Raw genomic sequence first — 225,249 nt, 5'->3', positions numbered from 1 at the left:
CGCGCCAACAGCGGAGAGATGCGCGTCTTCACCGTCGTGCCGGTGGTCCCCGGCCTGGTCTATGCCCTTGGCAGCTGGAGCCCCAGCATCGCCGGCGTCGGGCTGTTCCAGCTGTCGCGCTTTGGCGCGGTCATGCTGCCGGTGGCGCTGTGGGTCGTGTCGCTGGCGGTCGCCTATTTCGCGGTGTTCCGGCTGGTCCTGCGCCACATCACCGTCCTGCGCGGACAGATGCGTCGTTTCGCCATCGGCAATCGTGACAGCCCGCCCCCGGTCCTGGCCGATGCGCCGACCGAGATCGCAGATGTCAGCCAGACCTTTCACAACATGGCCCGCATCCTGATCCGCGACGAAGAGGCGATGGAGCAGGCCGTCGCCGAAAAGACCGTCCTCCTCAAGGAGGTCCATCACCGGGTCAAGAACAACCTTCAGTTGATCGCCTCGATCATCAATATGCAAAGCCGCTTGATCGACGACCGGGACGCCAAGCGCGTGCTACGCTCGGTCCAGGACCGGGTGGCGGCGTTGGCCACGATCTACCGAAACCTGTATCAAGCCGAACAGCTGGATCAGGTCTATGCCAACCGGTTGATCACCGACATCATCGCCCAGCTGACCACCGCATCGGCCAGCGCAGGCCGTCACCTGCAGGTGCAGACCGACATCCAGCCGCTGACGATGCTGCCCGACCAGGCGGTGCCGCTGACCCTGCTGACGACCGAAGCCTTCACCAACGCCATAAAATACGCGGGCAATCCGGCGGATGGCGGCGATCCGTGGGTGCGCGTGTCGTTGACCTCTCCCACGCCGGGGCAGGGCCTTCTGGAGGTGGTGAACTCCACCGGCCCGGACGAGGCCGCGGGCGGCACCGGCTTGGGCAGCCAGCTGATCGAGGCGTTCTCGATGCAGCTGGAAGGCGATGTCACCACCGATTCCCAGCCCGGCGCCTATCGCCTGGCGCTGACCTTCCGGCTTGGCCAGGCCGGTTCCGCGGGCGGTAACAGCCCGCGACAGGTCGTCCTGACATCGGCGGCGCGGGCCGGATCGCGGCATTAGCGCCGCGCCTGCGTGCAATTCTGCGTGGCCCGCTCGCGCCATGCTTGCACCGCAGGCCGTCAGGCTTATCTTCGGCGCATGGAACGGGAACAAACATATGATCTGTCGACCGGCGAAGGGCTGATCGCCTGCCCGCTCTGCGACGCCCTGCATGTCCAGGAGGATCTGGACGTCGGAGAGACCGCGCGCTGCATCCGTTGCGGCACGGTCCTGGCCAAGCCGCGCGACGGCGCGTTCGCGCAGCTGATCGCGCTGGCCTTCACCTCGATGGTGCTGCTGGTGGGGGCGGTGTTCTTTCCCTTCCTCGAGGTGTCGGCGATGGGCTTCGGCAATGCCAGCTCGCTGTTCGACGTGGCTTTGGCCTTTGCCGACGGGGTTCTGCTGCCGCTGGTCTTGGCGGTGCTGGCGATGATCATCGGCCTGCCGATCCTGCGGGCGTTCCTGCTGCTCTATACGCTGGTCCCGCTGGCGCAGGGGCGTCCTCCGCATCGCCACGCGGCCATCGCCTTCCGCTGGTCCGAGCTGCTGCGCCCCTGGTCCATGGCCGAGATCTTTGTCATCGGCACCGCGGTCGCGCTGATCAAGGTCGCAGGTCTTGCCACCGTCCATCTGGGCCCGGCCTTCTGGGCATTCTGCGCGCTGATCTTCGTGAACCTCGCCAGCCGCGCCTTCATGTGCCAGACCTCGATCTGGGACGCGATCGAGGATACCGGTATGAAGACCGAGTATCAGGCCAAGACCCCCGCCCCCCTGACCGCCCCCGGCGACGCATGAGCGCGCCTGCCGGACAGTCCGATGCCCCCGTCCTGACCGCGCATCGCGCCGGTCTGTCGGGGTGCCACCGTTGCGGCCGGGTCTGGCCCCAGGATCAGGCCCGCTGTCACCGCTGCGGCGCGCATCTGGTCGCGCCCGACCGGCGCGGCCTGCAGAAGGTCTGGGCGTGGTGGCTGGCCGGGCTGATCGCCTATATCCCCGCCAACGTCTTCCCGATGATGAGCACCCAGACCTTCGCGGGCCTTGCCGGCAACTCCGAGGCGACGATCCTGGGCGGCGTGGTCGAGCTGATGCATTACGGCAATTACGACATCGCGCTGATCGTCTTCGTGGCCTCGGTCATCGTGCCGGTGGGCAAGTTCCTGGCCATCGCCTGGCTGGCCGTCGTCGCGGGCCGCCCGGCCAGCGTGGACCAGGCCCATTCGCGGCTGAAGGTCTATGAGGTCGTCGAATTTATCGGTCGCTGGTCGATGATCGACGTCTTTGTCGTGGCCATCCTGTCGGCGTTGGTGCAGCTGGGCTTCGTCGCCTCGATCCGGCCGGGACCGGCCGCGGTGTCCTTTGCCCTGTCGGTTGCTTTCACGATGCTTTCTGCGCAAAGCTTTGACGCACGATTGATCTGGCGCGGCCTGCCCTTGCGCACCCGCCGCGAACCCTGACCACCTGCATTTCCAGTACGAACGCCCAAGGATCACGACCTCATGACGGACACACCCCCGCCCCTGACGCCGGCCAGCCCGGTGCGCAAGACGGCCGCCCGCGCGGCCCAGGCCGGTATCAACGTCATCTGGATCGTGCCCATCGTGGCGCTGATCGTGACGCTTGGCATCGCCTGGAACGCGTTCCGCGACCGGGGCAGCGTGATCGAGATCGAATTCGCGGACGCCACCGGCATCACGCCCGGAGAGACCACCCTGCGCTTTCGCGAGATCACCGTGGGCGGGGTCGAGGGGGTCAAGTTCACCGACGATCTGTCGCGGGTCGTGGTATCGGTCCGCGTGGACACCGACGTGGCGCAGTTCATCGATGCCGACGCGTCCTTCTGGATCGTCCGCCCGCAGGTCAGCGCCCAGGGGGTCACCCGTCTGGACACGGTCCTCAGCGGCGCCTTCATCGAGGGTTACTGGGACGCCGAGGTGTCCGAGCCGGCCGCACGCTTCACCGGACTGGACCGCCCGCCGCTGATCCGCAACGATCAGCCCGGCACCTGGGTCACCCTGTCGATGGAGACCGCCGACGGCCTGTCCGAAGGGGCCCCGGTCCTGTTCCGTGGCGTTCAAGTTGGTCGGCTGGAGAACATCCGCGTGGATTCCGGCACCGACCGCGTCATCGTGGACGCCTTTGTCGAGGCGCCCCATGACGCGCGGCTGACCAGCGCGACCGTCTTCTGGGACACGTCCGGCTTCTCGGTCTCGCTTGGGACGCAGGGGGTGGCGCTGAACGTCAATTCGCTGTCGTCGCTCCTGCAGGGCGGCGTGGCCTTCGAGACCTTCGTCAGCGGCGGCGCGCCCATCGAACCCGGACAGGAATTCGCCGTTCAGGTGGACGAGGGCACGGCCCGCACCGCCCGGTTCGAGGATGACGATACCCGCCTGCTGCGCGTGGGGATCCTGATCGACGACAGCGTCGAGGGCCTGTCCACCGGCGCCGATGTCCAGTTCCAGGGCCTGCGCGTCGGTCGCGTGACCGACCTGGCCGTCAGCCTGACCGAGGATGAGCAGGGCAACACTGTGCCGCGCCAGCTGGTCAGCATGGTGATCTCTCCGCGGCGGATGGGCCTGCCGGACGGATCGACCGCCGACGACGCGCTGGCCCTGCTGACCGAGGAGGTCGGCGACGGCCTGCGCGCGCGTGTGGCCAGCGCCGGGTTCCTGGGCACCACCCTGATGGTCGAACTGGTCGACATGCCCGATGCGGCCACGGCGACGATCGACCTGGAAACGGGTCCGAATCCGCTGATCCCGTCGGTGCCCGGCGATCTGGACGATTTCACCGCCAGCGCCCAGGGGCTGGTCAACCGCATCGGCAACCTGCCCATCGAGGAGCTGCTGACCTCGGCCCGCGACACGCTGGACGGGATCACCGCGCTTGCGACCTCGCAGGATACCCGTGCGATCCCCGGTGCGCTGCGCGAGGCGATCGAGGGGGGCAGCGTTGCCTTGGCCGACATCAGCGCCATCACGGGCGATCTGCGGCAGGCCGAAAGCGGCCAGACCCTGGCCCGGATGCTGGACGAGGCCTCCGCCGCCTTCACCGCCGTGTCCGAGGCCGCCGTGGGCGTCCCCGAGATGGTCGAACAGATCGACAGCGCCGCAGCCTCGGTCGAGGAGTTCGGCTTTGCCGAGATCAGCCTGCAGGCCGAGGGAATCCTGGCCGACCTGCGCGCCATGCTGGGCAGCGAAGATGCCGAACAGCTGCCGCGCAACCTGTCCAACGTGCTGGAATCGGCCACGGGCCTGCTGGACGACCTGCGCGACGGCAACGCCGTAGGCAGCCTGAACAGCGCGCTGGACAGCGCCAGCCAGGCCGCCGACCAGATCGCGGCCTCGGTCCAGCAGCTGCCCGACCTGCTGCAGCGCCTGCAGGTCACCGCGGCGCGGGCCGACACGCTGTTCGCCAGCTATGGCGACCGGTCGGCCTTCAACAACGAACTGATCGGGGCACTGCGCGAGCTGCGGCGTGCCACCTCCTCCATCGGCTCGGTCGCCCGGCTGATCGAACGCAACCCCCGCGCCTTCATTCTGGGACGATAGACATGATGCTGCCCCACCGCGCCCTGCGCCTGCCTGCCCTGCCCATCGCCGCCCTGATCGGGGCGTCCCTGCTGGGCGCCTGTTCCAATCCGGAAAAGACCGGGCGTTTCCTGATCGACCCCCCGGTGGCCGGGGTCCAGGTGCCCAACCGCCTTGGCACCGCGGAACTCAAGGACGTGTCCCTGCCCGAATACGCCGCCGACCAGGAGGTCGCGTTCCAGACCGGCGACGGGGCGGTGCGGTCCAATTCGGACAACCTGTGGGCGGACGACCCGGCCCGGTCCTTCACCACGACGCTGGCCCGCGCGATCAGCGACGTGTCCGGCGCCACCGTCATCAGCGAGCCCTGGCCCCTGGCCCAGCCCCCCGCCCGCATCCTGGAGGTGCGCGTCGAACGCGCCTTGGCGCAGGCCGACACCACCTATCGCCTGTCGGGGCGGTATTTCGTGTCCGACGACGGCCTTTCGGGGGGCGGCACGAACCACGCGCGCAGCTTTGACATCCGCGTTCCGATGACCGCGCAGGGGCCGGCCGCGACGGCGGCCGCGGCCAGCCAGGCGATCTCGATCCTGGCGCAGCAGATCGCGACGCTGTCGGGGCCGGGGGCGACCATCGCCACCACGCGTCCGGCCGCGTCCGATCCGTTCGACCTGCCGCCGCTGTTCTGAAAAAGATCGGCGGAAGGCCGCCCCAGACGGCCTTCCGCCGATCCACCCGCAGGACGGGCACCAATACCACCACACCGCTCACGACAGACGGCCCTGCAGGTATCCCTTCCGGCGCGGATCAGGCGCCGGATGTCTCGGTGGGCCCGTGGCCCAGCACCCGGATGATGACCGGCAGCACGAAATGGTCAAAGCAGGTGCGGTCCGGGTTGAAGGCGCCGGGCCGCCCGACGCCGCCGCATTCCTCGCAATCCTCAAGCGTGCCCCAACAGTTCGGACAGGCGCCAAGCGCGCAGGCCAGCATCTCCGCGTGATCGATCAACAGCTCGTTCTCGCGCTCCAGCCGCTGCAGCGCGGCCCAGCTGGGCCGGTCGGCGGTGCCGGTGGTCTGCATCCGCGCCATCGCCCGCCCGACCGACGCGCCGGGCGCCGGGTCCGCGCCCAGCATCCGCAGGGCGGCCAGCATGTCCTGGAATTCCGCGGTGTCCTTGTCCTTCATCGCCTGTCCCCCGTGCGGACGATCCGTTCGTCCTGTGCATCGTGATTCGCATGCCGCCGTGAAAGCGGCGTGAAAGGATCAGTCCCGCGGCGGGTCGGTCGGCAGGACCGGCACGGGGACGTCTGTCGCCCCCTGCACCAGCCGGATGATCGCCGCGCGGCTGTCGGGCCGCGCCCCGTCGGCCAGGTGTCCGGCCAGCCAGCGTGTCGCCTGAGGGGCCGCCATCGAGCTGCCGCTCATCACGGCAAAGCTGCCGCTGGTGCGGCCGCGCACGATCATGCCGGGCCAGGCCTGCGACCGGTCCACGCAGGCCAAGAGATCACCGCCCTGCGCCACCCCGATCAACGACGCATAGGCCAGCCCCCGCCCGCTCCGGTCCACCGCGCCCACCCGCAGGCTGTGCCGCCCCGTCGCATAGGCGTTCACCGTGTCCGCCCGCTGCACCCGCGCGGGGCCAGTGGCCCGCGGGTCCAGCAGGACGGGAAACCCCCGGGCGTCCATGTCGGCATAGGCTGGCTGGGACAGCCAGCTTTGCCGCGCCTCTCGCGGGAAGCCACGCAGGACGTCGTCACGCTGGACCGACACCGCGTGATCGCCGTCCCCCTGCACCAGCGCCAGCCCCCATCGGCCGGGCGGCGCCCAGCTGTCGCCCGCGGCCGCGGGGCAGGTCGGCGCCATGATCAGCGTCATGCATTCGCGCCAGCCGTCGGGATGCGGCATCACCCGATAGAACGCCCGCCCCAGATCGCGCCCCCGCCCGTCGCGCAGCGTGCTGGACTGGGCGGGGGCGCAAAAGCGGGTCCGGGCCTCGGTCCCGCCGGGTGGCGTCAGCCCGATCCGCATGGGCCAGTCCGGTCGCGTGGGACGGACCGGCCCCCAGATCTCCAGCGGGGTCTGGGTCGCGTCGTCGGGCGGCAGTTGCCATCCGATCCTGCCCTGGGGACGCAGGGTCGCGCGCAGGCGCGCCATGCGATGATTGCCGGTGGGCAGCACCGCATGCACCGGCCCCAGTCTGGTGGACGCATGGGTCGCCAGCGCATCCAGAAAGCGTTCCAGCAGGGCCGTGCCGTCGCGCGGCCCCGCTGTCAGACCCAGGCTGAGGTTCAGCACCACGGGCAGGCGCACGCTGTCCACAGGCAGGCCATGCGCGGCCTCGACTTGGCGGCACAGCATCCGGGCGCGGGTGATGACGAAGACGATGGCGGCCAGCAGCGGGTCCTGGGCCAGCGTGGCCGAGGTGTCCGCGATCACCCCGGGGGCCAGCGTCACGCCGATCACCGGATGATCGCAGGCAAGCGGATCGTCCGGTGCAAAGCCCGCGGCCAACAGCGCCACCGCCGCGCCGTGACCCGCGGCAAAGGCCGCGCTGTGCGTCGTGCGGCGGTCCATCGCCACGACCCCGGCCCTGCGATAAACCGCATCCTCGGCCGCGATCGCTCCCGATTCCAGTCCCGCCAGCCAGCCGCCGATCCTGTCGCCCCGCAGCTCGATTCCCCATGGCAGGTCGCGGCCCGGACCGTCGGGATCGACGCGGGCATCCTGGACCCACAGCGACGCCACCCGCGACAGCGCCCCCGGCAGGCGCAGGTGCTGATGTGCGAACGGAATGGCATCGTCTATGACGGCGATGATGCAGCCACGGTCCGGGTCCGGCAGCGCGCCCGCAGCCATCAGCGGACCGGCGCCCGCAGGGGCCAGGTCACGGTTCACCGCGTCCGGGGGCAGGACCGCGGATGGCAGGAACCAGGACCGATCCATCCGCCCGAACGCCTGCGCCATCAGCGCGGGAAGGTCGGGCGCGGATGTGGGCGGGGGGACTCGGTGTCGCCGGCACCACTCCACCAGCGCGGGCGACAGCCCCGCCGGGGCAGCACCCGGGGTGGTCCATATGGCTGTCAGCTCCACTGGTCTGCCCGTTCGTCCCGGGCGCGCGCGACCAGCGTGGCCCATAACGGTGCGGGGCGCGGGGTCAGTGCAGGTCCCCTGAGCCTTGTGGCGGGATCGGCGTCGTTCAGAATTTCGGTCAGAATGCCATAGTGGAAATCGCGCACGGCCCCGCCGTCGTGATAAAGCCGCCCGTCGAACTGCGCACCGTGGGCGGTCGCGGCCGGATCGGCGCGGGCCAGCATGTAATGCGCCAGCTGCATCCCCAGCACCGCCCCCGCGGCGCTGTCGGCGGGGAAATGCACTCCGGCCACCGTCCGGTTCACCGCGATTCGACAGGCCAGTCGGAACAGCGGGTCGTCGGCCCGCAGCGGCGCCCGTGGGTCGTCCAGCCGCGTCAGCAGCGTGGCCAGGCAAAAGGCCTGGGTCGCATGGCCACTGGGCAGGGTAGGATGGCTGGGACAGGCGATCATCGGCTGGATCAGGTCGCTGAATTGCGTGGGGCGCGGACAGGCCAACGCAAGCTTGAGACGCATGACTGCGGCGGTGGTCAGGTCCATCGCGCGGGCCAGCATCTCCAGCGTGGCGGGGTTCCGCGACGGCTCCAAGGGGCGGATCGCGGCAAAGAACGGCATCAGGCCGTGGGTCTGGACCTCGATCTCGGGGGCGCGGTCGGGGCGCAGTTCGGCGTAATGCCCGACCATCGCCGCAGCCTCGCGGAACTGCACCAGATCGGGCCGGTCGATCCGCACCAGCGAGGCGCAGGTTCCGTCCGCCTGGCGGCACAGCAGGCTGGCGGATGATGCACCGGCGATCCCGTCATCGGCCGACAGGGGCATATCCTCGGACAGTTCCGCCAGCAGGATTGCGGCGCGGTGGTCCGGGTCCAGCCGCGCCAGCCGCGCACCCGGCGCCAGCATGGCGGGGGAACCACCCCGGCCCTGCGGATCCTCGATCCCCGCGATCGCATCGCGCGTGCGCATCAGGGCAAGGGACAAAAGCGCCCCCTGGCCGTCCGGCATGTCGTCGGACTTGGCATGCTTGGCATGTTTGGCGTGGAACAGGGACATGATGCACCAGGGAAAACAGGAACGGGTGACCCGATTAATCTATCACACGAAGCCGTGATTGGATAACCTTTTGCAAATCGCCCTTTGGGACAACGCCATGGACCGTCTGACCCTGCACCTGATCGGTCCGGTCGAGATGACCGGCCCGGGCGACCACCGTCTGACGCCGCGGGGCATGCGGGCCCGGGGGGTGCTGGCGGTACTGGGCACGGCCCGGGGCCTGCGCGTCACGCGGGCGCGGCTGCAGGACCTGCTGTTCAGCGACCGCGACCCCGATCACGGCAATGCCAGCCTGCGCCAGCTGCTGAGAGAGATCCGTCAGTGCCTTGGCCCCGCCCGCGACGCGCTGGTCACGGGGCCGGGCTGGGTCGGGCTGGACCCCGACCGGGTGCAGGTGGATCTGGCCGCCCGCCCCGGTCCCGACGGCCAGGTGCCCGAATTCGCGGCCGACCTGGACATCCCCGACCCGGAGTTCGAGGACTGGCTGCGTGATGCGCGCCAGACCGCGGCCGCCCGCATGCCCCAGGTCGCCACGGCGGATGCGCTGCCCGACCTGCTGCTGTCCGATCCGGTGTCCATCGGGCAGGACGCGATGGTGCTTGCCACGATGATCCTGTCCGAGGCCGCGGGCAGGGCCGCAGACCTGCTGCCCATCGCGGTCCTTTCGCCGGGGGCTGCGCCGCGGGGGGCCTATGTGCGGGTATCGTCGATGGCGAACGTGCAGGGCGGCGTCTTCAGCCTGCTGGTGCGGCTGATCCACCAGCCGTCGGGCCGGGTGATGTGGTCACAGAGGCTGACGGCGCCGCTGGCCGGCCTGGACGGACGGTTGGACGACCTGGCCGCGCGCTGCTGCCTGGGGATGCTGCAGGTGCTGGACCAGGGGCGGGCGCTTGGGGCGGCGATGGGAATCTCGTTCGCGGACGTGTTCAGCTTTTCCGCGTCCCGTCTGGCGCGCGCCGATCAGGTCCTGGCGCAGCTGGGCGACAGCATCACCCCGGCGGTGACCTTGTCGCTGCGCGCTTGGATCCGCACGACCCATGCCTTTGAACGCCTGACCCCCGATCCCCGCCAGGCCATCGCCGAGGCGGCAGAGCTTGCCGCCCGCGCCCGTCGGGCCGCGCCCTTCCACGCCACCGCCCTGGCCGTGCAATCGGTGGTCGAGGCCTATCTGGACCGCGATCAGATCGCCTTCGACCTGTCGCGCCAGGCCGTGCTGGCCGATCCGGGCAACCCCCTGGCGCGGCTGGCCCATTCCCGCGCGCTGGCCGGTGTAGACCGCTTTGCCGATTCCGCGGCGCAGGCGCGGGCCGGGCTGGACCAGGCGCTGTCCAGTCTGAACCCCGCCAATTGGCACTTGGGAATCGGGGTGGCGATGATGCGCGCGGGCGATCTGTCCGCCGCCACCCGCCACCTGGAGGCCGTGCACCGCTTTGCCCCCGACAACCGCCCTGCCCTGCGCTTTCTGGCCGCCCTGCGATACGCGCAGCGCGACGAGGAGGGCACCGTCCGCGCCCTCCTGGCCCTGCGCAGGCTGGAGCCGGATTTCAGCCTGGACCTGATGGGCAGCGACGGATACCCGGTGGACAGCCTGCGCAGGCTGGGCCTGCTGCAGGTCGCGGGATCACGGCTGATCTAGCGCAGCGCGGCCAGCAGCGCGCCGTGCAGGCGCGAGCCTGCCACGATCAGCCCGTCCACCTGCGCGGCCTCGCTGTTGAACCGCATCGGCTGGCCCCGCCGGTCGGTCACGCGCGCGCCCGCGCGTTCCGCGATCAGCGCCCCGGCGGCGATGTCCCATTCCCACGCCGCGCGCAGCGACAGCGCCGCGTCGAACCGTCCCTCGGCCGCAAGGCACAGCCGCCACGCCAGCGAAGACCGGAACTCGCGCCGGAATCCGGGCATGCCGCTGTGCCAGTTCGGCGCATCGGCCACCGCGCGATAGGTCAGCACCCGTGCGCCCTCGATCGATGCATTGGTCGGGGCGATGGGGGCGCCGTTCAGCGTGGCGGGGCCGTCGACATGGGCGGCATAGGTCAGGTCCAGCACCGGCAGGTGGACGACCGCGGCCACGATCCGGTCGCCCCGTGCCACGGCCAGCGAATGGGAAAACCCGTCCTGCCCGTCGATGAAGGCGCGGGTGCCGTCGATCGGGTCGATGATGAAGCAATGTTCGGCGTCAAGGCGGGCGGGGTCGGCCTCGGATTCCTCGGACAGCCAGCCGTAATCGGGGCGCGCGGCGGTCAGGGTCGCGTGCAGGGCGTCGTTGACCGCCAGGTCGGCCTCGGTCACCGGGCCCGCGCCGCCGCCCTTGTCCCAGGCCTGCGGATCGCGCCGCCAGAACCGCAGGGCGATCCGCCCCGCGTCCCGCGCGGCGGCGGTCAGCAGGTCCAGGTCGGCCTCAGCCCCCGGCAACGGTCATGCCCTGGACCAGCAGGCTGGGCACCTCGGTTCCGCGCCACGGCAGGGCGTCGTCGGCGGCCTCCAGCGTCATCAGCATGTCGCGCAGGTTGCCCGCGATGGTGCATTCGTTCACCGGCCAGGCGATGCGGCCGTCCTGAACCCAGAACCCGGCCGCGCCGCGGGAATAATCGCCCGTGGTGCCATTCACCGACGCCCCCAGCATCGACGTCACGATCAGGCCGGTGCCCATCCGTTCGATCAGGTCCTGGCGGCTGACGCGCCCCGGCGTCAGGATGACGTTGCTGTGGCTGGGGGACGGGCTTGAGGCCAGCCCCCGCGCCGCCGATGCGGTGCTGTCCATCCCCAGCTTGCGCGCCGTGGCCAGGTCCAGCGTCCAGCCCTGCAGCACGCCGTCGGCCACGATCATCCGCGCCCGCGTGGGCAGTCCCTCGGCATCGAAGGGGCGCGACGAGGGATAGCGCGGGCGCAGCGGATCCTCGGCCAGGTCCATGCCGGCGGGCAGGACGGGTTGGCCCAGGTCGCGCCGCAGCCAGCTGGCCCCGCGCGCGATGGACGACCCGTTCACCGCCGACAGCAGATGGCCGATCAGCGAGGCCGACACGCGGCGGTCATAAAGGATGGGATAGGCGCCCGTCGGCGGCTTGCGCCCGCCTGCGCGGGCCAGCGTGCGTTCCGCGGCCAGGGCGCCGATCTCCTCGGGGGTGGGCAGGTCGGCGGCGAAGGTGCGCGATTCGCCCGCATAATCGCGCTCCATCCGCAGCCCCTCGCCGGTGATCGCCACGACCGACAGCGAATGCCCGGTTCGGGCATAGCCGCCCGAAAACCCGTTCGACGCGGCCAGCCACATGCGCCGCTGGCTGTAGCTGGCATTGGCCGCCTCGACCTGAGAGATCCCCGCCACGTCCAGCGCCGCGGCCTCGGCGCGCTGCGCCAGGTCCTGCAGGTGCTGGGGTTCGGGTTCGGGCGCGTCCTCGGCCAGTTCCAGGCCGGCGGCGTCGCGATGGCGCGCCAGCTGGCCGGGATCGGCCAGGCCCAGATGATCGTCCACCGGCGCCTCGCGCGCCATGGCGACGGCACGGGCGGCCATCTCGACGATGGCGGCGTCGCGGTGGTCGGACGACGACACCGCCGCCTGGCGCCCGCCCACCAGCACGCGCAGCCCGATCTCCAGCCCTTCGGCGCGTTCGGCCTGTTCCAGCGCGCGGGCCCGCATGTCGATGCTGACGGACCGCCCGTCGACGGCCAGCGCGTCGGCCTGGTCGGCCCCGGCACGGCGCGCGGCATCGATCAGCGCCTCGGACAGGCGCTGAAGGCGAAGGGGGTCGGCGGCGTCGGTCATGCGGGCCTCACAGGCGAAAGGATCAGGCCGGGACGGATGCCCCGGCCCGCTGTCAAGGGATGCGGATCACTGGATCTGCTGGCCGTTGGCAAAGATCGCGCCACCCTCACGGAACTCGATCTCGGTCTGCAACTGGTCGGGGTTGCCCTCGACCGGGCGGGCGAACATCGCCATCATCATGCGTGGACCCATCAGCTGCTCCTGCGGCACGACGCCCATCGCGACCAGCGTATCCAGCAGGCCGTTGATGCCGCCGAACGTGCCCTCGATCTTGCCCAGGGGCTGGCTGGGATCCTCGCCGAAGGTCAGCGCACCGGACAGGTCGGCGGTGGCGCCTACGGCGTCCAGGGCCAGTTCCTTGATGGTCAGGCTGCGCGGCTGCAGGGGCATGGGCGCGGCGCCGTCCGGACCGGGCTCCACCGGCTGCGGAAAGTCGGGATCCATGAAGTTCTGCGTCAGCAGCGCCGTCCCTTCCAGGTCGATGGTCAGGCTGGCCGGATCGCGTGGCAGCGCCGCCTCGGGGTCCAGCGCCTGCCAGATCGCGTCGTCCAGCGTCAGCCCGTCCAGGACATAGGTCAGCGCAAAGGGCTGCTCCTGATCGGATGCCACGATCGGCATGGCCAGCCGGAACCGGTTCTCCGCCGCGCCATAGGCGATCGGGAAGGGCATGTCCGTGGCGGTCAGGTTGGTCGTCATGTCGGTCAGCCCGCCTTCATAGGACAGGCCGTCCTTGGAGATGCCGACGGCCAGCGTGCCGCTTGCCGCCTGGAAGCTGCCTTCGGAATCGTTACGGCTGCCATCCGCGGTCAGGGTGCTGGCAGTGAAGCTGCCGCTGGTCGCGCCCATCGCAAAGCTGCCCTTGCCGCCAAAGCCCGCCTGCAGCGCCTGCGTGGGCTGGCTGCCAAAGTTGACCTCGCCCGCAGGGCTGGTGCCGTCGCCCTGCATGGTCAGGTCGGCGATGGTGATCGTGGCCTGGAAATCGTCGGTCTCTGCGGTGGCCGCCGGGGCGTCGGGCGCCTCGGATGCCTCCGGCGCGTCGGTGGCGTCGGGCGCGGTTTCGGTTTCAGGCGCATCTGTGGCGGCAAGCGACGGCCCCGAGGCGGTGATCTGCGCCTCCAGCGCATCGGCGCGACCCTCGAAGGTCTGGGTGCTGGCGCCGTCGGCGGCGGTGGTGACGGTCTGGCTGCCGGTGACGCCGGTCAGCGTGGCGGTCAGCGGAACCTCGTTCCGGTCGTCCAGCGCGCGGCCCGACATGGTTAGCGTGGGCATGGTCACGTCATGGGTCAGCGCCTCGGGCGTGCCCGAGCTGATCGTCTCGTTGCCGGGGGCGTCCATGGTCATGGAAAAGCCCACGGCCTCGTCGTCGCCCTCGGGCACGGCGCTGCTCTCCAGCGTCATCTGGCCGCCCACGACTGACCGCACGGTGCCGTCGCCGACCGCGGTCAGCACGATTTCGGGCAGGGTCAGGACCATGTCCGGGGCATCGGCCTCTCCGTCGACGGTCAGGACCACGTCGGTCAGGGTGATCGCCTCGTCCGAGGCATCCTCGGACCCGACCTGGACCGCATAGCCCATCTGTTCATAGCTGTCCTGCAGGCTCTGCCAGACTTCGGCGGGGGTGACGTCTGCAAGGGCCGGGCCCGCGCCCAGGATCAGCGCAAGCGCCGAGGTTGCAAGGGGACGGTTCATGGCGGATACCTTTCGCAAACCTGAAATCGGGGGGATTCCTGACACAGTGCCGCCGAAAGGGAAAGGGAACAAGTCGTGATCCGCAGCCACCACCGGGACGGCCTGTCCCTGCTGACGATCGACCGCCCCGACAAGGCGAACGCCCTGACCGCCGACATGCTGCGCGACCTGCGCGCGGGTGTGGCGCAGGCCCTGGACAGCGGCGCGCGGGCGCTGATCCTGACCGGGGCGGGCCGGGTCTTTTCGGCCGGCGCGGACCTGGACCAGGCCCGCGCGGGTCTGGCCACGGCCCCCGAATGGGAGGATCTGTCCGCCGCGCTGGCCGCCCTGCCCTGCCTGACCGTCGCCGCGCTGAACGGGTCGCTGGCCGGGGGCGCCTTCGGCATGGCGCTGGCCTGCGACATCCGCCTGGCGGTGCCCGATGCAAGGTTCTTCTATCCGGTGATGCGGCTGGGCTTTCTCCCGCAGCCAAGCGACCCGGCGCGCCTGGTGGCGCTGGTGGGGCCCGCGCGGGCGCGGATGATCCTGATGGCCGGCGCCCGGATCGACGCGCCCGAGGCGCTGGCCTGGGGCCTGGTCGACCGCATCCTGCCCGCGCCCGACCTGATGGACGCCGCGCGCGCCCTGGCCACCGATGCCCTGGCCGCCGACCCCGCCCATGTCGCCACGATCAAGGCGATGACGCGGCCTTCGCGCGCTTGATCGCGGTCCCCGGACCCATCATGGAACGAAGTTCCCCGCCCGCCGTTGCGCCAGCAGGGCTTGTTCCGCGGTGCTGCGGCCTGCCGCATCTTTGTCCTTTTCTGCCGCCGCCCCGCTTGCGGATCGCATTGCCAGATCGCAGGTAACGTCCAAGAACCTATGGAGATTTCCCGTGCGCACGCTTGTCCTGATCGCCGCCCTTGCCCTGACCACCGCCCTGCCCGCCGCGGCCGACACGATCCGCGTCGGCATGTCCGGCGGCTATTTCCCCTTCACCTTCACCCGTGCGGATGAACTGCAGGGCTTCGAGGTGGATTTCCTGAACGCCATCGCCGAAGAGACCGGCGACGAGGTCGAATTCGTCACGATGTCCTTTTCGGGCCTGATCGGCGCGCTGGAATCGAACCGCATCGACACCATCGCCAACCAGATCACCATCACCCCCGAACGCGAGGCGGCATTCGCCTTTACCCAGCCCTATGTCTATGACGGCGCCCAGATCGTCACGCGCGAGGGCAACCCGGCCGCGATCGAGGGGCCGGACAGCCTGGACGGCAAGACCGTTGCGGTGAACCTGGGGTCGAACTTCGAACAGCTGCTGCGCGAACTGCCCAATGCCGACCAGATCGACATCCGCACCTATGAAAGCAACATCGAACAGGACACGGCGCTGGGCCGGGTCGATGCCTTCGTCATGGACCGCGTGTCCTCGGCCCAGGTGATCGCGCAGAGCCCGCTGCCGCTGGAACTGGCCGGAGAGCCCTTCTCGGAGATCAGGAACGCCCTGCCCTTCCGCAACGACGAGGCCGGTCAGGCGCTGCGCGACCGCGTTGACGCGGCCATCACCACCCTGAAGGAGAACGGCACCCTGGGCGAGATCTCTCAGAAATGGCTGGATGCCGACGTGACGCAGCCCGTGTCGCAGTAACATGCGGCCTCTGGACACCGCCTACATGTGGGACCTCGTCCCGGTCATCGCGGGCTATGTGCCGCTGACGCTGTTCATGGCGATCGTCGCGATGGTGGCGGCGCTGACCCTGGGGTCGGCGCTGGCCATCGTGCGCGTGCTGCGCGTGCCGGTCCTGGACCGCATCGTGGCGGTGTTCATCAGCTTCTTCCGCGGCACGCCGCTGCTGGTGCAGCTGTTCCTGTTCTATTTTGGCCTGCCCCAGATCGTGCCGGCGATGACCGGCATCGACGGCGTCACCGCCGCGATCATCGGCCTGACGCTGCATTTCTCGGCCTATATGGCCGAAAGCATCCGCGGCGCCATCCTGGGCGTCGACCGCAGCCAGTGGGAGGCCGCAGCCTCTATCGGCATGACCCAGGGACAGCTTCTGCGCCGGATCATCCTGCCCCAGGCTGCGCGGACCGCGGCGCCGACGCTGATGAACTATTTCATCGACATGATCAAAAGCACCTCGCTGGCCTTCACCCTGGGGGTGACCGAGATGATGGGCGCCGCCCAGAAGGAGGCCGCAGGCAGCTTTCTGTACCTGGAGGCGTTCCTGGTGGTCGCGCTGTTCTATTGGGTGATCGTCGAAACCCTGTCGGTCGGCCAGCGCCGGCTGGAATCCAGCCTTGGAAAGGCCGTCGCGCGATGAGCTGTCAGATCGAGATCACCGGACTCGTCAAGCGCTTTGGCGACAACACTGTTCTGGACGGCATCGACCTGTGCCTAGAGCCGGGCGAACGCGTGGCGATCATCGGGCCGTCCGGAACTGGGAAATCGACCCTGCTGCGTTGCCTGAACTGGCTGGACACGCCCGATCAGGGCACGATCCGCATGGGCGACGTGACGGTCGATGCCGCACGCGCGACCAAGGCGCAGATCCTGGGCCTGCGGCGGCGGACGGGGTTCGTGTTCCAAAACTATGCGCTGTTCGCCAACAAGACCGCCCGCGGGAACATCACCGAGGGGCTGACCACTGTGCGCGGCTGGCCCGCCGACAAGGCGCGGGCGCGGGCGGATGACATTCTGGCCCAGATCGGCTTGGCGGATCGGGGCGACAGCTATCCGGCGGCTATGTCCGGCGGTCAGCAGCAGCGCGTCGGCATCGGTCGCGCAATGGCCCTGGACGCGGACCTGATGCTGTTCGACGAACCGACCAGCGCGTTGGATCCCGAATGGGTGGGCGAGGTCCTGGACCTGATCCGCCGCATTGCTGACGGACGCCAGACCATGCTGATTGTGACCCATGAAATGCAGTTTGCCCGCGAAATCGCGGACAGGGTGGTCTTCATGGAAGGTGGGCGGATCGTGGAACAGGGGCCGCCTGCGCAGATCTTCGGCAATCCGCAGGACGACCGCACACGGGCCTTCCTGCGTCGCGTGGGCTGATTACAGCCCTGCGACCTGGAAATAGGCCTGCGTGCTGCGGTCATCGCTGAAGCCGATGCCGCTGGCGATGATGCAGCTGGTCTGATCATCGCGCGGCGCGACCAGCGTCCATGTCCCCAGCTGATCGGACCCCCACAGCTGCGTGCCTTGCACGCCGGTCATGTCGACGGGATATTCCGCGAAATCCTGTTCCAACGTCGCGGCGATTTCCGCATCATCGGCGCAATACGGCTGGTCGTCGACGGCCATTTCCGAAACCGGCATGGTCTGGATGTCCTCCAGCAGGGCGGCAGGCTCGATGCCCTGCATCGCGCTCCAGCCCTGAACCGGCTGGTTGGGGCTGGCCGACAATGCCGGTGTGACGCTGAGCAGCGCCACGACGCCGGCGTAGCCAAGGCGGGTGATGCGGTCTGCACGGGTCATGATGATAGCCTTTCTTGCGAATTCCCCAACAAAACGCGGTTTTGTTCGCAAGAGTTCCGTCGGCCCCTCTTACGCCCAACTGCGCGCCAGTGCCAGGCGGGCCTCCAGACCGTGCGGCGCGCGGTGGAATTCCAGCCGTCCGCCATGCTGCGCGGCGATGGTCGACACGATGGCCAGGCCCAGCCCGACGCCGCTGGCGGTGCCGGCATTCTCTCCGCGCTGAAAGGCCCCTGTCAGGCGCGCCAGGTCGTCCTCGGTCAGGACCGATCCGCGGTCGGTGACCGAGATCCAGGCCTCGTCCGCGTCGCCGCCGGTCAGCACCTGCGCCTCGCGCCCGTATTTCAACGCGTTGTCGATGAGGTTGGACAGCGCGCGGCGCAGCGCGGTGGGCTGGCCGCGCATCAGCAGGGCGTGGCTGTCCACCGTCGGACGGCTGGTGGTTCGTGAAAACAGCGTGCCGGCGCGGGCAGGGGGCAGCGACGACTGGCGCAGCGTCACGGGCAGGCCCACGTCCTGGTAATCGGCCACGACCGCATCGGCCAGGGATGTCAGGGACAGCTGGCGGAACGGTTCGGCCCCGATCTCGGCGCGGGTATAGGTCAGGACGCCGTCGATCATCGTCGTCATCTCGTCGATGTCGCGGTCCAGGCGGTCGCGCAGGGCGGCATCCTCGATCATCGCGCTGCGCAGGCGCAGGCGGGTGGCGGGGGTGCCCAGGTCGTGGCTGACCCCCGACAGGACCAGGGCCCGGTTCTCCAGCGCGGCGCGGTCCTGGGCGACATAGGCGTTCACGGCCTCGGCGGTCTGGCGCAGCTCGATCACGCCGCCGACGGGCAGGGCGGCGGTGCGGGCGCGGTGATCGCGCAGCGCGGCCGCAAAGGCGGTGAACGCCCCCGCGACCCCCGCCACCCAGCCCAGCAGCAGGGCCAGCGCCCCCAGGGCCAGCGCCCCGGCCAAAAGGCGGCGGTCGGGCGGCGCGGCCTGGCAGCCCCAGACGGGCGCACCGTCCACGCGGATCCAAGGGCCGGTGTCCTGCTGCACGAAAAGCCGCGGCTCGCTGCAGAACCGCGCTAGGGTGCGGGTGATCGAGGCCAGGCCCGCGGCCTGGCTGCCGCCGCCGACGGACTGCACCTCGGCCGCGGGATAGGTCAGGTCGGGCGACTGGATGCGCACCGACAGCCGCGCGCCCTGCGACAGGTCGGGCCTGCCGCCGCCGGTCAGGGTGATCACCGTTTGCCGCCAGCCGGGCGGCAGGTCGGGCGCGGCGCGCAGCTGGACCTGGGACAGGCCCTGGGGCAGGGCGCTGCCCGCCTCCAGGCTGTCGGCCAGCGCCAGACCGGCGATATAGGCGCGGTTCAGATGCGCGTCCCAGGCCGCGTCGCTGGCGGTCCACAGCCAGACCGACCCGCCGCCCGCCAGCATCGCCAGCACGACCCACAGGCTTGCCACCACCCGCAGCGACAGGCGGTCAGTCAGCGTCACGCGCGACCTCGGCTGACAGAACATAGCCCAGCCCGCGTTCGGTCCGGATCAGCGCCGGGTCGGTCTTCTGACGCAGGCGGCCGACCAGCATGTCGATCGCGCGCCCCTCGGCCGCCTCGTCGTCGTCCAGCGCGGCGGCGATCTCGTCGCGGGTCAGGGGGATCAGCGGATTGGCCAGGAACACCCGCAGCAGCGCGGTTTCGCGCGACGACAGGCTGACCTGCCAGCCGCCGGGGGCGGTCACCTCGTCGCGCCGCGCGTCATAGCGCCAGCCCGCGAACCGCAGCACGCTGTCGCGCTTTCGGTGCGACAGGCTGGGTGCCCGGCCCGCGCGGCGCAGCACCGCCCGGATGCGTGCCAGCAGCAGGTCGGGGTTGAAGGGCTTGGCGATATAGTCGTCCGCACCGACCTCGTAGCCGGCCATGCGCTGGTGGTCGGCGGACAGGGCGCTGACCATGATGATGGGCACGTCCTGCGCCTCGCGGATCTCGGCGCAGATCGCCACGCCGTCGTCATCGCCCAGGGACACGTCCAGCAGGATCAGGTCCACCCGGCCGCCGCGCAGCGCGGCCAGTGCGGTCGCGCGGCTGTCGGCGCGCGTCACGTGCAGGCCGTGGCGCTGCAGATAGGCGGCCAGCATGGCGGCCATGTCGGCGTCATCCTCGACCAGCAGAAGGCGGTGCAGGCTCATCAACGGTCCTCCGATCCGTGATCTAGCATCGCAGGGAGGGGTTACGTAACAGTTTGTAACGTAACGCGGCGAAAACTGCTGGACGCATGGCTGCACTGCGTTGCGGACATGACTGGGCTTGCGGCATGATCGACCCACACGCGGATCACCGAATCCGCGCGGGATAGATCTGGGAGGATCCATGAACATCAAATCCGTTCTGGCGGCTTCGACCGCCGTGATGCTGGCTGCGCCGGCGATGGCCGAACCCACCGCAGAGGTGCTGCACTGGTGGACATCCGGCGGCGAGGCGAAATCGGTCGCCGTCCTGCAGGAGCAGTTTGCGGCCGAGGGCGGCACCTGGACCGACATGCCCGTGGCCGGCGGCGGCGGTGACGCCGCGATGACCGCACTGCGCGCCCGCGTGCTGGCCGGCAATGCGCCGACCGCCGTGCAGCTGAAGGGTCCCGCGATCCAGGAATGGTACGAAGAGACCGGCCTGGCCGACATCGGCACTGTTGCCGAGGAGAACGGCTGGGCGGACGTGCTGCCCGCGCAGATCGCCGCCCACATGAAGTGTGAGGACCAGTGGTGCGCCGCACCGGTGAACGTCCACCGCGTGAACTGGATCTGGGGCAACAAGCAGATCCTGGACGAGAACGGCATCGAGATGCCGACGACCTGGGAAGAGTTCAACGCCGCGGCCGAAAAGCTGCAGGCCGCGGGCATCACGCCCCTGGCCCATGGCGGTCAGAACTGGCAGGACGCGACCATCTTCGAGACGGTCGTTCTGGGCCTGGGCGGGCCGGAATTCTATCAGCAGGCGCTGGTCGATCTGGACCCCGAGGCGCTGACCTCGGACACGATGAAGCAGGTCTTCGACCAGATGCGGACCATCCGTGGCTTTGTCGACGACAACTTCTCGGGTCGTGACTGGAACCTGGCCACGGCCATGGTCATGAACAACGAGGCCGCCTTCCAGATCATGGGCGACTGGGCCAAGGGAGAGTTCCTGGCCGCCGGCAAGCAGCCGGGCGTCGACTTCGTCTGCGCGCCCACCCCGGGCGAGGGCTTCCTCTACAACGTCGACAGCTTCGCCTTCTTCGAGCTGGACGGCGAGGACAAGCAGCAGGGCCAGGCCCTTCTGGCCAGCCTGATCATGGGCCCGGACTTCCAGAAGACGTTCAACCTGAACAAGGGCTCGATCCCGGCCCGTACCGACGTGGCGCTGGACGACTTCGACGACTGCGCCAAGCAGTCGAACGCCGACATGACCGCGGATGCGGAAAATGGCTCCCTGCTGCCCAGCTATGCGCATGGCATGGCGCTGCGCGGCGCGCCGGCCGGTGCGATCACCGACGTGGTGACCGCGCATTTCAACAGCGACATGTCGTCGGACGACGCCGTGGCGCAACTGGCCGACGCCGTCGCCAACGCGATGTGATCACGGCCTGACGACCCCGCGCCCCGGATCGCGGGCGCGGGGTTTTTCTTTGGGGGTTTACCGGAAATGGAATGGCTTGAACGCAACGTGCCCAAGGTCGTCTTGGCGCCGTCCTTCGTGGCGATCCTGGTCTTTGTCTATGGCTTCATCGCCTGGACGGCCTGGATCAGCTTCACCCGCTCGCGGCTGATGCCGCGCTATGAACTGGACGGTATCACGCAATATCAGCGGCTGTTCGACGCCCCCCGCTGGGACGTGGCGATGAACAACCTGTTCATCTTCGGCGCCCTGTTCATCGTCATCTCGATGGCGATCGGGCTGATGCTGGCGATCTTCCTGGACCAGAAGATCCGGGCCGAGGGCGTCCTGCGCACCATCTATCTCTATCCCATGGCGCTGTCGCTGATCGTGACGGGCACCGCCTGGAAATGGATCCTGAACCCGGGCCTGGGCATCCAGCAGGCGATCCGCGGCTGGGGGTTCGAAAATTTCACCTTCGACTGGCTGATCAAGCCCGAAATGGCGATCTATACCGTCGTGCTGGCGGCCGTCTGGCAGGCATCCGGGTTCGTGATGGCGCTGTTCCTGGCCGGACTGCGTTCGGTCGACACCGAGATCATCCGCGCGGCCCAGGTCGACGGCATTCCCACGCACCGCATCTATTCCGCGATCATCATCCCGACGATGGCGCCGATCTTCCTGTCGGCCTTCATCGTGCTGGCGCACCTGGCGATCAAGGCGTTCGACCTGGTCATCGCGCTGACCGGCGGCGGACCGGGCTATGCCACCGACCTGCCCGCGACCTACATGTACGCCATGGCGTTCTCGCGCGGCGACCTGGGGCAGGCGGCGTCCAGCGCCATGATCATGATGATGGTCATCTTTGCCATCGTGGTTCCCTATCTCTACAGCGAATTGAGGCCGCGCCATGACAAGTAAGACCGTGCTGCGGTGGGGCCTGTACGGGATCCTGATCCTGTTCGCCCTGTTCTATCTGATGCCGCTGTTCGTCATGCTGACGACATCGCTGAAATCCTTGGAGGAGATCCGCACCGGCAGCCTGCTGGCCCTGCCGCGCGAGATCACCTTCGCCCCCTGGGCCGAGGCCTGGTCGTCCGCCTGCGCCGGCACCCAGTGTGAGGGCCTGCGCCCGTTCTTCTGGAACAGCGTCCTGATGGCCGTGCCCGCGGTGATGATCTCGACCATCATCGGCGCGCTGAACGGCTATGTCTTCGCCCAGTGGCGGTTCCGCGGCGCGAACCTGTTCTTTGCCGCGATCCTGTTCGGCTGCTTCATCCCGTTCCAGGTGGTGCTGCTGCCGATGGCGCAGATGCTGGGCCTGATGGGTCTTGCGGGCACCATCCCGGGGCTGATCTTCGTCCACGTGATCTATGGCCTGGGCTTCACCACTCTGTTCTTCCGCAACTACTATGTCACCATCCCGCAGGAACTGGTGCGCGCGGCCAAGGTCGACGGGGCAGGGTTCTTCCGCATCTTCTGGTCGATCTTCCTGCCCATCTCGCTGCCGATCATCACCGTGTCGGTCATCTGGCAGTTCACGCAGATCTGGAACGACTTCCTGTTCGGCGTCAGCTTCAGCGGGGCCGGGTCGCAGCCCGTGACCGTCGCGCTGAACAACATCGTCAACTCCACCACCGGCGTCAAAGCCTACAACGTGGACATGGCCGCGGCGATCATCGCCGCCCTGCCCACGCTGCTGGTCTATGTCGTCGCCGGCAAATACTTCATCCGCGGCCTGACCGCCGGCAGCGTCAAGGGATAAGCCATGCCCATTCTGGAAATCGACCACCTGCAGAAAGCCTATGGCGACACCCATATTCTGCACGACATCAACATCAGCATCGACGAGGGCGACTTCCTGGTGCTGGTCGGCCCGTCGGGCTGCGGCAAGTCCACGCTGCTGAACTGCATCGCGGGGCTGGAGCCGATCACCGGCGGCGCCATCCGCATCGCCGACCGCGACGTGACGGGCGTCAGCCCCAAGGACCGCGACATCGCGATGGTGTTCCAGTCCTATGCGCTCTACCCGACGATGTCGGTCGCCAAGAACATCACCTTCGGCATGAAGGTGCGCGGCGTCGACAAGGCGACCCAGGCCACCAAGCTGGCCGAGGTCTCGCGCCAGCTGCAGATCGAGCCGCTTCTGGACCGCAAGCCAGGCCAGCTGTCGGGCGGCCAGCGCCAGCGCGTCGCCATGGGTCGTGCCCTAGTCCGCGACCCCGCGCTGTTCCTGTTCGACGAACCGCTGTCCAACCTAGACGCGAAGCTGCGCGTGTCCATGCGGACCGAGATCAAGAAGCTGCACCAGGACCTGAACGCATCCATCGTCTATGTCACCCATGACCAGATCGAGGCGATGACGCTGGCCACCAAGATCGTCGTCATGAAGGGCGGGGTGATCCAGCAGATCGGCACCCCGGGCGAGATCTACAACAAGCCCGCCAACATGTTCGTGGCCGATTTCATGGGCAGCCCGGCGATGAACCTGATCCCGGCCCGCGTCCGGTCCGAGGCGGGCCAGACCCGGATCGAGATCGACCGTCCCGGCGACACGCCGCTGGTCATCACCGACCCGGTGGCCCGCGACCTGCCCGACCAGATCGTCCTGGGCGTGCGCCCCGAGGACATCCACGAGGCGACGGGCAACGCCCATCTGCCCGGAACCGCGCAGGGTGCGGGCGGCGACGTGATGATCGAGATCGTCGAACCGGCGGGTGCCGACACCTTCGCCGTGACCCATCTGGGCGGCAAGGCGGTCACCGCGCGGCTGCGCGCGGAAAGCGCCGTCCGGGCGCGCCAGCCGTTTCCGCTGGCATTCGACCTCTCGAAAGTGTCGTACTTCTCGCCTAAGGACGGGGAACGGCTGAACTGAGAAGGGGTGACAGCATGGCGATGCTTCTGGGCGATGTGGGCGGAACCAATGCGCGGATGGCGATCGCGCGCAACGGGTCCATCGACGCCGGCACGGTCACCCGCTTCAAGGGCGACGACTTTGCCAGCTTCGACGACGTGGTGCGCCAGTTCATGGCGGAACAGCACCAGCCCAACATCTCGTCCATGTGCATCGCCGTGGCGGGACCGGTCAGCGGCGGACGCGCGCGGCTGACCAACCGCGACTGGTCCTTTGACGAGGACAACCTGGCGCGGCTGACCGATGCCGACCAGGTGAGGCTGATCAACGACCTGTCGGCGCTTGGCTATTCCACCCCGTCGCTGGCGGGCGAACAGCTGGGCACGCTGCGCGCGGCCCCCGTGACCCGCGCCCGCAACGGGCAGGCGCTGGTCGTGGGCCTGGGCACCGGCTTCAACGTCTGCGCGGTGCGCGTGCTGCCCGGCGGCGCGATCACCGTCCTTGAGGCCGAGGAGGGGCACACCCATCTGCCCGCCAACATCATGGCCCGCCTGCAGGACCGCGTCGGCACCGACGCCGCGGCCGGCTTCTTCTCGACCGAGGAGACGTTCGCGGGCCGCGGCCTGTCGCGCCTGCACGCCGCGATGACCGGCACCGCCCCCATGCGCAGCGAGGACGTCGCCCGCGCCGCCGAGGCGGGCGATCCGGCGGCCGTCGCGACCTATGACCTGTTCGCCGAACTGGTCGGGCTGTTGTGCCGCGAACTGTCGCTGCGCTTCATGCCGCTGGAGGGGCTGTTCCTGGCCGGCAGCGTGGGCCGCAGCATCGCCGACCGGATGGCGCTGTTCGAACCGGCCTTCCTGGCGGAAAGCCACATGCGCCATATCCCTGAAAACACGCCGGTCTTTCTGATCCGCGACGATATGGCGGCGCTGCACGGCTGCCTGGCGGCCCTGGGCTAAGCTTCGCCGGTCCCGCAAAGGTTAACTGCCAATCCGGGAAAATCCCCAAAGATTGCTGGATTCGCCCCGTCGATCCTGTTTGAATTGCCGCAAGCAAAAAGACGGGGCAGGCGATGCGGGCATATCTTAGGGCGATCCTGGTGGCAGGGACGGCGCTTGGCGTGGCGGGTGCCGCGATGGCGCAAAGCAGCTCTCCGTTCTCGGGCCTGTTCGGCGGCAGCAGCGAATCCGAGGGGCCCGTCGCGCTGGACGTGCAGGTCGCCGGCGGGGACGAGGGGCTGACCCGCCAGATCCGCCAGTCGCTGCTGCTGACCGGCGCGCTGAACGAGGATCGCACCACCGGACAGGACGTGCTGGCAGCCGCGCGCGGCGATTACGCCCGCATCCTGGGCCTGCTGTACGATCAGGGGTTCTACGACGGCGCCGTGACCATCACCCTGGACGGGGTCGAGGCCGCCGAGGTGGCGCCCCTGGACGCGCCCGCCCAGGTGTCCCGTGTCGTCGTGACCGTCGATCCCGGCCCGGTCTTCCGCTTCTCACGCGCCCAGATGGCCCCGGTGGCCCCCGGCACCGAGGTCCCGGACGAATACGCCACGGGCGAGATCGCGGGCACCGGCGTCATGCGCAGCACGGCCCTGGCGGGTGTGGACGGCTGGCGCGCCTATGGCCATGCCAAGGCCGATGTCGCCGACCAGCAGATCGTGGCCGATCACGACGCCGATCAGGTCGACAGCCGCATCGCCCTGTCACCCGGCCCGGCCGTCACCTTCGGGCGCATGTCCGTCAGCGGCAACCAGCGCCTGAACGAACGCCGCCTGCGCAAGATCGCCGGCTTCCCCGAGGGGGAGCGCTTCGACCCCCAGGAACTGGACACCGTCCGCCAGCGCCTGCGCCGCACCGGCGTGTTCTCGGCGATCACCCTGCAGGAGGCAGAGACGCTGAGCCCCGGCAACACGCTGGACGTGGACCTGGCCGTGGTCGAACAGCCCCCCCGGCGCATCGGGGCCGGTGCCGAGATCTCGACCACGGACGGGGCGCTGGTGTCGGCCTATTGGATGCACCGTAACCTGCTGGGCGGGGGCGAACGTCTGCGCATCGACGGGCGGATCAAGGACATCGGATCCGAGACCAGCGACCGCGACGACGAGCTGACGATCCGTCTGGAACGCCCCGCCACGATCACCCCCGACACCACCGCCTATGTCGAGGCCGAGGTGGCCCAGATGCGCGAGGAGGATTACGACGAGGACCTGGCGACGTTGGGTTTCGGTCTGAACCACATCTTCAGCGACCGCCTGACCGCCGACGCGGCGCTGGAATACCAGTACTCGCGCGTCTTCGACGCCAACGGGCGCACCGACTTCAAGGTCCTGGCCCTGCCGATGGACGTGATCTGGGACCGCCGCGAGGATCAGAACAACGCCAAGCGCGGCTTCTATCTGTCCGCCGAGGTGACGCCCTTTGCCGGATTCGAGGATACCAGTTCCGGCCTGCGCGCCCTGGCCGAGGGGCGGGCCTTCCGGTCGTTCGGCGCCGATGACCGGTTCACCCTGGCGGGCCGGGCGCGGGCGGGGTCGGTCTTTGGCAGCGAGCTTGCCACGACGCCGCGCAACTATCTGTTCTTCTCGGGCGGGGGCGGCACAGTGCGCGGCCATCCCTATCAGTCCCTGGGGGTCGAGGAAATCGCGGGCCCGGACGGCCCGATCAAGACCGGTGGCCTGTCGGTCGCCAGCGCCACGGCCGAATTCCGCGTCCAGGTGCGCGAGAAGATCGGCGTCGTGGCCTTTGCCGATTACGGCCAGGTCTGGACGGGCGACGCCTTCGGCGGCGAGGGCGACGATCACGCGGGCGCCGGTCTGGGCGTGCGCTATGACACGCCGATCGGGCCGCTGCGGTTCGACGTGGCCGGGCCGGTCAGCGGCGACACCGGCAACGGCGTGCAACTTTACCTTGGATTGGGGCAGGCATTCTAATGCGCAAGTTCTGGATCACCGCCTTTGTCGTCTTGTTCCCGATGGCCGCGCTGGGCCAAAGCGCCGCCGAGATCAGCGCCGAGGCCGACAGCGACCGCGGATTTCTGACCGGACTGCTGGAAAGCAACCTGTCCGGAGAGGGGCGCCAGGTGGTGATCGAGGGGTTCCAGGGCGCGCTGTCCTCGCGCGCGACCTTCACCGAACTGCGCATCTCGGACGAGGACGGCGCCTATCTGACCCTGCGCAACGGCGCGATCCAGTGGAACCGCAGCGCCCTGCTGCGCCGCCGGATCGAGATCGCGGAGCTGTCCGCCGACGAGATCCTGCTGCCCCGCCTGCCACAGTCGGACGAACCGGCCGTGCAGGCCGAGGCGCCGGTCTTTGCGCTGCCCGAACTGCCCGTGTCGCTGAACATCGAACAGATCCGCGCCGACCGCGTGATGCTGGGCGAACCGGTCATCGGGGTCGAGGCCGCGCTGAGCATCTCGGGCGGCATCAGCCTTGAGGGGGGCGAGGGCACGGCCCAGCTGACCGTCGACCGCCTGGACGGCCCGCGCGGCCAGTTCGTGCTGGACGCAGGCTATGCCAACGAGACGCAGATCCTGCGCCTGAACCTGGGCCTGGACGAGGCCGCCGACGGCCTGCTGGCCAACCTTGTCGGCATCTATGACAAGCCCGCCCTGACCGCCCAGATCAGCGGCGAGGGCCAGATCCGCGATTTCGCCGCCGACATCCGTCTGGCCACGAACGGCCAGCCCCGCATCACCGGAAAGGTCAGCGCAAACGGCCAGACCGGCGCCGACGGCACCCCCGGCACCGGATTCCGGTTCCAGCTGGGCGGCGATGTCGCGTCGCTGCTGCGCCCGCAGGACCGGGCCTTCTTTGGCCAGGACACCCAGCTGCTGGCCGAAGGCTGGCGGGCCGAGACTGGCCGCCTGGACATTCCGCGTCTGGACATCCGCACCGAGGCGCTGCGCATTGCCGGGTCGCTGTCGACGAACGACCAGTCCGCGCCCCAGCAGGCCAACCTGCAGGTGATGCTGGGCCGCGACGCGGGCGCCCCGCAGGTGCCCGTCCCGCTGCCCTTCGCGGGCGAGGGGGCGACGGTGGATTCCGGGCGGCTGACCTTTGACTATGACGCGGCGCAAAGCGACGGCTGGCGCCTGGACGGGGGCATCGGCGCGCTGAACCTGGACGGGGTGGCGCTTGGCGCGCTGGACCTGGCCGGGCGCGGCCAGATCTTCCTGGACGAGGGCGCCCTGTCCGAGGTCATCGGCGCCATCGACTTTGCCGCCCGCGATCTGGATTTCGACGACGCGTCCCTGGCCGAGGCCGTGGGCCCGCAGATCGAGGGGCGGACCGGGTTCAACTTTACCCCCGGCAACGCAGTCGACATCACCAACCTGCGGGTCCGCGGCGCGGATTACGGTCTGGACGGCAACTTCCTGGTCTCGGGCCTGGGCAGCGGCATCACGCTGTCGGTGGATGCGGGTGCCCGGTATACCGACCTGACGCGCCTGTCGGGCGTCGCGGGCCGGCCGCTGACCGGCAGCGCGGATGCCACGGTCGAGGGCTATTACGTCCTGCTGAACCGCAGCTTCGACATCGACGCGCGCGTGTCGGGCCGCGACATCGCGCTGGACCAGCCGCAGCTGGACCGGCTGCTGGACGGCGAATCCACGATCCTGCTGCAGGCGCGCCGCGACGAGCTGGGCCTTGAGGTCGAGGATTTCCGCGTCAACGCCAGCCGCCTGACCGCGACCGCGCAGGGCCTGATCAACTCGACCTCCAGCAATCTGCGCGCGCAGGTGTCCATGCCGTCGCTGGCGGATGCCGGCCCCGAACTGGGCGGGTCGCTGGATGCCACGGCCGAGGTCACCGGACCGCAGAACCAGCGCCGCCTGACCCTGAACGGGCAGGCCCAGGATCTGCGCATCGGCATCGAGGCGCTGGACAATGCGCTGAGCGGGCAGACCGAGCTGACCGCCAGCGCGCTGCAGACGGCGCAGGGCTTTCAGCTGGAGGATTTCCGGCTGGCCAACCCGCAGCTGAGCGCGGATGCGCAGGGCAGCTTTGCCCAAGGCGCGCTGGACGCCGTCGCGCAGGTGGCGGTCGTTGACCTGTCCTCGATCCGCGCCGATTGGGCGGGCGGATTTCAGGCCCGCGCCACGCTGCGCGAGGAGGATGGCGCAAGGCTGATCGACGTCACGGGCAGCGGGCAGGACCTGTCCCTGGGCGCGACGGGGGCGGATGGCGCGCTGACCGGGACGACCCAGCTGGCGCTGCAGGCGTCGGAACGCGACGGGGTCGTGACGATCACCGAGGGCCGGCTGACCAATGACCAGATGCGCGCGGTGGTGCAGGGAACCTATGGTCCGGGCGTCACCGATCTGACCGGCGACGTGAACGTCGCGTCGTTGGCGCCCTTCGGGCCGGGATGGCGCGGCAGCCTGCAGGCGCAGGGCAGCTTTGCCGAGGCCGGTGACGGCATCCGCAGGCTGGCCGTGACCGGGACCGGGCGCGACCTGTCCTTCGGCCAGGCGCAGGTGGACGGCGCCCTTGCGGGCGAGACGCGCCTGTCCGTGACCGGCACCGAACAGGGCGGCATCTTCACCATCGACACCGCGCAGGTCGAGAACCCGCGCCTGTCGGCCAGTGCCACGGGCCAGGTCGGCGCCGGGGCGACCGATGTCGCGGCCACGCTGAACGCGGGCGATCTGCGGTTCCTGGGCAACGGCATCAGCGGCGCGGTCCAGGCCGACGCGCGGCTGACCGATGACGGCACCACGCGCCGGATCGAGACCACCGGAACCGCCAGCGGCCTGTCCCTGGGCCAGCCGCGGATCGATCCGATCCTGGCAGGGCAGACCCGGTTCGATGTGGCCGCCAGCCAGGGGGCGCAGGGCATCTCGGTCCAGCGGCTGAACGTGACCAACCCTCAACTGCAGGTGACCGCGGACGGGGCGCCCGCGACGGGCATCAACCTGAACGCGCGGCTGGCCGATCTGGGACTGATCGTCCCCGAATTTCCGGGCGCCGTCGCGGTGACCGGAACCGTGCGCGAGGAGGGCCCGTCCTTTGCGGTCGACCTGCGCACCACCGCGCCGGGCAGCACCGACCTGCGCATCGCGGGCACCGCCGCCCGCGACGGATCGACCGTCGATCTGGGCGTCAATGGCAGCGCGGATTCCGCGCTGGCCAACACGACCCTGCGGACCCGCAGCGTGTCGGGCCCGCTGGCGATCAACCTGCGTGTCCAGGGCGCCCCGTCGCTGCAGGCGGTGTCGGGACAGGTGCAGCTGACGAACGGCCAGCTGGCCGATCCGGGCCTGGGCGTGCGGCTGGACGGGATCGACGTCACCGCCGGGTTCCAGTCGGGGCGGCTGCAGATCGACGGGGCGGCCAACGTCTCGGCCGGGGGGCGGGTGACGCTGTCCGGGCCGGTGGACCTGACGAACGGGGCGACCGACATCTCGGTCGCGCTGGCGCAGGTCGTGCTGCGCGACCCGAACCTGTACCAGACGATCATCGACGGGCAGGTCCGCTTCAGCGGAACGGCCGCGACCGGCCAGACCCTGTCCGGCCGCATCGACCTGGGTGAGACTGAGATCCGAATCCCCTCGACCGGCCTGGGCGGCGCGCGGGCAATCCCCGACATCACCCATGTCGGCAACCAGCGCCCGCCGGTCCGCGCCACGCGCGCCAAGGCCGGGCTGGAGCCCTATCCCAGCCAAGCCTCGCGCGACGCGGGCATGTCGGGGCCGCCGGCCACGCCGGGACGGCCGCCGGCGCTGGACCTGGTCATCAATGCGCCCAACCGGGTGTTCATCCGCGGCCGCGGGATCGACGCGGAACTGGGCGGCGGCTTCCGCATCCAGGGCACCGCCCGCAACGCGATCCCCATCGGCAACCTGCAGCTGATCCGCGGCCGGGTCGACCTGCTGGGCAGTCGCTTCAACCTGACCGAGGGTCTGGTCGAGCTGCAGGGCAGCCTGATCCCCGTCATCCGCCTGGTCGCCGAAACCGAGCGCGACGAGATCACCACCCGCATCATCATCGACGGAGAGGTCCGCGACCCCGACATCACCTTCGAATCCTCTCCGGAACTGCCGCAGGAAGAGGTGCTGTCCCAGCTGCTGTTCGGGCGGGGGCTGGACAGCATCAGCCCGCTTCAGGCGGCACAGTTGGCCAATGCCATCGCGGTGCTGGCCGGGCGCGGCGGTGACGGGATCATCAGCAACCTGCGCGAAAGCGCTGGCCTGGGCGACCTGGACCTGACGACCGACGACGAGGGCAACATCGAACTGCGTGCCGGACGCTATCTGTCCGAGAACGTCTATACCGACGTCTCGGTGGGCGAGGGGGGGCGGTCGTCGATCAACCTGAACCTGGACATCACGCAGTCGCTGCGGGCGCGGGGATCGGTGGGCAGCGACGGCGGCAGCTCGCTTGGGGTGTTCTTCGAGCGCGACTACTGATCAGTCGGCGCCGATCGCGCTGGACAGGGGGCGCGTGTCCTGGGGCAGGCCCTGGGACATCACCTGTCCCGAGGCGATGCCGAAACGCAGCATCCGCCGCCCGCCCGACAGGATGGTGACGGTCCAGCCCAGCAGCTGGCCCTGGGGGCCGGCCATCGCGCCGCTGGCCCGCGGGGCATCGGCATGGTTCAGCGCGTCGCGCAGTGCCGCAAAGCCCCGCCCGGCGGGGGCCGCGGCCTCCCAGGTGGCGATGGCATCGGCCAGGCTTTCGGGCGGCGCGCCCCACAAGCCGCGATAGGCCTGGTTCGACAGGACCAACTGGCCTGCGTCCGAAAAGACCACCAGCCCGTCCTCCAGCCCGTCCAGGACATGCGCGCCCAGCAGCAGCTCTGCCCGGAATTCGCGGGTCAGCGACATTTCGGACGTGATGTTCTCGAACAGGAAGGCCACCGCGCCGTCGGGATGGGGGCGGCCGGTCACGCGATAGGTCTGCCCGCCCGGCAGGGACCATGTCTCGACGTGGTGGCCGTTGGCGGCAGCGCTTTCCAGATTGGCCATGTGCTGTCGCCAGCTGCGATAGTCCTTGGGTTCGGGCACCATGCGCTGTTCGCGCAGCTGGTCCAGGAAATCGAACAGCGACGGCCGCGCGGTCAGGAAGCCCGTCGGCAGGTTCGTCAGGTCGATCAGCGCCGGGTTGAACAGCTGCAGGTTCCGGCCCTGGTCGAAGATCGCCAGCCCGATCGGCAGGTCGGCGAATGTCTTGGTCAGGGTCTGGACGAAATCGCGCAGGCTGCGTTCGGCGCGCACGGCGGCGTCCGCGGGCAGGGCGAACATCATCACCTCATCGCCCATGCGGTGGCTGTGGCAGTCGTACCAGGACACCGCGCCCTGATCCTCCAGCCCGGCGCGGCGGGTGGCGGTGCCCGCACCCGGCACGGGGCGCGGCGCGTCCAGCAGGCGGGGCAGGGGCCAACCAAGCGCCTCGTCGGACCGGGCCTCGGCACGGCGCAGATAGGCGGCGTTGGCCCAGGTCACGCGGTCCTCCTCATCCAGGCGCCAGACCAGCATCGGTGTCTGGTCCAGCGCGCCGCGCAGCAGGTCCAGCTCCTCCTCCATCGCCTGCAGGGACATCGAATCGACCACGATGCCCGCATGTTCGGCACCCGGATCGGTGACGCTGACGCGCCACAGCCGGTCGCCCAGATCCTCGGCCACAAGGCGCAGGGTGGCGCTGCCCCGCCCCTGCTGGCCCACCAGCTCGATCCGGCCAAGGCGGGGCAGCATGGACAGGCGGTCGGGCGCGTCGGGAAAGCGCGGTCCGATCCAGCGCATCAGACGCAGCCAGTCGTCATCCGGCGCGCCCATCCGGTCCAGCAGCGCGCGGGCCGGCGCGGTCGCGTCGACCAGGCGTGCGGCGCGGAACAGGAACACCATCGGCTGCACCTTGCCGTCCAGCGCGTGCCCCGCCCGTGCCGCGCGGCCCTGGCCCGGTTGTCGGCGGTCCCAGACCCGGATCACCGCCACCGCCAGAAGAACCGACGCCGTCCCGCACAGGACCGCCATCGCCACAAGACCTGCACCCTGAATGTCCACTGCCGACGCCCCCTTCCGTTCGATGGGACCATAATCCGGGCTTGATTAACAGGGCGTTAAGAAACTCAGGCGTCGAAGGTCGGATTGTGGGCCAGCGCGATCCGGTCATGCGCGCGGATGCGGTCCAGCGGCCAGCGCACCGACACCATGGCACCCGGCCCGCCATTGGCAAAGGTCAGCCGCGCGCCCGACCGTTCCAGAAGGGTCTTGGCGATGAACAGACCCAGGCCCATCCCTTCGTAGCTGCCGCGCTGCGCCTCGGCGCGCCGGGTCAGATAGGGGTCGCCGATCCGCGACAGCAGGTGCGGCGGATAGCCCGGCCCGTCGTCGCGCACCGTGACGACCAGCGCGCCCTGCGTCACCTGGGTCTCGATCACGACGCGGCTTTCGGCGAAATCGACGGCGTTCTGGATCAGGTTGCGCAGCGCGTGGATGATGGCCGGATCGCGGTGGATCACCGGGCCTTCGGCATGGATCTCGATCAGGGGGCCGCGGTCCATGTGGGGCTGGGCGGCGTCCTCCAGCACGGCGCGCAGCGGGGCCGCGCGCATGTGCAGGTCGTCCTTGCCCGCGCGCCCCATGCTGCGCAGGATCGCCGCGCAGCGGTCGGCGCTGTCGCGCAGGGCGATGGCATCGGCATGCAGGTCGGGGCGGTCGCGCAGCTCGTCCGCCAGTTCGCCGGCGATCAGCTTGATGGTGGCCAGGGGGGTGCCCATCTCATGCGCGGCGGCCGCCACGACGCCGCCCAGATGCTGCAGGCGCTGTTCGCGCGACAGGGCCATCTGGGTCGCGAACAGCGCGCCCGAGGTGTCCGACAGTTCCGCCGTCACCCGATGCGCGTAGCCCGCAAAGAACACCACGCCAATGACCAGCGCGACCCAGTGGCCGACGGCCAGAATCGGCTCCATCCGCAGGATCTGGCCGTCCGGATCGCGCAGCGGCAGCCCGAAGACCGCCGCGACCGAGATCAGCGCCACCGTGGCCAGCCCCAGGGCCAGCACCTGCCGCGCGTTCAGCGACGCGGCCGCGATCGTGACCGGCGCCAGCACCAGCAGCGCGAAGGGATTGGCCATCCCCCCGGTCAGCGCCATCAGCGTCGAGATCTGGACCAGGTCGAAGGACAGCTGCCGCACCGCGCGCCCCGGAGAGGTCCGTTTGTGCGGGCGCAAAAACAGCCACAGGTTCATGGTGATCGACGCCGCGATCAGCAGGATGATCGGCGTCTTGACGAAGCCGATGCCCATCATCCACGCGACGATGACAGCGGCCATCTGCCCGCCGATGGCGAACCAGCGCAACAGCACCAGCGTGCGTATGCGGATCGGTTCGGCCTTGGGGGTGTCGATCGGCCGCGACATGGCCTGGTCCAGGTCGGGATCGGCGATGTCGTCGGGGGCTGTGGATGTGGACATCGTCGACCCTTGCTGCGACATTGCCCGATCTTGATACCCGCGCGCCGATGGACGATCAATGCGGGCATTTGACACGCGAAGGAGGCCCGCCAATGACGGACCGGAAAATCCTGCTGATCGGCACTGCGGCCGCCATCGGCGTGCTGGCGGGCGGGGCGCTGTTCCTGACCATGCGTCCGGGTGACGACCAGTTCGCGCAATGCAGCAGCAGCAGCGTCGCGGGGGGCATGGACGCCTTTGGCACACCCTTCACCCTGACGCGCGACGACGGCCAGCGTGTCACCGACCAGGATGTCTTCGACAAGCCGACGCTTCTCTATTTCGGCTATACCTTCTGCCCCGACGTCTGCCCCCTGGACAGCGCCCGAAACGCCGAAGCCGAGGTCCTGCTGACAGAGGCCGGAGAGGATGTGCAGACCGTCTTTGTCACCGTCGATCCCCGCCGCGACACCCCCGAGGTTCTGGCGGACTATACCGAATTGTTTTCCGACCGCATGATCGGCCTGACCGGCAGCGACGAGGAGATTGCTGCCGTAAACAAGGGCTGGCGGAATTACTTCAAGCTGAATGACGAAGAGGATCAGGAATATTATCTGGTCGATCACATGACAAATACCTATCTGGTGATGCCCGGCGGAAAGACGGTCGAATTCTTTTCCCGCGAAACCACCCCCGAACAGATTGCCGAGACCGTCGCCTGTTATGCCGATGCCTCTGCATAAGGCAGTTTGTCGCATGGGGTTTGATATTGCCCGCGCGACTTCCCATTTGCCGTTAAATTCCGTGAAAAGGCCAACAGATGGATCAGTTGAACGCACAAATCGGCCCCGACGCCTCGCTGCTGCTGGTCGACGATGACGAGATCTTCGTGACCCGCCTGGCGCGCGCGATGGAAAAGCGCGGGTTTCAGCCGGAAACCTCGCTGACCGTGGCCGGTGCGATGCGCCTGATCGAACGTCGTGCGCCCGCCTACGCGGTCGTGGACCTGCGTCTGGAGGACGGGAACGGCCTTGACGTGGTCGAGGCGCTGCGCGAACGGCGCGCCGATGCCCGCATCATCGTCCTGACCGGATACGGCGCCATCGCCACGGCCGTCGCCGCGGTGAAGATGGGTGCCACAGATTATCTGGCAAAGCCCGCCGACGCGAATGACGTGACATCCGCATTGCTGTCCAGCGGTGAATTGCTGCCGCCGCCACCGGAAAACCCGATGTCCGCGGATCGCGTGCGGTGGGAACATATTCAACGCGTCTATGAGCAATGCGAGCGTAATGTGAGTGAAACCGCGCGCCGATTGCATATGCATCGCCGGACATTGCAGCGTATTCTGGCAAAACGCGGACCACGATGACGATTTAAATATATTGAACGTTTAAAAAAACGGTCTATATTGGATGGGGATTAACATTCCCTATATAGAAACCGGAACCAATGAGCATCGATTTCGACACTATGTCCCTCAAGGAAATGCGCGACCTGCGGACCAAGCTGGATCGCGCGATCAACTCCTATGAGGACCGCAAGCGGCGCGAAGCCCTGACGGCCATCGAGGAAGCCGCGCGCGAGCATGGCTTCAACCTGTCCGAGCTGACCGGCGCCAAGACGCGCAAGTCCGGGACCGTCGCCCCGAAATACGCCAACCCGCAGGACCCGACGATGACCTGGACGGGTCGCGGCCGCAAACCGCGTTGGGTGCAGGAATGCCTGGAAAGCGGCAAGGAGCTGGACGATCTGCTGATCTGATCCACGCATCGCCGACGTGATCGACAGGGGGTCCTTGCGGCCCCCTTTTGCGTTTCAGAGTGTCTTGTCGATCAGGGCGATCAGCTGTGCGAACCGTTCAAGATACGCGGCCCGTGTCTGGGCGGGCGGGCGCAGGGTGATCTGCAGGTCTGGCAGCATCTGCGCCTCGGGGACGGGGAAAAGACGCCGCGCTTCGGGCAGGGCAAAGCCTGCGATGGTCACGGCCTCCAGGCGGGCGGACACGCGGTCGGCGGCCTTGATGCGCCGCTTGACCGTCACGGGCAGCGTCGCGGGCAGGCCGAACCGACGGTGGATGGCCGAGGCCAGCCGTTCGTCCATCGCCCCGTATTCCCGCCCCAATGCCGCCTTGACCGGAGAGATCATGTCCCCGATCACGTATTCCGGCGCATCATGCAGCAGGGCCGCCAGCTGCCAGCAGGGATCGCTGCCGGGGTTCAGCCCGTCGAAGATCTGTTCCACCAGCAACGAATGTTCGGCCACCGAATAGGGCCAGTCGCCGCGCGTCTGGCCGTTCCAGCGCGCGACGAAGGCCAGACCGTGGGCGATGTCCTCGATCTCGATGTCGAAGGGCGTCGGGTCCAGCAGGTCCAGCCTGCGGCCCGACAGCATCCGCTGCCAGGCACGCGATGCGGGCTTGGCCATCGGGCCTTAGGACAGGCGCTGATCGGCGGGTGCCGCCTGCGCGGTCTGGGCGCGGCGCGCCAGTTCCTGACGATACAGCGCCACGAAATCGACCGGGTCCATGTTGAACGCCGGGAATCCCCCGTCGCGGGTCATGTCCGAGATGATGCGACGAACATAGGGGAACAGCATCCGCGGGCATTCGATCATCAGGAAGGGGTGCAGCTGATCCTGCGGCACGCCCTCGATCTGGAACACCCCGCCATAGTCCAGCTCTGCCAGGAACAGCGTCGCGCCGTCGCCCTTGTTGGTCGAGGTGACGCGGTACTTGGTGATCACCTCGAACTGGGTGTCGCTGCCGCGCTTGCGGGCGTCCAGGCTGACCTGGACGGTAATCTCGGGCTGGACCTCGCCCTGGGGTGCGCCCTTCTGGGCCACGGCGTTCTCGAAGGACAGGTCGCGGATGAACTGTGCCATGATCTGCATGCGAGGCTGTGCCGCTGCTGCGGGCTGTGCGCCGTTCTGCGGGGTTTCTTCGGCCATGGTCCTACCTTTGTGATGCGGATTTGTCCCAGCTTGTAGCAGGCCGGCCGCCTGCCCTCAATGCCGGGTCCAGCCCGACCCGCGTCCCGGCCGCGAGGGGCCCGTGTCGTCGGTGTCCAGCGGCAGATCGACGGGCGGACGGCGGTCGTCCTCGTCGGCCACGACGAATTCGCCGTCGATCACGCCCTTGTCATAGGGCGGGCGATGCGGGTCGCGGCGCATCGTCGCAGCATGCATCTGAACCCGCGATGCGCGAACGCGGCGCGCAAGCTGTGTCATCAGCATCGTCCGGACCGCGGGGATCAGCAGCAGCAGACCCAAGGCATCGCTGAAGAACCCCGGCAGCAGCAGCAGCAGGCCCGCGGCGATGATCATCGCGCCATGCGCCAGCGGGCGTGACGGATCGCGCATCTCTGCCAGGCTGCGCTGGATCTGCATCCCGGCCCGCGCACCCTGGCTGCGCATGATGGCGACGCCGGCCACCGCCGACAGCAGCACCAGCGCCAGCGTGGGCCACAGGCCGATCAGGCCCCCGACCTGGATGAACAGCGCGATCTCGATGATCGGCACCACCAGAAACATGGCGATCAGCCGCATGTGAATTCCCCTTCCTGCCGGCGCGGAAACTGGACTTGCGCCGAGGCACTCCCTACATAATGCACAGACCGCCCGATACCAACGACCCGTTATGACCCAGAGGTTGCCTGCATGTCCAACCCGCTTCTTCAGCTGATCGTCCTTGCCGGGATCGCGATCTTCCTGATCCTACGGCTGAAAAACGTGCTCGGGACGCGTGACGGCTTTGAGCCGCCGCAGGTCGACCAGCCGACGGCCAGCACCACGCCCGCCCGTTTCGAGGTGATCGAGGGGTCCGCCGACGAGGTCGATCACGACATCCTGGACCATGCCGAGGCCGGCGGTGCCGCGGCCAAGGCGCTGGCCGCGATGAAACGGGTCGAACCGTCGTTCGGGCTGCGCGATTTCCTGGGCGGTGCCCGCAGCGCGTATGAGATGATCCTGATGGCCTTCGAACGGGGCGATCTGACCGAGGTGCGCCCGTTCCTGTCCGATCCCGTGGCAGAAGCGTTCCAGTCGGTGATCGACCAGCGCGTGGCCAACGGCCAGACGGTCGAGGCGACCTATCTGGGTACCCGCGACACCAAGCTGGCCGCGGCGGAGTTCGACCCCGCGACCGGTCTGGCCGAGATCTCGATCCGATTTGTCGGAGAGTTGATCGCCGCGACCCGAGACGCCGACGGCACGGTGATCGACGGCGATCCCAAGGCTTCGCGCAAGCAGAAGGACACCTGGACCTTTGCACGCCGCATGGGCCAGGATGATCCGAACTGGCAGCTTGTCGCGACAAGCTGATGCGCCGGCGCAGGGGCCTGACGCCCGAAGACCGGGACCTGTGGTCCCGCGTCGCCCGAACCGCAGAGCCGCTTGACCCCAAGCGCAAAGGACAGGCCGCCGATCTGGCGGCCTTTTCCGCATTCGTCGCACCGCCCGCGGTCGCCCCGGCCGCCGCACCGCCGCAGCCGCAGGCGATGCCCCGGTTCCGCATCGGTCAGGCGGCCAAGCCCGCCACCCCCGTCGTCGCGCGCCCTCAGACCCCGGCCGAACGTCTGGCCCAAGCCGGGCTGCGGATGGATGCCCGCACGCATCGCAAGATGAGCCAGGGCAAGCTGCGCCCCGAGGCCCGTCTGGACCTGCACGGGCTGACGCTGGCCGCGGCGGGACCGGAATTGCTGCGGTTCATCCTGTCCTGCCATGCGTCAGGGCTGCGGCTGGTGCTGGTCATCACGGGCAAGGGGCGGGGCGATCACGGCCCGCTGCCGACGCGGCCCGGCGCGCTGCGCCATCAGGTGCCCTATTGGCTGCACAGCCCTCCCCTGGCGGCGGTGGTCCAGCAGGTGACGGCCGCGCATTTCCGTCATGGCGGCGACGGCGCCTATTACGTCTATCTGCGCAGGCCGCAATGAAAGACGCCCCCCGAAATCGGGGGGCGCTGGCGTCAGGTCAGTGTGGTCGCGTCAAAGCCTGACGTTGGACTTGGGTCCGGCAAAGTACCAGATGATCAGGCCGACCACCGGCAGGATCACGATCAGCAGAATCCACAGGATCTTGGACTTGTTGCTGGCATTGGTGTTGATGATCTGCGCGATTGCCCAGACATCCAGTGCAAAGATGATGACGCTGAAAAGCCAACCCATGTGATCCGTCCCCTGTTGTGTTCAGCCAGCCAACACCACAGGCTGGCCGCAGGTTCCCCCGTTCACAGCACGTAGCGCGACAGGTCGGTCGACCGCGACAGATCGCCCAGATGGCGATCCACGAAATCGGCATCGACGCTGACCGACTGGCCGCTGCGGTCCGGGGCGGTGAAGGACAGCTCCTCGAACACCCGCTCGATCACGGTGTACAACCGGCGCGCCCCGATGTTCTCCACGGATGCGTTCACCTCGGCCGCGATGCGGGCCAGCGAGGCGATGCCGTCCTGGGTGAAATCGACGGTCACGCCCTCGGTCTGCATCAGCGCGGTGTACTGGCGCGTCAGGGCGTTGTCGGTCTCGGTCAGGATGCGGATGAAATCCTCCTCGGTCAGGGCGCGCAACTCGACCCGGATCGGCAGGCGGCCCTGCAACTCGGGCAGCAGGTCCGACGGCTTGGCCACATGGAACGCGCCCGAGGCGATGAACAGGATGTGGTCCGTCTTGACCGCGCCGTATTTCGTGCTGACCGTCGTGCCCTCGATCAGCGGCAGCAGGTCGCGCTGGACGCCCTCGCGGCTGACATCGCCACCGCGCGCCTCGGCGCGGGCGCAGACCTTGTCGATCTCGTCGATGAAGACGATGCCGTTCTGCTGCACGGCATCCAGCGCGGTCGCCTTGACCGCGTCGTCGTCCAACAGCTTGTCGGCCTCCTCGGCAATCAGCATCTCATAGCTCTCCGCCACCGTCACCTTGCGGCGCACCTTGCGGCCGCCGAAGGCCTTCATCAGCCCCGACAGATCCATCATCCCGCCCAAGGGCTGGCCCGGCTGGCCCGGCATCTCCATCCCGCCAAGCGGGTTGGAATTGTCCTGGACCTCCAGCTCGATCACCGTGTCGTCCAGCTCTCCGCGCTTCAGCTTGTCGCGGAACATCTGGCGGGTGCCGTCGCGGGCGTCCTTGCCGGCCAGCGCCTCGACGACACGCTCCTCGGCGGCCTTGTGGGCACGGGCCTTGACCGCCTCGCGCATCCGCTCGCGCGTGTCGATCATGGCTGCGTCCGCCAGGTCGCGGATGATCTGTTCGACATCGCGACCGACATAGCCCACTTCGGTGAACTTGGTCGCCTCGACCTTGATGAAGGGCGCATTGGCCAGCTTGGCCAGGCGGCGGCTGATCTCGGTCTTGCCGACGCCGGTCGGTCCGATCATCAGGATGTTCTTGGGATACACCTCGTCGCGCAGGTCGTCGCCCAGCTGCTTGCGGCGCCAGCGGTTGCGCAGGGCCACGGCGACGGCGCGCTTGGCATCGCTCTGCCCGATGATGAACCGGTCCAGTTCGGACACGATCTCGCGGGGGGTCAGGTCACTCATGTCGTTCTCCACGGGGTCCGGCGCCGTGCACCGCGCGCCCCTTCTTCTTTGTCCAAATACCCATCAACCGATGGTTTCGACCGTCAGACGCCCGTTGGTATAGACGCAGATGTCGGCCGCGATCTGCATGGCCTTGCGCGCGATCGCCTCGGCATCCAGATCGCTCTCCAGCAACCCCCGCGCCGCGGCCAGGGCAAAGTTTCCGCCCGACCCGATGGCCGCCACATCATGCTCGGGCTCCAGCACGTCGCCCGCTCCGGTCACCACCAGCAGGTCGGTCCCGTCGGTCACGATCAGCATGGCCTCCAGGTTGCGCAGGTACTTGTCCATGCGCCAATCCTTGGCCAGATCCACGCAGGCGCGCTGCAGCTGTCCGGGCGCGGCCTCCAGCTTCTTCTCCAGCCGTTCCAGCAGGGTAAAGGCATCGGCGGTCGATCCGGCAAAGCCCACGACCACGTCGCGCCCACCGGGTGTCAGGCGGCGCACCTTGCGCGCGCTGCCCTTCATCACGGTCGGACCGACGCTGACCTGCCCATCGCCCGCCACGACCACCTTGCCGCCCCGGCGGACCGCCAGGATCGTGGTGCCATGCCAGCCGGGAAACTTGTCATCAGCCATTGCGCGCTCCGTTCTGTCTTCGTTGGGGCAGCAGATATGGACGCCCCGCCCGGCTTGCAACCCGTTGAAAACCGTCCGGTCCCCCCCTAGCGTCGCGCCATGAGCGATCTGCTGCTGACCGTGTATCTGCATCCGCCCGTCCTGCAGACCGCGCAGGCGGGCAAGCTGGGCATCGTGAACCGCATCCGCGCGCTGCTGGAACCCCGGGGCTGGCAGATCCGCATCGCGCGGTCCGGCCCCGATGCGCGCGCGCAGGCTCCCGACCGCCCCGGCCATGCGCTGTTCAACATGGAACGTCCGACCCATGACCGCGCGCTGACCTTTCGCCTCGCCTATCACTATCCCTACTGGCGGCTGGAGCGGGTGGCCGAACGCTGGCGCTGGCCCATCGCGCAGGCCGCGTTCGATCCCGCCCGGATCGAGGACGGTGCCGCGCACAACTTTGCCCGCCGCCTTCGCGACCGCGTGCTGCCGGGGCCGGAGCCGGTGCGGGGCGATCACATCCTGATCCCGCTGCAGGGCCACATCCGCCGCCAGCGCAGCTTTCAGTCGGCCAGCCCCGTCCAGATGATCCGCGCCGCCGCCCGCACGGGCCGGCCCTGCATCGCGACCCTGCACCCCAAGGAGGTCTATGACGATGCCGACCGCGCGGCCCTGGACCGCCTGGCCCGCGATCATCCGAACCTGACCATCGGCAGTGACACGGGCGCGCGCCTGCGCGACTGCGCCTTCGTCGTGACCCAGAACAGCGGGGTGGGCTTCGACGGGCTGATCCTGGGCAAGCCCGTCGTGCTGTTCGCCCTGTCGGATTATCATCACGTCACGCTGGACGCGGGGCACCTGGGCGCCGACCGCGCCGTGGCGATGGCGGCGGACCACGCACCCCCGACCGCGAAATTCCTGGACTGGTTCCTGCGCCGCACCAGCCTGGACATGATGGCGCCCGATGCCGACGACCGCCTGCTGGCGGCCATGAAAAAAGGCGGCTGGCCCGTCTGAGGGGCCGCCGCCTTTCGCACAAATCAGGCAGAGATCAGACGGATTCGTCGATCCAGCTTTTCAGCGCGGCCTTGGGGGCGGCGCCCATGCGGTTCGACACGACCTCTCCGCCCTTGAACATGAACAGCGCGGGGATACCGCGCACGCCCAGGGCCGCGGCCTGTTCGGGGTTCTCGTCGACGTTGATCTTCACGATCTTGACCTTGCCCGCGTATTCGTCGGAAAGCTCTTCCAAGGCGGGGCCAATCTGCTTGCAGGGGCCGCACCATTCGGCCCAGAAATCGACGATCACGGGGGTGTCGGCCTGACGCACTTCGGCGTCGAATTCAGCGTCGTTCACATGCACGGTGGCCATGTTCGGGCTCCTTTTGGGGATGGGCCGGACGGGCCGGCAGGTCGGGTTCTGTCCAACAGGTATGGGCCGCATGGGGACGGGTCAAGGGGCAGGGGTCGCCTTGACCATCCCCGCCATCACCCGGTCCAGCAGCGCATCGGGAAGCGTCATCAGGCTGCGCGTCGCCGTCCACAGCACCGCCATGCGGATCGGGCGGTCCGGCCAGATGCCCCGCAGCGCCGCGCGATAGGCCGCCATCTGCCGCAGGATGCCCTCCGGCACGGCATCGGCATCCTGTGGCACGTCGGCATTGGTCTTGTAGTCGACGGCCGTGATCAGCGCGTCGGTCACCACCAGTCGGTCGATCACTCCGTTCAGCGTGCCCAGGCCCGCGACGGGCGCGGTCAGCGCGACCTCGGACAGGATGGGCGCGTCGTCGCCGGGCTGCAGCACCTGCGTCAGGGCTGGCGCGGACAGGACCGCGTAGGCCTCGTCCAGCAGGTCGGCCATATCCGGGGCGTCGGGCAGGCCGCCTTCGGCCCCCGACAGGATCGCACGGGCGATGCGCGGCCAGTCGGATGCGGTATGGGCGGGCAGATGCTCCAGCAGCAGGTGCAGCCGCGTGCCGCGCAGCATCGCGGCGTCGCGGTCGCCCGCGCTGGTTCCGGCCAGCACCTTGGCGCCGCCCAGCCCGCTGGCCGTCACCGGGCCTACGAAATCAGGCGCGGGCGGGGCCATGCGCAGCGCCCAGTCCGGCGCCGCGACCGGCACGGCTGCATCGGGGGCTGGGCTTTCGGCCTCTGCCGGCCAGTCGCCCCAGGACAGGCGCAGCCCGGTGCCGACGCCTTCGATCGGCAGGTCCTGACGCGTCAGGGCGGTGCGGCCCGCGCCTTCGGCGACCATCGCGTGCCAGCTGTCCAGCCCCTCGCCCGTATCGCCGGCTGCGGCCACGATCAGCCAGCTTTCGGCCCGCGTCATCGCGACATACAGCAGGCGCCGCCGCTCTTCATCCTGCCGCCGCTGCCATTCGGCGACGGCCATCGCGACCGCGTCGCAGCGTTCGGGCGCGGCGCCGCGCCAGACCGGCATGTCGTCCAGACGCACCAGCGCCTGGCGGTTGTTGGGCTTGCGGACCTGGGTCTCGGGCAGGATCACCACGGGGCTTTCCAGGCCCTTCGATCCGTGTACCGTCATCACCCGGATCAGACCGCCCGCGCCGCCGGGCAGCTGTCGTTTCACCTCAACCTCATCCTGGGCCAGCCAGACCAGGAAGCCGGTCAGGGACGGGGTTTCCACCTGCTCATAGGCCAGGGCCTGGGACATCAGCTCGTCGATGCCGTCCACGGCCTCGGGGCCAAGGCGGGCCAACAGGGCGGCGCGGCCGCCATGGCGGGTCAGTAGCCGGGCGATCAGGTCGTGCGGGCGCAGATAGTCGGCCTGCCCGGCCAGGTCGTTCAGCACCGCCTGTGCGTCCACGTGGGACGATTCGCGCAGGCGCATCCACAGGTATTCGCGCGACCGGCGGCCATGGGCCAGGCGGTACAGGTCGTCCTCGGACAGCCCGAACAGCGGAGAGCGCAGCGCAGCCGCCAGCGACAGGTCGTCCTCGGGCGTGGCCAGCACCGACAAGGTGGCGATGATGTCGCGTACGGCCAGCTCGCCCGCCAGGCGCAGGCGGTCGGCCCCCGCCACCGGCAGGCCCGCCGATTTCAGCGCCGCGATCAGCGCCGCGAACAGCGTGCCGCGCCGCTGGACCAGGATCTGGATGTCGCCCGCATGCAGGGGCCGCGGCTGGCCCGATTTCGCGTCGATGATGGGACTGCCCAGCATCGCACGGATCTGGATCGCGACATGGCGGGCCAGCTGCGTGTCGGCGTCGTTTTCGGACGGCGCATCGACCGGGCGGGTCCAGTCCTCGGGGTCGGTCTTGTCGGGCTTGGGCAGAGCGGGCCAGATGTCCACGCGGCCGGGCAGGGCCGCCTTGAAGGCCACGTGCCGGGGCGGATCGCCCAGGCCCGTCGCGGCCTCTCCCTGGAACACCGCGTCGACCAGCGCCAGCACGGCGGGCGACGACCGAAAGCTGTGGGCCAGCCCGCGCTGCTGCATGGGCGCCTGCACGGCCTGGAAATCGGCGGCGAAGCGGTCGCGCATCGCCTCGAACACGGTGATGTCGGCACCCTGGAACGAATAGATCGACTGTTTCGGATCGCCCACCACAAACAGCGTTCGGGGCCGGTCATGCGCGCCGGCGCCGCTGGTAAATTCGTCGGTCAGGCGGCGGATCACCCGCCACTGGCCGGGGCTGGTGTCCTGCGCCTCGTCGACCAGGATATGGTCGATGCCGCCGTCCAGACGCCACAGCACCCATTGCGCCATGCTGGATTCCTCCAGCAGCGCGGCGGTGCGGCCGATCAGGTCGTCGAAATCCAGCCAGCCCTGCGCCGCCTTGGCCGCGTTCATGCGCGCCGCGAAGGCATGCCCGAACCGGTGCAGCGCCAGCGTGCGTTCCGCCGCCGCCAGGGCCAGCGCCTGCGGGCGGGCCAGCTCGACCCGCTCCATCAGGGCATCCAGATCGTCCATGAAGGGGGCGCAGGGGCCGGTGGCCATGGCCTTGGTCGGGATCTTGCCGGTCTTGGCGCCGAACGGCACCTTGGCGCTGCCGCCGAACAGCAGACACCCGAACAGGCGGGACAGGTCGTCCATGCCGGGATCGCGCCAGTTCACCTGCGCCAGCGCCTCGGCCAGCTTGACGTCATTGGCGGAACTGCCCCGCAGCGGCGGGATCACGGCATCGGCCAGATCACCTTCGCCGGCGGTGAAGACCCCGGCCAGCAGGCTGTCCGCCGTCAAACCGGGGGGCAGGTCCAGCGCGGCCCAGATCGCCGCCGCGTCGGGGGCGTCCGCGTAATCGGCCAGGGACAGCCCGGCCAGGAACCCGTCCAGGTCGTCGCCCCCCTGAAGGCGGGTCAGGTCCGCGATGGCGGGGTGGGATTCTTCGGCCATCGCCTCGATGATCTCGGCGCGCATGGCGCGGGCGCTGCGGTCGTCCAGTTCCGCGAACCCCATCGGCACCCCGGCCTCCAGCGGAAAGCGGCGCAGGACGGCGGCGCAAAAGCTGTGGATCGTCTGCACCTTGAGGCCGCCCGGCGTCTCGATCGCGCGGGCGAACAGGCGCCGCGCGGCGGGCAGGTCAGGATCACCCCCCTCGCCCAGCTGGGCCAGTTCGGCACGCAGGGCGGATTCGGGCAGCATCGCCCAGGTGCCAAGCCGCGCCAGCAGGCGGTTCTGCATCTCGGTCGCGGCGGCCTTGGTATAGGTCAGGCACAGGATGCGTTCGGGCGGCGTCCCCGCCAGCAGCAGCCGCGCGACACGGTCGGTCAGCACGCGGGTCTTGCCCGACCCGGCATTGGCCGTCAGCCAGGTCGAGCGCAGCGGATCGGCCGCCGCGATCTGGTTCAGCGTCGCCTCATCCATGATGATCGCCCACCTTTCGCGGCGCCGCGGCATCGGTCAGCGCCCATTCGCCGTACCGCGCCAGGTGATCGTAATCGCTTGCATAGGACGTGCTTTGGGGCGCACGCATCGCGGTGAACCCGGCCTCTCCGGTCACATAGGACCGCAGCAGGCGGACGAAGCCGTCCCAGGTCTCGGCCTCGATCAGGTCGTCATGCTCGCGCGGGTGGGTCTTGCCCTCTCCGCCCAGCTGGATGTAGCGCAGGCCCGCCACGTCCACCGGGCCAAGCGCGTCGAACCCGCCACGGCGCGCCATCGCGGCCTCCAGCATCAGCTGCTTGTCGAAATGGCGGATCATCGCGTCGGTCGGCGGCGTGCCGGACTTGTAGTCATAGACCACGACGCGGTTGTCGGTCAGCAGGTCGATCCGGTCGGGCTTGGCGGTCAGGGTGATGCCCAGGTCCGCCACGGGCACCTTGCCGCGATGCTCCACGACCATCGGCCGCCCCTCGGCCAGGCGGGTCAGCTCGTCCGCGACGATGCGGTCGGCGATCCGTGCGATGCGCGCCGACCAGAAGGCGCGGGCGGCGGGCCAGGGCACCTCGTCCGCCAGCACCCGGTCGGTCAGCGCCAGGAACCGGTCCCTGAGAACCTCGGGCGGGGTGTCGGGGGTGGGATGGCTGTGCAGCAGCGCCTCGACGATGGCATGCAGGGTCTGGCCGCGCAGCGACGCGTCGGGCTGCGGGCGCAGCGGCGGCAGCGCGCGCAGGCCCAGAACGCGCTTGGCATAGACCGCGTAGGGGTCGCGGATCAGCAGCGACACGTCCGTCACCGGCAGGTCCGGGAACAGGGGCAGCGGCGGGATGGGCGAGGGCCGCGCCGCCGGGGGCACCGGGGCGGGGGGTCGCGCCACGGCCTGCGCCAGGGCCAGCCATTCCGCGCCGCGCGCCCGCATCCGGGCCAGCGCCTCTGGACCGCCGCGATCCGGCAGCCCGCCCATCAGGTTCAGCATCCGGTTCAGCCAGCGCGACGGGATGGTCTCGGCCTCGGCATCGCGTTTCGCGCGGGTCAGATAGACCCGGTCGGCAGCCACGGCCTGCTGAAAGTCGTGCGCCGCCAGCCCGATCTGGCGTTCGGGCAAGGGCAGGCCCGCGGCGGCGCGCATCTGGCGCGACAGCCAGGGGTCGGGCGACAGGGCCTGCGGCCAGCCCCCCTCGTTCAGGCCGGACAGGATCACGGTGCCGTGGCCGTGCAGACGCGCCTCGCGCGGGCCGTGGATGCGCAGGCAGTGATGCGCCTCGACATCGTCGCGCACCGCCTTGGCCTGCAGTTCGGTGACCAGCAGCGCGCTGAAGTCGCCCGGGCCGATGTCGGGGCCAAGCGCCGCGTGTTCCACCAGATGGTCCAGCACCGCGCGGGCCATCTGCCCGGCCTTGTCCTGCCACAGCTGAGAGCGTTCCGCATCGCCATCCGGTCCCGCCGCCAGGGCCTGTGCCAGGTCCAGCAGGTCGGCCAGCCGATGGGGCAGGGGCCGCGGCGCCCGGTCGCGGGCCACGGCGGTGATGCGCGACAGCATCGCGGCCAGCCATTCCGCCCAGATCTTGCGCGTGCCGTCGCCCTTGGTCGCCCAATCGGCCAGCGTGGCGGCATCGGGAAAGGCCGGGCCGTTCCGGCGCAGCTGCAGTTCCAGCTCGCGCGTCTCGCGCAGCATGTCGTTGCGCCCGATCGCGGTCGATCCGGTCGCGGTCAGCGGATGCTTCAGCAGGATCAGCAGCCGGTCGATGGTCAGCGGCTGACCGAACAGCGCGGCCACCTGGCGCAGGAACAGGCCCGGCGCGGTCAGCGGCAGGGGCCGGCCCGCGCTGTCGTCGGGGCGGATGTGCCAGCGGTCCAGCGCCGCGGTGACGCGCCGGATCAGGCCGCTGTCGGCCGCGATCAGCGTGACCTGTTCGCCGCCGCGTTCGGCGGCGTCGCGCATGATCAGGGCGATGGTCTCGGCTTCCTGGCCGGGCTGGTCGGCCTCGATCAGGGTCAGATCCGCGGTGGCGGCGATCAGGTCGGGCAGGGCAGGGCCCTCGGCGATCCACTGGTCGGTGACCGGCGCGGGCCGCAGCGCCAGAGAGATCAGCCGGTTGCGCCCCTCGGATGGCGGCCGCACCGCGGTCCAGCGCTGGGGATAGCCCGCCTCCGCGATCAGCGGCGCGAACCGCGCCTGCGGATGATCGTCGGCGCGCTCCAGCCCATCCCAGACCGGGGCGGGCTGGTCGAAATCGAAACCGGGCAGCACCACGGCGCCGTTGGGCAGCGCGGCCACCGCCTGCATGTACAACCGCGTCGCCCCGTGCGATCCGGTCGACCCCGCGACGATCACCGGGCCCTGCGGCAGATCGATGCCCTGCGGCCAGTCGCGGGCGGCGGCCTGGGCCGCGGCGCGCTGGCGGGCGGGGCGGTCCTGGGACGGGTCGCCCAGGTGAAACTGGGCCGCGATGCGCAGGAAGGCCAGCGCGTTCTGCCAGTGGCGGGCATGATCGCCGGTGTCGATCGCCTCCAGGTCGGACAGGTCGCGGCCTTCGGTCTGCATCTCGACCATCAGCTGGGACAGGGACTGCGCCAGCACCGGGATCGAATGACCCGCCCCCAGATCGGGACGCATGGCCAGCATCTGCGCGATCAGCCGCGCCAGTTCCAGCCGCCGCGCCAGGGGCGGCACCGGCGGGTCCGGCATGACCAGGGGCCCCGGATCGACCCCGGTGATCGACCGGATCTGCGGCAGCAGCAGCGGCCCCGCCCTGTCGAAGGCACGATACAGCGCCCCGCGCGTGGACGCGGCGTTGACGAAGACGGTGACCCCGGCCAGCGCCTCGGGCGGCTGGTCCGCCATCCGCTCCAGCAGGCCCCGCACGAAGGCGTCGGCAAAATCCACGCCGGGGGGCAGCGCGTAAAGACCGCGCATCTCAGCCATCCAGCAGCGCCTCGGCCAGGGGGATGGCGGCGGGATATCCTACGTCGCACCAGCCGCCGGGATGGATCAGCCCATGCGCGCGCCCGTCCGCGATCATCAGATCCCACAGGCGGTTCAGCGAAAACACTGCATCGCCGATTTCGGCCAGCCGATCGGTGCGGATGATCTGGGCGCCTGCATAGACATAGTCGCCCCGCCTGCTCAGGCGTCCGCCATCCAAGCTGAAATCGCCCGCCCCCTGCCGCGCCGTGGCCTGCGCCAGCGGCACCAGCGCCAGCAGCGCGTCCATGCGGTCGTCCCACGCCGCCATCAGCGCCGACAGGACGTTCGGCCCGGTCCAGACCACGTCGGGGTTCAGCGTCATCACCGGCCCCGGTCCCAGCAGGGGCAGCGCCTGGCGCAGCCCGCCGCCGGTGTCCAGGATCAGGTCCGGCTCGGCGCTGATCGCGACCTCCTGACCGGCCAGATGCCGTTCGATCTGATCGCCCAGGTAATGCGTGTTGACCACGATGGGCGCGGCGCCCGCGTCGCGGCCAAGGTCCAGCGCGCGGTCCAGCAGGGTGCGTCCCGAAACCGGGATCAACGGTTTCGGCCGGTCGTCGGTCAGCGGGCGCATCCGCGTGCCCAGGCCCGCGGCAAAGATCATCAGGGACGGCATCGGGCGATCCTTTCGCGCAGGGCGGCGTCGGGGGCGGGCACGTTCGCCAGCATGGCCCGCAGAGGCGCCAGCGCCGGATGCGCCAGGTCGCGCTGCAGATGCGCCCAGACCCGCGGCATGAAGGCCAGATAGCGCGGCTTGCCGTTCCGGATCGCCAGCCGGGCAAAGACACCCAGGATGCGCAGCGCCCGCTGTGCGCCGATCAGGGCATAGGCCGCGCGGAACGGGGCCTCGGCCACGGCGGTCGCGGCCAGATAGCGGGCGATCTGTGCCTGTTCCGTGGCTGGGTCCACGTCGCGGCGCGCGTCCTGCAGGGCGGATACCAGGTCATAGGCCGGATGCGCGGCCACCGCGTCCTGATAGTCCAGCAGGCCCAGGGGCGCGTCGCCGCGCCAGACCAGGTTCTCGGCATGGAAATCGCGCAGGCTGATGGCGGGGGGCAGATCGCCGCACAGGCGGTCGTGCAGATCGGCGATCAGCGTGGCCAGGTCCGGCAGGTCGGCCCCCGGATAATAATCGACGAACAGCGCCGCCAGATCGCCCATCGCCGCACCGTCCAGCGGCGCCACGAAAGCGGGGACCGGCTGGCGGTGCAGGTCGACTAGCAGGTCGGTGATGCGGTCGTGGATCAGCGGACCCAGATCGGGCCTGTCGGCCAGCACGCGTGCCACCAGATCGTCGCCCAGATCCTCCAGCAGCAGGAACCCCTGATCGGCGTCCTGCGCCAGAACCCTGGGCGCGCCGAACCCGCGGCCGCGCAGCCAGTCGGTCATCGTCAGGAACGGCCCCACGGACCCCGACGGGTCGTCCATCAGCACGCCCACCCCCGGCAGCCGGAAATACCGCCGGGCCGAGGCATCGCCCGCCAGGGGCAGCACCCGCGCGTCACCATGCCCCGCCGCGACGACGAATGTCGCCCGCGCCGCCAGACGGTCCGCGCCGGGGAACGCCATGTCGATGCGGCGCAGGTCGGGGTCCGGGTCTGCGCCGATCGCGATGATGATGGCGCCGGGCGGGACGCGCTCCAGCCGCTCGGGCCATTCGATCAGGCAGATCGCGTCCTCCACCGCCTCGTCCAGGCCCAGTTCGGTCAACTCGGACGGGTCGGTCAGGCGGTACAGGTCGGCATGCCAGATCTGCGTGCCCATCGGGTCGTCATAGGTCTGGACCAGTGTGAAGGTGGGGCTGGGCACGTCCTCGGCCGCATCGCCCTGGCGGGCGCGGATGAAGGCGCGGGCGAAATGCGTCTTGCCCGCGCCCACCGGACCGTCCAGCAGGATCGCCGCCGGGGGCGCGATCTGGGCGGCCAGCATCCGGGCCAGGGCTGCGGTCAGGGTCTCGGTGGCGATCAGGCGCGTGTTCATGCCCCGGTTCTAGCCTGTCGCGCGGGCGGGGGAAACAGGGCGTGGATGGACGGCGCGCGCGAATGCGCTAGGCTGACGGCGAAACCGACCGGAGGCCCCATGCTGCGCACCGCCCTTGTCCTGACGCTGGCCCTGTCGGGGCCGGCACTGGCCACCCAGGAATACATCCTGCCCACCCTGTTCGACGTAGCGCGGGTCGCGGCCGACGACGTGCTGAACATCCGGGCCGAGCCGGATGCCTCCGCGCCGATCATCGGCACGCTGGCCTTTGACGCGACCCACGTCGAGGTGGTCGAGCAGCGCGCCGGCTGGTCGCGCGTCAACACCGGAGAGGGGTCGGGCTGGGTGTCCGACCGCTATCTGGATTACCGCGTCGACGTCTGGCAGGACGGCGCCCTGCCCGCGGCGTTCCAGTGCTTTGGCACCGAGCCGTTCTGGGCCTTCATCCCGCAGGGCGACAGCGTGGTGCTGGGCGGTCCCGACATGCCAGAAGACACCCGCCCCGTCCGGGCGGTCCTGTCCACCGGCATCTTCCGCGACCCGACCCGCGCGGTGGTGGCCGACGGGCTGACCTTGACCGCCATTCCGCAGCTGTGTTCGGACGGCATGTCGGATCGCCTGTTCGGGATGCGCGCCCATGTGGTCATCCACGGCGACGTGCCGCGGATGCTGTCGGGGTGCTGCTCCATTCAGCCCTGAAGGCCGAGGACATCCATCATGTCATACTGACCCGGACCCTTGTCCTGACCCCAGACCGCCGCGCGGATTGCGCCGCGGGCAAAGATCGCGCGGTCGGTGGCCAAGTGGCGCAGCACGATGCGTTCGCCGTCGGCGGCAAAGATCACGTCATGTTCGCCCACCACGTCGCCCCCGCGGATGGCGGAAAAGCCGATGCTGCCCGGTGCGCGGGCCCCGGTGATGCCGTCGCGGGCCGGCACGCGCAGGTCATCCAGCGCGGCGCCGCGTCCCTGGGCCGCGGCCTCTCCCAGCATCAGGGCGGTGCCCGACGGGGCGTCGACCTTGTGGCGGTGATGGCTTTCGACCACCTCGATGTCCCAGTCGGTGCCCAGGGCGGCCGCGACCTTGCGGGTCAGCCCGACCAGCAGGTTCACGCCCAGGCTCATGTTGCCGGCACGGATGATCGGCGCGTGGCGGGCGGCGGCCGCCAGCGCGTCCAGGTGCCGCTGCTCCAGCCCGGTGGTTCCGATGACGTGGACGGCGCGCGCCTGGGCGGTCAGTTCCGCGAATGCGACCGTGGCATCGGGGCTGGTGAAGTCGATCACCGCCTGCGCCTGGGCGATGGCCGTCACCGCGTCGTCGCTGACCGTGACGCCGGCCGGCGCGCGCCCCATCGCGGTGCCGATGTCCTGCCCGATCCAGTCGTGGCCTGCGCGGTCCAACGCGCCGACCAGCCGCAGGTGGTCGCTGTCCAGGATCAGGCGGATCAGCATCCGGCCCATCCGGCCCGATGCGCCGGTCACCACGACGCCCGGCCGCTGCGGCTGATCGGTGTTCTGCAAATCGCTCATGGTCCACCCCTGTTGGCTTTGGGGCGTGATACAAGGTTGCGGCCCGCGCCGCGACCCCCTACATCGGGACGCATGGCACAGAACCGCAATTCCCAAGGTCAGGGCCCCAAGCAGCGCCAGCTGCGCGTGGGTGAACTGATCCGTCGCACCCTCGCCGACGTGCTTGCGCGCGCGGACGTGCACGACCCCGACCTGAACCGTCATTCCATCACCGTGGCCGAGGTGTCGATGTCGACCGACCTCAAGGTGGCGACGGCCTATGTGCTGCCGCTGGGCGGCCGCGACGCGCCCGAGGCGCTGGCCGCGCTGCGCCGCAACACCCCGGAACTGCGCCACCTGGTCGCCAAGGCCATGACGCTGAAATTCGCGCCCGAGCTGCGGTTCCAGCTGGACGAGACCTTCGACCGCATGGACGACACCCGCCGCCTGTTCGAGGACGAGCGCGTGCGCCGCGACGTCGCCGCCCCGGACCGGGACGACGATGACGCCTGATCTGCCGCGTCTGGCGGCGGTGGCGGTCGGAATGCTGGTCGCGATGGCGCTGCCGTCGGGGGCCGCGCAATGCGAACGCGTGGACCATGATGGCCAGGGCTATGTGCTGTGCCAGGTCGAGGCCGCGCAGGAACCCGCCCTGCGGCTGTTCCAGGACGGCCCCGACGGCGCGCCATTGCGCAATTTCGCCAATGTCCGCCGCACGCTGGACGCGGGTCAGACGCTGTCGTTTGCCATGAATGCGGGCATGTTCCATGCCGATTACCGTCCGGTGGGTCTGCTGGTCGTCGACGGGGTAGAACTGTCGCCCATCGTCACCGGCGCCAGCCGCGACAATTTCGGGATGCTGCCCAACGGCGTCTTCTGCACCGGCGGCGCGCAGCCCTTTCAGGTCATCGAAAGCGTCAGCTTTGCCGAGACGCGCCCCGACTGCCGACTGGCCAGCCAGTCCGGGCCGATGCTGGTGATCGACGGCGATCTGCATCCGCGGTTCCTGGCCGACAGCGACAGCCGCTATATCCGCAACGGGGTCGGCGTGTCGCCCGACGGGCAGACCGCGTGGTTCGCGATCTCGAACAGGCCGGTGACGTTCCACGAATTCGGGCGGTTCTTCCGCGACGGGCTGGGCGTGCGCGATGCGTTGTATTTCGACGGCTCGATCTCGCGGCTTTATGCGCCGTCGGTGAACCGGGCCGATTTCGGGCGCAGCATGGGTCCGATCATCGGCCTGGTCGAGTGACCGGTTGACCCCTGCCCGCCGCGGGTCTATCCCCCGGCCCTTGTTTTTTCAGGAGTGATCATGGCGCGCAAGAAGGGCCGGGACATCAACGGCTGGCTGATCGTGGACAAGCCCGCGGGCGTCAATTCGACCGCCGTCGTGGCCAAGGTGCGTTGGGCGCTGGACGCCAAGAAGGCCGGTCATGCCGGCACGCTGGACCCCGACGCGACCGGCGTCCTGGCCGTCGCCCTGGGCGAGGCCACCAAGACCGTGCCGATCGTCACCGACGCGCTGAAATGCTATGACTTCGTGGTGAACTGGGGGTCCGAGACGACCACCGACGACGCGTCCGGCAGCGTGGTCCGCACCAGCGACGACCGCCCCACCGCAGCGCAGGTCGAGGCGGCGCTGGCGGGCTTTACCGGTGACATCATGCAGGTCCCGCCCGCCTTTTCCGCCGTCATGGTCGAGGGCGAGCGCGCCTATGACCTGGCCCGCGAGGGGGTCGAGATGGAGCTGGCCGCGCGCCCGCTGTGGGTCGACAGCCTGACCCTGCTGGAGGCCGAGGCCGACACCGCCCGCCTTGAGATGGTCTGCGGCAAGGGCGGCTATGTCCGCTCGATCGCGCGCGACCTGGGCCGGGCCTTGGGCTGTCTGGGCCATGTCGCGCATCTGCGCCGCACCTGGTCCGGCCCCTTCGAGGCCAGCGCCGGGGTGGCCTTCGACCGCGTCGACCGTGACGCGCAGGACTGGCTGGAGACGCAGATCCTGCCGTTGGAGACGGGCCTGGCCGACCTGCCCATGCTGCGCGCCACGACCGAAGGCGGCATCCGCATCCGCAACGGCAATCCCGGAGAGGTGACCGGCGGCGCCGAATGGGGCGAGCTGGTCTGGGTCCAGGACGCCAGGGGGCCGGTCTGCATCGGCCGCTATCAGGGCGGCATGGTTCAGCCCGACCGGGTGTTCAACCTGTGATGCCACCGGGGCGGTGGGCGCCCAGAAATGGCCCCTCGCCCGCCGCGTCGATGCGGGCGATGGCGTCGCGGATCGGCTCGAACGTGACGCACATGGTCCAGGCGGTGGCGTGGATCATCAGATCCGCCGACACGGCCATCGCCACGTGGCCCGGCCAGAACAGCAGATCGCCCCGCGCGATCGTGTCGGTCTGCGCGAACGTCGCGCGCTGCAGGTCGCTGTCGCCGGGGCAGGCGATGTCGCAGGCGGTCAGTGCGGCCTGCACCAGCCCAGAACAATCGATCCCCGCCCGGCTGTTCCCCCCCCACAGATAGGGCGTGCCCAGCAGGCTTTCCGCGACCGGAACCGGGTCGTCGGCCGGGCCGTCGGCCAGATGCTGGACCGGGACATGGCCGCCGGTCGCCAGCGTGGCAAAGCGGCCCTGGACCTGGGTGACCGACACCCGCGCGCCTAGGGACAGCGAAAACCGCTCGGGCCGCTTCATGTCGGGTTCCAGATAGACATGGGTGGCCGGCGCGGTGACGCGGTGGGTGATGGGCGGCAGGCTGCCGCTCAGCGCGGTGTCGGCGATCCAGCCGCAATAGCCGTCCAGCGCCGCGCGCACGAAGCTCATCCCCGCCTCGCGGTCGATCACCGTCACGTCGGCCCCGAAGTTCAGCTGCCGGTCGCGGCGGCCTTCGGGGGCGTCCAGCAGGTCGACCACTGGAATGATCACCCGTGCGGGCTGTCCCGGCACGAAGGACGGCCGGTCCAGGACGCCGCGCAGGCTGTCCAGGGCCACGCGGTCGGTGGCGGGCGTCAGACGGCGGTCCATCAGCGCGCCAAAATCTGCGGCAGCGCGGCAAGGATCGCGCGCGCGCCCTGCCCGACGCCGCCCTTGGGGCGGCCCGGCGCGGCGGTGGGCTGCCAGCCATAGATGTCGAAATGCGCATAGCGTCCCGCGCCCTCGGCAAAGCGGCGCAGGAACAGGGCGGCGGTGATCGACCCGGCCATTCCGCCCGCGGGGGCGTTGTCCAGATCAGCGATGCCGGGTTCGATCAGCGATTCATACGCGTCCCAGAAGGGCATCCGCCAGACCGGGTCGCCGACCTGCATCCCGGCGGCCTGGATCGCGGTCGCGGTCGCGTCGTCGTCGCAGTAAAGCGGCGGCAGGTCGGGACCAAGCGCCACCCGCGCCGCCCCCGTCAGCGTCGCCAGAGAGATCATCAGGTCGGGGCTTTCCTCGGCCGCATAGGTCAGCGCGTCGGCCAGCACCAGGCGACCCTCGGCGTCGGTGTTGTTCACCTCGACCGACAGGCCCTTGCGGCTGGCCAGCACGTCGCCGGGGCGGAAGGCGTTGCCCGCGACGCTGTTCTCGACCGCCGGGATCAGCACCCGCAGGCGCAGGCCCGATGCGGCGCCGCTGCGCGCCAGCATCTTGAGCAGGCCAAGCGCGGTCGCGGCCCCGCCCATGTCCTTCTTCATCAGCCCCATCGAGGCGCCGGGTTTCAGGTTCAGCCCGCCGGTGTCAAAGCACACGCCCTTGCCGACGATGGTCAGCATCGGCCCCGCATCGCCAAGGCGGATGTCGATCAGCCGCGGCTCGCAGGCGGCGGCGCGGCCGACCGCGTGGATCAGGGGAAAGTTCTGCTTCAGCAGCTGGCCGCCGCAGATCACCTCGACCCGCGCGCCCAGATCGTTGGCAAGACCGCGCGCGGCGGCCTCCAGCTTGTCGGGGCCCAGATCGCTGGCAGGGGTGTTGATCAGGTCGCGGGTCAGGAATTCGCCCGCGGCGATCGCCAGCAGGCGGTCGGCGTCCACGCCTTCCGGGCAGACCAGCCGCGGCCCCTGGACCGGCGCGCCCTTGTAGCGGGTGAACCGGTACTGGCCCAGCAGCCAGCCAAGCGCCAGCTGATCGGGATCCAGACCCTGCGGGATGCCGGCCAGATGCCAGTCGCCCTTGGGCAGGGCATGGGCGCGGGCCAGGTGGAACCGGTCGCGGCCGGCCTGCGCCCGCTCGCCCAGGCCCATGATCGCGCCGCGCAGCCCGCCCGACGCATCGGGCAGCAGGCACAGCTGTCCCGCCTTGGCCGCGAACCCGCAGGCCTGGGGCCAGTCGCCCGCGTCCTGGGGCAGGGGGTCGCCGGTCCAGACCAGCCACAGCGGCAGGGTGGCATCAGAGGCGGGCGCAAATTCGGGGTTCATGGGCAGGTCCTTGGCAGTTCGGCGCACAGCCTACAGCACCGCGCCCCGACTGCAACCTCAGGCCAGGGCCGTCCGGTCCCAGATCGCCGTCAGCGACCGGTTGCCCACCCGCAGCAGGCGCGCGCGGATCGCGGCCAGCGCCGGCACGTCGCCGAGTTCGGCGGTGCTGCCCAGGTCCATCGCGACGCCCGCCAGCGACAGCAGGCCGATCTGCCAGGCCAGGCGCGACATGCGTTCGGCATGCGCCGCCGCCTGTGCCAGGTCCGCGTCGTCCAGCGCACCGTCCACCGCCGTCAGCGCCGCCGCCAGCTGTTCCAGCGCCAGGCCGATGACATGCTGGGCCGATGTCTCGCCCAGCTCGGCCACGATTTCCGCGACGCGGCGGCTGTCCACGCGGACCGCCTCTGATATGGCCAAAGCCGAAATTTGTGCCATCCGCACCTCCAGGGGATCTGTCCCCGCACGCGCCGACCATGCGGGGCAAGCGGTGAAGAAAGCCTTGAGGCGGGATCAAGAAAAGGCTCGAATTTGTCTCAATCCCGGCCTATCACCCCTGTCAGAAAGCGAGGTGCCAGATGAACGACCTGTCTCCGTTGCCGCAATATCTGGTCAAGCGTTTCCACGGCTGGAAGGCGACGTCCTATGCCGAGAACGCGGCCTGGTTCCGCCGGCTGGCGACCGAAGGGCAGCGCCCGCGCGCGATGGTCATCTCCTGCTGCGACAGCCGCGTGCACGTGACCAGCATCTTCGGCGCCGATTCGGGCGAGTTCTTCATTCACCGCAACATCGCCAACTTGGTGCCGGCCTATGCGCCCGACGGGTTGCAGCACGGCACCTCGGCGGCGGTCGAATATGCCGTCACGGCGCTGAAGGTCGCGCATCTGATCGTGGTGGGCCACACCAATTGCGGCGGCGTCAAGGGATGCCACGCGATGTGTTCGGGCGCCGCGCCCGAACTGGAGGAGAAGACCAGCTTCGTCGGTCGCTGGATGGACATCCTGCGCCCCGGCTATGACCGCGTGAAGGACCTGCCCGAAGCCGAACAGGTCAACGCGCTGGAGCGCGAGGCCGTGCTGGTGTCGCTGGAGAACCTGATGACCTTCCCCTTCGTCCGCGCGGCGGTCGAGTCCGGGGAAATGTCGCTGCACGGTCTGCTGCACGACATCAGCGAAGGCACGCTTTTGCAGGCCGATGACGGCGGCAGGCGGTGGGTGTCGATCTGACACCCGCCCGCCCGGCGCGTCTTCAGGCGTCGGGCCGCCAGCGGATGACCCGCCAGACATACAGCGCGACAAAGCCCAGAACGATCGCCGTGGACAGCGGATCGATCAGGTGGCTGACGGCCTCATAGCCGTTTTCAAGGACATAGCCGGCGATGGCCAGCCCGCCCGTCCAGATGAAGCTGCCGATGGCGGTGAACAGCAGGAACCGCCCCACCGGCATCTGCGCCAGCCCCGCGGGGACCGAGATCAGCGTGCGGATCGTGGGCAGGAAGCGGCCGAAGAAGACCGCGGCCCCGCCATGCCGGGCGAACCAGCCCTCGGCCGAGGTCAGCTCGTTGGGCGTCAGCGTCAGCCAGCGGCCATAGCGGACCACGACGCGGCGCATCCGCGCCGGGCCGTAGGCCACCCCGATCACGTACCAGAACCACGCGCCCAGGGTCGATCCGACCCCGCCCGCCAGGATCGCCAGCCACAGGGGCGTGCCGCCGCGGGCGGCGTTGAACCCCGCCAGCGGCATGATCAGTTCCGACGGAATCGGCGGAAAGATGTTTTCCAGCAGCATCAGGGCAAAGATTGCCCAGGCCCCCCCGCTTTCCAGCAGGCCGGTGATCCATTCGAACAAGGATCAGCCCTTCTTCAGGATGCGGTTGCCCAGCAGTTCGGCGATCTGCACCGCGTTCAGCGCCGCACCCTTGCGCAGGTTGTCGCTGACGCACCACAGGTTCAGGCCGTTCTCGACCGTGCCGTCCTGGCGGATGCGGCTGACATAGGTGGCGTATTCCCCCACGCATTCGACGGGGGTGATGTAGCCGCCGGGCTCGCGCTTGTCGATCACCATGACGCCGGGCGCCTCGCGCAGGATGTCGCGGGCCTCGTCCTCGTCCAGGAAATCCTCGAACTCGATGTTGATCGATTCCGAATGGCCGACGAAGACGGGGACGCGGACGCAGGTCGCGGTGACCTTGATCGACTTGTCCATGATCTTCTTGGTCTCGGCGACCATCTTCCATTCTTCCTTGGTCGCGCCGTCTTCCATGAAGACGTCGATCTGCGGGATCACGTTAAAGGCGATCTGCTTCTGGAACTTCTTGGGTTCCTTTTCCTGACCCGGCACGTACATGCCCTTGGTCTGGTCCCACAGCTCGTCCATGCCCTCCTTGCCCGCGCCGCTGACCGACTGGTAGGTCGAGACGACGACGCGCTTGATGCGGGCGCGGTCATGCAGGGGCTTGAGCGCCACGACCATCTGCGCGGTCGAGCAGTTGGGGTTCGCGATGATGTTCTTTTTCGCATAGCCCTGAATCGCGTCGGGGTTCACCTCGGGCACGATCAGCGGCACGTCGGCGTCGTAGCGATAGAGCGAGGAGTTGTCGATCACCACGCAGCCGGCGGCCGCGGCCTTGGGGGCGTGGATCTTGGTCGCATCCGATCCGATGGCAAACAGCGCGATGTCCCAGCCGGTCCAGTCGAACTGCTCGATGTCCTTGATCTTCAAAGTCTTGTCGCCAAAGCTGACCTCGGTGCCCTGGCTGCGGCGGGACGCCAGTACGGCGATCTCGTCCACGGGGAACTGGCGTTCGTCCAGGATGTTCAGCATTTCGCGGCCCACATTGCCCGTGGCGCCGGCGACGACGACTTTGTAACCCATTTCGGGGGAGCTCCTTTTTCTGCGGTCGGGGGCATTTACCGCAAACGGCCGCGCAACGCCAGCGCGCGTTGCAGGTCCGCACCCGGCCGCGGGGTTCCGGCAACAGGTCGGGCGGCCCCGGCGATTGCCGCGAAACGCCGCAGGGACGGCTTGTGCGCGCCCGGCTGACCGGACGCGCACAAGCGGTTTTCAGAACCGCAGGCCCAGGCCCGCGCCGACGGTCGCCTGCGATCCGGCGTCATGGCCGATGCGGCTGTCCAGCGTCACCCAGGCATCGGCTTGGTCGGACAGGGCCGTTTGGGCCGACAGGCCGATGCGGGCAAAGTTGCGGTCCTGTCCATCCAGCGTCACGCGGCGGTCGTTGCCGGTGCTGTCGGTCACGCGGATGCGCGAGGGCGCCCCTTCGGCCAGGTCGTGGACCAGCGTGCCTTGCGCCGACAGCGTCACGTCGCGCCCGGCGACGGCCAGATCGGTGCCGACGCGGCCGCCCAGCTGGACCTCCAGGCTTTCGATTGCCTGACCGGCATAGGTGACCGCACGGCGGTCGCCCGACCCTTCCGAAAACCCGCCGATCCGGGTGCGGCTGTAATCCAGCCCCACGACCGGACCATAGGTCACGCCCGATGCCAGCGCATAGTCGCGCCCGGCCTGGACTCGCGCGCCCAGGGTATAGGCATTGGTCGACCAGTCGAAATCCCGTTCGACGATGGTCGCGCCCAGGCCCGAGCGCAGCACGAAGTCGCGCGTGCCCTCAAGGTCCGACTTGCCCCAGCTGACCGCGCCGATCACCCAGTCGTCGTTCATCGCATAGGCCGCGTCCAGCGACAGCTGATAGGCGGTCGATTCCAGGTCGTCGCCGCTGCGCAGGTCGTCGCCGGTGCGTGCATAGGCCAGCTGGCCGCCCAAAGACAGGCCGGGGGCCACCTGGTACGACGCGCCCGCCCGCGCCATCAGCGCAGCCCCGCCGTCGCGCCCGAAGGTCGCGCTGCTGTCCGGCGTGGCCAGGCCCTGCACCGCGATCGAGGGCGTGATCTGGCCAAAGGGCGCATCCGCGCCCAGGCGGTCACGCGTTGCGCGCAGCGACAGGGCGGCCAGATCAGCCTGCTGTCGGGTGGCCAGATCGGCGATCTGGGCCGCCGACAGGGCCGCGTCCTGGGACGACGCCACCAGGTCGGCGCCCGTCTCCTCGACCAGCAGGCGGGTCAGGATGCGGGCATAGTCGCGCATGCGCTGTTCGAACCGTTCAGGGCCCAAGGCCGCCAGCAGGAAGTCCCAGTTGTCCTCGGTCGGGTCATGCCAGGTCGAACCGCCGGGGATCAGCGGATTGTCGGTCTGGGTATAGCCGTCCAGATCGCCCAGGTCCCAGTTCGTCGCCTCCAGCCACAGGATCGGGATGCTGTAGCCTTCGAACACGGCAGCGTCGGAACAGCAGCCGGTGTTGATCGGATAGTCAGGGTTCCGTCCGGGGTTGCTGCGCAGGTCGATGCCAAGCTCGTCCGCGATGGCGTGCGCGCGGGTCCATAGCGACAGCAGCGCCGGGTTCTCCAGGTATTCGGTCCCGGCATGGGCATACATGAAGTCGCCTGTGATCAGGCTGTCGATGTTGATCATCCCGGCCATGTCGTCGCGGCGGCCGCCAAGGGTGTCGACGTAATGGGCCGCCCCCTGTAGGCCGACCTCCTCGGCGCCGAAGGCCACGAACTCCAGGCCGACATCGGTGGACAGCCCGGTCATGTGCGCCGCCAGTTCGGTCAGCACCCCCGCGCCCGAGGCATTGTCGTCGACCCCCTGCAGGTCGGGCGATGTTCCGGCGCTGTCGAAATGCGCCCCCACCACGATGAAGCGGTCGCTGGCGCCGGGCATCGACACGACCAGGTTTTGCGACGGGCCCAGCGTGGCGCCAGACCGGCTGGTGGCGGTGAAGTCCTGACGCACGACCGCGTTGCTGCCGAAGGACAGGCGGTCGCGCATGTATTGGGCCGCATTGAAGAAGGTCGTACCGCTGTCCGGCGCGCCCGTGAAGCGGCCCGGATAATTCAGCGCCAAGTCGCGCATCGTATCATAGCCATAGGCGCCGAAATCCTGCGCCAATGCCGGGGTGGCGCAGATCAGCGCCGTGGAGGCCAAGGCGGCCTTGATGGTTCTCATGGGGTTTCCCTGCCTGCTTTTTGGTGTCCCCCGCGCGGGGGAAGCCCACAGGATTGCACAGCGCGCAGCACGTGCAAGGCCGCCTCAACGGATCAGCGTCAGACGGTGGTCCTGGCGCAACAGATCGGCGACCCAGGCGCCCTCGGCCGCGAAATCATGCGGCACCTGCGCGGCATTGCGCCGTCCCGACAGCGACAGGCTGGCGAAGAAGTCGAAACCATAGAGCGTCAGCGATGCCAGATCGCTGCGCAGGCACAGATCGATCAGCATCGCGCCCGTCGTGGGGGGCGCACCCAGCCGCCCGGCCAGCATGTCGATATCCGCCAAGGGGTGCAGGTAGAAGCCGGGGCTGGACGCGCTGTCCCAGTCCAGCCGCTTGCGTTTGGGCGACATCCACAGGATGCGGCCGGGGTCCAGGCGCGCACGGTCCGCGTCCGGCAGGCGCGTGGCCAGTCCCAGCCAGTCGGTGCGCGTGCCGTGGCTGGCAGGGCTGGGCATCGGCGCGCGGTTGATGCGGACGACCCTGTCGGCGGCATCGATCCGTGCCCCGTGGGCCTGATCGGCCAGCGCGCGGGCGTTGCCGATCAGCGCGACATGGCGGCCCGACAGGTCGGCCAGCAGCGCGGATTGCGGGACCGACAGCGCGGCCAGGGGCGCGTCGCGGCGCATCAGGCGCGCCGTGGCAAAGGCCAGCCGGTTCACAGCAGCGACCGATAGACGTCGACGATGGCCCGCGCCTCGCCCTCGATGGCGTGGTTCGCGGTGACATGGGCGCGGGCGGCCTGACCCGCCGCGGCGCGGCCTGCGTCGTCGTCCAGCCAGCGGGCCAGCGCGGCGGTCAGGGCGGGGGCGTCGTCTTTCGGGACCAGGCTGCCGGTCTGGCCGTCGCGGATCAGCGCCTCGTAGGCACCAACGCGGGCGGCGACGGTGGGGACGGCGCAGGCGGCGGCCTCCAGCGGGGTCAGGCCGAAGCCCTCCCACCGGGCGGGGGCGGCAAAGAGATCCAGCGCCTGGTAATGCGCGATCACCTGGTCCCACGGCAGTTCGCCCAGGAAGCGGATGCGACCGTCCAGCCCGGCCGCCTTGATGCGCGCCTGCAGGTGATCGGCGAAGGTCCGGTTGTCGGGGGTGATGCGGCCGGTGAAGATGATCTGCACCCGCGGGCGCGAGGGCAGCAGTTCCAGCCCCGCCTGCACCAGCAGATCGACGCCCTTCTGCGCACGGATGCGGCCGAAGCAGCCGATCAGCACCGCGTCCGGGTCCAGGCCCAGCCGCGCGCGCAAAGCGGCACGGTCCGGGGCGGGGTGGAACACGTCCGTGTCGACCCCGTGCAGGATCACGGTCGCGGGGCGTTCCAGATAGCCGGCCGCCTGGGGCGAGGTCGCGATCAGTGCGTCCTGCTGCCGGATCAGCCAACGTGTAAAGCCGGTGTGCCGGCGCTGGGCGGCGGACGTAAACAGCAGGCGGTACCGGCGCCGCAGCAGGCGACGCAGGATCAGGCCCAGCGCCATCTCGGTGTTGCGGCGCGCGTGCCAGACCCGCCATCGGTCGCGGGGCAGGGTGGCCGCGCGCATCAGGGGAATGTGCGGGACATCCGCAGGCAGGCCGGGGCCCGTCGCGCAGATGTCGATCATCCGCGCCTGGACCGGGATCAGCCGCACCACCGTGGCCGTCACCCCGGACAGGCGACGTTTCAGGTTCGGTGCGACGATCAGCGGGTCAGTCATGGGCGGCGGCCTCGGGCGTCAGGAAATACAGCAGGAACCCGATCGCCAGCGGGATCAGGAAGAACAGCCACAGCATAGCGAAGGCCTGCGCGGGCGCATAGGCACCCTGTGCCGCGGCATAGACCGGGCGCGACGCGAACTGCATCACCCCGACCCCACCGATGGAGATCATGTTGAGAAAGGTCATCCCACGACCCACCAGATGTGGTGGCAGAAACGATCGTCCATGCGCCATGAGCAGCGGATAGGCCGACCCGAAGAACCCCAGCACCACCAGCAACGCGGTCACCGCGGGCAGGGGCAGGGCGGGGGCCTGCCACATCACCGCCAGCGTGACGATCATCACCGCGGAAAACAGCATCGTCGCACGGCGCGCGCTGCCGGCCAGGCGGGCGGCGGGTCCGACGGCAAAGCTGCCCGCGACCATTGCGAGGCCCATCGCCAGCGTGACGCGGCCGATCTGGGTCGCGTCGGCGCCATGCACCTGCTCCAGCCAGGGGGCGGCCCACAATCCGCGGATTGCCGCCGTCACCGCATAGTTCACGCCGAACAGCGGCACGATGAACCACAGCGCGCGCAGGCGCAGGATCTGACCGATCGAGCCCTGCGGATGCCCCGCGCCCAGCCGCGCCGGGTCGCGCACCGCCGCCAGGACCAGCGCGGCCACCATCAGCGTCACGGCCGCAAGCCCCCACAGGGTCTGGCGCCACCCCGCGGCCTCGATCACCCAGACCAGGGGCGAGGCGCCCAGGATGTTGCCCAGCGATCCGAACCCCACCAGCACCCCGGCCAGCATCCCGAAGGACGCGGGCGGGTATTCGCGCGCGAAGATGAAATACGGCCCCATCAGCGCCGGAGAGCAACCGATGCCCAATGCGGTCATCGCCAGATGCAGGTGCCACGGCGCGTCTGCCACGGCAAAGATCACCGCGCCTCCGGCCCCGCCCACCGCCATCAGCCACGCCACCGTGCGGCGCGGTCCGAACCGGTCCAGCGCCGCCCCCACCGGCAGCTGCATCAGCGCGAAGGCGATGAACCACAGCCCCGATGACAGGGCCAGATCGCCGGGGCCGGCACCGACCTGATCCTGCAGCACCGGGGCCAGCACGGCCAGAAAGGCCCGATAGAATTGCGACAGCATATAGGCCAGCACCAGGCTGACCAATCCGGCCTTGAGCATGAATTCGTTCCTCCGTTCCCCGGCGCCACGCTGGGCCAAGGACGCGGAAGCTGCAAGACGTGCAAATCACGCCGGGGGCGGCGGGGCGTTATTCGGCGGGGGCGGCTTCCGCGTCGGGGGCCGTGTCGCTGGCGCCTTCGGCGGCGGCCTTGGCGGCGGCGGCCTCGGCCAAGCCCGGCGTCACGGGCTGGGTGCTGCCGCCCATCCCCTCCAGCCGGGCGATCAGTTCGGGAACCCGCGGGCCAAGCCGGTCGCAGGCATCCGCCTCCTCGACCACGGCAAAGGCCGGGCGGACATAGTCGCGGTCATAGCTGACCGGGTCCAGCCCCAGCCGTTCGGTCAGCGCATCCGTGGTGCCGGCCATCAGCTGGAACTCGGGGCCGCTGACATCGTGTTCGGGGCATTCCGCGGTGATCACGGTCATCTGCGCCACATCGCGCGCCAGCGCCTGCGCCTCGTCGTCGGACAACCCCGACACGTCCGGCAGCGGTACCACGACCCGGTCGCCCGGCACCCCGTCCGAGGTCTGCGCCAGGGCGGGTTGCGTCAGCGCCGCCGCGGCGGCGATCATCAGGACAGTCCAGCGGGTCATCGCATTCCTCATTCACAGGGCTGGTCGGGCAACAGGGTCGACCAGCAGTCCCCCGGGCGCAAGGCAAACTGTCGTGAGCGCCCGTTCCCCGCCGCGCTTGACCCTAGGGCGGGCGGCGTCTAACCCGAAGCCGCAGCCTGCGCTGTCGCGGCTGGCACCTGAAGGAGGGATCATGTCCGACCGCTATTCGCTTCTCATCCTGCCCGGCGACGGGATCGGCCCCGAAGTCATGGCCGAGGTGGTCAAGGTCATCGACTGGTTCCAGGCGAACCGCGGCATGGCCTTCGACGTGACCCATGACCTGGTGGGCGGCACGGCCTATGACGTGCATGGCGTGCCCCTGGCGGATGCGACGATGGCCAAGGCCCAGGCGGTGGATGCGGTCCTGCTGGGTGCGGTCGGCGGCCCGAAATACGACGTCCTGGATTTCAGCGTGAAACCCGAACGCGGCCTGCTGCGCCTGCGCAAGGAGATGGACTTGTTTGCCAACCTGCGTCCGGCGCAATGCTTTGACGCGCTGGCCGACTTCAGCAGCCTGAAGCGCGAAGTGGTGGCCGGCCTGGACATCCTGATCGTGCGCGAGCTGACCTCGGGCGTCTATTTCGGCGAACCGCGCGGCATCCATTCCGACGACAACAATCCCGACAACGAGGGTGGCCGCGTCGGCATCAACACCCAGCGTTACACCAGCGGAGAGATCCGCCGCGTCGCCCGGTCCGCCTTCGAGCTGGCCCGCGCCCGCGGCAACAAGGTCTGTTCGATGGAAAAGGCCAACGTGATGGAATCGGGCATCCTGTGGCGCGAGGAGGTCCAGTGGGTGCATGACAACGAATACCCCGACGTGGCCCTGTCGCACATGTATGCCGACAACGGCGCGATGCAGCTGGTGCGCGCGCCGCGCCAGTTCGACGTGATCGTGACCGACAACCTGTTCGGCGACCTGCTGTCGGACGCGGCGGCGATGCTGACCGGCTCGCTGGGCATGCTGCCGTCCGCGTCGCTGGGCGCGGTGATGGCGAACGGCCGGCCCAAGGCGCTGTACGAACCGGTCCACGGATCGGCACCCGACATCGCGGGGCAGGGCAAGGCCAACCCGATCGCCTGCATCCTCTCCTTCGCCATGGCCCTTCGCTATTCCTTCGGCGAGGGTGCCGCGGCCGACGCGCTGGAGGCCGCGGTCGAGCGTGTGCTGGCCGACGGCCTGCGCACCGCCGACCTGATGGGGCCGGAGGGCGGCACCCCGATCAGCACGGCGCAGATGGGCGATGCCATCGTCGCCGCGCTGGAGGCCTGATTGGCCCTGACCGCCAATGTCAGGGGCGCATTGCTGCAGCTTGCGGCGATGGGCCTCTATGCCACGCATGACGTGGTGATCAAGTCGCTGGGTGCCATCTATCCGGCGATGCAGATCCTGTTCTTCGCATCGCTGCTGTCGTTCCCGCTGGTCAGCATCGTGCTGATGCGCGACCCCCAGCCCGGCACGCTGCGTCCGGCCAATCCGGGCTGGGTGATCCTGCGCACGTTGTGCGCCGTGGTGGCGGGGATGGCGGGGTTCTTCGCCTTCTCGACCCTGCCGCTGACGCAGGTCTATGCGATCCTGTTCACGACGCCCCTGCTGATCACCATCCTGTCGATCCCGCTTTTGGGCGAGAGGGTCGGCTGGCACCGCTGGGCCGCCGTCATCGTCGGCCTGACCGGCGTGCTGATCGTGCTGCGCCCGGGCGGGCAGGAGATCCAGCTGGGCCACATCGCCGCGATGGCCGGCGCCACGGCCAGCGCGTTGGCCGCGGTGATCATCCGCCGCCTTGGCCGGGCCGAACGCCCGATGGTGCTGATGATGTGGCCGATGCTGGGCAACTTCTTCGCGACCGGCGCGGCGCTTTCGGTCAGCTATCAGCCGATGGAGCTGGTGCATCTGGCGATGACCGGCATCATCGCCGGGCTGGGCCTGATGGGCGGGTTCCTGGTCATCATGGCCTATCGCACCGGAGAGGCCGCGATCGTGGCGCCCATGCAGTATTCGCAGATCCTGTGGGCGACCGGCTATGGCTGGTTCCTGTTCGGAGAGGGCGTCGACCCCGCCACCCTTCTGGGCGCGGGGGTGATCATCGCCTCGGGCATCTACATCGTCTGGCGCGAAGGCCGCGGCGTCAGCGCCAATCGCCCCGCGACCAGCGCCCGCCTGCGCGCAGAGACCGTGACGGCGCCGAAATCGACGATCCTGCAAAGATTGTGGGCGCCCCGTCGCTGATGAGGGCTTGCATTCTCCGGATCGTCGCGCTACCTGCCCGTCCTACGGTCGGAGCGTAGCGCAGCCTGGTAGCGCACCTGCTTCGGGAGCAGGGGGTCGGAGGTTCGAATCCTCTCGCTCCGACCATTTCCCCGATTTGTGGATTGCCACTGTGGTCTTCCTCAAGTGGCCACTATTCTTCCTTTGCTGCAGCAAGTCCGACGTAAAGCTCGAAGAGTTTTCGCTCGCGCCCCAAGACGAAGTTTCTATCTAGGACAGCAGTCTGCTAACGTCGCCGCACCAATCGTGGGATAGCGAGATCGACGGGACGCAGTCTGCTATGCGGGACCTTTCGGCCATTGAGTGCGCCTACGCTAAGACCGTTCGCAATTGCAGCATCAGCGACGTGCTGGGCGGAAAGCCGCCGCTAAAGATTCCTGATATTTACAGGTCTAGAGTCCGGAAGCAGCCGCTCGTCATCCCATATTCTTATCAAAGCGCGGCCACTCACACACACCTACTCGAACGCCGCTACGAATTCGGCGACGATGGCCTTTTCGCGCTGCTGGCACGCCGGCTCTCAGGCGTTACGTCGACACAGGGCGATGTCAGCTGCGCAGCGGATGCGTTCCTGCGCGCCAGCGTCAGCGCTGACCTTTTGATCGAATTGACTAGTCAGCATTTATCACGCGTCAGCCGTGCCCCACACGCAAGAGTGACGTAGAAATGGCAGAAAACGGCGAAGCCGTTCGGGCGTTTACGCCAGCTGCAGCGTTCTAGACGTCACATGGCGTCGGCATCAGGCCGACGCGATCCTGTTCGACCGGAGTGCCTTGATGAAAATGACATCCCTTCTGGCCATAAGCCTGTCTCTGACCACCCCCGCCCTTGCCCAGGACGCAGCCACAGAAGCGCCCGCGATCGCGCGTGAGGCTGGCGACGGCGTTGTGCGTCTTTATGGTGCGGGCGGGCCGCATAGCGCGCTGCAGAAGGTCGCCGATGTCTGGCAGGCCGAAACGGGCACCGAGGTTGCTATCACCTTCGGACCAGAACCCACATGGTCCGATCAGGCGCAGGCCGATGCCGACATCATCTGGGGGACGTCCGAGCAGTCGATGACTGCGTTTCTGGAAACCTACACCTCGTTCTCGTCAGATCAGGTTCAGCCGATCTACCTGCGTCCCGCCATCATCGCGGTGAAGGCCGGCAACCCCAAGGGCATCACCGGCTTCGACGATCTTCTGGCCGACGGCGTCAAGATCGTCGTGACCGAGGGCGCCGGCGTCGGCAACACATCGGGCACCGGAGTCTGGGAGGATATCGCAGGGCGAACGGGCAATCTGGACGATGTCGTGGGCATGCGCCGCAACATCGTGGCGTTCGAGCACGGGTCGGGCGCCAGCTTCAAGGCGTTCACCGATCTGGACGCGGATGCCTGGATCACCTGGCCCGACTGGACTGCGCGCAATCCCGACGTGATCGAGGCCGTGTCGCTGTCCGAGGACCGCGCGATCTGGCGCGACCTGAACGTCGCCATCGCGCCGGATGCTGACCCGGAGGCGCAGGCCTTTCTGGACTTTCTGGTTACGGACGAGGCGCAGGCGCTGATGGAAACCGAAGGCTGGACCCGCTGAAGGGGTCCACGATCCAGCATCTCTAAAGCATGAGGTCTGACCTGACCGCAGATCTGTCCAACGCAATGCGATTGAATGCTGAACCCTCATCGTCAGCCTGAAGTCCCGGCTTGAACGGCGATGGAATGAGCAAGACGCTAAACGTAACCCCCCGCCTGCAAGCGGGGGGTTTTTCGTTCAGTTCCGTCGTGGAGAAGAGCCATCGATCATCTCAGGGCTCGACGTTGTCTGCCTTGGTCGCGCTTGCGACATAGTGGGACAGAGCGTCCAACTCCTCGTCCGTCAGGCTGTCATACGGCGTCATCGGTCCGACGCCGTTCACCAACGCCCGCATGACGCGGTCATAATCGGGACGCATGGTGTCGAGGTTCGGCCCGATCTCTCCCATTGTCTCGGCATCGGCCAGGGTATGGCAGATCGAGCAGGACGGCTCTGCCCCTTGTGTGAAAAGTGCCTTGCCCATGTCGATCCGGGCAGAGTCTGTTTCAGCTACAGCCATACCTGACAAGGATGAAAGCAAAATGGCCGCGGCACTCAGTGTCTTGTTCATGTGTTTTCCGTTGATCTGAGGGGTGTCCGGCACGAACCGCCAGCCGCGTGTGTCATGCCACTTCGATTTCGATGCCGGGCGCGCGCCACCCATTATGGTTGTATCCGGGGTCGTTGGGCTCAGTCTGCTCAGGCTGCTGGTTTCCGTCCGCATCCGTGGCTCGGCTGACCAGCCGATACGTGCCGGGCTGCAGATCCATCTGTGCCACAAAGGGACGCCACGCAAATTTCCCGAGATCAGGTCCGATGAACTCTGCTGTGCTCCACGTCTGGCCATCATCCGCAGATACTTCGACTGATGCGACGTTGGTTGTTCCGCCGAACGCCACACCCGTGACCTGAACGCGACCAGCCTGGGTCGCATCCAACGGGCCGGTGATCCAGGATTTGACCGACATCTGCCAGACCGACGGATGGTCCGGGCCGCCTTCTTCACCCACAGGCTGCAACCGATAGCGCGTCTGCTGGATCAGCGCTGGCGACTGCTCCGCGGTCATGGCGACCTTGGTGACGTATTTCACGCTGTTGACGCCCGTAAACCCGGGGACGACCATGCGCAGCGGACCGCCATGGGCCAGGGAAATCGGCTCCCCATTCAGCTCCCACGCCAGCAAGATATCATCGAGCGCATCCAGGGGCACCGACCGCTCGACGAGCAATGTCAGCGGATCAAGTCCTTCGGGAAGCGTCTCTCCACCCGTGCCGGTCACGTATTCCATCCCCTCCGCAACTCCCCCCAGAGCGTCAACCACGACTCTCAAGGGCACACCCGTCCACATGACGCAGCCAGCAGCACCAACCTGCCAAGGTGTGCCGGACGGCTCGTGCTCAAAATAGGCACGACCGTTCCCGGAGCATTGCAGGACCATGGCAACAGTCGTGATCCCCATTGTCTTCAGTTCGGCCAGCGTCAGGCTCCGAGGCTCTGCCACGCCGTCGATGCTGACTTCCCATGCATCGCGATCGTCAAGAATGGAAGCAGGAGGCGGTGCCACATTGTTGCGGACATACAGCCTGTCCTCAGGCGTAAACGCAGAGGTTCCAAACGCAGACCGCTCCATCTCGATCGTGCTGTTGGAGTGCACGATCAGTGCATCGGCGTCTTTCCAACTGACATAGTCAGGCAGGGCCGTCACACTTTCCTGAGCTTGCACACGGACACCGCTGGCCATCACGGACAAGATGGCACCACTTCCGGCCAGCAGGCTTCGACGGCCTATCTTGAAATCACCCATCATCACTGAGCCTCCTCCCAAAGGTTTTGATCTTACTTTTGAGCCTAGCATGAAAAGAGGTTGGCGTGTCCACCGCCTCCTTTTGCGCGCCGCGTTATCAGAGCCGCTTCACGGGTGTCTATCCCTGACCGTCCGCTCCGCACCGTCCCGCATTGTGTCGATCTATCCTGACCCCGTGAGCGTCCGCTTTGGTGAACTGGCATAAGCAGAGCCTTCAACCAACTGAAGGAAATGCTTTGCCTAGCATTCGGTGGATAAGCCGCAAGGGATGCGAAGCATCATTTGCGGCTTATGATTTTTTGTTTTGCAGTCTCATGCTGACAGCATCAGGGCGGCAGCACCCGCCGGAACGGTGCGACGTGTGGCGATCATCTCAATCCTCCTTCAGGCAAGGGGCGACGAACAGATCACCCTGCCACGCCCCGCGCACGGTGCGAGTGGCTACGATGGCACAGATCACGGCCAGCAGGGCCACCAGCATCAGGCCGAAGACGTGGATCGAGCCGATGGGCATCAGCGTGCCCAGCTTCAGCGTTGCCACCGCGAACACCCCGATGGGAAAGGTATAGCCCCACCAGCCGAGGTTGAACGGCAGCCCCTCGCGCAGGTAGCGCCCGGTGATCAGGGCGGCCATCGCGAACCACCACAGGCCGTAGCCCCACAGGATCATCCCGCCGATCAGACCGACGCCCTGCGCGGCGCCAACATAGGCGTCCAGCCCGTGCGCGGCGAAGATGGCGGGCGCAGCCTCGCCCAGGGTCATCAGGCCAAGCGCGCCGGTGCCGATGGGGCCAAGCGCCAGCCAGGCCGAGGCCGCCATCGACGCATGCGGCAGTTTGTGGATCGCAAGGCGCAGGACCAGCACCACCAGCACGCTCATCGCGATGGGCAGCGACAGCGCCCAGAGGGTATAAGACACCCACAGCACTGTCAGGCCGTTCCCGACATGCGGGGCCAGCAGCCCGCCCGTCACTGCCGCCACCTCGGCCGCGACCATGGGCAGAAGCCATACGGCGGTCATCTGGTCGATGGAATGGCTTTGGCGGGTGAACATCAGATAGGGGATGGCGATGCCACAGGCTGCGGCCATCGCGACGTCGATCCACCACAGCGTTTCCGCCAGCCCCACCGCGCCGCGATAGATCAGCAGGCCGTTGATGATCGTGGCCAGCCCCATCGGGATGCAGCCGAAGAACATCGACACGACCGAATGGCCGAAGACGCGGCGCGCCCCGTCGAAGAAGAACACCCACCGCGCCGCGTAAAGCACGCTGAACAGCGCGAAAAGGCCGATGTTTAGGATCCACAGCGCCTCGCCCACCGCGCGGAACGGGGTTTGCGCCAGCGCGATGGACAGGATGCCGGTGCCCATGGTGGCGGCGAACCAGTTCGGGGTGAACTGGCGCACCACCTCGCGCGGGCTGTCGAGGCGGCTGAGCGGTTGGAGGCCGAGCGATACGGCCCGCATTTTCTCGAAGGTCATGGGGTATCTCCTTGGGTATGAAGATAGTGGGGCTGGCGCAACCGATCCAACGGATTAAACTTGTCCGAATGATCGGATTAGACGATGGGACGATGATGGCGATCTGGATGCAGGCGGGATTGTGGGGGCTGGCGGGCGCATCGTCTCTGCTGATCGGCGTGGCGCTGGCATGGTTTGCGCCGTTTCCCAAACGGGTGACGACGGGGTTCATGGCGTTCGGCTGCGGTGTCCTGATCTCGGCCGTCAGCTATGACCTGATCCTGGACGGATTCGGCAAGGCGGGCATCTGGCCGGTGGTGCTGGGGGCCGTGGCGGGGTCGGTGCTGTATACGGTGGCCAACGCGCTGATATCGCGGAATGGCGGGCACCATCGCAAGCGGTCGGGAAAACAGCAGCGGCAGGCGGCACAGGGCGGCGGGTTGGCCATCGCGGCGGGGGCGTTTCTGGACGGGATACCGGAATCGGTCGTGCTGGGGGTGGGCATGCTGGACGGCGGCGGCGTCAGCATCGCCATGTTCGCGGCGATCGTCCTGTCGAACTTTCCCGAAGGTCTGTCCAGCGCAGTTGGGATGAAGGCTGCGGGGCGCGGCGCGGGGTATGTGTTCGGCCTGTGGGCGGCGATCGTGCTGTGTTCCGGCGCCGCGGCGCTGATCGGTGCAGCGGCCTTGGGGGATGCGCCGCCCTATCTGCTGGCGGCGGTGAATGCGCTGGCCGCCGGCGCCCTGCTGACCATGATCGCCGACACCATGATCCCCGAGGCGGTGGAGGGCGAACGCGGCGAGACTGGCCTTCTGGTCACGCTCGGGTTCCTCGTGGCCTTCGCCTTGTCGCATCTGGGGGCTGCCGCATGACGCTGGAACAGCTTCGCATCTTCATCGCCGTGGCCGAACGTCAGCATGTGACCGAGGCCGCCCGCGCGCTGAACCTGACCCAGTCCGCCACCAGCGCCGCCATCGCAGCACTTGAGGAACGCCACGACGTGCGCCTGTTCGACCGCGTGGGGCGCGGCATCGTGCTGACCGATCTGGGCCGCAGCTTCCTGCCCGAGGCGCGGGCGGTGGTGGCGCGGGCCGAGGATGCGGCGGGGTTCCTTGCGGCCTCGATGGGATTGCATCATGGGCGGTTGCGGCTGGTGGCCAGCCAGACGGTCGCGAATTACTGGCTGCCGAAGGTCATGCAGACCTTCCAGGCCGCCCATCCGGGGATCGCGTTGACTCTGCGCATCCTGAACACCCATGACGCGTGCCAGGCGGTGGCCGAGGGTGAGGCCGATCTGGGCTTTGTCGAGGATGAGGTGACCTCGCCCGCGTTCACCCTGATCCCCGCCGCAACGGACCGGCTGGTCGTGGTGGCGGCGAAGCCCGTGACCGATCTGGCAGCGGCGACGTGGATCCTGCGCGAACAGGGCTCTGGCACGCGCGCCATTCTGGAACAGGCGCTGGCGGCGGCGGGGATCGTGCCGCGCGTGGGGATGGAGCTTCCCTCGAACGAGGCTGTCCGTGCGGCGGTCGAGGCGGGCACTGGCGTCTCCGCCCTGTCGCGCGTGGTGATAGAGGCATCCTTGGCAGCGGGTCGGTTGTTCGAGATCGCGTTCCCCATCCCGCCGCGCCATTTCAACGCCGTGCGTCCCACCGGCCGCCATGTGAGCCGAGCCGCCCAAGCGTTTCTGGACCGCGCCCTTGGATGAGGTGCTGCGCGCCCTGATGGCGATTGCGTCCACCGACCGGCTGTTCAACCCTTACCGCGACCATGATCCGGCGGTGGAGGCTGCGGGTGCCCCTGAAATTCGCCGCTGCAACCTGCGCGTCTATCTGGAGGCGATGCCGAAGGGCGCGCCGCTGTGGCTGGGCGAGGCGATGGCACGACGCGGTGCGCGGCGCACCGGCATCCCGTTCTGCGGCGAGGAGGCGCTGCACCGCCTCGGCCTGCCATTGATTCAGCCGACCCGCTATGCGCTGCCCGACGGGCCGACCGCCTGTGCGATCTGGGCCGCCGTGTCGGACCCGCCGCCGCTGTTCTGGAACGCCGTCATGCAGCATCCTCATCATGCCGATGGCCGCACCCGCCCGCCGACCGTGGCCGAGATTGCCGCCAACATGCCCGCCCTGCATGCGCTGATCGCGTGGAAACGCCCGTCGCGCATCCTCTGTATCGGGCGCGTGGCCGAACGCGCGGCGCAGGGCTTGGGCGTTTCCGCCACCTATGTCCGCCATCCGGCGCAAGGCGGGTTGGCCGCATTCCGCGAGGGTGCCGCGTCATTCATCGAACAAGGCGATTGATCCAAGCGGAACGATGCGTTGGACGGTTGTCTTCCGCGGGCCTACCTATTCCCGCAACCTTTAGGAGGACACCGTGACCACATCTACCCCCAAACGCATCGCCGTCACCGGCGCCGCCGGCCAGATCTGCTATGCCCTGCTGTTCCGCATCGCCAAGGGCGACGTCTATGGCCCCGACCAGCCGGTAATCCTGCAACTGCTGGACCTGCCGCAGGCGCAGGATGCCGTGCGCGGCGTGGTGATGGAGCTGGAGGATTGCGCCTTTCCGCTGCTGGTCGAGACCATGGTGACCGACGATCCGGCGACGGCCTTCCGCGATGCGGATGCGGCGTTCTTCGTCGGCTCGCGCCCGCGTGGCAAGGGGATGGAGCGGCGCGATCTGCTGTCGGCCAATGCCGAGATCTTCCGCGCCCAAGGCCGAGCGCTGAACGAGACCGCCAAGCGTGACGCGAAGGTCGTGGTCGTCGGCAACCCCGCGAACACCAACGCGATGATCCTTGCCGCCAACGCGCCCGACTTCCCGAACGAGAACGTCACCTCGATGATCCGGCTTGACCACAATCGCGCGCTGACGCAGCTGGCCACGAAGGCGGGCGTCGCCGTGGCCGAGATCGACCGGCTGGCCGTCTGGGGCAACCATTCCCCCACCATGTTCGCGGATTGGACCGAAGCCACCGCGCAGGGCGGCAAACTGCCCGACATGATCGGCGACGACGCATGGTATCGCGACACCCTAATCCCGAACGTGGCCCGGCGCGGCACCGCAATCATCGAGGCGCGGGGCGCATCCTCGGCCGCGTCCGCCGCAAATGCCGCCATCGACCACATGCATGGCTGGATTCACGGCACGGGGGGCAAATGGGTGTCGATGGGCGTCCACTCGAACGGCGAATACGGTATCCCCGAGGGGCTGATGTTCGGCGTTCCGGTCATCTGTGCGAACGGCACATACGAACGCGTCGAAGGTCTGACTTTTACCGATTTCCAGCGCGAGATGATGGCCCGCACCATCGCCGAACTGGAGGAGGAACGCGAGGCTGTCTCAGCCCTTCTGTAAAGAACAGGCCCGCGCAAGGCGGGCCCACCCTATTATTCCGGCACTTCAACGCCCATGCGGTCCAGCATGGCCGTCATCTCGGCAATATCTTCCTTTTGCGCGTCGATGATCTTCTGCGCCATATCGCGCGTCTCGTCATCCGTGCCGTGCTCCAGCTCCACCTCGCCATGTCGATGGCAAGGCATTGGTCAGGTTCGCAACATAGATACGCAGTGCGGAGAGAGTTCGCTGTTCCCACCCGAAACGGCAGAGCGGCACCCTTTGCCTCACATGACGAATGACTGCTATGGGATGAGCGTCGCCCTAAACCATAGTTGGCCTTGCCCGGACCAAGGTCCGGTTTGGGTCGATCACTCTTGCTGCATCTGCATTCGCTGCAGCAGGGACGAATGACTGCAATGGGCTCTTCACGTCAATCTGTCGCCCTTGGCAAGGGCGCGGGGGGCGCGGCAGCCTCTGAGCTGCGCACTCGGCCGTTAATCGGCACGGTGTCAACGCGACCCAATTCCAAAACGCACTGATCCGGCGTCGCCTGCTTGACGGTGACTAGGAGGTCAATGGTGAAACGGAAGCCCTGCGCGATGCATACTGGCGAGACCAATATGAATACTATGACGAGCCGGTTCTGACTTTTCCTATGATCAACCGGCTTGCGGAGTACTTGATTCGTACGAACCATCGTGTGTGCCGGGCCATACGCCTAAGCGCATAATTTCCACTGAGAAGTGAGCCATGTGAACCTTCCCCCATAGCGGTCAGCGGCGGGGGTAACGGAGTGATCCACATGGGGCTTTTGAACATCATCCGACGCATGCACTTGCGCGAGAAGCTGTCGATCCGCGAGATCGCTCGGCGCACGGGTCTTTCGCGCAATACCGTGTCAAAGTAAGCGTCCGGTCTGACTGCCCTGCCGCGTGGTGAGCGTGGGAGATAGTGTCCGCTATAGATGGTGGACACTATGGTGCGAGCGTGGCGCGTCGGACAAAGCGGCTTTGGACGGACGAAGAGAAGCGGTCGATCTGCCTGCAGACGACGGCTCCGGGCGTTTCGGTTGCGCAGGTGGCGCGCCGTTATGCGGCGAACGCCAACATGGTGTTCAAGTGGCTGCGCGATCCGCGTTATGCCCCTGAGACAACGGCAGTGGCGGCTACCCCTGCCTTCCTGCCCGTGGAGATCATAGACCATGTCAGGAAGGATGATCTGGTTGTGACCAGCGAGCCGACACGTCCACAGGAACTGATCGAAGTCGAGCTTGCGGGCGGTCATCGGATGCGCATCACCGGCAGCTACGATCCTGAGGCGCTGGCGCGGCTGATCCGGGGGCTGACAGCATGATCCCGGTGCCAGTCAGCACGCGGGTCTGGCTGGCGGCCGGGGTGACGGACATGCGCAAAGGCTTTGCGGCACTGGCCGCGCAGGCCGAGGCTGTGCTGAAGCAGGACCCGTTTGCCGGGCATCTGTTCGTCTTCCGCGGCCGTCGCGGCGACTTGGTCAAGGTGATCTGGTGGGATGGCCAGGGGGCCTGCATGTTCATGAAGCGGCTGGAACGGGGCCGGTTCGTCTGGCCCGCGGCCAAGGAGGGCAAGGTGGCACTGACGCCGGCGCAGTTGTCGATGCTCCTGGAGGGGATCGCCGACACTCTTACGCGCATCTCGGACTACAAGATCACCAAGATCGATGAACTGCTGCCATGGCACTGGAACGGGTAGCGGTTAGACCGGACGCTTACGTGTCAAAGCATCTGGCGGCGAACACGATCGAGCCAAAGTTTGCGGCGCCGGAACGTCCAAGCAAGCTTGACCCCTTCTCGGAGAAGCTGGCCGGCTGGCTGAAGACGGAGATCGGCAAGCCGCGCAAGCAGCGACGAACGCTGAAGCAGATGCACGCCGATCTGGTCAAGCTCGGCTTCACCGGATCCTACAACCGCGTGGCCGCCTTTTCGCGGGACTGGCGCGCGGACCGTCAGCGTGAGCAGCAGACGGCAGGACGGGGGACCTTTGTCCCCTTGTCCTTCAGTCCGGGCGAGGCCTTCCAGTTCGACTGGAGCGACGACTTCGCCATTTTGGGTGGAGAGCGTGACCCATGCTTCAGATGGCCCACATCAAGCTGTCGCACAGCCGGGCCTTTTTGCTGCGCGCCTATCTGCTGCAGACCCACGAGATGCTGTTTGACGCCCACTGGCACGGGTTCCGGGTTTTTGGTGGCGTGCCTGCCCGGGGCATCTACGACAACATGAAGACGGCAGTGGATCGTGTCGGCCGCGGCAAGGAACGAGAGGTCAACATGCGCTTCCTCGCCATGACGAACCACTACGTCTTCGAGCCCGAGTTCTACAATCCGGCAGCGGGTTGGGAGAAAGGGCAGGTCGAGAAGAACGTGCGGGACTCCCCGCCTACAAGGACCTCTCGGGGTTCGACTTCGCCGCCAGCGAGATCAATGAAGCGACTGTGCGTCAGCTGCACTGCGGCGAGTTCATGGAGGGTGCCAGATCGGCTGCACAATGGCTTCGCCTTTACACTTCCACAGAGGCGTCCAACGTGTTGTTCTCCCCATTCTTTTGACAGGATCTGGCGCTTTTCAAGCTCTGATCTGCTCCTGCTGATCGGGTTGCGTTGCTTCTGCTGTCAGTGAGCAGACCACTGCCGGCGGTCGGCCGCCAAGGGCCTTGTGCGGGCGGCGGTGGTTGTAGAATTCCATCCAGTTGCGGACACCGGTGCGTGCCTGCAATCCGGTCTCCCAGGCTTGTAGGTAGACGCATTCGTATTTCAGGGTGCGCCACAAGCGCTCGATGAAGATGGTGCCCAAGGTGCGCTTGCGAACGCCTTTGCCATCCATCGAGATGCGGACGCCCGACCGTCGCAGGCGGTCTGTCCAGGCAAACGACGTGAAGTGGGACCCTTGACGTCGCATGGCCGCTTGGACCGATGGCGCGACCATGCTCCATGGTCATGATGTCCGGCGGTCCGAACCGATAGATGGCCTCGTTCAGCGCCTCGACGCAGAAGTCGGCGTCCCCTCGCCATGGCCCTCGGACCAGTGGCGGACCATGGCTCGATGTTCGAGATCCGCCACGCCAGGACCATGCGGGTGTGCCAGTCCATGATCGCCACCAGGGAGAGCGAGGCATGAGCCGCCACCGGTCCGAGGCCATGCCGAGCGCCGCGACGCATCGGCAGATAGGTGATGTCCACACACCAGACCTGATTTGGCCGGTCCGCACGCAGGCCGCGCGAGCCAGATAGGGGTAGGTCTTGTGTCCCTTCGTCGGCCGGCTGGTGTTGGGCTTCTGGTGGATCGGCATCAGACCCATAAGGCGCATAAGCCGACGTATCCGCTTTTCGTTCACCTTGTGGCCGTTTTCGGGCTTGCGCGGCCCCACTGGGGCCACGGTCCCTGCAACTGCGCAGGTGCCAGGTCATCTGACGGACGCCAAGGAAAGGCGTGTCGAGGAACTGCACGTTGATCAACCGCAGTGACCCATGTGGCCGCCCCTGGTTCGAGGTCCATGGCGAACGCGAGGTTCTGGTCCGTCTCACCCTGCAGCATATGGTAAAACGACGAACGAGGGACCTGCAGCAGAGCGCGCTGCCGGCCGATCGACAGGTCCGGATGGTCGCGTTCGACCATGCCGTTCGGCATCGTCTCTCGGACCAATGGCGTTCCAATGCCTCATCACTTCCCGCCCCAGGACTTCAGCGTTCTCTCCAAAAAAGAGTCGGCCACCGCCAGCTCCCCGATCTTGGCATGCAGATCCCGGACCTGATCCTCATCGATCACCGGCGCCTTGCGGCCACCGCGTTCAAAGACACCGGGCGCGCCATCGAGCAACGCGCGTTTCCATTGATCGATCATCGTCGGATGCACGCCGAACCGGCTCGCCAGCTCCGACACGGTCCCCTCGCCTTTCAGCACCTCAAGGGCCACCTTCGCCTTGAACCCAGGGGTGTGCCGCTTTCGTTTCGACATCGTCGATCTCCCTCGTGATGAAGATCAGCAGACAGCAAAAACAGAGCTTACGTCAGTGCCCAGCTTTCAGGGGGCAACTCAGAAGTCCAGGTCCGCACCGCCGTTATAAACGGCGACGTTGCGCTCGGCATACCCATAACCGAGGCCGTAGGATAAGTCCTTCCGGGAAAAGGGACTCCGACCATAAGCCGATTTGTGTAACAGGGTCGATGGACCCCTTCTTCCATTTCCTGCGGAACAAGCGGCGAGCAGAGCATTGCTATACGTCCCTGAGCGGTTGAACCATCAGCTGATTTCATGGTGTGATGGCGGTCGGGACAAGGGGGCGGGTATCCGATGCGACGGGAGGATGGGCCGCATTCCGTGATCGGCAGGCTTGGCAATGCGCGGCGCATCTGGGTCGCGCTGGTGGTCATGACGCTTTGTCTTGCCGTGGCCATCGGCGGAAACGCCCTTCTGGCGCGATACTATATCGTCGCGACGGTGCCGCAGGGAGAGAACATCCTGCGGCTTGCCGTGTCTGGCCTTCGCGGAGAGCTGGCGCGATACGAGCGGTTGCCTGACCTCATGGACCGGAATCCCGTCCTGGTGCGTGCGCTTGCGCCGGATGCGGATCCGGTGCGGTTGGCCGCGGCGAACCTCTATCTGCGCCATCTGGCACGGTTGATGGGGCTGTCGGATGCCTATGTCATGGCACCTGACGGCATGACCGTGGCCGCCAGCAACTTCGACCAGGCGTTCAGCTTCGTGGGCGAACGGTTCGACTATCGTCCCTATTTCACCGATGCGCTGGCTGGGGGGCAGGGGCGGTTCTCGGCGCTTGGGACGACCTCGGGCAAGCGGGGGTATTACTTTGGCCGGGCGCTCAGGGACCGGGGGAGGATCGTCGGCGTGCTGGTACTGAAGGTCGACATGGATGCGATCGAGGACAGCTGGCGCGCCGCCGAATACGAGATGATCGTGACCGACGGCGAGGGGATCGTCTTTCTGGCCAGCCGCCGCGACTGGCAGTTCCGCTCGATCGCGCCGCTGACGCCCCGGACGCGGGCGCGCATCGCCGCCACCCGGCGCTATGATGATGAGCCGCTGCTGATGCTGCCCCTGCGCGTGGCGGGCGAGGCCGCAGGTCATGACATCCGACGGCTGGAGCTGCCCGAGACGCGGCGCGAGTTCCTGACCGTCTCCGAGGCCATGCCCGAGGCCGACTGGACCGTGCATGTGCTGCTGGACACCGCACCTGCGCGGCGGCAGGCGCTGATCGGAACGCTGGCGGCGCTGATGATCCTGGGCGTAGGGGTCGCGCTGCTGACCGCCTGGGCGCAGCGCCGGGCCCGCCTGCGCGAACGCCTGTCGATCCAGGCCGAGGCCCAGGCCCAGCTGGAAGGGCGCGTTGCCGCCCGCACGGCCGAGCTGGCGCAGCTGAACGCCCGCCTTGGCGCTGAGGTCACGGAACGTCGCGCCACCGAGGCCGAGCTGCGCCGCACGCAGCGTCATCTGGTGCAATCGGCCAAGCTGGCCGCCCTGGGGCAGATGTCGGCGGCCCTGTCGCATGAGCTGAACCAGCCCTTGGGCGCGGTGCGCAACTTTGCCGCCAATGCAGTGACCTATCTGGACCGCGACCGCGCCGCCGATGCGCGCCTGAACCTGACGCGCATCCTGTCGCTGACCGATCGCATGACCGAGATCGGCCGCACGCTGCGCAACTTTGCCCGCAAGCCCAATGCCCAGCTGTCCGACGTGGACCTGCATGACGTGCTGCGCGACGCGCTGGAGGTGATCGCCTGGCGCATCGACCGCCAGCCCGTCGCGCTGGTCGTCGATCTGCCGCCCGGTCCGCTGATGGTGCGGGCGGGGCCGGTGCGGTTCCAGCAGGTGGTGGTGAACCTGGTCGCCAATGCGCTGGACGCGCTGGACGGCCGCCCCGACGGCGCGATCCGCATCGAGGGGCGGCGGACGGACGGGCGCGTCCTGCTGACCGTCAGCGACAACGGCCCCGGCATCGCTCAGGGGTTGGAGGATCGCATCTTCGATCCGTTCTTCTCGACAAAGGGGGTGGGTAGCGGCCTGGGGCTGGGGCTGTCGATCTCTTTCAATATCATCAAGGATTTCGGAGGCGAATTGCGCATTCTTCCCTGCGATCGCGGTGCGGCCTTTCGCATCGACCTGCCCGAGATCGCGCCATGATCGCGGGCCGCATCCTGCTGGTCGATGACGAGCCCGACATGCGTCTGTCGACCGCCCAGGCCCTGGAGCTGGAGGGGTTCGAGGTCGAGGAGGCCCCCGATGCCCAATCCGCGCTGGACCGCGTGGGGTTCGGTTTCGGCGGCATTGTGGTGACCGACATCCGCATGCCGGGCATGGATGGGCTGACCCTGATGAGTCGCATCCGCGAGATCGACGTGGACATCCCGGTGATCCTGGTGACCGGGCATGGCGACATCCAGCTGGCCGTGCGCGCGATGCGCGAGGGGGCCTATGATTTCGTCGAAAAGCCATTCGACGGCGCGCAGCTGGCCGAGATCGCGTCCCGCGCGATGGATTACCGCCGAGTTGTGCTGGAGAACCGCGTCCTGCGGGCGGCGGCGGGACAGGCGGACGATCTGGAGACGCGGCTGGTCGGGCGGTCCAACGTGATGATCGACCTGCGCCGCCGCCTGCGCACCATCGGCCCGACCGAGGCCGACGTGCTGATCGTCGGAGAGACCGGCACCGGCAAGGAGGTCGTGGCGCGTGCCCTGCACGACCTGTCGCCGCGCGCGGGGCGGCCCTTCATCGCCATCGACTGCGCGGCGCTGCCCGCGTCGCTGATCGAATCGGAACTGTTCGGCCATGAGGCGGGCGCCTTTCCCGGCGCCCTGCGCCCGCGTTACGGAAAATTCGAACATGCGCGCGGCGGTACCATCCTGCTGGACGAGATCGGCTCGATGCCCCTGGACGTGCAGGGCAAGCTGCTGCGCGTGGTCCAGGACCGGGTGATGTTCCCCCTGGGCGCGGATGAGGGGCGGGCGCTGGACGTGCGCTTCATCGCGACCTCGCGCCAGCCGCTGGAGGAGGAGGTTGCGGCGGGGCGGTTCCGCGCCGATCTGCTGTACCGTCTGAACGTGGTGACGCTGACCATGCCGCCGCTGTCCGCGCGGCGCGAGGACATCCAGCTGCTGTTCATCAAGCTGGTGCAGGAGGCCGCCGCCCGCCACCGCCGCGCCGCCGTGGCCGTGCCCCCCGCCCTGCTGGCCGAGATCGCCGAACGCGCCTGGCCCGGCAATGTCCGCGAATTGCGCAACGCCGCCGACCGTCACGCCCTGGGCATCGCCCTGCAGCCGGCCGAGGAGCGCAGCCCCGAACAGCAGCGCTTGGCCCATCGAGTCGCGGCCTTCGAGCGCGACGTGATCGTGGCGACCCTGGCCGCGCATGGCGGGCGGCTGAAGCCGGTCTATGAATCGCTTGGCCTGTCGCGGAAGTCGCTTTACGAGAAGATGCAGAAATACATGATCGACAAGACGCATTACGTCGATGCGGGCGACGATCCGGACCCGTGATGGGGGGATTTCCACCCACGCGATGACGCCGATGTTACCGAATCCACCCATCGCCACGACTTGGCGGCGCTTTTCCCGCGCGCCCGGCGCATGGCGGCATTGCGTGCAGGGCATGGCATGGCCTAGCTGAAGGGGCTTTGTCGGGCCGCCACGCGCAAGACGTGCGGCCCCGGAAAAATCTGGGAGGATTTTCATGCGTTTCATGACCGTCGCCGCGACCGTCGCGGCCACCTTCAGCCTGTCGCCCGCCTTTGCCCAGGACGACCGCGCCGACTGGCCCAGCAGCCTGACCATCGGTACCGCCAGCCAGGGCGGCACCTATTTCATCTATGGCACCGGTCTGGCCGGACTGATCAGCCAGAACCTGGACCTGAACGCCTCGGGCGAGGTCACCGGCGGCCCGGTGCAGAACGCCACCCTGGTCGAGACCGGCGACCACCAGATCGGCCTGGTCACCATGGGCCCCGCTTATGAGGCCTGGACCGGCAACAGCGAACTGGCGCCGGGGGTCGAGCACAAGGCCCTGCGCGCCCTGTTCCCCATGTATCAGACCCCGTTCGAGGCCGTCGCGCTGCAGTCGTCGGGCATCGCGGACGTCACCGACATGGCGGGCAAGCGCGTCTCGGTCGGACCGGCGGGCGGCACCGCCGCCACCTATTGGCCGCGCTTCTTCGAGGTGCTGGGCGTCGACGCGACCATCAGCTATGCCGGGGCCAACGACGCCACGAGCCAGGTCAAGGACGGCCTGATCGACGCCTTCGCCTTTGCGGCCGGCGTGCCGATCAGCGCCTTTGCCCAGATCGCGGCCGAGAACCCGGTCAACATTTTCGGCTTCACCGAGGAGCAGCGCGCGCAGATCCTCGAGGCGATGCCCGAAGTGGCCGCCTTCGAGGTGCCCGGCGGCATGTACCAGGGCTTCCCCGAGGGGCATGGCACGGTCGCCATGTGGAACTTTGCCGTCGCCCATCAGGACATGCCCGAAAGCCTGGCCTATGAGATCACCAAGCTGGTGATGGAAGGCAACGAGGCGATGATGCAGATCCACGCCACCGCCGCCGAGACCCTGCCCGAGAACGTCGACAAGAACACCTTCCTGCCCTACCACCCGGGCGCCGTGCGTTACTTCGACGAGGTCGGGGTGGAGATCCCGGCCGAACTGCGCGGCTGAGCGCATTCTCCGGGGGCTGCGGCCCCCGGACCCTTTTCCCTTTCCCCCATGATCGGACCGACTGCCCGGACCCCGTCCGCGCGGTCCTTGCCGACGGAGACCCCTCATGTCAGTTGATGCTGCATCTGCGGCAGGGACCGGACCCGTCATCGCGCAGGGCGTCGATGACGAACCGATGGCCCCCAACCAGCGCGACCCCCGCGCCGGAACGGGTGTGCTGATCGCGGTCCTCTGCGCCGCCTATACGTTGTTCCACCTGTTCGTCATGGTCGTCTATCCGCTGGAGACCTGGACCTACCGCATGATGCATGTCTGCGGCGGCCTGATCATCGGCTTTCTGACCTATTCCGCGCTGATGCAGCGCAGCGACAGCGCCACCGCTCCCGCACGCCGCGGCATGGCCGAACTGGCCCTGCTGGGCGTGGCGGCCCTGGGCGTGGGCTATGGGCTGGCGGTCATCGCCTATGCCTGGGGCGCCTGGTGGCTGGCCGGGGTGGCGATGCCGCCGGCCTTCGGGTTCCGCACCTATGGCCTGCCGCTGGCCATCGGCACCGGGGCGGCCATCGTCGCAGGCTGGCTCTATTCGTCGCGGGACCGGTCGCGGATCTATCCGGGCGACCTGATCCTGTGCCTGGCCTCGATCGCGGTCCTGGGCTACATCCTGTTCGTCGTGGGCGCGCTGCGCATGCGGGCGGGCACGGCGATGGCGCAGCCGGGCGATCTGTGGGCCGCGGTCACCGGGGTCATGCTGATCCTGGAGCTGACGCGCCGCCTGACGGGCCTCGCGCTGGTGATCATCGTCGCGGTCTTCATCGGCTACAGCTTCCTGGGGCCGTGGCTGCCGGGCTTTCTGAACCATCGCGGCTATACGGCGACGCGGTTCTTCACCTACATCTTCACCGACCAGGGCATCCTGGGCGACCCGATCGCGGTCAGTTCGACCTATATCATCCTGTTCATCGTCTTCGCGGCCTTCCTGCAGGCGTCGAAGGTGGGCGATTACTTCGTGAACTTCGCCTTTGCCTGCGCCGGTCAGGCGCGGGGCGGTCCGGCCAAGGTCGCAGTCTTTGCATCGGGCCTGATGGGCATGATCAACGGCACCTCGGCGGGCAACGTCGTGTCCACCGGCTCGCTGACCATTCCGCTGATGAAAAAGGTCGGCTATTCGCCGAAATCCTCGGCCGCGATCGAGGCCACGGCCTCCTCGGGCGGGCAGATCCTGCCGCCGATCATGGGCGCGGGCGCCTTCATCATGGCCGAGGTCACGGGCATCCCCTATACCGACATCGTCATCGCCGCGATCATCCCGGCGTTGCTGTATTTCGTGTCGGTCTATTTCATGGTCGACCTCCAGGCGCTCAAGCTGGACATGAAGGGCCTGCCCCGGTCCGAGCTGCCGCAGTTCAAGGTGCTGATCCGCCAGGTCTATCTGTTCCTGCCGATCATCATCCTGATCTATACGCTGTTCGCGGGCTATTCCGTGATCCGGGCGGGTGCGATGGGAATGGCATCGGCAGCGATGGTCAGCTGGCTGACGCCGCATCGCATGGGCCCGCGCCAGATCTTCAACGCGCTGGACATGGGCGCCAAGATGACCATCCAGATGGTCGCGGTCTGCGCCGCGGCGGGCATCATCGTGGGCGTCATCGCGCTGACCGGGGTGGGGGCGCGGTTCTCATCGCTGCTTCTGTCGATCGCGGATCAGAACCAGTATCTGGCGATGTTCTTCGCGATGTGCATCTCGATCATCCTGGGGATGGGCATGCCCACCACCGCCGCCTATGCGGTCGCCGCCGCCGTGGTGGCGCCGGGGCTGATCGCCCTTGGGGTGCCGGTGCTGGTCGCGCATTTCTTCGTCTTCTACTATGCGGTGATGTCGGCCATCACGCCGCCGGTGGCCCTGGCCGCCTATGCGGGCGCGGCCCTGTCGGGGTCCGACCCGATGAAGACCAGCGTCGAGGCCTTCCGCCTGGGCCTTGCGGCCTTCATCGTGCCCTTCATGTTCTTCGGCTCTCACGAGCTGCTGATGCAGGGCGAATGGATCGACATCATCCATGCGACCGCGACTGCACTGCTGGGCATGTTCCTGCTGTCGGCGGGGGTGATCGGCTACTACTTCGGGCACGCGTCGATGGTGGTGCGTCTGGTGCTGATCGGGGCTGCGCTGTCGATGATCGCCGTGGGCTGGGTGACCGACCTCCTCGGCCTGTCCGTGGCCGCCGCGCTGTTCCTCTGGCAGCGCCGGATGGTGACGCCCGCGACCCTGACGCATGGCCGCGCCGACTGAAACAAGGCTGCGGCCCCCGGATCGGGGCCGCAGCCGTCATGGTGGCCAGGTCACCTGTGCATCCAGCACTGCCGTTCACTCTCTGGCGCGCGCCAGCAGTTGCACGATCAGCTCCCGCGTCGCTTCCGCCCGGACCGGGTTGGGATAGTTGCGGTTCGCCAGGACCACGACGCCGATCCGTTCGGACGGCACCATCGCGACGTAAGAGCCAAAGCCGTTGGTCGCCCCTGTCTTGTTCAGATAGACGTCCCCCTCCAATTGGCGCGCGTCGACCTTGGTCATGGGTTGCGGCGACATCGCCATGTCCGGCGAATTTCCGGCCGCCAGCGCAGCGGCATCCACGGGCCAAGGATACCCTTCCCAGATCATGGCCTGCGCGTAATGGGCGGTGTCGTAGTCCGACCGGCGCGTCCGGGCCAGCGCTGCCGTGATCTCACCCTCCAGGGTAAGATTGCCCAGATGGGCGTCCAGGAAACGGGTCATGTCGGTCACCGACGACTTGATGCCATAGGCCTCGGCATCCAGCATGCCGGGGTTGACGCGGATCGGGCTGTCGTCGGTTCTGGAATAACCGAAGGCATAGCGTGCCATCTCGGCGTCGGGGACATCGACGAAGGTGCTGTCCAGCCCCAGTCCGGGAAGAAGGTCACGCGCCAGCGCATCCGTGTAGGTCGTCCCGAACTGCTCTCCCGCGATCAGCCCCAAAAGGCCGATGCTGACATTGGAATAGGCGCGCAGCGTGCCGGCCTCGCCCTGCGGCGTCCAGGCGTTCAGATAGGTCATCAGGCCGTCCATGTCCGTGACCGCGTCGGGCACCTGCAGGGGCAGGCCACCCGTGGCATGGGCGGCAAGGTCGGCCAGCGTTACCGCATCGAAGGCGCTGCCCGCCAGCGCTGGCATCCGGGATGACACCGGGTCCTGCAGGGACAAAAGGCCGCGCTGTTCTGCAAGGGCCGCCAGGGCCACGGTGAACAGCTTGCTGTTCGATCCCAACTCGAACAGCGTGTCGCGGTCGACGGGGCGCGATGCCGCGCGATCGGCCAATCCATCGGTGAAGAAGAACTGCTGTCCGTCCATCGTCACGCCGATGGCGATGCCGGGAATGTCGAACTCCTCGATGACGGGACGGAAGACGCCTTCGCTGATCTGCTGGAATGCCTGCTCGGTCAGCCCTTGGGCATGGGCGGGGGTGGTCAGCAGCACGGCTGCGACAGTCAAGGATCGGATGATGGTCATGGAATTCCCTCTGGCGTCGCGACGGCGCCGCGACATGAATTAATTTTGCCAGCCAGAGCTATTGTGATCTTGCAGGGGCATCAAATCATGGTTTCTTGCCCTATCGTTGAGAAATTCTAATGGATGCGTGATGGATCGGCCCAACATCCCCCTGAATGCGCTGCGGGCCTTCGAAGCCGCGGCCCGGCACCTGACGCTGTCGAAGGCCGCGATCGAACTGTGCGTGACGCAGGCGGCGCTCAGCCACCAGATCCGCAACCTCGAGGAACGCCTTGGCGTGGCCCTGTTCCGCCGTGTGCCCCGAGGGCTGGTTCTGACCGACGAGGGTGCGGCCCTGGCCCCGGTCCTGACCGGATCGCTTGACCTGATCGGCGCGACGCTGGACCGGTTCTCGGGCGGGCGCTATCACGAGGCGCTGCATGTGGGCGTGGTCGGAACCTTTGCGACGGGCTGGCTGATCCCGCGCCTGGCCGGGTTCGAGGCGGCGCATCCCGAAGTGGACCTGCGCATCTTCGCCAACAACAACCGCGTCAGCATTCCGGGCGAAGGGCTTGACCTGGCCATCCGCTTTGGCGACGGGTCGTGGCATGGGCTGCAGGCCACCCGCATCATGGACGCGCCCCTGGCCCCCATGTGCGCCCCGGACCGCGCCAGGACCATGTCCGGCCCCCAGGCGATGCTGGAGCAGCCGCTGTTGCGATCCTATCGGACAGGCGAATGGGAACGGTGGTTCGCAGGGTTGGGCCTGGCCTGCCCGCCCCTGCGGGGGCCGATGCTGGACAGCTCCATCGCCCTGGCGGACATGGCGGCGGAGGGGCACGGGATCGCGCTGCTGCCACCTGCGCTTTTCGGCCACTGGACGGATCGCGGCCGTCTTGTGACCCTGTTCGACCATTCCATTGTCGCAGGCGCCTATTGGCTGACCCGCCTGCAGTCCAGGCCGGAAACCAGCGGAATGCGCAGCTTTCGAGAGTGGCTGTGCCGGGAGGTGGCGGATCAGCCGCCCGCGACGGGCTGACCGCCCCTGCGCGACCGATCACGTGCGGGGCAAAGCCGTCGTGTCAGTCAGGCCCATGCGACCTTCAGGGGTGGCAGGACGGCGATATCTTCGATGGCATAGGCGATGCCGTCCACCAGCAGGCCGTCGGGCATCTCGTACCCAAGCGGCTGGCATGCGATCTGCCTGAAGCCCAGCATCCGTGTCAGACCTGCGCTGGCCGTGTTGGGCGCGGCATGACCGGTCGTCACCAGACGTGCGTCCAAGGCCCCGAAGGCGGCCCGTATCATCGCGTTCACCGCCTGAGCCCCATATCCCTGGCGGCAGGCAGAGGACCGCACCCAGCAGGACAGTCGGAACTGGCCCCGCCGCCACTGCGGGATCAGATCGACGGCGCCGACACAGACGCCCGAGGCCCATGCAAGATAGGACAGCCGCTCGCGTCGTTGTGCAGCCTCCACCGCTTCCGCCAGCCGCTCTGACTGCCACCGGGCATCCCGTTCCTGTCCGGGGTTCCCCATCGTTCCGTGAAACCACGGCATCAATTCTGCATGGCTTTCGCCCCTGGCCCGCGCCACCGCGGCGGCATCATCAACGCTCGCGGGGCAAAGATCCAGCCGGGATGTCCGAACGATCCGCGGCGGGACATATGACGCGGGATCCTTCAGGCGCGCGTAGGGCGGGGGCATGCGCTTCTCAATGGTCTGCGAGCATGATCATCACCCGGATCGACAGTCGTTGGAATAAGACTGCCGTGCGCCGAACACGTGCCTGCATTCCCGCCCAGATCGCGAAATGCCACGGGCGGGCTTGTCGCGGACCGGGCTGTGCCCCAGAAACGCATCGCGACCGTCCCGATGGAAAGCACAATGTCATGCCCGCCCGCATCGCCCACCTGTCCCTGCTGGTCCCGGACTACGACGCGGCGCTCGACTTCTTCCGCCGGATCGGTTTCGAGTGCCGGGAGGATACCGAACTGGGCGACGGCAAGCGATGGGTGCGGATTGCGCCCCCGGGTGGCGATACCGAGATCCTGCTTGCCCGGGCCGTCGGAGACCGCCAGACCGCGTCCATCGGAGAGCAGGGCGGCGGACGGGTCTGGCTTTTCCTGGAGACGGACGATTTCACGCGCGACTATCAGCGCCTCCAGGCCGCGGGCGTGACGTTCGAGACGCTTCCGCGCGACGAGCCTTACGGGCGTGTCGTCGTCTGGAGGGACCCGTGGGGAAATCGTTGGGACCTGATCGAACATGCCCGTTCCGTCGCGATCGGAACGGGCAACTGAAGTCCGCGTCGCGCCGGTATCCTCGATATGGATCGCGGGTATCGGGGCGGCGGCACCGGCGACGCGATTCTCGACGCACCCTTCCGTCGCGCTCCCATCGCTACGGCCGATGATGTAGCACCTGCTGCCTTTCCCCCTCCGGCCATCACGGATCGTGCCCATCCGAGGCTGCGGCACGCCCGCGACCGCCGCCTGATGGATCGTGCGCGTGATGCGCAAACGGAATGGCTTGGACAGCACCCGTGCCACGCGGTCCGTCCTCAAGTGACAGCGTCGAAGCCACCAGGGCGGGCATAGCAAAATTGCCGGTGCCTCCCGCCGCATGGCGCCAAATTCATTGCTCGGGAAGCACAGTCGCTTCCGGGGGCCGGCAGTGCAGCAATCAAACCCCACCGACCGTCAATGCAGGAACAGGCGGCGGTGCCTCACCCTCTGTGCACCCCTGACATCGGCCCAAGGTGCCACCCGTGACGCAGATGCGCCACAGGGGGGCGGGCGCGACATCGATGCCCTTGCGCGGCCGCGACCAGTAGGAGCACTATGATTCCAAAAGACGATGGGTCCGGTCATATGCCCGTGGTGCAGGCGGTGACCGGTCCGAAACCGACATGCCCGCGGGGCGTGCCCCTGCCGTGAAAGGCCCCCGATGTTCGACAATGCAGATGCCATCCTGCTGGCCCGGATCCAGTTCGCCTTCACGGTCAGCTTCCACTTCCTGTTCCCCGCCTTCACGATCGGGCTGGCCAGCTTTCTGGCGGTCCTGAACGGGCTGTGGCTGTGGACAAAGGACCACAAGTACCTGGATCTGTTCCGATACTGGGTCAAGATCTTTGCCCTGGCCTTTGCCATGGGCGTCGTGTCGGGCATCGTGATGTCCTATCAGTTCGGCACAAACTGGTCAGCCTTTTCCGACAAGGCGGGGCCGGTCATCGGCGCGCCGATGGCCTATGAGGTCCTGTCGGCCTTCTTCCTGGAGGCCGGGTTCCTGGGGATCATGCTGTTCGGGCGCGACCGCGTCGGGCCCACGCTGCACATGATCGCCTGCGCCGCGGTGGCGTTGGGCACGGCGTTCTCGGCCTTCTGGATCCTGTCGGTCAACAGCTGGATGCACACCCCCGCGGGCTTCGAGATCGACCCCGAGACGGGGCAGTTCCTGCCCACCGACTTCTGGCAGGTGATCTTCAACCCGTCCTTTCCGTTCCGCCTGATGCACACGGTGACCGCGGCCTATCTGACCACGGCCTTCATCGTGGGGGGCGTTGCGGCCCTGCACCTGCTGCGCCACCGGCACCGCCGCGACAAGGTCAGCCCGGCCACGCGGACCATGTTCAGCATGGCGATGTGGATGGCCGCGATCTTTGCACCGGTCCAGATCGTGCTGGGCGATTTCCACGGCATCAACACGCTGGAGCACCAGCCGGCCAAGGTCATGGCGATGGAGGGCCATTTCGAGAGCCATGACGAAGGCGCGCCGCTGTACCTGTTCGGCATCCCGAACCAGGACGAACAGCGCCTGGACTATGCCATCGGCATCCCCAAGCTGTCGTCCCTGATCCTGAAGCACGACCTGAACGCGCCGCTTGCGGGCCTGGACACCATCCCGCGCGAGGATCAGCCCCCCGTGGCCATCGTCTTCTGGTCGTTCCGCATCATGGTCGCGCTTGGCTTTGCCATGCTGGGGATCGGGGTCTGGTCGCTATGGGCGCGCTGGCGGGGGATGCTGTTCGACAGCCCCATGCTGCACCGCGCCGCCCTTGTGATGTCTCCTGCGGGGCTGATCGCCGTGCTGGCCGGATGGGTCACGACCGAGGTCGGGCGGCAGCCCTTCACCGTCTATGGTCACCTGCGCACGGTGGACAGCGCCGCACCCCTGGACGCGGCCGCGGTGGGGGCATCGCTGGTGGCCTTCATCATTGTCTATTTCGCGGTCTTTGGGGCGGGGACATACTATATCCTGCGTCTGATGAGCCGCTCTCCGGCGAATAACGAACCGCGGTTGAAGGACGTGACCAACAGCCCGACGCGCACGGCGGGCACCACGCCCGCCCAGCAGCACCCGACCCGCAACGTCCAACCCGGAGAGTGACCATGCCCCTCGCAGAAGGCGTTTCGCTGGATCTGACCGTCATCTGGGCCTTCGTCATCGCCTTTGCGGTGCTGGTCTATGTCGTGCTGGACGGGTTCGACCTGGGCCTGGGCATGCTGTTCGCGGTCGAACCCGAGGGCGAGGACCGCGACATCATGATGAACTCGGTCGCGCCGGTCTGGGACGGGAACGAGACCTGGCTGGTCCTGGGCGGGGGCGGGCTGTTCGCGGCCTTTCCGCTGGCCTATGCGCTGATCCTGCCGGCGCTGTATGCGCCGATCATGGCGATGCTGCTGGCGCTGATCTTCCGCGGCGTCGCGTTCGAGTTCCGCTGGCGCACCAAGCGCTGGCGCAAGGTCTGGGACGTGGCCTTCATCGGCGGATCGGCGGTGGCCGCGCTGGCGCAGGGCATCACCCTGGGCGGGCTGCTGCAGGGTATCGACGTCGACAAGGCCGCGCGCGAATATTCCGGCGGCTGGTGGGACTGGCTGACGCCCTTCACGCTGATGGTCGGCGTCGCGGTCATGGTCGGATACGCCCTTCTGGGCGCGACATGGTTGGTGATGAAGACCGCCGGCCCCCTGCAGGAGCGCATGCGCAAGCGGGCCTGGGTGCTGGGTGTCGGCACGGTGATCTTCATGGGCGTGGTCAGCCTGTGGACGCCATTCCTGCAGGACGGCTATTACAGCCGCTGGTTCGGCGGCTGGAACATCGTGCTGGCAGCGGGGGTGGGTGCCGCCGTGCTGGGCCTGGCCTTCGGCATGTTCACCTCGCTGATGGTGCGTCATCACGACTACTGGCCGTTCCTCTGCGCGCTGGGGATGTTCATCCTGGGCTTTGTCGGGCTGGGGATCTCGATGTTCCCCTACATAGTCCCGGTGGAGGTCACGATCTGGGAGGCCGCCGCCCCCCGCAACAGCCAGATCTTCATGCTGGTCGGCGCGGCCGTGCTGATCCCGGTGATCCTGACCTATACCGCCTATTCCTATTGGGTGTTCCGCGGCAAGATGGACCCCAAGGAGGGGTACCACTGATGCCGCAATCCCTGCGACGACTGGCGTGGTTCGTGGCGATCTGGCTGGCCAGCGTGGCGGTGATCGGCGCCGTCGCCTGGATCATCCGCCTGTGGATCGCCTAGCCCAGATAGGCGCGCAGTCCCGGCGGCGGATTGTCCAGCAGCGGCCCGGTGGGGCGGGGGGCGTGCACCGCGCCATCCTCGACCAGCAGGGTGTCGGGCGCAAAGGCCCGCGCATCGGCCGGATCATGGGTCACCATCAGCACCGTCGTGTCGGACGCCACCTGCGCCAGCAGGGTCAGCATCTCCGACTTCAGCGCCGGACCTAGCGCCGCGAAGGGTTCGTCCAGCAGCAGCAGGGGCCGCGCCCGCAGCAGCACACGGGCCAGCGCGACGCGGCTCTGCTGACCACCCGACAGGGCCGCGGGGCGGCGATCCTCTGTGCCGGACAGGCCGACATGGTCCAGCACCTGCGTCACGCGGCGCTGCTGATCCCGGTCCAGACGCAGATCCGGGCGCAGTCCCATCCCCACATTTTGTTTCACGGTTAAATGAGGGAACAAATTGTGGTGTTGAAACAGGATCGACACTGGTCGTTGGCCGGGCGTCATGTCGGTGATATCCTGGCCGTCCCAGATCAGCCGGCCCTTTGTCGGGGCCAGAAACCCCGCCACCAAGGCCAGCAGGGTCGACTTGCCCGACCCCGATGCGCCGATCACCGCATGGCGACCCTGCGGCACGGTCAGGTGCGCAGTCAGCGTGAAGTCGTCCTGTCGCAGCAGGATGTCGCGGAATTTAAGCGTCACGTCGGCCTCCTCTGTCGAACATCCAGAACAGCCCCAGGCTGAGCCCCATCAGCAGCAGGGCGCAAGCCGCGGCATCGGCCATGCGATAGCCGTTCATCAGCTGGTACAGCATCAGCGGCAGGGTTGGGCGATCCCCTGCGAACAGGGTGATGACGCCCAGATCGCCCATGGCCAGCGCCGCCGCCAGCCCGGCGCCAAAGCCCAAGGGGCGCGCCAGACGGGGCAGCACCAGAAGGCGCAGCCGTGCGCAGCCCTGCAGGTCCAGCGATGCGGCAAGCTGGCCGTAATCCTGTTCCAACGCCCGCGCCGCCGGGATCAGCGCGCGCAGTGCAAAGGGCAGGGCCATCGTCGCGTTGATCAGCGCCGTGACCGGCAGGGCCATCTGCTGGGGCGTGACCGTGCCGCGCAGCAGGATGAACAGCCCCGTGCCCAGCACCAGTGGAGAGGCGATCAGCGGCAGCATGCCTGCGGCCTCGACCCAACGGGCTCCGCCGCGGGCGATGGTCAGTGCCAGTGCCAGCGCCGCCCCCGACGACAGCAGGGTCGACGTCACCGCCATTGCGATGGAGCGCAGGGCAGCATCCCAGACCTCGGGCGGCAGGGCGGTCAGGCGCGGCAGGCCCGTCGCCGCGACCGAGATCAGCGGCGCCAGCAGGAACACCGCCGCCGCCGTGATCACCGCCGCATCCGCCAGCCGCCGCCAGCCGCCGGGCGCGGGCGGCCCGCCCACCGCGTCCAGCCCTGCGCCGAACCCGGCCGGAACGGCAACGCGGGCGGCCAGCGCCGCCGCCCCGATGCAGATGGCGATCTGCACCATCCCCAAGGCCGCCGCGCGCCCCAGATCGAAATCGAAGCGGAACGCCTGATAGATGGCCAGCTCCACCGTCGTGGCGCGCGGTCCCCCGCCCAGGGCCAGCGCCACCGTGAACGAGGTCAGGCAGACCAGGAACACCGCCAGCCAGACACCGGGCAGCACGCCGCGCAGCATCGGACGCTCCAGATGGCGGGCGATGTCGCGGGGCGCGAAATCCAAGGACGCGGCCAGCCGGAAGCGTTCGGCGGGAATCGCCTGCCAGCCCTGCAGGATCAGCCGCACCGACAGTGGCAGGTTGAAGAACACATGCGCCAGGATCACCCCCTGCCAGCCATAGATGCCGATGGCGGGCAGGCCCAAGGCTTCCAGCGCGCCGTTCAGCGCGCCGTTGCGCCCGAAGATCGCGATCAGGCCCAGGACCGCCACGATCACCGGCAGGATGAAGGGCGCCCCCAGCAGCGTGACCAGCAGCCCGCGCCCCCGGAACCGCCGCCGCGCCAGCGCGCGCGCCACCGGCACGGCCAGCGCCGCCGACAGGGTCGCGGACAGCGCGGCCTGCCACAGGGTGAACCAGACCGCGCGCAGGTCCCATTCGGTCAGGCCCGACAGCCCGCCCGCGACCCAGACCACCGCCGCCAGCGTGCCCAGGATCAGCGCGGCCAGCGCGCCCGCGATGGCGTGGCCGATGCTCAGCGGAAGGCCCGCTGCCATTCGTCCAGGGCGGGGGCGCGCAGGGCATCGGCCTCGTCCTCGGACAGGAACAGGGTCTTTTCCGGGCGGGGCAGGTCGCGCATCACCTGCGGCCAGTCGGCCTGGGGCAGTTTCGCGGGCAGGGACCAGTTGGCCAGCGGGATCGTCGCCTGGAAATCGGGGGTCAGCACCCAGTCCATGAAGGCTTGCGCCAGTTCGGGCTGATCGGTGCCCGCGACCTGCGCCACCAGTTCGGCCATGAAGTAATGCCCCTCGGGGAAGATCGCGGCGCGCTTGGTGTCGTCCTCCTCGGCGGCGATGTGATAGGCGGGCGAGGTGGTGTAGGACAGGACCATGTCCGCCTCGCCATCCGTGAACAGGCCGTAGGATTCGGACCAGCCGCGGGTGACGGTCAGCACCTTGGGCGCCAGCTTCGCCCAGGCCTCGCCCGCCTGATCGCCATAGACCGACTTGACCCAGAGCAGCATCGCCAGACCCGACACAGAACTGCGCGGATCCTGGATGACGATGCTGATGTCCTCGGCCTCCAGCAGTTCGGCAAAGCTGGCGGGCGGGTTCTCCAGCCGGGTGCTGTCATAGACGAAGGCCGTCTCGCCCCAGTTGTAGGGCAGGAAGATGTCGTCCTCCCATGCGATGGGCAGCGACAGGTCGGACGTGTCCTGCCCATGCGGCGCGAACAGACCCGATGCGCGGGCACGCGCGGTCATGTCGGTGTTCAGGCCGAAGACGATGTCGGCTTGGGTGCCCGCCCCCTCCATCAGGATGCGGGGCAGCACGTCGCCGGTCACGAATTGCAGGTCGCAATCGCAGATCGCCTCGAACCCCTCCTCGATGGCGGGGCCGGGGCCCCATTCGCTGGTGACGCTGTCGCCGGCATAGACGGTCAGGACGCGATCCTGGGCTAGGGCGGGGGTGGCCAGCAGCAAAGCGGGGATCAGGACGGATTTCATCGGCAGCCTCTCTTGTCGGGTGATCGAAAAGAAGGGGGTGCGCACCTTCCCTCCGCCGGTGTGAGCCGGATCAGGTTCAACGGGTCCGCTGTCGCGTCTCAGCCCGCATGGGGCACCCCGAGGTGATCCCGAATGTAGAGGTTTCGCGCGCCCGCGCAAGCGGATAGAAACCGCCCATGACCAAGGACATGTCTGATCAGCCCACGCCGATGATGGCGCAGTATCTTGCGATCCGGGAGGCCAATCCCGGCGCGCTGCTGTTCTATCGCATGGGCGATTTCTACGAGATGTTCTTCGACGACGCGGTCGCCGCTGCCGCCGCGCTGGACATCGCGCTGACCAAACGCGGCACCCATGCGGGTGAGCCCATCCCGATGTGTGGCGTGCCCGTCCATGCGGCCGAGGGCTATCTGCTGACGCTGATCCGCAAGGGTTTCCGCGTGGCCATCGCCGAACAGATGGAGGACCCGGCGGAGGCCAAGAAGCGCGGGTCGAAATCGGTCGTGGCGCGCGACGTGGTGCGGCTGGTGACGCCGGGCACCCTGACCGAGGAATCGCTGCTGGAGGCGCGGCGCCACAATTACCTGGCGGCATTCGTGGTGGTCCGCGAGGAGGGCGCGCTGGCTTGGGTCGATATCTCGACCGGCGCGTTTTCGGTGATGGATTGCCCCCTGCCGCGTCTGGCCCCCGAACTGGCGCGGCTGGCCCCGCGCGAGGTCCTGGCCTGCGACACCGGGCTGGAGGAGCTGATCGGCGATGCGGGCGCGGTGATGACCGACCTGCACGCCAGCGCGTTCGACAGCAATGCGGGCACGCGGCGGCTGTGTGCGCTGTACGGCGTCGAGACGCTGGACGGGTTCGGCAGCTTCACGCGCGCCGAACTGGCCGCGATGGGCGCCATCGTCGATTATCTGGACATGACGCAGAAGGGCCGCTTGCCGCTGATGCGCCCGCCGATGCGCGAACGCGCAGGCGGTGCGATGCAGATCGACGCCGCGACCCGGCGCAATCTGGAGCTGACCCAGGCCCTGTCTGGCGGGCGCGACGGATCGCTGCTGGCGGCCATCGACCGCACCGTGACCGCGCCGGGCGCGCGCCTGCTGGAACGCCGGATCAGCGCACCGTCGCGCGATCTGGCGCTGATCGCGGCGCGCCATGACGCGGTGGCGGCGCTGGCGGGGGATGCGCGGTTGCTTTCGGATCTGCGCGGCGCGCTGGCGCGGGTGCCGGACATCGACCGGGCGCTGTCGCGGCTGGCCCTGGACCGGGGGGGGCCGCGCGATCTGGCCGCGATCCGGGCGGGGCTGACGCAGGGCGCGGCCATCGCGGCGCGCCTGCCCGGTGATGCGCCGCCCGTGCTGCGCGATGCGGCGGGCGATCTGGTCGGGCATGAGACGCTGGTTGACCTGCTGGACGATGCGCTGGTGGCCGAGCCGCCGCTGCTGGCGCGGGACGGCGGCTTCGTGGCCGAGGGGCATGACGCCGATCTGGACCAGACCCGGCGGCTGCGCGACGAGGGGCGCGGCGTCATCGCCGGGATGCAGGCCGATTACGCGGCACTGGCCGGGGTCGGCAGCCTGAAGATCAAGCACAACAACGTCCTGGGCTATTTCATCGAGACGACGACCACCCATGCCGAACGCATGATGGCCGCGCCGCTGAACCAGACCTTCATCCACCGCCAGACCACCGCGAACCAGATCCGCTTCACCACGGTGGAACTGTCCGAACTGGAGACCCGCATCCTGAACGCCCGCGACCGCGCGCTGGAGATCGAGCGGGGCATCTTCGACCGCCTGCGGACGGCGATCCTGGATCAGGCGGCGCGCATCGGGCAGGCAGCGCGCGCGCTGGCCGAGATCGACCTTGCCTGCGCCTTTGCCGATCTTGCCTCGGGCGAGGGCTGGGTCCGGCCGCGCGTCGATGACAGCCGCGCCTTCGTCATCGAAGGGGGCCGCCATCCGGTCGTGGAACGCGCGCTGCGCCGCAAGGCGGAAAGCTTCGTCGCCAATGATTGCGACCTGACCACCGGGGCCACGCCCGCGATCTGGCTGCTGACCGGGCCGAACATGGCGGGCAAGTCGACCTTCCTGCGCCAGAACGCGCTGATCGCGGTGCTGGCGCAGGCCGGGGCCTTTGTTCCGGCGCGGGCGGCGCATATCGGGCTGGTCAGCCAGCTGTTCAGCCGCGTGGGCGCCGCCGACGACCTGGCGCGGGGGCGCTCGACCTTCATGGTCGAGATGGTGGAAACCGCCGCGATCCTGAACCAGGCCGATGACCGCGCGCTGGTGATCCTGGACGAGATCGGGCGCGGCACCTCGACCTGGGACGGGCTGTCGATTGCCTGGGCGGTGATGGAGCATCTGCATGCCGCCAACCGCTGCCGGGCGCTGTTCGCGACGCATTACCATGAGATGACGGCGCTGTCGGCCAAGCTGGAGGGCGTCGAGAACGCCACCGTCACCGTGCGCGAATGGCAGGGCGAGGTGATCTTCCTGCACGAGGTCAGGAAGGGCGCGGCCGACCGCAGCTATGGCGTCCAGGTCGCACGGCTGGCGGGCCTGCCCGCGTCGGTCGTGGAGCGCGCCCGCACCGTCCTGACCGCGCTGGAAAGCGGAGAGCGTCAGTCGGCGCGCCCCGTGGCGCTGATCGACGACCTGCCGCTGTTCCGCGCCGTGCCGCCGCCCGCGCCCAAGGCCCGCCCGTTGGACGACCGGCTGAAGGCGGTCCATCCCGACGCCCTGTCCCCGCGCGAGGCGCTGGACCTGATCTATGAACTGAAAGCCCTGTCCGAGGAGACGCGCCCATGAGCTACAACACCTTCGGCCGCGAGTTCCGCTTTACCACCTGGGGCGAAAGCCACGGCCCCGCCCTGGGCGCGACGGTGGACGGCGTGCCGCCCGGCGTGCCCCTGACCGAAGAATACATCCAGCGCTTCATGGACCGCCGCCGCCCCGGCACCTCCAAGCACACCACGCAGCGGCGCGAGCCCGACCAGGTGCGCATCCTGTCCGGCGTCTTTGAGGGCGTCACCACCGGCACCGCGATCCAGCTGATGATCGAGAACACCGATCAGCGGTCCAAGGATTACGGCGACATCGCGACCAGTTTCCGCCCCGGTCATGCCGACATCACCTATCATCTGAAATACGGGGTGCGCGACTATCGCGGCGGGGGCCGGTCTTCGGCGCGCGAGACGGCGGCGCGGGTTGCGGCGGGAGCGGTGGCGCAGGCGGTGCTGGGCGCGTTGGTGCCCGATCTGCGGATCACCGGCTACATGGTGCAGATGGGGGCGATGCATCTGGACCGCGCGCGGCTGGACCTGGGCGCGGTGAACGACAATCCGTTCTTCCTGCCCGATGCGGGCGCGGTTCAGGCCTGGTCCGATTACCTGGACGGCATCCGCAAGGATCAGAACAGCGTCGGCGCGGCCATCGAGGTCTGCGTTCAGGGCTGTCCCGCCGGCCTCGGCGCGCCAGTCTATGCGAAGCTGGACACCGATCTGGCCGCCGCGATGATGTCGATCAATGCCGTGAAGGCCGTGGAGATCGGCGAGGGCATGGCCTCGGCCGCGCTGACCGGGGTGGCGAACGCGGACGAGATCCGCATGGGGCCGGACGGGCCGGAGTTCCTGTCGAACCATGCAGGCGGGATTCTAGGAGGCATTTCAACGGGTCAGGACATCGTCGTGCGTTTCGCGATCAAGCCGACCAGCTCGATCACCACGCCCCGCCGATCGATCAATGCGCGCGGAGAGGAGATCGACGTGATCACCAAGGGCCGCCACGACCCCTGCGTGGGCATCCGTGCCGTGCCGGTGGCAGAGGCGATGGCGGCCTGCGTGATCCTGGATCACCTGCTGATGGACCGGGCGCAGACCGGCGGGGTGCGTGGTCAGATCGGCTGATCGGCCAGAAACGCGTCTACTTCCGTGCGGGTGGGGATGGCATCGCCCGCCCCCGCCCGCGTGACCTTGACCGCCGCCGCGGCCGAGGCCAACCTTAGGGCGGCAGGAATATCCGCCCCGCTGTCCAGCGCCGCCGCGAAATAGCCCGCGAAGGTGTCGCCCGCGCCGGTCGTGTCCACAGGCGTCACGCGGAACGAGGGCTGCTCATGCACCTGCGCGGTGGTCAGGTCGCGATATTCGGCTCCGTCCGCGCCGCGGGTGATCAGCAGGCCCTGCACGGGCAGGTCGCCGGGAACACCCGCGAACAGCTGCTCCGCCTCTCCGGCGTTCATCGCCAGGATCGACACATGGGGTAGGATCGCGCGCACCGCGTCCAGATCGAAGGGGGCGGCGGAATAGATCACGCGCGCGCCCTGCGCCTGCGCCGCGCGGGCGGCGGCGACCTGGCCGTTCGTCTCGTTCTGGATCAGCAGCGTATCAGTGGGGGTCAGGGCGGAGAGGGCCTGCGTCAGGGCATTCTCGTCGATGGCACGGTTCGCGCCGGGGTGGATGACGATGGCGTTTTCCGCATCGGCATCCAGCAGGATGATCGCGTGGCCCGTCGCCTGATCCGCAAGCCGGGCGACATGGCCCATGTCCACGCCTGCCTGCGCCAGCCGGTCCCGCACCCAGTCATCGCCCGTGCCCATCGCGCCCAGGTGATGCGTGACCGCGCCCGCGCGCGCCGCGGCGACCGACTGGTTCGCGCCCTTGCCGCCCAGACCCTGCGCATAGCCGCGCGAGGCCAACGTCTCTCCGGGCTTGGGCAGGCTCTCCAGCCGATAGACATGGTCGATGTTGATCGAGCCCAGGTTCCAGATTGCCATGCACGCCTCCGCCGTTTGGCGGCCATGTGACCGGGCGGGCCGGGCCTTGTCCAGATGTGAAAAGACGCGCCCGTTGCGGAGCGCGTCCTGTCATGTCGACCTGTCGTGCAGGATCAGGCGGGCAGCTTGCCCTTGTGGGGCGCCCACAGCCGCTTGTTCACGACATAGAGCAGCGCGCTGAGCAGCACCAGGAACAGCACCGCGACCAGGCCCACGGACTTGCGGTCCATCATCTTGGGCTCGGCGGTCCACATCAGGAAGGCTGCGATGTCCATCGCCATCTGGTCGACGGTCGCCTCGGTGCCGTCCTCGTAGGTGACCTGACCGTCGGACAGCGGAGCCGCCATGCTGATCCAGCCGCCCGGGAAGGCGGTGTTTCCGTGCAGCAGCGTGCCGGCCTGTTCCTGGTCCTCGCCGGTATAGCTGGTCAGCAGGGCGTGGATGTATTCCGGACCGCCCATGCCGTTGACCAGCTGGCTGAGACCGGTGCCGAAGGGGCCGTGAAAGCCCGCGCGGGCCTTGGCCATCAGCGACAGGTCCGGGCCCATGCCGTCACCCGAGGTTGCCGGGAAGTGATCGGTGATGGTGCGCGGACGCTCCTCTCCGATCGCGTCGTCGAAGACCGGCAGCAGTTCGGCCGCATAGGCGCGGACCTGATCCTCGGGCAGGCCAGGGCCGCCTTCATCCGCCAGAGTGCGGATGGCGACGTATTTCAGGCCGTGGCAGGCCGAGCAGACCTCGGTATAGACCTGCAACCCGCGCTGCAGCTGGAACTGGTCGTATGCGCCGAACGGACCCTCGTGCGGGAAGGCGACATCCTCGATGTGCCCGCCTTCGCCTGCGGCCATCGCCGGTCCGGACAGGCCAAGGGCCGTGACGGCGGCGATCGCTAGTGCTTTCAGCATGATCCTTGGTCCTCTCATTCGGCCGGCTGCGTCAGGCTGGTTCCACCAACCTTGGGCGCGTAGTGTTCGTTGAAGTCTTCCTCGATCGTGGCGGGCATGGGCTCCGGCTTCTCGATCACGCCCAGCAGCGGCAGGATCACCAGGAAGTAGCCGAACCAGTAGGCCGCGGCAGCCAGCGCGATGTAGGGATAGGGCCCCTCGGTGGGCATGGCACCGACCCAGGTCAGGACGACGAAGTCGACCGCCAGCAGCCAGAACCACCACTTGAACTGCGGACGATAGCGGCCCGAGCGCACGCGGCTGGTGTCCAGCCAGGGCGCCAGGCCCATCACCACGATGGCGCCGAACATCGCCAGCACGCCGAAGAACTTGGCGTCGACGATGCCGAAGGTCACGAACTGGACCAGCTGGACCAGCCACACCTCGGCGTCGAAGGCGCGCAGGATCGCGTAGAAGGGCAGGAAGTACCATTCGGGCACGATATGCGCGGGCGTGGCCAGCGCATTGGCCTCGATGTAGTTGTCCGGGTGGCCCAGGTAGTTGGGCATGAAGCCCACGATCGCGAAGAACACGGCCAAAATGACGGCCAGCGCGAACAGGTCCTTGATGACGAAGTAGGGCCAGAAGGGCAGGGTGTCCTTGGCGGCCTCCTCCTTGCTGGTGCGACGCACCTCGATGCCGGTCGGGTTGTTGTTGCCCGTGGTGTGGAAGGCCCACACGTGGACGATGACCAGGCCCGCGATGATGAAGGGCAGCAGGTAGTGCAGCGAGAAGAAGCGGTTCAGCGTCGCGTTGCCGACCGCGGGTCCGCCCAGCAGCCAGGTCTGCAGCGTTTCACCCACGCCCGGAATGGCGCCGAACAGGCCGGTGATCACGGTCGCGCCCCAGAAAGACATCTGACCCCAGGGCAGCACGTAGCCCATGAAGGCGGTGGCCATCATCAGCAGGTAGATCAGCATGCCGATGATCCAGGTGACCTCGCGCGGGGCCTTGTAGCTGCCGTAGTAGAGGCCGCGGAAGATGTGCAGGTACACGGCCACGAAGAACAGCGACGCGCCGTTCATGTGGATGTAGCGCAGCATGTAGCCGCCGTTGACGTTGCGCATGATGTGCTCGACGCTGGCGAAGGCCATGTCGACATGCGGGGTATAGTGCATCACCAGGACGATGCCCGTGACGATCTGCAGCACCAGGCAGAAGACCAGCACGATCCCCCAGATCCACATCCAGTTCAGGTTCTTGGGCGTGGGGATCATCAGCGTGTCGTAAAGCACGCCGGCGACGGGCAGGCGGCGGTGAAGCCAGCGTTCGAAGCCCGACTTGGGCTCGTAATGGTCGTGCGGAATTCCGGCCATGATAACCCTCCTTAACCCAGCTGAATGGTGGTGTCGTTCACGAACGACGCCAGCGGAATATGCATGTTCTGCGGCGCGGGCCCGCGACGGATGCGGCCTGCGGTGTCGTAATGGCTGCCGTGGCAGGGGCAGAACCAGCCGCCGAAATCGCCCGCGCCGTCACCGATGGGCACGCAGCCCAGATGGGTGCAGACGCCGATCTGGACCAGCCATTCGCCGGTCTCGTCCAGCGCGCGGTTCGCGTCGGTGGCGGGCGATCCGTCGGCCAGGTTGGGGTTCTGGGCGTTCTGGTCGGGCAGCTCGCTCAGCTCGACCGCACGTCCGGCCTCGATCTCCTCGGGGGTCCGGCGGCGGATGAACACGGGCTTGCCCAGGAACAGCACGGTGATCTGCGACCCGGCGGCGACGCCGCTGACATCGACCTGGATCGAGGCCAGCGCCTGCACGTCGGCCGAGGGGTTCATCTGATTCACAAGGGTCCAGGCGGCGGCACCGGCGGCCACCGTGCCTGCGCCCGCCGTGGCATAATAGAGGAAATCCCTCCGGGTGCCTACGTGGTCATCTGCGTGGGACACGGGTCATACTCCAATTCGGGCCGTCAATGCAGGCCGATACGACATTCCGGGCCGCGTCCGAAACGCAGCCTTCGCGGGGCGGTTCTAGCCCTCAATTCCTCGTCAGTCCAGATGATAAGCCGTCGCGGCCCGTTGCAATTCGACGCATCGGGCACAAATGCTGCACCCCCCGCGGGGATCAGAGCAGGCCCTCGGACCGGAACGACAGCTCGCGCGACTTGCCGATGATCAGGTGGTCGTGGATGGTGATTCCCATGCTTTCTGCGGCCTGCCCGATGCGCACCGTCATGGCGATGTCGCTGTCCGAGGGCGTCGGATCGCCCGAGGGGTGGTTATGCACCAGGATCAGCGCCGAGGCGTTCAGCTCCAATGCGCGGCGGATGATCTCGCGGGGATAGACGGGGACGTGGTCCACCGTGCCGCGCGACTGCTCCTCGTCCGCGATCAGGACGTTCTTTCGGTCCAGGTACAGCACGCGGAACTGCTCGATCTCGCGATGCGCCATCGCGGTGTGGCAATAGTCCAGCAGCGACTGCCAGCTGGACAGGACCGGGCGGTGCATGATGCGGGCGCGGGCCATGCGCTGCGCCGCGGCCTCGACGATCTTCAGTTCGGTGACGACCGCGGGGCCAACACCGTCGACCGCCTGCAGGCGGGCGGGCGGCGCGGTGACCACGCGGTTGAAATCGCCGAAGGTCTCGATCAGGCGGCGGGCCAGCGGTTTGACGTCCTGGCGCGGGATGGCGCGGAACAGCACCAGCTCCAAAAGCTCGTAATCGGGCATCGCGGTCGCGCCGCCCTGCAGGAACCGTTCGCGCAGCCTTGCCCGGTGATCGGCCAGATAGGAGGGTGCGGCCTTGGTGGCCGGCACCACGTCATCCGCGGCGGGGCTGAACAGGGGCAGGGGCATTTCGCCAAAGGAACGATTCGGGTCCATGTGCGGAACATGAACCCGAATCGGTAAAGGAACGGTTAACCCTTAACGGGTCATCCCTTCCCAGAACCCTTTCACCTTGTCGAAGAAGCTGTCCGATTGCGGGCTGTTGTCGGCCTTCTCGGCCTCGAACTCTCGCAGCAGCTCCCGCTGGCGGGGCGTCAGGTTGACCGGCGTCTCGACGGTCAGCTCGATCAGCATGTCGCCGAAATCGCCCTGCGCCCCGGGGCCGTGGCGCAGGGGCGGCATGCCCTTGCCGCGCAGGCGCATCTGCCGGCCCGTCTGGCTGCCGGCGGCGACCTTGACGCGGGCGCGCCCGCCGTCGATGGTCGGCACCTCGACTTCGCCGCCCAAGGCGGCGGTGGCCATGCTGACCGGCACCTGGCAGGCCAGCGTCTTGCCGTCGCGCAGGAAGATGGCGTGGTCCTGGACCTCGATGAAGATGTACAGATCCCCGGCCGGACCGCCACGCAGCCCTGCCTCGCCCTCTCCGGCCAGCCGGATTCGGGTGCCGGTCTCGACACCGGCGGGAATGTTCACCGACAGCGCGCGGTCGCGTTCCATCCGGCCCGCACCGTGGCAGGCCTTGCACGGGTTCTTGACGATCTGGCCGGCGCCGCCGCAGGTCGGGCAGGTGCGTTCGACGGTGAAGAAGCCCTGCTGGGCGCGGACCTTGCCCATGCCTGCGCAGGTCGGACAGGCGGCAGGCTGGGACGCGCCCTCGGCCCCGGTCCCGTCGCATTCGCCGCAGGCGACCGAGCCGCGCACGGTGATCGGCTTTTGCACGCCGACATAGGCGTCCTCAAGGCTGACGCGCAGGTTGTAGCGCAGGTCCTGCCCGCGCTGCGCCCGGGCACGCCCGCCACCGCCGCCGCCGCGACGGCCCATCATGTCGCCGAACAGATCCTCGAACACGTCGGCGAACGCCGCGCCGAAATCGCCCGGATGCTGGCCGCGGCCACCGCCACCGCCGCCCATGCCACCCTCGAAGGCGGCATGGCCGAAGCGGTCATAGGCGGCCTTCTTGGTGTCGTCCTTCAGGCAGTCATAGGCCTCGTTCGCTTCCTTGAAGCGGGCCTCGGCTGTCGCATCGTCCTGGTTGCGGTCGGGATGCAGCTCTTTGGCCTTGGTGCGGTAGGCCTTCTTGATCTCGTCGGTCGAGGCCCCGCGCGTGACCCCGAGCACTTCGTAGTAACAACGCTTGCTCATGTGTCGTCCTGTTCAGCTGTCCCCATGAAACAGGCCGGCCCGCGGGAAAGGCGGGCCGGCCCGGTCAGGGGATGCGGCCCCGATCAGCCGCGCTTCTTGTCGTCGCCCAGATCTTCGAAATCGGCGTCCACGATGTCGTCGTCGACATCACGCGGGGCGTCGCGGTCCGACGGATCGGAGTCCTCGGCGCTCTGCTGGTTCTTGTAGATTGCCTCGCCCAGGCGCATGGACGCGTCCATGACGTTCTGGATGCCCGACCGGATCTTGCCCGGGTCCTCGGACTTCAGCGATTCCTCCAGCGCGCCGATGGCCAGCTCGATGGCCTCGACGGTCGAGGCGTCGACCTTGTCGCCATGCTCGGACAGCGACTTGTTGGTCGAGTGGATCAGGCTTTCGGCTTGGTTCTTGGCCTCGACCAGCTCGCGGCGGGTCTTGTCGGATTCGGCGTTCGCCTCGGCATCCTTGACCATCCGCTCGATGTCCTCGTCGGACAGACCGCCCGAAGCCGCGATGGTGATGGTCTGCTCTTTCCCGGTGCCCTTGTCCTTGGCGGCCACCGACACGATGCCGTTGGCGTCGATGTCGAAGGTCACCTCGATCTGCGGCATGCCGCGCGGCGCGGGCGGGATGTGCTCCAGGTTGAACTGGCCCAGCATCTTGTTGTCCGCGGCCATCTCGCGCTCACCCTGGAACACGCGAATCGTCACGGCGCCCTGGTTGTCCTCGGCGGTCGAGAAGATCTGGCTCTTCTTGGTCGGGATGGTCGTGTTGCGGTCGATCAGGCGGGTGAACACGCCACCCAGCGTCTCGATGCCCAGCGACAGCGGCGTCACGTCCAGCAGCACGACGTCCTTGACGTCACCCTGCAGCACGCCGGCCTGAATGGCGGCGCCAAGGGCCACGACCTCGTCGGGGTTCACGCCTTTGTGGGGCTCCTTGCCGAAGAACTCGGTGACCTCGGCCACGACCTTGGGCATGCGGGTCATGCCGCCGACCAGGACGACCTCGTCGATGTCTCCCTTGGAGCAGCCGGCATCCTTCAGCGCGTCCTGGACGGGCTTCATGGTGCGCTTGATCAGGTCCGCGACCAGGCTTTCCAGCTTGGAGCGGGTCAGCTTGACGACCAGGTGCAGCGGGGTGCCGCTGTTCTTGTCCATCGAGATGAACGGCTGGTTGATCTCGGTCTGGCTGGAGGAAGACAGCTCGATCTTGGCCTTTTCCGCGGCTTCCTTCAGGCGCTGCAGGGCCATCTTGTCCTTGGACAGATCGACGCCGTGTTCCTTTTTGAACTCGTCGGCCAGATAGTTCACGATCCGCATGTCGAAGTCTTCGCCACCCAGGAAGGTGTCGCCGTTCGTGGACTTCACCTCGAACAGGCCGTCGTCGATCTCCAGGATGGTGATGTCGAAGGTACCGCCGCCAAGGTCATAGACCGCGATCGTCTTGGTTTCCTTCTTGTCCAGACCATAGGCCAGCGCGGCCGCGGTCGGCTCGTTGATGATGCGCAGCACTTCCAGTCCGGCGATCTTGCCGGCATCCTTGGTGGCTTGGCGCTGGGCGTCGTTGAAATAGGCCGGAACGGTGATCACGGCCTGGGTCACGGTCTCGCCCAGATAGGATTCGGCGGTCTCCTTCATCTTCTGAAGGATCATCGCGCTGACCTGCGCGGGGGAGTACTTCTCACCCTGCACCTCGACCCAGGCGTCGCCGTTGCCACCATCCGCGATGGTGTAGGGGACCATCTTGCGGTCCTTCTCGACGGCCTCGTCGCCCATGCGGCGCCCGATCAGGCGTTTCACGGCAAAGACGGTGTTGGTCGGGTTGGTCACGGCCTGGCGCTTGGCGGGCTGGCCGACCAGGCGTTCACCATCCTTGAAACCCACGATCGAGGGCGTGGTGCGCGCGCCTTCGCTGTTCTCGATGACCTTCGGCTGGCTGCCGTCCATGATGGCGACGCAGCTGTTGGTGGTGCCGAGGTCGATGCCGATGACTTTTGACATATGTGTTTAACCTTCTCTTGCGGCGATATCTTGGACTGCGGGTCCGTTGCGGCCCCCGAGGCCCGATCCCTTGACGAACGGGCCGGAACCTCCGGACCGCTTCGGGGGTGTATATAGGGATGCAATTCAGCCCCGCAAGCACTGCCGCAGCGCAAAATCGGTGGTTTGGGCCCGCGAAACCGGGGCCATGGCGCTACTGCGCGGCGCTCCAGCTGATGGATTCGTACTTGCGGGTCGTGAAGTTGATCAGCAGCCCCACCATCAGCGCCGCGATCGCGAACCACAGGGGGTAGAACAGCATCGTGCGATGGGGCGAATAGTTGATGAACAGGAAGCCGCGTTCCTGGTCGATCAGGTGGAACAGCGGGTTCCACGCGAACCATGGCAGGATGAAGCTGGGGATCATGTTGGCGACGAAGAACTTGCCCGACGCGAACATGTTCACGCGCTGATAGACCATCGTCAGCACCTTGCAGGCCTGCGGGGACCAGGGGCGGATGCCCAGAAAGATCAGCCCGATCGCGCAGCCGGTGAACCAGGACACCACGAACAGCGACCCGGCACCGACAGGGTCCTCGATCGTGATCGGCTGGAAGACCATGTGGTAGACCGACAGGATCACCAGGCAGCTGATCGTCTGGCGGTACAGCACCGCCAGCGCCGCCCCCGAGATCAGCACCGCCGCGTTCAGGGGTTCGTGCTTGATGATGCCCGACGACACCGAATGGCTGCCCGCGACCGCGCCCACGGCCTGCACGTGCAGCATGAAGATGAAGATCCCCGACATGATGTACAGCAGGAAATCCCCGCGGATCTGCGACCCGCCGATGCCGATCAGCGTGTACATGCCCAGAAACACCACGACGAAGACGACGCTTTGCATCATGGTCATGACCAGGCCCAGCACCGCGTTGCGGTGTTCGGTGCGCAGGTTGTACACCGTCTGGTGATAGATCAGCGCGAAGGTGGTGAAGGCGGCCTGGAACAGGTTCCGGTTCTGGCGCTGCTTGAACAAGGGCGGTGCTCCGTCACTGGCGGCCCGGCGCTTGCCGATGGACCCGCCGCACATCATAAGAGGCGCAGCACCCCCGCACAATCGGGCAGCGGCCGCAGGCCTCTGGCAGGGAAAGGAAAGTGAATGCAATTCGACCGACTGATCACCGAAATGCGGCGCCTGGCCCTGCAGGCCGGCGACCGGATCATGCAGATCTACGAGGCCGACGATTTCGACGTCCGCGCCAAGTCCGATGATTCGCCCGTCACCGCCGCGGACGAGGCCGCCGATGCGCTGATCTCGGCCGGGCTGCGCGAGGCGTTCCCGGACACGCCCCTGGTGACCGAGGAGCAGGCCGACACCCACGGCCAGAGCCTGCGCACCTTCCTGATCGTGGACCCGCTGGACGGGACCAAGGAGTTCGTCCAGCGCCGCGGCGATTTCACCGTCAACATCGCCTATGTCCAGCACGGCGTGCCGGTGCGCGGCATCGTCTACGCCCCCGCCAAGGGGCGGCTGTTCTACACCACCGCCGACGGGCGGTCCGTCGAGGAGACGGGCCCCTTCGGGGACGCGCCCGGAGAGACCCGCCCGATCGGCGTGAACCCGATGCCCGACAACCGCGGCCTGATGGTCGTCGCCTCCAAGTCGCATCGCGACGCGGCGACCGACGCCTATATCGACCGCTACGGCCTGCGCGACATGACCAGCGCAGGCAGTTCGCTGAAGTTCTGCCTGGTCGCCACGGGCGAGGCTGACCTGTATCCGCGCCTGGGCCGGACGATGGAATGGGACACCGCCGCGGGCGACGCCGTCCTGCGCGGCGCCGGCGGAGAGGTCGTGCGGTTCGACGACCACAGCCCCCTGGCCTATGGCAAGCCGGGGTTCGAGAACCCGTTCTTCATCGCCTATGCGCCGGGCGTCCTGCTGGTGAAGGAGTGACCATGTCGGTCGTCATCGTCATTCCCGCCCGTTTCGCCTCGACCCGCTATCCGGGCAAGCCGCTGGTCGAACTGCGCGGCGCGGGGGGGCAGGCGCGCAGCCTGATCCGACGCAGCTGGGACGCGGCCGTCGGCGTGCGCGGGATCGACCGCGTTATCGTGGCCACCGACGACGACCGCATCCGCGACCACGCCCTGGCCTTCGGCGCGGAGGTGGCGATGACCAGCCCCGACTGCCGCAACGGCACCGAGCGCTGCGCCGAGGCGGTGGCGACCCTGGGCCTGACCCCCGAGATCGTGGTGAACCTGCAGGGCGACGCGCCGCTGACGCCTGCCTGGTTCGTTGAGGATCTGGTCGCCGGCCTGCGCGCCGATCCCGACGCGCAGGTGGCGACGCCTGTCCTGCGCTGCACCGGGGCGATGCGGGCCGACCTCATCGCCGACCGCCATGCGGGGCGCGTGGGCGGGACGACGGCGGTTTTCGGCCATGAGGGCCGTGCGCTGTACTTTTCCAAGGAGGTCATCCCCTTTGTTCCGGGTGACGTGGCCCCCGACGCGCCAAGCCCGGTCTTTCATCACGTGGGCGTCTATGCCTATCGCCCGGCGGCGCTGGCCGAATACGCCACCTGGCCCGAAGGCGCACTGGAACGGTTGGAGGGACTGGAACAGCTGCGTTTTCTGGAACGCGGCCGCCATGTGCGCTGCGTCGAGGTCGAGGCACGCGGTCGGCAATTCTGGGAACTAAACAACCCTCAGGATGTTCCGCGTCTGGAGCAGATGATGCAGGACATGGCGATGATGTGATCGCCTGCCTCGCAGCGTTTGATCTTTGTGAATTTGCAGCGAATTCTCGACATTTGCTTGGCGACAAGCTGCCGAGAGCCTAACCTGCCCATTGAAGTCAATGTCGCTGCTGCACTAGGCATCGACGCCATTGCGGCGGGGACTGGTCCCGCCGAGCCATACAAAAGGTATCCGTCATGGGTCGCAAGGTTACAAAAGCCATCTTTCCGGTCGCCGGACTGGGAACACGATTCCTACCCACCACCAAGAGCATCCCCAAGGAAATGCTGTCGCTGGTCGACAAGCCGCTGATTCAATACGCCATCGACGAGGCGCGCGCGGCAGGCATCAAGGAATTCATCTTCGTGACCTCGCGCGGCAAGGGCTCGCTTGAGGACTATTTCGACCACGCGCACGAGCTGGAATCCAGCCTGAAGAAGGCCGGCAAGACCGAGCTGCTGGAGATTCTGCGTGCGACGAACATGGATTCGGGCGCCATCGCCTATATCCGCCAGCACAAGGCCCTGGGCCTGGGCCATGCGGTCTGGTGCGCCCGTCGCCTGCTGTCGGATGACGAGCCCTTTGCGGTCGTGCTGACCGACGACGTCATCCAAGGCGAGCCCCCCTGCCTGCAGCAGATGATAGAGGCTTATGGCGAGACCGGCGGCAGCATGGTCGCCACGATGGAGGTCGCGCCCGAAAAGGCCAAGGCCTATGGCGTTCTGGACGTGGCCGAGGACATGGGCGCGATCGTGCGCGCCAAGGGCATGGTCGAAAAGCCCGCCACCGGCACGCAGCCGTCGAACCTGGCGGTGATCGGCCGCTATATCCTGGCGCCGACGGTCATGAAGAACCTCAACAAGCTGAAGCAGGGCGCCGGTGGCGAGATCCAGCTGACCGACGCCATCGCCGAGGAGATCCAGGCGGGCCGCGACGTGTTCGGCCTGCGCTTCCGCGGCCAGCGTTTCGATTGCGGTTCCAAGGCAGGCTTCCTGCAGGCGACCGTGGCCTTTGGCCTGGAGCGCGACGAGCTGAAGGACGAGTTCGCCGAGTACCTGCACGAGGTGATGTCCATGCGCCGGGCGGCCGAATAATTCATGTCGGATACGGTTCTGGTGACGGGCGGCGCGGGCTATATCGGCTCGCACGCCTGCAAGGCACTGGCGGCGGCGGGGTTCACCCCCGTCACGCTGGACAATTTCTCCACCGGCTGGCGCGATGCGGTCAAGTTCGGTCCGGTGGTCGAGGCCGACCTAATGGACCGTGCCGCCCTTGACGCGGCCTTCGCCGAACACCGGCCCGTGGCGGTGCTGCATTTCGCGGCCCTGTCCCAGGTCGGAGAGGCGATGGCCGAACCGGGCCTCTACTGGCGCAACAACGTCGCGGGGTCGTTGAACCTGATCGAGGCCGCGGTGGCCGCGGGCTGTCTGGATTTCGTCTTCAGCTCGACCTGCGCGACCTATGGTGACCGCGACGGCGAGATCCTGGACGAGGACACCCCGCAGGCGCCGCTCAATGCCTATGGCGCCTCCAAGCGCGCGATCGAGGACATGCTGACGGATTTCGGCGCGGCCCACGGCCTGCGCTCTGTGATCTTCCGGTATTTCAACGTCGCGGGCGCCGATCCCGACGGGCAGGTCGGTGAATTCCACCGCCCGGAAACGCATCTGATCCCGCTGATCCTGGATGCGGTCGATGGCAAGCGCGCGGCGCTGACCATCCACGGCACTGACTATCCCACCGCCGACGGCACCTGCATCCGCGACTATGTCCATGTGATGGACCTGGTCGACGCGCATGTGAAGGGTCTGGAATGGCTGCGGGCGGGACGCGAAAGCCGGGTCTTCTGCCTGGGAACCGGCGACGGATTCTCGGTCCGCGAGGTGGTGGACGCGACGCGCTCGATCACCAACCGCGAAGTTCCGATGCTGGACGGCCCGCGCAGGGGCGGCGACGCGGTCAAGCTGGTCTGCGGCAGCACGCGTGCCAAGGCCGAACTGGGCTGGTCGCCCGACCGATCGACCATGCCCCAGATGATCGCGGATGCCTGGCGCTGGCATCAGACGGGCGATTACAGGCAGTGACACCGCGCGCGGCGTGGCAGGCCTATCGCCTGCGCTGGAAACGCCGCGAACTGATCTGGCGCGCCCTTAGGGCGCGCCATCTGCTGCAGCCGGTCGCCGACCGTACCGCCGCCATCCGCTCCGCCGACATCTTGGCCGTGACCACCCTGCGTAACGAGATCGCGCACCTGCCGGGGTTTCTGGACCATTATCGCCGCTTGGGCGTCGCGCATTTCCTGATCGTCGACAATGCCGGCACGGACGGGTCGGACCGGTTTCTGGCAGCCCAGCCCGACGTGTCGCTGTGGCGCTGCGACGCCAGCTATCGCAAGGCGCGGTTCGGGCTGGATTGGGCCGGCGCGCTGCTGTGGCGGTTCGGGCGGGGGCATTGGTGCGCGACCGTCGATGCCGATGAGCTGCTGGTCTATCCCCATCACGATACCCGGCCGCTGCCCGATCTGACGGCCCATCTGGACCGGATCGGGCAGCCGGGGCTGGGGGCGGTGATGCTGGACCTGTATCCGTCGGGACCGCTGGGCACCGCCGATGCGCCGCCGGAGGCGCCGCTGACACGGCGTCTGCCGTGGTTCGACGCGGGGCCGTGGCGGTCCAGCAGGGCGGTGCCGCGCCAAAATCTGTGGTTGCAGGGCGGTGTCCGCGACCGGGTGTTCTTTGCCGATGCCCCGCGACGCGCGCCCACGATGAACAAGCTGCCGCTGATGCGCTGGACCGGGCGGGCCGTCTATGTGAACTCGACCCATTCGATCCTGCCGCCCCGGCTGAACCTGATCTATGACGGGCCGGGCGATGCACGGCTGTCGGGCGCGCTTCTGCACGGCAAGTTCCTGCCCGACATCGTCGCCAAGTCGCATGAGGAACTGGGTCGGCGCCAGCATTTCGCGGACCCCGATGCCTATGCCGCCTATCACCGCGCGGTTGCGGCCGGGCCGCGGCTGCACGGGCCGGAATCCGTGCGATTCACGGGGTGGCGGCAGCTTGTCGACCTTGGCCTGATGGGCACAGGCGACTGGCCGCGTTGACCAAAGCGCTGAATGGGCTTGCCAAAACGGGGTGTCCTGCACATTGCTAGGGCATGACGTCGCGCCGCACATCTTCTGCCGATCGCCGGTCCGCGTGATGCGCATGGGCCGGTTCCCGATCCCCGACCGCCTGCGGCGCAGGGCCGAACGGCAGTACCTGATCGCGCGCGCGTTCAACCGGCGGCGGGCCCTGCGGCCCGTGGTCAACCGCACTGCCCAGATCCGCAAGAACGACATCCTGGCCCTGGTGACGATGCGCAACGAACGGGTGCGGCTGCCATTCTTTCTGAACTATTACCGCAACCTGGGCGTGAATCATTTTCTGTTCGTGAACAACGACAGCGATGACGGCAGCGGCAATTATCTGGCCGAACAGCCCGACGTGTCGCTGTGGTGGACCAATGCCGGCTACAAGCGGTCGCGGTTCGGGATGGACTGGATCAACAGGCTTCTGGCAAAGTACGGCCACGGGCATTGGTGCCTGACCGTCGATCCGGACGAGTTCCTGATCTATCCGCATTGCGATTCGCGCCCGCTGCCCGCCCTGACCGACTGGCTGGAGGCCTCGGGGCGGCGCAGCTTTCCGGCCATGCTGCTGGACATGTACCCCCGCGGCCATATCGAGGACGAACCTTATGCCGAGGGGACGGACCCGTTCACCATCGCCCGATGGTTCGATCCGGCGAACTACACGATCAGCAAGAACCCCTATTACGGCAACCTGTGGATCCAGGGCGGTCCCCGCACGCGCAAGTTCTTCACCGCCGAACCCCTGTCCGGCCCGGCGCTGAACAAGACCCCGCTGGTCAGGTGGGACTGGCGCTATGCCTATGTCAGTTCGACCCACATGCTGCTGCCCCGCCATCTGAACATGGTCTATGACGAGGCCGGCGGAGAGATGGCATCGGGCTGCCTGCTGCACGCCAAGTTCCTGTCCACCTTCGCCGACAAGTCCGCCGAGGAGCTGGACCGTCGCCAGCATTATGCCAACAGCAAGGAATACAAGGCGTATCACGCCGGGCTGCGCGGCGGCACCGACCTGTGGTGCAGCGAATCGCGCGAATACGACGACTGGCGCCAGCTGGAGGATCTGGGGCTGATCTCCCGGGGGAACTGGGCATGACGGGCCCGGTGGAGGTGCGCCGTGTCAGGCTGGGGGTGGTGCTTCTGTGCCATGCGCGCCTGGACGTGGCGGCCCACATGGCGCGGATCTGGGTCCAGGGCGGCGCTCGGGTGGCGATCCATGTCGATGCCAAGGCCTCGGCCCGGTCGGTGGCGCGGATGCAGGTCGAACTGTCCGACCTTCCCGGCATCGTCTGGTCGCGGCGCCATACCTGCGACTGGGGCCGCTTCAGCCTGGTGCGCGCCACCCAGGATGCGGCGCGGCTGCTGCTGGACAGCTTTTCCGACGTCACCCATGTCTATCTGGCATCCGGGGCCTGCCTGCCGCTGCGCCCGGTGCGCGACCTGACGGCGTTCCTGGCGCAGGACCCCGACCGCGACCATATCGAAAGCGTCAGTGCGCTGGACGTCGGCTGGACCGTCGGCGGGCTGAACGAGGAACGCTTTACCCTGTTCTATCCGCTGGACTGGCGCAGGCGGCGCTGGCTGTTCGATCGCCTGACCGAGTGGCAGCGCCGCCTGGGCATCCGCCGCAGGCTGCCCAAGGGGCTGACCCCGCATCTGGGGGCGCAATGGTGGTGCCTGACGGTGATGACGCTGCGCGCGATCCTGGACGATCCGCGCCGGGCCGAGTTCGACCGCTATTTCCGCATGGTCTGGATCCCGGACGAAAGCTATTTCCAGACGCTGGCGCGGCGCCACGCGACCCGCATCGAAAGCCATTCGCTGACCCTGGCCAAGTTCGACCACGACGGCAGGCCCTATCAGCTGTACGACGACCACGCCCTGATGCTGGAGGAGTCGCGCTGCTTCGTGGCGCGCAAGGTCTGGCCCGAAGCCGCGCATCTTCTGGCGCATTTCCCGCGTCCGGCCGGTGCCCGCCCCGATCTGTCCGCGCCCCAGCCCCAACGGATCGAACGTTTGATCAACCGGACGGTGCGCCGCCGCCTGCTGGGGCGGCCCGGCCTCTACATGCAGTCGCGCTTTCCGCGCAAGGATGCCGAGAACGGCAAGACTTCGGCCCCCTATGCGATGTTCCAGGGCTTTTCCGACATCTTTCCCGGCTTCGAGGGGTGGCTGTCCGCGCAGGTCGATGCCGATGTCCACGGCCACCTGCTGGGGCCCGAGACGGTGGAATTCGGCGGCCGCCCGCAGATCGGACCGGGGGCGATCTCGTCCAGTACGTTGATCCGCGACCGCGACCCGCACGGGTTCCTGACCGCGCTGATCCGCATCACCACGCGGATGCAGGTGTTCCAGTTCAGCCCGCGCGACAACCAGGCGCTGAATTGGTTCATCGCCACGGACCCGAACGCCCATATCCATGTGGTCACCGGGGCCTGGATGCTGCCGCTGCTGCGATCGGACATGCCCTTCGACGACATCCGCCGGGTCACGGCCCTGCTGCAGCGGGCCGAGATCGCGCAGATGGACGTGCTGAATTCGGTCTGGGTCAAGGCGCGCGTGCATGTCCATGAACTGTCCGACTTCCTGGCCCGCCCCCAGGAGATGCTGTTCCAGTCGCTGGCCCAGCTGCCGCGCCTGGCGGACGCGCCCACCGACATGCCGCAGATGCGTGACCTGCACGGGCTGCCCGAGTTGCTGCGGCGGCTGCGCAATTCCGGCCTGCGTCCGCGCATGTTCGGCGACGGCCTGCCCATGCCGGACATCCCCCTTCCCGAAAGGACCGCCGCCGAATGACCGTTCCGTTCCGCCGCTTCGTCATCTTCGCCGAGATGCGCACGGGCTCGAACCTGCTGGAGGCGACGCTGAACGCGCTGCGGGGCGTCACCTGCTTTGGCGAGGCGTTCAACCCCTACATGATGGGCTGGCCCGACAAGGACGAATTGCAGGGCGTCACCCGCGCCCAGCGCGAGGCCGACCCGATGGTCCTGCTGGACAGGCTGTTCGACCGGCCCGGCCATCTGCCCGGCTTCCGCTATTTCCACGATCACGATCCGCGGGTCTTCGACGCGATCATGCATGACCCCGAATGCGCCAAGATCGTGCTGACCCGCAACCCGCTGGACAGCTATGTCTCGACCCAGCTTGCGCGCGAGACGAACCAGTGGAAGCTGAACGAGACGGAGACTCCGATCCCCGCCGCGATCACCTATGACGGGCCAGAGTTCCGCGACACCATCGCGGCTGTCGAGCGGTTTCAGCTGCGCGTGATGCACCGGTTGCAGGTGACCGGGCAGACCGCCTTCTGGCTGGGATACGAGGACCTGCGCGACCCCGAGGTGATGACCGGCCTGGTCCACTGGCTGGGCCGCACCGACATCGCAAGGGTCGAACCCGCCAGCGACCAGGTGCCCCAGAACCCTCGCGAACTGGCCGACAAGGTCCGCAATTTCGACGAGATGCAGGCGGACCTGGCGCAGATTGACCCGTTCATGCTGCGCCGCATCCCGAATTTCGAACCGCGTCGCGGCCCCTCCGTGCCCAGCTTTTCCGCGGTCGAGGCGGGGCAGGGGCTGATCTTCATGCCGGTCCGCTGCGGGCCGGGGGATGCGGTGCGCGACTGGATGGCGACACTGGGCGCGGTGTCGGGCGATTTCACCCAGACAAGCCTGCGCCAGTGGAAACGCCAGCATCCCGGCCATCGCAGCTTTGCGGTACTGCGCCACCCGCTGCACCGGGCCTGGACGGCGTTCCGGCAGCTGCTGACCGACAGCCGCCCCGAACTGCGTCAGCTGATGCGCGACGTCCATCGGGTGGCGCTGCCGCCGGACGCGGCATTGGCGGGGATGGATCGTCAGGCGCAGCTGGAGCTGTTCGCACAGTTCCTGGCCTTCCTGAAACGTAACCTGAACGGCCAGACGACACTGCCCACCCATGCCGGTTGGGCCAGCCAGTCCGAGGTGATCGCCGGGTTCAGCCGCGTGGCCAGCCCCGACATGCTGATCCGCGAGGACCGCATCGCCGACGAACTGCCCACGCTGGCCCGCGCGGCAGGGATCGACGACGCGCGCCTGGCGGGGCTGAAGGTTCAGCCGATGCCCGATTTCCTGCGCGACAAGGCCCTGCTGCAGGCCGCGCGTCAGGCGTACCTGCGCGACTACATCGCCTTCGGGTTTTCGGACTAGGGGGCGGGCCTTTCGGCCCGCCTGCCCGTCACGCCTTGAGCAGCGCCGCCAGTTCGGCCTGCTTTTCACGCACCAGCGCCGCGTCGCCATCGGATTCGACGTTCAGGCGGACCACCGGTTCGGTGTTCGACTTGCGCAGGTTGAACCGCCACTTGCCAAAGTTCAGCGACACCCCGTCCAGGTCGTCCCGGCTGTCGGCCTGCGGCTCGTAGGTTTCGATCAGGCGCGCGATGGCCGCATCCGGGTCCGAGATGGTGTAGTTCGTCTCTCCGGACGACGGATACAGGCGCATCCGCTCTTCCAGCATCTCGGCCAGGGTCATGCCCTTGCGCGACAGCAGTTCGATCATCAGCAGCCACGGGATCATGCCGCTGTCACAATAGTAGAAGTCGCGGAAATAGTGATGCGCCGACATCTCTCCGCCATAGATCGCGCTGACATCGCGCATCTTGCGCTTGATGAAGGCATGGCCGGTCTTGGACACCACGGCCTCGCCGCCGGCCTCTTCGATCATGGCGCGGGTATTCATGATCACGCGGGGGTCATGGACGATCTTCTCGCCGGGCGACTTCTCCAGGAATGCCGCGCCCAGCAGGCCCACGATGTATTCCCCGGGAATGAAGCGCCCGTTCTCGTCGAAGAAGAAGCAGCGGTCGAAATCGCCGTCCCAGGCCACGCCCAGGTCGGCCTTTTCTTCCTTCATCCGCGCGACGGTGGGGGGCTGGTTCTCGTCCAGCAGAGGGTTGGGGATGCCGTTGGGAAAGCTGCTGTCGACGTTGTGGTGCATCCGCACGAAGGTCAGCGGCGCGCCCCGACGCTCCAGCTCCTCGGCGATCGCGTCGAAGGTCGGGCCCGCGGTGCCGTTGCCGGCATTCACCACGATCTTCATCGGGCGCAGCGCGGCCACATCGACGAAATCGGCCATGCGCGATGCGTATTCGGCGCGGGCATGGCTGAAATCGGTGACGCTGCCCTTGGTGGTGGGGGCGAATTCGCCGTTGGTGGCCAGATCGACGATGGGCGGCAGTTCGGTCGCCGGGTCCAGCGGCGCCGAGCCGCGACCCACGATCTTCATGCCGTTGTAGTTGATCGGGTTATGCGAGGCCGTGACCTCGATGCCGCCATCGGTGTCCTGATTGCCAGTGTGGAAATACACCTCCTCGGTGCCGGCCAGGCCAAGGTCCAGCACGTCGGCGCCGCCGTCGGTCAGGCCCTCGATCAGCGCCGCGGCCAGTTCGGGCGAGGATTCGCGGCTGTCGCGACCCACGACGACGCGTTTGGCGCCGCGCGCCTGCGCAAAGGCGCGACCGATGCGATAGGCGACGTCCGCATCCAGGTTCTTGCCCAGCTCTCCGCGCACGTCATACGCCTTGAAGCAGGTGATCTCGCGCTTGCCCAGCTGATCGCGATTGTCCATGAAGTCCTCCGGTTCCTGTTTGCATCAGCGCTAACAGGTTCAAACCGTTTTTCAAGGCCGCCGGGGCCGGATTGGTTCCCTCGGACCTTGGGATCAGGTGACGGCGCGCGTTCGGCACGCTAGCCTTGCGCAAAAGCAAGGAGACCCCGATGGATGCCAAGGCCCTGATCGCCGCCTATTACGACGCCTTCAACGCGGGGCGCACCGACGACATGCTGGCGCTGCTGCATGACGACGTCGAGCACCACGTGAACGAGGGCAAGATCCGCCGCGGCCGCGCGCTGTTCGCGGAATTTAACGCCCACATGACCGAAAGCTATCGGGAAAACCTGACCGACATGGTCATCATGGCCAACGAGGCGGGCGACCGCGCGGCGGCGGAATTCGTCGTGAACGGAACCTATCTGAAGACCGATCCCGGCCTGCCCGAGGCCCGCGGCCAGACCTATCGCCTGCCTGCGGGCGCGTTCTTCACCATCCGTGACGGCCGCATCGCGCGGGTGACCACCTATTACAACCTGGCCGACTGGATGGCCCAGGTCGGCGCATGAGCGTCGCGGTCCGCGTCCTGACCGGCGATGCGCTGGCCGAGGCGCTGCCCGACGTGGCGCGCCTGCGGATCGACGTGTTCCGCGACTGGCCGTATCTGTATGACGGCGATGCCGATTACGAACGCGACTATCTGCGCGCCTATCAGTCGCCCGGCGCGGTCGTGGTCGCCGCGATGGACGGGGACCGGATCGTGGGGGCGGCCACGGGCGCGCCGATGTCGGATCACGCCGCCGATTTCGGCGCGGCATTCGCGGATCGTCCCGAACCGCTGTCCGACATCTTCTACTGTGCCGAATCGGTGCTGCTGCGGGCCTATCGCGGGCACGGGCTGGGCCATGCATTCTTCGACGCGCGCGAGGATCACGCCCGCGCCCTGGGCGCACGCTGGTCAGCCTTCTGCAGCGTGATCCGTCCCGCGGATCACCCGATGCGTCCGGCCGAGTACTGGCCGCTGGATGCGTTCTGGCGCAAGCGCGGCTATGCGCCCCTGCCGGGCGTCGTCGCACAGTTCGCCTGGAAGGACCTGGGCCAGGCCACCGAGACCGAAAAGACCCTGCAATTCTGGATGAAACCGCTGTGAAGATCGCCGCCGCCGCCTATCCGATCGACTGGTTCGACAGCTTCGACGCCTATGCCGCCAAGCTGGCACGGTGGGTCTCCGATGCTGATGCCGACCTGCTGGTCTTTCCCGAATACGGCGCGATGGAGCTGGCATCCCTGTCCGGGCGCGCGGTCGCCGGCGATCTGGAGGCCAGCCTGCATGCCGTGGCGGCGCTGGACCCGCAGGTCCGGGCGCTGCATGCGGACCTTGCGGCGCGGCACGGCTGTCACATCCTGGGCGCGTCGGGGCCGGCCTTCGACGGCGCGCGGCCGGTCAACCGTGCGGTGCTGTATGGCCCCGACGGTGTGATCGGCCACCAGGACAAGCAGATCATGACCCGGTTCGAACGCGAGGAATGGCATGTCACCGGCGCGCCCGGCCTGCGGATCTTCGACACGACCTTGGGGCGGATCGGCATCCTCATCTGCTATGACAGCGAATTTCCGTTGCTGGGACGGGTACTGGCGCAGGCCGGGGCGCAGCTCCTGCTGGTGCCCAGCTGCACCGACACGGTCGCGGGGTTCAGCCGGGTGCGCATCGGCGCGATGGCCCGCGCGCTGGAAAGCCAGTGCGTCGTGGTCCAGGCGCCTACCGTCGGCCCCTGCGACTGGATGCCCGCGCTGGACGAGAACCGGGGCCGCGCCGCGATCTATGGCCCGCCCGACGGTTTCTGGCCCGAGACCGGGATCATCGCCGAAGGAGAGATGGACGCACCGGGATGGGTGCGCGCGACCGTCGATCTGTCCCGCGTCGATGTCAGCCGCAGGGACGGCGCGGTCCTGCCCTTCGCGCATTGGCCGGAACAGGAACCCTGTCGCCTGATCTGAGAACAGCCGGAATTTACACTGTATTAACCGGTTTGCGCTTTAACTGACCCCGGATCGCGCCATATCCTGAAGGTCATGCTGCATGTCACCGAAACCATCGCCATCCAGGAATGGGAACTGTCCGAACAGTTCACCCGGTCTCAGGGACCGGGCGGGCAGAACGTGAACAAGGTCGAGACCGCGGTCGAGCTGCGGTTCGAGGCCGCGACATCCCCCAGCCTGACCGACCCGGTCAAGCGGCGGCTGCAGCGGCTGGCCGGGCGGCGCTGGACGCAGGACGGGGCCGTCCTGATCCTGTCCCAGGAAACCCGCAGCCAGGCCCGAAACCGTGAACTGGCCCGCGAACGGCTGGCCGACCTGATCCGCCAGGCCCTGGTCGCGCCCAAGCGCCGCATCGCCACCCGCCCCACCCTGGGCAGCCAGCGCCGCCGGCTGAAGGCCAAGTCGGTGCGCGGAGAGGTCAAGTCCCTGCGCGGCAAGGTGGAGGACGAATGAGCGTCTGGCGCCGGACCCTCGATCTGCTGCTGGGACGGCGGCCGGTGCTGATGCAGGTCGGCGCGATCTGCCGCGACCCGGCCAGCGGCAATGTCCTGCTGATCACCAGCCGCGACACGGGCCGTTGGGTCATTCCCAAGGGCTGGCCGATGGAGGGGCGCACCCTCCCCGGCGCCGCAGCCCAGGAGGCCTGGGAGGAGGCCGGCGTGCGCGGGCGCATCCGCCCGGCCGAACTGGGTCGCTTCCGGTACAGAAAGCAGCAGGACCAGGGCTATGCCGTCCCGGTCGAGATGCGGGTCTATCTGCTGTCCGTGGACAGCGTGTCCGACCGGTTTCCCGAGGACCGGCAGCGCAAGCGTCGCTGGTTCGCCCCGGTCGAGGCCGCCCGCATGGTGGTCGAACCGGGGCTCAAGCAGATCCTGGCCGGTCTGGACCGCCCCGATGCCGCCTGACCCGGCATGACGCACCGCCCCGGCTTTCGCGCGCTGGACAAGGATCTGGGCCGCATCGGCCATGCCGAGGTCGCGCAGATGCATGCCTTCCGCCCCGTCTGGCGGCTGGGGCTGGCGGTGCTGGCGCTGGTGGGCGGGTTGCTGATGGTCATGGCGCTGTCGGGTGCCGCGCCCGGCATGCTGGCCATCGGGGCGGGGCTGGTGGTCGCGGCCTGGCTGGGCGTGGCGATCGGGGCGAACGACGTCGCGAATTCCTTGGGTCCGGCGGTCGGGGCGGGGGCCATCGGACTGCTGCCCGGGCTGGCGCTGGTCGCCGTCGCGGGCGTGGCGGGGGCGGTGCTGGCCGGGGGCGCGGTGTCGGCCCGTCTGGCGGGCGGCATCGTCCAGCTGGCACCCCTGGCCGAGGGCGGGCGCGCCCCGATGATGATGGTCGCCGCGCTGATCGGGGCGGCAGTCTGGATCACCCTGGCCACGGGCATCGGCCTGCCGGTCAGCACGTCGCATTCCATCGTGGGTGGCATCGCGGGGGCGGGGGCGGTGGCCCTGGGCCTGTCGGCGGTGGCCTGGGGGACGCTGGCCATCATCGCATCTGTCTGGATGGTGACGCCGGTGGTGGCGGGGGGCTTGGCCGGCGGTCTGCTGATCCTGCTGCGCCTTAAGGTGGTCGAGGCGCCGGACCGCGCCGGGGCGGCGCTTTTGTGGCTGCCGCTGCTGGTCGGCCTGATGGCGGCGCTGTTTTCGGCCTATGTCGTGGTGCTGCTGGACCTGGGACCACTGGCCGCCTGTGCGGCGGCCGCGCCGACCGGGGCGGGCGCGCTGTGGCTGACGCGGCGCAGCGTGCTCCGCGAACTGGCACGCCATCCGCGTAAACCAAGCACAAAGTCTCTGCTGCGCCCCGCGCTGGTGATGTCCGTGCTGATCCTGGGCTTTGCCCATGGCGCCAATGACGTGGGCAACATCGCGGGACCGCTGTCGGTGGTCCTGCGCGGACAGGGGATGTCGACCGCGATCGGCGTGGTCCCGGTGCTGGTGCTGGCGGGCGGAGGGCTTGCCATCGCCACCGGCACGCTGCTGTTCGGGCGCCGCCTGGTCCACATGGTGGGCAGCGGCATCACCAAGCTGAACGCGGGGCGCGCCTTCTGCGTGTCGCTGGCCACGGCCGTGACGGTGCTGGGCGCATCGGCCCTGGGCCTGCCGGTGTCGACCACCCATGTGGCGGTCGGCGGCATCTTCGGCGTGGGTTTTGCGCGCGAATGGCTGGACCGCCGCCGCGGCAGCCGGTCCGAGGCCCTGCCCGCGGACGAGACGCGCCGCCGCATCCTGGTGCGGCGCAGCCATGTCGTGACCATCACCGCCGCCTGGCTGGTGACACTGCCGATCACGGCATCGCTTGGGGCGCTGGCCTGTCTGCTGGTGCTGTGGGTGACCGGAGTCTAGACCGTGACCGACAGCGCCTGCTGGACGCCCACCCCGAAGACGCGCTTGTAGCGTTCGATCTCGGCCGCGGGGCCGGTGGCCTTGGCGGGGTTGTCCGACAGCTTGACCGTGGGACGCCCGTCGGCCGCCACTGCCTTGCAGACCAGGCTGAAGGGCGCCAGCCCGTCGCCCGGCACAAACCCGCGAAAATCGTTCGTCAGCAGCGTGCCCCAGCCGAAGCTGACCTTGACGCGCCCATGGAACTGCCGATGCAGGGCCAGGATCTTGTCCACGTCCAGCCCGTCGGAAAAGATGATCAGCTTGCCGCGCGGGTCCTCTCCGCGCGACTGCCACCAGCGGATCGCGGTCTCGGCGCCCGTAGCCGGATCGCCGCTGTCGATGCGGATACCGGTCCAGCCCGCCAGCCAGTCCGGCGCGCCCGCCAGGAACCCTTCGGTGCCGTAGGTGTCGGGCAGGATGATGCGCAGGTTGCCGTCATGCTCCTCGTGCCAGTCGGCCAGCACGTCATAGGGCGCCTGGCGCAGGGCCGCGTCGCCATCGGCCAGGGCCGCGCGCACCATCGGCAGCTCATGCGCATTGGTGCCGATCGCCTCGATGTCGCGGCGCTGCGCGATCAGGCAGTTCGAGGTGCCGGTGAAGCGGTCGCCCAACCCCTCGATCATCGCCTGCACGGCCCAGTCCTGCCACAGGAAGCTGTGCCGCCGGCGCGTGCCGAAATCGGCGATGCGCAGGTCGGGCAGGGCGCGCATGGCCTGGATCTTCTCCCACAGGCGGGTCATGGCACGGGCGTACAGGACCTGCAGCTCGAACCGGCCCATGTCCTTCAGGACCGCGCGGGACCGCAGCTCCATCAGGATCGACAAAGCCGGGATCTCCCACAGCATCACCTGGGGCCAGGGGCCTTCGAAGGTCAGCTCGTACTGGCCGTCGCGCTTGTCCAGGTGATAGGCGGGCAGGCGCAGCCCCTCCAGGAACTCCATGAAGTCGGGGCGGAACATCTGCCGCTTGCCATAGAACGTGTTGCCGCGCAGCCAGGTGCTCTCTCCGCGGGTCAGGGACAGCGACCGCACATGGTCCAGCTGCTCGCGCAGCTCGCCCTCGTCGATCAGGTCGGCCAGGCGCACGTCCTTGCTGCGGTTGATCAGACTGAAGGTGACGGTGGTGTCCGGGCTGTTGCGGAACACCGACTGGCACATCAGCAGCTTGTAAAAGTCGGTGTCGATCAGCGACCGGACGATCGGGTCGATCTTCCATTTGTGATTGTAGACCCGCGTGGCGATATCGGCCATGACGCTGTTTCCTTGACCATTTCGCCCTTGGTGCCTTGATCCGCGCGGGGGCGCAACCCTCAGGCCAGCGTGACGCCCGCCTGGCGCATCGCCGCGCGCGCGGCGGCCAGGCTGCCATCCAGGTCGATCGCACGGCACGCATCCTCCGCCACGCGGGCGGCAAAGCCAAGGCGGGCGGCGTCCATCGCGCTCCACGCGACGCAGAAATCATGGGCCAGCCCGACAAGGGTCAGGTCGGTGATGCCGCGGTCGCGCAGATAGCCGGCAAGACCGGTGGCGGTCGTGCGGTCGTTCTCGAAGAACGCGGAATAGCTGTCGATGCCGGCGCGGAACCCCTTGCGCAGCACCAGATCGGCCCGGTCGACCTGCAGGTCGGGGTGGAACTCCGCCCCCGGCGTGCCGATCACGCAATGGGCGGGCCACAGCACCTGCGGGCCATAGGGCATCTGCGTCATCGAAAAGGCGGCGGCGCCCGGGTGGTTGTCGGCAAAGCTGGCATGGTCGGCCGGATGCCAGTCCTGCGTCAGGATCACCGCGTCGAAATCGGCCATCATCGCGTTGATCGGCGCCACGATCTGGTCGCCCCCGGCCACGGCAAGCCGGCCGCCGGGACAGAAGTCGCGCTGCATGTCGATCACGATCAGGGCCTGGGTCATCCGGTCCGCCTTGGCTTCGGTCCGGCGCCACTAGACCGCCGGGCGGGGCCGGTCGTCAAGGGTGGTCGCGGACCCGGTTTTGCCATACCCTGACCGCAAGAAGATGTCGCACGAAAAGGGAGGACACGATGGGGATACAGGACGATCTGCACCACCCCGGTGAATATGACGAGAACGAGGTCCAGACCCGCTCTGCGCAGATGATCTGGGTGCTGCGGGCGCTTGGGGTGGTGATGGCCGGCATCGTCTGGCTGCTGCTGGGCGGACAGGAGGGGCTGTCCGAGGATGCACGCATCGTCGCCGCCGTCGGCACGCTGATGGCCATCTGGTGGATGACCGAGGCGATCCCGCTGTCGGCCACCGCACTTCTGCCGATCGTGCTGATCCCGGCGCTGACGGAAACGACCGTCGGCCAGGCGACGCAGCCCTATGCGTCGTCGATCGTGTTCCTGTTCCTGGGCGGCTTCCTGATCGCCATCGCGATGGAGAAATGGCACCTGCACACGCGCATCGCGCTGCTGACGCTGCGCAATGTGGGTGTGGCGCCCCGGCGGATCGTCCTGGGCATGATGCTGGCAACCGGCTTTCTGTCGATGTGGGTGTCCAACACCGCCACCACGCTGATGATGCTGCCCATCGGCCTGTCCGTCCTGTCCCTGGTGGTCGAACGCGGATCGCGCCAGGACGGCGCCGCGGCCGAGGATGCGATGAAGGCCGGCGGCACCATCACCGACGTCGTCAAGGACCCCAACATCAGCGCCTTCGGCGTCTGCCTGGTGCTGTCGATCGCCTGGGCCGCGTCGATGGGGGGTTTGGGCACGCTGCTGGGCAGCCCGCCCAATGCCATCGTCGCGGGCTATGCCTCGGACGAGCTGGGCCGCAACATCGGCTTTCTGGAATGGATGGTGCTGGGGACGCCGCTGGCCTTCATCTTCATCTTCATCGCCTGGTTCCTGATGACCCGCGTCCTGTACCGGTTCGACCTGCCCGAGATCCCCGGCGGCAAGCAGATGATCGAGGATCAGGTCCGCGATCTGGGCGCGCTCAGCCAGGGAGAGAAGATGGTCCTGGCCGTGTTCCTGGGTGCGGCGTTCCTGTGGATCGTGCCGGGCCTTCTGACCTCGATCCCGGCGATCGAGGCTGCGGCACCCTGGCTGGGCAACCTGGATGACACGGCCATCGCCATCGGCGCGGGCCTGGCCATGTTCCTGCTGCCCGGCAAGGGCCGCGACAAGATGGTTCTGGACTGGAAGGATGCCGAGGCCGGGCTGCCCTGGGGCGTCCTTCTGCTGTTCGGCGGCGGGCTGTCGCTGGCCTCCGCCGTGGCGTCGTCCGGGCTGGACAGCTGGTTCGGCCAGCAGGTCACAGGCCTGGGCTCGCTGCCGACGATCCTGCTGGTCGCGGCCGTGGTCACGATCATCCTGTTCCTGACCGAGATCACGTCGAACACCGCCACCGCCGCGACCTTCATTCCGATCCTGGGCGGTGTCGCCCTGGGCATCGGGGCCGATGCGATGACGCTGCTGATCCCCGCGGCGCTGGCCGCGACCTGCGCCTTCATGCTGCCGGTGGGCACGCCGCCCAACGCCATCGTGTTCGGCACCGGGACCGTCACCATCGCCCAGATGGCCAGGGGCGGGTTCGTGCTGAACGTCGTGGGCATCCTGCTGATCACCGGCCTGACCTATCTGCTGGGCGGTCTGGCCCTGGGCCTGACCTTCTAGGGTCTGCGTTCTGATCTTGCGCCAAGGGGCGTGGCCGCGATAAGGCCACGCCCATGCTGCCCAAAACTCCCCTGACCGTCGCCGCACTCTATCACTTTGCCCGTCTGGCCGATCCGGCGGCCCGGCAGGGACCGTTGCTGGACCTGTGCCGCGCGCAGGGCCTGTGCGGCACGCTGCTGCTGGCGCCCGAGGGCGTGAACGGCACCATCGCAGGCCCGCGCGCGGGCATCCTGGCGGTCCTGGACCACATCCGCGCCTGGCCCGGTTTCGCGGGTCTGGACTGGAAGGAGAGCGCCGCCGACGCGCCGCCCTTCGGGCGCATGAAGGTCCGGCTGAAGGCCGAGATCGTGACCATGGGCCAGCCCGACATGGACCCCGCCGCAGGCACCGGCCATTACGTCGCGCCGCGCGACTGGAACGCGCTGATCGCCGCGCCCGACGTGGCCGTGATCGACACCCGCAACGATTACGAGGTCCAGATCGGCACGTTTCAGGGCGCCGTCGACCCCGGCACCCGCAGTTTCCGCGACTTTCCCGCCTGGTGGCAGGAGAACGCGCACCGGTTCCAGGGCAAGCGCATCGCGATGTTCTGCACCGGCGGCATCCGCTGCGAGAAGTCGACCAACTATCTGATCGCGCAGGGCGTCGATCAGGTCTACCACCTGCAGGGCGGCATCCTGAAATACCTGGAGGACGTCCCCCAGGAGGACAGCGCATGGCAGGGCGAATGCTTCGTCTTCGATCAGCGGGTCAGCCTGACGCATGGGCTGGCGCAGGGGCGGCACGGTTTGTGCCATGCCTGCCGCCGCCCCCTGGCACCCGAGGACCGCACCCGCCCGGAATTTGAGGATGGCGTCAGCTGCCACCGCTGCGCCGACGAATACTCCGACGCCGACCGCGCCCGGTTCCGGGAGCGGCAGCGCCAGTTCGACCGCGACGCCTGAACGTCTCCTTTGCCCAAATACCCCCTTTGGCGCGCCCTCAGCCCTGCGCGCCGACCCCGCCCGCGGCGATGGCGGCCATGTTCAGGATGTCGCTGACGGTCGAGTTCGTCGAACAGATCTGGATCGGGCCCGCCACGCCCGTCAGGATCGGACCGATGACGGTCGCGCCCGCCATCTCCTGCATCAGCTTGACCGAGATCGAGGCCGAATGCCGCGCCGGCACCACCAGCACGTTCGCGGGCGCGGTCAGGCGGCTGAAGGGATAGCGCGCGGCCGCGTCCATGTTCAGCGCCACGTCCACGGTCATCTCGCCCTCGTATTCGAAATCGGCACCGCGGCGGTCCAGGACGGTGGCGGCCTGCGCCATCTTGATGGCGCGTTCGCTGACCGGATAGCCGAAGTTCGAGAAGGACAGGAAGGCCACGCGCGGCTCCAGCCCCAGGTTGCGGGCCACCGCGGCGCCGCGGGCGGCAATGTCGGCCAGATCCTCGGGTTCGGGCCATTCATGGACCAGCGTGTCGCCGATCAGCACGATCCGGCCCCGGTGCAGCACGGCGGTGATGCCCACCGCCCCGTCCTGCGGGCGCACGTCGAAGACATGGCCGATCTGCGCCAGCACCGGCGCGTTCTTGCGCGTGGCCCCGGTTACCAACCCGTCGCCATGCCCATGCGCCAGCATCAGCGCCGCAAAGATGTGGCGGTCGCGGTTGGCCAGCTTGAACGCGTCCTCGCGGTCGACGCCCTTCCGTTGCAGGCGCTGGTACAGGAACTCGTGATAGCTGTCCAAATGCCGGGTGTTGGCGGCGTTCACGACGCTGATCTCGCGGAAGGCGTCGCCCATGCCCAGGGCCTCCAGCTCGGCCTTGACCTCGGCCTCGCGGCCCACGACCAGGGACTGGCCCATGCCGGTGCGCTGCCATGCCACGGCGGCGCGCAGCACGCGCGGATCGTCGCCCTCGGCAAAGATCATCCGGGCCTGGGCCTGCCGCGCGCGGGCATGGATGCCCTGCAGGATCGCGGCCGTCGGGTCCATCCTGTTCTTCAGCGTCTGGACATAGCCATCCATGTCGATGATCGGGCGCCGCGCGACGCCCGTGTCCATCCCGGCGCGGGCGACCGCGGGCGGGATCACGTGGATCAGCCGCGGATCGAAGGGCGTCGGGATGATGTAGTCGCGCCCGAACTGCAGCTTGCGGCCATAGGCGACGGCGACCTCGTCGGGGACATCCTCGCGCGCCAGGCGGGCCAGGGCCTCGGCGCAGGCGATCTTCATCTCGTCGTTGATGGCGCGGGCGTGGATGTCCAGCGCGCCGCGGAACAGGTACGGGAACCCCAGGACGTTGTTCACCTGGTTCGGATAGTCGCTGCGGCCGGTGGCCACGATCGCGTCGGGGCGGACGGCATGCGCATCCTCGGGCGTGATCTCGGGGTCGGGATTCGCCATGGCAAAGATCACCGGGTTGTCGGCCATGCTGACGACCATGTCCTGGGTCACCGCCCCCTTGGCGCTGACGCCCAGGAAGACGTCGGCGCCCTTCATCGCCTCCTCCAGCGTGCGGGCGGTGGTCACGACCGCATGGGCCGATTTCCACTGGTTCATGCCCTCGGTCCGGCCCTGATAGATGACGCCCTTGGTGTCGCACATGATGCAGTTGTCATGCCGCGCGCCCATCGACTTCAGCAGTTCAAGACAGGCGATGCCCGCCGCACCCGCGCCGTTCAGGACGATCCGCACATCCTCGATCTTCTTGCCCGACAGCTCCAGCGCGTTCAGCAGGCCCGCGGCGCAGATCACCGCGGTGCCGTGCTGGTCGTCGTGGAAGACCGGGATGTCCATCAGCTCCTTCAGGCGCTGTTCGATGATGAAGCATTCCGGCGCCTTGATGTCCTCCAGGTTGATGCCCCCGAAGGTCGGGCCCATCAGCTTGACGGCGTTGATGAATTCGTCCGCGTCCTCGGTGTCCAGCTCCAGGTCGATGGCGTTCACGTCGGCAAAGCGCTTGAACAGCACCGCCTTGCCCTCCATCACCGGCTTGGAGGCCAGCGCGCCCAGATTCCCCATCCCCAGGATCGCCGTCCCGTTCGAGATGACGGCCACCATGTTGCCCTTCGTGGTATAGTCATAGGCCGTCTCCGGGCGGTCGGCGATGGCCTGGACCGGCACCGCGACGCCCGGCGAATAGGCCAGCGACAGGTCGCGCTGCGTGGTCATGGGGGTCGAGGGCGTGATGTCGTATTTGCCCGGACGCGGTTCCAGGTGATAGGCCAGCGCCTCTTCGGGGGTGATGCGGCTGCGGCTGGTCTTGTCGGTCATGATGTCCCCCGAAGATGATGCTGGGGACTGCTTAACGGCTTGGCAGGACTGCTTCAACGCGGATGCGGTCCGGCTTGCGCTAACAGCTGCGGGTCAGATGCTGACTTTGACGAAGCTGTCGCGCAGCGCCGCGGACCAGGCCGCGCTCATCTGCATGAAGTCCGGATCGCCATCCAGAATGCGGCGGCGCGTGGTGACCGCACAGGCATCGGCGCCGATCACCGCCAGGTCCAGCGGCATCCCCACCGACAGGTTCGACCGCAGCGTCGAATCCATCGATAGCAGCACGGCCTTCTGCGCGTCCGCCAGGCTGGTCGCGGGGGTGACCACCCGGTCCAGGATCGGCTTGCCGTACTTGTGCTCTCCGATCTGCAGGAAGGGCGTGTCCTCGGTCGCCTCGATGAAGTTGCCTTCGGGATAGATCAGGAACAGGCGCATGTCGCCGCCCTTGCGCTGTCCCGCGACGATCATGCTGGCGGATGCCTGCTGCTTGAGGTCGCGGCACTGTTCGGCGATCTCGCGCCGGGTGCGGCACAGCGTGTCGCCGATGATCGTGGCCACGCGCAGCATGGTCGGCGCCTTGAGGATCGAGGTCGTGTCGTCTGCCAGCTCGTCCTCGATCGCCTCCTCCAGGCGGGCGATGGTGGTCTGGGTCACGGACAGCGACCCGGCGGTCATGATCGCGATGATGCGTTCGCCCGGCGCCTCGAAGAAGAACATCTTGCGATAGCACGAGATATTGTCCAGCCCGGCATTCGTGCGGGTATCCGACAGCAGCACAAGCCCGGCATCCAGTTTCAGTCCGACGCAATAGGTCACCGGCACATCTTTCCGTTGCATTCCGCAGGGCAGACTAGGACCGGGGGGCGTGGGCTGCAATCGCTCGTTTGCGGGTCGCGTCATGAAACTTTGGGTCGCCTTGGCGCGCCGAATCGCACATCGTGCAGGTTCCACCACCCAAGGACGAACATGATGACCCATCCTCTTGCCCTCAGCCGCCGCGGTTTCCTGACATCGGGGGTGGCCGGCCTGGCGCTAGTCGCGCTGCATCCCTATTCCGCACGGGCCGAGGCGGGGCAGGCGCATCTACGCATCATGGAGACGACGGACCTGCACGCGCATGTCTGGCCCTACGACTATTACGCGGACACGGCGACCGACACCCTGGGCCTGGCGCGGACCGCGGCCCTGGTCGGTGCCGTGCGGGCCGAGGCCACGAACGCGCTGCTGTTCGACAACGGCGATTTCCTGCAGGGCAACCCGATGGGCGATTTCATCGCCTATGAGCGCGGGATGGACGGGGACGCGACCCACCCGGTGATCCAGGGGATGAACGCCCTGGGCTATGACGGCGGCACCCTGGGCAACCACGAATTCAACTATGGGCTGGAATTCCTGGGCGCCAGCCTGGCGGGCGCGGGCTATCCCGTCGTCTGCGCCAACGTGGTGACCGAGGCCGGCGCCACCCCGGACCAGGACCGGACCCTGGTGCCGCCCTATGCGGTGATCGACCGGGACCTGACCGACGGGGCGGGCGCCACCCATCCGATCCGCATCGGCATCATCGGCTTCGTGCCGCCGCAGATCATGCAATGGGACCGCGCCCATCTGGAGGGGCAGGTCACCGTCCGCGACATCGTCGAGGCGGCCGAGGCCTGGGTGCCCAAGCTGCGCGCCGAGGGGGTGGACCTGGTCGTGGCACTGGCCCATTGCGGCATCGGCGGGCGGACCGCCGAACCGGGGATGGAGAACGCGGCCATTCCGCTGGCGGCCGTCGACGGCATCGACGTCATCCTCACCGGGCATTCGCATTCGGTCTTTCCCGGCCCCGACTACGACGGCGTGGCCGGGGTGGATGCCGCGGCCGGCACCATCGGCGGCAAGCCCGCGGTGATGGCCGGGTTCTGGGGGTCGCATATGGGCCTGGTCGATCTGCTGCTGGAGCGGCAGGGCGACGGCTGGACCATCGTCAGCCACCAGGTCGAGGCGCGCCCGATCTATCAGCGCGACGACGAGGGCGTGGTGACCCCCCTGGTCGAGAGCGTACCCGCCATCGAGGAGGCGACCGCCACCGAACACCAGCAGACGCTGGATTATGTCCGCCGCCCCGTCGGCCAGACCAGCGCCGCGCTCTACAGCTATTTCGCGATGGTGGCGGATGATCCTTCGGTCCAGATCGTGTCGAACGCGCAAAGCTGGTACATCGCGCAGATGCTGGCCGGGACCGAGCACGAGGGGCTGCCCATCCTGTCGGCGGCGGCGCCCTTCAAGGCCGGCGGGCGGGGCGGGCCGGATTACTTCACCGACGTGCCGCCGGGCGACATCGCCATCCGCAACGTGGCCGACCTGTATCTGTATCCCAACACCATCCGCGCCGTGCGCGTGACCGGCGCGCAGGTCAAGGAATGGCTGGAGCGCAGCGCGGGGGCCTTCAACCGGATCGAACCGGGGCAGGCGGACCAGATGCTGCTGAACCCCGACTTCCGCAGCTACAACTTCGACGTGATCGACGGGGTGACCTATCGGATCGACCTGTCGCAGCCGTCGCGGTTCGACGCCGACGGGGCGCTGGCCGACGCGGACGCGAACCGCATCGTCGATCTGGCCATCGACGGACAGCCGGTCGACCCGGCGGCCGAGTTCATCATCGCCACCAACAACTATCGCGCCACCGGCGGCGGGTCGTTCCCCGGCGCGGATGGCTCGACCGTGGTGTTCGAGGGGCCGGACACCAACCGCGACGTGATCGTCCGCTATATCCTGGACCAGGGGACGATCAACCCGTCGGCGGATGGCAACTGGTCGTTCGCGGCGCTGGACGGGGCGACGGTTCTGTTCGACACGGGGCCGGGGGCCGCGGCCTATCTGCAGGACGTGACCGCCCTGACCATCGAACCGGCGGGCGACGCGCCCGAAGGCTTTGCCCGCTATCGCATCACCCTGTGACGACAGGTGGACCGGGGGTGCTGCCCCCGGTTCCTACTGGGCCATCTCCTCGACCCTGACGCTGACATCCATGTCCTCGGACCCGGTGCCCAGGGCCACGCCCCGGATCGGGGCCGCGTCCGCCGCGTCCAGGCCCGACCCCAGACGGACATAGCGTTCGTCCGGGCAACAGCGGTTGGCGGCGTCGAACCCGACCCATCCCAACCCCTCGACATGGATCTCGGCCCAGGCATGGGCCGCGTCATGGGCCTGCCCGTCGATGGTCGAATGCAGATAGCCCGACACATAGCGCGCCGGCAGGCCGCGCAGGCGCGCGATGGCGGTCAAGGCGTGGGTGTGGTCCTGGCAGACGCCCTCTCCCAGGGCCAGGGCCTCGGATGCGGTGGTGCCGGTATGGGTCACGCCGGGGCGGAACGCGATCCGGTCGCTGACCGACATCGACAGCTGATGCGCCAGGTCCAGCCGGTCGGTGCCCTCGACCGACTGCGCCAGATCGCGCAGCGCGTCGTCGGGGCGCGTGGCGGGACTGTCGCGCAGATAGGTCAGCGGGTGGATCATCTCGCGGTGGCCGCGCAGGACGCCTGCCGTGTCGCGGGTGTCGATGCGTCCGCTGATGCGCACGGTCACATGATCGACCGGACCGCGCACGGTCCAGCCCTCGATCCAGTCGCCGGCACCGTCGCGGAACCCCGGCCCCTTGACGCCGCCCGACACGTCGACCTGCCATTCATGGGTCTTCTGCCCCTCGAACACCGACGGTGTCAGGCGCAGGCTCTGCACCAGGTTCCGGATCGGCTGGCCATAGCGATAGACCGTCTCGTGAGAGATCTTCAGGCGCATGGGTCACACCCCTCCAAGCAGGTAATCCTGGTGGACCAGGTTGGAAATCTCGGACAGTTCCAGGATGAACCAGCTGAGGAACTCGTGCAGCCCCTCGTCGAAGATCATCTCGATGTCGCGTGCCTGCAGGGCTGCCAGAACCTCTCGCGCCTTGTCGCGGGCGCTGGTCGGCACCCCGTCGCCATAGCGGCGCGCCAGCCCTTCAAGGTGCCACACGGTCTCATACAGCGACGTGATCAGCGCGCGGGGGCTTTCCCCGTTCAGGATCAGGAAGTCGGCCACCTGGCCCGCGGTGATGTCGCCGCCATAGGCCCAGTGATAGGCCCGGTGCGCCGAGAGCGCGCGCAGGATCACCTGCCACTGATAGGTGTCCAGACCCGATCCCACGAACTCGATCCGCGGCAGCAGGACGAAATACTTGACGTCCAGCAGGCGCGCGGTCGCGTCGGCGCGTTCCAGCCCGTATCCCAGGTTCATGAAATGCCAGCCGTCGTTCCTCAGCTGCGTCGCGTTGATCGCGCCGCGCACGGTCGAGGTGTGGCCGGTGGTGAAATCGGTCAGCCCTGCGGTGTCCAGCTTTGCGCGCGGCTGGCGTTCGATCCGGCGCAGCTCCTGGAAGGCCACGTTCAGCGCGTCCCAGACCTGGCTGGTCAGCGCGGTGCGCACGATCCGACCGGCCTCGCGCGCCTTTTCAAGGCAGCTGGCCACCGATGACGGGTTGGCGCGGTCGAAGAAGATGAACTCCTCGATGTTCTCCTGGGTGATCTCTCCGTATTTCTGCGCGAACAGGTCCGAACTGCCCGAGGCCTGCAGCAGCGAGTTCCATTCGTTCTGGTACCCGGCCTCGGTGTTGGGAAGCAGCGTGATGCGCTGTCCCACGTCCAGCAGGCGCGCGGCGGTTTCGGCACGTTCCAGATGGCGGCCCATCCAGAACAGGTTCGAGGCGGTGCGGCTGAGCATCGTGTTACGTCCCCTCATTCCGACAACACCCAGGTGTCCTTGACACCCCCGCCCTGGGACGAGTTCACCACCAGCGACCCTTCGCGCAGTGCGACACGCGTCAGCCCGCCCGGTACCAGCTCGATCCGGTCGCCGCACAGGCAATAGGGGCGCAGGTCCACGTGGCGCGGCGCGATGCCCTCGTCCACGAAGGTCGGGCAGGTCGACAGTGCCAGCGTGGGCTGGGCGATGTAGTTCGACGGATTGGCCTGGATCTTGGCACGGAACGCCTCGATCTCCTCCCTGGTCGACTTGGGGCCGACCAGCATGCCGTAGCCGCCCGATCCGTGGACCTCCTTGACGACCAGTTCGGGCAGATGCTCCATCACATAGCGGTAGTCGTCGTCCTTCCACAGCGTCCAGGTCTGGACGTTGTTCAGGATCGGCTCCTCTCCCAGATAAAAGCGCACCATCTCGGGGACGAAGGTGTAGATCGCCTTGTCATCGGCCACGCCCGCGCCGGGTGCCGAACAGATCGACACGCCGCCAGACCGGTACACATCCATCAGTCCCGGAATGCCCAGCATCGAATCGGGGCGGAAGCACAGCGGGTCCAGATAGGGGTCATCAATCCGGCGATAGATCACGTCCACGCGCTTGGGCCCGGTGGTCGTGCGCATATAGCAGAATTCGCCATCCACGAACAGATCCTGCCCCTCGACCAGCTCGACCCCCATCAGGTTGGCGAGGAAGCTGTGTTCGTAATAGGCGCTGTTGTAATGGCCCGGCGTCAGGATCACGCAGGTCGGCCGGTCGCTGCATTTCGCGGGCGCCACCGATTCCAGCGTGCGGCGCAGAAGGTCGGGATACTGGTCGACGGGTTCGATGCGGTTGCCGCGGAACAGGGCCGGGAACATGCGCATCATGATCTCGCGGTTCTCCAGCATGTAGCTGACACCCGACGGCGTGCGGCAGTTGTCCTCCAGGACATAGAACTCGTCCTTGGCGGTGCGGACCAGGTCAATGCCGATGATGTGGGAATAGACGCCGCGCGGGGGCACGAACCCCACGACCGACTTCTCGAACGCCTCGTTCTGATAGACCAGGCGGGCGGGGATGCGTCCGGCGCGGATGATCTCTCCGCGGCCATAGACGTCGCGCAGGAAAGCGTTCAGCGCACGGGCGCGCTGCTTGATGCCGCGTTCCAGGCGGCGCCACTCAGCCTGCTCGAACACGCGGGGCATCATGTCGAAGGGGATCAGCCGGTCCGGGTCGCCCCCCTCGCCATAGACGGCGAAGGTGATGCCGATGCGGCGGAACAGCGCCTCCGCCTCGGCCTGCTTCATCTGGCGGAAATCGTCGGGCATGGTCTCGACCCATTCCCGCAGGCGGGCATAGGGGTCGCGGACGCTGTCGCCCTCGTACATCTCGTTATAGTAACTCATCACTCCCCCACTGGCTGACGCAACGCTTCCGGGTCTTTCCTTGGATCGATGATCCGCGCCCGGTTCCGGTAAGTCCACAGCAGAACCGCCGGATTTGCCCATTGGTTCCGCAGCTTGGCGCCGTGGCGGGGGCGCCGCTGCCGGCGCCCGGGGCAGCCTGCCGGTTTGGCAGGCAGATCAGCACAGTTCGACCGCCAGCGCGGTTCCCTCGCCGCCGCCGATGCAGATCGCGGCCACGCCCCGGCGCAGCCCTCGCGCCTGCAGCGCATGGATCAGCGTGACGATGATCCGCGCCCCCGACGCGCCGATCGGATGGCCCAGGGCGCAGGCTCCGCCATGCACGTTCACGCGGTCATGGGACAGGCCCATCCGCGCCATGAAGGCCATCGGCACGACGGCAAAGGCCTCGTTCACCTCCCACAGATCGACGCTGTCGCTGTCCCATCCGATCCGCGCCAGCAGCTTTTCGGCGGCGGGCACGGGCGCGGTGGGGAACTGGCCGGGGGCCTGGGCGTGGCTGGCATGGCCGACGATGCGCGCGACGGCGCCCTCCGCCCGACCGCCCAACACCAGCGCCGCCGCCCCGTCCGAGATGGACGAGCTGTTGGCCGCCGTCACGGTGCCCCCGTCGCGGAACGCGGGTTTCAGCAGCGGGATCTTGTCGGGGCGGGCCTGGCCGGGCTGTTCGTCGGTGTCGACCACGGTGACCTTGCCGCGACCCGGCACGGTGACGGGTGCGATCTCGGTCGCGAACGCGCCGCCGGCGATGGCATCCTGTGCGCGCGTCAGGCTGGCCAGGGCGTAGTCGTCCTGCGCCTGGCGGGAAAAGGCGAATTCCGCGGCGCAATCCTCGGCAAACGTGCCCATCAGGCGGCCCTTGTCATAGGCATCCTCCAGCCCGTCCAGGAACATGTGGTCCAACGCCTGTGCATGCCCCAGGCGCGCCCCGGCGCGCATTTTGGGCAGCAGGTAGGGGGCGTTCGACATGCTCTCCATGCCGCCTGCGACGACGATACCGGCGCTGCCGGCGCGGATGGCATCGGACGCCATCATCACCGCCTGCATCCCCGACCCGCACATCTTGTTCAGCGTCGTTGCCGGCACCTCCTGCCCCAGCCCCCCGGCAAAGCCCGCCTGCCGCGCCGGGGCCTGGCCCTGGCCCGCGGGCAGGACGCAGCCCATGAACAGCGCATCGACCGCAGGCCCGCCCGCGCGCGCCAGTGCCGCGGCGATGGCCGCCCCACCCAGATCGGCCGCGGACACCCCCGACAGCGCGCCCATCAGCCCGCCCATCGGCGTGCGCGCCGCTCCCAGCACGTAGATGTCCTGAATTGTCATGATCTTTCCCCCCCGATCTGTCCTCGCGCTTACCGGATCGTAACCTTTGGGGTCTAGTCAAGGATGCAGATGCGCAAGGAAGGCCCGGAATCATGCAGTTCATCGTCGAAGACGCCGAATCCCATCTGAACATCACGGTGACGGAACCCCGGATCGACGCGGCGATTGCGACCCTGTTCAAGGACAAGCTGCGCGAGATCGTGGTCAAGAACCGCAAGCCGGTGCACATGGACATGGCGGCGGTGGACTTCATGGACAGCTCTGGCCTGGGGGCGATGATCGCCGTCCGCAAGAGCCTGCCCGAGAACCTGGCGCTGGTGCTGTTCGCGCTGACGCCCAATGTCGAACGCGTGTTCCGCCTGACGCGGATGGACAGCGTGTTCGACATCCAGCCCCGCACCGCTCAGCCCCGCACCGCTCAGAAGGAGCAACGAGAATGACACCCAGTGAACGCTCCGATCCGGGCATCGGAAACCGTGCCTCCGCGCTGACGCAGCCGATGTTCCACCGCGTCCTGAACGCCCATCCGATGATCGTGCGCGACACCCTTCAGGACGTCCGCCAGCGTTTCCGCGGAGAGGTGGGCGACGACACTCTGGGCCGACTGGAACTGGTCCTGGCCGAGGTGATGAACAACGTCGCCGAACACGCTCCGCTGGGCCAGGCGGAACAGGCGCGGCTGCCGGTGATCCACCTGTGCATCGTGCGCCACAGTTCGGGCCTGGCCTGCGCGCTGACCGATGACGGGATCTCGCTGCCTGACGACTGCCTGCTGCCGCGCAGCCTGCCGCCGATGGTCGCGGACGATCTGCCCGAAGGCGGCTTCGGCTGGTTCCTGATCCAGGACCTGACGCAGGCCCTGTGCTATTACCGCGAGGAAAGCCGGAACTATCTGGCCTTCAGCATCCCCTTTGCCCAGATGGAGGTTGACGCCTAGTTGAGCGGTCCCGCCAGGAAATAGCGGCCGTCCTGAAAGGCGCTGAACATGTCCCCGACCTCGGGGTGGTCCAGCGGTTCGCCCGACACGTCCAGTTCAAGGTTCTGTTCGGACACATAGGCCACGTAGTAGGTCGCCTCGGTCTCGGCGAACAGGTGATAGAACGGCTGGTCGCGATCGGGGCGCGAATCCTCGGGGATGGATTCGTACCATTCCTCGGTATTGGCGAATTTGGGATCGACGTCGAAGATCACGCCCCGGAACGGCCGCGAACGGTGCCGGACGACCTGTCCCAGGCTGTATTTCGCGTGGCGGCTTTGGGCCTGCATCCGGGCGGTATCCATCGTTCGTGTCAGGGATCAACAAAAGTCAGCGCGCCTTCTAGCGCGCCGCGACGGTCCTGTCCACCGGCAGGCGATCAGGGGGCGATGTCGTCCGCCGTCAGGGGCACGGTCGCCATCGACATCTTGGCCGACCCCTCGCTGACCTGGTTGGCATGGGCCAGATAGACCAGCACGCGGTTGTCGGCGTCATAGATGCGCTGCACCCGCAGCGACTTGAACACCAGCGAACGCCCCTCGCTGAACACGTTTTCTCCCTCGCCGGGGGTCAGGGCGCTGACGTCGATGGGCCCGGTGCGGGTGCACTGGATCGCGCTGTTGGACGGATCCTCGAACCAGTTGCCCTGGCTCAGCCGATCCAGGACCGAGCGGCTGAAATAAGCCAGATGGCAGGTCACGCCCGGCACCTCGGGGTCCTTGATCGCCTCGATGACGACATCGTTGCCGACCCAGTCCACGCCGACGCGGCCGACCTCCTCGGCCTGTAACGACAGGGGGGCGGCGATCAGGGCAAGGGTCAGGGCAAGGCGCATGGTCTACTCCGGCAACAGGGGCTGGCGGCCCGATTCGGTCAGCAGGTGCACGGCACCCGGTTCGATGACGGCGGCGGACAGCGGCCGGCCATAGGCGGCTCCCCCGTCCAGGTTCAGGCGGTTTGCGTACAGGGCGGGGGCATCCAGCGCGGTGTGCCCGTGCACGACCAGCGGCCCGAAATCGACGTCGCTGTCCAGGAACCCCTGGCGGATCCAGACCAGGTCGCCCTCTGCCTGGTCCTGCAGGTCGATGCCCGGACGGATGCCCGCATGCACGACCAGCGCCAGCGGATGCAGATACCACAGCGGCAGTGCCGCCAGGAACCGCGCGTGATCCGCAGGAACCGCCGCCCGCGCATCGCGCAGCAGCGCATCGCGCGGCTGATCCGGGTCCACGCCATAGGACCGCAGCGTCGCGGCCGCGCCCAAGCCCGGATGATCCACCCAATGCTGTCCGGACGACAGGCCCGGGTCGATCCAGTCGGGCTGGTTCAGGAAGGCGGGCAGGAAGCGGTCGTGATTGCCGCGGGTGACGATCCAGGGCCGCCCCGCCTGCTGGCCGCGCAACAGGTGGTCCACCACGCCACGCGAATCGGGACCGCGGTCGATCAGGTCGCCCACATGGGCGATGACCGCATCAGGCCCGCCGTCGTCGAAGATCCGCTGATGCGCGGCCTTCAGCAGGTCCAGCTGTCCGTGAATGTCGCCGATCGCATAAAGTTGCATCTGTCACCTGGCCGTGGCGCGCGGCAGGGAGGGTCCGCACGCCCCTTGGGTAAGGGCGTGCGGGGCCGAGGTCAAACCTCGAACTGCAGCCGGCGGGCCTGCAGGAACTTGCCGGTGTTCTGCAGCGTGGCCAGGGCCTCGTCGCTGATCGCCTCGTCCAGGTACAGGATCGCGATGGCATCCGCCCCGTTGGCGGCCCGTCCCAGGGTAAAGTTCGCGATGTTCACGCCCAGATCGCCCAAGGTCATCCCAAGCGCGCCGATGACGCCGGGAACGTCCTTGTTGCGGGTGTACAGCATGTGGCTTCCCACCTCGGCGTCCACGTTGATCCCGCGGATCTGGATGAAGCGCGGCTTGCCATCACTGAACACCGTGCCCGCGATGGACCGCTCGCGCGTCTCGGTCACGCAGGTGACCTTGACATAACCCTCATAGGCGCCGGCCTTGTCCTGCTTGGTGGTGGACACCTGCACGCCGCGATCCTTGGCCATGACCGGGGCCGACACCATGTTCACGTCCGGGTTCGACGCCTTCATCACGCCGGCGATCACCGCCGCGTTCAGCGCGTTCAGGTTCATCTCGGACACTACGCCGTCATACAGCACGTTGATCGCCTTGATCGGCTCGTCGGTCATCTGGCCCACGAAGGCGCCCAGATGCGCGGCCAGCTTGATCCAGGGGCCCATCACCGCGGCCTCCTCGGCCGTGACCGAGGGCATGTTCAGCGCGTTCTGCACCGCGCCCGTCAGCAGATAGTCCGACATCTGCTCGGCAACCTGCAGGGCGACGTTCTCCTGCGCCTCGGTCGTGGCGGCGCCCAGGTGGGGCGTGACGACGACGTTGGGCAGGTTGAACAGCGGGCTTTCCGTCGCGGGCTCGACGGCAAAGACGTCGAATGCGGCACCCGCCACGCGCCCGTCCTTCAACGCCTCGGCCAGCGCCTCCTCGTCGACTAGGCCGCCGCGGGCGCAGTTGATGATGCGCACGCCCTTCTTCAGCTTGCCGATGGCCTCGCGCGATAGGATGTTGCGGGTCTTGTCGGTCAGCGGCACGTGGAAGGTGATGAAGTCGGACTTGCCCAGCAGGTCGTCCAGCTCGACCTTGGTCACGCCCAGTTCCTTGGCGCGATCCTCGGACAGGAAGGGGTCATAGGCCAGCACCTTCATGTGCAGACCCAGGGCGCGGTCGATCACGATGCCGCCGATGTTGCCCGCCCCGATCACGCCCAGGGTCTTGTTGAACAGCTCGACCCCCATGAAGCGGTTCTTCTCCCACTTGCCGGCATGGGTGCTGACGCTGGCCTCGGGCAGCTGGCGCGCGACCGCGAACATCATCGCGATGGCATGTTCGGCCGTGGTCACGCTGTTGCCGAAAGGCGTGTTCATCACGATCACGCCCTTCTTGCTGGCGGCAGGGATGTCGACATTGTCGACCCCGATGCCGGCGCGGCCGATGACCTTCAGGTTGGTCGCGCTTTCCAGCAGCTTGTCGGTCACCTTGGTGGCCGACCGGATGGCCAGCCCGTCATACTGCCCGATGATCTCGGCCAGCTTGTCCTTGTCCTTGCCCAGATCGGGCAGGTAATCCACCTCGACGCCGCGATCGCGAAAGATCTGGACGGCGGTTTCCGACAGCTTGTCGGACACGAGAACCTTCGGCATGTCATTCATCCTTGTGTGGGAACGCCCGGGCATGGCCACGCTGACGTCTGGCTTCTTCGTTGGAAAAATACCCTGCGGGTGTCCGGGGCGCGCAAAGCCCCCCGGCTTGTCAGGTCACTGCGCGGCCAGTTCGGCGCGGTACGCCCATTCGATCCACGGCATCAGTGCCGCGACATCGGCGGGCTCGACCGTCGATCCGCACCAGATGCGCAGGCCCGCAGGCGCGTCGCGATAGGCGCCGGCGTCCAGCGCCACGCCCTCCTTCTCCAGGCGCTTGGCCACGGCCTTGGCAAAGGCCGCGCCGTCCTTGATCGCCGGATCGGTGAACTTCAGGCAGACGCTGGTCGTCGACGCGGTGGCCGGATCCTCGGCCAGATCGGCGATCCAGTCCTTGTCCGCGATGAAATCGCGCACAGCAGCCGCATTAGCATCCGCCCGCGCGATCAGCGCCGACAGCCCGCCCAGAGATTGCGCCCATTTCAGCGCGACCAGGTAATCCTCGACCGCCAGCATCGAGGGCGTGTTGATCGTCTCGCCCTTGAAGATGCCCTCGATCAGCTTGCCGCCCTTGGTCATGCGGAAGATCTTGGGCAGCGGCCAGGCGGGGACATAGGTCTCCAGCCGCTCGACGGCGCGCGGCGACAGGATCAGGACGCCATGCGCGCCCTCGCCGCCCAGCACCTTCTGCCAGCTGAAGGTCACCACATCCAGCTTGTCCCAAGGCAGGTCCATGGCGAAGGCCGCGCTGGTCGCGTCGCAGATGGTCAGGCCCGCGCGGTCGGCGGGGATCGCGTCGCCGTTCGGCACGCGCACGCCGCTGGTGGTGCCGTTCCAGGTGAAGACGACGTCCTTGTCGAAATCGACCTCCGCCAGATCGACGATCTTGCCGTAATCGGCCTTGCGGACCGTGGCGTCCAGCTTCAGCTGCTTCACGGCATCCGTGACCCAGCCTTCGCCGAAGCTTTCCCAGGCCAGCATCTCGACGGGGCGGGCGCCCAGCAGGGTCCACATCGCCATCTCGACCGCGCCGGTGTCGGAACCGGGGACGATGCCGATGCGGTAATCGGCCGGCACGCCCAGGACCGCACGGGTCAGCTCGATGGCCTCGGCCAGCTTGGACTTGCCGACGGCGGCGCGATGCGACCGGCCCAGGGGCGCGTCCGACAGCATGTCCAGCGAATAATGGGGGATCTTGGCGCAGGGGCCCGAGGAAAAGCGCGGATTTTCCGGCCGCGCAGCCGGGATCGCATGATCGGTCATGTGACTAGCCTTCCAGCTAAAAAGCCCCTCGTTGGGGAGGGGTGTCCCACCGACCGACCTAAGACCCCTCCCGCTCTGGCGCAAGAAAAAACTTTGTCCTACACCCGCAGGCAACCGCACAAGGACCGCGCCCATGTTCACCGTCTCGCTGATCGCGGCGCCTGCCGCAGCCAATCTGGATGATGCCCTGCCCGGCGGTCTGGCCGACCGGTGGGGCGGCGACGTCACGCGCTGGCTGTCGCCGGGCGTGGCTGCCGAATTCGACATCGCGGTGCTTCCGGGCGATTCGGATCAGGTCTGGTCCGACCTGCAGGCCATCGGCATCGACCTGGCGATCCAGCCCGCGGGCGGGCGGCGCAAGCGCATCCTGATCGCCGACATGGATTCGACCATGATCGATCAGGAATGCATCGACGAACTGGCCGACATGGCGGGCTTTGGCCCCCGCGTGGCCCAGATCACCGCCCGCGCCATGAACGGAGAGCTGGACTTCAACGCTGCGCTGACCGAACGCGTGGCCCTGCTGGCGAACCTCCCGGAGGCGGTCATCGCCCAGGTCCTGGCCGAACGCATCACCTATGCCGCGGGCGGGGCCGTGCTGGTCGCGACCATGCGCGCGCACGGGGCCTATACCGCGCTGGTCTCGGGGGGCTTCACCAGCTTCACCCGGGCCGTGGCCCAGACCCTGGGCTTCGACGAACATCGCGCCAACACGCTGCTGGCGCAGGACGGCGTGCTGACCGGGCAGGTCGCCCTGCCCATCCTGGGGCGCGAGGCTAAGGTCGATGCCCTGACTCAGATCGCCGCCCGCCTCGGCACCACGCCCCAGAACGCGATCGCGGTGGGCGACGGCGCCAACGACCTTGGCATGATCCAGCTGGCGGGTGCCGGCGTGGCGCTGCACGCGAAACCCGCGGTCGCCGCCCAGGCCCAGATCCGCATCAACTACGGCGACTTGACCGCGCTCTTGTACCTGCAGGGCTTCGCGGACGAGGATTTCGTCACCCCCTGATTTCTCCTTTGTCCAAATACCCCTGCGACGATTGCCCCACCGAAAGTCCCGATGATGTTCGAACTGACCGCCGACCTGGTGATGCTGCTGATGATGGCGGCCTTTGCCGCAGGCTTCGTCGATGCCATCGCGGGCGGGGGCGGGCTGATCACGCTGCCCATCCTGATGCTGGCGGGACTGTCGCCCGCGCAGGCGCTGGCCACGAACAAGGTGCAGGGCGTCTTCGGCGCGGGGACGGCCGCGCTCAGCTATGCGGCGCGGGGTCTGGTCGATCTGCGCAGCCAGTGGAAATCCGCGCTGATCGCGGGGGCGGCGGGGGCCGCGGGGGCGGTGCTGGTCAGCGCGATCCCCACCGACGGGTTGCGGCTGATCCTGCCGGTCATCCTGATCGGCATCGCGTTGTTCTTTGCGCTGAAACCCGGACTGAACGACCTGGACCGCACGCGCCGCCTGACGCCCCTGGTCTTTGCGGCGACGGTGGTGCCGTTCGTGGGCTTCTATGACGGGCTGATCGGGCCGGGGGCCGGGGCCTTCTACATGATCGGGTTTGTCACGCTGGCCGGATACGGGGTTCTGAAGGCCACGGCCCATACCAAGCTGCTGAACTTCGCCTCGAACCTGGGCGGGCTGGGGGCCTTCGCGCTGGTCGGCCAGCCGCTGTGGCTTTTGGGCATGGCGATGGGGGCGGCGCAGATCGCGGGGGCGATGCTGGGCGCGCGGCTGGCCTCGCGCATCGGCGCGCGGCTGATCAAGCCGCTGCTGGTCGTAACCTCGACCCTGCTGGCGGGTCGGCTGATCTGGCAGATGATCTGAGACCGCGCATCCGGCGCCCGCTCTGCCAAGGGGCGTCTAGAGTCGATCTACATTATATTACAATCAGTTAGACGTACCCTACCACCTACGCCAACCACCTACGTTTGCTATTTTTATTTTTTTCGTGGTCAGGGTGGTTAGTCGAGAATTTTGCAAACAACGTTCCCGAATTGCTGCTTCGTCTCCCCAAAGGCGGACATTGTTCCAGACGATGTGAAGTTCACCAACAGTAGTTTCATGTTCCGGAAAGTGAACGGTCGCTCGGGATTGAAATCGCCAGTGCTTGTGAGGCTTCTGGCTACTACTGCACTCTCTCCTCGACGTATTTCAGGACCATGCAGTTTACCAACTATCTTAACAGATTGCTCAATTTCATCCGGGTCAATGTATCGCGCGCTCTTTTCAGCTTCCGCAGGTTGTGCCGTCTTAGGTGTTGCCAGAGCCTCAGCTAGCTTGGCATTCAAAGCTTGGATTTCATCGTTACGGGCTTGGACGCGGTGCTCTAGGGTGCTTTTCTGCTCGGTTAGTTCAGCTATCCGTCCTGCGTAGTACTTACAGGCGATCCACCATACCGCAGCAGCTACCAAGGCAGCAATTGTGAGAAACGACCACGGGGCATCACTAATCACTGCCCATTCGCTTTGGAGAGTTGTCAACGGATTGGCCATGTCGATGTGTCCTAAGCTGAAATTTATTTTTTTGTATTGTAGACCAGTAGCCTTACCCGCACGCCATAGGGGTGCCTACCTTACGATTGTGGGGGACCCTAGCGAATCATAGAGAGGGGAACTCCAATAAAGGAATCCCCCACCTACACAATTCCAGGATGGTCAAGTAATATTATTCAAGGCAGCGATAGACAGAGGCGCGACTAATCCCGATAGTCTCTGCAATCTGTACAGGCTTCATTCCTTCACTGTGTAGCTGCTTCACCTTCTCTGCTTGTGACATGGCTGTAGGCTTCCTGCCCTTGTACTTGCCCTGCGCCTTGGCCTTAGCGATGCCTTCCCTTTGACGCTCTAGCATGATGCTTCTCTCGAACTCAGCTACACCACCCATGATGTTCAGCATTAGCTTGCCGGTGGGCGTAGAGGTATCAATCCCCATATCAAGTATCTTGAGTGCAGCACCCTTGGCTTGGATCATGGACAGTAGTTCATGCAGGTGGGCTACAGAGCGGGCCAGACGATCCAGCTTAGTGACTATCAGGGTGTCACCTTCCCTGATGAACTCTAGTGCCTCAGAAAGCTTCTGACGGGCTGTCACGTCTACTGACGATACTTGCTCAACAAACAGCTTCTCACAGCCTGCTTGGTGTAGGTCACGCTCTTGAGCGGCAAGTCCTGCGGTCTGGTCCAGGGTAGAAGTACGGGCATATCCAACGAGCATGGTCTTAGTCTCCAATTGGGGAATCAGTCTCAATAGGTTCTAAGATGTTATGCCCTGACCGTCTCAGAATGTAAACACCATTCCAGTGAGACAGGATTCATGGGCTATCGTCTCACGGGGGGCAATCTCACACCACCTTGGTTCAATGAGACAAGATCGAGGAACGGTCGCTTGGAACTCACCATCACAATGAGAACGAATCCAGAACAGGTAGACTTACTGAGAACTTCTAGGAAGAACTTTAAAGTAAAGAGTTAATTAGAGAAGTATCGAAGGGAAAGTTAGATATCGGATTGTCAAGAACTAACTTAAAATCACACGATAACGTGATGTTAAATGCGTTGAACCCTACCCCGATGGGAATTAGGAAGGTTGGAGACCGACAGGGTAAGACTTTCCCACCAAGTACGAACAATACACATATTAGAACGAAACTAGAACATGCTACTGAAATAGCGGAATAATCTCAAGGATACATCACTACTTTTGCGGCATGTAAGCTATTGTTATCTAACTACGGTATTACAGCTTTAGATAAGGGGAATATGACGAGCGCCAGCGGATCAGCTATAACACTTACAGTGTTCTAACTGTCACTCTTTACAGAGTGAAAATCCTTGGACTCCTGTCTGGACATTCTACACAGATTAGCTACAAAATAAGATAGGTAACTAGTAGTCTAATTCATATCTTCTATTTAATAATAGCCTATCAAGGCTGACCGATAGGTCTAGTAATAACCATATAGTGCCTAACTACTGTAGTTCTTTAGCTTATGTCTTGATTACTGGACTTGTCAGTCTCAGCCTGTAGGCTAATTAATTAATAGGAGATAAGTACGTAACTACAGTTATAGCACTATACCATACTTCTTATTTTGTAGGGATTAAGAATGATTAGCCATTCCGCTACAGATCGGTTAGAGGCTGTGCCGAGAAGCGAAAAGAAGGCTCGCAGACTTCTTTAGTACTACGTTCGTAGTTCTCTTATATAGATGCGGAAAGGCGGTTTAAGAACTAAACTTGTGTTGTACTATATAGATGCGGAAAGGCGGATTGAGAACTAAACTTGTGTTGTACTATATAGATGCGGAAAGGCGGTTTGAGCAACAAGTCCCCGAACTGACGCCACTTCCCAACTTTATTTTCATGAGTGACATGGTTTACACTGCAAAAATCAGTCAGAGTGCTTATATTAGTAGTACAAGAGAAGCATCAAACTATTTACGCCGAATACGTCAATAATTGATTGATAAATGTTAACTGCTACTTGAAAAAGTGTCCGAGAGTTACTATATTATATAGAGAAAAAGAATTGCTACAGCGGGACGCAAACAGCTAATTTATTTCCAGTCTGATGGAACTTTTTACCAAGTTGTGCGTTATGTTTAGTTGCGATAAAACGTACGTCTTTCTGTCTCCGTACGCATAGTCCACTTACAGTCATTAGTGGCCTAAAGACAGAGTTCCCTTTGGTTGTTAAATCAGACTAAGCCCTATGGCAGACCTTGTTGAGTGAGGTTTAGCTATAGGGCAACCTTTCTTTTCAACAATCCATCATCATCATAATTGTGCAAGTAACTCTTGGCGGAGAAACTTAAAGCACAAGTCATACCCTGCAATCAGGGTTGAAACCGTTGACTCTTCCGCCGCCACGGAATTGAGTTGACGGTTTTTTCTATTTTTAGGCTAATTTCATGAAACAAGATAAGGTCTACCCACAAGTACAGTGCCCAATTTGCAATGCGGCATTCGCTCAAGTAAAGATTAATAAAAAATACTGTTCTCGGAAATGTCAGAAGAACGCTTCTTCTAAAGCTACACCAACTAAAAGAGTGCGTACACGTACCCTAGAGAACCTATTTAGGAACAGGGATCACTACGAACGTTCTATGTGGCTCACCCATGACCTATTTAGAACACCTGAACCCAATAGAAGCATCATGATCCAGAAACTACTAGAAGCTGCTAGTGGTGATAATGCTAAGATCAGGAACATCTTACTTGATCCTCAATTATTAGGTGCTGGAAAGCATGACCCAAGGGGACGCTCAAGGCATGACTGCAAGATTGGTGTCTCTAACATTGCTAAACAGGTCTATCAGTTCTGTATGAACAACTACGGTTGCAGCACTAAGGATTGCATCCTGGACGAAGGGAAGCCTGCTGGAAGGTTCTTTGTAGGTGATCCAGTTGCTGAGGCATCATCAAACATTGAACGGTGTGAACCAAACAGGAAACATGTAACTATTCTAAAAAGTCAAACAGGACTATCACGACAGGCTTATCATGGAATGCTTGTTGTAGAATTTGAAGAGAAGCTGACTGAGGTGAAACTTGCAGCTTAGACTACCTTATAGATAGAAACATTAACATGGACCAGACAGAACTAAACAAACTAGGACATTTTAAAACTAGTCTACGACAAATCAGATTTGAGTTTGCAAAGAACGCCGCAGGCCAATTTCAAGCAGACGACTACCCGCACCATATCACTAAGTACTCTGACATTAGGTCTCACTGTGATGGTTGTGCAGGTAGCAACATTCAAAGGGTGAACTGTCGGGCTACAAGCTGTCCGCTCTACCCTTACCGCAACGGTAAAAACCCATTCCACAAAGGCAATGGACAACTGGCAAGAGGTATAGCCTCAGGATAGGTGATTTCACGCCACAGACAGCCCAAATACGGGGGGTCTAGAGCATGGAAGGACTTTTTAGGTACCTACCTAGCCAAAACAACTAAACCCCCGCAAAACAGCCCATTTTGGGGCACTTACAGAGAGTATGATACTTTACGAGAAACGGATATTTAATGAGCATAGAATTTATGAAAGAAGGATTAGACCACTATCATAGTGTAGTTAAACAGATTGATGATGAACACAGAATTGTTAGATGTAGTGATAATATCCAGTTTATTTCACAGCACAGAGTTGATGGTAAGTCTAAGTATCCTTGGCGCTCAGAAAGCTTCTACACCACAGTATTAGGTGCTGCACGACAACAAGATGTATATCGCAAAGACGCTCTGTCACTGTTCAGTGTGGAACTTGCTGCATGAACGTCAATCATATTTCACAGAATAGGCGAGAGACAACTAAGCACAGTTGGCATGTTCCCTACAGCCCTCAATGCATCTGTCCAGGCTGTCAGATCAAACCCTACCATGACGGTAAAATTCACTACTCACTTTGTTTAGGTTGCCTACAGAAAAAGGAATTAGGTCCTTTTAAGAAGCGTCACCACAAAGACGACGACTACTACTCTCTCTTTTGGACTACGGATTTCGAAAGGGAGAATGCAATTAGAAAGGAAACATTGCAATGAGACTATTTAACAGAAACGAAACCCTAAGATGGCTGATGTAGATATTGCTGTAGACAGTGGCGATCTTAAAGCAGCCATCGCCCTACTTAATGAATATGGTCAATCCTTCACAGGGATGGTCAACAAGGTTCAGACAGAAGGCAACAGGCTAGCTAGGGCAAGTAAGGCCACCGCAGCCCAAGTAGAGCAAGCCTTCAACAACTCTCTGAACAAGATCAACAACGACAAGCTAGCTGTACAAGCACGGCAAGAAGCACAGATTCTGAGACTACGTGAACAGAACTGGAAACAATTCTTCCAAAGCTACGGTAAGTCAAACGCTGGCCTTAATGGTGCGCCTAATTCTGCTGGTAGTTCTGCCCTGCTACAGATGCTGAAAGATGAGGAACTGCAGGCCAAGGTAAACGCCCAAACTCTCAAGGCACTGGAACAAGAGAAGGTTCGGCTCACAGCTACCTACAACCCTCTCCTAGCCGCACAGAGACAGTACGAACAATCCCTGCAAGAGATCAATCGGGCCACCGAACTACAAATCATCGACACCAAGCAGCAAGCCGCAGCACTGGCCCAACTTGACAGGGAATATGAAGCCCTAGGCTCTGGTGTGTACCTAGCAGGATCACGGTTCAACCAGTTCGGTGAAATGGCAGGCATGTCTGGTAAAGCTGCTGGTCGATTTGGCATGTACGCTCAACAGGCAGGCTACCAGATCGGTGACTTTGCAGTGCAGCTACAGTCAGGGGCAAATGCTGGTGTAGCGTTCTCACAGCAGGCCGCACAGCTTGCAGGTCTTATCCCCGGCCTAGCTGGTGCCCTGACCACCTTCGCAGCCATTGGTGTAGGTCTAGGTATCCAAGCCATGACCAGGTTCAATGAGGACGGTCGCAAGGGTAAGGACATCTACGACGATCTAGGGGCGACCCTAAGCAATCTAGAGGCTCTGACCTTCTCCAACATAACAGGTAGCCTGTCAGACAGTGCCAAGACAATCCGTGCAGAGTTTCAGGCAACCTTTGACCTGATTGAGCGGGTAGAGACACAGGCACTCAAGAACAATCTCTTGCAACCTCTCAAGGAAATGGAAGCGGAACTAAAGGCTTTCCAGACTAGGAACCAGTTATCTAACCAACTTGGTAGTGGTGATGCCTCATTTAATTATCTTGGTTTCACTGATCCTGACAGAGCAATTCAAGCTTTCAGTTACCTAAAGGATATTCAGGGTGAAACGAGGGAAGAACTTTCCCGCAGTCTGAACCTACAGACCATGTATCTACAAGGAAGTGGTCTATTGACCGCTGAAGTACAAGCCAGACTAGCAATTATGGCTCAAGAACTTGGTATTGTAGAAAGCACCACTCAACAAGCTGAAACACTCAACAGCGTGTATGAGAGCCAAAGAGTAGAACTTGCTCAATCCACTGAACTGCTAAGGCTAAAGGCACAATTTGGAGAACAGTCCGTACAGTACCTTAATGCTGAACGTGAACAGACCCTACAGAACCTTCGCACTGAAATGGAACGGGCTGGTGTAGCTGACCATCTTATCAGTCAGATCATCACAATGAAGAATGAGCAGATTGGTTACGAACAGTCTGTAGCTAGATCAACCGCAGCCGTAGAGACGCTGCAGAACGTCCTAGAGGGCATTAGCGGGATTGACATATCATCAGTATTCATTCGCGCTCAAGCTGCTGCTAGTGGCCTTCTAGGCACTGTGAACGCCATTGGTAGGGGATTGTCTCAAGTAGGTCAGTTAGGACTAGAGGCTCAAGCGATCCAAGCAGAGAACGCGGCATTGAAAGGTGGGGCAAGTCCCGGTCAGGCCAGAATTGCTGGTGAAACAGTGAGGTTCGGTAATAGTCTAAATCTACCTGACGGTCCGCTAAATAACATTGCAAAAGGCTTCGTGACTAAAGCTTTCGAGAACCAATCTCTTAAGAACTTATCCTATACAGAGGAAAATGCTCAAATCACCTCTGCCTGGAATGAATCAAACAATCCTAAAGGTGGTGGTAAAGGCAAGAAACCTAAATTGTCCGGTGCAGAAAAGGAAGCAGAGAAGGCCAAGGACAAACTGCAAGAATTCTTTGAGCAGTACAATCTGAACATCAAGCAGCAGGAGCGTCTATTAGGTGTTCAAGGTGAACAGAGAGAAGAACTTGAAAAAGTAATCGAGATTGAGAACCGTCTTGGTGAAGCACGTAATCTAGTGTCTCAAGAACAGATCGAAGCTATGGCTAGGGAGGAACTTGCACTTGAGCGAAAGCTACAAAGAGAGCAAGAAATCTACAATCTAGGCAAGAATAGCGTAGAGAGCCTTCTAATGACTGTAGTGGATGGTACTTCAAGTATTGAAGATGCATTCAAAGGTATGTTGAGAAACATTCTCCTAGAGGTCTACCAGCAATATGTAGCTAAAGGTGCTGCTGACCTTGCAGGTAATGCCTTGGTTAGTCTGCTGTCTGCTAACGGTAATGCCTTTGGTGCTGGTGGTGTCAAAATGTTCGCTAAAGGTGGCGTTGTAGGTTCCCCTACCCTGTACGGCTATGGTGGCAACAAGACAGGAATGATGGGTGAAGCAGGACCAGAGGCTATCATGCCACTAAAGAGAAATAGCCAAGGTCGTCTTGGTGTAGAAGTCTCTGGTGGTGGTGGCAGTCAGGTTAACGTCTACCATAATTTCAACATTGCAGCCAATGGCGACGATTCTGTAAACAGGATTATTCAGTCACATATTCCAAGAATTACTGAGGCAAGCAAACGCGCCGTTATTGACGCCAACCGTAGAAGTCAGAAGGGCTTTCGGTAATCAATGAGGCGGGGGACAATAGCGCCCCTACTTCTACTACTACTTTACAATCAAGGAAATTGAACATGATTAAATTAAAGACAAACTGGTCTGTACTATCACAAGATCAAGCTACAACTAAGAAGGTAGAGGAACTTAAATCCCACCTAGATAACCGACTATCTGTTGTCAAAGAGGCTACACAGGATGATCTAGACCGTATTCTTGTCAGCTTCCTAGCCTATGGTGCCAATGAGTTTCACGTTGCTATGGACTCCATTCCAGATCAGGACAAAGAACTTGTCTCGGTATGTAGGGATACACTCACAGGGAAGCTGCTACAGCGGACTAAAGGTCGGAATGGCTATCGGGTCAGAGATGATCAATTAGGGCCGTACAGCGTCACCACAACAGGTGCAGAGAGCAAGTTTAGGGTACTTACCAAGTACGGCTCTGCGATCCTGGACGATAGTTACCATGATATTCCCCTAGATCAGCTTAAGACACTAAACTACTACCCTATCTCATCTATTACCGTGATTAAGCCCCATCTACAGACAAGTTGGTGTGTCACTGGTGAAGGTCCAGCGCTACGGTGGCAAGGTGTAGAAGGTGATGAACTACCCGAAACAGGTCTATTCGCACAGATCAGGGACAGAGCAGTAGCTGACAATTGGATGACACTAGCGCCTTACGGAGAAGATACCATTCTCTGTGTAGATGCTAACCAAGCCTGTGTTGCTTTAAGAGCCGCTACAGCAAGGACCACTGGACAGCTTTTCAACTATTCTGTCTCATTCAAAGATCAGTTTGGACGGAAAGGTGTGACTTGGGGTAGCAAAGGCTAAGTTCTACAATCAGTAAATAAATATATCCCTACAGCACTAAATAGCTGTAGGGACTTTTTCTATCATGAAGGAATGAATCAATGATTTTTAGTTTTCTCTACATCGCATCAGCACTAGCAGTAACCGTATCAGCTATGAATAATTCCTACACATTCGATAACTATAGTTAGTTACTACAGTAATCTTTGTTATTCATAACTGAGTGATGATTAATCCAATCTGTAGCGTGATTACTATAGTATTGCGCTCCGCTAGGGAATATAGGACTGAACCCTACCCGTTCAAGGGTCTGTCATGTCACTACATCAAATAAAGTTTGGGGCGCACAGCGGCAATAGCACTGTCAGGTAGGGTGGTCTACAGAGATAGTGTTCTGCCGCTGTACGGTGCCTTCTAGGGCTTCTCTGTGATCGTTCCGGCGTTAACTGCCTCAACTACCCAATTTGGAAGCCTTCCAAACTTGCCGACGACATAAGTCTTGCCAGCAGGGTTGGTAAACGCCCTACCATCATTTTTGCTTCTCCATTCCGACAGCGCTTTGCTATCATCATCACGGGCTTTGTTAGCTTTCGTGACGCCTTCGGGCTGCTTGACTTTCAACAGTTCGTAAATGGATTGGTCTGTTTCTTCACAGATATTGTGCGCCGTATCTATAATGGCAACCAGTTCCTCAAACGTCTTGCCGGAGGTGTCCGCTACTTCTGTGAGCGTCTTTTTGAGTGCTTCACTGTCTTTTTCGATCTGTAGGGCAACTTTCATTGCCATAGCTGCTTGCTGCTGTCTCAGTTTCCTTAGATCACTCATAGTTAACTCCAATCTAGTGTGTTGATCGCTTCTTGTAGCTTAGGGAAAGGGGTATTGCCGCTAGAGTACCTGCCGTAAGACATAGTAGTGATCTTGTGACCTAGCAACCTTGCAGCGATCAGTTCATCTATACCAGCAGCCTCAAGCTGACTAGCTACGGATTTACGGAAAGAGTGGAATACTAGGTCTGGACCGTACCCACAGTTAGTTTTGATCCTACCAAACCGTTTTCCAATAGCATTGGACCTGTCCCCGTACTTGTTTTCAGTAAGACCGGACAGAACGTACCCATCTACAGAACCCTTCACCAGTGAGGCTATAAGGCTCGCAATGTCTTTGTGTATGGGGATAGTTCTTAGTCCTGATTTAGTCTTAGCATCTTGGATAACTAGCCTGTCTTTCTTCACATCACTGGTCTTGAGAGAGCAAATCTCCTCTAGGCGGCATCCGGTGTACGCTGCAATTTGTATCAGAGCGATCATCTGAGGGTCTTTCGTGGCTACTATCAGCTTCTTATAGTCGTCTACCTCAAAGTGTTTGCGGCTTTCTGCATTGATCTTCTTTTGAGTAGTCAACCTAGCAGGCACTACATCGTCAAAAGGATCAGGTAGGTTTAGGTCTTTCTTGTCTTGTAGGTATTTCCAGTACTGACGTGAGTTAGAGACGATCTTCCTACAACTAAGCAGGGATAAGCCTTGTTCAGCAATCAGGTTAATCTCTACCCAATCCTTAACAGCCTTCTTTGTAGCGTCTTTGGCGTATTTGAACTGTTCTGAGAAGCGTTTGACATCAGAGATACGAATATCCTTAGTCTTTTCTTCTATGTAGGTGAGTGATTTATTGTAGTCATTGATGAACTGCTTAAGGAGAACAGTCTTTCCCGTAGCAATCTCGTCTATCTCTGTTTTTTCAGTGTCTGACAGGGCTGACGCCGGACCTACAACATTCATAATGTGCTGAATCATTTCACTGGTCAGCTTAGGTGGATCATCCTTCTTACGGGCATCCCTCTGCACCTTCACCAAAAAGGCCAAATCAGTCTCTGAAAGGTTGTTTCGCGCTGCTTCAATCTCTGCCTTCCAGCGTGAGACGAGAGCGTGTTTCCTGACCTCAGCTACCTTGAGGGAGTCAGTTTGCAATGACTGCTTGAACCGGACCTTGCCTAGCTTGGCACGTAGGTTCTTGGGTATCTCTAGTGTGGCGTAGTACCCGTTACGTTGCTTGACCAGATATTGTGCCATATTGACAACTACCACCTACGATTCCCACCTACACCAACCACAACAACCTGTTGTAGATCAATATAATTTCAGGAGTCCATAGGCTTAGAGTGCATCCGGCGCCCGCTCTGCCAAGGGGCGCCGGTTCGGGGCACGGGAACGGGACGGGGGCATCCCGTGCCGCACAGTAAAGCACGGCTCCATGTCGGGGATGTGACGGCCCTCAGGCGGGAAAGCCCGGCGCGCGGCGCAGGTTGCCCGTGACCATGCCGCGACAGTTCAGGATCGGTCCGTCCAGAAGCGCCTGCGCCGCCGGATGGGCCGCATCCAGCACGCCTAGGTGGATCAGCAGCGCGGTGATCGCGGCCTCGCTGGCGCGGGTGCCGCCATCGGTGATCTTCAGCGCGACGCCCAGGCCCTGGTCGGGCAGGATCGCCACGAACACCGCCTCGGCCCCGGTCTTGATCGCCGCGACGCCCCCCATCGCGCGCATCAACTCGGTGCAGGACCGACCCTCGCCCGCGACCATCTCGGGGTGGCTGCGCATCGCGTCCACCAGCCGCCGCATGGCTTGGCCGCGCCTGTCCGTTCCGGGATTGGCGAACCGCGCCATCGCGCGGGCCAGCCCCTCGACCGTGCAGGCCCAGTTCGGGGCCGAACAGCCGTCGATGCCGAAACCGGGGCTCTCCTCGTCGGTGACTGCCTCGAAGGCCTCCTTGACGGCGCGCTGGACCGGGTGGTCGGGCTCGACATAATCCGGCCCGCCCTTCAGGTGGCGGTTCAGCGTCAGAAAGCCCGCATGCTTGCCCGAACAGTTGTTGTGCAGCTGGCAGGGCGCGCTGTCCGAACAGGTCAGGCGGCGGTTCTCCTCCGCGTCGCGCGGCATGTGGCTGCCGCAGCGCAGGTCGGGCTCGCCCAGGCCCAGCCCGGTCAGCCAGCCGTCCACGGCCGCGACATGCATCGCCGCCCCCGAATGGCTGGCGCAGGCCAGGGCTAGCTGGCGGTCTGTCAGGCCCGCCGCATCGGCGGCCCCGCTTTCCATCAGCGGCAGCGCCTGGATCATCTTGCACGACGACCGCGGATAGATCACCTGCCCGGGTCGTCCCCAGGCCTCGACCACGCCATGGGCATCGCAGATCACGGCATGGCCGGCATGCAGGCTTTCGCGCATGTCGCCGCGCCACAGTTCGATCATTTCTGCGGACCGCATGTTTTCTCCCTGACAATTGCGCGATTGTGCTTGCGCAGCCTTTAACGGGCGGCGATTTTCGCTATCCTGACGACAGATGGTTGAAAAGACCACAGCAATCAGGAAGAACGCCGGGCGAAGCGGCGAATTGAATTGGCAGGAGGCCAGAGCATGATTACCACCACCCTGCGCGGCATGGGCGCCAGCCTTGTCCTGATCGCCGGACTGGGCGCGGCGGTTGCACAAGAGTCCAGCAATGTCGTGGCGACCGAAGGGGACTGGACCGTCTTCGCGGCCGACAATCCGCGCGAATGCTGGGCCGTCTCGCCCCCGAAATCTACCCTGAACACCCGCGACGGCCAGCCGGCCGAGGTGACGCGCGGCGACATTCGTCTGTACGTCGCCTACCGTCCCGGCCAGAACGGAGAGGTCAGCTTCAGTGGCGGCTATCCCTTCGCCCCGGATTCGACGGTCGAGGTCGATGTGGGCGGCCGCACGTTCAACCTGTTCACCGAGGGCGAGAGCGCCTGGACAGGCAGCCCGTCCGACGACGAGGCGATGATCGCGGCCCTTCGCGGCGGCTCGTCGGCGGTCGTGACCGGCCGTTCGGCACGCGGCACCACGACCAAGGACACGTTCAGCCTGTCGGGCATCACCGCCGCGACCAACAGCGCACGCGAGCGCTGCCAGTAACCGCAAGGTTGCAGTCCTGACGGGACCAGGGGGGCGGGCCGGTTGATTTCGGGCCCGCTTTCGCATATGTGGCTGTCTTTCGCCCCTTGGGCCGTTCCAACACCGGTGATCTTCATGACCGATCAGACCCCGTCTGCGCCGATCACGCAGGACGTGATGACGCTTCCGCGCAAGCTGCCCCAGGGCGGGCTGACGAACATCGTCGGCCTGACGCGTGCGCAGCTGCTGGACGCCCTGGTCGCGGCGGGCACGCCCGAGCGTCAGGCCAAGATGCGCGTGGGCCAGGTCTGGCAGTGGGTCTATCACTGGGGCGTGCGCGATTTCGCGCAGATGACCAACCTGGCCAAGGATTACCGCGCCCTGCTGGCGGCCAATTTCGAGATCACCCTGCCCGAGATGGTGACCCGTCAGGTCAGCAGCGACGGCACGCGCAAGTACCTGGTCCGCATCGCCGGTGGCCACGAGGTCGAGGTCGTCTACATCCCCGAGGAGGGCCGCGGCACGCTCTGCGTCAGCAGCCAGGTGGGCTGCACGCTGACCTGTTCGTTCTGCCATACCGGCACGCAGAAGCTGGTGCGCAACCTGACGCCCGGGGAAATCGTCGGCCAGCTGATGCTGGCGCGCGACGATCTGGGCGAATGGCCCGTCCAGGGCGCCCCCAAGGACGAGACGCGGCTGATCAGCAACATCGTCCTGATGGGCATGGGCGAGCCGCTGTACAATTTCGAGAACGTCCGCGACGCGATGAAGGTCGTGATGGACAACGAAGGCCTGTCCCTGTCGCGCCGCCGCATCACCCTGTCGACCAGCGGCGTCGTCCCCGAGATCGCCCGCACCGCGCAGGAGATCGGCTGCCTGCTGGCCGTCAGCTTCCACGCCACGACGGACGAGGTCCGCGACCGCCTGGTGCCCATCAACAAGCGCTGGAACATCGAGACGCTGCTGGCCGCGCTGCGGGACTATCCCCGCCTGACCAACAGCGAGCGGATCACCTTTGAATACGTGATGCTGGCGGGCGTGAACGACAGCGACGAGGACGCGCACCGCCTGGTCAAGCTGATCGAGGGCATCCCGGCCAAGATCAACCTGATCCCGTTCAACGAATGGCCAGGCGCGCCCTACAAGCGGTCCAGCAACAACCGCATCCATGCCTTCGCGAACATCATCCACAATGCGGGCTATGCCAGCCCGATCCGCACCCCGCGCGGAGAGGACATCATGGCCGCCTGCGGCCAGCTGAAATCCGCGACAGAACGCGGCCGCAAGTCCCGCGCCCAGATCGCGGCGGAAACCGCCTAGAACAGCCCGTCTGAACCTGGCGCAGGGCCGGTCACGGCACCTGCCACCGGCAGGCTGCTCGACGGCGACCTCCTGTGCGGATGGCACGCTCTACAGTGCGTTTGACGGTGATCGCCGCCGCGGCGTCACGGGAGTTTTTGCCCGTCGACCAGACCAGTCCAGAGACCTGTCTTCGATGCGTTTGGCCTCGCCTACGCATCAGCCGTTCTGGCGCGTGACCCTTGGCCCTGTTCGTCGCATTTTTGGCATAGCTTCAAAGGCGATGTTTGCCGACGTGGAGCGGGTTGCAGTTTTTGCCCTAGATTCTTCAACGACGTTTGCAGCAGCAGGGGATACCCAAACCGGGAAACGTCCGCCAAGGGACGACCCTCCCACAACTCGTTTGGCACAATTGCGGTAGCAATGACCGTCAGCGCCGCCTGCCGCCGCGGGGCAGGGTGGTGCGGTTGCCGCGGGGCCCGGTCTGGACGGGGGTGTTGTCGCGGTTCTCGTCGTGCAGCTTGCGCCAGCGTTCCAGACGGTCCGCGTCCAGCGTGCCGGCGCGCACGGCCGCCTGCACCGCGCAGCCCGGTTCATGCGCATGGGTGCAGTCGCGGAACCGGCAATGGGGGGCCAGTTCGGTGATCTCGGCGAACAGCATCTCGATGCCCACGGCGACATCGGCCACGTGCAGCGTGCGCATGCCGGGCGTGTCGATGACCCAGCCCCCGCCCGCCACCGGATGCAGCGACCGCGCGGTGGTGGTGTGCCGCCCTTTGGCGTCCGATTCGCGGATCTCGCCTGTGACCTGGGCATCGCGGCCCGACAGCGTGTTCAGCAGCGTCGATTTGCCCACCCCGGACGAACCCACCAGCGCGACCGTCCGCCCCGGTCCGCACCAGGGTGCCAGCACGGCCGCCGCATCGGGCGACTTGGCGTTCAGCGCCACGACCTGCAGCCCGCGCTGCAGGGTGCGGGCGCGGTCGACCCAGTCCGACGGGTCGTCGACCTTGTCGATCTTGGTCAGCACGATCACCGGGTCCGTCCCGGCCTCGTTCGCCAGGGCCAGATAGCGTTCCAGCCGCGCCGGGTTGAAATCATCGTTGCACGACGTGACCACGAACAGCGTGTCCACGTTGGCGGCGATCAGCTGGCGGGCATCAGCCCCCTCGGTCCGGCGGCGCAGCAGGGCGCGGCGGTCCAGCAGGCGGGCCACCACGCGCGTGTCGCCCTTGGCCAGCACCCAGTCGCCCACCGCATAGTCTGCGGTCGTGGCATGCAGCGGCAGGTCCAGCCGGACCTGGCCCGCCCCGGTTTCGGCCATCAGCCGCGACCGGTGCACCGCGGCGATGCGCATGGGCACCAGCCCCGCATCGTCATCGGTGACCTGATCGGCAAAGAAGGGCCCCCAGCCCAGATCGTCCAGCGCGCGTGTCATGCGATCTGCATGATCGGGCCACGGGCGCGATGCAAGCGTTTCATTCCGGCGACCAGGCGTCGATGATCGCCACGGCCTCGTCCGCGGTCTCGACATAGCGGATCAGGTCCAGGTCGGACGCGCTGATCGTGCCGGCGCGGGCCAGGGCCTGCCAGTTGATGATGCCGTCCCAGAATTCGGCCCCGAACAGCAGGACCGGGATGCGGGCCATGCGGCCGGTCTGGATCAGGGTCAGCGCCTCGAACAGCTCGTCCAGGGTGCCGAAGCCGCCGGGGAAGACCGTGATCGCGCGGGCGCGCATCAGGAAATGCATCTTGCGGATCGCGAAATAGTGGAAGTTGAAGCACAGGTCCGGCGTGACATAGGGGTTGGGCGCCTGCTCGTGCGGCAGCACGATGCCCAGGCCGATCGACTGGCCGCCGACCTCCTGCGCGCCCAGGTTGCCCGCCTCCATGACGCCGGGGCCGCCGCCGGTGCAGATGACCAGGTCCTTGCCGCCCTGCGCCAGGCTGCGTTCGGTCATCAGGCGGGCGAACAGGCGCGCCTCGGTATAGTATTTCGACAGTTCGGCCAAGGCCGGGCTGCGGGCGTCGCGGGCCGCGCCGTCGGGCGCCGGGATGCGCGCGCCGCCGAACATCACCACGGTGGATTCGATGCCGTGTTCGTCCATGATCATCTGGGGCTTCAGCAGTTCCAGCTGCAGGCGGACGGGGCGCAGCTCCTCGCGCAGCAGAAAGTCGCGGTCGCTGAAGGCCAGCTGATAGGACGGCGCACGGGTCTGGGGCGTGTCGGGCACGTGCCGGGCGCGGGCCGCGTCGCGGCTGCTGGCGGGCAGGGTGTGGGCGCGGTCCTGTTCGGTCGTATCGGTCATCAAGGCCTCGGGGTGGGGGATGCGCGGATTGCGCGGGCATTGGTTGATGCTTATAGCCCACAGGCAACAGTTTCCACCCGGACGCGACAGCAGCAAGAGGCCAAGATGACCCAAGACCTGGAACAAGCCATCGAAACCGCGTGGGAGGCCCGCGCTGAGATCACCCCCGACACGCAGGGCGCCGCCCGCGAGGCCGTGCGCGAGACCCTGCACCAGCTGGACAGCGGTGCCCTGCGCGTGGCCGAAAAGCGCGGCGCCGACTGGCACGTGAACCAGTGGGCGAAAAAGGCGGTGCTGCTGTCCTTCCGCCTGAACGACATGGAGGAGATGGCCGGCGGTCCGCAGGGCACCTCGTGGTGGGACAAGGTTCCGTCCAAGTTCCATGGCTGGACCCAGGACGACTGGCGCCGGGCGGGGTTCCGCGCCGTGCCGGGCGCGATCGTGCGGCGATCGGCGTTCGTCGGCAAGGGCGCGGTTCTGATGCCGTCCTTTGTCAACCTGGGCGCCCATGTGGGCGAGGGCGCGATGATCGACACCTGGGCCACCGTCGGGTCCTGCGCGCAGATCGGCCGTAACGTCCACCTGTCGGGCGGCGTGGGCATCGGCGGCGTGCTGGAGCCGCTGCAGGCGGGGCCGACGATCATCGAGGACGACTGCTTCATCGGCGCGCGTTCGGAGGTGGTCGAGGGCTGCATCGTGCGCGAGGGATCGGTCCTGGGGATGGGCGTCTATATCGGCCAGTCGACCAAGATCGTCGACCGCGAGACGGGCAGCGTGACCTATGGCGAGGTTCCGGCGGGGTCGGTCGTGGTGTCTGGCACGATGCCGTCCAAGAACGGCGTGAACCTGTACTGTGCGGTGATCGTCAAGCGTGTCGACGCGCAGACGCGGTCCAAGACATCCATCAACGAGCTGCTGCGCGACTGATGACCACGCTGTTCATCGATGCGGATGCCTGCCCGGTCAAGGCCGAGGCCGAGCGGGTGGCCGTCCGCATGGGTGTGCCCATGGTGCTGGTCTGCAACGGGGGCCTCAGGATGCCCACGCATCCGCTGGTCCGGCTGCAGATCGTGTCCGCGGGCCCCGACGAGGCCGACAAGTGGATCGCCGATAGCTGCGGTCCCGGTGACGTGGTGGTGACGGGTGACCTGCCGCTGGCGGATCGCTGCATCAAGGCGGGGGCGGCGGTGCTGACCCATGCCGGAGAGGTGCTGGACGTGCGCAACATCGGCCCACGGCTGGCCACGCGCGACCTGATGGCCGACATCCGCGCGGCGGACCCGTTCCAAAAGGGCGGCGGGGCGGGGTTCGGCAAGGCCGACCGGGCACGGTTCCTGCAGTCGCTGGACCGGTTGCTGACCGCCGCACGCCGCGCGGGCTGAGCGCGGACCCCGCGACGCGTCCATGCGTTGCACCCCCGACAAGCAGGAGAATGCGATGAGCGATGACACCGTCATCACCGATCTGGTCGGCCGCGTGCGCAAGGGGGCCGAGGGCGACAAGGTCAGCGTCGGACAGATCGCCGAGGCCCTGGGCCAGGATTCGCTGCCCCCCAACCTGATGATCCCGGCCTTTGCGGTGGCGTCGCCCCTGTCGGGCGTGCCGCTGTTCTCCAGCATCTGCGGCCTGCTGATCGCGCTGGTGTCGGCGCAGATGCTGATCGGTCGCGATCACGTCTGGCTGCCGGGCTTCCTGATGCGGCGGCAGGTGTCCGGCGACCGGTTGCGCAAGGCGCTTGACTGGATGGAGAAGCCCGCGCGGTTCCTGGACCGGGTCAGCCACGAGCGGCTGACCCCGCTGGTGCGCCGGCCCATGCGCTGGATCGTGCAGGGAATCTGCCTGTGCTGCGGGCTGGTGATGCCGCTGCTGGAATTCATTCCCTTCACCTCGTCGCTGATGGGCGTGGTGGTCAGCCTGCTGGCGTTCGGCCTGCTGGCGCGGGACGGGGTCTTCGTGCTGCTGGGGTTCCTGGCGATCGGCGGGGTGGTCACGCTGGTCCTGACCCTGATGCCCTGAGCGAGGAGCGGTCGGCCGGGGCATCGAGCCCCGGCCGACCGCTGCCGCGGCACGGGCCCAAGGCCCGCGACGCGACATGGCGCCCCCGTCAGGCGGGCTTGATCTTGTCCGCGGTTCCGCCGGCAAAGGCCGCCAGGCGGTCGCGGGCCTCGGCCTGGGTGTTCACGACGCCGGCCACGGCGGCCTCGGCATAGGCGGCGTCCAGCGCGCTCATGTTCTGCATGTGGCTGATGGCCGAGCAGATGGCAAAGTTCGACAGCGGCGGGTTCTGCGCGGCCTTGCGCGCGATCTGCAGGGCGTGGGCCGCCGGGTCGTCGACCATGTACTGGCACAGGCCCACCGACACGGCCTCGTCTCCGCGGTACAGGCGGCCGGACAGCATCATGTCGATCATCCGCGCCTTGCCGATCAGGTCGGCCACGCGGATCGTGGCGCCGCCGCCCGTGAACAGGCCGCGCTGCCCCTCTGGGAGGCCGAAATAGGTGCCGGGCCCCGCCACGCGGATATGCGCGGCGCTGGCCAGTTCCAGCCCGCCGCCCACGACCGCCCCCTGCAGGACGGCGATGACCGGCACGCCGCCATATTCCATCCGGTTGAACGCATCGTGCCAGCGCAGGCAGACCTGCATGAAATCGGCGGCGCTGCGATCCTCGCGGTGGTGTTCCACCAGGTCCAGCCCCGCGCAGAAATGATCGCCCGCCGCGTCCAGGATCGCGGCGCGCACGCCTGCGCGCGGCAGGGTGGTGAAGATGTCGATCAGCTCCTCGATGGTGGCCAGGTCCAGCGCGTTGCGCTTGGCCGGGCGGTTCAGGGTGACGCGGGCGATGCCCTCGTCATCCACCGCCAGCAGGATGTTCGACAGCCTCAGATCCGCGATGTCGCGCATGTCCGGTTCCCTCCCTTGAACGTGCGCGTCCGGGGATAGCCCGCCCCGCCGCCTGCGTCGAGGCGAAGTTCGCCGTTGGCAAACGCGTGCGAAAGGATCACCCTTGGACCATCCATCCAGGGAGGGATGCACCATGAAGGACCTGACCGCCGCCGCGACCAACGCGGCAACCGCCGCCCGCCGCCGCGCCGCCATGGCCCGCGGCGTGGGCGTGATGACCGACCATTTCGCGGCACATGCCGAAAACGCCACCGTCACCGACATCGAGGGCAACCGCCTGATCGATTTCGCCGCCGGCATCGCGGTCGTGAACACCGGCCACCGCCACCCCCGCGTGATCGAGGCCGTGCGCGCCCAGCTGGACGCGTTCACGCATACCTGCCACCAGGTTCTGCCCTATGAGAACTATGTCCGCCTGGCCGAGCGCCTGAACGACGCCACCCCCGGCGATTTCGCCAAGAAGACGATCTTTATCACCACCGGAGCCGAGGCCTGCGAGAACGCGGTCAAGATCGCCCGCGCGGCCACGAAACGCGATGCGGTGATCGCCTTCACCGGCGCGTTCCACGGGCGGACCTTCATGGGCATGACGCTGACCGGCAAGGTCGTCCCCTACAAGAAGGGCTTCGGCGGCATGATGCCCGACGTCTTCCACGCGCCCTTCCCCTGCCCGCTGCATGGGGTCACCACCGAAGACAGCCTTGCCGCCATCGACAAGCTGTTCAAGGCCGACCTGGACCCCGCCCGCGTCGCCGCCATCGTGTTCGAGCCGGTGCAGGGCGAGGGGGGCTTCTATCCCGCGCCCACCGATTTCGTCGTGGCGATCCGCGCGCTGTGCGACCGGCATGGCATCTTGATGATCGCGGACGAGGTGCAGACCGGGTTCGCCCGCACCGGCCGCCTGTTCGCGATGGAGCATCACGGCGTTGCCGCCGACCTGGTGACCATGGCCAAGGGGCTGGGCGGCGGGCTGCCCATCGCCGCGGTGACCGGCCGGGCCGAGATCATGGATGCGGCCGAGCCGGGGGGTTTGGGCGGCACCTATGGCGGCAATCCCCTGGGCATTGCTGCGGGCCTGGCGGTGCTGGACGTGATCGAGGGGGAGGGCCTGTGCGAACGCGCCGACCGCCTGGGCGCGGCGCTGAAGGCGCGGCTGGAGGCGATACGGCCCCGCATGCCGGAACTGGCCGACATCCGGGGCCCGGGCTTCATGGTCGCGGCCGAGTTCATCGGGCCGGACGGGCCCGATGCGGGCCTGACCGCGCGGGTGCGCGAACAGGCGCTGGCGCGGGGGCTCCTGCTGCTGACCTGCGGGGTGCATGGCAACGTGATCCGCTTCCTGGCGCCAATCACCATCCCGGACGACCAATTCGCGCAGGCGCTGGACATCCTGGAGGAGGCGATGCTGGCAGCGCGGGACTAGGCCCCGATCATCAGGATCAGCGCGGGGATGGTCAGGATGCTGGCCGCGGTCGAGATCAGGATCGCGGTCGACACCCGCTGCTGCGCCAGCCCGAAATGCTGGGCCAGGATATAGACGTTGCCCGCGACCGGCAGGCCCGCCGCGACCACCATGACTCCTGCCGACACGGGATCGACCCCGAAGGCCCAGGCCGCCAGCCCCACCGCGGCCGGATGAAGGATCAGCTTGGCCCCCGAAAGCCAGGCCGACGGGGCCAGCCGCGCCAAGCTGCGCCCCGCCAGGCTGGCGCCGATGGCGAACAGCGCGCCCGGCGTGGCGGCGGCCCCCAGGATCGACAGGAATTCGTCCAGGGGGGCGGGCATGGGCAGGCGCAGCCCGCCCCAGGACAGGCCCGCGACCATCGCCAGGATCATCGGGTTGGCCGCGATCCCCCGCAGCACCGGCACAATCGCGGCGACGCCGACCCCGCCATTGCGCGAGGCATGCACGATCAGCGTGATCAACGTGGAAAAGACCAGCATGTCGATGATCAGCACCATCAGCACCGGCCCGATCGCCGCCGGCCCCAGCAGCACGACCAGCATCGGCACGCCCAGAAAGCCGGTGTTGCCGATCATGCAGCACTGCGCCTCCATCGCGGCCTCGGCCAGGCCCAGGCCGCGGGCGCGCGCGACCCACAGGCCCACGGCCCAGACCGCCGACGATCCCGACAGATAGGCCAGCACGAAGCGCAGATCGAACAGCCGACCCAGATCGACCCCCGCGGCAAAGCGGAACAGCATCGCCGACAGCGCGAAATAGAACACGAACTTCGTCAGCCAGGCCGCGCCCTGGGCGGGAAAGAACCGCGTGGCGGCGGCGACCCAGCCTAGCCCGATCAGGGCAAAGAAGGGCAGGGTCTTGAGCAGGATCTCGGTCATCTGGCCCCCGGGCGGGGGCCGTCAGCCCGATCCGATCAGCACCCCAACGGCCAGCACCAGACCACCGCCCACGACGACTTGCAAGACGGCCCGCCAGAAGGGCGTCTGCATCCAGCGGTTCTGGATCCAGGCGATGGCCCACAGCTCGACGAAGACGACGATGATGGCGATGGTGGTGGCGGTCCAGAAATCCGGAATCAGATAGGGCAGGGCGTGCCCCATCCCGCCCACGGTGGTCATCACCCCCGACGACAGTCCGCGCTTCAGCGGCGATCCACGCCCCGACACCACGCCGTCATCGGATGCGGCCTCGGTAAAGCCCATGCTGATGCCTGCGCCGATGCTGGCGGCGGCGCCCACCAGGAAGGTCGTCCAGGGGTTCTGCGTGGCAAACGCCACCGCAAAGATCGGCGCCAGGGTCGACACGCTGCCGTCCATCAGCCCCGCCAGCCCCGGCTGGACCCAGGTCAGGACGAAATCGCGATGGGCGACGGCATCCTCCTCGGCGCGGGCATCGGCGGGCAGCAGCTGTTCGGTCAGCTCGTGGGCGCGGTTCTCGTGGCCGCGCTCGGCGGCGGCCAGATCGCCCAGCAGCTTGCGCGTGCCGGCGTCCTGGCTGACCTGGGCGGCATGGGCATAGAACTCGGCCGCGTCGCGTTCCATGCCCGCGGCCTCGGCGCGGATGCGGTCCAGCGACAGGTTCTCGATCATCCAGGCGGGGCGGCGGGTGACATAGCCCGCGACATGTTCGCGGCGGATCACGGCGATGGCGTCACCCCACCGGCGCTGGTGCATGTCCAGCAGCAGGCGACGGTGGCCGTCCTCCTCGGCGCTCATGGCGTCGAACACGGCGGCGCTGGCGGGATAGTCCTTGCGCAGGAACGCCGCCCAGTTGCGATAGATGCGCGCGTCATCCTCCTCGGAGGCGATGGCCAGGGCCACGATCTCTTGCTCTGTCAACTCCGACAGGCGCTTGCGCGAGGGCAGGAAGGGCATGGTCATCGTCGGTGCTCAACTCTCTTCGGGGGCAGGATCGGCTGCCTGTCCGGTCGCGGGGCCGCGCCTGACCGTGAATTCCGTGACGCCGTCGCCCAGATCGCGCATCCCGATCATGGCATGCCCGGCCTGCCCGCAGAAATGCGGCACATCGACCATCGCCATGTCGTCCGTCGCGATCAGCCGTATGGTCGCCCCCGCAGGCATCGCCAGCAGCGCCTTGCGCAGGCGCAGCACCGGCAGGGGACACAGCAGCCCCCGCGCGTCCAGGTCCGTCACGACGCCGCCGCGAATCGGTCCAGGCACCAGGACCGCAGCTGGTCGGGCCGGATCCGCACCGCCAGATCGCCCGCGAAATCCAGGAACGCCGCCTGCTGCTGGCGCGGCACGTAGAGGATCACCGGCTGCCCGTCGGCCACCGCCTGGCCGATCAGGTCACGAAAGCCGCGGCCCATCGCCTCCTGCCGGCCGAACTTGGGGATCACCACCAGGCCCGCGCCGGCCAGGCGGGGCGCGGTGCGCGCCACCGCCTCCTCGAGCGCGCCGGTATCCAGCCTGCAGCCCTGCGCCCCCGGCCCAAGCGACTGAGAGATGCGGACCGGATCGCCGGGATCGCCCAGCACGATCATCTCCATGTCGCAGGCGCAGTCGGGGCCCAGGTCCAGGTTGCGCTGCACCGCCCCCGCCACGGGCAGGCCGCGCGCGCGCAGGTCCGCCGCCAGCGCCTCCAGCGCCAGGTCGGCCGCGCCGGGCGTCGTGTCGGTGTCGTTCGTGAACCAAGCCAGCATGCCGACCCCCTATACGCCGCTGTCCAGCGCGAATTTCATCAAGCCGTTGATCCCGTCCACGCCCAGCTTCTTCTTGAGCGCCGACGAGGTGTTGGCCGCGGTCTTGTAGCTGACGCCCAGCTGATCCGCGATGGCCTGCAGCGCATGCCCCTGTCCGATCAGGGCCAGGACCTGGCGTTCGCGGTCCGACAGCGCGCCCAGGGGGTCGCCCGCGGCGCCCGCGCGCAGCGTGGCCAGCGCCATCGCCTGCTTGGGGGCCAGATAGAACTCTCCGGCCTCCAGCGTGCGCACGGCGTCGCGGAAATCGGACGGCGGGGCGTTCTTGGACAGGAACCCCTGCGCGCCCGCCTGCAGGGCACGGGCGGCAAAGCCGGTCTGGTCGTTCATCGAGAAGACCAGGATGCGCGCGTCGGGTGCGGCGGCCAGCAGCGGGGCGACCAGGTCCAGGCCACCCGCGCCGGGCAGGCTGATGTCCAGGACGATCAGGTCGGGGGCGGGGTCGCGGGTCAGCTGGTCCAGCGCCTCCTCTCCGGACATGGCCTGGCCCACCGGGTCATAGCCCAGATCGCGCAGCAGGCGGCTGGCGCCCAGATGGGTGATCGGGTGGTCGTCGATGACCAAGGCGCGTTTCGTCACGGGGTCGTCCTGTCCTCAGTGCTGGCGGTCGTCAGGGCTGTCCGGCCTGCCGGGGCAGGTCCGCGATCAGGCGCGTGCCGGGCGACCCGGCCTCGAGGCGCAGGGTGCCGCCCAGCAGGGTGATGCGTTCGCGCATGCCCGTCAGGCCGGTCCCCTCGCGCCGGTCGGGGGCCATGCCCACGCCGTCATCGGCCAGCACCATGCGCCAATGCGCCGGATCGGTCCAGAGCCGGATGTCCACCCGGTCCGCCCGGGCATGGCGCAGGGCGTTCGTTGTGCCCTCCTGCAGGATGCGGAACAGGGTCAGGGCGGTGGCCTCGTCGGGCTCGGGCAGGCCCGCGGCCATGTCCAGCGCAAAGCGGGTGCCCGGAAAGCGGCGGTTAAGATCGGCCACGTAATCCGCCAGCACCGTGGCCAAAGGCAGCTGTCCCACCGCCATCGGGCGCAGATCGTCCAGCAGGGTGCGGTTCACGCGGGCGATCTGTTCCGCGATCGCCGCGATCTGGTCGGCCGATGCGGCGGTCGCGGGGTCGGGCGCCGCCTCGCGCAGCGCATCGGCCTCGACCCGCAGGCCGAACAGGCATGGGCCCATCTCGTCGTGCAGGTCGCGGGCGATTGCCTTTCGTTCGGCGTCCGCGCGGGCGATCACCTGGTGCTGCAGGCGGGTGCGGTCGGTGCGGGCCTGTTCCAGCGCCTGCGCCAGCCGGTCGGCATGGGTGGCCAGCGCCGCCAGGTCGGGATGGGGCAGCGGGCCGATGCGGCTGTCCAGGTCGCCCCGCGTCATGTCGGACAGGCGCGCGGCGATGGTCGCGACCGGGCGCAACCCCTGCGCCAATGCCCCGGCGATCAGCGCCGCCTGCAGGACGGCCGCCGCCGCCGCCAGCGCCATCAGGTCGCGGATGTCGCGCCAGGCGCGGGCGATCTCCTCGGCCGGGTCGCCGGTGATCAGCACATAGCCGCGCGGGCGGCCGTCGATCACCACCGGCAGGCGGGTCTCCTGGGGGTCGGGGGCGACCAGGGCCGCGAACCAGCCGGGTGCGCGCAGCGCCGGGTCGGGCGGACCCGCGGGCTGGCGCAGCGTGCCGTCCAGCGCGTTCAGGATGCCGATGCGGGCATGGCGGGGTTCGGTCAGCCGTTCGGGCAGCCGCGCCATGATGCGGTCGGGCGGCACGGCCCCCTGCATCGTGCCAATCGTGGCCAGCACCAGGTTGCGCGCCGTCTCGGCGCCCATGCGCGTTTCGGTGGCGATGTCGCGGCGCAGCCGGTCCAGGCTGCCCAGGGCCAGCAGCGCGATCAGGCCCAGTTGGACGATCAGGATCAGCGTCAGGATGCGGGTGCGCAGCGTCATGGCGCGACAGTGCCGCCAAGCGGTTGCCGGGGCAATGGTCCGCGTCCCCGCCGCAATCGTCGCGGCGGTGAACGGGCGGGCTTTCCTGTCCCGACGGCCCCGCGTAAGGATATGCGGATGAGCGATTATGACGATCTGTCGGCCCGCATCCGGGCCCTGTGTGCGGGCGAGACCGACGAGGTCGCGCTGATGGCGACCGTCGCCTGCGAACTGCATCATTCCGACGACCGGTTCGACTGGACCGGCTTCTATCGCGTGGTGGGCCCCGAGCTGCTGAAGATCGGGCCCTATCAGGGCGGGCACGGCTGCCTGGTCATCCCGTTCTCGCGCGGGGTCTGCGGGGCGGCGGCGCGCACGCGAACGGTTCAGATCGTGCCCGATGTCGAGGCCTTCCCGGGCCACATCGCCTGTTCCAGCAGCACCCGATCCGAGATCGTGCTGCCTGTCCTGGGCGCGGGCGGGCGGCTGATCGGGGTGCTGGACATCGACAGCGACCGCCCGGATGCCTTTGGTCAGGCCGACGCGGATGCGTTGACGGCGATTCTGGCGGACGCCTTCGGGCATCTGTGATCACGATGGGGATGGCAGCAGGATGATCTGGGACACCTTGGCGAACATTCCTGTGGGACAGCTGACCGCGTTCATCGCGGGCGGGCTGGTCCTGAACTTTGCGCCCGGTCAGGACGTGTTCTTCGCCAGCGCCTGCGGCATCCAGGGCGGGCCGCGCGCCGGGGCCTGGGCCGGGTTCGGCGTGGGCCTGGGCGTGCTGATGCACGTGGCGCTGGCGACCGTGGGCCTGGGCGCGATCGTCGCCGCCCATCCCGAAGCGTTGCGCGCCATCAAATACGCGGGCGCGGCCTATCTGCTGTGGCTGGCGTGGAAAAGCTGGCGGTCGGGCGACATCGACCCGTCGGCCCGGGGCAGCGTCAGGGTCTGGAACATCATCCGCCGCGGGTTCCTGTCCAACGCGCTGAACCCCAAGCCGGTCCTGTTCCTGCTGGCCTTCCTGCCGCAGTTCACCAACCCCGCCTGGGGCCCGGTCTGGCAGCAGATCCTGGGCCTGGGGCTGATCTTCGCATTCACGGGGACGCTGGTGACCATGGGATACGGCATCGTCGGCGGGATCGCAGGCGGGGTGATCGGCAAGCGGCTGGGGATGGTCAACAAGATCGCCGCCGTCATGTTCGCGGGGCTGGCGCTGCGCCTCGTCTGGAAATGACCGAATTCGTCTATGCCCCGCCGCCGGACATCCCGGTGGTCCTGCATGCCGACGACCACGTGCTGGTGGTGGACAAGCAGGCGGGGTTGCTGTCGGTGCCGGGGCGCGGCGAGGATCGGGCCGACTGCCTGATCGCCCGCCTGCGCGAAGCGTTTCCCACCGTGCTGCTGGTGCATCGGCTGGATTTGGACACGTCGGGTGTGATGGTCTTTGCCTTGACCCCGCAGGCGCAGCGCGACCTGTCCAAGCAGTTCGAGGATCGGCTGACCAAGAAGGTCTATGTCGCGCGGCTCTCGGGCCGCCTGCAGCCGGAGACCGGTCGGGTCGACCTGCCGCTGATCGTGGACTGGCCGAACCGGCCCCGCCAGAAGGTCGACCATGGCGCTGGTCGGCCCGCCCAGACCGACTGGCGCGTTGTCCGCGCGACCGATGCGGAAACACGGGTGCGCCTGATGCCCGTCACAGGGCGCAGCCACCAACTGCGGGTGCACATGGCGTCCCTGGGCCACCCGATTCTGGGCGATCCGCTTTATGCGACGGGGACGGCCGCCGACCATCCCCGCCTGATGCTGCATGCCGAAAGCCTGCGGTTCCGCCACCCCGACACCGGGGTGCAGACAGGGTTTTCGGCCAAGGTGCCGTTCTAGGCGTCCGCCTCGGCATACCACGGTGCCACGACGACCTGCGTGCCCGACCCGCCCTCGGCCACCAAGGCCGTGAACGCGTCCAGGTCGCTGCCCCGGTGGTGGTACGGATAGACCACGTCGGGGGCAAAGGCCGTGACCGCCGCCGCCGCCTGATCCACCGACATCGTATAGGGCAGGTTCATCGGCAGGAACGCCACATGGATGTCGGTCAGGGCGCGCAGTTCGGGCGTATCCTCGGTATCGCCGGCGATCAGGAAGCGCTGGCCACCGATGGTCAGGATATAGCCGTTGTCGCGGCCCTGCGGATGGTTCTGCAGCCGGTCCTCGGTGATGTTGTAGGCGGGGATGGCCTCGATCGGCAGGCCCAGGGCCTCTCCGCTGTCGCCATTGGCCATCGTCGTGGTGCGTTCGGCCATGGCGGCAGGCAGCATCCCGGCCACGGCGGGGTTGGCGATCATCGGCACCTCGGGCAGGGCGTCCAGCGTCGGCTGGTCGTAATGGTCGCCGTGTTCATGGGTGATCAGGATCAGGTCGGGCGCAGGCAGGTCGGCATAGGCCTCGGCCCCGCCGACCGGATCGACATAGATCACCCCCGCGGGCGTCTCCAGGACCATGCTGGCGTGATCGACGGGGTGGATCACGACCTCTCCACCCTCGACCGCATGGCGAAAGCCGGCGTCCTGCGCGCGGGCGGCGCGGGGCAGGACCAAGGCGGGCAGGACGGCAGTGCCCATCAGGGCTGCGGCCAGTTTCAGTCCGGTGCGACGGGTCAGGTGCATGCTGGCTCCTGCGGAACGGGGGAAAGAAAGGCCAACCCCGGCAGCGTGCCGGGGGTTCCGGCCTGTGCTTGCGGCGCATTGCCGCGTGACCTACAGCTTGGGGCGCAAGCCATGGCAGGGGATCGGGATGACACATCTGTGGGTCAGGGCGGAAAGCCGCCCGAACGAGGATCGCGTGGGCATCACCCCGGACGGGGTCGCCGCGCTGATCGGGCAGGGCATGCGCGTCACGGTCGAGGACAGCCCCCGCCGGATCATCCCGACCGACGCCTATGCCAAGGCCGGCGCGGCCATCACCCCCGAGGGCAGCTGGCCCACCGCGCCCGACAACGCCATCGTCTTCGGCCTCAAGGAGCTGCCCGAGGACGGCACTCCCCTGCGCCATCGCCATGTGATGTTCGGCCACGCCTTCAAGGGCCAGCCCGCGGGTCGGGTGCTGCTGGACCGGTTCCGGGCCGGGGGCGGGGCGCTGTATGACCTAGAATATCTGACCGACGACACGGGGCGCAGGCTGGCGGCCTTCGGGTACTGGGCGGGCTATGCGGGGGCGGCGGTGTCGCTGATGGCCTGGGCCGCGCAGCAGTCGGGCGGCATCTGCGGCCCGGTGGCCGCCTATCCCGACCGGCACCACCTGCTGGACGACCTGCGGGCGCGGCTGGACGCCACCGGCCGCCCGCGTCCGCTGACCATCGTCATCGGCGCCAAGGGCCGCGTTGGCAGCGGCGCGGCCGACCTGCTGACCGCGATGGGCGTCACCGTGACCGGGTGGGACATGACCGAGACCGCCCATGGCGGCCCCTTCCCCGAGGTGCTGATGCACGATGTCTTCGTCAATGCGATCCTGGCCCATCCCGGCGCCCCGGTCTTCGTGCCCGCCGATGCCGTGGCGCCGGGCCGTGCGCTGAGCGTTATCGGCGACGTGGCCTGCGACCCGACCAGCGATTTTTCCCCGATCAAGGTCTATGACCGCACCACCACTTGGGACGCGCCGGTCCTGCGGGTGGCGGATGCGCCAGTGCTGGACGTGATGGCGATCGACAACCTGCCCTCGATGCTGCCGCGTGAAAGCAGCGAGGATTACGCGGCCCAGCTGCTGCCCGTGCTGCAGGGGCTGGACGACCTTGACGCGGGCGCCTGGGGCCGGGCGGGTGCGTTGTTTCGCGATCATCGCGACGCGCGCTGACATGGGCGCCGTCACGGCCGCCTGACAGGGACGTGTTGCCGCAGGGGGGAACGCCGGGCCGTGTCACGAATTGGGCAGGGTATTCACCGGATCGGAGGACCCCATGACGCGCCGTACGACGACAAGCCTGACCACCCTTGCCGCCACAGGATTCCTGGCCTCGATGGCCGCGGCGCAGGGTTTCAACGATGCTGCCCCCAACGGGGCCGCCTATGACCAGAAGCCCGCCTTCGAAGGCCAGACCCGCGCGCCCATGCTGGACAGCACCGGCCTGCAGCAGCAGGTCCTGGTCGAGGGGCTGGAGCATCCCTGGGGCCTGCAGGAATTGCCCGACGGGAACTGGCTGATTACCGAACGCCCCGGCCGGATGCGCATCTATACCACCGACGGTACCTTGTCCGAACCCATTCAGGGCCTGCCCGAGGTCGATGCCCGCGACCAGGGCGGCCTGCACGACGTGTCCGTCGCGGACGATTTCGCCGACACCCGCCGCGTCTGGTGGACCTATGCCGAACCGCGCGGCGACGGCACGAACGCCACCGCCGTCGCGACCGGTATCCTATCCGAGGACGGCACCATGATGGACGATGTCCAGCGCATCTGGCAGCAGCAGCCGGCATGGGCCTCGACCAAGCATTTCGGCGCGCGGATCGTGCATGACGGCGAAGGCCACATCTTTGTCGGCCTGGGCGAACGCAGCGACCCCGAACCCCGCCAATACGCCCAGGACCCGCAGGCGACATTGGGCAAGATCATCCGCATCAACGCCACCGACGGCGCCCCGGCCGGGGCCGGAATCGAGGGCGCGCTGCCCGAGATCTGGTCCATCGGTCATCGCAACATCCAGGGCGCCGCGATGGGCCCTGACGGCCAGCTGTGGATGAACGAGCACGGCCCCAAGGGCGGTGACGAGCTGAACGCCGTCGATGGCGGCCTGAACTATGGCTGGCCCCTGGCCACCTACGGCACCGACTATAGCGGGGCTCAGATGGGCGCGACCCAGGTCGAGGGTACCGAACAGCCGGTCTATTACTGGGATCCGTCGCCCGCGATCAGCGGCATGGCCTTCTATGACGGCGACATGTTCCCCAACTGGCAGGGCGACGCGCTGATCGGCGGGTTGCGGTCGGGCGACATCATCCGACTGGAACTTGACGGCACCAGCGTGACCGGAGAGGCGCGCCTGGCCCAGGGCATCGGCCGCGTCCGCGAGGTCGAGGTTGCCCAGGATGGCGCCCTGGTCGTCATCACCGACGAGGAGAACGGCCGTCTGGTTCGCCTGACCCCGGAAGGCTGATCCGGCCACAATCGGTCCTGGGGCGGTCCTGCGGGGCCGCCCTTCGTCATACCGGACGCTGCAGGTCGTCCTCGATGTCGCCGGGAGAGATGCCCAGCCCCTCCAGCCCGGCCTCCAGCAGATCGGCCAGTCGGGGTTCGCCCATCAGGTAATCCTCGGTCGGGATGGTCCGTTCGATCCGGGCGGTGCGGATCGCCTCCTCCAGTTCGGACGGCTCAAAGCTGTCGCGCCCGATCCACATCACCGCGACCAGGCTGGCCTGCTCATCCTCGTTCAGGCCCGCGATGAAGTCGTGCAGTTCGGACCGGGTGCCATGCTGGCGTCCGCTGCCCTGATGGGCCCAGGGATTCACGCCGCTTTCGTAATCGCGGGCGCGGATGATCACATGGGCGATCTTGTCGACGGCAATCTGCAGCATCGCGGCACCTCCTGGCTGGGCACAGGATCGATCCGCGCGCGCCCTGCGTCAATCCCTGCGACCGAACAGGCGTTCGATGTCCGACAGCTGCAGCTTGACCCAGGTCGGACGGCCGTGATTGCACTGGCCCGATTTCGGCGTCCGCTCCATCTCGCGCAGCAGGGCGTTCATCTCGTCCGCGCCCATCCGGCGGCCGGACCGGACCGACCCGTGGCAGGCCATCGACGACAGCACCGCATCGATGCGTGCCTGCAGCCGGTCCGAGGCGCCCTGATCGGCCAGATCGTCCAGGATGTCGCGGATCAGCGCGCGCCCGTCCAGCCGCGCCAGCATCGCGGGCACCTCGCGCAGCGCGACCGCGCCCGGGCCGAACGGCTCGACCACCAGACCAAGCGCGGCCAGATCGGCAGCGATGGACAGGATGCGATCGGCATCGGCCGGGGACAGCTCGACGATCTCGGGGATCAGCAGGGCCTGGGCCGGGATGCCCGCGGCCTGCGCCTGCGCCTTCAGCCGCTCATAGACCAGCCGTTCATGGGCGGCATGCTGATCGACGATCACCAGCCCGTCGGGCGTCTGCGCGATGATGTAGTTTTCGTGGATCTGCGCGCGCGCGGCCCCCAGGGGCGCGTCCTCCATCGGCGCGTCGGCCACGACCGGGTCGAACCGCGCCGACGGCGTCTCGGCAAAGCCCGGCATCTGCAGGTCCAGCGCCGCCCGCACGGCCGCCGCCGACGGCCTGTCGGCCTGCCATGCGGGCCGCGGGTCTGACCGGTTTTCGGCCAAAGGTTCGGGCCCCGGTTCGACCTGCACCGCCTGCAGCGTCGCGTCGCCTACCGTGCTGGAGGCGCGGTGCCCGGCCCCCGCCATCGCGTGGCGCAGGCTGCCCACGACCAGCCCGCGGGCCGATTGCGGGTCGCGGAACCGCACCTCGGCCTTGGCCGGGTGGACGTTCACGTCCACCATCTGCGGATCGCATTCCAGAAACAGCACCGCCGCCGGATGCCGGCCCGCCGCCAGCACGTCCATGTAGCCCGCCCTGAGCGCCCCGGTCAGCAGCTTGTCGCGCACCGGCCGCCCGTTCACATACAGATGCTGCGCCACCGCCGCCCCGCGCGAATAGGTCGGCAGGGCGGCATAGCCCGTCAGGGTGATCCCGTCGCGTTCTGCATCCATGGGCAGGGCGTTGTCGATGAAATCAGCCCCCATCAGCCGGGTCAGCCGCGTGGTCAGCGCCCCGAACAGCTCTCCCTGCTCGGCATCGGCGCGAAAGATCTCGCGCCCGTCGGCGGTCAGCGAAAAGCCCACATAGGGTTCGGCCATCGCCAGGCGGCGCACCGTGTCGGCCACCGCCTGCGTCTCGGCCCGGTCGGTGCGCAGGAACTTCAGCCGCGCGGGCGTGGCAAAGAACAGGTCGCGCAGCTCGACCACGGTGCCGCAATTGGCGGCCGCCGGGCGCAGCGGGTCCAGCCGCCCCCCGGTGACCGCGATGGACGCCCCCTCGCCCCCCAGCGTGCGCGAGGTGATGGTCAGCCGCCCGACCGCGCCAAGCGAGGGCAGCGCCTCGCCGCGAAAGCCGAAGCTGGTGATGGCCAGCAGGTCGGTCCCGTCGATCTTGCTTGTGGCATGGCGCGACAGGGCCAGCGGCAGGTCGTCCGGCACCATGCCGCAGCCGTCGTCGGTGACGCGGATCAGCCGCTTGCCGCCGTCCTGGATGGCGATCTCGATCCGGGTGGCGCCGGCGTCCAGCGCGTTCTCGACCAGTTCCTTGACCGCCGAGGCCGGGCGCTCGACCACCTCGCCCGCCGCGATGCGGTTGGCGGTGGCCTCGTCCAGCTGGCGGATCACGGGGCGGCCGTCGGGGCGTATCTTGGGGGCATGGCTGTTCATCGCCCCAAATCTAGCAGGACTGCCCCGCGGCTGCCAGAGATTCGCGGGACATCAGCCCCCCGGAACGACCGCGCCGCGCCCCTTGGGGGCGCGGCGCCACCGCTGTTGTCCGTTCAGTTGGTGACAGGGTCCGATTCGATCCCCTCGGGGCGGCCGACCAGCACGAAGCGCAGCCGTTTGGGGTCCAGCAGGCGCTGCGCCACGCGGGACACGTCCTCGGACGTCACCGCCTCGACCTTGGCATTGCGGGTATCGATATAGTCGATCGGGAATCCTATCAGCTGCATGCCTGCCAGGATCGATGCGATGCGTCCGTTCCCGTCGAACCGCAGGGGATATTCCCCGGTCAGATAGGTCTTGGCATCGGTCAGTTCCTGGTCCGTCACACCCTCGGCCATGCGGGCCCATTCGGCGCGGATCAGCTCCACCGCCTCGGCCGTGGTGGCGTTCGATCCCGACATGCCGCCCTGCCAGGTCTGGCCGTACAGCCCCGTGGCCAGCGCCGTTCCCACGCCATAGGTCAGCCCGCGCTTCTCGCGGATCTCCTCCATCAGGCGGGAACTGAAGCCCCCGCCGCCCAGGATGTGGTTGGCGACGAAAGCCGCGAAATAATCGGGGTCGTCGATCGGGATGCCCGGCCCGGCAAAGGCCACCACGGTCTGCGGGCTGTCCCAGTCGATGACCGTCGTGCCGCCGGTCACCTGCAGCTCCGCCTGCTCGGGCAGGGGGGCGGTCGCCTGTTCCGGCAACCCGCCCAGGATGCGGTCCAGCAGCAGCCCCAGCTCCTCGGCCGAGATGTCGCCCGCCGCGCCCACGACCACCCGGTCGCGCGCCAGCACGCGGTTCTTGGCCGCCACCAGGTCCTGCCTGGTCAGGGCCGCGACGCTCTCCGCCGTCCCGTTGATCGAGGTCGCATAGGGATGCTCGCCCCAGGCCTGCGCCGCCATCTCCTTGGCGGCGATGCTGTTCGGATCGGTCGCCTCGGACCGGATCACCGCCTGCACCTGTCCGCGCACGCGCGTCAGCGCATCGTCGTCGAACCGCGGCTGCGCCAGCGCCTGAGCCAGCAGGTCGGCGGCGGCGTCGCGGTTCTCGGTCAGGGACTGGAAGCCCACGGACACCGTGTCGTCGCTGGCCGAAAAGGACAGCCGTGCGCCCAGGTCCTCGATCGCCTGGGCGAACTGCGTGGCGCTGTTCGACCCGGCGCCCTCCTCCAGCAGCGCGGTCATCATGTTGACGGCGCCGCGCTTGCCCTCGGTGTCCATGCTGGCACCGCCGCGGAACTGGATGTCCAGCGCCACAAAGGGGATGCTGTCGTCCTGGACCAGCCAGGCCTTGATCCCGCCCGGAGAGGTGACGTCCTGGATCTCGATCGCCTGCGCCGGCACGGCCAGCAGGGCAAGAACGGTGGCGATTGCGGCACGGATCATCCTTGCACCTCGGTCTGTTCGTCGGGGGTGGCCGGGGCCGGTTCTTGGGTCGCGGCGGCCTCCGCCTCCGCGGGGGCGGGCAGCAGCCAGCCGGTCACGGCGGGCGCCTGCAGCACGTCGCGGGCGGCGGCCATCACGTCCTCGGCGGTGACCGCGTCCAGGATGTCGGGCCAGTCGTTCACGTCCTGCACGGTCAGGCTGGTCGACAGCCCCTGGCCATAGTCATAGGCCCGGCCATGCGCCGAATCGCGCGAATAGATCTCCTCGGCCCGGATGCGGGTCTTGACGCGCTCCAGGTCGGCCTCGTCCGGACCCTCGGCCAGAAACTGCGCCAGCGCCTCGTCCAATGCCGCTTCGGCCTCCTCGGGCGGGGTGCCCTCGGCCGGAACCAGCGACAGCATGAATTCGGTCCGGTCCAGCGACAGCCCGTCATAGCTGGCCCCCGCCCACAGCGCGGTTCCCGGCAGGGTCAGCTGCTGCGCCAGATACGAGGTCTGCGACGACCCGCCCAGCAGCGCCGCCAGCACGGTCAGCGCCGCCGCATCCTCCTGCGCGCCCGGATCGCGTTCCGCGGCCAGCACTGTGCGGATCATCCGGGGCTGCGCGACGCGCGGGTCCGACATCTCCAGCCGCCGCGCGGTCCGCTTGGGCGGCTCTTGCGGGCGGATGCGCGGTTCGGCCTCGCCCTTGGCGGGGATGGCACCGTAATGCTCCTCGGCCAGGGCACGCGCCTCCTCGGGGGTGACGTCGCCGGCGATGACCAGAACGGCCTCGTTCGGAGAATAATGCGTGTCGTACCAGGCGACCGCGTCGTCGCGGGTCAGCGCCTCGATCTCGTCGCGCCAGCCGATGATCGGCCGGCCATAGGGGTGGTTGTCATAGACGACCGCGTTCAGCTCCTCGGCGAACAGGGCGGCGGGGTCGCTGTCGACACGCTGCGCACGCTCCTCCAGCACGACCTGGCGTTCGGCCTGCCAGTCCTCATCGCGGATGTTCAGGTTTGCCATGCGGTCGGCTTCCATCCCCATCACCAAGGGCAGGCGGTCGCTGGCGATGCGTTGGAAATAGGCCGTGAAATCCCACGAAGTGAAGGCGTTGTCGCTGCCCCCGTTCGCCGTCACCGTCTTGGACAACTCTCCAGGCTCCAGCGTATCGGTGCCCTTGAACATCAGGTGTTCCAGATAGTGCGCGATGCCGGACTTGCCCGGCACCTCGTCCGCCGCGCCGATCTTGTACCAGACCATCTGCACCACGACGGGCGCGCGCTCGTCCTGGATGACCACCGTCTCCAGGCCGTTGGGAAGGGTGAAATGGGTGACGCCGTCGGGCATCGGGGCGGCGGCGTCCTGCGCCAGGGCGGGCAGGCCGGTCAGCGACGTGCCAAGCGCCAGGGCCACTGCCAGGGCGGAACGGGATGCGGGGTAACGCATGGGTGGAGCAACCTCCTCTTGCTGAGGGGCAACTTGGACTTCAGGGGCAGGCCGCGCAAGCCACGCTCGCGCGAATGTGCAGCGCCGGCGGCAGGGTCGCGGCGCCAGCCGCACGCCCGGACGGCCCCCTCGATGGGGGCGGGCCGGGCGACCCGTTCCGACCCGCGCGCCGGTCAGGCGGTCAGACGCACCGGCAGGGACAGCGGCCCATGCGCCTGCAGCCCCTGTTTCCACCGCACCGGCCCATCCGCCGCCATCCCCGGCGCGCGGGCCAGCAGGGCCGTGAACAGCGTCTCCATGTTCAGTCGCGCTAGATTATTGCCCAGACAGACATGCACGCCTGCGCCAAAGGCCAGATGCACGTTCGGACGGCGGGTGACGTCAAAGCGGTCGGCATCGGCAAAGGCCTCGGGGTCGCGGTTGGCCGACGCGTAAAGCAGCCCGAACAGCGTGCCCTTGGGCCAGTCCCGCCCGCAGATCGTCAGGTCCTCCGACGCATAGCGGTGAAAGAACGGCAGCGGCGCGGAAAAGCGGAACATCTCCTGCACCGCCTGCGGCATCAGGTCCGGCTGCGCGCGCAGCAGGGCCGCCTGGTCCGGGTGATCCAGCAGCGCCACCATCCCCGACCCCAACACGTCGATGGTCGATCCATGCCCTGCATGCAGGATCTGCATGATCGTGGCGATCAGTTCGTCATGGGTCATCAGGCCCGCGCGCTCGGCCTCGATCATCGCGGACATCAGGTCGTCGCGCGGGCAGGCGGCGCGTTCGGCGTGCAGGTCCTCCAGCAGCGCCGCGAACAGGCGCGTGGCCTCCTCGGCGCGGGCCTTCTTGGCGGGCGTCCGGTCGATGTCGAAATAGCTGACCACGTGATCGGACCATTCGGTCATCTGCGGCGCCAGCGCCGGGTCCGTGCCGATCAGGTGGCCGATCACCTGTCCAGGCAGGTGCGCCGCCAGATCGGCGATGAAATCGATCCGCCCCTGCGGCACCAGGCGGTCCAGCGCGGCATCGACCCAGGCCGTCACGAAGCCGCGCATCCCCTCCAGCCGGGTCCGGGTAAAGAACGGGAACACCGCGCGGCGCAGCCGGTCGTGATCCGGCCCGTCCGTGTCCAGCATCGAGGTCTGCACGAAGCGTTCGTGGAACGGCATGTCGTGGAAGTTGCCCGCGACCTGCATCGCGCGCACCTGTTCGCGCGGGGCAAAGGCCGCGGGCGCGCGCACCATGCGCCGGTCCAGCGCGATGGCGCGCACATCCGCCATGCGCGATGCCAGATGGCCACCGAAGCCCGGCCAGAGGGGCAGGCCCGGCTGCGCCCTGAGCGCCGCATAGGCGGGCCAGGGATCGGCCCCGAAACCGGGGTCCGTCGGGTCGAAGACGGCGGTGCTCACTCTGCCGCGGGCGCCGGCGCGGTCGAGGTGATGGCCCCGGCGCGCTGCCAGCGCCGCTGTTCGCTGACGGGGTCCAGCGCCATCGGCGCATAGGCGCGCTGATAGACCGGCGTGCCCATGATGCGCTCCAGCGGGCGGCGGCCGTTGCGGGCCCGCCATTCGGCGTCCGATTGTGCCAGGCGTTCGCGGATCTGCGGGTCGGTGCCCGCGCGGGTGGCCTGCGCGACCAGCGCCTGGTCCGCGGCCCCGATGCCCTGGTTCGCCAGGCGTTCCGGGTTGCCGCCCAGGGCGGCGACCGCGTCGCCGCGGGGGTTCGGGTCGGTGATGTTCGCGCCGCCCGGCGTAGGTGCGGGCAGCACCGCCAGATCGGGCGGCATCGACAGCGACCGCGTGGGCAGGATCGCGAATTCATCCGGCCCCACCTGGCCCGCGCCGATATTGTTCAGCGTCCCGCCGCCACAGGCGGAAAGCCCCATCGCGGCCGCAAATCCGATCACCAGCGCGCTTGTCCGCATGTCCTGCCCCCTTTGGTCCGTTGCGCCGTTCTAGCCCGGTTTTCCGTCGCCGTCACGACCCTGTCGGTCGGCGGGCGCGAACAGGTCGGGCTGGCGCGGACCGGCGGGCGGCGGCGAAGGCACCTTGGGTGCCGGACGCGCAGGCGGCTTGGGCGCCGTGCGCTGTGTGCGGGGCTTTGCCGGGGCGGGGGTTTCGGTCGTCTTGGGCTGCGGCATCAGCACCAGCCCCAACGCGCCCGCAAAGATCGAGATGTCGGCCACGTTGAAGCTGTAGGGGTTCTGCCAGCCCGGCAGCGACATGTTCAGGAAATCGGCCACCGCACCATAAAGAACGCGGTCCACCACGTTGCCCAGCGCGCCGCCGATCAGCAGCCCGGCCGAAATGCGGGCGAACCGCCCCAGGCCCGCGCGCCAGACCCAGATCCATACCCAGGCGCAGATGACCAGCGCCACCCCGATCAGCACCCAGCGCATGATGTCCGTATCCGACGCCATCAGGCCAAAGTTCACGCCCTGGTTCCAGGCCATGCGCAGGTTCAGCCAAGGGGGAAACACGTCGATCGACCGCACGCGGTCCAGGTCCAGCATGTGGACGACGACGTATTTCAGCGCCTGGTCGGCCAGAAAGATCGCCAGCGCGACCCAGATCACCGGCCGCATGTCGCTGCGCGCGGGCTGGGGTGCCGGGCGCGCCTTGCGGGCGGCGGGTTTCGCGGGCGCGGCCATCAGTGGCGGAAGTGACGCTGGCCGGTCAGGACCATCGCCAGCCCAAGGCGGTTGGCCGCCGCGATCACCTCGTCGTCGCGCATCGACCCGCCGGGCTGGATGACCGCGCGGGCGCCGGCCTCGGCCAGGGCCTCGATGCCGTCGGCAAAGGGGAAGAACGCGTCGGACGCCACCGCCGCGCCATTGGTCAGCGGTTCCGACAGGCCCAGGACCTGGGCCATGTCCTCGGACTTGCGCCGCCCGATGCGGGTGCTGTCCACGCGGCTCATCTGGCCCGCGCCGATGCCGACGGTGGCCAGGTCCTTGGCATAGACGATGGCATTGGATTTCACGTGCTTGGCGACGGTCCAGGCGAACATCAGGTCGGCCAGTTCCTGTTCCGACGGCTGGCGGTCGGACACGATGCGCAGGTCGGCGCGGGCCACATGGCCGTTGTCGCGACCCTGGATCAGCATGCCGCCCGACACCTGCCGGAAGGTCAGCCCGCCCGCCCGCGGATCGGGCAGACCGCCCGTGGTCAGCAGGCGCAGGTTCTTCTTGGCGGCAAAGATGCGGCGCGCGTCGGCGTCGGCATCGGGGGCGATGACGACCTCGGTGAAGATCTTGACGATCTCCTCGGCGGTGGCCCCGTCCAGCGGCTGGTTCAGCGCGATGATGCCGCCGAAGGCGGAGGTGCGGTCACAATCAAACGCCCGCTTATAGGCCTCCAGCGCGGTCGCGCCCTGGGCCACGCCGCAGGGATTGGCGTGCTTGATGATCGCGCAGGCGGGGCCCTCCGCCGGGTCGAACTCGGACACCAGCTCGAAGGCGGCATCGGTGTCGTTGATGTTGTTGTAGGACAGCTCCTTGCCCTGATGCTGCTGCGCGGTGGCAACGCCGGGGCGCGCATCGCCCGTGACATAGAAGGCCGCCTGCTGGTGCGGGTTCTCGCCATAGCGCAACCCCTGCGCCAGCGTGCCGGCAAAGGCGCGGCGGCGGGGCGTCGCCTCACCGATGGCGTCGGCCATCCAGGTGCTGACGGCGGCGTCATAGGCCGCGGTGCGGGCATAGGCCGTCTGCGCCATCCGCTGCCGGAAGGGCAGGGTGGTCCCGCCGTTGGCGTCCAGTTCGGCCAGAACGGCGTCGTAATCCTGAACGTCCACGACAACGGTGACAAAGCTGTGGTTCTTCGCGGCGGCGCGGATCATCGCCGGGCCGCCGATGTCGATGTTCTCGATGCAGTCGTCATAGGCCGCGCCCTTGGCGACGGTCTCCTCGAACGGATAGAGGTTCACGACCAGCAGGTCGATCGCGCCGATGCCATGCTCCTCCATCGCCGCCACGTGGTCCGCGTTGTCGCGCAGCGCCAACAGGCCGCCATGCACTGCCGGGTGCAGCGTCTTGACGCGGCCGTCCATCATTTCCGGGAAACCCGTCACGTCCGCCACGTCGGTCACGGACAGGCCCGCGTCGCGCAGGGCCTTGGCGCTGCCGCCGGTGGACAGGATCTGGACGCCCCGCGCATCGAGGGCGAGGGCGAAATCGATCAGGCCGGTCTTGTCGGAAACGGAGAGAAGCGCGCGTCGGATGGCGACGGGGTCGGACATGGGGGCCTCGTGTCTCTGGGTGACGCCCAGTTACCGAAACCCCCGCCGAACGTCCAGCGCCTCAGCGCTTGCGGGACGAGAACAGCTGCTGCGCCAGCTGCACCGCCGCCACGACCATCACGGCCGTGCCGATCCCCGAGGCAAGGCCGCCCGCACCCTTGGCCGCCGTGCTGGCGCCGCGCGTGCGCAGGACGGCCTGCGCCAGTTTCAGTCCCATCGCGACAGTGGTCAGCCTCATCTGGTCATCCTTTCATCCGCATTCGCGGAAGGAAGGCGCAAGGCGGCCCGACGGTTCCGTTCAGCCGGGCTTGCGCAGGCACGCCATGTAGAACCCGTCCATCCCGCCCCGGTCGGCCCAGTAATCCGGGCGCAGGCGCAGGCCGCCCTCCTCGGTGATCCAGGCAGGGTCAATGCCGGGCAGGTCGATCCGCGACGGGTCCGGGCGTTCCACGATCACGCCGGGATGACGGACCAGCACCTCGTCGATCTGGACCTCGCCCTCGTCGGGGATCAGCGAGCAGGTGGCATAGACCAGCCGCCCGCCGGGCCGCAGCACCGACAGCGCGTGATCCAGCAGGGTCGCCTGCAGCTCGATCAGCTCGGCGATGCCGTGGCCGTCGCGGATGAAGGGCAGGTCGGGATGGCGGCGGATGGTGCCCGTGGCGCTGCAGGGCGCGTCCAGCAGGATCGCGTTGGGTGCCACGTCTGGGCGCCAGTCCAGCACGTCGGCCGCGACCCGATCGGCGGTCAGCCCGCAGCGGGCCAGGTTCTCGGTCACGCGGCGCAGGCGCTGTTCGCTGATGTCCACGGCGGTGACATGGGCACCGGCCGCCGCCAGCTGCAGCGTCTTGCCGCCGGGCGCCGCGCACAGGTCTGCGATGCGTTCGCCGGGCCGCGGGGCCAGCAGGCGCGCGGGCAGGGCCGCGGCGGCGTCCTGGACCCACCACTGGCCCTCATCGAACCCCGGCAGGGCGGTCACCTGCACCGGACCCTGCAGGCGCCACGACCCGGTGGGCAGCGCATCGGCGCCCGGCACCGGGTCCGCGCCGGGCTTCATCGTCAGGTCCAGGGGCGCGCCGCGCTGATGGGCGGCCTCGATGGCGGTCATCACCGCGTCGCCGTAAGCCTCGACCAGCGGGCCGCGCAGCCATTCGGGCAAGGGTTGCGGGGCTAGGTCGGCCCAGCCCTGATACGCCCCCGCCTTGCGCAGGACCGCGTTGACCATGCCCGCCGCCGCCTGGCCGCGCGCGCCCAGCGTGCGGGTCAGGTCGACCGCCGCACCCACGACGCCGTGGGCAGGGGCGCCCAGCTCCAGCATCTCGACCACGGCCAGGCGCAGCACGTCGGCGATCTGGGGGGCGGGCCTGCGGTTCACGAAGGCGTCGATCACCACGTCCGCGCGACCCTGATGGCGCAACGTCTCGGCCGCCAGCCGGGCCGCCCGGGCCTGTTCGGCAACCGGCAGCGCGCGCAGGCTGCCGGACTGGTCCGACAGGGACCGCCCGTCGCGAACGCCCTGGATCAATCGCAATGCGCCCTTGCGCGCCATATCGCCGCCCGGCTTTGCCAAAACGCTTTCCTTTGCCTAAGTGATGTTCAACACTGTTCCGCGACCCCTTACGCCCATTCGGAGGATCTTTCCATGAGCGATGACACCCCCGCCCTGCCCGCCGCCGCACAGCGCGCCCTGGCCGAGGCCGAGGCCCGCAGGAAACAGCAGGCCGGCCAGATCCTGCCGGTCGAATACGGCGGGCGCGACGGGCCGGAGCCGGTCCGCTATGGCGACTGGGAAAAGGGCGGAATCGCGGTGGATTTCTGAATGGACTGGTTGCGGGCATCGGCCACCCAGCAGGGCCGCGCCATCATGGCGGGGGTCCTGGACCCCATCGACCAGACCGAGGCCTATCTGGCCGCCGCGAAGGATCACCCCGACTGCGCGCGCATCTATGCCCGCCTGACCGCCGCCCGCGCCCGGTCCGAGGCCGTGGCCGCCCATGACCGCGCGAAACAGGAACGCCGCCACAGCCTGCTGGACGGCGTGGCCATCAGCTGGAAGGACAACATCGACAGCGGCGGCACCGTGACCGAGGCCGGATCGCGCCTGCTGGAGGGGCGCGTGCCGCGCAAGGACGCCAACATCCTGGCGCGCGCGGCCCGTCGTGGCATGGTCTGCCTGGGCAAGACCCACATGACCGAACTGGCGTTTTCCGGGCTGGGGCTCAACCCGCGCACGGCGACGCCGCCCAATGCGCTGGACCCGGACCTGGCGCCGGGGGGCTCTTCATCCGGGGCGGCGGTGTCGGTGGCGCTGGGGCTGGCGGCAGCGGCGGTTGGCACCGACACGGGCGGGTCCGTCCGCGTGCCCGCGGCCTGGAACGGGCTGGTGGGGTTCAAGCCCACGCATGGCGCGCTGCCCGAAAAGGGCGTGGTGCCCTTGGCGCGCAGGTTCGACATCGCGGGCCCCATCGCCCGCAGCGTCGAGGACTGTGCTCAGATCTTTGCGATCATGGCCGACCAGCGGGCCCCCGACCTGGACGGCGCCAGCGTGCAGGGCCTGCGCCTGATGGTGCTGGAGGGGCTGCCCTTCGACGACGCCGAATCCGGGCCGGTGACGGCGTTCCAGGACGCGGTAGATAGGCTGGGTCGGGCCGGTGCGCAGATCGCGCACGTCTCGACCGACTGGCTGGACAAGGCCATGGCCCTGTCGCCGCAGCTGTTCGCCCCCGAGGCCTATGGCATCTGGCGCGCCCAGATCGAGGATGCGCCGGAACTGATGTGGCAGCCCATCCTGGAGCGGTTCCGCGGCGGGGCAGGGGTCAGCGCGCCCGACTATGTCGCGGCATGGGAAAGCCTGGCCCGCGTGCGCCGCAAGTGGATCAAGGAGGTCGTCGGCGGATACGACGCCGTGCTGCTGCCGACGGTGCCGATCCTGCCGCCCGCGACCCAACGGCTGATGACCGACGGGTCGGAATTCGTGCGCGCCAACCTGCTGACCCTGCGCAACACCCGGATCGCGAACCTGCTGGGCCTGCCCGCGATCACCCTGCCCACCGGGCACCCGGCCTGCGGGATCAGCCTGCTGGGCCATGCCGGTCAGGACCGGCATCTGCTGCGCGTGGCGGCGGGGGCCGAGGCCGCACTGGCGTGACCGGGTCTTTGCTGGACGCAAGGCCCGGATCACGCTAATGTTTCCGCCAAGGAACGGGGCGCAGACCCCGAAAAGCGAGGCAGAGATGGCATTCCCCGAGCGGTTCTCGAACCTGCCGGACTACGCGTTCCCGCGTTTGCGGGCGCTGTTGTCGGATATCGAGCCGGGGCTGGCCCCCGGCGAATCCCCCATGATCCTGACCATCGGAGAGCCCCGCCACCCGATGCCCGGTTTCGTGGCGCAGGTGATGGCCGACAGCCTGCCCGAACTGGCGAAATACCCCCCGAACGAGGGCGCGCCCGAACTGCTGTCGGCGATCGGGGGCTGGCTGGACCGCCGCTATGGCCTGGAGGTTTCACCTGACCGGCTGATGGTGCTGAACGGCACGCGCGAGGGGCTGTTCAACGCGGCCCTGGCCCTGTGCCCCGAGACCAAGGCCGGCCAGCAGCCGATCGTGCTGGTGCCGAACCCGTTCTATCAGGTCTATGCGGTCGCCGCCGCCGCTGTGCAGGCGCAGGCGCTGTTCGTGCCGGCCACGCCCGCCACGGGCAACTTGCCCGATTACGCGGGGCTGGACCCGGCGCTGCTGGACCGGGTGGCGCTGGCCTATCTGTGTTCGCCCGCCAACCCGCAGGGGGCGGTGGCCGACCGCGATTACCTGGAAACGCTGGTGACCTTGGCCGAAAGGCACGATTTCCTGATCCTGGCCGACGAATGCTATTCCGAGATCTGGCGCGATGCGCCCCCGCCGGGTGCCCTGCAGGTCGCGACCGCGATGGGCCTGCCCGACCGGGTGGTGATGTTCAATTCGCTGTCCAAGCGGTCGAACCTGCCCGGCCTGCGGTCGGGCTTCGCCGCGGGCGGCCGCGCCCAGATCGCCCAGATGCGGCGGCTGCGCAACTATGCGGGCGCGCCGCTGCCGCTGCCGGTGCAGCGCGTCAGCACCGCCGCCTGGTCGGACGAGGATCACGTGGCCGCCAGCCTGGCGCTGTATCAACAGAAATACCGCATCGCAGACGAAATCCTGGGCGACATTCCCGGCTATCTGCCGCCGGAGGGCGGGTTCTTTCTGTGGCTGCCGGTGGCCGACGGCGAACAGGCCGCGCGGACGCTGTGGGCGCAGGCGGGCATCCAGGTGCTGCCCGGCGCCTATCTGTCGCGCGACGTGGACGGGATCAATCCCGGCGCGGGCTTCATCCGGGTGGCGCTGGTGGCCGATGCCGACCAGACGCGCGCCGCGCTGACCCGCCTGCGGGCGGTCCTATATGACGAAACGGGGGGCTGAGATCATGGCAAGCTGGCAGGCGAAACACCGCGACCCGCTGTTCGACCAGTCGACCCAGGCCGCCCTGGAACGACGCGGCAAGGAGGCCATCGGCGCAGGGCTGATCGTGCTGGGCATCCTGATCGCGATGATGCTGGGCAGCTGGTCGCCCGACGATCCCAGCTTCGGGTCGGCCACCGACGCGCCGGCGCAGAACATGCTGGGCGGGATCGGGGCGATGATCGCCTCGGCGCTGATCATGATCGCGGGCATGGGGGCCTGGATGCTGGTCGTCGCGGCCTGGGTCTGGGGCCTGCGCATGATGCTGCACAAGGGCGAGGAGCGCCTGATGCGCGGCATCTTCACCCCGATCGCCGTGGCCTTGGTGTCGATCTATGCCAGCACGCTGATCCCCGGCCCCGAATGGCAGCAGAATTACGGCCTGGGCGGCCATTTCGGCGACATGGTGATGGGTGCGATGCTGAACCTGCTGCCGATGAAGGCACAGCTGGGCATCCGCCTGGCGGCGCTGCTGGTCGCGGTGGCCGTGGTCGCGGCGGCGGCCTTCGTCCTGGGTTTCGACCGGACAGAGGTCGCGGCCCTGTGGCTGCGGTTCCGGCAGGGGCTGGCGACGGCGCTGCACGGGACGGTTCTGGCGGGATCGGCCGCCGCCGGCGCGGCGCAGCGCCTGCGCCAGCCGCGCGCCGAGGGTGCCACCCCCCGCAAGGCCGCACCCGCCGCCCGCCGCCGTTCCGCCCCGCCGGCATTCGAGCTGGAATCCGAGATGCCCGAGCCAGAGCTGATCGAGCGCGATTCGCATTACGAGGGCGCCGCCCCGTCCGAGGCCGAGGTCCGCGGCCGCATCAGCGACGCCATCCGCACCAGCACCGCCAAGTCGTCGGTGCTGAAGGCGGTCGCGTCCCGGCTGGCCCGCGAGGGTGCGCCCGCGACCCCCGCCCCCGAGGAGCCGGTCGACCCGCGCCCCTTCGGCGCCGAGACGCCGCGCCAGATCATCGCCCCCGCCAAGCGCGCCGAACCCTCGCGCAGCGCGCGGGCCGAGGCCGAGCCCGCCCTGCGGTTCGACGACAGCGGCAGCCCCGCCTATGAGCGGCCCCCCCTGGCGCTGCTGTCGGCGCCATCGGACAGCGACGTGGTGCCCGTGTCCCACGAGGCGCTGATGGAGAACGCCCGCATGCTGGAGGCGGTGCTGGACGATTACGGCGTCAAGGGCCAGATCACCGAGGTCCGCCCCGGCCCGGTCGTGACGCTGTACGAGCTGGAACCCGCGCCGGGCCTGAAGGCCAGCCGCGTGATCGGGCTGTCCGACGACATCGCCCGGTCGATGTCGGCCCTGTCCGCGCGCGTCAGCACCGTTCCCGGCCGCACCGTGATCGGGATCGAACTGCCCAACGCCAAGCGCGAAAAGGTGCTGCTGCGCGAGATCTTCGCCTCGCGCGCCTTCGGCGACGGCACGCAGCCGCTGCCACTGGCGCTTGGCAAGGACATCGGCGGCGATCCCGTCGTGGCGAACCTGGCCAAGATGCCCCACCTGCTGATCGCGGGCACCACCGGGTCGGGCAAGTCGGTCGCGATCAACACCATGATCCTGAGCCTGCTCTACAAGCTGACGCCGGACGAATGCCGGCTGATCATGATCGACCCCAAGATGCTGGAACTGTCCGTCTATGACGGCATCCCGCACCTGCTGTCCCCGGTCGTCACCGACCCCAAGAAGGCCGTCGTGGCGCTGAAATGGGTCGTGGGCGAGATGGAGGACCGCTATCGCAAGATGTCCAAGATGGGCGTGCGCAACATCGAGGGCTATAACGGCCGCGTCACCGAGGCCCTGAAGAAGGGCGAGATGTTCAAGCGCACTGTCCAGACGGGCTTTGACGAGGATACCGGCGACGCGATCTGGGAGACCGAGGAGTTCCAGCCCGAGACCTTCCCCTATATCGTCGTGGTCGTCGACGAGATGGCCGACCTGATGATGGTCGCCGGCAAGGAGATCGAGGCCTGCATCCAGCGCCTGGCGCAGATGGCCCGCGCCTCGGGGATCCACCTGATCATGGCGACGCAGCGTCCCTCGGTCGATGTCATCACCGGCACGATCAAGGCGAACTTCCCCACGCGGGTCAGCTTTCAGGTCACCTCGAAGATCGACAGCCGCACCATCCTGGGCGAGCAGGGGGCAGAGCAGCTGCTGGGCCAGGGCGACATGCTGTACATGGGCAACGGCGCGCGCGTCACCCGCATCCACGGTCCCTTCGTCAGCGACGAGGAGGTCGAGGAGATCGTGACCCACCTGAAATCCTTTGGGCCGCCCAGCTACAAGTCGGGCGTGGTCGAGGGCCCCGAGGACGACAAGGCCGACGACATCGACGCGGTGCTGGGCCTGGGCGGCGACGGATCGGACGATGCGCTGTATGATCAGGCCGTGATGATCGTGGCCAAGGACCGCAAATGCTCCACCAGCTATATCCAGCGCAAGCTGGCCATCGGCTACAACAAGGCCGCGCGCCTGGTCGAGCAGATGGAGGAGCAGGGCGTGGTCAGCAGCGCCAACCATGTCGGCAAGCGCGAGGTGCTGGTCCCCGAGGTCTGATGACCGCGGTAGGGACCGGCCAGAACGGGATGTGGCCATGACGATCTGGCAGTTGCACATGCTGAACGCCCGCAGCGCCCTGACGCCCGTCATGGCCGAGATCCGCGCCCATGCGCGCGAGATGGTGGCGATGGCCGAGGCGCATCTGGACCTGCCCCGGTTCGACCTTGTGGTGCGGGCGGGCGACGGGGTGATCCCCGAATGGGGCATCGCGGGCCACGCCCCGGCCCCCGGCATCATCGAGATCACGCTGGACCCCGACCGGGTCGAGCCCGAGCATTTCCGTCGCACCCTGATCCACGCACTGCATCGCCTGACGCGGTGGGATGGGCCGGGATACGGTCGGTCCCTGGGCGAGGCGCTGGTCAGCGAGGGGCTGGCGGGACATTTCGTCCAGCAGGTTCTGGGCGGGCCGCCAGACCCCTGGGATCAGACGCGGCCGGGGCTGGGCACGCTGAAGCAGGCCGCGGGGCTGTGGGCGCGCCGTGACTATGATCACGGCGAGTGGTTCCTGGGGCGTGGGCGGATGCGCAAATGGACTGGCTATGGCATCGGGCACCGCCTGGTGGCCGAGCACCTGGCGCAGGTCGAGGGGCAGGATGCGGCATCGCTGGTCTGGCAGCCCGCGGAGGAGTTCCGCGCGGCGCTGCGGCGCCTGATGGCCGCCGAGGGGATCGAGGACGCCTTCGACCCCGAAGACATCGTCCGCGACGATGCCGCCGCTGCTGAGCCGGAAGCAGCCATCGAAGATGCGCCGGTCAGCGACGATCCGGGTGACGCTGACCCGGTGGAACAGCCTGCGACGGACAGCACCACCGCAGCGGTGGCGGATGACGAAAGCGCGCAGATTGCGTCCCGCGACGCCGGGGGGCAGGCCCCCCGGACCCCCCAGGACGGCTGAGGGCCGCACCGGCGTCGGCAGGGGGTCAGCGGCGCGGGATCAGGGCAAAGATCAGCCCCAGCACCAGGCCCGCCACGCCCCCGCCCAGATGGGCCTGCCAGGCGATCGACGGCATCAGCAGCGTCAGCGCCACATTCAGCCCCAAGATCAGCGCCACGGCGCGCACCAGCGGGCTCATCGGGCGGTGACGGCGGCGCAGGGTGATCGCTGCATAGCCGACCAGCGCCCCCGCCAGCCCGAAGACCGCGCCCGAGGCGCCGACCATCGGCCCGGCATCGGGCTCCATCCAGGCGAAGACCATGCCGGCGGCGATCTGGCTGAGCAGATAAGTCAGCGCCATGCGGGCCGATCCGATCATGCGCACCAGCTCTCGGCCGACGGCGGCCAGGGAGATCATGTTCATCACCAGATGCAGCGGTCCGGAATGCAGCAGGCCGTAGGTCAGGAACATCGCGACCCCCTGACCCGGATAGAGTCCGACCCCGTCGCCCACCAGCGGCGCCCAGAAGCCGCCCAGCATCACCGAGGCCGTTCGCACGCTGCCCAGGCCCAGCATGGGCGCGGCAAAGCAGAACGCCTCGATCATGCAGCAGGCGATGATGACGGTCCGCAGCCACAGGGGCAGGGCGGCGGGTTCGGGCCGGCGCGCGGCCGCCACCCGCGGGATCGCCACGGGGCGGTCCATGTCGGTCACGCCCCTGCGCGCGGGTCAGTCATCGGCGCGGATCTGGCGGGCCTCGTCGATCAGCATGATCGGGATGCCCGAACGGATCGGAAAGGCCAGCCCCGCCGTGCGGGACACCAGCTCCTGCGCCTGGGCGTCGTAGCTGAGCGTGGCATGGGTCACCGGGCAGACCAGCGCCTCCAGCATGTGGCGGTCGAAAAGGGGGGCATCGGTCATTGCAGGCGTTCCTCGTTCTCTCCGCCGTGCAGGGCGAATTCGATCAGGCCGACCAGCAGCTCGCGACGGTCGGCCAAGGTGGGCGATTCCAGCAGTGCCTGCTTGTCGCCGGGGGTGAAGGGCAGCATCATCGACAGCGAATTGATCAACAGCTCGTCCTCCGCCTCGGCGGCGGCGTCCCAGTCCGTCGACAGCTCCTGCGTCTGCATGTAGCGGTCCAGCAGCGAAAACAGCGCCTTGCGGTCCAGCGTCGGATCCTGCTCCGGGCCGGACAGGTCGCGCCCGAACGAGGACCAGTCGACGCGGCCCTGCAGGTAGGGGGCAAAGCCCTCCTCGACCTCCTGCAGGCGAAACCGCGAGATCGCGCCAAGCGAGATCATCATCCGCCCGTCGCCGGTTTCCGAGAACGCCACGACCCGGCCCGCGCAGCCGATGGCGGACAGGCCGTCACCCTCGGGCTGGATCATCCCGATCAGGCGGTGATCGGTCTTCAGCGTGTCTTCCAGCAGCTGCAGATAACGCGGCTCGAACAGGTGCAGCGGCATGCGGGCCCGCGGCATCAGCACGGCCCCGGGCAGCGGGAACAGCGGGATGCGGTCGGGCAGGTCGAAACGCAGCGCCATCGGTCAGGCGAAGATCAGCGAGGACAGGCGGCGGCGGCCCTTCTGCCCGATGGGGTCGGTGGGCTTGAGGCTGTCGAAGATCGTGATCAGCTGCGCCTTGGCGGCGCCGTCGTTCCACTCGCGGTCGCGGCGGAAGCTGTCCAGAAGGATGTCGATGGCGGCCTCCAGCTGGCCGTCGGCATGCAGCGCCTGCGCGTATTCCAGCCGCGCCTGCTGATCGGCCGGATCGGCCTGGACACGGGCGGCCAGATCGTCCAACGGACCGGCGCTGGCGGCCTGCTGGGCCAGGGCCAGCTTGGCGCGCGCGGCCTCGACCGGGCCGGCATGGGCCAGGGGGCTTGGCACCTGCGTCAGGGTCGAGGCGGCGGCGGCATGGTCGCCCGCGGCCAGATGGGCACGGATCAGCCCGCCCCAGGCCTCGGGGCTGTCGGGCAGCTCTCCGATGATGGCGGTGAAGGTCTCGATGGCGTCGGCGGCCTCGTTGTCCTCGATCATCTGCTCGGCCGCGGCAAGGGCGTCGGCCAGGCCGCCGTCATCGCCCGACATCGCGGCCAGCTTGTCGACGAACTGCTTGACCTGGCTGGCGGGCACCGCGCCTTGGAAGGCATCGACCGGCTGGCCCTGGAAGAAGGCATAGACGGTCGGGATCGACTGCACGCGCAGCTGGCCCGCGATCGTCTGGTTCTCGTCCACGTTGATCTTGGCCATGCGCACGCGGCCCTTGTGGCGGGCGACCTCGGCCTCCAGCGCGGGGCCCAGCGTCTTGCAGGGGCCGCACCAGGGCGCCCAGAAATCGACGATGACGGGCACCTGCATCGACGCCTCGACCACCTCGGCCATGAAGGTGGCCTCGGTCACGTCCTTGATGAAGTCGTCGGTCTTGGGCGCTTGGGCCCCCTCGAAAAGCATGGTCATCCTGGCCCCGCATGGTTCGGTTGGCGTGTTCCCCGCAATATGGGGCGCTTGGCGGCTGAACGAAAGGGCCGGTTTGCGCGTTGCGATCACGCAGGCCTCACGGCCGTGTGAAGACATGAGGGACATGACCATGACAGAGACCCCCCCGACCCGGCCGGGCCTGCCGCCTTTGTGGCTGGCCGTGCTGCCCATCGTGCTGACGCTGGGCCTTCTGGCGCTGCAGCTGTTCTATTACGGCGATTTCACCCCGCACATCCCACTGATCCTGGGGCTGGCCATCACCGGCCTTCTGGGCGTCCTGCGCGGGCAGGGGTGGATGGACATCCGCGAGGGGGTGTTCCACGTCATCCACGTGTCCATGCCGTCGCTGTCGGTGCTGATCGTGGTGGGCATGATCATCGGGGTCTGGATCGCGTCGGGGACGGTGCCGACGCTGATCTATTACGGTCTGACATTGCTGAACCCGCAGATCTTCCTGGTCGCGGCGATGGTGCTGTGTGCGGTCGTGTCGCTGTCCCTGGGCACCAGTTGGGGAACCGTAGGCACCGTGGGCGTGGCGCTGATGGGCATCGGCGCGGGTTTCGGCATCCCGGCCTACTGGACGGCGGGGGCGGTCGTGTCGGGGGCGTTCTTCGGCGACAAGATCTCTCCGCTGTCGGACACGACGAACCTGGCGCCGGCGGTGACGGGGGTGAACATCTTCGATCACATCCGCAACATGCTGCCCACGACCGTGCCCGCGATGCTGATCGCGCTGGTCATCTATTTCATCGCGGGGACCTGGCTGATCTCTCCCGCCGAGACCAGCATGGCGCGCATCGACGCGATCACCGACACGCTGGCCGCGCAGTTCACGCTGGGCTGGGTGCCGATGATCCCGGCGCTGGTGGTGATCGTGCTGGCCGTCACGCGCCGCCCGCCGCTGCCGTCGCTGTTCGCGGGGGTGCTGCTGGGCGGGACCATCGCGATCTTTCTGCAGGGCGCGGGGTTGCACGACGTCTTCACCTATGCCCAGTCCGGTTACGCGATCGAGACGGGCGTGGCCGACATCGACAGCCTGCTGAACGCGGGCGGCATCCAGTCGATGATGTGGACCATCTCGCTGATGCTGATCGCGCTGGGATTCGGCGGCGCGCTGGAGCGGACCGGCTGCCTGGAGGCGATCATCAACGCCATCATCAGCCGCGTCAAAAGCTTTACCGCCGTGCAAAGCAGCGCCATTGCGACCGCCTTTGCCACCAACGTGGTGGCGGGCGATCCCTATATCTCGATCGCGCTGCCGGGGCGGATGTATGCGCCGCTGTACCGCGGCATGGGCTATTCCACGCTGAACCTGTCCCGCGCGGTCGAGGAGGGGGGCACCCTGATGTCCCCGCTGATCCCGTGGAACGCGGGCGGGGCCTTCGTCATCACCGCCCTGTCGCTGGGTGTGATGGACGGCAACCTGACGAACCTGCTGTACATCCCGCTGGCCTTCGCCTGCTGGACGGCGCCGCTGATCGGCATCCTCTACGCGGTCACCGGCTGGTTCTCGCCCCAGGCGACCGATGCCGAACGCCGCGAGTGGGACCGCCAGAACGAGGACGTCCTGGACCTGGGCGATCACGCCCTGGGCGAAAATGCCTAGAGGTCGAAGCTGGCCATGACGGGGACGTGGTCGCTGGGCCCCTCCCAGCCCCGCAGGGGGCGCAGGATGCGGCTGCCATGGGCTGCGCCTGCAATGTCGGCGGTGGCCCAGATATGGTCCAGCCGCCGGCCCTTGTCGGCGGCGTCCCAGTCCTTGGCGCGATAGCTCCACCAGCTGTAGAGCAGCCCCTGCGGGATGTCCTGCCGGGTGACGTCCACCCAACCGCCCGCATCCTGCGCGGCCAGCAGGTGCTCGACCTCCACCGGGGTATGGCTGACGATCTTCAGCAGCTGCTTGTGCGACCAGACGTCGTCCTCGCGCGGGGCGATGTTCAGGTCGCCCACCAGGATCGACCGGGTCGGGCGCTCGGCGTGGAACACGTCGCGCATCTCGGTCAGGAAATCCAGCTTCTGCCCGAATTTCAGGTTCTGCTCGCGGTCGGGGATGTCGCCGCCCGCGGGGACGTACATGTTGTGGATCACCACGCCGTTCTCCAGCCGGGCGGCCACGTGCCGGGCATGGCCCAGCTGCGCGTAATCGCGGTCGCCCGCATCCTCCAGCGGCAGGCGCGACAGGATCGCCACCCCGTTGTAACCCTTCTGCCCCCGCGCCACGATATGCGTGTATCCCAGGTCCGCGAACCGGGTCAGCGGGATCTTGTCCACCGGCGACTTGCATTCCTGCAGGCACAGCACGTCGGGCGCCTCCTCCTCCAGCAGGCGGGCGACCAGACCCTCGCGCAGGCGGACCGAGTTGATGTTCCAGGTGGCGATGGTGAACATGGGGCAGGCTCCTTTGGGCGCGGACCCTAGCGGCGCGACCCCGGCCTGTCGAGGCGCAGGCTTGCCATATGATCCCCGCGCGCTATGCAAGGGGCTGTTGGGACAAGGGGGGACGGCCATGAAACTGACCATCGACGAGGCGCTGACGCGCGGCGGCACGGGCCGGTTCCAGTGGCGCCTGCTGGGCATCTTCGGCCTGGTCTGGGCGGCGGACGCGATGCAGGTGATCGCGGTGGGTTTCGCCGCACCCTCGGTCGCCGCGACCTTCGGCCTGGAGCGGGTGACCGCGCTGCAGATCGGGACGGTGTTCTTCCTGGGCATGTTCGTCGGCGCCTTTGCCTTCGGCCGACTGGCCGACCGGATCGGGCGCAAATGGGTGCTGATCGGCACCGTCGCGATGGACGCCGTGTTCGGGCTGGCATCGGTGATGGCCGGCGATTTCACCTGGCTGCTGATCCTGCGGTTCCTGACCGGGGTCGCGGTGGGCGGCACGCTGCCCGTCGACTATGCGATGATGGCCGAATTCCTGCCGCCCAGGAACCGCGGCCGCTGGCTGGTCTGGCTGGAGGGGTTCTGGGCGGTGGGCACCATCGTCGTGGCCCTGACGGCCTGGGCCGCCGCCAGCATGGGGGCCGTCGCGCCGTGGCGCTGGATCTTCCTTGTCGCGGCGATGCCGGCGCTGATCGGGTTCTTCCTGCGGTTCTGGATTCCGGAATCGCCGATGTACCTGGTCCGCAAGGGCCGCCAGGTTGAGGCGCGCGCCGTCATCGACCGCGTGCTGGCCGTGAACGGCGCGATGCCGCTGCCCGCCAACGCGCATCTGCGTCCCGCGCCGGTGCCGTCGGGAGGTGCCGCGTCGATCATGGCGGCCCCGCTGCGGCGCGCGACCATCGGCGTGCTGGCGGTGTGGTTCTTGGTGTCGCTGTCCTATTACGGCGTCTTTGTCTGGGTGCCGGGACAGCTGGCGACCGAAGGCTTCGGCTTCGTGCGCGGATACGGCTTCCTGGTGATCCTGGCACTGGCGCAGGTGCCGGGATACGCGCTGGCGGCGTGGGGGGTCGAGGCGGTGGGCCGTCGCCCCACGCTGGCGGCCTTCCTGGTCCTGTCGGCCCTGGGCTGCGGCCTGTTCGCCCTGGCCAGCAGCCCCGCCCTGGTCGCCACCGCCCTGATCGTGATGAGCTTTGCGCTGTTGGGCACCTGGGGCGCGCTCTATGCTTTCACGCCGGAACTCTATCCCACGCATCTGCGCGGCACGGGCATGGGCACGGCCAGCGCGGTCGCCCGCCTGGGCGGCATCCTGGCGCCCAGCCTGCTGGCCGTCGTCTTTGCGCGCGGCTTTGGCCTGGCCATCGGCAGTTTCGCCGTGCTGCTGCTGCTGGCGGCGGCGGCCCTGCTGATGATCCGCATCGAGACCCGCGACCGCGCCATCGGGTGACGGGGAACAAGGCGGCCCCCCGCCCGTTGCCCCGTCACATCACCGAAAGGAGTTCACATGGGCCAGCTGGTCGACGGCGTCTGGAAGGACGAATGGTATGACACCGACAGCACCGGGGGAGAGTTCAAGCGCGACACGGCCAAGTTCCGCAACTGGGTGACCTCGGACGGGCAGGCGGGGCCGACGGGCGACGGCGGGTTCGCGGCCGAATCGGGACGCTATCACCTCTATGTCAGCCATGCCTGTCCCTGGGCGCATCGCACGATGATCTTCCGCGCGCTGAAGGGTCTGGAGGATCACATCGACATCTCGGTCGTCCACCCCGAGATGCTGAGCGAGGGATGGGAATTCCGCACCGATTTCGACGGCGCCACGGGCGACCGGCAGTTCGGCCTGGACTATCTGCGCCAGGTCTATCTGAAGGACACGCCCGACATGTCGGGACGCGTCACCGTCCCCGTCCTGTGGGACCGCCAGACCGGCCGGATCGTGTCGAACGAAAGCGCCGACATCATCCGCATGTTCAACAGCGCCTTTGACGGCGTGACCGGCAACACGGACGATTACTGGCCCCAACCCCTGCGCGCCCGCATCAAGGCGATCAACGACCGCGTCTATGACACCGTCAACAACGGCGTCTACAAGGCGGGCTTCGCCACCACCCAGGAGGCCTATGACAAGGCGGTCCATCCGCTGTTCGACAGCCTGGACGGGATCGAGGGGCTGCTGGCCGAACACCGCTATCTGACCGGCGACCGCATCACCGAGGCCGACTGGCGGCTGTTCACCACCATCGTCCGGTTCGATGCCGTCTATCACACGCATTTCAAGTGCAACCGCCGCCGCATCGTCGACTATCCGAACCTGTGGGGATGGGCACGCGAGTTGTACCAGTGGCCGGGCGTCGCCCGGACGATCCATCCGGATCATTTCATGCGGCACTACTACTACAGCCACGACATGATCAATCCGCACCGCATCGTGCCCATCGGTCCGGACGCGGACTGGACCGTGCCGCACGGGCGCTGACTGGACGGCCGCCCAAAAAAAGAAGCCCCGGCGCAGGGAACGCCGGGGCAGAACAGAGAGGGAGGGGTGTGGCCGCATCCGCCGACCACTGGGCTTCGGGGACAGAACGTCACATCAGGGCTTGGGTTCCCGGCAAAGTTGTCTGCGCAGAAACCCGCCGATGCCTCAGGCGACCAGGCGATAGCCGCCCGATTCCGTGACCAGCAGGCGCGCATTCGACGGATCCGGCTCGATCTTCTGGCGCAGGCGATAGATGTGCGTCTCCAGCGTGTGCGTGGTCACGCCCGCGTTGTATCCCCAGACCTCGTGCAGCAGCACGTCGCGGGCCACCACCCCGTCCTGCGCGCGGTACAGGAACTTGAGGATGTTGGTCTCCTTCTCGGTCAGGCGGATCTTGCGGTCCTTGGCGTCGATCAGCATCTTCATCGACGGCTTGAACGTGTACGGCCCAAGCTGGAAGATCGCGTCCTCGGACTGTTCATGCGTGCGCAGCTGGGCGCGCAGGCGGGCCAGCAGGACCGGGAACTTGAACGGCTTGGTGACATAGTCGTTGGCGCCCGCATCCAGGCCCAGGATCGTGTCGGCATCGGTGTCATGCCCGGTCAGCATCACGATGGGGCATTTGACGTTCAGCTTGCGCAGCTTCTTGCACAGCTCGCGCCCGTCGGTGTCGGGAAGGCCGACATCCAGGACCACCAGGTCAAAGATCGCGTTCTTGGTGGCTTCGACCGCCTCGGCGCCGCTGCCGGCCTCGGTCACGTCGAAATCGTCGGTCGCGACCAGCTGTTCGGCCAGGGCCTCGCGCAGGTCTTCCTCGTCATCGACAAGCAGGATCTTCTTCAGTCCGGCCATGGTTGCCTCCTTTGCGTCATTGCGCAATGAGTTGGGCGTCGCGGCCCGGACCGTCCAGCACCATGTGCGAATCCTCACATGGAGTTGTCGGATCGGTGCGTTATGTTTCAGACTGTTTCAAGAATGCGTGGCCCCATGAGCCTGATCCCGACCCTGCCCGAGACCATCGCCCGCGCCCGCGCCGACCTGCGCATGGGCCTGCCGGTGGCCTTGGGCGACCATCTGGCTGCCGCGGTAGAGACGCTGTCGCCCGCGCGTCTGGCCGATCTGCGCGCGCTTGGCCCCGCCGTCCTGGCCCTGACCGGACGGCGGGCCGAAACGCTCAAGGCGCGCGCCTATGACGGCGATCTGGCGCGGGTTGCGCTGCCCGTGGGGGCCGATCTGGCGTGGCTGCGGGCAGTGGCCGATCCCGCAGGCGACCTGATGACCCCGATGAAGGGGCCACTGACCACCCTGCGCGACGGCGATGCGGGACCCCATCGCGCGGCGCTGGCGCTGGCGAAATCGGCGCAGCTGCTGCCTGCCATGCTGATGGTCGCGGCCCCCGCGCCGCCGGGCCTGACGCGCCTGCCTCCGGGTCCGGTTCTTGCGCAGCTTGCAGCCGAGGCCGCGATGGCCCCGGTCGCGGCGGCGCGCCTGCCACTGTTGTCGGCGGAGCGGTCGCGGCTGCACATCTTCCGTCCCGATGACGGTGGAGAGGAGCATTACGCGATCGAGATCGGCGATCCGCCCCGCGATGCGCCCGTCCTGGCGCGGCTGCATTCGGCCTGTTTCACGGGCGACGTGCTGGGCAGCCTGAAATGCGATTGCGGGCCGCAGCTGAACGCCGCGCTGGCCGCGATGGGGCAGGCGGGGGCGGGGGTGCTGCTGTACCTGAACCAGGAGGGGCGGGGCATCGGGCTGGCCAACAAGATGCGCGCCTATGACCTGCAGAACCAGGGCTTTGACACGGTCGAAGCGAACCACCGCCTGGGATTCGAGGATGACGAGCGCGACTTCCGCATCGGCGCGGCGCTGCTGCGGCGGCTGGGTTTCGGCGCAGTGCGCCTGATGACCAACAACCCGCGCAAGGTGGCGATGATGCAGGCCCATGGCATCGCGGTCCCCGAACGGGTGCCGCTGGTCGTGCCGCGCAACCGTCACAACACCGGCTATCTGGATGTGAAGGCCGAAAAGTCGGGGCATCTGCTGTGACCGGCATGGTGCTGACCCCGCAGGGGCTGCGTTTTCTGGGCCGCGTCATTCCCTGCAGCATCGGCCGCGCCGGGATCACCCCCGCCAAGCGCGAGGGCGATCACGCCACCCCTTCGGGCCGCCATCGCATCACCGGGCTGTGGTACCGCCCGGACCGCTTGGCCCGCCCGGCGCCTTGGGCGCGGGTGATCGGGCCGGGCGATCTATGGTGTGACGATCCGGGCCATGCGGCCTATAACCAGCACGCCCGCGCGCCGCTTGCGGCCAGCCACGAACGGCTGCGCCGCGCCGACCCGCTGTACGACCTGATCCTGACGACGGACTGGAATGCGGATGCGGTTCCGGGGCGGGGATCCGCGATCTTCTTGCACCAGTGGCGCCGCCCTGGTTTCGGGACCGAAGGCTGCATCGCCTTTGCCCGCCGCGACCTGATGTGGATCGCGCGTCACGCGCCCCCGGGCACGCCGCTTTACGTGCCCTGAGCGTTCCGCGCCCCGAAGATCGCCGACCCCACGCGGACATGGGTCGCGCCATGGGCGATGGCAGTCTCGAAATCGGCGCTCATGCCCATCGACAGGCCGGGCAGGCCGTGGTCGCGCGCCAGGTCGCGCAGCAGGGTGAAATGCGGTGCCGGATCCTCGCCGTCGGGCGGGATGCACATCAGGCCCTCAGGCGACAGCGACAGCTCGGCGCACAACGCCAGGAAACCGGGCAGCTCATCCGCCAGGATGCCGGCCTTTTGCGGCTCGTCCCCGGTATTGACCTGCACGAACAGCTGCGGGCGACGGCCCTGTTCGGCCATCTGCGCGGCCAGCTTGCGGGCCAGCGTCACGCGGTCCAGCGTGTGGATCGCGTCGAACAGCTGCACGGCGGCCCGCGCCTTGTTCGATTGCAGCGGCCCGATCATGTGGACCGACACACCCGGATGCGCCGCGGTCCAGGCAGGCCACTTGGCCTGCGCCTCCTGGACGTAGTTCTCTCCGAAGACGGTGTGGCCCGCGGCCAGAACGCCCTCGACCCGTTCGGGTGGTTGCAGTTTGCTGACCGCGATCAGCGTGACGCTGCCCGGGGCGCGCCCTGCGGCAGATTCGGCCGCGCGGATGCGGCGGGTGATGTCGTCCAGTCCCATGATCCCACCTGACAAAAAGAAAAGAGCGGGCGCAAGGCCCGCTCTCTCCGTGTGACGTTTGATCGCGAAGGATCAGAAGTCGAAGCGAACGCCCATGTCGGCCGAAACACGCTCTTGATAGTCGCGCTGCAGCGAGGCACCCAGACGGGCGCCGCCCAGGTCGTAGTTTGCGCCGATGCCGAAGGACACGTCGGTTTCCTTCTGGGTCCAGTCGCCGTCGTTGTTGGCAACATAGGCTTCGATGTTGGTCAGACCGTCGGCCAGCGTATAGTCGCCGTACAGGGTGACCGTGTTGCCCAGATCGTCGATGACGTTGACAAAATCCGCGTTGCTGCTGTCTACGCCGCTGATGCTGCCAACGTCGCCGTTGGCGTAGTAGTTCAGGCCGACGCGGGCATTCTCCAGAACGGCATAGCGGGCGCCCACGAAGTACACGTCATGATCTTCCCAACCGGCTGCGTTCAGAGATGCACCGGCGGACAGTTCCAGCCGCTCGTTCCAGACATACTCAGCTGCCAAGCTGAACTCTTCTTTGGTGGGCACAGTGCCGTCAAGGGTATCTTCGAACAGGCCGCTCTGGTCCGGGTCGATGTACGAGGCGCGCAGAGTGACGTCGCCCAGCGCGTAACGCGCAGCGATGCCCAGGCGGTCATTGTTGCTGTAGGGCGAGGATTCATAGGCGAAGAATGCGCCCAGGAAGTTGCCACCGGTCGAACGGTCGAACGCGCCCAGCTCCGAAGCATAAACCAGTGCAGCAGAGTCCAGCGCAGTGTCGACGTTACCGACTTCGACCGTCAGGCCACTGGCGGTCACAAAGACCTTGCCTGCGTTGGTCGATGCGTCATTACCACGGCTGCTGTTGCCCTGGTCCCACTGCAGGCGGAAGCGTGCGCCGAAGTCGACGCCCTGGTCGGTCGAGGTCGATGCATCGATATTCATCCGCAGGCGCGAGATGACCTGGGTGTCGTTTCCGCCGACGGTGATGATACCATCTTCGTAATACTGCACGCCGGTACGGCCATAACCCGAGATGGTGACGTCTGCTGCGGCGATGCCGGCGGTCAGGACCAGCGCGGTCGAGGCGATAAGTGCCTTCTTCATGGTGTGTTCCCTCTTGTCTCTCTGTTGCCCAAGCCAGCTGTCCCGCCCTGGGTATGCAATTGGTTTCACTCTTTCGCGATTGTGATGCAACGGAATCAAGCGTCTGCTGTTTTCTTTGCCCATTTCCGTGATGCACTTGGGCCACACCTGCCCTGGACGGCCTGTCGGGACAGGCCCCGCCGGGGCGGCGCGGACAGGGTGTTCGCCTCAAGTCGCTTGTTTCGCAGCGCCGATCCGGGCTAATGCTGACCCCAAGAGAATGCACCACTGAACTGACCTCCGGGGGACTGGAATGACCTATGCACGCGCCACGCGCCTGATGATCGTCACGACGCTATGCGCGGGGCTGGCCGCCTGTGGCGGATCGGGTGGGAATGTTCAAACCGCGGGCGGTCCGATCGACAGCCCCGATATGGCGCCTGAAACCCGTTCGACCCGCATTCAGGACCTGTTGGTGCGTTCGGGCAACCCCGACCAGATGGTCGGTGTGAACAAGTACCTGTGGACTGCCAGTCTGGACGTGCTGAGCTTTCTGCCGGTGCAGACGATCGATCCGTTCACCGGCGTGATCCAGACCGGCTACGGTACGCCTCCGGGCGGGGGACGGTCCTATCGTGCGACGATCCAGATCAGCGACCCGGCGTTGGATGCGCGCAGCCTGCGCCTGGCGCTGCAGGGGCCGGGCGGCGCCGCGGTCGAGGCGGGCACCGTCCGCGCGGTCGAGGATGCCATCCTGACCCGCGCCCGCCAGCTGCGCATCCAGGACGGCCGCCTGTAAGGGCGCGTCCGCGCAGCGGGGCCCCGATCGCGGGGCATCCGGCGGTGTTTCGCGATGCCCGCGGGCGGTCGCATTCGACGGGCTCCGGTCGGCCGCATCTGGACCCGCACAGGCGGGGCGTATAGACCCTGCGGGCAACGAATGATGCCCGAGGTTCCCCATGCCCTATGATCCCGCGACAAGCGAAGCCCGTTGGCAGACGGCCTGGGCCGATGCCGACGCCTTTGCCGCCATCCGCGACGAGCGCCCGAAATACTATGTGCTGGAGATGTTCCCCTATCCGTCGGGGCGCATCCACATGGGCCATGTGCGCAACTATGCGATGGGCGACGTGGTCGCGCGGTTCAAGCGGGCGCAGGGGTTCAGCGTGCTGCACCCGATGGGCTGGGACGCCTTCGGCATGCCCGCGGAGAACGCCGCGATGGAGCAGGGCGGCCATCCGCGCGACTGGACCTATGCCAACATCGCGACGATGCGCGACCAGTTGAAACCCTTGGGCCTGTCCATCGACTGGAGCCGCGAATTCGCGACCTGCGACGATGCCTATGTGGCGCAGCAGCAGGCGGTGTTCCTGGACATGCTGGAGGCGGGCCTGATCACGCGCAAGTCGGCGCAGGTGAACTGGGACCCGGTCGACATGACCGTGCTGGCCAACGAGCAGGTGATCGACGGCAAGGGCTGGCGGTCGGGCGCCACGGTCGAGCGGCGCGAGCTGACGCAGTGGTTCTTCAAGATCAGCGATTACAGCGACGAGCTGCTGGAGGCGCTGGACGGGCTGAAGGGCTGGCCCGAGAAGGTGCGCCTGATGCAGGCCAACTGGATCGGCCGGTCGCGGGGCCTGCAGTTCCGCTTTGCCACGGTCGATGCGCCCGCGGGCCATGAGGCGATCGAGGTCTATACCACCCGGCCCGACACGCTGATGGGGGCGAGCTTCGTCGCGCTGTCGCCGGATCATCCGCTGGTCAAGGAGCTGGCCGCCAGCCGCCCCGAGATCGAGGCCTTCCGCGAGGAATGCAGGCGCATCGGCACCACCGAGGAGGCCATCGAGACCGCGCCCAAGCTGGGCTTCGACACCGGCCTGAGCGTCGCGCATCCGCTGGACGCGGGCTGGCGCCTGCCGATCTGGATCGCGAATTTCGTGCTGATGGATTACGGCACCGGCGCGATCTTCGGCAGCCCGGCCCATGACGAGCGCGACCACGAATTCGCCGTGAAATACGGCCTGCCGATCCGCGCGACCTTTGGCCAGCCGGGCATGGATCAGGCCGCGGCCGATGCGCTGGTGGCGGAGGCGCCCTTCGTGCCCGCCAAGACCGAGGTCGTGACCTATGTGCGCGGATTCGCGGGCGCGGCCGATCAGACCGGCGAGGCGGCGGTCGATGCCGCCATCGCCCATGCCGAGGCCGAGGGCTATGGCGAGGGCGTGACCAAGTTCCGCCTGCGCGACTGGGGCATCTCGCGCCAGCGCTATTGGGGCTGTCCGATCCCGGTCGTGCATTGCGGGACCTGCGGCACGGTGCCGGAGGCGAAAGCGAACCTGCCCGTGCTGCTGCCGCAGGACGTGACGTTCGACGTGCCGGGCAACCCGCTGGACCGCCACCCGACCTGGCGTCAGGCGACCTGCCCGAAATGCGGCGGCGCGGCGCGGCGTGAGACCGACACGATGGACACCTTCGTCGATTCGTCGTGGTATTACGCGCGCTTCACCTCGCCGGGGGCTGCGACGCCGACCGACCGGGCGGATGCGGAATACTGGATGAACGTCGACCAGTATATCGGCGGCGTCGAACACGCGATCCTGCACCTGCTCTATTCGCGCTTCTTTGCCCGCGCGATGGTCAGGACGGGCCATCTGCCCGAGACGGCACGAGAGCCGTTCGACGCGCTGTTCACGCAAGGCATGGTCACGCACGAGATCTATCGCACCACCGACGACCGGGGGCGCCCGGTCTATCACCTGCCCGAGGACGTGACCGACGGGCGTCTGGCCGACGGCACCGCGGTCGAGGTGATCCCGTCCGCGAAGATGTCGAAATCCAAGAAGAACGTCGTCGATCCGGTCAGCATCGTCGAAAGCTTTGGCGCGGATACCGCACGGTGGTTCATGCTGTCGGACAGCCCGCCCGAACGCGACGTCGAATGGACCGCCGCCGGAGCGGAGGCCGCGTTCAAGTTCCTGTCCCGCGTCTGGCGCCTGGCCGACGAGGTTCCCGAAGGGGGCGACGATGCCGACCTGACGCGCACGGCGCACCGCGCCATCGCGGATGTCACCAAGGCCATCGAGGGCTTTGCCTTCAACAAGGCGGTCGCGAAACTCTATGAACTGGCCAATGCTGTGGCGAAATCGCAGGCCGGGGGCGAGGCGCGCCGCGCGGCCCTGCGGATCATGGCCCAGCTGATGGCGCCGATGGTGCCGCACCTGGCCGAAGAGGTCTGGTCGAAATCGGGCGGGCAGGGCATGGTCGTCGATGCAGGCTGGCCAAAGGCGGACCCGGCCCTGCTGGAGGACGACAGCGTGACCCTTCCGATCCAGATCAACGGCAAGCGCCGGGCCGAGATCACCGTTCCCAAGACCATGCCCAAGTCCGAGATCGAGGCGCTGGTGCTGGCCGACGACACCGTGCTGCGGTTCCTGGACGGGGCGGCGGTCAAGAAGCTGATCGTGGTGCCGGGACGGATCGTCAATGTGGTCGCCTGATCGCCGCGCGGTCCTGCTGGGGCTGCTGGCCGTCTCGGGGCTGGCGGCCTGCGGGCTGTCGCCGGTCTATGGGCCGGGGGGCGGGGGCGGCAAGCTGTTCGGCAAGGTCCGCCCGCGCGACCCGGACACGCCGCTGGACTTCGTCTTCAACCGGCGCCTGGCCGAACGGTTGGGCCCCGAGGACGCGGCCATCTATGACCTGCATTACCGCATCAGCGCGGGCGTCGTCGCGCAGGCCATCACGCCCGATGAGGTCACGACCCGCTATTCGCTGAACGGCACCGCCGATTTCGCGCTGACCGGGCCGGGGGGTGCGGTGATCACCCAGGGACGCGTCAGCAGCTTCACGTCCTATTCCACCACCGGGACCACAATCTCGACCCTGGCGGCCGAGGGCGACGCGCGCGAGCGGCTGGCGCTGATGCTGGCCGATCAGGTCGTCATCCGCCTGCTGGCGGCCGCATCCGGCCTGCCGGACTGATCCATGCTGCTGAAGGGGGCCGAGATCGCGCGCTATCTGGCCCGCCCCGACCCCTCGCGGCCGGGGGTGCTGATCTATGGGCAGGACGCGATGCGCGTGGCGCTGAAGCGGGCCGAGGTCGTGCGCGCCCTGACCGGCGAGAAGGCCGACGAGGAGATGCGCCTGACCCGGATACCCGGCGCGGGCCTGAAGAAGGACCCCGCCCAGCTGATCGACGCGGTGCGCGAGGTGGGGTTCTTTCCCGGCCCCCGCGTGGTCGTGGTCGAGGACACGCCCGATCTGGCCACCGACGCGATCCGCGATGCGCTGACAGGCTGGCGGCAAGGGGATGCGGTGATCGTGGTCACGGCGGCCGGCCTGTCCAAGTCGTCATCCCTGCGGCGCCTGTTCGAGACGCATGGCCAGGCGGTGACGGCCCCCATCTATGACGATCCGCCCTCCGAGGACGAGATCGGCCGCTGGCTGGCGGATGCCGGCCTGCGCGAGGTGCCGCGGGACGCGATGCGTGAACTGGGTCTTCTGGCGCGGGCGCTGGACCCCGGTGATCTGCGCCAGACGGTCGAGAAGATCGGCCTGTACAAGTACCAGGACCCCGCCCCCCTGACGGTCGAGGAGATCGCCATGCTGGCGCCCGCCACGATCGAGGCCGACCTGGACGAGCTGATCCACACCGTCGCCGAACGCCGCGAGGCCGATTTCGGCCCGCTGATGCGGCGGATCGAACAGCAGGGGATCGCGCCCGTCACCCTGTGCATCGGCGCGCTGCGCCATTTCCGCACGCTGCACCTGGCCGCTGCCGACCCGGCGGGGCCGGGGGTGGCGCTGGCCCGCGCGCGCCCACCCGTCTTCGGCCCCCGCCGCGACCGCATGACCCGCCAGGCGCAAAGCTGGGGCATGGGCCCGCTGGAGGAGGCGGTGTCGCTGCTGCTGTCGACCGACATGACCCTGCGGTCCGCCAGCCGCGCGCCGCAGATGCCGCTGGTGGAACGCGCGCTGCTGCGCCTTGCGATGAAGCCGCGGGGGCGGCGGTGACCCTTGCCCTGGTGATCGGAGCCGGACCTGCCGGGCTGATGGCGGCCGAGGCGCTGATGGCGCCCGGCCGTCAGGTGGTGGTGGTCGACGCGATGCCCACGCCCGCCCGCAAGTTCCTGATGGCCGGGAAATCCGGCCTGAACCTGACCCGCGACGAACCGCTGGCGGCCTTTGGCGCCCAGATCGCCGCGTCGGACGGGCGCGATTATCTGGCGACCGATGCGGGGGCGTTCGGCCCGCAGGCGGTGCGGGACTGGGCCCAGGGCCTGGGCATCGCCCTGTTCGCGGGATCGACGGGGCGGGTGTTTCCGGTGGGCATGAAGGCCTCGCCCCTGCTGCGGGCCTGGCTGGCGCGGCTGCGCGCGGGCGGGGTCGAGCTGCGGTCGCGCTGGCGATGGGTCGGGCTGGGCGGTTGTTTCGCCTTCGACACGCCCGACGGTCGCCGGGTGCTGCAGCCAGACGTGACGGTGCTGGCCCTGGGCGGGGCCAGCTGGCCGCGGCTGGGGTCGGATGCGACCTGGGTGCCGATCCTGACAGAGGCCGGTGTCGCCATCGCGCCGTTTCTTCCGGCCAACATGGGGTTCCGCATCGACTGGTCGCCCGCAATGGCGCGGCTGCACGGCGCGCCGGTCAAGGGCGTCGCGATCCGCGCAGGCGACAGCGTCAGCCGCGGCGAATGGGTCATCACCCCCGACGGGATCGAGGGCGGGGGCGTCTATGCCGTCGCGGCCCCGATCCGCGACGGGCAGGCGGCCCATGTCGATCTGGCCCCGGATCTGGACCACGCGTCCCTGGCGCGGCGCTTTGCGCAGCCGCGTGGCAAGCTGAGCCTGGGCAACTGGTTGCGCCGCATCCTGGGCGATCCGGCGCGGGTGGGCCTGCTGCTGGAATGGGGGCGCCCCCTGCCGGACAGCGTCGAGGGCTGGGCCGCGCGGGCCAAGGCGCTGCCGCTTTGCCATGCGGGCCCGATGGGGCTGGACCGGGCGATCTCGTCGGCCGGGGGGATCCGGTCGGAGGCGCTGACGTCTGAGCTTGAACTGCGCGCCCTGCCCGGCGTCTTTGCCGCCGGAGAGATGCTGGATTGGGAGGCGCCGACAGGCGGCTATCTGCTGACCACCTGCCTTGCCACGGGGCTGCGCGCGGGGCAGGCCGCAGCCCGCAGGCTCTAGCTTGCCATGGCCCGCTGATAGGCGGGGCGCTGGCGGATGCGGTCCAGGTATTCGGTCAGGCGGTGTTCGACGATCGGGAACCGCGCCGACAGCGCCCAGTCCAGGCAATGCGCCAGGATCAGGTCTGGCACGGTTATCCGCTCTCCCATCAGATAGGGTCCGTCGGACATGCGGTGGACCAGGGTCTTCTGGCTGGCCTCGAATTCCCACCGCAGGGTGTTCTTGATCGCGCCAAGGCGCATCTCCTCGGGCAGGATGAAGCTGTGGCGCGCGGCCAGCCACAATGCCGCGTCGAATTCGTCCAGCAGGAACTGGGTCAGGCTGTCCTGACGCGCCCGGTCCAGGGTGCCCGCCGGGTGGGTCAGATCGCCGTGGCGATCGGCCAGATAGGTCAGGATCGCGGTCGAATCGGTGATCGGCGTACCGTCGTCGATCAGGACCGGAACCTTGCCCGCCGGGTTGAACTGGGCCACGCCGTCGCTGCGCGGATTGGCGGGAATGTGGTCGTAAGGCTGTCCCAGCTCCTCCAGCATCCACAGGACGCGCAGGGCGCGGGACTTGGCGGTGCCGATGACGCGGTACATGGGGATCCTCCTGGCCGTTGGACGGACAGAAGGCCCCAGCCCCCGCGCCGCGTCAAGCGCGGCGGCAGCCGACCAGCTGCTGGCGGTACATCTCGGACCGCTGGCCCACGGATCCGGCCACGCGCATCAGCCAGCTTTTCTGGCGATAGCTGCCGCGGGCAAAGCCGCTGCGGCCTTCGTGATAGGCCAGGTACTGCGACGCGGCGTCGTTCTTGGACAGGCCAAGCCGCTGCTGGCTGCCATGCATGTACCAGCCCATGAAGTCGGTCGCGTCGCGGATGCTGTCGCGCCGGGCGCGACGGTTGCCGGTCTCGCGCTGGTACTCCTCCCAGGTGCCGTCCAGGGCCTGGGAATAGCCGAAGGCGCTGCTTTGGCGGCCGATGGGAATGACGCCAAGCGCGTATTGATGCGGGGTGCGCGCATCGCCGATGAATTTCGATTCCTGGTACAGGGTCGCCATCTGAACATGGACCGGCACGCCCCATTTGCGTTCGGTCTGGCGCATGGCGCGCAGATAGGCGGGTCGTTCCGACGTGATCGCGCACGCATTGTCCAGCTGCCGCGGCGCGCTGAAGTTCCCGCCGCCCCCGCATGAGGCGACCAGCCCGACAATGGCCAGCTTCAGTAGCCTGTTCATCCTGCCCTCGTTCTCTTGTTTTGCGGACAGTCTACGCAAATTCACCCGCCTGTGAAATCACAAAGCCGGAAGCGGGGCAGGGATCGGCCGATGGATCAGCCCGATCCCTCGGGCCGCAGCAGGGCGTTCAGCGCCATCAGATCCGCGGCCCCCGCATCCAGCAACAGCGATTCCAGCGCCCGGTAATGGGCCAGGACCTGCTGTCCGGTGGGGGTGACGGTCGCGCCGCCGCCCCCCGCCCCGCCGCGCGCGCTGTCGATGACGGGGTCGGCAAAGGCGGTGTTCATCTCCTCGACCAGGGTCCAGGCGCGCTTGTAGCTCATCCCCATCTCGCGCGCGGCGGCCGAGATCGAGCCGAGCCGCCCGATGCGGGCCAGCAGCTCGGCCTTGCCCGGACCCAGGATCAGGGGCGAATCGTATTCCAGGCGCAGCTTGATGCGCAGCCGGGGGGCGGTCTGGGTCATGGGGGCTCTCTCGTTATTCCTGCGCAACATAGCGCCTTGCCCGGCCGGGCGCAATTTGCCGTGACGGCACGGGTTGCGGCAGGCGGCACGCGCCCTAGACTGCGCGCCGAAGGCAAGAGGAGGCCCTGCCATGTCCGCATCCGATATCGTCATCCTGTCCGGCGCCCGCACCGCCATCGGCACCTTCGGGGGCAGCTTGGCGGCCATCCCGCCGATCCAGCTGGCCGCGACCGTCACCCGTGCCGCGCTGGAGCGGGCGGGCCTGGCCCCCGAGCAGGTCGGTCAGGTCGTCTTCGGCCATGTGATCAACACCGAGCCGCGCGACATGTACCTGTCCCGCGTGGCCATGCTGGAGGCGGGCATCCCGCATACCACGCCCGCGATGAACGTGAACCGTCTGTGCGGGTCGGGCGCGCAGGCCATCGTGTCGGCGGCGCAGGCGCTGATGCTGGGCGACGCCGATTTCGCCATCGCGGGCGGCGCCGAGAGCATGAGCCGCTCGCCCTATGTCGTGCCTTCGGCGCGCTTCGGCGCCAAGATGGGCGATCAGGTCATGCTGGACATGATGACCGGCGCGCTGACCTGCCCGATGGGCACCGGACATATGGGCGTCACCGCCGAGAACGTCGCCGCCGAACATGACATCAGCCGCGAACAGCAGGACGCATTCGCGATGGAATCGCAGCGCCGCGCCGCGGCGGCGATCGCGGCAGGCCATTTCAAGGACCAGATCGTCCCGGTCGAGGTCAAGTCGCGCAAGGGCATGGTGGCCTTCGACACGGACGAGCACCCCAAGGACACCAGCCTGGAAAAGCTGGCCGGCCTGAAGGCCGTGTTCCAGAAGGGCGGCAGCGTGACCGCGGGCAATGCCAGCGGCATCAACGACGGCGCCGCAGCCTTGGTCTTGGCACGGGCGGATGCCGCCGAACGCGCGGGCCTGACCCCGCGGGCGCGCATCCTGGGCTATGCCGTGGCCGGCGTGCGCCCCGAGGTGATGGGCATCGGCCCGGTCCCCGCGGTCGAGGCGCTGATGGCCCGCACCGGGCTGAAGGCCGGCGATTTCGACGTGATCGAATCGAATGAGGCCTTTGCCGCCCAGGCCCTGGCGGTGAACAAGGGCCTGGGTCTGGACACGGCCCGCGTGAACCCCAATGGCGGCGCCATCGCCCTGGGCCATCCGGTCGGCGCCACAGGCGCGATCCTGATGGTCAAGGCCATCCACGAGCTGGAGCGGACAGGCGGTCGCACCGCGTTGATCACCATGTGCATCGGCGGCGGGCAGGGCATCGCCATCGCGATCCGTCGCGACTGACGCACCGTCCCGGCGACGTTTGCGCAACCGGTCTGGTTTCCAGACCGGTTTTTTCTTGCTTTCCGCCGTGAACCCGTCCCGAATGATGCGGACAATTCGAGGAGGAGTTGGGGTGTCACAGGGAATAATGTTCATTGCCGCGGCCTTGCCCGTCGCGGTGGTGTTTGTGTTGCTGGTCGTCATGCGACGGTCGGCCAAGCTGTCGATGATGACCGCCTATGTGGTCACGGTGCTTCTGGCACTGTTCCTGTGGGGGGCGCCGCTGGCGCGGGTCGCGGGGGCCACGGTCAACGGGCTGGTGACGGCGGTGACGCTGCTCTACATCGTGTTCGGGGCGATCCTGCTGCTGTACACGGTGCAGGAATCGGGCGCGATCCGCACGATCCGGCGCGGGTTCATGGACATCTCGCCCGACCGGCGCATCCAGGCGATCATCATCGCATGGATGTTCGGGTCGATGATCGAGGGCGCGTCCGGGTTCGGCACGCCGGCCGCCGTGGCGGCGCCGCTGCTGCTGGCGATCGGCTTTCCGGCCATGGCCGCGGTCATGGTCACGCTGATCATCCAGTCGACGCCGGTGTCCTTCGGCGCGGTCGGCACGCCGATGCTGGTCGGCATCAACACCGGCCTGTCCAACAGCCCCGAGGTCGCCAGCGCCATCGCGCCCCTGACCCTGGCCGAATACGTGCCGGTGGTGGCCGCGCAGGTCGCGCTGGTCCATGCGCTGGTGGGCGTGCTGATCCCGCTGCTGATGGTGGGGATGCTGACGCGGTTCTTCGGCACCGAGCGCAGCTTTGCCAAGGGCTTTCGCGCGTGGAAGTTCGCGATCTTTGCCGGGCTGGCCTTCACGATGCCCTATCTGCTGGTCGCGCGCATCCTGGGACCGGAATTCCCGTCCCTGCTGGGCGGGCTGATCGGCCTGATGATCGTGGTGCCGGCCGCGCGGGCCGGTTGGTTCATGCCGTCCGACAGGTTCGACTTTCCGGCACGCGCCCAATGGGACGAAGGCTGGCAGGGCAACATCGAACCGGACCAGGCCGAACTGGGCCCCGATGACCGCCGCATCGGCCTGCTGACGGCATGGATGCCCTATGTCATCGTCGCGGCGCTGCTGGTGCTGACGCGGACCATCGCGCCGCTGAAGGCCTGGCTGACCGGGCCGGACACCACGCTGGCGCTGCGCGACCTGTTCGGGTCGGGCATCAACGCGACCGCGCAGTTCGCATATTCGCCGGGGACGGTGATGATCATCGCATCCCTGATCTCGGTCGCGCTGTTCCGCATGCGGGGCAGCGATTACGGCCGGGCCTGGGCGATCTCGGGCCGCACGATGCTGGCCGCGGCGCCCGCGCTGCTGCTGGCGGTGCCGATGGTGCAGGTGTTCATCAACTCGGGCTCGGAGGGCGTGGCGTCCATGCCGATCACCCTAGCCGAGGGGATGGCCGCGGCGACCGGTGCCAGCTGGCCCCTGTTCGCGCCGATCGTGGGCGCGCTGGGCGCGTTCATCGCGGGATCGAACACCGTGTCGAACATGATGTTCGCGCTGTTCCAGTTCTCGGCCGCGCAGGGCATCGGACTGGATCTTGCGGGGATCACCATCGTGGTGGTGCTGCAGGCCGTGGGCGGCGCTGCGGGCAACATGGTCTGCGTGCACAACGTGGTGGCCGCGTCCGCCGTCGTGGGCCTGACCGACCGCGAGGGCGACATCATCCGCAAGACGCTGATCACCATGGCGTATTACGTGGTGCAGGCGGGCCTGATCGGGATGGCGCTGATCGGCGGCGGGCTGTGGTGGCTGGCGGCGCTGATCTGGGCCGCGGTGGTGGTCGGCGCGATGCGCGCCAATCGCGACCGGGCCGCGGTGCCTGTCCGCGCCTGACGCAAGGCTGACGACATCGGTGCGGGCGGTCCTTCGGGGCCGCCCGTTCTCGTTGCGCCGCGCCGCACGGCCGGATACGAGGGCGCAAACCGGACACGGGTGCGCAAAAAGGAACGGGCCGCCCAGCAAGAGGCGGCCCGCGAGATCCAAGGAGATGGTCCGGTTAGGGGCGGACGCAGGTCCGGTCCCAACCAGGGGTGGTGGCCTTTGGGGCTGCCCTCAGGCCGGGGTCCCCCCGACTGTTCCGAAACGTCTCTCCACTATCACTCTAGACACTGGACCACCTCCTTTCAAAAGATTGCTGTATAGGGACAGGCTGACACAGATCGAAATTCTGTCAATCAGCTTTCTGCCCTGTGCCCCAACAAATTGCGGACGATGATGCGGAACGGCACAAGGGCCAGTATCGCCAGACCAAGTTTGACCATCCAGTCGGCAAGTGCCAGCGAAACCCACAGCGGGCTGAACGGTCCCGCGCCAAGCAGCGGAACCGCCTCGTTGGCCCAGCCCGTGTTGGTGTCCGCGGGCAGCACGGCCGCAAAGGCGATTCCGAAGAACAGCACCGTGTCCAGCGCCGATCCCAGCAGGGTCGAGACCAGCGGCGCCCGCCACCAGCGCCCGCCGCGCAGCGTGTCGAAGACCTGCACGTCGACCATCTGCGCCACCAGGAAGGCCGCCCCCGACGCGATGGCGATTCGCAGCGTGGTGGCATCCATCCCTGCGGCGATCAGCGACCAGACGACCCCGGTCACGAACCCTGCCAGCACCACGCGGCGCGCGGCGGCGGCGCCGTGGACGCGGTTCATGACGTCCGTGACCAGGAAGGCCAGCGGATAGGTGAAGGCCCCCCAGGTCAGCCAGGTGGCGACCGTGAACTGAACCAGGACGTTCGAGGCCACGACAATGGCGGCCATGGCAAGGATGCCGGGCAGAAAGCGGATCATCGGTGGGTTTCCGTTTTTGCGAAGGTTGCGGAAGAACTCGGCCCCCCGGACGGGTGGAGCAGCGCGCGCCTTACGCCCGCGCGGGCGGTCTTGTCAATTCCGCAGCGCCTGCAGGCCGGTATCGCGCAGGCGGTATTCGACGATCTCGGTCCGCTGGACGAACAGGAAGTTGTCGTCCGAGATCATGGTGATGCGCATGCCCACGCCGTCATCCCAGACCGAGATGCCTTCCAGGTTGTCGTATTGCAGGGGCCGCGTCTCCAGCAGGATCTGGTCGTCCTGGATCACCCCCGGCTCCAGCCGCATCCGCCGCACGCGCGAGACAAAGCCCAGGATGCCGCGGAAATCGCGCTCCAGCAGGTAGAACCAGCCGTCGGGCCCGAAATCCGCCCCCACCGCACGCCAGCGCGGATCGCGGCGGATCTGGCCGTATTCCGTCCAGGCGCCGTCGAACGACAGGATGGTGAAGGGCTGGGTTTCCGTCCCCGACCGCTCGGGGACGGCGAACAGGGTGCCGTCGTCGTCGATGGCCAGCGCCTCCAGCCCCACGTTCACGCCCATGCCGGGCAGGCGGTCCGGGCGGGGATGGGTGGTGGCGGGTGCGTCGGGGTGATCATAGGTCGCCACCCGGTCCAGCCCTTCGAAGCTGACATGGATGCGGCCGTCGGGGCCCACCGCGATGCCTTCGCTGTCGCCGGTATAGCCGGGGGGCAGGGGCTGGCCCTTGCTGTCCTTCAGGTTCGTGCGCCCGGCGACGGACATGCCGCGCACCAGGCCCTGGGCATCGCGTTCGATCCGGCCCCAGTACAGGTGCGCCCGGTCGGTCAGGGCGTGGAACCCGGTGCCGTCCGGGCTGATGTCGATCGCCGAGAAGCCGCCGAAGGTCGATTGGTCCATCGTCCAGATATAGGTGCCGACATAATCAAGAACCGCGCCTGCACGGGCAGGCGCGGTGGCAAGGATCGACCCGGCAAGGGCCAGCGTCAGGGCGCCGATGCGACGGTCGAACATTGGGCTGGCAGGTCGCTCATCCGATAGGTGCGGGGGTGGCGATAGTTGGGGTCCGGGGTCGAGGGCTTGGCGCGGCTGGGGTCGATGCGGATGTTGATCCATTCCTGCGCCTCGGCGCAGCCGTCGCCGGCCGGGATCGGGTTCGGCGTCTGGCAGATCGACCCGGCAGGGCAGTTCATGCGGACGTGGAAATGGAAGTCGTGGTTGTTGATGGGGCGGATCTTGCGCAGCCAGTCGCGGTTGCCCGTCTCCATCTGGCACATGGCGACCTTGGCGACGGGATCGACGAAGATGCGTTCGACGCGGGGATCGCGCGCGGCGGCGCGCATGATCGACATGTGCCCGCCCGTCCAGTTGCCCGACAGCGCCGTGCCGCCATTCGCGACGACCGACACGGATGACAGGTTCTCGCGCTGCTGCGGGGACAGGCCCAGGGTCGGGGGCGGCAGCATCCAGATGTCGGCATCCAGCCCCAGCTGGTGGCTGGCATGGCCCGAGGTCATCGGCCCGCCGCGCGGCTGGCTGATGTCCCCGATATAGAGGCCCCGCCACCCGGCCTGCTGCGCCGCCCGCGACAGGCCCTGCAGAAAGCCGATCATCTCGGGGTGGCCCCAGTTGCGGTTGCGCGACAGGCGCATGGATTGCCAGCTGGGTCCGCTTTCGGGCATCTGCACCAGACCCTGCGCGCAACCTTGGGAATAGTTGCCGATCGACACGGCCGGCCCGCCCGACGCCGTGCGGAACGCGCCGAAGACGTCCTTGGCCAGGGATTGGGCCGATGCGGGCAAAGCCAGGCCCATCAGGACGGCGGCGGCGGTCAGGGTCTTGCGGATCACGGGGACGTCTCTCCTTCGGGGTCCACCCACACTAGCAGAACCAGCGCGACAAGAAAGATCACGATCAGGGGAAGAAACCCGATGCGCTGATTCCCGGTCAGGTCGGTCGTCAGCGCGATCAGGAAGGGTGCCAGGAACGCCGTGGCCTTGCCCGACAGCGCGTAAAGGCCGAAACCCTCGGTTGCGCGGTCGGGGGTGGTGTGGCGCACCATCATCGTGCGGCTGGCCGCCTGCAGCGCGCCGCCCGCGCCCCCGATCACCGCCCCGCAGGCAAAGAAGATCAGATCGGGCAGGCGCAGGGTGCCCAGGACCGCATCCGGCGTGGCAATGCCCAGGACGGATGTCCGGTCCATACCCACCAGCAGCATGCAGACCGCCATCAGCGCCAGGATGCTGGCGACGATCACCGCGCGGGGGCCGAAGGCGCGGTCCGCGCGCCCGCCCAGCCAGCTGATCACCGCCGCCGAGATGGCGCTGACCACCCCGAAGACGCCGGCCAGGAACACCGGCCAGCCCAGCACCGTCCCCGCATAGACGCCCCCGAACCCGTACAGCGCGTTCAGCGCGTCGCGCGAGAACATCGACGATGCCAGCCAGGCCGCCAGGCTGCGCCGATGCCGCAGGCTGCGGATCAGCGTCCACAGGTCGCGCAGGGCGCGGCGCACCTGCACCGGCCCGCCCGGCCCCGGTTCGCGGACCCACAGGAAGAACGGGATCATGAAGACCGCGTACCAGATCGCCGTCAGGGGGCCGACGAACCGCGTACCTTCGCGCATCGCGGGGTCCAGGCCGAACAGGGGCGGGATGCCCAGCAGCGTGCGCCCCGAGGGCGTTTCGGCGAACAGCAGCAGCATCACGGCCAGTGCCGTCACCCCGCCCAGATAGCCGAAGGCATAGCCCGACCCGGACAGACGGCCGATCTCGTCGCGCGGGGCCAGGGCGGGCAGCATGGCATTGGTGAAGATGGTGGCGAATTCGACCCCGATCAGGCCGATGCCGAACAAGACGATGGCCTGGATCAGCGGCGGCTGGCCGGGGGTCAGGGTCCACAGCCCCGCCGCGCCCACCACGTAGAATGCCGAGAACACCCAGACCCAGGGCATCCGCCGCCCCGAACTGTCCGCGATGGCGCCCAGGACCGGGGCGGCCAGCGCGATGACCGCGCCCGCGATGGCCAGCCCGTATCCCCAAAGCGCCTGCGCCTGCGCCCCGGCCTGCGCGGCATCCAACCCCTGGGCGATGAAATGCGTGCGCGCGACCTCGGCGAAGTAGATCGAGAAGACGAAGGTCAGCAGCAGCGTGTGATAGGGCTGGCTGGCCCAGTCAAAGAACCACCAGCCCCAGACCCGCCTGCGATCGATCGTCATGTCCGTCCCTCATGGCTTTTCCGTCATAAGGAACAGAGCCCGTCAGAGTGGCAAGTGAAGTTTCGCCTCATCCGGGATGACGGGGGGCCAGGGCCGCGTCGCATCCGCCGCGATCCAGGCCGCGATCCAGTCGGGCAGGGGCGGACTGTCGGGGGCGTGGCCCAAGGCCTCCATGACGCGGGCGGGGGCGACGATCCCCTGGGCCGAGGTCACGGCCGAGCGGATCATCACCTGGTTGCAGCATTCCGTGCCCTTCCACATGGACTGCTCCATATAGACGAAGCGCGCGTCCCAGCCCACCATGCGCGAGATCATGGTGAAGCGTTCGAACGCCCGGACACGGCGACGATAGCGGGTCGAGTTTCCCGCCACCGTGATGCCCCAGCCATTCGCCCGCAGCACCGGCACCAGCCCGGTCCGCCGCGCCAGCGGGATGCGGCCCAGATCGAACAGGGTCAGGGTGCGGCCGTTGTTCAGCTCCCACCAGGGGTCCAGGTCCCAGGGCCAGCACATGTGCGTGGACACATGCGTGCCCAGGGGGTCCAGGGCGGGGGCGTTGCGGAACTTGACCAGTTCCTTGGCAAAGCGGATCAGCGGATACATGGAGGGGCCTTTCGTCAGCAGGCCTTTTGGGGGCGGGCCTTTCGTTCTGCCCCGTGGGTGGCCCGCGATCACGCGGGCGTCAAGCCGGACGCGGCGGCATCCGGTCGCGCCCCGCTTGCGTCCCGCCTTACGCGCGGCCATACAGGGCCCGAACGCGCGCGCAGCCAAGGAGACGACCATGGGAACCCTGTACGAAGCCCTGCAACTGATCCTGCAGGTCCTGTGGTTCATCATGATCGTGCACATCATCATGTCCTGGCTGATCAACTTTCAGGTGCTGAACCTGCGCCAGCCTCTGGTCGCGCAGATCTGGGACGGCCTGAACCGGCTGCTGGAGCCGATCTATCGCCCGATCCGGAACATCCTGCCCAATACCGGCGGGCTGGATCTGGCGCCGCTGGTCGTCTTCATCATCATCATCATCGCGCAGCGCGCCCTGGCGAACAACGCGGGCTTCTTCTACGGCATGTGATGTCAACGGACCTGCTGCGCCAGGTCTGGGGATTCGACGGTTTCCGCCCCGGACAGCAAGAGATCGTCGAGGCGGTGGCCGCAGGCCGCGACGTGCTGGCGATCATGCCGACGGGCGGCGGCAAGTCGCTGTGCTTCCAGCTGCCCGCGCTGATGCGCGAGGGCGTGACGGTGGTCATCTCTCCGCTGATCGCGCTGATGCGCGATCAGGTGCGCGCGCTGCGCGAGGCGGGGGTCGAGGCGGGCGCACTGACCAGCGGCAACACCGAGGCCGAGACCGACGCGGTGTTTTCGGCCATCTCCGAGGGGCGGCTGAAGGTGCTGTACATGGCGCCCGAACGGCTGGCCTCCGGGGGCACGGTGAACCTCTTGCGCCGGGCGGGCGTCACGGCGATCGCGGTGGACGAGGCGCATTGCGTCAGCCAGTGGGGCCATGACTTCCGCCCCGACTATCTGCGCATCGGCGATCTGAAGCGCGCGCTGGACGTGCCGCTGGCGGCGTTCACCGCCACTGCGGACGTGGAAACGCGGGCCGAGATCGTCACCCGCCTGTTCGACGGACAGGCCCCGGTGACCTTCCTGCGCGGCTTCGACCGGCCGAACATCCGGCTGGCCTTCCAGCCCAAGAACAGCCCCCGCACCCAGGTCCTGGCCTATGCCGCCGCGCGCCGGGGACAGTCGGGCATCATCTATTGCGGCGCCCGCGCGCGGACCGAAAGCCTGGCGCAGGCGCTGCGAGAGGCGGGGCACCCGGCCATCGCCTATCACGCGGGGCTGGAGGCCGAGGCCCGGCGCGAGGCCGAGGCGCGGTTCCAGACCGAGGACGGGCTGATCGTCGTGGCGACCGTGGCCTTTGGCATGGGCATCGACAAGCCCGACATCCGGTGGGTGCTGCACGCCGACCTGCCGAAATCCATCGAAGGATACTATCAGGAGATCGGGCGCGCGGGCCGCGACGGCGACCCGGCGGATACGCTGACCCTCTACGGTCCCGACGACATCCGCCTGCGTCGCACCCAGATCGACGAGGGCCTGGGCGACAGCGCCCGCAAGGCCGGCGATCATGCACGTCTGAACGCCCTGCTGGGCCTGGCCGAGGCGACAGGATGCCGCCGCCGTCGCCTGCTGGCCTATTTCGGCGAGGAGATGGACCGCGATTGCGGCAATTGCGACCTGTGCCAGAGCCCGCCCAAGCTGTTCGACGGCACGCTGGCGGTCCGCAAGGCGCTGTCCGCGATGGTGCGCACCGGCGAGTGGTTCGGCAGCGGCCACCTGATCGACATCCTGACCGGCACCACCACGGACAAGGTCCGCGAGCGCGGCCATGACCAGCTGCCGACCTTCGGCGTGGGGCGCGAACACGGGCGCGGGCAATGGCAGGCGATCTTCCGGCAGATGATGGGGCTGGACCTGTGCCGCCCCGACCCGGAACGCCACGGCGCCCTGCACCTGACCGAGACCGCGCATCCGATCCTGCGCGGCGAGGAGAGCGTGACGCTGCGCGAGGACACCACCAAGGGCGCCAAGCCCGCCAACGTCCTGCGTACCCAGGTATCGGAGGAGGACGAGCCGCTTCTGTCCGCGCTGAAGGCCAAGCGGCGTGCCCTGGCCGAGGCGGCGCGCGTGCCGGCCTATGTCATCTTCCCCGACCGCACCCTGATCGAGATGGCCGAGAAGCGGCCGCAGGACCTGGACCAGATGGCGCGGGTCGGCGGCGTGGGGGCAAAGAAGCTGGACAGCTTTGGCCGCGCCTTCCTGGAGGTCATCGCGGGCGCGCAGCCCGAGATGCACCCGGCACGGCGCGCCCTGGCCGGGCGTCCCGAAGGCGCGCTGTTCGACCGGCTGATGGCCGTGCAGCTGGACCTGCAGCGCGGCCCCGACGGCACCGACAAGCCGCTGTCCTGCTCGACCGCCCAGATCAAGCGCATCGCGGAAAGCCGCCCCGCCGGCGTCGATGGACTGGCGCGTCACCTGGACGCGCCGCGCATGGAGCGGTTCGCCGACGCCTTCCTGGCCGAGATCGAGCGCGTCGAATAAATCGCGCCGCGCTGGTAACGAACAGGTGCCCTGCAGCGAACAGTCAACCGAACGTGATGCATCATTTGCGCAACCCCCTGCGTGGATCATGCGATAACGCAAGGGTACCGCCCCGTTGGGGCAGCCCGATCGGAGGACATGATGAAGCTGAACTGGTCTGACGTCACGCCGCACAGGATCTTTCTGGACCGTCGAAAATTCATGGCCGCAGGGGTCGCCGCCGTGGCCCTGCCCGGACTGGTCCGCGCGCAGACGATCAATGCACGCCCATCCCCGCTGTCGACCGACCAGACGCCGAACACCTTCGAGGAGATCACCAACTACAACAACTTCTACGAATTCGGGACGGGCAAGGAGGATCCGGCGCGCAATGCGGGCGCACTGACCACCGATCCCTGGTCCGTGGAGGTGGCGGGCCTGGTCGACCGCCCCGGCAGCTATGGCGTCGAAGATCTGGCCCCCGACAACGCGCTGGAGGAACGCATCTATCGCCTGCGCTGCGTCGAGGCGTGGTCGATGGTCGTTCCGTGGATCGGCGTGCCGCTGGCATCCGTGCTGGCCAAGGTCGGCGTCCAGCCCAGTGCCAAGTTCGTCGAGTTCGAGACGCTGGTGCGCCCCGAGGAGATGATCGGCCAGCAACGCGCCATCCTGGACTGGCCCTATCGCGAGGGTCTGCGTCTGGACGAGGCGATGCACCCGCTGACGATCCTGGCCACGGGTCTGTACGATCAGCCCATGCCCAACCAGAACGGCGCACCGATCCGCCTGGTGGTGCCGTGGAAATACGGGTTCAAGTCGATCAAGTCGATCGTGCGCATCAACCTGCTGGCGCAGGAGCCCGTGAACACCTGGAAGCAGCTGCAGGCCAGCGAATACGGATTCTATGCCAACGTGAACCCGCAGGTCGATCACCCGCGCTGGAGCCAGGCGACCGAACGCGTTATCGGCGCGGGGCTGTTCGGCGGGCGCAAGGAGACGCTGATGTTTAACGGATACGGCGATCAGGTCGCCTCACTTTACGCGGGGATGGATCTGTCGGTGAACTACTGATGATCCGCGGCATCAACAACGCGCTGCGGCGCATTCCGGTCTGGGCGGTCTGGCTGGCAGGGGCGGTGCCCTTCGCCGTGCTGCTGTGGGACATCTTCACGGGCGGCCTGGGCGTCGATCCCGTGCAGGAGGTCGAACACCGCCTTGGCCAGACCGCGCTGTACTTCCTGATCGGCGGCCTGGCGGTCACGCCATTGCTGCGACTGACGGGCGTGTCGTTGATGCGGTTCCGCCGCGCGATCGGGGTGATCTGTTTCGCCTATGCGCTGCCCCATGTGCTGGCCTGGGTCGTCCTGGACATGGGACTGCTGTGGGGACAGATGGCCCGTGACATCCTCAAGCGGCCCTACCTGCTGTTCGGAATGGGATCGTTCCTGATCCTGATCGCGCTGGCCGTGACGTCGAACAACACGTCGCTGCGGCGCATGGGTGGGCAGGCGTGGCGACGCCTGCACAAGCTGGTCTATGTTGCAGCCCCCCTTGCCGCGATGCATTGGCTGTGGGCCATCAAGGTCAACGAGATCGCCCCGATCTTCTGGGCGGCGGTGATCGCGCTTCTGCTGGCCTCCAGGCTTGTGATTCGTCGCCCGATGTCCTGGA

The 225,249-nt window shown here is 67.4% G+C and carries 212 protein-coding genes, 1 tRNA gene, 3 pseudogenes and 1 riboswitch (2 of these 217 running past the window's edge); of the genes and pseudogenes, 109 read left to right on the top strand and 107 right to left on the bottom strand.

The features are described from left to right. From EOJ32_RS02040 to EOJ32_RS02020, 5 genes are all read left to right on the top strand, one after another. Window positions 1-1,053, top strand: the 3' portion of a protein-coding gene (locus tag EOJ32_RS02040; RefSeq protein WP_240542476.1) for a sensor histidine kinase. The gene continues 672 nt to the left of window position 1, outside the view; the window shows 1,053 of its 1,725 coding nt (coding positions 673-1,725); its start codon lies off the left edge, out of view; it ends in the stop codon at window positions 1,051-1,053. 78 nt (window positions 1,054-1,131) lie between these two features. Beyond that, window positions 1,132-1,827 carry a paraquat-inducible protein A gene (locus EOJ32_RS02035; protein WP_045981911.1) on the top strand — a complete coding sequence of 232 codons (696 nt, stop codon included), beginning with the start codon at window positions 1,132-1,134 and terminating at the stop codon, window positions 1,825-1,827. Then, complete coding sequence (locus EOJ32_RS02030; RefSeq protein ID WP_045981912.1) at window positions 1,824-2,486, top strand: paraquat-inducible protein A; 663 nt, start codon at window positions 1,824-1,826, stop codon at window positions 2,484-2,486. The genes EOJ32_RS02035 and EOJ32_RS02030 overlap by 4 nt, the downstream gene beginning before the upstream one ends. Window positions 2,487-2,528: 42 nt before the next feature. Further along, a complete protein-coding gene (locus EOJ32_RS02025) occupies window positions 2,529-4,580 on the top strand; it encodes an intermembrane transport protein PqiB (protein WP_127897528.1) in 2,052 nt (683 codons plus the stop codon). Between the two features lie 2 nt (window positions 4,581-4,582). Beyond that, window positions 4,583-5,248, top strand: a complete 666-nt coding sequence (locus EOJ32_RS02020) for a membrane integrity-associated transporter subunit PqiC (protein WP_052714671.1) — start codon at window positions 4,583-4,585, stop codon at window positions 5,246-5,248. A gap of 118 nt (window positions 5,249-5,366) precedes the next feature. Here the strand turns inward: EOJ32_RS02020 and EOJ32_RS02015 are convergent, their stop codons facing one another. The 3 genes from EOJ32_RS02015 to EOJ32_RS02005 all read right to left on the bottom strand — a co-directional run bounded on the left by EOJ32_RS02015 (window position 5,367) and on the right by EOJ32_RS02005 (window position 8,698). Beyond that, window positions 5,367-5,744: a hypothetical protein gene (locus EOJ32_RS02015; RefSeq protein ID WP_045981913.1), complete on the bottom strand. Its 378-nt coding sequence runs from the start codon at window positions 5,742-5,744 to the stop codon at window positions 5,367-5,369. Between the two features lie 78 nt (window positions 5,745-5,822). Further along, on the bottom strand, window positions 5,823-7,649 hold the full coding sequence (locus EOJ32_RS02010) for a hypothetical protein (RefSeq protein WP_127897527.1): 1,827 nt from the start codon (window positions 7,647-7,649) through the stop codon (window positions 5,823-5,825). After that, on the bottom strand, window positions 7,640-8,698 hold the full coding sequence (locus tag EOJ32_RS02005) for a phosphatase PAP2 family protein (protein WP_127897526.1): 1,059 nt from the start codon (window positions 8,696-8,698) through the stop codon (window positions 7,640-7,642). Before EOJ32_RS02005 ends, EOJ32_RS02010 begins: the two co-directional genes overlap by 10 nt. Window positions 8,699-8,795: 97 nt before the next feature. Here EOJ32_RS02005 and EOJ32_RS02000 point away from each other — a divergent pair, with 97 nt between their 5' ends. Next, a complete protein-coding gene (locus tag EOJ32_RS02000) occupies window positions 8,796-10,334 on the top strand; it encodes an SARP family transcriptional regulator (RefSeq protein WP_127897525.1) in 1,539 nt (512 codons plus the stop codon). Here EOJ32_RS02000 and EOJ32_RS01995 read toward each other — a convergent pair. The 3 genes from EOJ32_RS01995 to EOJ32_RS01985 form a co-directional block, all read right to left on the bottom strand. Continuing rightward, window positions 10,331-11,107, bottom strand: coding sequence for a 3'(2'),5'-bisphosphate nucleotidase CysQ (locus EOJ32_RS01995; protein ID WP_045981915.1), 777 nt, complete (start codon window positions 11,105-11,107; stop codon window positions 10,331-10,333). The genes EOJ32_RS02000 and EOJ32_RS01995 overlap by 4 nt on opposite strands. Beyond that, on the bottom strand, window positions 11,094-12,455 hold the full coding sequence (locus tag EOJ32_RS01990; RefSeq protein ID WP_045981916.1) for a TldD/PmbA family protein: 1,362 nt from the start codon (window positions 12,453-12,455) through the stop codon (window positions 11,094-11,096). Before EOJ32_RS01990 ends, EOJ32_RS01995 begins: the two co-directional genes overlap by 14 nt. 66 nt (window positions 12,456-12,521) lie before the next feature. Beyond that, a complete protein-coding gene (locus tag EOJ32_RS01985; protein ID WP_127897524.1) occupies window positions 12,522-14,144 on the bottom strand; it encodes a hypothetical protein in 1,623 nt (540 codons plus the stop codon). A gap of 75 nt (window positions 14,145-14,219) precedes the next feature. Here EOJ32_RS01985 and EOJ32_RS01980 point away from each other — a divergent pair, with 75 nt between their 5' ends. The 4 genes from EOJ32_RS01980 (at window position 14,220) to EOJ32_RS01965 (ending at window position 17,187) form a co-directional block, all read left to right on the top strand. Beyond that, window positions 14,220-14,846, top strand: a complete 627-nt coding sequence (locus tag EOJ32_RS01980; protein WP_045981918.1) for an enoyl-CoA hydratase/isomerase family protein — start codon at window positions 14,220-14,222, stop codon at window positions 14,844-14,846. A 172-nt stretch (window positions 14,847-15,018) separates the two neighbouring features. Continuing rightward, window positions 15,019-15,774 carry an amino acid ABC transporter substrate-binding protein gene (locus tag EOJ32_RS01975; RefSeq protein ID WP_205963170.1) on the top strand — a complete coding sequence of 252 codons (756 nt, stop codon included), beginning with the start codon at window positions 15,019-15,021 and terminating at the stop codon, window positions 15,772-15,774. Between the two features lies 1 nt (window position 15,775). Next, complete coding sequence (locus tag EOJ32_RS01970) at window positions 15,776-16,450, top strand: amino acid ABC transporter permease (protein ID WP_045981920.1); 675 nt, start codon at window positions 15,776-15,778, stop codon at window positions 16,448-16,450. Continuing rightward, window positions 16,447-17,187: an amino acid ABC transporter ATP-binding protein gene (locus EOJ32_RS01965; protein WP_045981921.1), complete on the top strand. Its 741-nt coding sequence runs from the start codon at window positions 16,447-16,449 to the stop codon at window positions 17,185-17,187. Before EOJ32_RS01970 ends, EOJ32_RS01965 begins: the two co-directional genes overlap by 4 nt. Here EOJ32_RS01965 and EOJ32_RS01960 read toward each other — a convergent pair whose 3' ends face one another. The 3 genes from EOJ32_RS01960 to EOJ32_RS01950 form a co-directional block, all read right to left on the bottom strand. Next, the gene (locus EOJ32_RS01960; protein WP_127897523.1) at window positions 17,188-17,610 is read right to left on the bottom strand and encodes a hypothetical protein; all 423 of its coding nucleotides are present in this window, start codon (window positions 17,608-17,610) and stop codon (window positions 17,188-17,190) included. 69 nt (window positions 17,611-17,679) lie between these two features. Beyond that, a complete protein-coding gene (locus EOJ32_RS01955) occupies window positions 17,680-19,092 on the bottom strand; it encodes an ATP-binding protein (RefSeq protein ID WP_127897522.1) in 1,413 nt (470 codons plus the stop codon). After that, a complete protein-coding gene (locus EOJ32_RS01950; RefSeq protein WP_045981924.1) occupies window positions 19,079-19,783 on the bottom strand; it encodes a response regulator transcription factor in 705 nt (234 codons plus the stop codon). The genes EOJ32_RS01955 and EOJ32_RS01950 overlap by 14 nt, the downstream gene beginning before the upstream one ends. 181 nt (window positions 19,784-19,964) lie before the next feature. Between EOJ32_RS01950 and EOJ32_RS01945 the strand changes: the two genes are divergently transcribed. The 7 genes from EOJ32_RS01945 (at window position 19,965) to EOJ32_RS01915 (ending at window position 31,491) form a co-directional block, all read left to right on the top strand. Next, window positions 19,965-21,206: an ABC transporter substrate-binding protein gene (locus EOJ32_RS01945; protein WP_045981925.1), complete on the top strand. Its 1,242-nt coding sequence runs from the start codon at window positions 19,965-19,967 to the stop codon at window positions 21,204-21,206. Window positions 21,207-21,272: 66 nt separating this feature from the next. Further along, complete coding sequence (locus EOJ32_RS01940) at window positions 21,273-22,145, top strand: carbohydrate ABC transporter permease (RefSeq protein WP_045981926.1); 873 nt, start codon at window positions 21,273-21,275, stop codon at window positions 22,143-22,145. Beyond that, on the top strand, window positions 22,135-22,989 hold the full coding sequence (locus tag EOJ32_RS01935; protein WP_045981927.1) for a carbohydrate ABC transporter permease: 855 nt from the start codon (window positions 22,135-22,137) through the stop codon (window positions 22,987-22,989). The genes EOJ32_RS01940 and EOJ32_RS01935 overlap by 11 nt, the downstream gene beginning before the upstream one ends. A 3-nt stretch (window positions 22,990-22,992) precedes the next feature. Then, entirely contained in the window at window positions 22,993-24,099 is a 1,107-nt protein-coding gene (locus EOJ32_RS01930) for an ABC transporter ATP-binding protein (protein ID WP_127897521.1), read from the top strand. Between the two features lie 14 nt (window positions 24,100-24,113). Beyond that, window positions 24,114-25,040 carry a glucokinase gene (locus EOJ32_RS01925; protein WP_127897520.1) on the top strand — a complete coding sequence of 309 codons (927 nt, stop codon included), beginning with the start codon at window positions 24,114-24,116 and terminating at the stop codon, window positions 25,038-25,040. A 113-nt stretch (window positions 25,041-25,153) separates the two neighbouring features. Then, entirely contained in the window at window positions 25,154-27,013 is a 1,860-nt protein-coding gene (locus EOJ32_RS01920) for an autotransporter assembly complex family protein (RefSeq protein WP_127897519.1), read from the top strand. Next, complete coding sequence (locus EOJ32_RS01915; RefSeq protein ID WP_127897518.1) at window positions 27,013-31,491, top strand: translocation/assembly module TamB domain-containing protein; 4,479 nt, start codon at window positions 27,013-27,015, stop codon at window positions 31,489-31,491. Before EOJ32_RS01920 ends, EOJ32_RS01915 begins: the two co-directional genes overlap by 1 nt. Here the strand turns inward: EOJ32_RS01915 and EOJ32_RS01910 are convergent, their stop codons facing one another. Both EOJ32_RS01910 and EOJ32_RS01905 read right to left on the bottom strand, forming a co-directional pair. Next, a complete protein-coding gene (locus EOJ32_RS01910) occupies window positions 31,492-33,084 on the bottom strand; it encodes a PAS-domain containing protein (protein ID WP_240542475.1) in 1,593 nt (530 codons plus the stop codon). Between the two features lie 65 nt (window positions 33,085-33,149). Beyond that, window positions 33,150-34,496 carry an ActS/PrrB/RegB family redox-sensitive histidine kinase gene (locus tag EOJ32_RS01905; RefSeq protein ID WP_240542474.1) on the bottom strand — a complete coding sequence of 449 codons (1,347 nt, stop codon included), beginning with the start codon at window positions 34,494-34,496 and terminating at the stop codon, window positions 33,150-33,152. A gap of 92 nt (window positions 34,497-34,588) precedes the next feature. On the opposite strand from EOJ32_RS01905, the gene EOJ32_RS01900 reads away from it, so the two are divergent. From EOJ32_RS01900 to EOJ32_RS01890, 3 genes are all read left to right on the top strand, one after another. Further along, entirely contained in the window at window positions 34,589-35,218 is a 630-nt protein-coding gene (locus EOJ32_RS01900) for an SCO family protein (protein WP_127897517.1), read from the top strand. Between the two features lie 77 nt (window positions 35,219-35,295). Further along, the gene (locus tag EOJ32_RS01895; RefSeq protein WP_042252328.1) at window positions 35,296-35,847 is read left to right on the top strand and encodes an ActR/PrrA/RegA family redox response regulator transcription factor; all 552 of its coding nucleotides are present in this window, start codon (window positions 35,296-35,298) and stop codon (window positions 35,845-35,847) included. A gap of 80 nt (window positions 35,848-35,927) precedes the next feature. Further along, a complete protein-coding gene (locus EOJ32_RS01890) occupies window positions 35,928-36,239 on the top strand; it encodes an H-NS family nucleoid-associated regulatory protein (RefSeq protein ID WP_045981934.1) in 312 nt (103 codons plus the stop codon). A gap of 54 nt (window positions 36,240-36,293) precedes the next feature. Here EOJ32_RS01890 and EOJ32_RS01885 read toward each other — a convergent pair whose 3' ends face one another. The 3 genes from EOJ32_RS01885 to EOJ32_RS01875 are packed head-to-tail and all read right to left on the bottom strand — an operon-like array spanning window position 36,294 to window position 38,021. Next, complete coding sequence (locus EOJ32_RS01885) at window positions 36,294-36,902, bottom strand: HD domain-containing protein (protein WP_127897516.1); 609 nt, start codon at window positions 36,900-36,902, stop codon at window positions 36,294-36,296. A gap of 6 nt (window positions 36,903-36,908) precedes the next feature. Continuing rightward, window positions 36,909-37,424 (bottom strand): protein-export chaperone SecB, encoded by a 516-nt coding sequence (gene secB, locus EOJ32_RS01880; protein WP_045981936.1) that lies wholly within the window; start codon window positions 37,422-37,424, stop codon window positions 36,909-36,911. A gap of 57 nt (window positions 37,425-37,481) precedes the next feature. Further along, the gene (locus EOJ32_RS01875) at window positions 37,482-38,021 is read right to left on the bottom strand and encodes an FxsA family protein (protein ID WP_127897515.1); all 540 of its coding nucleotides are present in this window, start codon (window positions 38,019-38,021) and stop codon (window positions 37,482-37,484) included. 111 nt (window positions 38,022-38,132) lie between these two features. Between EOJ32_RS01875 and EOJ32_RS01870 the strand changes: the two genes are divergently transcribed. Then, complete coding sequence (locus EOJ32_RS01870; protein WP_046000502.1) at window positions 38,133-38,795, top strand: Tim44/TimA family putative adaptor protein; 663 nt, start codon at window positions 38,133-38,135, stop codon at window positions 38,793-38,795. Further along, window positions 38,795-39,406 carry a Smr/MutS family protein gene (locus EOJ32_RS01865; RefSeq protein ID WP_046000501.1) on the top strand — a complete coding sequence of 204 codons (612 nt, stop codon included), beginning with the start codon at window positions 38,795-38,797 and terminating at the stop codon, window positions 39,404-39,406. Before EOJ32_RS01870 ends, EOJ32_RS01865 begins: the two co-directional genes overlap by 1 nt. Before the next feature lie 51 nt (window positions 39,407-39,457). On the opposite strand, the gene EOJ32_RS01860 is transcribed toward EOJ32_RS01865, so the two are convergent. The 3 genes from EOJ32_RS01860 to hslV form a co-directional block, all read right to left on the bottom strand. After that, window positions 39,458-39,637: a PLDc N-terminal domain-containing protein gene (locus EOJ32_RS01860; protein WP_045981940.1), complete on the bottom strand. Its 180-nt coding sequence runs from the start codon at window positions 39,635-39,637 to the stop codon at window positions 39,458-39,460. A gap of 62 nt (window positions 39,638-39,699) precedes the next feature. Continuing rightward, window positions 39,700-41,007 (bottom strand): ATP-dependent protease ATPase subunit HslU, encoded by a 1,308-nt coding sequence (gene hslU / locus EOJ32_RS01855; RefSeq protein ID WP_127897514.1) that lies wholly within the window; start codon window positions 41,005-41,007, stop codon window positions 39,700-39,702. A gap of 63 nt (window positions 41,008-41,070) precedes the next feature. Beyond that, entirely contained in the window at window positions 41,071-41,625 is a 555-nt protein-coding gene (hslV, locus tag EOJ32_RS01850) for an ATP-dependent protease subunit HslV (RefSeq protein ID WP_046000500.1), read from the bottom strand. A gap of 99 nt (window positions 41,626-41,724) precedes the next feature. Here hslV and EOJ32_RS01845 point away from each other — a divergent pair, with 99 nt between their 5' ends. Continuing rightward, window positions 41,725-42,624 carry a hypothetical protein gene (locus EOJ32_RS01845; RefSeq protein ID WP_127897513.1) on the top strand — a complete coding sequence of 300 codons (900 nt, stop codon included), beginning with the start codon at window positions 41,725-41,727 and terminating at the stop codon, window positions 42,622-42,624. Window positions 42,625-42,658: 34 nt separating this feature from the next. Here EOJ32_RS01845 and trxA (EOJ32_RS01840) read toward each other — a convergent pair whose 3' ends face one another. The 5 genes from trxA (EOJ32_RS01840) to tsaE all read right to left on the bottom strand — a co-directional run bounded on the left by trxA (EOJ32_RS01840) (window position 42,659) and on the right by tsaE (window position 51,395). Further along, complete coding sequence (gene trxA / locus EOJ32_RS01840; protein WP_046000498.1) at window positions 42,659-42,979, bottom strand: thioredoxin; 321 nt, start codon at window positions 42,977-42,979, stop codon at window positions 42,659-42,661. A gap of 81 nt (window positions 42,980-43,060) precedes the next feature. Next, window positions 43,061-46,432 carry a double-strand break repair helicase AddA gene (gene addA / locus EOJ32_RS01835; RefSeq protein ID WP_240542473.1) on the bottom strand — a complete coding sequence of 1,124 codons (3,372 nt, stop codon included), beginning with the start codon at window positions 46,430-46,432 and terminating at the stop codon, window positions 43,061-43,063. After that, window positions 46,425-49,373, bottom strand: coding sequence for a double-strand break repair protein AddB (addB, locus tag EOJ32_RS01830; protein WP_127897511.1), 2,949 nt, complete (start codon window positions 49,371-49,373; stop codon window positions 46,425-46,427). Before addB ends, addA begins: the two co-directional genes overlap by 8 nt. Then, window positions 49,366-50,031, bottom strand: coding sequence for a nucleotidyltransferase family protein (locus tag EOJ32_RS01825; protein ID WP_240542472.1), 666 nt, complete (start codon window positions 50,029-50,031; stop codon window positions 49,366-49,368). Before EOJ32_RS01825 ends, addB begins: the two co-directional genes overlap by 8 nt. Beyond that, complete coding sequence (gene tsaE, locus EOJ32_RS01820; RefSeq protein ID WP_127897510.1) at window positions 50,019-51,395, bottom strand: tRNA (adenosine(37)-N6)-threonylcarbamoyltransferase complex ATPase subunit type 1 TsaE; 1,377 nt, start codon at window positions 51,393-51,395, stop codon at window positions 50,019-50,021. The genes EOJ32_RS01825 and tsaE overlap by 13 nt, the downstream gene beginning before the upstream one ends. Window positions 51,396-51,494: 99 nt before the next feature. Between tsaE and EOJ32_RS01815 the strand changes: the two genes are divergently transcribed. Further along, window positions 51,495-52,094: an SH3 domain-containing protein gene (locus EOJ32_RS01815; protein ID WP_164871373.1), complete on the top strand. Its 600-nt coding sequence runs from the start codon at window positions 51,495-51,497 to the stop codon at window positions 52,092-52,094. On the opposite strand, the gene dapB is transcribed toward EOJ32_RS01815, so the two are convergent. Further along, window positions 52,085-52,924 carry a 4-hydroxy-tetrahydrodipicolinate reductase gene (gene dapB, locus EOJ32_RS01810; RefSeq protein ID WP_045981948.1) on the bottom strand — a complete coding sequence of 280 codons (840 nt, stop codon included), beginning with the start codon at window positions 52,922-52,924 and terminating at the stop codon, window positions 52,085-52,087. The genes EOJ32_RS01815 and dapB overlap by 10 nt on opposite strands. A gap of 72 nt (window positions 52,925-52,996) precedes the next feature. Between dapB and rbfA the strand changes: the two genes are divergently transcribed. From rbfA to truB, 3 genes are read left to right on the top strand one after another with little or no spacing between them, the layout of a single operon-like run. Continuing rightward, window positions 52,997-53,416 (top strand): 30S ribosome-binding factor RbfA, encoded by a 420-nt coding sequence (gene rbfA / locus EOJ32_RS01805; protein WP_045981949.1) that lies wholly within the window; start codon window positions 52,997-52,999, stop codon window positions 53,414-53,416. Then, entirely contained in the window at window positions 53,406-54,155 is a 750-nt protein-coding gene (locus EOJ32_RS01800; RefSeq protein ID WP_045981950.1) for a phosphodiester glycosidase family protein, read from the top strand. Before rbfA ends, EOJ32_RS01800 begins: the two co-directional genes overlap by 11 nt. A 60-nt stretch (window positions 54,156-54,215) precedes the next feature. Continuing rightward, window positions 54,216-55,109: a tRNA pseudouridine(55) synthase TruB gene (truB, locus tag EOJ32_RS01795; RefSeq protein WP_045981951.1), complete on the top strand. Its 894-nt coding sequence runs from the start codon at window positions 54,216-54,218 to the stop codon at window positions 55,107-55,109. Here the strand turns inward: truB and EOJ32_RS01790 are convergent. Genes EOJ32_RS01790 through EOJ32_RS01780 form a run of 3 tightly spaced genes read right to left on the bottom strand, consistent with a single transcriptional unit; the run spans window position 55,099 to window position 57,728 of the window. Then, complete coding sequence (locus EOJ32_RS01790; protein WP_045981952.1) at window positions 55,099-55,923, bottom strand: NlpC/P60 family protein; 825 nt, start codon at window positions 55,921-55,923, stop codon at window positions 55,099-55,101. The genes truB and EOJ32_RS01790 overlap by 11 nt on opposite strands. After that, on the bottom strand, window positions 55,923-57,293 hold the full coding sequence (locus tag EOJ32_RS01785) for a M17 family metallopeptidase (protein ID WP_127897508.1): 1,371 nt from the start codon (window positions 57,291-57,293) through the stop codon (window positions 55,923-55,925). The genes EOJ32_RS01790 and EOJ32_RS01785 overlap by 1 nt, the downstream gene beginning before the upstream one ends. A gap of 57 nt (window positions 57,294-57,350) precedes the next feature. Then, window positions 57,351-57,728 carry a hypothetical protein gene (locus EOJ32_RS01780; RefSeq protein ID WP_127897507.1) on the bottom strand — a complete coding sequence of 126 codons (378 nt, stop codon included), beginning with the start codon at window positions 57,726-57,728 and terminating at the stop codon, window positions 57,351-57,353. Between the two features lie 140 nt (window positions 57,729-57,868). Between EOJ32_RS01780 and EOJ32_RS01775 the strand changes: the two genes are divergently transcribed. Continuing rightward, a complete protein-coding gene (locus tag EOJ32_RS01775) occupies window positions 57,869-58,516 on the top strand; it encodes a carbonic anhydrase (protein WP_046000489.1) in 648 nt (215 codons plus the stop codon). 22 nt (window positions 58,517-58,538) lie between these two features. On the opposite strand, the gene EOJ32_RS01770 is transcribed toward EOJ32_RS01775, so the two are convergent. From EOJ32_RS01770 to EOJ32_RS20030, 7 genes are all read right to left on the bottom strand, one after another. Next, on the bottom strand, window positions 58,539-59,138 hold the full coding sequence (locus EOJ32_RS01770; protein WP_045981956.1) for a DedA family protein: 600 nt from the start codon (window positions 59,136-59,138) through the stop codon (window positions 58,539-58,541). 3 nt (window positions 59,139-59,141) lie between these two features. Then, window positions 59,142-60,164 carry an aspartate-semialdehyde dehydrogenase gene (locus EOJ32_RS01765; protein ID WP_045981957.1) on the bottom strand — a complete coding sequence of 341 codons (1,023 nt, stop codon included), beginning with the start codon at window positions 60,162-60,164 and terminating at the stop codon, window positions 59,142-59,144. A gap of 189 nt (window positions 60,165-60,353) precedes the next feature. Continuing rightward, entirely contained in the window at window positions 60,354-62,312 is a 1,959-nt protein-coding gene (locus EOJ32_RS01760; protein WP_127897506.1) for an autotransporter domain-containing protein, read from the bottom strand. An 84-nt stretch (window positions 62,313-62,396) separates the two neighbouring features. Continuing rightward, window positions 62,397-63,014 (bottom strand): glycosyltransferase family 29 protein, encoded by a 618-nt coding sequence (locus tag EOJ32_RS01755; protein WP_127897505.1) that lies wholly within the window; start codon window positions 63,012-63,014, stop codon window positions 62,397-62,399. Continuing rightward, window positions 63,011-64,039, bottom strand: a complete 1,029-nt coding sequence (locus EOJ32_RS01750) for a glycosyltransferase family 4 protein (protein ID WP_127897504.1) — start codon at window positions 64,037-64,039, stop codon at window positions 63,011-63,013. Before EOJ32_RS01750 ends, EOJ32_RS01755 begins: the two co-directional genes overlap by 4 nt. Continuing rightward, the gene (locus EOJ32_RS01745) at window positions 64,032-65,219 is read right to left on the bottom strand and encodes an MFS transporter (RefSeq protein ID WP_127897503.1); all 1,188 of its coding nucleotides are present in this window, start codon (window positions 65,217-65,219) and stop codon (window positions 64,032-64,034) included. The genes EOJ32_RS01750 and EOJ32_RS01745 overlap by 8 nt, the downstream gene beginning before the upstream one ends. Before the next feature lie 88 nt (window positions 65,220-65,307). After that, window positions 65,308-65,811 carry a hypothetical protein gene (locus EOJ32_RS20030; protein WP_164871372.1) on the bottom strand — a complete coding sequence of 168 codons (504 nt, stop codon included), beginning with the start codon at window positions 65,809-65,811 and terminating at the stop codon, window positions 65,308-65,310. Window positions 65,812-65,983: 172 nt separating this feature from the next. Here EOJ32_RS20030 and leuB point away from each other — a divergent pair, with 172 nt between their 5' ends. The 4 genes from leuB (at window position 65,984) to EOJ32_RS01720 (ending at window position 69,675) form a co-directional block, all read left to right on the top strand. After that, the gene (gene leuB / locus EOJ32_RS01735; RefSeq protein ID WP_127897502.1) at window positions 65,984-67,105 is read left to right on the top strand and encodes a 3-isopropylmalate dehydrogenase; all 1,122 of its coding nucleotides are present in this window, start codon (window positions 65,984-65,986) and stop codon (window positions 67,103-67,105) included. A gap of 6 nt (window positions 67,106-67,111) precedes the next feature. Next, window positions 67,112-68,062, top strand: coding sequence for a DMT family transporter (locus tag EOJ32_RS01730; protein ID WP_084693835.1), 951 nt, complete (start codon window positions 67,112-67,114; stop codon window positions 68,060-68,062). A 49-nt stretch (window positions 68,063-68,111) separates the two neighbouring features. Further along, a tRNA-Pro gene (locus tag EOJ32_RS01725) sits at window positions 68,112-68,188 on the top strand. Window positions 68,189-68,877: 689 nt separating this feature from the next. Next, window positions 68,878-69,675 (top strand): substrate-binding domain-containing protein, encoded by a 798-nt coding sequence (locus tag EOJ32_RS01720; protein ID WP_127897501.1) that lies wholly within the window; start codon window positions 68,878-68,880, stop codon window positions 69,673-69,675. Window positions 69,676-69,886: 211 nt separating this feature from the next. Here the strand turns inward: EOJ32_RS01720 and EOJ32_RS01715 are convergent, their stop codons facing one another. The 3 genes from EOJ32_RS01715 to EOJ32_RS01705 form a co-directional block, all read right to left on the bottom strand. Beyond that, the gene (locus tag EOJ32_RS01715; protein ID WP_042250314.1) at window positions 69,887-70,225 is read right to left on the bottom strand and encodes a cytochrome c; all 339 of its coding nucleotides are present in this window, start codon (window positions 70,223-70,225) and stop codon (window positions 69,887-69,889) included. A 52-nt stretch (window positions 70,226-70,277) separates the two neighbouring features. Then, entirely contained in the window at window positions 70,278-71,462 is a 1,185-nt protein-coding gene (locus EOJ32_RS01710) for a sulfite oxidase (RefSeq protein ID WP_042250312.1), read from the bottom strand. 370 nt (window positions 71,463-71,832) lie between these two features. Continuing rightward, entirely contained in the window at window positions 71,833-72,942 is a 1,110-nt protein-coding gene (locus EOJ32_RS01705) for a TDT family transporter (protein ID WP_127897500.1), read from the bottom strand. 92 nt (window positions 72,943-73,034) lie between these two features. Between EOJ32_RS01705 and EOJ32_RS01700 the strand changes: the two genes are divergently transcribed. From EOJ32_RS01700 to EOJ32_RS01685, 4 genes are all read left to right on the top strand, one after another. Beyond that, window positions 73,035-73,793, top strand: a complete 759-nt coding sequence (locus EOJ32_RS01700; protein ID WP_205963169.1) for a ZIP family metal transporter — start codon at window positions 73,035-73,037, stop codon at window positions 73,791-73,793. Continuing rightward, window positions 73,790-74,629 (top strand): LysR family transcriptional regulator, encoded by an 840-nt coding sequence (locus tag EOJ32_RS01695; RefSeq protein WP_111560151.1) that lies wholly within the window; start codon window positions 73,790-73,792, stop codon window positions 74,627-74,629. The genes EOJ32_RS01700 and EOJ32_RS01695 overlap by 4 nt, the downstream gene beginning before the upstream one ends. Before the next feature lies 1 nt (window position 74,630). After that, window positions 74,631-75,221: a uracil-DNA glycosylase family protein gene (locus EOJ32_RS01690; RefSeq protein ID WP_341872764.1), complete on the top strand. Its 591-nt coding sequence runs from the start codon at window positions 74,631-74,633 to the stop codon at window positions 75,219-75,221. Window positions 75,222-75,294: 73 nt separating this feature from the next. After that, window positions 75,295-76,278 (top strand): malate dehydrogenase, encoded by a 984-nt coding sequence (locus EOJ32_RS01685; RefSeq protein WP_111560150.1) that lies wholly within the window; start codon window positions 75,295-75,297, stop codon window positions 76,276-76,278. Between the two features lie 32 nt (window positions 76,279-76,310). On the opposite strand, the gene EOJ32_RS01680 is transcribed toward EOJ32_RS01685, so the two are convergent. After that, complete coding sequence (locus tag EOJ32_RS01680) at window positions 76,311-76,439, bottom strand: DUF305 domain-containing protein (protein ID WP_158530129.1); 129 nt, start codon at window positions 76,437-76,439, stop codon at window positions 76,311-76,313. A 623-nt stretch (window positions 76,440-77,062) separates the two neighbouring features. Between EOJ32_RS01680 and EOJ32_RS01675 the strand changes: the two are divergent. The 5 genes and pseudogenes from EOJ32_RS01675 to EOJ32_RS01655 form a co-directional block, all read left to right on the top strand. Further along, a pseudogene (locus EOJ32_RS01675) lies at window positions 77,063-77,164 on the top strand (winged helix-turn-helix transcriptional regulator); the annotation flags it as partial. Between the two features lie 83 nt (window positions 77,165-77,247). Beyond that, complete coding sequence (locus EOJ32_RS01670; RefSeq protein ID WP_240542471.1) at window positions 77,248-77,613, top strand: transposase; 366 nt, start codon at window positions 77,248-77,250, stop codon at window positions 77,611-77,613. Beyond that, on the top strand, window positions 77,610-77,987 hold the full coding sequence (gene tnpB, locus EOJ32_RS01665) for an IS66 family insertion sequence element accessory protein TnpB (RefSeq protein WP_240542470.1): 378 nt from the start codon (window positions 77,610-77,612) through the stop codon (window positions 77,985-77,987). The genes EOJ32_RS01670 and tnpB overlap by 4 nt, the downstream gene beginning before the upstream one ends. Before the next feature lie 50 nt (window positions 77,988-78,037). Beyond that, window positions 78,038-78,666 (top strand): annotated as a pseudogene (gene istA, locus EOJ32_RS01660) (IS21 family transposase); the annotation flags it as partial. Continuing rightward, window positions 78,657-78,770: pseudogene (locus EOJ32_RS01655) on the top strand (ATP-binding protein); the annotation flags it as partial. The pseudogenes istA and EOJ32_RS01655, both read left to right, overlap by 10 nt. An 85-nt stretch (window positions 78,771-78,855) precedes the next feature. On the opposite strand, the gene EOJ32_RS20620 reads toward EOJ32_RS01655, so the two are convergent. Both EOJ32_RS20620 and EOJ32_RS20615 read right to left on the bottom strand, forming a co-directional pair. Further along, window positions 78,856-79,083 carry an integrase core domain-containing protein gene (locus EOJ32_RS20620; RefSeq protein ID WP_371705789.1) on the bottom strand — a complete coding sequence of 76 codons (228 nt, stop codon included), beginning with the start codon at window positions 79,081-79,083 and terminating at the stop codon, window positions 78,856-78,858. Between the two features lie 867 nt (window positions 79,084-79,950). After that, on the bottom strand, window positions 79,951-80,244 hold the full coding sequence (locus tag EOJ32_RS20615; RefSeq protein ID WP_371705787.1) for a transposase: 294 nt from the start codon (window positions 80,242-80,244) through the stop codon (window positions 79,951-79,953). A 336-nt stretch (window positions 80,245-80,580) separates the two neighbouring features. Here EOJ32_RS20615 and EOJ32_RS01645 point away from each other — a divergent pair, with 336 nt between their 5' ends. From EOJ32_RS01645 to EOJ32_RS01630, 4 genes are all read left to right on the top strand, one after another. Next, a complete protein-coding gene (locus EOJ32_RS01645; protein ID WP_127897498.1) occupies window positions 80,581-82,428 on the top strand; it encodes an ATP-binding protein in 1,848 nt (615 codons plus the stop codon). Then, entirely contained in the window at window positions 82,425-83,780 is a 1,356-nt protein-coding gene (locus EOJ32_RS01640) for a sigma-54 dependent transcriptional regulator (RefSeq protein ID WP_127897497.1), read from the top strand. Before EOJ32_RS01645 ends, EOJ32_RS01640 begins: the two co-directional genes overlap by 4 nt. Window positions 83,781-83,973: 193 nt before the next feature. Continuing rightward, on the top strand, window positions 83,974-84,948 hold the full coding sequence (locus EOJ32_RS01635; RefSeq protein WP_045982785.1) for a TAXI family TRAP transporter solute-binding subunit: 975 nt from the start codon (window positions 83,974-83,976) through the stop codon (window positions 84,946-84,948). Between the two features lie 106 nt (window positions 84,949-85,054). Further along, window positions 85,055-87,235: a TRAP transporter permease gene (locus EOJ32_RS01630; protein ID WP_127897496.1), complete on the top strand. Its 2,181-nt coding sequence runs from the start codon at window positions 85,055-85,057 to the stop codon at window positions 87,233-87,235. A gap of 75 nt (window positions 87,236-87,310) precedes the next feature. On the opposite strand, the gene ampC is transcribed toward EOJ32_RS01630, so the two are convergent. Then, window positions 87,311-88,471, bottom strand: coding sequence for a class C beta-lactamase (gene ampC, locus EOJ32_RS01625; RefSeq protein ID WP_127897495.1), 1,161 nt, complete (start codon window positions 88,469-88,471; stop codon window positions 87,311-87,313). Window positions 88,472-88,601: 130 nt separating this feature from the next. Between ampC and EOJ32_RS01620 the strand changes: the two genes are divergently transcribed. Beyond that, window positions 88,602-89,489 (top strand): LysR family transcriptional regulator, encoded by an 888-nt coding sequence (locus tag EOJ32_RS01620; protein WP_127897494.1) that lies wholly within the window; start codon window positions 88,602-88,604, stop codon window positions 89,487-89,489. Between the two features lie 47 nt (window positions 89,490-89,536). Here the strand turns inward: EOJ32_RS01620 and EOJ32_RS01615 are convergent, their stop codons facing one another. Then, window positions 89,537-90,157, bottom strand: coding sequence for a GNAT family N-acetyltransferase (locus EOJ32_RS01615; protein WP_127897493.1), 621 nt, complete (start codon window positions 90,155-90,157; stop codon window positions 89,537-89,539). A gap of 185 nt (window positions 90,158-90,342) precedes the next feature. Here EOJ32_RS01615 and EOJ32_RS01610 point away from each other — a divergent pair, with 185 nt between their 5' ends. The 4 genes from EOJ32_RS01610 to EOJ32_RS01590 all read left to right on the top strand — a co-directional run bounded on the left by EOJ32_RS01610 (window position 90,343) and on the right by EOJ32_RS01590 (window position 93,977). Continuing rightward, complete coding sequence (locus tag EOJ32_RS01610; RefSeq protein WP_127899250.1) at window positions 90,343-90,753, top strand: VOC family protein; 411 nt, start codon at window positions 90,343-90,345, stop codon at window positions 90,751-90,753. A 646-nt stretch (window positions 90,754-91,399) separates the two neighbouring features. Next, window positions 91,400-92,839 carry a cytochrome ubiquinol oxidase subunit I gene (locus tag EOJ32_RS01600; protein WP_045982780.1) on the top strand — a complete coding sequence of 480 codons (1,440 nt, stop codon included), beginning with the start codon at window positions 91,400-91,402 and terminating at the stop codon, window positions 92,837-92,839. A gap of 2 nt (window positions 92,840-92,841) precedes the next feature. Further along, the gene (gene cydB / locus EOJ32_RS01595; RefSeq protein WP_127897492.1) at window positions 92,842-93,873 is read left to right on the top strand and encodes a cytochrome d ubiquinol oxidase subunit II; all 1,032 of its coding nucleotides are present in this window, start codon (window positions 92,842-92,844) and stop codon (window positions 93,871-93,873) included. Next, on the top strand, window positions 93,873-93,977 hold the full coding sequence (locus tag EOJ32_RS01590) for a DUF2474 family protein (protein ID WP_127897491.1): 105 nt from the start codon (window positions 93,873-93,875) through the stop codon (window positions 93,975-93,977). Before cydB ends, EOJ32_RS01590 begins: the two co-directional genes overlap by 1 nt. Here the strand turns inward: EOJ32_RS01590 and EOJ32_RS01585 are convergent. Genes EOJ32_RS01585 through EOJ32_RS01575 form a run of 3 tightly spaced genes read right to left on the bottom strand, consistent with a single transcriptional unit; the run spans window position 93,974 to window position 97,135 of the window. Then, window positions 93,974-94,660 (bottom strand): ATP-binding cassette domain-containing protein, encoded by a 687-nt coding sequence (locus tag EOJ32_RS01585; RefSeq protein ID WP_127897490.1) that lies wholly within the window; start codon window positions 94,658-94,660, stop codon window positions 93,974-93,976. The two genes, EOJ32_RS01590 and EOJ32_RS01585, sit on opposite strands and share 4 nt — an antisense overlap. Then, window positions 94,650-96,185, bottom strand: coding sequence for a thiamine/thiamine pyrophosphate ABC transporter permease ThiP (locus tag EOJ32_RS01580; RefSeq protein WP_127897489.1), 1,536 nt, complete (start codon window positions 96,183-96,185; stop codon window positions 94,650-94,652). Before EOJ32_RS01580 ends, EOJ32_RS01585 begins: the two co-directional genes overlap by 11 nt. After that, on the bottom strand, window positions 96,164-97,135 hold the full coding sequence (locus EOJ32_RS01575; protein ID WP_127897488.1) for a thiamine ABC transporter substrate binding subunit: 972 nt from the start codon (window positions 97,133-97,135) through the stop codon (window positions 96,164-96,166). The genes EOJ32_RS01580 and EOJ32_RS01575 overlap by 22 nt, the downstream gene beginning before the upstream one ends. Window positions 97,136-97,165: 30 nt before the next feature. Further along, a riboswitch (TPP riboswitch) is annotated at window positions 97,166-97,265 on the bottom strand. A gap of 58 nt (window positions 97,266-97,323) precedes the next feature. Here EOJ32_RS01575 and mutS point away from each other — a divergent pair. Continuing rightward, on the top strand, window positions 97,324-99,945 hold the full coding sequence (mutS, locus tag EOJ32_RS01570) for a DNA mismatch repair protein MutS (RefSeq protein ID WP_127897487.1): 2,622 nt from the start codon (window positions 97,324-97,326) through the stop codon (window positions 99,943-99,945). Next, window positions 99,942-101,042: a chorismate synthase gene (gene aroC, locus EOJ32_RS01565; RefSeq protein ID WP_127897486.1), complete on the top strand. Its 1,101-nt coding sequence runs from the start codon at window positions 99,942-99,944 to the stop codon at window positions 101,040-101,042. The genes mutS and aroC overlap by 4 nt, the downstream gene beginning before the upstream one ends. On the opposite strand, the gene EOJ32_RS01560 is transcribed toward aroC, so the two are convergent. The 8 genes from EOJ32_RS01560 to EOJ32_RS01525 form a co-directional block, all read right to left on the bottom strand. Next, a complete protein-coding gene (locus EOJ32_RS01560; protein WP_127897485.1) occupies window positions 101,030-101,908 on the bottom strand; it encodes a ribokinase in 879 nt (292 codons plus the stop codon). The genes aroC and EOJ32_RS01560 overlap by 13 nt on opposite strands. Before the next feature lie 113 nt (window positions 101,909-102,021). Further along, complete coding sequence (locus tag EOJ32_RS01555; protein ID WP_046000445.1) at window positions 102,022-102,813, bottom strand: cytochrome c1; 792 nt, start codon at window positions 102,811-102,813, stop codon at window positions 102,022-102,024. Window positions 102,814-102,827: 14 nt separating this feature from the next. Beyond that, on the bottom strand, window positions 102,828-104,168 hold the full coding sequence (gene petB, locus EOJ32_RS01550; protein WP_045982685.1) for a cytochrome b: 1,341 nt from the start codon (window positions 104,166-104,168) through the stop codon (window positions 102,828-102,830). A gap of 11 nt (window positions 104,169-104,179) precedes the next feature. Then, on the bottom strand, window positions 104,180-104,743 hold the full coding sequence (petA, locus tag EOJ32_RS01545; RefSeq protein ID WP_045982684.1) for a ubiquinol-cytochrome c reductase iron-sulfur subunit: 564 nt from the start codon (window positions 104,741-104,743) through the stop codon (window positions 104,180-104,182). 178 nt (window positions 104,744-104,921) lie between these two features. Beyond that, the gene (gene radC / locus EOJ32_RS01540; RefSeq protein ID WP_127897484.1) at window positions 104,922-105,680 is read right to left on the bottom strand and encodes a DNA repair protein RadC; all 759 of its coding nucleotides are present in this window, start codon (window positions 105,678-105,680) and stop codon (window positions 104,922-104,924) included. Window positions 105,681-105,722: 42 nt separating this feature from the next. Further along, complete coding sequence (gene dnaJ, locus EOJ32_RS01535; protein WP_045982682.1) at window positions 105,723-106,886, bottom strand: molecular chaperone DnaJ; 1,164 nt, start codon at window positions 106,884-106,886, stop codon at window positions 105,723-105,725. Between the two features lie 83 nt (window positions 106,887-106,969). Next, window positions 106,970-108,886 (bottom strand): molecular chaperone DnaK, encoded by a 1,917-nt coding sequence (dnaK, locus tag EOJ32_RS01530; protein ID WP_045982681.1) that lies wholly within the window; start codon window positions 108,884-108,886, stop codon window positions 106,970-106,972. A gap of 193 nt (window positions 108,887-109,079) precedes the next feature. Beyond that, window positions 109,080-109,901 carry an ABC transporter permease gene (locus EOJ32_RS01525; RefSeq protein ID WP_045982680.1) on the bottom strand — a complete coding sequence of 274 codons (822 nt, stop codon included), beginning with the start codon at window positions 109,899-109,901 and terminating at the stop codon, window positions 109,080-109,082. Window positions 109,902-110,024: 123 nt separating this feature from the next. On the opposite strand from EOJ32_RS01525, the gene cysQ reads away from it, so the two are divergent. From cysQ to EOJ32_RS01485, 8 genes are all read left to right on the top strand, one after another. Beyond that, window positions 110,025-110,822 carry a 3'(2'),5'-bisphosphate nucleotidase CysQ gene (gene cysQ / locus EOJ32_RS01520; protein ID WP_127897483.1) on the top strand — a complete coding sequence of 266 codons (798 nt, stop codon included), beginning with the start codon at window positions 110,025-110,027 and terminating at the stop codon, window positions 110,820-110,822. A gap of 2 nt (window positions 110,823-110,824) precedes the next feature. Then, a complete protein-coding gene (locus tag EOJ32_RS01515) occupies window positions 110,825-111,625 on the top strand; it encodes a 3-deoxy-manno-octulosonate cytidylyltransferase (RefSeq protein WP_127897482.1) in 801 nt (266 codons plus the stop codon). A 176-nt stretch (window positions 111,626-111,801) separates the two neighbouring features. Beyond that, window positions 111,802-112,698, top strand: coding sequence for a UTP--glucose-1-phosphate uridylyltransferase (locus EOJ32_RS01510; protein ID WP_045982677.1), 897 nt, complete (start codon window positions 111,802-111,804; stop codon window positions 112,696-112,698). A gap of 3 nt (window positions 112,699-112,701) precedes the next feature. Next, window positions 112,702-113,688: a UDP-glucose 4-epimerase GalE gene (gene galE / locus EOJ32_RS01505; RefSeq protein WP_127897481.1), complete on the top strand. Its 987-nt coding sequence runs from the start codon at window positions 112,702-112,704 to the stop codon at window positions 113,686-113,688. Next, a complete protein-coding gene (locus EOJ32_RS01500; RefSeq protein WP_127897480.1) occupies window positions 113,685-114,707 on the top strand; it encodes a glycosyltransferase family 2 protein in 1,023 nt (340 codons plus the stop codon). The genes galE and EOJ32_RS01500 overlap by 4 nt, the downstream gene beginning before the upstream one ends. A 103-nt stretch (window positions 114,708-114,810) precedes the next feature. Beyond that, on the top strand, window positions 114,811-115,830 hold the full coding sequence (locus EOJ32_RS01495; RefSeq protein ID WP_127897479.1) for a glycosyltransferase family 2 protein: 1,020 nt from the start codon (window positions 114,811-114,813) through the stop codon (window positions 115,828-115,830). Beyond that, window positions 115,827-117,530, top strand: a complete 1,704-nt coding sequence (locus tag EOJ32_RS01490) for a beta-1,6-N-acetylglucosaminyltransferase (protein WP_127897478.1) — start codon at window positions 115,827-115,829, stop codon at window positions 117,528-117,530. Before EOJ32_RS01495 ends, EOJ32_RS01490 begins: the two co-directional genes overlap by 4 nt. Next, window positions 117,527-118,918: a hypothetical protein gene (locus EOJ32_RS01485; RefSeq protein ID WP_127897477.1), complete on the top strand. Its 1,392-nt coding sequence runs from the start codon at window positions 117,527-117,529 to the stop codon at window positions 118,916-118,918. Before EOJ32_RS01490 ends, EOJ32_RS01485 begins: the two co-directional genes overlap by 4 nt. A gap of 28 nt (window positions 118,919-118,946) precedes the next feature. Here the strand turns inward: EOJ32_RS01485 and EOJ32_RS01480 are convergent, their stop codons facing one another. Beyond that, the gene (locus EOJ32_RS01480; RefSeq protein ID WP_045982672.1) at window positions 118,947-120,335 is read right to left on the bottom strand and encodes a phosphomannomutase/phosphoglucomutase; all 1,389 of its coding nucleotides are present in this window, start codon (window positions 120,333-120,335) and stop codon (window positions 118,947-118,949) included. A gap of 149 nt (window positions 120,336-120,484) precedes the next feature. On the opposite strand from EOJ32_RS01480, the gene EOJ32_RS01475 reads away from it, so the two are divergent. From EOJ32_RS01475 to EOJ32_RS01450, 6 genes are all read left to right on the top strand, one after another. Beyond that, window positions 120,485-120,886, top strand: a complete 402-nt coding sequence (locus tag EOJ32_RS01475) for a ketosteroid isomerase-related protein (RefSeq protein ID WP_045982671.1) — start codon at window positions 120,485-120,487, stop codon at window positions 120,884-120,886. Then, complete coding sequence (locus tag EOJ32_RS01470; RefSeq protein WP_127897476.1) at window positions 120,883-121,467, top strand: GNAT family N-acetyltransferase; 585 nt, start codon at window positions 120,883-120,885, stop codon at window positions 121,465-121,467. Before EOJ32_RS01475 ends, EOJ32_RS01470 begins: the two co-directional genes overlap by 4 nt. Further along, on the top strand, window positions 121,464-122,315 hold the full coding sequence (locus EOJ32_RS01465) for a carbon-nitrogen hydrolase family protein (protein ID WP_127897475.1): 852 nt from the start codon (window positions 121,464-121,466) through the stop codon (window positions 122,313-122,315). The genes EOJ32_RS01470 and EOJ32_RS01465 overlap by 4 nt, the downstream gene beginning before the upstream one ends. A 75-nt stretch (window positions 122,316-122,390) precedes the next feature. Continuing rightward, window positions 122,391-122,810, top strand: a complete 420-nt coding sequence (arfB, locus tag EOJ32_RS01460; protein WP_127897474.1) for an alternative ribosome rescue aminoacyl-tRNA hydrolase ArfB — start codon at window positions 122,391-122,393, stop codon at window positions 122,808-122,810. Continuing rightward, on the top strand, window positions 122,807-123,262 hold the full coding sequence (locus EOJ32_RS01455) for an NUDIX hydrolase (RefSeq protein ID WP_045982667.1): 456 nt from the start codon (window positions 122,807-122,809) through the stop codon (window positions 123,260-123,262). The genes arfB and EOJ32_RS01455 overlap by 4 nt, the downstream gene beginning before the upstream one ends. 6 nt (window positions 123,263-123,268) lie before the next feature. Further along, window positions 123,269-124,699, top strand: a complete 1,431-nt coding sequence (locus tag EOJ32_RS01450) for an inorganic phosphate transporter (RefSeq protein ID WP_127897473.1) — start codon at window positions 123,269-123,271, stop codon at window positions 124,697-124,699. Here EOJ32_RS01450 and pncB read toward each other — a convergent pair. Both pncB and pncA read right to left on the bottom strand, forming a co-directional pair. Continuing rightward, window positions 124,696-125,988, bottom strand: coding sequence for a nicotinate phosphoribosyltransferase (gene pncB, locus EOJ32_RS01445; protein WP_045982665.1), 1,293 nt, complete (start codon window positions 125,986-125,988; stop codon window positions 124,696-124,698). The genes EOJ32_RS01450 and pncB overlap by 4 nt on opposite strands. A 59-nt stretch (window positions 125,989-126,047) precedes the next feature. Continuing rightward, window positions 126,048-126,644, bottom strand: coding sequence for a bifunctional nicotinamidase/pyrazinamidase (gene pncA / locus EOJ32_RS01440; RefSeq protein ID WP_127897472.1), 597 nt, complete (start codon window positions 126,642-126,644; stop codon window positions 126,048-126,050). Between the two features lie 128 nt (window positions 126,645-126,772). On the opposite strand from pncA, the gene EOJ32_RS01435 reads away from it, so the two are divergent. Together EOJ32_RS01435 and EOJ32_RS01430 are read left to right on the top strand one after the other, a co-directional pair. Next, on the top strand, window positions 126,773-128,368 hold the full coding sequence (locus EOJ32_RS01435; RefSeq protein WP_205963167.1) for an SLC13 family permease: 1,596 nt from the start codon (window positions 126,773-126,775) through the stop codon (window positions 128,366-128,368). Window positions 128,369-128,421: 53 nt separating this feature from the next. After that, the gene (locus EOJ32_RS01430) at window positions 128,422-129,312 is read left to right on the top strand and encodes a rhodanese-related sulfurtransferase (RefSeq protein ID WP_127897471.1); all 891 of its coding nucleotides are present in this window, start codon (window positions 128,422-128,424) and stop codon (window positions 129,310-129,312) included. A 37-nt stretch (window positions 129,313-129,349) separates the two neighbouring features. On the opposite strand, the gene EOJ32_RS01425 is transcribed toward EOJ32_RS01430, so the two are convergent. Together EOJ32_RS01425 and EOJ32_RS01420 are read right to left on the bottom strand one after the other, a co-directional pair. Beyond that, complete coding sequence (locus EOJ32_RS01425; RefSeq protein WP_127897470.1) at window positions 129,350-131,626, bottom strand: NADP-dependent malic enzyme; 2,277 nt, start codon at window positions 131,624-131,626, stop codon at window positions 129,350-129,352. A 93-nt stretch (window positions 131,627-131,719) separates the two neighbouring features. After that, entirely contained in the window at window positions 131,720-132,445 is a 726-nt protein-coding gene (locus tag EOJ32_RS01420; RefSeq protein WP_045982660.1) for a proteasome-type protease, read from the bottom strand. A 153-nt stretch (window positions 132,446-132,598) separates the two neighbouring features. On the opposite strand from EOJ32_RS01420, the gene EOJ32_RS01415 reads away from it, so the two are divergent. Continuing rightward, window positions 132,599-134,572, top strand: coding sequence for a bifunctional 2',3'-cyclic-nucleotide 2'-phosphodiesterase/3'-nucleotidase (locus EOJ32_RS01415; protein ID WP_127899248.1), 1,974 nt, complete (start codon window positions 132,599-132,601; stop codon window positions 134,570-134,572). Window positions 134,573-134,605: 33 nt separating this feature from the next. On the opposite strand, the gene EOJ32_RS01410 is transcribed toward EOJ32_RS01415, so the two are convergent. From EOJ32_RS01410 to EOJ32_RS01395, 4 genes are all read right to left on the bottom strand, one after another. Next, window positions 134,606-135,412 carry a transglutaminase family protein gene (locus EOJ32_RS01410; RefSeq protein WP_045982659.1) on the bottom strand — a complete coding sequence of 269 codons (807 nt, stop codon included), beginning with the start codon at window positions 135,410-135,412 and terminating at the stop codon, window positions 134,606-134,608. 3 nt (window positions 135,413-135,415) lie between these two features. Continuing rightward, entirely contained in the window at window positions 135,416-136,372 is a 957-nt protein-coding gene (locus EOJ32_RS01405; RefSeq protein WP_045982658.1) for an alpha-E domain-containing protein, read from the bottom strand. A gap of 14 nt (window positions 136,373-136,386) precedes the next feature. After that, the gene (locus EOJ32_RS01400; protein WP_046000427.1) at window positions 136,387-137,796 is read right to left on the bottom strand and encodes a circularly permuted type 2 ATP-grasp protein; all 1,410 of its coding nucleotides are present in this window, start codon (window positions 137,794-137,796) and stop codon (window positions 136,387-136,389) included. Window positions 137,797-137,973: 177 nt separating this feature from the next. Next, window positions 137,974-139,134, bottom strand: a complete 1,161-nt coding sequence (locus tag EOJ32_RS01395) for an acetyl-CoA C-acyltransferase (RefSeq protein ID WP_371705776.1) — start codon at window positions 139,132-139,134, stop codon at window positions 137,974-137,976. A 92-nt stretch (window positions 139,135-139,226) separates the two neighbouring features. Here EOJ32_RS01395 and EOJ32_RS01390 point away from each other — a divergent pair, with 92 nt between their 5' ends. Both EOJ32_RS01390 and EOJ32_RS01385 read left to right on the top strand, forming a co-directional pair. Continuing rightward, window positions 139,227-139,574: an STAS domain-containing protein gene (locus EOJ32_RS01390; RefSeq protein WP_045983052.1), complete on the top strand. Its 348-nt coding sequence runs from the start codon at window positions 139,227-139,229 to the stop codon at window positions 139,572-139,574. Further along, on the top strand, window positions 139,571-140,071 hold the full coding sequence (locus tag EOJ32_RS01385) for an ATP-binding protein (protein WP_045983053.1): 501 nt from the start codon (window positions 139,571-139,573) through the stop codon (window positions 140,069-140,071). Before EOJ32_RS01390 ends, EOJ32_RS01385 begins: the two co-directional genes overlap by 4 nt. Here the strand turns inward: EOJ32_RS01385 and hspQ are convergent. The 5 genes from hspQ to EOJ32_RS01360 all read right to left on the bottom strand — a co-directional run bounded on the left by hspQ (window position 140,068) and on the right by EOJ32_RS01360 (window position 144,592). Next, window positions 140,068-140,415: a heat shock protein HspQ gene (gene hspQ, locus EOJ32_RS01380; protein ID WP_371705774.1), complete on the bottom strand. Its 348-nt coding sequence runs from the start codon at window positions 140,413-140,415 to the stop codon at window positions 140,068-140,070. The two genes, EOJ32_RS01385 and hspQ, sit on opposite strands and share 4 nt — an antisense overlap. Before the next feature lie 74 nt (window positions 140,416-140,489). Then, on the bottom strand, window positions 140,490-140,945 hold the full coding sequence (locus EOJ32_RS01375; RefSeq protein ID WP_127897468.1) for a CreA family protein: 456 nt from the start codon (window positions 140,943-140,945) through the stop codon (window positions 140,490-140,492). 3 nt (window positions 140,946-140,948) lie between these two features. Beyond that, on the bottom strand, window positions 140,949-141,671 hold the full coding sequence (locus EOJ32_RS01370) for a metallophosphoesterase (RefSeq protein WP_127897467.1): 723 nt from the start codon (window positions 141,669-141,671) through the stop codon (window positions 140,949-140,951). A gap of 71 nt (window positions 141,672-141,742) precedes the next feature. Next, on the bottom strand, window positions 141,743-143,332 hold the full coding sequence (gene serA, locus EOJ32_RS01365; RefSeq protein WP_164871371.1) for a phosphoglycerate dehydrogenase: 1,590 nt from the start codon (window positions 143,330-143,332) through the stop codon (window positions 141,743-141,745). 114 nt (window positions 143,333-143,446) lie between these two features. Continuing rightward, window positions 143,447-144,592: a phosphoserine transaminase gene (locus tag EOJ32_RS01360; RefSeq protein ID WP_127897465.1), complete on the bottom strand. Its 1,146-nt coding sequence runs from the start codon at window positions 144,590-144,592 to the stop codon at window positions 143,447-143,449. Between the two features lie 133 nt (window positions 144,593-144,725). Here EOJ32_RS01360 and serB point away from each other — a divergent pair, with 133 nt between their 5' ends. Together serB and EOJ32_RS01350 are read left to right on the top strand one after the other, a co-directional pair. Further along, complete coding sequence (serB, locus tag EOJ32_RS01355; protein WP_127897464.1) at window positions 144,726-145,604, top strand: phosphoserine phosphatase SerB; 879 nt, start codon at window positions 144,726-144,728, stop codon at window positions 145,602-145,604. Between the two features lie 54 nt (window positions 145,605-145,658). Beyond that, window positions 145,659-146,417 carry a TSUP family transporter gene (locus tag EOJ32_RS01350; protein ID WP_045983076.1) on the top strand — a complete coding sequence of 253 codons (759 nt, stop codon included), beginning with the start codon at window positions 145,659-145,661 and terminating at the stop codon, window positions 146,415-146,417. A 137-nt stretch (window positions 146,418-146,554) separates the two neighbouring features. Here the strand turns inward: EOJ32_RS01350 and EOJ32_RS01345 are convergent, their stop codons facing one another. After that, complete coding sequence (locus tag EOJ32_RS01345) at window positions 146,555-147,085, bottom strand: hypothetical protein (RefSeq protein ID WP_127897463.1); 531 nt, start codon at window positions 147,083-147,085, stop codon at window positions 146,555-146,557. A 172-nt stretch (window positions 147,086-147,257) separates the two neighbouring features. Beyond that, window positions 147,258-147,806: a recombinase family protein gene (locus tag EOJ32_RS01340; protein ID WP_127899245.1), complete on the bottom strand. Its 549-nt coding sequence runs from the start codon at window positions 147,804-147,806 to the stop codon at window positions 147,258-147,260. A gap of 1,942 nt (window positions 147,807-149,748) precedes the next feature. Between EOJ32_RS01340 and EOJ32_RS01335 the strand changes: the two genes are divergently transcribed. The 4 genes from EOJ32_RS01335 (at window position 149,749) to EOJ32_RS01320 (ending at window position 154,770) form a co-directional block, all read left to right on the top strand. Then, window positions 149,749-150,153 (top strand): hypothetical protein, encoded by a 405-nt coding sequence (locus EOJ32_RS01335; RefSeq protein ID WP_127897462.1) that lies wholly within the window; start codon window positions 149,749-149,751, stop codon window positions 150,151-150,153. A gap of 466 nt (window positions 150,154-150,619) precedes the next feature. Beyond that, window positions 150,620-150,868: a hypothetical protein gene (locus tag EOJ32_RS01330; RefSeq protein ID WP_127897461.1), complete on the top strand. Its 249-nt coding sequence runs from the start codon at window positions 150,620-150,622 to the stop codon at window positions 150,866-150,868. 294 nt (window positions 150,869-151,162) lie between these two features. Beyond that, window positions 151,163-153,943 (top strand): phage tail tape measure protein, encoded by a 2,781-nt coding sequence (locus EOJ32_RS20235; RefSeq protein ID WP_205963166.1) that lies wholly within the window; start codon window positions 151,163-151,165, stop codon window positions 153,941-153,943. A 65-nt stretch (window positions 153,944-154,008) separates the two neighbouring features. Then, the gene (locus tag EOJ32_RS01320) at window positions 154,009-154,770 is read left to right on the top strand and encodes a hypothetical protein (protein WP_127897460.1); all 762 of its coding nucleotides are present in this window, start codon (window positions 154,009-154,011) and stop codon (window positions 154,768-154,770) included. Window positions 154,771-155,163: 393 nt separating this feature from the next. On the opposite strand, the gene EOJ32_RS01315 is transcribed toward EOJ32_RS01320, so the two are convergent. The 3 genes from EOJ32_RS01315 to EOJ32_RS01305 form a co-directional block, all read right to left on the bottom strand. Next, window positions 155,164-155,535 (bottom strand): hypothetical protein, encoded by a 372-nt coding sequence (locus EOJ32_RS01315; RefSeq protein ID WP_127897459.1) that lies wholly within the window; start codon window positions 155,533-155,535, stop codon window positions 155,164-155,166. A 41-nt stretch (window positions 155,536-155,576) separates the two neighbouring features. Further along, window positions 155,577-156,815, bottom strand: a complete 1,239-nt coding sequence (locus EOJ32_RS01310) for a tyrosine-type recombinase/integrase (protein ID WP_127897458.1) — start codon at window positions 156,813-156,815, stop codon at window positions 155,577-155,579. Between the two features lie 202 nt (window positions 156,816-157,017). After that, on the bottom strand, window positions 157,018-158,004 hold the full coding sequence (locus EOJ32_RS01305; protein WP_127897457.1) for an asparaginase: 987 nt from the start codon (window positions 158,002-158,004) through the stop codon (window positions 157,018-157,020). Between the two features lie 150 nt (window positions 158,005-158,154). On the opposite strand from EOJ32_RS01305, the gene EOJ32_RS01300 reads away from it, so the two are divergent. Together EOJ32_RS01300 and rlmN are read left to right on the top strand one after the other, a co-directional pair. Then, window positions 158,155-158,676, top strand: coding sequence for an invasion associated locus B family protein (locus EOJ32_RS01300; protein ID WP_045983064.1), 522 nt, complete (start codon window positions 158,155-158,157; stop codon window positions 158,674-158,676). 114 nt (window positions 158,677-158,790) lie between these two features. Next, entirely contained in the window at window positions 158,791-159,975 is a 1,185-nt protein-coding gene (gene rlmN, locus EOJ32_RS01295; protein WP_045983077.1) for a 23S rRNA (adenine(2503)-C(2))-methyltransferase RlmN, read from the top strand. Window positions 159,976-160,384: 409 nt separating this feature from the next. On the opposite strand, the gene rsgA is transcribed toward rlmN, so the two are convergent. Further along, a complete protein-coding gene (gene rsgA / locus EOJ32_RS01290; protein ID WP_127897456.1) occupies window positions 160,385-161,392 on the bottom strand; it encodes a ribosome small subunit-dependent GTPase A in 1,008 nt (335 codons plus the stop codon). A gap of 40 nt (window positions 161,393-161,432) precedes the next feature. Next, on the bottom strand, window positions 161,433-162,263 hold the full coding sequence (locus EOJ32_RS01285) for an LOG family protein (RefSeq protein ID WP_046000418.1): 831 nt from the start codon (window positions 162,261-162,263) through the stop codon (window positions 161,433-161,435). A 105-nt stretch (window positions 162,264-162,368) separates the two neighbouring features. On the opposite strand from EOJ32_RS01285, the gene dapD reads away from it, so the two are divergent. The 3 genes from dapD to EOJ32_RS01270 are packed head-to-tail and all read left to right on the top strand — an operon-like array spanning window position 162,369 to window position 164,279. Next, window positions 162,369-163,190: a 2,3,4,5-tetrahydropyridine-2,6-dicarboxylate N-succinyltransferase gene (gene dapD, locus EOJ32_RS01280; RefSeq protein WP_127897455.1), complete on the top strand. Its 822-nt coding sequence runs from the start codon at window positions 162,369-162,371 to the stop codon at window positions 163,188-163,190. After that, window positions 163,190-163,645, top strand: coding sequence for a YaiI/YqxD family protein (locus EOJ32_RS01275; protein WP_127897454.1), 456 nt, complete (start codon window positions 163,190-163,192; stop codon window positions 163,643-163,645). Before dapD ends, EOJ32_RS01275 begins: the two co-directional genes overlap by 1 nt. Before the next feature lie 55 nt (window positions 163,646-163,700). Further along, window positions 163,701-164,279, top strand: coding sequence for an exopolysaccharide biosynthesis protein (locus EOJ32_RS01270; RefSeq protein WP_046000416.1), 579 nt, complete (start codon window positions 163,701-163,703; stop codon window positions 164,277-164,279). Between the two features lie 88 nt (window positions 164,280-164,367). Here the strand turns inward: EOJ32_RS01270 and EOJ32_RS01265 are convergent, their stop codons facing one another. Continuing rightward, on the bottom strand, window positions 164,368-165,165 hold the full coding sequence (locus tag EOJ32_RS01265; protein WP_127897453.1) for a crotonase/enoyl-CoA hydratase family protein: 798 nt from the start codon (window positions 165,163-165,165) through the stop codon (window positions 164,368-164,370). Window positions 165,166-165,298: 133 nt separating this feature from the next. Here EOJ32_RS01265 and EOJ32_RS01260 point away from each other — a divergent pair, with 133 nt between their 5' ends. Beyond that, the gene (locus tag EOJ32_RS01260) at window positions 165,299-166,588 is read left to right on the top strand and encodes a 4-aminobutyrate--2-oxoglutarate transaminase (RefSeq protein ID WP_127897452.1); all 1,290 of its coding nucleotides are present in this window, start codon (window positions 165,299-165,301) and stop codon (window positions 166,586-166,588) included. On the opposite strand, the gene EOJ32_RS01255 is transcribed toward EOJ32_RS01260, so the two are convergent. From EOJ32_RS01255 to EOJ32_RS01230, 6 genes are read right to left on the bottom strand one after another with little or no spacing between them, the layout of a single operon-like run. Continuing rightward, entirely contained in the window at window positions 166,585-167,508 is a 924-nt protein-coding gene (locus EOJ32_RS01255) for an AEC family transporter (protein WP_127897451.1), read from the bottom strand. The genes EOJ32_RS01260 and EOJ32_RS01255 overlap by 4 nt on opposite strands. A 21-nt stretch (window positions 167,509-167,529) precedes the next feature. Then, on the bottom strand, window positions 167,530-168,504 hold the full coding sequence (gene mbfA / locus EOJ32_RS01250) for an iron exporter MbfA (protein ID WP_127899244.1): 975 nt from the start codon (window positions 168,502-168,504) through the stop codon (window positions 167,530-167,532). 15 nt (window positions 168,505-168,519) lie between these two features. After that, complete coding sequence (locus tag EOJ32_RS01245) at window positions 168,520-168,783, bottom strand: sulfurtransferase TusA family protein (RefSeq protein ID WP_341872761.1); 264 nt, start codon at window positions 168,781-168,783, stop codon at window positions 168,520-168,522. Beyond that, a complete protein-coding gene (locus tag EOJ32_RS01240) occupies window positions 168,780-169,292 on the bottom strand; it encodes a DUF2478 domain-containing protein (RefSeq protein ID WP_046000411.1) in 513 nt (170 codons plus the stop codon). The genes EOJ32_RS01245 and EOJ32_RS01240 overlap by 4 nt, the downstream gene beginning before the upstream one ends. Before the next feature lie 9 nt (window positions 169,293-169,301). Beyond that, entirely contained in the window at window positions 169,302-169,928 is a 627-nt protein-coding gene (locus tag EOJ32_RS01235) for a response regulator transcription factor (RefSeq protein WP_046000410.1), read from the bottom strand. Between the two features lie 31 nt (window positions 169,929-169,959). Beyond that, window positions 169,960-171,276 carry a histidine kinase gene (locus tag EOJ32_RS01230; protein WP_127897449.1) on the bottom strand — a complete coding sequence of 439 codons (1,317 nt, stop codon included), beginning with the start codon at window positions 171,274-171,276 and terminating at the stop codon, window positions 169,960-169,962. Between the two features lie 117 nt (window positions 171,277-171,393). Here EOJ32_RS01230 and EOJ32_RS01225 point away from each other — a divergent pair, with 117 nt between their 5' ends. The 3 genes from EOJ32_RS01225 to EOJ32_RS01215 are packed head-to-tail and all read left to right on the top strand — an operon-like array spanning window position 171,394 to window position 173,142. Next, window positions 171,394-171,846 carry a GAF domain-containing protein gene (locus tag EOJ32_RS01225; RefSeq protein ID WP_045982463.1) on the top strand — a complete coding sequence of 151 codons (453 nt, stop codon included), beginning with the start codon at window positions 171,394-171,396 and terminating at the stop codon, window positions 171,844-171,846. Window positions 171,847-171,868: 22 nt separating this feature from the next. Further along, window positions 171,869-172,495, top strand: coding sequence for a LysE family translocator (locus EOJ32_RS01220; RefSeq protein ID WP_127897448.1), 627 nt, complete (start codon window positions 171,869-171,871; stop codon window positions 172,493-172,495). After that, window positions 172,492-173,142 carry a pseudouridine synthase gene (locus EOJ32_RS01215; RefSeq protein WP_127897447.1) on the top strand — a complete coding sequence of 217 codons (651 nt, stop codon included), beginning with the start codon at window positions 172,492-172,494 and terminating at the stop codon, window positions 173,140-173,142. Before EOJ32_RS01220 ends, EOJ32_RS01215 begins: the two co-directional genes overlap by 4 nt. Here the strand turns inward: EOJ32_RS01215 and EOJ32_RS01210 are convergent. Then, the gene (locus EOJ32_RS01210) at window positions 173,139-173,921 is read right to left on the bottom strand and encodes an MBL fold metallo-hydrolase (protein ID WP_127897446.1); all 783 of its coding nucleotides are present in this window, start codon (window positions 173,919-173,921) and stop codon (window positions 173,139-173,141) included. The two genes, EOJ32_RS01215 and EOJ32_RS01210, sit on opposite strands and share 4 nt — an antisense overlap. A 127-nt stretch (window positions 173,922-174,048) precedes the next feature. Between EOJ32_RS01210 and EOJ32_RS01205 the strand changes: the two genes are divergently transcribed. Both EOJ32_RS01205 and EOJ32_RS01200 read left to right on the top strand, forming a co-directional pair. Continuing rightward, entirely contained in the window at window positions 174,049-175,104 is a 1,056-nt protein-coding gene (locus tag EOJ32_RS01205) for a saccharopine dehydrogenase (RefSeq protein ID WP_127897445.1), read from the top strand. 103 nt (window positions 175,105-175,207) lie between these two features. Continuing rightward, on the top strand, window positions 175,208-176,401 hold the full coding sequence (locus EOJ32_RS01200) for a PQQ-dependent sugar dehydrogenase (protein WP_127897444.1): 1,194 nt from the start codon (window positions 175,208-175,210) through the stop codon (window positions 176,399-176,401). A 46-nt stretch (window positions 176,402-176,447) separates the two neighbouring features. Here the strand turns inward: EOJ32_RS01200 and EOJ32_RS01195 are convergent, their stop codons facing one another. The 10 genes from EOJ32_RS01195 to EOJ32_RS01155 form a co-directional block, all read right to left on the bottom strand. Then, window positions 176,448-176,819 (bottom strand): DUF3775 domain-containing protein, encoded by a 372-nt coding sequence (locus EOJ32_RS01195; RefSeq protein WP_127897443.1) that lies wholly within the window; start codon window positions 176,817-176,819, stop codon window positions 176,448-176,450. 48 nt (window positions 176,820-176,867) lie between these two features. Then, complete coding sequence (gene mutL / locus EOJ32_RS01190; RefSeq protein ID WP_127897442.1) at window positions 176,868-178,709, bottom strand: DNA mismatch repair endonuclease MutL; 1,842 nt, start codon at window positions 178,707-178,709, stop codon at window positions 176,868-176,870. Between the two features lie 113 nt (window positions 178,710-178,822). Next, window positions 178,823-180,139, bottom strand: coding sequence for a pitrilysin family protein (locus EOJ32_RS01185; RefSeq protein ID WP_127897441.1), 1,317 nt, complete (start codon window positions 180,137-180,139; stop codon window positions 178,823-178,825). Beyond that, window positions 180,136-181,569: a pitrilysin family protein gene (locus tag EOJ32_RS01180; RefSeq protein WP_127897440.1), complete on the bottom strand. Its 1,434-nt coding sequence runs from the start codon at window positions 181,567-181,569 to the stop codon at window positions 180,136-180,138. The genes EOJ32_RS01185 and EOJ32_RS01180 overlap by 4 nt, the downstream gene beginning before the upstream one ends. Window positions 181,570-181,742: 173 nt before the next feature. Next, complete coding sequence (locus EOJ32_RS01175) at window positions 181,743-182,963, bottom strand: cytochrome P450 (RefSeq protein WP_127897439.1); 1,221 nt, start codon at window positions 182,961-182,963, stop codon at window positions 181,743-181,745. Next, complete coding sequence (locus EOJ32_RS01170) at window positions 182,960-183,478, bottom strand: DUF3035 domain-containing protein (protein ID WP_127897438.1); 519 nt, start codon at window positions 183,476-183,478, stop codon at window positions 182,960-182,962. Before EOJ32_RS01170 ends, EOJ32_RS01175 begins: the two co-directional genes overlap by 4 nt. A 30-nt stretch (window positions 183,479-183,508) precedes the next feature. Next, window positions 183,509-184,204 (bottom strand): signal peptidase II, encoded by a 696-nt coding sequence (lspA, locus tag EOJ32_RS01165; RefSeq protein WP_240542468.1) that lies wholly within the window; start codon window positions 184,202-184,204, stop codon window positions 183,509-183,511. Further along, window positions 184,204-185,790 carry a bifunctional phosphoribosylaminoimidazolecarboxamide formyltransferase/IMP cyclohydrolase gene (gene purH / locus EOJ32_RS01160; protein ID WP_127897437.1) on the bottom strand — a complete coding sequence of 529 codons (1,587 nt, stop codon included), beginning with the start codon at window positions 185,788-185,790 and terminating at the stop codon, window positions 184,204-184,206. Before purH ends, lspA begins: the two co-directional genes overlap by 1 nt. A 61-nt stretch (window positions 185,791-185,851) precedes the next feature. Continuing rightward, a complete protein-coding gene (locus tag EOJ32_RS20025) occupies window positions 185,852-186,028 on the bottom strand; it encodes a hypothetical protein (protein ID WP_157001474.1) in 177 nt (58 codons plus the stop codon). A 60-nt stretch (window positions 186,029-186,088) separates the two neighbouring features. After that, on the bottom strand, window positions 186,089-187,360 hold the full coding sequence (locus EOJ32_RS01155) for an RsmB/NOP family class I SAM-dependent RNA methyltransferase (RefSeq protein ID WP_371705763.1): 1,272 nt from the start codon (window positions 187,358-187,360) through the stop codon (window positions 186,089-186,091). A 72-nt stretch (window positions 187,361-187,432) separates the two neighbouring features. On the opposite strand from EOJ32_RS01155, the gene EOJ32_RS01150 reads away from it, so the two are divergent. From EOJ32_RS01150 to EOJ32_RS01130, 5 genes are all read left to right on the top strand, one after another. Beyond that, window positions 187,433-187,609, top strand: a complete 177-nt coding sequence (locus tag EOJ32_RS01150) for a DUF1674 domain-containing protein (protein ID WP_042251299.1) — start codon at window positions 187,433-187,435, stop codon at window positions 187,607-187,609. Next, the gene (locus EOJ32_RS01145; protein ID WP_045982477.1) at window positions 187,610-188,938 is read left to right on the top strand and encodes an amidase; all 1,329 of its coding nucleotides are present in this window, start codon (window positions 187,610-187,612) and stop codon (window positions 188,936-188,938) included. Between the two features lie 85 nt (window positions 188,939-189,023). After that, a complete protein-coding gene (locus tag EOJ32_RS01140) occupies window positions 189,024-190,223 on the top strand; it encodes an aminotransferase class I/II-fold pyridoxal phosphate-dependent enzyme (RefSeq protein ID WP_127897436.1) in 1,200 nt (399 codons plus the stop codon). 4 nt (window positions 190,224-190,227) lie between these two features. Next, window positions 190,228-192,807, top strand: a complete 2,580-nt coding sequence (locus EOJ32_RS01135; RefSeq protein ID WP_127897435.1) for a DNA translocase FtsK — start codon at window positions 190,228-190,230, stop codon at window positions 192,805-192,807. A 37-nt stretch (window positions 192,808-192,844) separates the two neighbouring features. Beyond that, the gene (locus EOJ32_RS01130; RefSeq protein ID WP_164871370.1) at window positions 192,845-193,708 is read left to right on the top strand and encodes a DUF2268 domain-containing putative Zn-dependent protease; all 864 of its coding nucleotides are present in this window, start codon (window positions 192,845-192,847) and stop codon (window positions 193,706-193,708) included. A gap of 25 nt (window positions 193,709-193,733) precedes the next feature. Here EOJ32_RS01130 and EOJ32_RS01125 read toward each other — a convergent pair whose 3' ends face one another. Genes EOJ32_RS01125 through trxA (EOJ32_RS01110) form a run of 4 tightly spaced genes read right to left on the bottom strand, consistent with a single transcriptional unit; the run spans window position 193,734 to window position 196,141 of the window. Next, window positions 193,734-194,393: a rhomboid family intramembrane serine protease gene (locus tag EOJ32_RS01125; RefSeq protein WP_127897433.1), complete on the bottom strand. Its 660-nt coding sequence runs from the start codon at window positions 194,391-194,393 to the stop codon at window positions 193,734-193,736. A gap of 24 nt (window positions 194,394-194,417) precedes the next feature. After that, complete coding sequence (locus EOJ32_RS01120; protein ID WP_045983714.1) at window positions 194,418-194,609, bottom strand: Trm112 family protein; 192 nt, start codon at window positions 194,607-194,609, stop codon at window positions 194,418-194,420. Further along, window positions 194,606-195,232 (bottom strand): LON peptidase substrate-binding domain-containing protein, encoded by a 627-nt coding sequence (locus tag EOJ32_RS01115; protein WP_045983713.1) that lies wholly within the window; start codon window positions 195,230-195,232, stop codon window positions 194,606-194,608. The genes EOJ32_RS01120 and EOJ32_RS01115 overlap by 4 nt, the downstream gene beginning before the upstream one ends. 3 nt (window positions 195,233-195,235) lie before the next feature. Continuing rightward, window positions 195,236-196,141 carry a thioredoxin gene (gene trxA, locus EOJ32_RS01110; RefSeq protein ID WP_371706106.1) on the bottom strand — a complete coding sequence of 302 codons (906 nt, stop codon included), beginning with the start codon at window positions 196,139-196,141 and terminating at the stop codon, window positions 195,236-195,238. A 136-nt stretch (window positions 196,142-196,277) separates the two neighbouring features. Here trxA (EOJ32_RS01110) and nhaC point away from each other — a divergent pair, with 136 nt between their 5' ends. After that, window positions 196,278-197,774 (top strand): Na+/H+ antiporter NhaC, encoded by a 1,497-nt coding sequence (gene nhaC, locus EOJ32_RS01105; RefSeq protein WP_127897431.1) that lies wholly within the window; start codon window positions 196,278-196,280, stop codon window positions 197,772-197,774. Here the strand turns inward: nhaC and EOJ32_RS01100 are convergent. Further along, on the bottom strand, window positions 197,771-198,556 hold the full coding sequence (locus EOJ32_RS01100; protein ID WP_127897430.1) for an exodeoxyribonuclease III: 786 nt from the start codon (window positions 198,554-198,556) through the stop codon (window positions 197,771-197,773). The two genes, nhaC and EOJ32_RS01100, sit on opposite strands and share 4 nt — an antisense overlap. Window positions 198,557-198,674: 118 nt before the next feature. On the opposite strand from EOJ32_RS01100, the gene EOJ32_RS01095 reads away from it, so the two are divergent. Next, window positions 198,675-199,991, top strand: coding sequence for an MFS transporter (locus EOJ32_RS01095; RefSeq protein ID WP_127897429.1), 1,317 nt, complete (start codon window positions 198,675-198,677; stop codon window positions 199,989-199,991). Between the two features lie 57 nt (window positions 199,992-200,048). Further along, complete coding sequence (locus EOJ32_RS01090; protein ID WP_127897428.1) at window positions 200,049-201,020, top strand: glutathione S-transferase family protein; 972 nt, start codon at window positions 200,049-200,051, stop codon at window positions 201,018-201,020. A 165-nt stretch (window positions 201,021-201,185) separates the two neighbouring features. Here EOJ32_RS01090 and EOJ32_RS01085 read toward each other — a convergent pair whose 3' ends face one another. Further along, window positions 201,186-201,872 (bottom strand): response regulator transcription factor, encoded by a 687-nt coding sequence (locus EOJ32_RS01085; RefSeq protein WP_127897427.1) that lies wholly within the window; start codon window positions 201,870-201,872, stop codon window positions 201,186-201,188. 135 nt (window positions 201,873-202,007) lie between these two features. On the opposite strand from EOJ32_RS01085, the gene ribA reads away from it, so the two are divergent. Together ribA and EOJ32_RS01075 are read left to right on the top strand one after the other, a co-directional pair. Continuing rightward, window positions 202,008-203,066 (top strand): GTP cyclohydrolase II, encoded by a 1,059-nt coding sequence (ribA, locus tag EOJ32_RS01080; RefSeq protein WP_127897426.1) that lies wholly within the window; start codon window positions 202,008-202,010, stop codon window positions 203,064-203,066. 5 nt (window positions 203,067-203,071) lie between these two features. Next, a complete protein-coding gene (locus tag EOJ32_RS01075) occupies window positions 203,072-203,548 on the top strand; it encodes a L,D-transpeptidase (protein WP_127899241.1) in 477 nt (158 codons plus the stop codon). Here EOJ32_RS01075 and EOJ32_RS01070 read toward each other — a convergent pair. Together EOJ32_RS01070 and EOJ32_RS01065 are read right to left on the bottom strand one after the other, a co-directional pair. Further along, window positions 203,536-204,195: a YggS family pyridoxal phosphate-dependent enzyme gene (locus EOJ32_RS01070; protein WP_127897425.1), complete on the bottom strand. Its 660-nt coding sequence runs from the start codon at window positions 204,193-204,195 to the stop codon at window positions 203,536-203,538. The genes EOJ32_RS01075 and EOJ32_RS01070 overlap by 13 nt on opposite strands. Before the next feature lie 72 nt (window positions 204,196-204,267). After that, window positions 204,268-205,296 carry a porin gene (locus EOJ32_RS01065; RefSeq protein WP_164871369.1) on the bottom strand — a complete coding sequence of 343 codons (1,029 nt, stop codon included), beginning with the start codon at window positions 205,294-205,296 and terminating at the stop codon, window positions 204,268-204,270. 292 nt (window positions 205,297-205,588) lie between these two features. Here EOJ32_RS01065 and EOJ32_RS01060 point away from each other — a divergent pair, with 292 nt between their 5' ends. From EOJ32_RS01060 to EOJ32_RS01040, 5 genes are all read left to right on the top strand, one after another. Then, a complete protein-coding gene (locus tag EOJ32_RS01060; protein ID WP_127897423.1) occupies window positions 205,589-206,074 on the top strand; it encodes a DUF3576 domain-containing protein in 486 nt (161 codons plus the stop codon). Window positions 206,075-206,234: 160 nt separating this feature from the next. After that, complete coding sequence (gene leuS, locus EOJ32_RS01055; protein WP_127897422.1) at window positions 206,235-208,772, top strand: leucine--tRNA ligase; 2,538 nt, start codon at window positions 206,235-206,237, stop codon at window positions 208,770-208,772. After that, window positions 208,759-209,253: an LPS assembly lipoprotein LptE gene (gene lptE, locus EOJ32_RS01050; protein WP_127897421.1), complete on the top strand. Its 495-nt coding sequence runs from the start codon at window positions 208,759-208,761 to the stop codon at window positions 209,251-209,253. The genes leuS and lptE overlap by 14 nt, the downstream gene beginning before the upstream one ends. 3 nt (window positions 209,254-209,256) lie before the next feature. Next, window positions 209,257-210,285: a DNA polymerase III subunit delta gene (holA, locus tag EOJ32_RS01045; RefSeq protein WP_127897420.1), complete on the top strand. Its 1,029-nt coding sequence runs from the start codon at window positions 209,257-209,259 to the stop codon at window positions 210,283-210,285. A gap of 38 nt (window positions 210,286-210,323) precedes the next feature. After that, complete coding sequence (locus EOJ32_RS01040; protein WP_240542531.1) at window positions 210,324-211,454, top strand: TIGR03862 family flavoprotein; 1,131 nt, start codon at window positions 210,324-210,326, stop codon at window positions 211,452-211,454. Here EOJ32_RS01040 and EOJ32_RS01035 read toward each other — a convergent pair. From EOJ32_RS01035 to EOJ32_RS01025, 3 genes are all read right to left on the bottom strand, one after another. Beyond that, the gene (locus tag EOJ32_RS01035; RefSeq protein WP_127897418.1) at window positions 211,451-212,038 is read right to left on the bottom strand and encodes a glutathione S-transferase family protein; all 588 of its coding nucleotides are present in this window, start codon (window positions 212,036-212,038) and stop codon (window positions 211,451-211,453) included. The two genes, EOJ32_RS01040 and EOJ32_RS01035, sit on opposite strands and share 4 nt — an antisense overlap. Before the next feature lie 52 nt (window positions 212,039-212,090). Then, on the bottom strand, window positions 212,091-212,675 hold the full coding sequence (locus EOJ32_RS01030) for a lytic transglycosylase (protein WP_045983142.1): 585 nt from the start codon (window positions 212,673-212,675) through the stop codon (window positions 212,091-212,093). A gap of 95 nt (window positions 212,676-212,770) precedes the next feature. Continuing rightward, window positions 212,771-213,139 carry a winged helix-turn-helix domain-containing protein gene (locus EOJ32_RS01025; RefSeq protein ID WP_127897417.1) on the bottom strand — a complete coding sequence of 123 codons (369 nt, stop codon included), beginning with the start codon at window positions 213,137-213,139 and terminating at the stop codon, window positions 212,771-212,773. Between the two features lie 130 nt (window positions 213,140-213,269). Between EOJ32_RS01025 and EOJ32_RS01020 the strand changes: the two genes are divergently transcribed. Together EOJ32_RS01020 and EOJ32_RS01015 are read left to right on the top strand one after the other, a co-directional pair. Further along, entirely contained in the window at window positions 213,270-214,451 is a 1,182-nt protein-coding gene (locus EOJ32_RS01020) for an acetyl-CoA C-acyltransferase family protein (protein ID WP_127897416.1), read from the top strand. A gap of 112 nt (window positions 214,452-214,563) precedes the next feature. Further along, entirely contained in the window at window positions 214,564-216,330 is a 1,767-nt protein-coding gene (locus tag EOJ32_RS01015; RefSeq protein WP_064503552.1) for an L-lactate permease, read from the top strand. Between the two features lie 341 nt (window positions 216,331-216,671). On the opposite strand, the gene EOJ32_RS01010 is transcribed toward EOJ32_RS01015, so the two are convergent. The 5 genes from EOJ32_RS01010 to EOJ32_RS00990 form a co-directional block, all read right to left on the bottom strand. After that, a complete protein-coding gene (locus EOJ32_RS01010) occupies window positions 216,672-217,274 on the bottom strand; it encodes a queuosine precursor transporter (RefSeq protein WP_046000380.1) in 603 nt (200 codons plus the stop codon). A gap of 93 nt (window positions 217,275-217,367) precedes the next feature. After that, window positions 217,368-218,285, bottom strand: a complete 918-nt coding sequence (locus tag EOJ32_RS01005; RefSeq protein ID WP_240542467.1) for an esterase-like activity of phytase family protein — start codon at window positions 218,283-218,285, stop codon at window positions 217,368-217,370. Beyond that, complete coding sequence (mepA, locus tag EOJ32_RS01000) at window positions 218,258-219,121, bottom strand: penicillin-insensitive murein endopeptidase (protein ID WP_045983136.1); 864 nt, start codon at window positions 219,119-219,121, stop codon at window positions 218,258-218,260. The genes EOJ32_RS01005 and mepA overlap by 28 nt, the downstream gene beginning before the upstream one ends. Next, window positions 219,118-220,488 carry an MFS transporter gene (locus EOJ32_RS00995; protein ID WP_127897415.1) on the bottom strand — a complete coding sequence of 457 codons (1,371 nt, stop codon included), beginning with the start codon at window positions 220,486-220,488 and terminating at the stop codon, window positions 219,118-219,120. Before EOJ32_RS00995 ends, mepA begins: the two co-directional genes overlap by 4 nt. A 42-nt stretch (window positions 220,489-220,530) precedes the next feature. Beyond that, a complete protein-coding gene (locus EOJ32_RS00990) occupies window positions 220,531-221,091 on the bottom strand; it encodes an acyl-CoA thioesterase (protein ID WP_127897414.1) in 561 nt (186 codons plus the stop codon). Between the two features lie 178 nt (window positions 221,092-221,269). Between EOJ32_RS00990 and EOJ32_RS20305 the strand changes: the two genes are divergently transcribed. The 4 genes from EOJ32_RS20305 to EOJ32_RS00975 all read left to right on the top strand — a co-directional run. Continuing rightward, complete coding sequence (locus EOJ32_RS20305; protein WP_045983133.1) at window positions 221,270-221,563, top strand: YggT family protein; 294 nt, start codon at window positions 221,270-221,272, stop codon at window positions 221,561-221,563. After that, window positions 221,563-223,599, top strand: a complete 2,037-nt coding sequence (gene recQ, locus EOJ32_RS00985; protein ID WP_139085960.1) for a DNA helicase RecQ — start codon at window positions 221,563-221,565, stop codon at window positions 223,597-223,599. Before EOJ32_RS20305 ends, recQ begins: the two co-directional genes overlap by 1 nt. Before the next feature lie 138 nt (window positions 223,600-223,737). Then, window positions 223,738-224,649, top strand: coding sequence for a protein-methionine-sulfoxide reductase catalytic subunit MsrP (gene msrP / locus EOJ32_RS00980; protein WP_164871368.1), 912 nt, complete (start codon window positions 223,738-223,740; stop codon window positions 224,647-224,649). Continuing rightward, a protein-coding gene (locus EOJ32_RS00975; protein WP_127897412.1) for a sulfite oxidase heme-binding subunit YedZ crosses the window boundary here: on the top strand, window positions 224,649-225,249 show its 5' portion. 20 nt of this gene lie beyond the right edge of the window; only the first 601 of its 621 coding nucleotides appear in the window; the start codon lies at window positions 224,649-224,651; its stop codon lies beyond the right edge, outside the window. The genes msrP and EOJ32_RS00975 overlap by 1 nt, the downstream gene beginning before the upstream one ends.

It is taken from the genome of Paracoccus sp. Arc7-R13 (assembly GCF_004010775.1).
In the GTDB taxonomy this organism is placed as follows: domain Bacteria; phylum Pseudomonadota; class Alphaproteobacteria; order Rhodobacterales; family Rhodobacteraceae; genus Paracoccus; species Paracoccus marcusii.
The sequence above is the reverse complement of the archived record's forward strand: the minus strand, read 5'-3'. Positions and strand labels throughout refer to the sequence as shown.

Bases quoted from the DNA above. Each gene is read 5' to 3' on its own strand.
- mbfA (WP_127899244.1), bottom strand. From the start codon at position 168,504: ATGCCCTTCCTGCCCTCGCGCAAGCGCCTGTCGGAGTTGACAGAGCAA.
- EOJ32_RS01760 (WP_127897506.1), bottom strand. From the start codon at position 62,312: ATGAGAACCATCAAGGCCGCCTTGGCCTCCACGGCGCTGATCTGCGCC.
- leuB (WP_127897502.1), top strand. From the start codon at position 65,984: ATGTCCGACCGCTATTCGCTTCTCATCCTGCCCGGCGACGGGATCGGC.
- dnaK (WP_045982681.1), bottom strand. From the start codon at position 108,886: ATGTCAAAAGTCATCGGCATCGACCTCGGCACCACCAACAGCTGCGTC.
- EOJ32_RS01130 (WP_164871370.1), top strand. From the start codon at position 192,845: ATGACGATCTGGCAGTTGCACATGCTGAACGCCCGCAGCGCCCTGACG.
- EOJ32_RS01705 (WP_127897500.1), bottom strand. From the start codon at position 72,942: ATGACCTTCGAGAAAATGCGGGCCGTATCGCTCGGCCTCCAACCGCTC.
- EOJ32_RS01555 (WP_046000445.1), bottom strand. From the start codon at position 102,813: ATGCTGAAAGCACTAGCGATCGCCGCCGTCACGGCCCTTGGCCTGTCC.
- lspA (WP_240542468.1), bottom strand. From the start codon at position 184,204: ATGGCCGCGCCCGCGAAACCCGCCGCCCGCAAGGCGCGCCCGGCACCC.
- EOJ32_RS01710 (WP_042250312.1), bottom strand. From the start codon at position 71,462: ATGATGGGTGATTTCAAGATAGGCCGTCGAAGCCTGCTGGCCGGAAGT.
- EOJ32_RS01260 (WP_127897452.1), top strand. From the start codon at position 165,299: ATGAAGGACCTGACCGCCGCCGCGACCAACGCGGCAACCGCCGCCCGC.
- EOJ32_RS01485 (WP_127897477.1), top strand. From the start codon at position 117,527: ATGACCGTTCCGTTCCGCCGCTTCGTCATCTTCGCCGAGATGCGCACG.
- recQ (WP_139085960.1), top strand. From the start codon at position 221,563: ATGTCAACGGACCTGCTGCGCCAGGTCTGGGGATTCGACGGTTTCCGC.
- EOJ32_RS01005 (WP_240542467.1), bottom strand. From the start codon at position 218,285: ATGTTCGACCGTCGCATCGGCGCCCTGACGCTGGCCCTTGCCGGGTCG.
- EOJ32_RS01600 (WP_045982780.1), top strand. From the start codon at position 91,400: ATGTTCGACAATGCAGATGCCATCCTGCTGGCCCGGATCCAGTTCGCC.
- EOJ32_RS01180 (WP_127897440.1), bottom strand. From the start codon at position 181,569: ATGCGTTACCCCGCATCCCGTTCCGCCCTGGCAGTGGCCCTGGCGCTT.
- EOJ32_RS01135 (WP_127897435.1), top strand. From the start codon at position 190,228: ATGGCAAGCTGGCAGGCGAAACACCGCGACCCGCTGTTCGACCAGTCG.
- hslV (WP_046000500.1), bottom strand. From the start codon at position 41,625: ATGGCTGATGACAAGTTTCCCGGCTGGCATGGCACCACGATCCTGGCG.
- EOJ32_RS01495 (WP_127897479.1), top strand. From the start codon at position 114,811: ATGGGCCGGTTCCCGATCCCCGACCGCCTGCGGCGCAGGGCCGAACGG.
- rlmN (WP_045983077.1), top strand. From the start codon at position 158,791: ATGACCGATCAGACCCCGTCTGCGCCGATCACGCAGGACGTGATGACG.
- truB (WP_045981951.1), top strand. From the start codon at position 54,216: ATGGCGCGCAAGAAGGGCCGGGACATCAACGGCTGGCTGATCGTGGAC.
- EOJ32_RS01090 (WP_127897428.1), top strand. From the start codon at position 200,049: ATGGGCCAGCTGGTCGACGGCGTCTGGAAGGACGAATGGTATGACACC.
- EOJ32_RS01315 (WP_127897459.1), bottom strand. From the start codon at position 155,535: ATGGCAATGAAAGTTGCCCTACAGATCGAAAAAGACAGTGAAGCACTC.
- EOJ32_RS01100 (WP_127897430.1), bottom strand. From the start codon at position 198,556: ATGTTCACCATCGCCACCTGGAACATCAACTCGGTCCGCCTGCGCGAG.
- EOJ32_RS02035 (WP_045981911.1), top strand. From the start codon at position 1,132: ATGGAACGGGAACAAACATATGATCTGTCGACCGGCGAAGGGCTGATC.
- EOJ32_RS01815 (WP_164871373.1), top strand. From the start codon at position 51,495: ATGCTGCGCACCGCCCTTGTCCTGACGCTGGCCCTGTCGGGGCCGGCA.
- EOJ32_RS01065 (WP_164871369.1), bottom strand. From the start codon at position 205,296: ATGAAGAAGGCACTTATCGCCTCGACCGCGCTGGTCCTGACCGCCGGC.
- EOJ32_RS01610 (WP_127899250.1), top strand. From the start codon at position 90,343: ATGCCCGCCCGCATCGCCCACCTGTCCCTGCTGGTCCCGGACTACGAC.
- EOJ32_RS01930 (WP_127897521.1), top strand. From the start codon at position 22,993: ATGCCCATTCTGGAAATCGACCACCTGCAGAAAGCCTATGGCGACACC.
- EOJ32_RS01790 (WP_045981952.1), bottom strand. From the start codon at position 55,923: ATGGACCGCCGTCTGACGCCCGCCACCGACCGCGTGGCCCTGGACAGC.
- mutL (WP_127897442.1), bottom strand. From the start codon at position 178,709: ATGAACAGCCATGCCCCCAAGATACGCCCCGACGGCCGCCCCGTGATC.
- EOJ32_RS01640 (WP_127897497.1), top strand. From the start codon at position 82,425: ATGATCGCGGGCCGCATCCTGCTGGTCGATGACGAGCCCGACATGCGT.
- EOJ32_RS01395 (WP_371705776.1), bottom strand. From the start codon at position 139,134: ATGACAATTCAGGACATCTACGTGCTGGGAGCGGCGCGCACGCCGATG.
- EOJ32_RS00995 (WP_127897415.1), bottom strand. From the start codon at position 220,488: ATGACGATCGATCGCAGGCGGGTCTGGGGCTGGTGGTTCTTTGACTGG.
- EOJ32_RS01580 (WP_127897489.1), bottom strand. From the start codon at position 96,185: ATGGCAGCGGGCCTTCCGCTGAGCATCGGCCACGCCATCGCGGGCGCG.
- dapB (WP_045981948.1), bottom strand. From the start codon at position 52,924: ATGAGCGATTTGCAGAACACCGATCAGCCGCAGCGGCCGGGCGTCGTG.
- dnaJ (WP_045982682.1), bottom strand. From the start codon at position 106,886: ATGAGCAAGCGTTGTTACTACGAAGTGCTCGGGGTCACGCGCGGGGCC.
- EOJ32_RS01270 (WP_046000416.1), top strand. From the start codon at position 163,701: ATGAGCGATGACACCGTCATCACCGATCTGGTCGGCCGCGTGCGCAAG.
- EOJ32_RS01630 (WP_127897496.1), top strand. From the start codon at position 85,055: ATGTCAGTTGATGCTGCATCTGCGGCAGGGACCGGACCCGTCATCGCG.
- EOJ32_RS01200 (WP_127897444.1), top strand. From the start codon at position 175,208: ATGACGCGCCGTACGACGACAAGCCTGACCACCCTTGCCGCCACAGGA.
- EOJ32_RS01060 (WP_127897423.1), top strand. From the start codon at position 205,589: ATGACCTATGCACGCGCCACGCGCCTGATGATCGTCACGACGCTATGC.
- EOJ32_RS01905 (WP_240542474.1), bottom strand. From the start codon at position 34,496: ATGTCCACATCCACAGCCCCCGACGACATCGCCGATCCCGACCTGGAC.
- EOJ32_RS01860 (WP_045981940.1), bottom strand. From the start codon at position 39,637: ATGGGTTGGCTTTTCAGCGTCATCATCTTTGCACTGGATGTCTGGGCA.
- EOJ32_RS01255 (WP_127897451.1), bottom strand. From the start codon at position 167,508: ATGACCGAGATCCTGCTCAAGACCCTGCCCTTCTTTGCCCTGATCGGG.
- EOJ32_RS01455 (WP_045982667.1), top strand. From the start codon at position 122,807: ATGAGCGTCTGGCGCCGGACCCTCGATCTGCTGCTGGGACGGCGGCCG.
- EOJ32_RS01895 (WP_042252328.1), top strand. From the start codon at position 35,296: ATGGATCAGTTGAACGCACAAATCGGCCCCGACGCCTCGCTGCTGCTG.
- rsgA (WP_127897456.1), bottom strand. From the start codon at position 161,392: ATGACACGCGCGCTGGACGATCTGGGCTGGGGGCCCTTCTTTGCCGAT.
- hslU (WP_127897514.1), bottom strand. From the start codon at position 41,007: ATGAGTGACCTGACCCCCCGCGAGATCGTGTCCGAACTGGACCGGTTC.
- EOJ32_RS01140 (WP_127897436.1), top strand. From the start codon at position 189,024: ATGGCATTCCCCGAGCGGTTCTCGAACCTGCCGGACTACGCGTTCCCG.
- EOJ32_RS01430 (WP_127897471.1), top strand. From the start codon at position 128,422: ATGCTGCCCAAAACTCCCCTGACCGTCGCCGCACTCTATCACTTTGCC.
- ampC (WP_127897495.1), bottom strand. From the start codon at position 88,471: ATGACCATCATCCGATCCTTGACTGTCGCAGCCGTGCTGCTGACCACC.
- pncA (WP_127897472.1), bottom strand. From the start codon at position 126,644: ATGACCCAGGCCCTGATCGTGATCGACATGCAGCGCGACTTCTGTCCC.
- tnpB (WP_240542470.1), top strand. From the start codon at position 77,610: ATGATCCCGGTGCCAGTCAGCACGCGGGTCTGGCTGGCGGCCGGGGTG.
- EOJ32_RS01115 (WP_045983713.1), bottom strand. From the start codon at position 195,232: ATGGCGCTGCGTTTCGACCTGCCCGACCGCATCCCGCTGTTCCCGCTG.
- EOJ32_RS01510 (WP_045982677.1), top strand. From the start codon at position 111,802: ATGGGTCGCAAGGTTACAAAAGCCATCTTTCCGGTCGCCGGACTGGGA.
- EOJ32_RS01475 (WP_045982671.1), top strand. From the start codon at position 120,485: ATGGATGCCAAGGCCCTGATCGCCGCCTATTACGACGCCTTCAACGCG.
- EOJ32_RS01400 (WP_046000427.1), bottom strand. From the start codon at position 137,796: ATGAGTTACTATAACGAGATGTACGAGGGCGACAGCGTCCGCGACCCC.
- EOJ32_RS01075 (WP_127899241.1), top strand. From the start codon at position 203,072: ATGGTGCTGACCCCGCAGGGGCTGCGTTTTCTGGGCCGCGTCATTCCC.
- EOJ32_RS01920 (WP_127897519.1), top strand. From the start codon at position 25,154: ATGCGGGCATATCTTAGGGCGATCCTGGTGGCAGGGACGGCGCTTGGC.
- EOJ32_RS20030 (WP_164871372.1), bottom strand. From the start codon at position 65,811: ATGACCCGCTGGACTGTCCTGATGATCGCCGCCGCGGCGGCGCTGACG.
- EOJ32_RS01035 (WP_127897418.1), bottom strand. From the start codon at position 212,038: ATGTACCGCGTCATCGGCACCGCCAAGTCCCGCGCCCTGCGCGTCCTG.
- EOJ32_RS01070 (WP_127897425.1), bottom strand. From the start codon at position 204,195: ATGGGACTGGACGACATCACCCGCCGCATCCGCGCGGCCGAATCTGCC.
- EOJ32_RS01800 (WP_045981950.1), top strand. From the start codon at position 53,406: ATGACGCCTGATCTGCCGCGTCTGGCGGCGGTGGCGGTCGGAATGCTG.
- EOJ32_RS01030 (WP_045983142.1), bottom strand. From the start codon at position 212,675: ATGAACAGGCTACTGAAGCTGGCCATTGTCGGGCTGGTCGCCTCATGC.
- secB (WP_045981936.1), bottom strand. From the start codon at position 37,424: ATGGCCGAAGAAACCCCGCAGAACGGCGCACAGCCCGCAGCAGCGGCA.
- EOJ32_RS01025 (WP_127897417.1), bottom strand. From the start codon at position 213,139: ATGACCCAGACCGCCCCCCGGCTGCGCATCAAGCTGCGCCTGGAATAC.
- EOJ32_RS01925 (WP_127897520.1), top strand. From the start codon at position 24,114: ATGGCGATGCTTCTGGGCGATGTGGGCGGAACCAATGCGCGGATGGCG.
- EOJ32_RS01240 (WP_046000411.1), bottom strand. From the start codon at position 169,292: ATGCTGGCTTGGTTCACGAACGACACCGACACGACGCCCGGCGCGGCC.
- EOJ32_RS01875 (WP_127897515.1), bottom strand. From the start codon at position 38,021: ATGCGGCTGATCGCCATGTTTCTGGTGGTGCCGATCATCGAGATCGCG.
- EOJ32_RS01205 (WP_127897445.1), top strand. From the start codon at position 174,049: ATGACACATCTGTGGGTCAGGGCGGAAAGCCGCCCGAACGAGGATCGC.
- EOJ32_RS02005 (WP_127897526.1), bottom strand. From the start codon at position 8,698: ATGTCCCTGTTCCACGCCAAACATGCCAAGCATGCCAAGTCCGACGAC.
- addB (WP_127897511.1), bottom strand. From the start codon at position 49,373: ATGGCTGAGATGCGCGGTCTTTACGCGCTGCCCCCCGGCGTGGATTTT.
- EOJ32_RS01185 (WP_127897441.1), bottom strand. From the start codon at position 180,139: ATGATCCGTGCCGCAATCGCCACCGTTCTTGCCCTGCTGGCCGTGCCG.
- EOJ32_RS01885 (WP_127897516.1), bottom strand. From the start codon at position 36,902: ATGGCCAAGCCCGCATCGCGTGCCTGGCAGCGGATGCTGTCGGGCCGC.
- EOJ32_RS01425 (WP_127897470.1), bottom strand. From the start codon at position 131,626: ATGACCGACAAGACCAGCCGCAGCCGCATCACCCCCGAAGAGGCGCTG.
- EOJ32_RS01720 (WP_127897501.1), top strand. From the start codon at position 68,878: ATGAAAATGACATCCCTTCTGGCCATAAGCCTGTCTCTGACCACCCCC.
- EOJ32_RS20235 (WP_205963166.1), top strand. From the start codon at position 151,163: ATGGCTGATGTAGATATTGCTGTAGACAGTGGCGATCTTAAAGCAGCC.
- petB (WP_045982685.1), bottom strand. From the start codon at position 104,168: ATGGCCGGAATTCCGCACGACCATTACGAGCCCAAGTCGGGCTTCGAA.
- EOJ32_RS01825 (WP_240542472.1), bottom strand. From the start codon at position 50,031: ATGCCGTCCCTGATGATCTTTGCCGCGGGCCTGGGCACGCGGATGCGC.
- EOJ32_RS01230 (WP_127897449.1), bottom strand. From the start codon at position 171,276: ATGACGCTGCGCACCCGCATCCTGACGCTGATCCTGATCGTCCAACTG.
- EOJ32_RS01785 (WP_127897508.1), bottom strand. From the start codon at position 57,293: ATGAACCCCGAATTTGCGCCCGCCTCTGATGCCACCCTGCCGCTGTGG.
- radC (WP_127897484.1), bottom strand. From the start codon at position 105,680: ATGGACCCGAATCGTTCCTTTGGCGAAATGCCCCTGCCCCTGTTCAGC.
- EOJ32_RS01615 (WP_127897493.1), bottom strand. From the start codon at position 90,157: ATGCCCCCGCCCTACGCGCGCCTGAAGGATCCCGCGTCATATGTCCCG.
- cydB (WP_127897492.1), top strand. From the start codon at position 92,842: ATGCCCCTCGCAGAAGGCGTTTCGCTGGATCTGACCGTCATCTGGGCC.
- aroC (WP_127897486.1), top strand. From the start codon at position 99,942: ATGAGCTACAACACCTTCGGCCGCGAGTTCCGCTTTACCACCTGGGGC.
- arfB (WP_127897474.1), top strand. From the start codon at position 122,391: ATGCTGCATGTCACCGAAACCATCGCCATCCAGGAATGGGAACTGTCC.
- msrP (WP_164871368.1), top strand. From the start codon at position 223,738: ATGATGAAGCTGAACTGGTCTGACGTCACGCCGCACAGGATCTTTCTG.
- EOJ32_RS01375 (WP_127897468.1), bottom strand. From the start codon at position 140,945: ATGCGCCTTGCCCTGACCCTTGCCCTGATCGCCGCCCCCCTGTCGTTA.
- EOJ32_RS01900 (WP_127897517.1), top strand. From the start codon at position 34,589: ATGACGGACCGGAAAATCCTGCTGATCGGCACTGCGGCCGCCATCGGC.
- EOJ32_RS01020 (WP_127897416.1), top strand. From the start codon at position 213,270: ATGTCCGCATCCGATATCGTCATCCTGTCCGGCGCCCGCACCGCCATC.
- EOJ32_RS01765 (WP_045981957.1), bottom strand. From the start codon at position 60,164: ATGGGTTACAAAGTCGTCGTCGCCGGCGCCACGGGCAATGTGGGCCGC.
- EOJ32_RS01645 (WP_127897498.1), top strand. From the start codon at position 80,581: ATGCGACGGGAGGATGGGCCGCATTCCGTGATCGGCAGGCTTGGCAAT.
- EOJ32_RS01945 (WP_045981925.1), top strand. From the start codon at position 19,965: ATGAACATCAAATCCGTTCTGGCGGCTTCGACCGCCGTGATGCTGGCT.
- EOJ32_RS01215 (WP_127897447.1), top strand. From the start codon at position 172,492: ATGACCGAATTCGTCTATGCCCCGCCGCCGGACATCCCGGTGGTCCTG.
- EOJ32_RS01745 (WP_127897503.1), bottom strand. From the start codon at position 65,219: ATGCTCAAGGCCGGATTGGTCAGCCTGGTGCTGGCCTATATGCTGTCG.
- EOJ32_RS02020 (WP_052714671.1), top strand. From the start codon at position 4,583: ATGATGCTGCCCCACCGCGCCCTGCGCCTGCCTGCCCTGCCCATCGCC.
- EOJ32_RS01125 (WP_127897433.1), bottom strand. From the start codon at position 194,393: ATGGACCGCCCCGTGGCGATCCCGCGGGTGGCGGCCGCGCGCCGGCCC.
- serB (WP_127897464.1), top strand. From the start codon at position 144,726: ATGTTCACCGTCTCGCTGATCGCGGCGCCTGCCGCAGCCAATCTGGAT.
- EOJ32_RS02030 (WP_045981912.1), top strand. From the start codon at position 1,824: ATGAGCGCGCCTGCCGGACAGTCCGATGCCCCCGTCCTGACCGCGCAT.
- holA (WP_127897420.1), top strand. From the start codon at position 209,257: ATGCTGCTGAAGGGGGCCGAGATCGCGCGCTATCTGGCCCGCCCCGAC.
- EOJ32_RS02025 (WP_127897528.1), top strand. From the start codon at position 2,529: ATGACGGACACACCCCCGCCCCTGACGCCGGCCAGCCCGGTGCGCAAG.
- EOJ32_RS01560 (WP_127897485.1), bottom strand. From the start codon at position 101,908: ATGGCAATCTGGAACCTGGGCTCGATCAACATCGACCATGTCTATCGG.
- EOJ32_RS01515 (WP_127897482.1), top strand. From the start codon at position 110,825: ATGTCGGTCGTCATCGTCATTCCCGCCCGTTTCGCCTCGACCCGCTAT.
- EOJ32_RS01490 (WP_127897478.1), top strand. From the start codon at position 115,827: ATGACGGGCCCGGTGGAGGTGCGCCGTGTCAGGCTGGGGGTGGTGCTT.
- EOJ32_RS01095 (WP_127897429.1), top strand. From the start codon at position 198,675: ATGAAACTGACCATCGACGAGGCGCTGACGCGCGGCGGCACGGGCCGG.
- EOJ32_RS01210 (WP_127897446.1), bottom strand. From the start codon at position 173,921: ATGCACCTGACCCGTCGCACCGGACTGAAACTGGCCGCAGCCCTGATG.
- EOJ32_RS01890 (WP_045981934.1), top strand. From the start codon at position 35,928: ATGAGCATCGATTTCGACACTATGTCCCTCAAGGAAATGCGCGACCTG.
- EOJ32_RS01195 (WP_127897443.1), bottom strand. From the start codon at position 176,819: ATGCTGCAGATTGCCGTCGACAAGATCGCCCATGTGATCATCCGCGCC.
- dapD (WP_127897455.1), top strand. From the start codon at position 162,369: ATGACCCAAGACCTGGAACAAGCCATCGAAACCGCGTGGGAGGCCCGC.
- EOJ32_RS01225 (WP_045982463.1), top strand. From the start codon at position 171,394: ATGAGCGATTATGACGATCTGTCGGCCCGCATCCGGGCCCTGTGTGCG.
- pncB (WP_045982665.1), bottom strand. From the start codon at position 125,988: ATGGCCGATATCGCCACGCGGGTCTACAATCACAAATGGAAGATCGAC.
- trxA (WP_046000498.1), bottom strand. From the start codon at position 42,979: ATGGCCACCGTGCATGTGAACGACGCTGAATTCGACGCCGAAGTGCGT.
- EOJ32_RS01620 (WP_127897494.1), top strand. From the start codon at position 88,602: ATGGATCGGCCCAACATCCCCCTGAATGCGCTGCGGGCCTTCGAAGCC.
- EOJ32_RS01300 (WP_045983064.1), top strand. From the start codon at position 158,155: ATGATTACCACCACCCTGCGCGGCATGGGCGCCAGCCTTGTCCTGATC.
- EOJ32_RS20025 (WP_157001474.1), bottom strand. From the start codon at position 186,028: ATGAGGCTGACCACTGTCGCGATGGGACTGAAACTGGCGCAGGCCGTC.
- nhaC (WP_127897431.1), top strand. From the start codon at position 196,278: ATGACAGAGACCCCCCCGACCCGGCCGGGCCTGCCGCCTTTGTGGCTG.
- EOJ32_RS01350 (WP_045983076.1), top strand. From the start codon at position 145,659: ATGTTCGAACTGACCGCCGACCTGGTGATGCTGCTGATGATGGCGGCC.
- mutS (WP_127897487.1), top strand. From the start codon at position 97,324: ATGTCTGATCAGCCCACGCCGATGATGGCGCAGTATCTTGCGATCCGG.
- EOJ32_RS01390 (WP_045983052.1), top strand. From the start codon at position 139,227: ATGCAGTTCATCGTCGAAGACGCCGAATCCCATCTGAACATCACGGTG.
- EOJ32_RS01410 (WP_045982659.1), bottom strand. From the start codon at position 135,412: ATGCGCCTGAAGATCTCTCACGAGACGGTCTATCGCTATGGCCAGCCG.
- EOJ32_RS01970 (WP_045981920.1), top strand. From the start codon at position 15,776: ATGCGGCCTCTGGACACCGCCTACATGTGGGACCTCGTCCCGGTCATC.
- EOJ32_RS01305 (WP_127897457.1), bottom strand. From the start codon at position 158,004: ATGCGGTCCGCAGAAATGATCGAACTGTGGCGCGGCGACATGCGCGAA.
- EOJ32_RS01170 (WP_127897438.1), bottom strand. From the start codon at position 183,478: ATGCGGACAAGCGCGCTGGTGATCGGATTTGCGGCCGCGATGGGGCTT.
- EOJ32_RS01435 (WP_205963167.1), top strand. From the start codon at position 126,773: ATGGGGATACAGGACGATCTGCACCACCCCGGTGAATATGACGAGAAC.
- EOJ32_RS01950 (WP_045981924.1), bottom strand. From the start codon at position 19,783: ATGAGCCTGCACCGCCTTCTGCTGGTCGAGGATGACGCCGACATGGCC.
- EOJ32_RS01010 (WP_046000380.1), bottom strand. From the start codon at position 217,274: ATGATCCGCTTTCTGCCCGGCATCCTTGCCATGGCCGCCATTGTCGTG.
- leuS (WP_127897422.1), top strand. From the start codon at position 206,235: ATGCCCTATGATCCCGCGACAAGCGAAGCCCGTTGGCAGACGGCCTGG.
- EOJ32_RS01750 (WP_127897504.1), bottom strand. From the start codon at position 64,039: ATGACTGACCCGCTGATCGTCGCACCGAACCTGAAACGTCGCCTGTCC.
- cysQ (WP_127897483.1), top strand. From the start codon at position 110,025: ATGCAATTCGACCGACTGATCACCGAAATGCGGCGCCTGGCCCTGCAG.
- EOJ32_RS01150 (WP_042251299.1), top strand. From the start codon at position 187,433: ATGAGCGATGACACCCCCGCCCTGCCCGCCGCCGCACAGCGCGCCCTG.
- EOJ32_RS01780 (WP_127897507.1), bottom strand. From the start codon at position 57,728: ATGGCACAAATTTCGGCTTTGGCCATATCAGAGGCGGTCCGCGTGGAC.
- EOJ32_RS01120 (WP_045983714.1), bottom strand. From the start codon at position 194,609: ATGACCGATGCCCCCCTTTTCGACCGCCACATGCTGGAGGCGCTGGTC.
- EOJ32_RS01145 (WP_045982477.1), top strand. From the start codon at position 187,610: ATGGACTGGTTGCGGGCATCGGCCACCCAGCAGGGCCGCGCCATCATG.
- EOJ32_RS00990 (WP_127897414.1), bottom strand. From the start codon at position 221,091: ATGTATCCGCTGATCCGCTTTGCCAAGGAACTGGTCAAGTTCCGCAAC.
- EOJ32_RS01480 (WP_045982672.1), bottom strand. From the start codon at position 120,335: ATGGACAATCGCGATCAGCTGGGCAAGCGCGAGATCACCTGCTTCAAG.
- EOJ32_RS01700 (WP_205963169.1), top strand. From the start codon at position 73,035: ATGATGGCGATCTGGATGCAGGCGGGATTGTGGGGGCTGGCGGGCGCA.
- EOJ32_RS01265 (WP_127897453.1), bottom strand. From the start codon at position 165,165: ATGCGCGACATCGCGGATCTGAGGCTGTCGAACATCCTGCTGGCGGTG.
- EOJ32_RS01935 (WP_045981927.1), top strand. From the start codon at position 22,135: ATGACAAGTAAGACCGTGCTGCGGTGGGGCCTGTACGGGATCCTGATC.
- galE (WP_127897481.1), top strand. From the start codon at position 112,702: ATGTCGGATACGGTTCTGGTGACGGGCGGCGCGGGCTATATCGGCTCG.
- EOJ32_RS02015 (WP_045981913.1), bottom strand. From the start codon at position 5,744: ATGAAGGACAAGGACACCGCGGAATTCCAGGACATGCTGGCCGCCCTG.
- EOJ32_RS01695 (WP_111560151.1), top strand. From the start codon at position 73,790: ATGACGCTGGAACAGCTTCGCATCTTCATCGCCGTGGCCGAACGTCAG.
- EOJ32_RS01330 (WP_127897461.1), top strand. From the start codon at position 150,620: ATGAGCATAGAATTTATGAAAGAAGGATTAGACCACTATCATAGTGTA.
- EOJ32_RS01335 (WP_127897462.1), top strand. From the start codon at position 149,749: ATGATCCAGAAACTACTAGAAGCTGCTAGTGGTGATAATGCTAAGATC.
- EOJ32_RS01575 (WP_127897488.1), bottom strand. From the start codon at position 97,135: ATGAAATCCGTCCTGATCCCCGCTTTGCTGCTGGCCACCCCCGCCCTA.
- EOJ32_RS01940 (WP_045981926.1), top strand. From the start codon at position 21,273: ATGGAATGGCTTGAACGCAACGTGCCCAAGGTCGTCTTGGCGCCGTCC.
- addA (WP_240542473.1), bottom strand. From the start codon at position 46,432: ATGGATGAGGCGACGCTGAACCAGATCGCGGCGGCCGATCCGCTGCGC.
- lptE (WP_127897421.1), top strand. From the start codon at position 208,759: ATGTGGTCGCCTGATCGCCGCGCGGTCCTGCTGGGGCTGCTGGCCGTC.
- EOJ32_RS20305 (WP_045983133.1), top strand. From the start codon at position 221,270: ATGGGAACCCTGTACGAAGCCCTGCAACTGATCCTGCAGGTCCTGTGG.
- EOJ32_RS02000 (WP_127897525.1), top strand. From the start codon at position 8,796: ATGGACCGTCTGACCCTGCACCTGATCGGTCCGGTCGAGATGACCGGC.
- EOJ32_RS01865 (WP_046000501.1), top strand. From the start codon at position 38,795: ATGCGCCGGCGCAGGGGCCTGACGCCCGAAGACCGGGACCTGTGGTCC.
- EOJ32_RS01370 (WP_127897467.1), bottom strand. From the start codon at position 141,671: ATGCAACTTTATGCGATCGGCGACATTCACGGACAGCTGGACCTGCTG.
- EOJ32_RS20615 (WP_371705787.1), bottom strand. From the start codon at position 80,244: ATGTCGAAACGAAAGCGGCACACCCCTGGGTTCAAGGCGAAGGTGGCC.
- purH (WP_127897437.1), bottom strand. From the start codon at position 185,790: ATGTCCGACCCCGTCGCCATCCGACGCGCGCTTCTCTCCGTTTCCGAC.
- EOJ32_RS01415 (WP_127899248.1), top strand. From the start codon at position 132,599: ATGACCCATCCTCTTGCCCTCAGCCGCCGCGGTTTCCTGACATCGGGG.
- EOJ32_RS01340 (WP_127899245.1), bottom strand. From the start codon at position 147,806: ATGCTCGTTGGATATGCCCGTACTTCTACCCTGGACCAGACCGCAGGA.
- EOJ32_RS01870 (WP_046000502.1), top strand. From the start codon at position 38,133: ATGTCCAACCCGCTTCTTCAGCTGATCGTCCTTGCCGGGATCGCGATC.
- EOJ32_RS01965 (WP_045981921.1), top strand. From the start codon at position 16,447: ATGAGCTGTCAGATCGAGATCACCGGACTCGTCAAGCGCTTTGGCGAC.
- EOJ32_RS01775 (WP_046000489.1), top strand. From the start codon at position 57,869: ATGAACGACCTGTCTCCGTTGCCGCAATATCTGGTCAAGCGTTTCCAC.
- rbfA (WP_045981949.1), top strand. From the start codon at position 52,997: ATGGCACAGAACCGCAATTCCCAAGGTCAGGGCCCCAAGCAGCGCCAG.
- EOJ32_RS01845 (WP_127897513.1), top strand. From the start codon at position 41,725: ATGAGCGATCTGCTGCTGACCGTGTATCTGCATCCGCCCGTCCTGCAG.
- EOJ32_RS01220 (WP_127897448.1), top strand. From the start codon at position 171,869: ATGATCTGGGACACCTTGGCGAACATTCCTGTGGGACAGCTGACCGCG.
- hspQ (WP_371705774.1), bottom strand. From the start codon at position 140,415: ATGGATACCGCCCGGATGCAGGCCCAAAGCCGCCACGCGAAATACAGC.
- serA (WP_164871371.1), bottom strand. From the start codon at position 143,332: ATGCCGAAGGTTCTCGTGTCCGACAAGCTGTCGGAAACCGCCGTCCAG.
- EOJ32_RS01310 (WP_127897458.1), bottom strand. From the start codon at position 156,815: ATGGCACAATATCTGGTCAAGCAACGTAACGGGTACTACGCCACACTA.
- EOJ32_RS01360 (WP_127897465.1), bottom strand. From the start codon at position 144,592: ATGACCGATCATGCGATCCCGGCTGCGCGGCCGGAAAATCCGCGCTTT.
- EOJ32_RS01285 (WP_046000418.1), bottom strand. From the start codon at position 162,263: ATGACCGATACGACCGAACAGGACCGCGCCCACACCCTGCCCGCCAGC.
- tsaE (WP_127897510.1), bottom strand. From the start codon at position 51,395: ATGAACACGCGCCTGATCGCCACCGAGACCCTGACCGCAGCCCTGGCC.
- EOJ32_RS01040 (WP_240542531.1), top strand. From the start codon at position 210,324: ATGGCGGCCGAGGCGCTGATGGCGCCCGGCCGTCAGGTGGTGGTGGTC.
- ribA (WP_127897426.1), top strand. From the start codon at position 202,008: ATGAGCCTGATCCCGACCCTGCCCGAGACCATCGCCCGCGCCCGCGCC.
- EOJ32_RS01320 (WP_127897460.1), top strand. From the start codon at position 154,009: ATGATTAAATTAAAGACAAACTGGTCTGTACTATCACAAGATCAAGCT.
- EOJ32_RS01385 (WP_045983053.1), top strand. From the start codon at position 139,571: ATGACACCCAGTGAACGCTCCGATCCGGGCATCGGAAACCGTGCCTCC.
- EOJ32_RS01470 (WP_127897476.1), top strand. From the start codon at position 120,883: ATGAGCGTCGCGGTCCGCGTCCTGACCGGCGATGCGCTGGCCGAGGCG.
- EOJ32_RS01345 (WP_127897463.1), bottom strand. From the start codon at position 147,085: ATGGCCAATCCGTTGACAACTCTCCAAAGCGAATGGGCAGTGATTAGT.
- EOJ32_RS01960 (WP_127897523.1), bottom strand. From the start codon at position 17,610: ATGACCCGTGCAGACCGCATCACCCGCCTTGGCTACGCCGGCGTCGTG.
- EOJ32_RS01590 (WP_127897491.1), top strand. From the start codon at position 93,873: ATGCCGCAATCCCTGCGACGACTGGCGTGGTTCGTGGCGATCTGGCTG.
- EOJ32_RS01085 (WP_127897427.1), bottom strand. From the start codon at position 201,872: ATGGCCGGACTGAAGAAGATCCTGCTTGTCGATGACGAGGAAGACCTG.
- EOJ32_RS01915 (WP_127897518.1), top strand. From the start codon at position 27,013: ATGCGCAAGTTCTGGATCACCGCCTTTGTCGTCTTGTTCCCGATGGCC.
- trxA (WP_371706106.1), bottom strand. From the start codon at position 196,141: ATGCTTTTCGAGGGGGCCCAAGCGCCCAAGACCGACGACTTCATCAAG.
- EOJ32_RS01450 (WP_127897473.1), top strand. From the start codon at position 123,269: ATGACGCACCGCCCCGGCTTTCGCGCGCTGGACAAGGATCTGGGCCGC.
- EOJ32_RS01405 (WP_045982658.1), bottom strand. From the start codon at position 136,372: ATGCTCAGCCGCACCGCCTCGAACCTGTTCTGGATGGGCCGCCATCTG.
- EOJ32_RS01635 (WP_045982785.1), top strand. From the start codon at position 83,974: ATGCGTTTCATGACCGTCGCCGCGACCGTCGCGGCCACCTTCAGCCTG.
- EOJ32_RS01990 (WP_045981916.1), bottom strand. From the start codon at position 12,455: ATGACCGACGCCGCCGACCCCCTTCGCCTTCAGCGCCTGTCCGAGGCG.
- EOJ32_RS01985 (WP_127897524.1), bottom strand. From the start codon at position 14,144: ATGAACCGTCCCCTTGCAACCTCGGCGCTTGCGCTGATCCTGGGCGCG.
- EOJ32_RS01715 (WP_042250314.1), bottom strand. From the start codon at position 70,225: ATGAACAAGACACTGAGTGCCGCGGCCATTTTGCTTTCATCCTTGTCA.
- EOJ32_RS01275 (WP_127897454.1), top strand. From the start codon at position 163,190: ATGACCACGCTGTTCATCGATGCGGATGCCTGCCCGGTCAAGGCCGAG.